This is a genomic window from Sphingopyxis witflariensis, from assembly GCF_002205635.1.
In the GTDB taxonomy this organism is placed as follows: Bacteria; Pseudomonadota; Alphaproteobacteria; order Sphingomonadales; family Sphingomonadaceae; genus Sphingopyxis; species Sphingopyxis witflariensis.
This window is the reverse complement of record NZ_NISJ01000001.1, coordinates 337,407-568,092: the sequence shown is the minus strand read 5'-3', so window position 1 is coordinate 568,092 and position 230,686 is coordinate 337,407. Positions and strand designations below refer to the sequence as shown.

191 protein-coding genes, 1 tRNA gene and 3 pseudogenes (2 of these 195 only partly in view) are annotated in these 230,686 nt (G+C 61.9%); 123 read left to right on the top strand and 72 right to left on the bottom strand.

Annotated elements, in window-relative coordinates; translation table 11 throughout:
* The 5 genes from trpB to purB form a co-directional block, all read right to left on the bottom strand.
* A protein-coding gene (gene trpB, locus CDQ91_RS02675; protein WP_088471129.1) for a tryptophan synthase subunit beta crosses the window boundary here: on the bottom strand, positions 1–853 show its 5' portion. Its footprint begins 359 nt before the window's first position; only the first 853 of its 1,212 coding nucleotides appear in the window; the start codon lies at positions 851–853; the stop codon falls past the left edge of the window.
* A complete protein-coding gene (locus CDQ91_RS02670) occupies positions 850–1,479 on the bottom strand; it encodes a phosphoribosylanthranilate isomerase (protein WP_088471128.1) in 630 nt (209 codons plus the stop codon). Before CDQ91_RS02670 ends, trpB begins: the two co-directional genes overlap by 4 nt.
* Before the next feature lie 131 nt (positions 1,480–1,610).
* Positions 1,611–2,285, bottom strand: a complete 675-nt coding sequence (gene pyrF / locus CDQ91_RS02665) for an orotidine-5'-phosphate decarboxylase (RefSeq protein WP_088471127.1) — start codon at positions 2,283–2,285, stop codon at positions 1,611–1,613.
* Positions 2,282–2,626 carry a lipopolysaccharide assembly protein LapA domain-containing protein gene (locus CDQ91_RS02660; RefSeq protein ID WP_088471126.1) on the bottom strand — a complete coding sequence of 115 codons (345 nt, stop codon included), beginning with the start codon at positions 2,624–2,626 and terminating at the stop codon, positions 2,282–2,284. Before CDQ91_RS02660 ends, pyrF begins: the two co-directional genes overlap by 4 nt.
* 214 nt (positions 2,627–2,840) lie before the next feature.
* Positions 2,841–4,151: an adenylosuccinate lyase gene (gene purB, locus CDQ91_RS02655; RefSeq protein ID WP_088471125.1), complete on the bottom strand. Its 1,311-nt coding sequence runs from the start codon at positions 4,149–4,151 to the stop codon at positions 2,841–2,843.
* A gap of 197 nt (positions 4,152–4,348) precedes the next feature.
* Here purB and CDQ91_RS21525 point away from each other — a divergent pair, with 197 nt between their 5' ends.
* Both CDQ91_RS21525 and CDQ91_RS02645 read left to right on the top strand, forming a co-directional pair.
* Complete coding sequence (locus tag CDQ91_RS21525) at positions 4,349–4,615, top strand: hypothetical protein (protein WP_174688457.1); 267 nt, start codon at positions 4,349–4,351, stop codon at positions 4,613–4,615.
* 1 nt (position 4,616) lies between these two features.
* Positions 4,617–5,054: an EF-hand domain-containing protein gene (locus tag CDQ91_RS02645; protein WP_237245784.1), complete on the top strand. Its 438-nt coding sequence runs from the start codon at positions 4,617–4,619 to the stop codon at positions 5,052–5,054.
* A gap of 196 nt (positions 5,055–5,250) precedes the next feature.
* On the opposite strand, the gene rnk is transcribed toward CDQ91_RS02645, so the two are convergent.
* A complete protein-coding gene (gene rnk, locus CDQ91_RS02640; protein WP_088471124.1) occupies positions 5,251–5,655 on the bottom strand; it encodes a nucleoside diphosphate kinase regulator in 405 nt (134 codons plus the stop codon).
* Between the two features lie 359 nt (positions 5,656–6,014).
* Positions 6,015–6,692, bottom strand: coding sequence for a RadC family protein (radC, locus tag CDQ91_RS02635; RefSeq protein WP_088471123.1), 678 nt, complete (start codon positions 6,690–6,692; stop codon positions 6,015–6,017).
* 203 nt (positions 6,693–6,895) lie between these two features.
* Between radC and CDQ91_RS02630 the strand changes: the two genes are divergently transcribed.
* The 8 genes from CDQ91_RS02630 (at position 6,896) to CDQ91_RS02595 (ending at position 13,480) form a co-directional block, all read left to right on the top strand.
* Positions 6,896–10,063 carry an intermembrane phospholipid transport YdbH family protein gene (locus CDQ91_RS02630; RefSeq protein WP_237245783.1) on the top strand — a complete coding sequence of 1,056 codons (3,168 nt, stop codon included), beginning with the start codon at positions 6,896–6,898 and terminating at the stop codon, positions 10,061–10,063.
* The gene (locus CDQ91_RS02625) at positions 10,060–10,275 is read left to right on the top strand and encodes a YnbE family lipoprotein (protein ID WP_419722534.1); all 216 of its coding nucleotides are present in this window, start codon (positions 10,060–10,062) and stop codon (positions 10,273–10,275) included. Before CDQ91_RS02630 ends, CDQ91_RS02625 begins: the two co-directional genes overlap by 4 nt.
* Positions 10,276–10,292: 17 nt before the next feature.
* Positions 10,293–10,694 (top strand): YdbL family probable chaperone protein, encoded by a 402-nt coding sequence (locus CDQ91_RS02620; RefSeq protein ID WP_088471420.1) that lies wholly within the window; start codon positions 10,293–10,295, stop codon positions 10,692–10,694.
* Positions 10,695–10,916: 222 nt separating this feature from the next.
* Positions 10,917–11,237, top strand: coding sequence for an AtpZ/AtpI family protein (locus CDQ91_RS02615; protein WP_088471122.1), 321 nt, complete (start codon positions 10,917–10,919; stop codon positions 11,235–11,237).
* Between the two features lie 68 nt (positions 11,238–11,305).
* The gene (locus tag CDQ91_RS02610) at positions 11,306–12,091 is read left to right on the top strand and encodes a F0F1 ATP synthase subunit A (protein ID WP_088471121.1); all 786 of its coding nucleotides are present in this window, start codon (positions 11,306–11,308) and stop codon (positions 12,089–12,091) included.
* A 41-nt stretch (positions 12,092–12,132) separates the two neighbouring features.
* Entirely contained in the window at positions 12,133–12,360 is a 228-nt protein-coding gene (locus CDQ91_RS02605) for a F0F1 ATP synthase subunit C (protein ID WP_003044110.1), read from the top strand.
* Positions 12,361–12,444: 84 nt separating this feature from the next.
* On the top strand, positions 12,445–12,945 hold the full coding sequence (locus tag CDQ91_RS02600; RefSeq protein ID WP_088471120.1) for a F0F1 ATP synthase subunit B family protein: 501 nt from the start codon (positions 12,445–12,447) through the stop codon (positions 12,943–12,945).
* Positions 12,938–13,480, top strand: a complete 543-nt coding sequence (locus tag CDQ91_RS02595; protein WP_088471119.1) for a F0F1 ATP synthase subunit B family protein — start codon at positions 12,938–12,940, stop codon at positions 13,478–13,480. Before CDQ91_RS02600 ends, CDQ91_RS02595 begins: the two co-directional genes overlap by 8 nt.
* Positions 13,481–14,285: 805 nt before the next feature.
* On the opposite strand, the pseudogene CDQ91_RS02585 reads toward CDQ91_RS02595, so the two are convergent.
* Both CDQ91_RS02585 and CDQ91_RS02580 read right to left on the bottom strand, forming a co-directional pair.
* Positions 14,286–14,587 (bottom strand): annotated as a pseudogene (locus tag CDQ91_RS02585) (GIY-YIG nuclease family protein).
* A gap of 80 nt (positions 14,588–14,667) precedes the next feature.
* A complete protein-coding gene (locus CDQ91_RS02580) occupies positions 14,668–15,387 on the bottom strand; it encodes an SDR family oxidoreductase (RefSeq protein ID WP_088471117.1) in 720 nt (239 codons plus the stop codon).
* A gap of 72 nt (positions 15,388–15,459) precedes the next feature.
* On the opposite strand from CDQ91_RS02580, the gene uvrC reads away from it, so the two are divergent.
* The 7 genes from uvrC (at position 15,460) to CDQ91_RS02545 (ending at position 22,203) form a co-directional block, all read left to right on the top strand.
* Positions 15,460–17,394 carry an excinuclease ABC subunit UvrC gene (gene uvrC / locus CDQ91_RS02575; protein ID WP_088471116.1) on the top strand — a complete coding sequence of 645 codons (1,935 nt, stop codon included), beginning with the start codon at positions 15,460–15,462 and terminating at the stop codon, positions 17,392–17,394.
* A 161-nt stretch (positions 17,395–17,555) separates the two neighbouring features.
* Positions 17,556–17,948, top strand: coding sequence for a PaaI family thioesterase (locus tag CDQ91_RS02570; protein ID WP_088471115.1), 393 nt, complete (start codon positions 17,556–17,558; stop codon positions 17,946–17,948).
* Positions 17,936–18,673: a DNA repair protein RecO gene (gene recO / locus CDQ91_RS02565; protein ID WP_088471114.1), complete on the top strand. Its 738-nt coding sequence runs from the start codon at positions 17,936–17,938 to the stop codon at positions 18,671–18,673. The genes CDQ91_RS02570 and recO overlap by 13 nt, the downstream gene beginning before the upstream one ends.
* A gap of 48 nt (positions 18,674–18,721) precedes the next feature.
* Complete coding sequence (gene leuB / locus CDQ91_RS02560; protein WP_088471113.1) at positions 18,722–19,780, top strand: 3-isopropylmalate dehydrogenase; 1,059 nt, start codon at positions 18,722–18,724, stop codon at positions 19,778–19,780.
* Between the two features lie 4 nt (positions 19,781–19,784).
* On the top strand, positions 19,785–20,993 hold the full coding sequence (locus CDQ91_RS02555) for a trans-sulfuration enzyme family protein (protein WP_088471112.1): 1,209 nt from the start codon (positions 19,785–19,787) through the stop codon (positions 20,991–20,993).
* Positions 20,994–21,010: 17 nt separating this feature from the next.
* Entirely contained in the window at positions 21,011–21,412 is a 402-nt protein-coding gene (gene apaG / locus CDQ91_RS02550) for a Co2+/Mg2+ efflux protein ApaG (RefSeq protein ID WP_174688465.1), read from the top strand.
* Complete coding sequence (locus CDQ91_RS02545) at positions 21,409–22,203, top strand: LysR family transcriptional regulator (protein ID WP_088471110.1); 795 nt, start codon at positions 21,409–21,411, stop codon at positions 22,201–22,203. The genes apaG and CDQ91_RS02545 overlap by 4 nt, the downstream gene beginning before the upstream one ends.
* 114 nt (positions 22,204–22,317) lie before the next feature.
* Here the strand turns inward: CDQ91_RS02545 and CDQ91_RS02540 are convergent, their stop codons facing one another.
* Both CDQ91_RS02540 and parE read right to left on the bottom strand, forming a co-directional pair.
* Complete coding sequence (locus CDQ91_RS02540) at positions 22,318–23,631, bottom strand: serine hydrolase (RefSeq protein ID WP_088471109.1); 1,314 nt, start codon at positions 23,629–23,631, stop codon at positions 22,318–22,320.
* A gap of 132 nt (positions 23,632–23,763) precedes the next feature.
* Entirely contained in the window at positions 23,764–25,743 is a 1,980-nt protein-coding gene (gene parE, locus CDQ91_RS02535) for a DNA topoisomerase IV subunit B (protein WP_088471419.1), read from the bottom strand.
* A gap of 170 nt (positions 25,744–25,913) precedes the next feature.
* On the opposite strand from parE, the gene CDQ91_RS02530 reads away from it, so the two are divergent.
* Positions 25,914–26,750 carry an outer membrane protein gene (locus CDQ91_RS02530; protein ID WP_088471108.1) on the top strand — a complete coding sequence of 279 codons (837 nt, stop codon included), beginning with the start codon at positions 25,914–25,916 and terminating at the stop codon, positions 26,748–26,750.
* A 73-nt stretch (positions 26,751–26,823) separates the two neighbouring features.
* Here the strand turns inward: CDQ91_RS02530 and CDQ91_RS02525 are convergent, their stop codons facing one another.
* Positions 26,824–27,222: a PaaI family thioesterase gene (locus CDQ91_RS02525; protein ID WP_088471107.1), complete on the bottom strand. Its 399-nt coding sequence runs from the start codon at positions 27,220–27,222 to the stop codon at positions 26,824–26,826.
* Positions 27,219–27,914, bottom strand: coding sequence for a GcrA family cell cycle regulator (locus CDQ91_RS02520; RefSeq protein WP_088471106.1), 696 nt, complete (start codon positions 27,912–27,914; stop codon positions 27,219–27,221). The genes CDQ91_RS02525 and CDQ91_RS02520 overlap by 4 nt, the downstream gene beginning before the upstream one ends.
* 124 nt (positions 27,915–28,038) lie before the next feature.
* On the opposite strand from CDQ91_RS02520, the gene CDQ91_RS02515 reads away from it, so the two are divergent.
* Positions 28,039–28,911, top strand: a complete 873-nt coding sequence (locus tag CDQ91_RS02515) for an ABC transporter permease (RefSeq protein WP_088471105.1) — start codon at positions 28,039–28,041, stop codon at positions 28,909–28,911.
* Between the two features lie 42 nt (positions 28,912–28,953).
* On the opposite strand, the gene hspQ is transcribed toward CDQ91_RS02515, so the two are convergent.
* Positions 28,954–29,343, bottom strand: a complete 390-nt coding sequence (hspQ, locus tag CDQ91_RS02510; protein WP_088471104.1) for a heat shock protein HspQ — start codon at positions 29,341–29,343, stop codon at positions 28,954–28,956.
* Between the two features lie 190 nt (positions 29,344–29,533).
* Here hspQ and CDQ91_RS02505 point away from each other — a divergent pair, with 190 nt between their 5' ends.
* Positions 29,534–30,163: a Yip1 family protein gene (locus CDQ91_RS02505; protein WP_088471103.1), complete on the top strand. Its 630-nt coding sequence runs from the start codon at positions 29,534–29,536 to the stop codon at positions 30,161–30,163.
* Between the two features lie 69 nt (positions 30,164–30,232).
* On the opposite strand, the gene CDQ91_RS02500 is transcribed toward CDQ91_RS02505, so the two are convergent.
* Positions 30,233–30,322 (bottom strand) — tRNA-Ser (locus tag CDQ91_RS02500).
* 91 nt (positions 30,323–30,413) lie between these two features.
* Positions 30,414–33,644, bottom strand: coding sequence for an amidohydrolase family protein (locus CDQ91_RS02495; RefSeq protein WP_088471102.1), 3,231 nt, complete (start codon positions 33,642–33,644; stop codon positions 30,414–30,416).
* A 140-nt stretch (positions 33,645–33,784) separates the two neighbouring features.
* On the opposite strand from CDQ91_RS02495, the gene CDQ91_RS02490 reads away from it, so the two are divergent.
* Both CDQ91_RS02490 and yghU read left to right on the top strand, forming a co-directional pair.
* Positions 33,785–34,963, top strand: a complete 1,179-nt coding sequence (locus tag CDQ91_RS02490) for a CaiB/BaiF CoA transferase family protein (protein ID WP_088471101.1) — start codon at positions 33,785–33,787, stop codon at positions 34,961–34,963.
* 74 nt (positions 34,964–35,037) lie between these two features.
* The gene (gene yghU / locus CDQ91_RS02485; protein ID WP_088471100.1) at positions 35,038–35,913 is read left to right on the top strand and encodes a glutathione-dependent disulfide-bond oxidoreductase; all 876 of its coding nucleotides are present in this window, start codon (positions 35,038–35,040) and stop codon (positions 35,911–35,913) included.
* Between the two features lie 126 nt (positions 35,914–36,039).
* Here yghU and CDQ91_RS02480 read toward each other — a convergent pair whose 3' ends face one another.
* Positions 36,040–37,116: an MBL fold metallo-hydrolase gene (locus CDQ91_RS02480; RefSeq protein ID WP_088471418.1), complete on the bottom strand. Its 1,077-nt coding sequence runs from the start codon at positions 37,114–37,116 to the stop codon at positions 36,040–36,042.
* Positions 37,117–37,287: 171 nt separating this feature from the next.
* Here CDQ91_RS02480 and CDQ91_RS02475 point away from each other — a divergent pair, with 171 nt between their 5' ends.
* Together CDQ91_RS02475 and CDQ91_RS02470 are read left to right on the top strand one after the other, a co-directional pair.
* Positions 37,288–38,481 (top strand): acyl-CoA dehydrogenase family protein, encoded by a 1,194-nt coding sequence (locus CDQ91_RS02475; RefSeq protein WP_088471099.1) that lies wholly within the window; start codon positions 37,288–37,290, stop codon positions 38,479–38,481.
* Between the two features lie 109 nt (positions 38,482–38,590).
* Positions 38,591–39,730: an acyl-CoA dehydrogenase family protein gene (locus CDQ91_RS02470; protein ID WP_088471098.1), complete on the top strand. Its 1,140-nt coding sequence runs from the start codon at positions 38,591–38,593 to the stop codon at positions 39,728–39,730.
* Between the two features lie 44 nt (positions 39,731–39,774).
* On the opposite strand, the gene CDQ91_RS02465 is transcribed toward CDQ91_RS02470, so the two are convergent.
* The 4 genes from CDQ91_RS02465 to CDQ91_RS02450 form a co-directional block, all read right to left on the bottom strand.
* Positions 39,775–42,255: a TonB-dependent receptor gene (locus tag CDQ91_RS02465; protein WP_088471097.1), complete on the bottom strand. Its 2,481-nt coding sequence runs from the start codon at positions 42,253–42,255 to the stop codon at positions 39,775–39,777.
* A gap of 2 nt (positions 42,256–42,257) precedes the next feature.
* A complete protein-coding gene (locus tag CDQ91_RS02460) occupies positions 42,258–43,193 on the bottom strand; it encodes a FecR family protein (protein ID WP_088471096.1) in 936 nt (311 codons plus the stop codon).
* A complete protein-coding gene (locus CDQ91_RS02455) occupies positions 43,186–43,851 on the bottom strand; it encodes an RNA polymerase sigma factor (RefSeq protein WP_336579354.1) in 666 nt (221 codons plus the stop codon). Before CDQ91_RS02455 ends, CDQ91_RS02460 begins: the two co-directional genes overlap by 8 nt.
* An 85-nt stretch (positions 43,852–43,936) precedes the next feature.
* A complete protein-coding gene (locus CDQ91_RS02450) occupies positions 43,937–47,143 on the bottom strand; it encodes an autotransporter outer membrane beta-barrel domain-containing protein (protein ID WP_088471095.1) in 3,207 nt (1,068 codons plus the stop codon).
* A 442-nt stretch (positions 47,144–47,585) separates the two neighbouring features.
* Between CDQ91_RS02450 and CDQ91_RS22000 the strand changes: the two genes are divergently transcribed.
* The 4 genes from CDQ91_RS22000 (at position 47,586) to CDQ91_RS02430 (ending at position 50,767) form a co-directional block, all read left to right on the top strand.
* A complete protein-coding gene (locus CDQ91_RS22000) occupies positions 47,586–47,837 on the top strand; it encodes an SMODS domain-containing nucleotidyltransferase (RefSeq protein ID WP_419722533.1) in 252 nt (83 codons plus the stop codon).
* An 80-nt stretch (positions 47,838–47,917) separates the two neighbouring features.
* Positions 47,918–49,432, top strand: a complete 1,515-nt coding sequence (gene istA / locus CDQ91_RS02440) for an IS21 family transposase (protein ID WP_088471093.1) — start codon at positions 47,918–47,920, stop codon at positions 49,430–49,432.
* On the top strand, positions 49,419–50,147 hold the full coding sequence (istB, locus tag CDQ91_RS02435; protein WP_088471092.1) for an IS21-like element helper ATPase IstB: 729 nt from the start codon (positions 49,419–49,421) through the stop codon (positions 50,145–50,147). Before istA ends, istB begins: the two co-directional genes overlap by 14 nt.
* 119 nt (positions 50,148–50,266) lie before the next feature.
* On the top strand, positions 50,267–50,767 hold the full coding sequence (locus CDQ91_RS02430) for a TonB-dependent receptor (RefSeq protein WP_088471091.1): 501 nt from the start codon (positions 50,267–50,269) through the stop codon (positions 50,765–50,767).
* Positions 50,768–51,539: 772 nt separating this feature from the next.
* On the opposite strand, the gene CDQ91_RS02425 is transcribed toward CDQ91_RS02430, so the two are convergent.
* On the bottom strand, positions 51,540–52,781 hold the full coding sequence (locus CDQ91_RS02425; RefSeq protein ID WP_201791850.1) for a serine hydrolase domain-containing protein: 1,242 nt from the start codon (positions 52,779–52,781) through the stop codon (positions 51,540–51,542).
* Positions 52,782–53,079: 298 nt separating this feature from the next.
* A complete protein-coding gene (locus tag CDQ91_RS02420; RefSeq protein WP_088471090.1) occupies positions 53,080–56,079 on the bottom strand; it encodes a TonB-dependent receptor plug domain-containing protein in 3,000 nt (999 codons plus the stop codon).
* 485 nt (positions 56,080–56,564) lie between these two features.
* On the opposite strand from CDQ91_RS02420, the gene CDQ91_RS02415 reads away from it, so the two are divergent.
* On the top strand, positions 56,565–58,892 hold the full coding sequence (locus CDQ91_RS02415) for a penicillin acylase family protein (RefSeq protein WP_473824963.1): 2,328 nt from the start codon (positions 56,565–56,567) through the stop codon (positions 58,890–58,892).
* Here the strand turns inward: CDQ91_RS02415 and dacB are convergent.
* The 7 genes from dacB to CDQ91_RS02380 form a co-directional block, all read right to left on the bottom strand.
* Positions 58,887–60,374, bottom strand: a complete 1,488-nt coding sequence (dacB, locus tag CDQ91_RS02410) for a D-alanyl-D-alanine carboxypeptidase/D-alanyl-D-alanine endopeptidase (RefSeq protein ID WP_237245781.1) — start codon at positions 60,372–60,374, stop codon at positions 58,887–58,889. The two genes, CDQ91_RS02415 and dacB, sit on opposite strands and share 6 nt — an antisense overlap.
* Positions 60,371–61,399 carry a serine hydrolase domain-containing protein gene (locus tag CDQ91_RS02405; RefSeq protein ID WP_088471089.1) on the bottom strand — a complete coding sequence of 343 codons (1,029 nt, stop codon included), beginning with the start codon at positions 61,397–61,399 and terminating at the stop codon, positions 60,371–60,373. Before CDQ91_RS02405 ends, dacB begins: the two co-directional genes overlap by 4 nt.
* Complete coding sequence (locus tag CDQ91_RS02400; protein ID WP_088471088.1) at positions 61,396–62,898, bottom strand: MFS transporter; 1,503 nt, start codon at positions 62,896–62,898, stop codon at positions 61,396–61,398. Before CDQ91_RS02400 ends, CDQ91_RS02405 begins: the two co-directional genes overlap by 4 nt.
* A complete protein-coding gene (locus tag CDQ91_RS02395) occupies positions 62,895–64,160 on the bottom strand; it encodes a dicarboxylate/amino acid:cation symporter (RefSeq protein ID WP_088471087.1) in 1,266 nt (421 codons plus the stop codon). Before CDQ91_RS02395 ends, CDQ91_RS02400 begins: the two co-directional genes overlap by 4 nt.
* A 22-nt stretch (positions 64,161–64,182) precedes the next feature.
* Positions 64,183–65,175, bottom strand: coding sequence for an N-acetyl-D-Glu racemase DgcA (gene dgcA, locus CDQ91_RS02390; protein WP_088471413.1), 993 nt, complete (start codon positions 65,173–65,175; stop codon positions 64,183–64,185).
* 10 nt (positions 65,176–65,185) lie between these two features.
* Positions 65,186–66,196, bottom strand: coding sequence for an N-acetyltransferase DgcN (gene dgcN, locus CDQ91_RS02385; protein WP_088471086.1), 1,011 nt, complete (start codon positions 66,194–66,196; stop codon positions 65,186–65,188).
* Positions 66,197–66,293: 97 nt separating this feature from the next.
* On the bottom strand, positions 66,294–67,178 hold the full coding sequence (locus tag CDQ91_RS02380; protein WP_088471085.1) for a LysR family transcriptional regulator: 885 nt from the start codon (positions 67,176–67,178) through the stop codon (positions 66,294–66,296).
* A 171-nt stretch (positions 67,179–67,349) separates the two neighbouring features.
* On the opposite strand from CDQ91_RS02380, the gene CDQ91_RS02375 reads away from it, so the two are divergent.
* The gene (locus CDQ91_RS02375) at positions 67,350–68,993 is read left to right on the top strand and encodes an N-acyl-D-amino-acid deacylase family protein (RefSeq protein ID WP_088471084.1); all 1,644 of its coding nucleotides are present in this window, start codon (positions 67,350–67,352) and stop codon (positions 68,991–68,993) included.
* Positions 68,994–69,049: 56 nt separating this feature from the next.
* On the opposite strand, the gene CDQ91_RS02370 is transcribed toward CDQ91_RS02375, so the two are convergent.
* The 3 genes from CDQ91_RS02370 to CDQ91_RS02360 are packed head-to-tail and all read right to left on the bottom strand — an operon-like array spanning position 69,050 to position 72,591.
* Entirely contained in the window at positions 69,050–70,318 is a 1,269-nt protein-coding gene (locus CDQ91_RS02370; protein ID WP_088471083.1) for a dihydrolipoamide acetyltransferase family protein, read from the bottom strand.
* A 1-nt stretch (position 70,319) separates the two neighbouring features.
* A complete protein-coding gene (locus tag CDQ91_RS02365; protein ID WP_088471082.1) occupies positions 70,320–71,327 on the bottom strand; it encodes an alpha-ketoacid dehydrogenase subunit beta in 1,008 nt (335 codons plus the stop codon).
* A gap of 13 nt (positions 71,328–71,340) precedes the next feature.
* Complete coding sequence (locus tag CDQ91_RS02360) at positions 71,341–72,591, bottom strand: thiamine pyrophosphate-dependent enzyme (protein WP_237245780.1); 1,251 nt, start codon at positions 72,589–72,591, stop codon at positions 71,341–71,343.
* 133 nt (positions 72,592–72,724) lie between these two features.
* Here CDQ91_RS02360 and CDQ91_RS02355 point away from each other — a divergent pair, with 133 nt between their 5' ends.
* From CDQ91_RS02355 to CDQ91_RS02290, 14 genes are all read left to right on the top strand, one after another.
* Entirely contained in the window at positions 72,725–73,189 is a 465-nt protein-coding gene (locus tag CDQ91_RS02355; protein ID WP_088471080.1) for an Lrp/AsnC family transcriptional regulator, read from the top strand.
* A gap of 136 nt (positions 73,190–73,325) precedes the next feature.
* A complete protein-coding gene (locus CDQ91_RS02350) occupies positions 73,326–74,027 on the top strand; it encodes a helix-turn-helix domain-containing protein (protein WP_088471079.1) in 702 nt (233 codons plus the stop codon).
* A 348-nt stretch (positions 74,028–74,375) separates the two neighbouring features.
* Complete coding sequence (locus CDQ91_RS02345; RefSeq protein WP_237245779.1) at positions 74,376–76,292, top strand: serine hydrolase domain-containing protein; 1,917 nt, start codon at positions 74,376–74,378, stop codon at positions 76,290–76,292.
* A gap of 182 nt (positions 76,293–76,474) precedes the next feature.
* Positions 76,475–77,521: an N-acetyltransferase DgcN family protein gene (locus CDQ91_RS02340; protein ID WP_237245778.1), complete on the top strand. Its 1,047-nt coding sequence runs from the start codon at positions 76,475–76,477 to the stop codon at positions 77,519–77,521.
* Positions 77,518–78,687 carry a YkvI family membrane protein gene (locus CDQ91_RS02335; RefSeq protein ID WP_237245777.1) on the top strand — a complete coding sequence of 390 codons (1,170 nt, stop codon included), beginning with the start codon at positions 77,518–77,520 and terminating at the stop codon, positions 78,685–78,687. Before CDQ91_RS02340 ends, CDQ91_RS02335 begins: the two co-directional genes overlap by 4 nt.
* Positions 78,684–80,279 (top strand): serine hydrolase, encoded by a 1,596-nt coding sequence (locus CDQ91_RS02330; protein ID WP_088471077.1) that lies wholly within the window; start codon positions 78,684–78,686, stop codon positions 80,277–80,279. The genes CDQ91_RS02335 and CDQ91_RS02330 overlap by 4 nt, the downstream gene beginning before the upstream one ends.
* A complete protein-coding gene (locus CDQ91_RS02325) occupies positions 80,276–81,355 on the top strand; it encodes an alpha/beta hydrolase (RefSeq protein WP_088471076.1) in 1,080 nt (359 codons plus the stop codon). Before CDQ91_RS02330 ends, CDQ91_RS02325 begins: the two co-directional genes overlap by 4 nt.
* A 45-nt stretch (positions 81,356–81,400) precedes the next feature.
* Entirely contained in the window at positions 81,401–83,023 is a 1,623-nt protein-coding gene (locus CDQ91_RS02320) for an N-acyl-D-amino-acid deacylase family protein (RefSeq protein WP_088471075.1), read from the top strand.
* Between the two features lie 23 nt (positions 83,024–83,046).
* Positions 83,047–84,486, top strand: a complete 1,440-nt coding sequence (locus CDQ91_RS02315) for a serine hydrolase domain-containing protein (RefSeq protein ID WP_158213601.1) — start codon at positions 83,047–83,049, stop codon at positions 84,484–84,486.
* A 25-nt stretch (positions 84,487–84,511) separates the two neighbouring features.
* Positions 84,512–85,522, top strand: a complete 1,011-nt coding sequence (locus CDQ91_RS02310; protein ID WP_088471073.1) for a dipeptide epimerase — start codon at positions 84,512–84,514, stop codon at positions 85,520–85,522.
* Positions 85,523–85,550: 28 nt separating this feature from the next.
* Positions 85,551–86,843, top strand: coding sequence for a metal-dependent hydrolase family protein (locus tag CDQ91_RS02305; protein WP_088471410.1), 1,293 nt, complete (start codon positions 85,551–85,553; stop codon positions 86,841–86,843).
* A 162-nt stretch (positions 86,844–87,005) separates the two neighbouring features.
* A complete protein-coding gene (locus CDQ91_RS02300; RefSeq protein WP_088471072.1) occupies positions 87,006–88,970 on the top strand; it encodes a serine hydrolase domain-containing protein in 1,965 nt (654 codons plus the stop codon).
* A complete protein-coding gene (locus tag CDQ91_RS02295; RefSeq protein WP_088471071.1) occupies positions 88,970–89,980 on the top strand; it encodes a dipeptide epimerase in 1,011 nt (336 codons plus the stop codon). Before CDQ91_RS02300 ends, CDQ91_RS02295 begins: the two co-directional genes overlap by 1 nt.
* Positions 89,977–91,263 carry a peptide MFS transporter gene (locus CDQ91_RS02290; RefSeq protein ID WP_088471070.1) on the top strand — a complete coding sequence of 429 codons (1,287 nt, stop codon included), beginning with the start codon at positions 89,977–89,979 and terminating at the stop codon, positions 91,261–91,263. Before CDQ91_RS02295 ends, CDQ91_RS02290 begins: the two co-directional genes overlap by 4 nt.
* Positions 91,264–91,373: 110 nt before the next feature.
* On the opposite strand, the gene CDQ91_RS02285 is transcribed toward CDQ91_RS02290, so the two are convergent.
* From CDQ91_RS02285 to CDQ91_RS20915, 3 genes and pseudogenes are all read right to left on the bottom strand, one after another.
* Positions 91,374–91,649, bottom strand: coding sequence for a hypothetical protein (locus CDQ91_RS02285; protein ID WP_088471069.1), 276 nt, complete (start codon positions 91,647–91,649; stop codon positions 91,374–91,376).
* A gap of 268 nt (positions 91,650–91,917) precedes the next feature.
* Positions 91,918–92,535, bottom strand: coding sequence for a hypothetical protein (locus CDQ91_RS02280; RefSeq protein WP_088471068.1), 618 nt, complete (start codon positions 92,533–92,535; stop codon positions 91,918–91,920).
* 127 nt (positions 92,536–92,662) lie between these two features.
* A pseudogene (locus CDQ91_RS20915) lies at positions 92,663–92,821 on the bottom strand (IS110 family transposase); the annotation flags it as partial.
* A 247-nt stretch (positions 92,822–93,068) separates the two neighbouring features.
* On the opposite strand from CDQ91_RS20915, the gene CDQ91_RS02275 reads away from it, so the two are divergent.
* Positions 93,069–93,599: a hypothetical protein gene (locus CDQ91_RS02275; RefSeq protein WP_088471067.1), complete on the top strand. Its 531-nt coding sequence runs from the start codon at positions 93,069–93,071 to the stop codon at positions 93,597–93,599.
* A gap of 1,354 nt (positions 93,600–94,953) precedes the next feature.
* Here CDQ91_RS02275 and CDQ91_RS02265 read toward each other — a convergent pair.
* From CDQ91_RS02265 to CDQ91_RS02240, 6 genes are all read right to left on the bottom strand, one after another.
* Positions 94,954–95,559 (bottom strand): DUF3800 domain-containing protein, encoded by a 606-nt coding sequence (locus CDQ91_RS02265; RefSeq protein WP_088471409.1) that lies wholly within the window; start codon positions 95,557–95,559, stop codon positions 94,954–94,956.
* A gap of 59 nt (positions 95,560–95,618) precedes the next feature.
* Complete coding sequence (locus CDQ91_RS02260) at positions 95,619–95,969, bottom strand: hypothetical protein (protein WP_088471408.1); 351 nt, start codon at positions 95,967–95,969, stop codon at positions 95,619–95,621.
* Positions 95,970–96,083: 114 nt separating this feature from the next.
* The gene (ftsH, locus tag CDQ91_RS02255) at positions 96,084–98,030 is read right to left on the bottom strand and encodes an ATP-dependent zinc metalloprotease FtsH (RefSeq protein WP_088471065.1); all 1,947 of its coding nucleotides are present in this window, start codon (positions 98,028–98,030) and stop codon (positions 96,084–96,086) included.
* An 82-nt stretch (positions 98,031–98,112) separates the two neighbouring features.
* A complete protein-coding gene (gene tilS / locus CDQ91_RS02250) occupies positions 98,113–99,105 on the bottom strand; it encodes a tRNA lysidine(34) synthetase TilS (RefSeq protein ID WP_237245776.1) in 993 nt (330 codons plus the stop codon).
* Positions 99,071–100,012 carry a tol-pal system YbgF family protein gene (locus tag CDQ91_RS02245; protein WP_088471063.1) on the bottom strand — a complete coding sequence of 314 codons (942 nt, stop codon included), beginning with the start codon at positions 100,010–100,012 and terminating at the stop codon, positions 99,071–99,073. Before CDQ91_RS02245 ends, tilS begins: the two co-directional genes overlap by 35 nt.
* Before the next feature lie 128 nt (positions 100,013–100,140).
* Entirely contained in the window at positions 100,141–100,998 is an 858-nt protein-coding gene (locus CDQ91_RS02240; protein ID WP_088471062.1) for a helix-turn-helix domain-containing protein, read from the bottom strand.
* 518 nt (positions 100,999–101,516) lie between these two features.
* Here CDQ91_RS02240 and CDQ91_RS02235 point away from each other — a divergent pair.
* The 4 genes from CDQ91_RS02235 to CDQ91_RS02225 all read left to right on the top strand — a co-directional run bounded on the left by CDQ91_RS02235 (position 101,517) and on the right by CDQ91_RS02225 (position 105,868).
* Positions 101,517–102,992: an ISL3 family transposase gene (locus tag CDQ91_RS02235; RefSeq protein WP_088471061.1), complete on the top strand. Its 1,476-nt coding sequence runs from the start codon at positions 101,517–101,519 to the stop codon at positions 102,990–102,992.
* A 314-nt stretch (positions 102,993–103,306) separates the two neighbouring features.
* Positions 103,307–103,450: a hypothetical protein gene (locus CDQ91_RS21195; protein WP_158213600.1), complete on the top strand. Its 144-nt coding sequence runs from the start codon at positions 103,307–103,309 to the stop codon at positions 103,448–103,450.
* 55 nt (positions 103,451–103,505) lie between these two features.
* On the top strand, positions 103,506–104,147 hold the full coding sequence (locus tag CDQ91_RS02230) for a lasso peptide biosynthesis B2 protein (RefSeq protein WP_088471060.1): 642 nt from the start codon (positions 103,506–103,508) through the stop codon (positions 104,145–104,147).
* Positions 104,148–104,296: 149 nt separating this feature from the next.
* Positions 104,297–105,868, top strand: coding sequence for an asparagine synthase-related protein (locus CDQ91_RS02225; protein ID WP_088471059.1), 1,572 nt, complete (start codon positions 104,297–104,299; stop codon positions 105,866–105,868).
* Position 105,869: 1 nt separating this feature from the next.
* On the opposite strand, the gene CDQ91_RS02220 is transcribed toward CDQ91_RS02225, so the two are convergent.
* The 8 genes from CDQ91_RS02220 to CDQ91_RS02185 all read right to left on the bottom strand — a co-directional run bounded on the left by CDQ91_RS02220 (position 105,870) and on the right by CDQ91_RS02185 (position 114,777).
* Positions 105,870–108,050 carry a prolyl oligopeptidase family serine peptidase gene (locus tag CDQ91_RS02220; RefSeq protein WP_088471058.1) on the bottom strand — a complete coding sequence of 727 codons (2,181 nt, stop codon included), beginning with the start codon at positions 108,048–108,050 and terminating at the stop codon, positions 105,870–105,872.
* An 11-nt stretch (positions 108,051–108,061) separates the two neighbouring features.
* The gene (locus CDQ91_RS02215) at positions 108,062–110,602 is read right to left on the bottom strand and encodes a TonB-dependent receptor (protein ID WP_088471057.1); all 2,541 of its coding nucleotides are present in this window, start codon (positions 110,600–110,602) and stop codon (positions 108,062–108,064) included.
* 94 nt (positions 110,603–110,696) lie between these two features.
* Positions 110,697–111,713 carry a FecR family protein gene (locus tag CDQ91_RS02210; protein ID WP_088471056.1) on the bottom strand — a complete coding sequence of 339 codons (1,017 nt, stop codon included), beginning with the start codon at positions 111,711–111,713 and terminating at the stop codon, positions 110,697–110,699.
* Complete coding sequence (locus CDQ91_RS02205) at positions 111,706–112,308, bottom strand: RNA polymerase sigma factor (RefSeq protein ID WP_088471055.1); 603 nt, start codon at positions 112,306–112,308, stop codon at positions 111,706–111,708. Before CDQ91_RS02205 ends, CDQ91_RS02210 begins: the two co-directional genes overlap by 8 nt.
* A gap of 331 nt (positions 112,309–112,639) precedes the next feature.
* The gene (locus CDQ91_RS02200) at positions 112,640–113,242 is read right to left on the bottom strand and encodes a GntR family transcriptional regulator (RefSeq protein WP_088471054.1); all 603 of its coding nucleotides are present in this window, start codon (positions 113,240–113,242) and stop codon (positions 112,640–112,642) included.
* Positions 113,243–113,350: 108 nt separating this feature from the next.
* Positions 113,351–113,824, bottom strand: a complete 474-nt coding sequence (locus CDQ91_RS02195) for a hypothetical protein (RefSeq protein ID WP_088471053.1) — start codon at positions 113,822–113,824, stop codon at positions 113,351–113,353.
* A 41-nt stretch (positions 113,825–113,865) separates the two neighbouring features.
* Positions 113,866–114,198: a hypothetical protein gene (locus tag CDQ91_RS02190; protein ID WP_088471052.1), complete on the bottom strand. Its 333-nt coding sequence runs from the start codon at positions 114,196–114,198 to the stop codon at positions 113,866–113,868.
* A gap of 60 nt (positions 114,199–114,258) precedes the next feature.
* A complete protein-coding gene (locus CDQ91_RS02185; RefSeq protein ID WP_088471051.1) occupies positions 114,259–114,777 on the bottom strand; it encodes a helix-turn-helix domain-containing protein in 519 nt (172 codons plus the stop codon).
* A 151-nt stretch (positions 114,778–114,928) separates the two neighbouring features.
* Here CDQ91_RS02185 and CDQ91_RS21930 point away from each other — a divergent pair, with 151 nt between their 5' ends.
* Complete coding sequence (locus CDQ91_RS21930) at positions 114,929–115,357, top strand: transposase (RefSeq protein ID WP_088471050.1); 429 nt, start codon at positions 114,929–114,931, stop codon at positions 115,355–115,357.
* Between the two features lie 172 nt (positions 115,358–115,529).
* On the opposite strand, the gene CDQ91_RS02175 is transcribed toward CDQ91_RS21930, so the two are convergent.
* The 3 genes from CDQ91_RS02175 to CDQ91_RS20900 all read right to left on the bottom strand — a co-directional run bounded on the left by CDQ91_RS02175 (position 115,530) and on the right by CDQ91_RS20900 (position 116,839).
* Positions 115,530–116,096, bottom strand: a complete 567-nt coding sequence (locus CDQ91_RS02175; RefSeq protein WP_088471049.1) for a hypothetical protein — start codon at positions 116,094–116,096, stop codon at positions 115,530–115,532.
* Between the two features lie 81 nt (positions 116,097–116,177).
* A complete protein-coding gene (locus tag CDQ91_RS02170) occupies positions 116,178–116,510 on the bottom strand; it encodes a hypothetical protein (RefSeq protein ID WP_144036665.1) in 333 nt (110 codons plus the stop codon).
* A complete protein-coding gene (locus tag CDQ91_RS20900) occupies positions 116,507–116,839 on the bottom strand; it encodes a hypothetical protein (protein ID WP_144036664.1) in 333 nt (110 codons plus the stop codon). The genes CDQ91_RS02170 and CDQ91_RS20900 overlap by 4 nt, the downstream gene beginning before the upstream one ends.
* A 274-nt stretch (positions 116,840–117,113) precedes the next feature.
* On the opposite strand from CDQ91_RS20900, the pseudogene CDQ91_RS02160 reads away from it, so the two are divergent.
* The 8 genes and pseudogenes from CDQ91_RS02160 to CDQ91_RS02120 form a co-directional block, all read left to right on the top strand.
* Positions 117,114–117,317: pseudogene (locus tag CDQ91_RS02160) on the top strand (IS110 family transposase); the annotation flags it as partial.
* A gap of 422 nt (positions 117,318–117,739) precedes the next feature.
* Positions 117,740–117,988, top strand: a complete 249-nt coding sequence (locus CDQ91_RS02155; RefSeq protein ID WP_158213598.1) for a sigma factor-like helix-turn-helix DNA-binding protein — start codon at positions 117,740–117,742, stop codon at positions 117,986–117,988.
* A 51-nt stretch (positions 117,989–118,039) separates the two neighbouring features.
* Positions 118,040–118,969 (top strand): HEPN domain-containing protein, encoded by a 930-nt coding sequence (locus tag CDQ91_RS02150; protein ID WP_088471407.1) that lies wholly within the window; start codon positions 118,040–118,042, stop codon positions 118,967–118,969.
* A 197-nt stretch (positions 118,970–119,166) separates the two neighbouring features.
* A complete protein-coding gene (locus tag CDQ91_RS02145; RefSeq protein WP_088471044.1) occupies positions 119,167–120,822 on the top strand; it encodes an AMP-binding protein in 1,656 nt (551 codons plus the stop codon).
* A 2,237-nt stretch (positions 120,823–123,059) separates the two neighbouring features.
* Positions 123,060–123,314 carry an acyl carrier protein gene (locus CDQ91_RS02135; protein ID WP_088471042.1) on the top strand — a complete coding sequence of 85 codons (255 nt, stop codon included), beginning with the start codon at positions 123,060–123,062 and terminating at the stop codon, positions 123,312–123,314.
* Complete coding sequence (locus tag CDQ91_RS02130) at positions 123,311–124,987, top strand: carbamoyltransferase family protein (RefSeq protein ID WP_088471041.1); 1,677 nt, start codon at positions 123,311–123,313, stop codon at positions 124,985–124,987. Before CDQ91_RS02135 ends, CDQ91_RS02130 begins: the two co-directional genes overlap by 4 nt.
* A gap of 46 nt (positions 124,988–125,033) precedes the next feature.
* Complete coding sequence (locus tag CDQ91_RS02125) at positions 125,034–126,578, top strand: MBOAT family O-acyltransferase (protein ID WP_088471040.1); 1,545 nt, start codon at positions 125,034–125,036, stop codon at positions 126,576–126,578.
* Complete coding sequence (locus tag CDQ91_RS02120) at positions 126,565–127,584, top strand: hypothetical protein (protein WP_088471039.1); 1,020 nt, start codon at positions 126,565–126,567, stop codon at positions 127,582–127,584. Before CDQ91_RS02125 ends, CDQ91_RS02120 begins: the two co-directional genes overlap by 14 nt.
* Before the next feature lie 152 nt (positions 127,585–127,736).
* On the opposite strand, the gene CDQ91_RS02115 is transcribed toward CDQ91_RS02120, so the two are convergent.
* Positions 127,737–128,908 (bottom strand): IS3 family transposase gene (locus CDQ91_RS02115; RefSeq protein ID WP_088471406.1). Its coding sequence is split into 2 segments (ribosomal slippage): positions 127,737–128,644 and positions 128,644–128,908, totalling 1,173 coding nucleotides; the frame shifts between segments, so codons are not numbered across the junction.
* 523 nt (positions 128,909–129,431) lie between these two features.
* Between CDQ91_RS02115 and CDQ91_RS21995 the strand changes: the two genes are divergently transcribed.
* From CDQ91_RS21995 to CDQ91_RS02090, 5 genes are all read left to right on the top strand, one after another.
* Positions 129,432–129,989, top strand: coding sequence for a transposase family protein (locus CDQ91_RS21995; protein WP_088471038.1), 558 nt, complete (start codon positions 129,432–129,434; stop codon positions 129,987–129,989).
* A 392-nt stretch (positions 129,990–130,381) separates the two neighbouring features.
* Positions 130,382–130,612 (top strand): hypothetical protein, encoded by a 231-nt coding sequence (locus CDQ91_RS20895; RefSeq protein WP_144036663.1) that lies wholly within the window; start codon positions 130,382–130,384, stop codon positions 130,610–130,612.
* Positions 130,606–131,226 carry a hypothetical protein gene (locus tag CDQ91_RS02100; RefSeq protein WP_144036662.1) on the top strand — a complete coding sequence of 207 codons (621 nt, stop codon included), beginning with the start codon at positions 130,606–130,608 and terminating at the stop codon, positions 131,224–131,226. Before CDQ91_RS20895 ends, CDQ91_RS02100 begins: the two co-directional genes overlap by 7 nt.
* A gap of 138 nt (positions 131,227–131,364) precedes the next feature.
* A complete protein-coding gene (locus CDQ91_RS02095; protein WP_088471035.1) occupies positions 131,365–131,832 on the top strand; it encodes a hypothetical protein in 468 nt (155 codons plus the stop codon).
* Complete coding sequence (locus CDQ91_RS02090; protein ID WP_088471034.1) at positions 131,822–132,199, top strand: antitoxin Xre/MbcA/ParS toxin-binding domain-containing protein; 378 nt, start codon at positions 131,822–131,824, stop codon at positions 132,197–132,199. The genes CDQ91_RS02095 and CDQ91_RS02090 overlap by 11 nt, the downstream gene beginning before the upstream one ends.
* A gap of 95 nt (positions 132,200–132,294) precedes the next feature.
* On the opposite strand, the gene hslU is transcribed toward CDQ91_RS02090, so the two are convergent.
* The 4 genes from hslU to wecB all read right to left on the bottom strand — a co-directional run bounded on the left by hslU (position 132,295) and on the right by wecB (position 136,342).
* Complete coding sequence (hslU, locus tag CDQ91_RS02085; protein ID WP_088471033.1) at positions 132,295–133,596, bottom strand: ATP-dependent protease ATPase subunit HslU; 1,302 nt, start codon at positions 133,594–133,596, stop codon at positions 132,295–132,297.
* 4 nt (positions 133,597–133,600) lie between these two features.
* A complete protein-coding gene (gene hslV, locus CDQ91_RS02080; RefSeq protein ID WP_088471032.1) occupies positions 133,601–134,167 on the bottom strand; it encodes an ATP-dependent protease subunit HslV in 567 nt (188 codons plus the stop codon).
* A gap of 58 nt (positions 134,168–134,225) precedes the next feature.
* Entirely contained in the window at positions 134,226–135,020 is a 795-nt protein-coding gene (locus CDQ91_RS02075) for a class I mannose-6-phosphate isomerase (RefSeq protein ID WP_088471031.1), read from the bottom strand.
* Between the two features lie 206 nt (positions 135,021–135,226).
* Positions 135,227–136,342: a non-hydrolyzing UDP-N-acetylglucosamine 2-epimerase gene (wecB, locus tag CDQ91_RS02070; RefSeq protein ID WP_088471405.1), complete on the bottom strand. Its 1,116-nt coding sequence runs from the start codon at positions 136,340–136,342 to the stop codon at positions 135,227–135,229.
* A gap of 99 nt (positions 136,343–136,441) precedes the next feature.
* Between wecB and CDQ91_RS02065 the strand changes: the two genes are divergently transcribed.
* The 26 genes from CDQ91_RS02065 (at position 136,442) to CDQ91_RS01940 (ending at position 167,797) form a co-directional block, all read left to right on the top strand.
* Positions 136,442–137,350, top strand: coding sequence for a metallophosphoesterase family protein (locus CDQ91_RS02065; RefSeq protein WP_336579340.1), 909 nt, complete (start codon positions 136,442–136,444; stop codon positions 137,348–137,350).
* Positions 137,351–137,503: 153 nt separating this feature from the next.
* Positions 137,504–138,985: an O-antigen ligase family protein gene (locus tag CDQ91_RS02060; protein ID WP_158213596.1), complete on the top strand. Its 1,482-nt coding sequence runs from the start codon at positions 137,504–137,506 to the stop codon at positions 138,983–138,985.
* A gap of 51 nt (positions 138,986–139,036) precedes the next feature.
* A complete protein-coding gene (locus tag CDQ91_RS02055) occupies positions 139,037–139,780 on the top strand; it encodes a polysaccharide biosynthesis/export family protein (RefSeq protein WP_144036660.1) in 744 nt (247 codons plus the stop codon).
* An 8-nt stretch (positions 139,781–139,788) separates the two neighbouring features.
* The gene (locus CDQ91_RS02050) at positions 139,789–141,963 is read left to right on the top strand and encodes a GumC family protein (RefSeq protein ID WP_158213595.1); all 2,175 of its coding nucleotides are present in this window, start codon (positions 139,789–139,791) and stop codon (positions 141,961–141,963) included.
* Entirely contained in the window at positions 141,926–143,230 is a 1,305-nt protein-coding gene (locus CDQ91_RS02045; RefSeq protein ID WP_162290830.1) for a hypothetical protein, read from the top strand. Before CDQ91_RS02050 ends, CDQ91_RS02045 begins: the two co-directional genes overlap by 38 nt.
* Before the next feature lie 46 nt (positions 143,231–143,276).
* Complete coding sequence (locus CDQ91_RS02040; RefSeq protein ID WP_088471026.1) at positions 143,277–144,293, top strand: GDP-mannose 4,6-dehydratase; 1,017 nt, start codon at positions 143,277–143,279, stop codon at positions 144,291–144,293.
* Between the two features lie 9 nt (positions 144,294–144,302).
* Positions 144,303–145,574: a UDP-N-acetyl-D-mannosamine dehydrogenase gene (gene wecC / locus CDQ91_RS02035; protein WP_088471025.1), complete on the top strand. Its 1,272-nt coding sequence runs from the start codon at positions 144,303–144,305 to the stop codon at positions 145,572–145,574.
* On the top strand, positions 145,571–146,851 hold the full coding sequence (gene tviB, locus CDQ91_RS02030; RefSeq protein ID WP_272897601.1) for a Vi polysaccharide biosynthesis UDP-N-acetylglucosamine C-6 dehydrogenase TviB: 1,281 nt from the start codon (positions 145,571–145,573) through the stop codon (positions 146,849–146,851). The genes wecC and tviB overlap by 4 nt, the downstream gene beginning before the upstream one ends.
* Before the next feature lie 62 nt (positions 146,852–146,913).
* Positions 146,914–148,854, top strand: a complete 1,941-nt coding sequence (gene asnB / locus CDQ91_RS02025; RefSeq protein WP_088471024.1) for an asparagine synthase (glutamine-hydrolyzing) — start codon at positions 146,914–146,916, stop codon at positions 148,852–148,854.
* Positions 148,855–148,890: 36 nt separating this feature from the next.
* Positions 148,891–149,508, top strand: coding sequence for a CatB-related O-acetyltransferase (locus CDQ91_RS21840; RefSeq protein ID WP_158213594.1), 618 nt, complete (start codon positions 148,891–148,893; stop codon positions 149,506–149,508).
* The gene (locus tag CDQ91_RS02015) at positions 149,499–150,668 is read left to right on the top strand and encodes a glycosyltransferase family 4 protein (RefSeq protein ID WP_088471023.1); all 1,170 of its coding nucleotides are present in this window, start codon (positions 149,499–149,501) and stop codon (positions 150,666–150,668) included. Before CDQ91_RS21840 ends, CDQ91_RS02015 begins: the two co-directional genes overlap by 10 nt.
* Before the next feature lie 148 nt (positions 150,669–150,816).
* Positions 150,817–151,179: a MarR family EPS-associated transcriptional regulator gene (locus tag CDQ91_RS02010; RefSeq protein ID WP_088471022.1), complete on the top strand. Its 363-nt coding sequence runs from the start codon at positions 150,817–150,819 to the stop codon at positions 151,177–151,179.
* 85 nt (positions 151,180–151,264) lie between these two features.
* Positions 151,265–152,140 carry an LbetaH domain-containing protein gene (locus tag CDQ91_RS02005; RefSeq protein ID WP_088471021.1) on the top strand — a complete coding sequence of 292 codons (876 nt, stop codon included), beginning with the start codon at positions 151,265–151,267 and terminating at the stop codon, positions 152,138–152,140.
* Positions 152,141–152,282: 142 nt separating this feature from the next.
* Entirely contained in the window at positions 152,283–153,323 is a 1,041-nt protein-coding gene (locus tag CDQ91_RS02000) for a DegT/DnrJ/EryC1/StrS family aminotransferase (RefSeq protein ID WP_201791849.1), read from the top strand.
* 2 nt (positions 153,324–153,325) lie between these two features.
* Positions 153,326–154,441, top strand: a complete 1,116-nt coding sequence (locus CDQ91_RS01995) for a DegT/DnrJ/EryC1/StrS family aminotransferase (protein WP_088471019.1) — start codon at positions 153,326–153,328, stop codon at positions 154,439–154,441.
* A gap of 110 nt (positions 154,442–154,551) precedes the next feature.
* Positions 154,552–155,565: a polysaccharide biosynthesis protein gene (locus CDQ91_RS01990; RefSeq protein ID WP_088471018.1), complete on the top strand. Its 1,014-nt coding sequence runs from the start codon at positions 154,552–154,554 to the stop codon at positions 155,563–155,565.
* A 29-nt stretch (positions 155,566–155,594) separates the two neighbouring features.
* Positions 155,595–156,743: a glycosyltransferase family 2 protein gene (locus tag CDQ91_RS01985; RefSeq protein ID WP_144036659.1), complete on the top strand. Its 1,149-nt coding sequence runs from the start codon at positions 155,595–155,597 to the stop codon at positions 156,741–156,743.
* A gap of 12 nt (positions 156,744–156,755) precedes the next feature.
* Positions 156,756–157,268 (top strand): acyltransferase, encoded by a 513-nt coding sequence (locus tag CDQ91_RS21835; RefSeq protein ID WP_272897599.1) that lies wholly within the window; start codon positions 156,756–156,758, stop codon positions 157,266–157,268.
* Positions 157,261–158,757 (top strand): lipopolysaccharide biosynthesis protein, encoded by a 1,497-nt coding sequence (locus tag CDQ91_RS01975; protein ID WP_088471016.1) that lies wholly within the window; start codon positions 157,261–157,263, stop codon positions 158,755–158,757. Before CDQ91_RS21835 ends, CDQ91_RS01975 begins: the two co-directional genes overlap by 8 nt.
* Positions 158,758–158,875: 118 nt before the next feature.
* Positions 158,876–160,222, top strand: coding sequence for an O-antigen ligase family protein (locus tag CDQ91_RS01970; protein WP_088471015.1), 1,347 nt, complete (start codon positions 158,876–158,878; stop codon positions 160,220–160,222).
* Positions 160,223–160,226: 4 nt separating this feature from the next.
* Entirely contained in the window at positions 160,227–161,366 is a 1,140-nt protein-coding gene (locus CDQ91_RS01965) for an N-acetyl sugar amidotransferase (protein ID WP_088471014.1), read from the top strand.
* Positions 161,367–161,375: 9 nt separating this feature from the next.
* A complete protein-coding gene (gene hisH, locus CDQ91_RS01960) occupies positions 161,376–161,993 on the top strand; it encodes an imidazole glycerol phosphate synthase subunit HisH (RefSeq protein WP_088471013.1) in 618 nt (205 codons plus the stop codon).
* A complete protein-coding gene (locus tag CDQ91_RS01955; protein WP_088471012.1) occupies positions 161,993–162,733 on the top strand; it encodes an AglZ/HisF2 family acetamidino modification protein in 741 nt (246 codons plus the stop codon). The genes hisH and CDQ91_RS01955 overlap by 1 nt, the downstream gene beginning before the upstream one ends.
* 48 nt (positions 162,734–162,781) lie before the next feature.
* The gene (locus tag CDQ91_RS01950; protein WP_088471011.1) at positions 162,782–164,917 is read left to right on the top strand and encodes a bi-domain-containing oxidoreductase; all 2,136 of its coding nucleotides are present in this window, start codon (positions 162,782–162,784) and stop codon (positions 164,915–164,917) included.
* Positions 164,918–165,122: 205 nt separating this feature from the next.
* Positions 165,123–166,625, top strand: a complete 1,503-nt coding sequence (locus CDQ91_RS01945) for a heparinase II/III family protein (protein ID WP_201791848.1) — start codon at positions 165,123–165,125, stop codon at positions 166,623–166,625.
* A complete protein-coding gene (locus tag CDQ91_RS01940) occupies positions 166,622–167,797 on the top strand; it encodes a glycosyltransferase family 4 protein (RefSeq protein ID WP_088471010.1) in 1,176 nt (391 codons plus the stop codon). The genes CDQ91_RS01945 and CDQ91_RS01940 overlap by 4 nt, the downstream gene beginning before the upstream one ends.
* Positions 167,798–167,811: 14 nt before the next feature.
* Here CDQ91_RS01940 and CDQ91_RS01935 read toward each other — a convergent pair whose 3' ends face one another.
* Together CDQ91_RS01935 and CDQ91_RS01930 are read right to left on the bottom strand one after the other, a co-directional pair.
* Positions 167,812–168,990, bottom strand: a complete 1,179-nt coding sequence (locus CDQ91_RS01935) for a sugar transferase (protein WP_088471009.1) — start codon at positions 168,988–168,990, stop codon at positions 167,812–167,814.
* A 46-nt stretch (positions 168,991–169,036) separates the two neighbouring features.
* A complete protein-coding gene (locus CDQ91_RS01930; RefSeq protein ID WP_088471008.1) occupies positions 169,037–170,986 on the bottom strand; it encodes a polysaccharide biosynthesis protein in 1,950 nt (649 codons plus the stop codon).
* Positions 170,987–171,224: 238 nt separating this feature from the next.
* On the opposite strand from CDQ91_RS01930, the gene CDQ91_RS01925 reads away from it, so the two are divergent.
* Positions 171,225–172,727: a hypothetical protein gene (locus CDQ91_RS01925; protein ID WP_144036658.1), complete on the top strand. Its 1,503-nt coding sequence runs from the start codon at positions 171,225–171,227 to the stop codon at positions 172,725–172,727.
* Here CDQ91_RS01925 and CDQ91_RS01920 read toward each other — a convergent pair.
* A protein-coding gene (locus tag CDQ91_RS01920) for an IS3 family transposase (protein ID WP_088471006.1) occupies positions 172,724–173,895 on the bottom strand; the annotation gives its coding sequence in 2 pieces (ribosomal slippage) (positions 172,724–173,631 and positions 173,631–173,895; 1,173 coding nt in all). The two genes, CDQ91_RS01925 and CDQ91_RS01920, sit on opposite strands and share 4 nt — an antisense overlap.
* Before the next feature lie 606 nt (positions 173,896–174,501).
* Here CDQ91_RS01920 and CDQ91_RS01915 point away from each other — a divergent pair.
* From CDQ91_RS01915 to CDQ91_RS01890, 6 genes are all read left to right on the top strand, one after another.
* Positions 174,502–175,965: a protein adenylyltransferase SelO gene (locus tag CDQ91_RS01915; RefSeq protein WP_088471005.1), complete on the top strand. Its 1,464-nt coding sequence runs from the start codon at positions 174,502–174,504 to the stop codon at positions 175,963–175,965.
* A 116-nt stretch (positions 175,966–176,081) separates the two neighbouring features.
* Positions 176,082–177,251 carry a nucleotide sugar dehydrogenase gene (locus tag CDQ91_RS01910; RefSeq protein WP_088471399.1) on the top strand — a complete coding sequence of 390 codons (1,170 nt, stop codon included), beginning with the start codon at positions 176,082–176,084 and terminating at the stop codon, positions 177,249–177,251.
* A 298-nt stretch (positions 177,252–177,549) separates the two neighbouring features.
* Positions 177,550–179,745 carry an autotransporter assembly complex protein TamA gene (locus CDQ91_RS01905; RefSeq protein WP_419722537.1) on the top strand — a complete coding sequence of 732 codons (2,196 nt, stop codon included), beginning with the start codon at positions 177,550–177,552 and terminating at the stop codon, positions 179,743–179,745.
* Positions 179,745–183,971 carry a translocation/assembly module TamB domain-containing protein gene (locus tag CDQ91_RS01900; protein ID WP_088471003.1) on the top strand — a complete coding sequence of 1,409 codons (4,227 nt, stop codon included), beginning with the start codon at positions 179,745–179,747 and terminating at the stop codon, positions 183,969–183,971. Before CDQ91_RS01905 ends, CDQ91_RS01900 begins: the two co-directional genes overlap by 1 nt.
* The gene (locus CDQ91_RS01895; protein ID WP_088471002.1) at positions 183,971–184,207 is read left to right on the top strand and encodes a hypothetical protein; all 237 of its coding nucleotides are present in this window, start codon (positions 183,971–183,973) and stop codon (positions 184,205–184,207) included. The genes CDQ91_RS01900 and CDQ91_RS01895 overlap by 1 nt, the downstream gene beginning before the upstream one ends.
* 175 nt (positions 184,208–184,382) lie before the next feature.
* Positions 184,383–184,955 (top strand): TMEM165/GDT1 family protein, encoded by a 573-nt coding sequence (locus tag CDQ91_RS01890; RefSeq protein WP_088471398.1) that lies wholly within the window; start codon positions 184,383–184,385, stop codon positions 184,953–184,955.
* Positions 184,956–184,977: 22 nt separating this feature from the next.
* Here CDQ91_RS01890 and galE read toward each other — a convergent pair whose 3' ends face one another.
* Positions 184,978–185,997 (bottom strand): UDP-glucose 4-epimerase GalE, encoded by a 1,020-nt coding sequence (gene galE, locus CDQ91_RS01885; RefSeq protein WP_088471001.1) that lies wholly within the window; start codon positions 185,995–185,997, stop codon positions 184,978–184,980.
* Between the two features lie 132 nt (positions 185,998–186,129).
* Here galE and CDQ91_RS01880 point away from each other — a divergent pair, with 132 nt between their 5' ends.
* Positions 186,130–186,459: an SMR family transporter gene (locus CDQ91_RS01880; protein ID WP_088471000.1), complete on the top strand. Its 330-nt coding sequence runs from the start codon at positions 186,130–186,132 to the stop codon at positions 186,457–186,459.
* Positions 186,460–186,495: 36 nt separating this feature from the next.
* On the opposite strand, the gene CDQ91_RS01875 is transcribed toward CDQ91_RS01880, so the two are convergent.
* The 4 genes from CDQ91_RS01875 to CDQ91_RS01860 form a co-directional block, all read right to left on the bottom strand.
* Entirely contained in the window at positions 186,496–186,702 is a 207-nt protein-coding gene (locus CDQ91_RS01875) for a hypothetical protein (RefSeq protein ID WP_174688454.1), read from the bottom strand.
* 52 nt (positions 186,703–186,754) lie between these two features.
* Complete coding sequence (locus CDQ91_RS01870) at positions 186,755–187,213, bottom strand: MaoC/PaaZ C-terminal domain-containing protein (RefSeq protein WP_088470999.1); 459 nt, start codon at positions 187,211–187,213, stop codon at positions 186,755–186,757.
* Between the two features lie 119 nt (positions 187,214–187,332).
* The gene (locus CDQ91_RS01865; protein WP_088470998.1) at positions 187,333–188,217 is read right to left on the bottom strand and encodes a Rossmann-like and DUF2520 domain-containing protein; all 885 of its coding nucleotides are present in this window, start codon (positions 188,215–188,217) and stop codon (positions 187,333–187,335) included.
* A gap of 105 nt (positions 188,218–188,322) precedes the next feature.
* Positions 188,323–189,000, bottom strand: coding sequence for a TetR/AcrR family transcriptional regulator (locus CDQ91_RS01860; protein ID WP_088470997.1), 678 nt, complete (start codon positions 188,998–189,000; stop codon positions 188,323–188,325).
* A 150-nt stretch (positions 189,001–189,150) separates the two neighbouring features.
* Between CDQ91_RS01860 and CDQ91_RS01855 the strand changes: the two genes are divergently transcribed.
* Genes CDQ91_RS01855 through CDQ91_RS01810 form a run of 11 tightly spaced genes read left to right on the top strand, consistent with a single transcriptional unit; the run spans position 189,151 to position 199,798 of the window.
* On the top strand, positions 189,151–190,317 hold the full coding sequence (locus CDQ91_RS01855) for an amine dehydrogenase large subunit (RefSeq protein WP_164499223.1): 1,167 nt from the start codon (positions 189,151–189,153) through the stop codon (positions 190,315–190,317).
* Positions 190,317–190,829: a MauE/DoxX family redox-associated membrane protein gene (locus tag CDQ91_RS01850; RefSeq protein WP_088470996.1), complete on the top strand. Its 513-nt coding sequence runs from the start codon at positions 190,317–190,319 to the stop codon at positions 190,827–190,829. Before CDQ91_RS01855 ends, CDQ91_RS01850 begins: the two co-directional genes overlap by 1 nt.
* The gene (locus tag CDQ91_RS01845) at positions 190,826–191,416 is read left to right on the top strand and encodes a redoxin family protein (protein ID WP_088470995.1); all 591 of its coding nucleotides are present in this window, start codon (positions 190,826–190,828) and stop codon (positions 191,414–191,416) included. The genes CDQ91_RS01850 and CDQ91_RS01845 overlap by 4 nt, the downstream gene beginning before the upstream one ends.
* Before the next feature lie 30 nt (positions 191,417–191,446).
* Entirely contained in the window at positions 191,447–192,010 is a 564-nt protein-coding gene (locus CDQ91_RS01840; protein WP_088470994.1) for a methylamine dehydrogenase light chain, read from the top strand.
* A complete protein-coding gene (locus CDQ91_RS01835) occupies positions 192,007–192,453 on the top strand; it encodes a c-type cytochrome (protein WP_088470993.1) in 447 nt (148 codons plus the stop codon). Before CDQ91_RS01840 ends, CDQ91_RS01835 begins: the two co-directional genes overlap by 4 nt.
* Complete coding sequence (locus CDQ91_RS01830) at positions 192,450–192,938, top strand: cytochrome C (RefSeq protein WP_088470992.1); 489 nt, start codon at positions 192,450–192,452, stop codon at positions 192,936–192,938. The genes CDQ91_RS01835 and CDQ91_RS01830 overlap by 4 nt, the downstream gene beginning before the upstream one ends.
* Positions 192,935–193,063, top strand: a complete 129-nt coding sequence (locus CDQ91_RS21830; protein ID WP_272897598.1) for a hypothetical protein — start codon at positions 192,935–192,937, stop codon at positions 193,061–193,063. Before CDQ91_RS01830 ends, CDQ91_RS21830 begins: the two co-directional genes overlap by 4 nt.
* Positions 193,060–195,141, top strand: coding sequence for a TonB-dependent receptor (locus tag CDQ91_RS01825; RefSeq protein WP_167836657.1), 2,082 nt, complete (start codon positions 193,060–193,062; stop codon positions 195,139–195,141). Before CDQ91_RS21830 ends, CDQ91_RS01825 begins: the two co-directional genes overlap by 4 nt.
* 12 nt (positions 195,142–195,153) lie before the next feature.
* Positions 195,154–196,563, top strand: a complete 1,410-nt coding sequence (locus CDQ91_RS01820; RefSeq protein WP_088470990.1) for an aldehyde dehydrogenase family protein — start codon at positions 195,154–195,156, stop codon at positions 196,561–196,563.
* On the top strand, positions 196,560–198,152 hold the full coding sequence (locus tag CDQ91_RS01815) for an AMP-binding protein (protein ID WP_088470989.1): 1,593 nt from the start codon (positions 196,560–196,562) through the stop codon (positions 198,150–198,152). Before CDQ91_RS01820 ends, CDQ91_RS01815 begins: the two co-directional genes overlap by 4 nt.
* Complete coding sequence (locus CDQ91_RS01810) at positions 198,149–199,798, top strand: AMP-binding protein (RefSeq protein WP_088470988.1); 1,650 nt, start codon at positions 198,149–198,151, stop codon at positions 199,796–199,798. Before CDQ91_RS01815 ends, CDQ91_RS01810 begins: the two co-directional genes overlap by 4 nt.
* Before the next feature lie 18 nt (positions 199,799–199,816).
* Here CDQ91_RS01810 and CDQ91_RS01805 read toward each other — a convergent pair whose 3' ends face one another.
* The 4 genes from CDQ91_RS01805 to CDQ91_RS01790 form a co-directional block, all read right to left on the bottom strand.
* Positions 199,817–200,743, bottom strand: coding sequence for a LysR family transcriptional regulator (locus CDQ91_RS01805; RefSeq protein WP_088470987.1), 927 nt, complete (start codon positions 200,741–200,743; stop codon positions 199,817–199,819).
* Position 200,744: 1 nt separating this feature from the next.
* Positions 200,745–202,580, bottom strand: coding sequence for a CocE/NonD family hydrolase (locus CDQ91_RS01800; protein WP_088470986.1), 1,836 nt, complete (start codon positions 202,578–202,580; stop codon positions 200,745–200,747).
* A 5-nt stretch (positions 202,581–202,585) separates the two neighbouring features.
* A complete protein-coding gene (locus tag CDQ91_RS01795) occupies positions 202,586–204,124 on the bottom strand; it encodes an AbgT family transporter (RefSeq protein ID WP_088470985.1) in 1,539 nt (512 codons plus the stop codon).
* Positions 204,125–204,201: 77 nt separating this feature from the next.
* A complete protein-coding gene (locus tag CDQ91_RS01790; RefSeq protein ID WP_088470984.1) occupies positions 204,202–207,096 on the bottom strand; it encodes a TonB-dependent receptor in 2,895 nt (964 codons plus the stop codon).
* Between the two features lie 158 nt (positions 207,097–207,254).
* Between CDQ91_RS01790 and CDQ91_RS01785 the strand changes: the two genes are divergently transcribed.
* The 4 genes from CDQ91_RS01785 (at position 207,255) to CDQ91_RS01770 (ending at position 213,226) form a co-directional block, all read left to right on the top strand.
* Positions 207,255–208,409 carry a CapA family protein gene (locus CDQ91_RS01785; RefSeq protein WP_158213592.1) on the top strand — a complete coding sequence of 385 codons (1,155 nt, stop codon included), beginning with the start codon at positions 207,255–207,257 and terminating at the stop codon, positions 208,407–208,409.
* A gap of 392 nt (positions 208,410–208,801) precedes the next feature.
* The gene (locus CDQ91_RS01780) at positions 208,802–211,102 is read left to right on the top strand and encodes a TonB-dependent receptor (protein WP_158213591.1); all 2,301 of its coding nucleotides are present in this window, start codon (positions 208,802–208,804) and stop codon (positions 211,100–211,102) included.
* A 22-nt stretch (positions 211,103–211,124) separates the two neighbouring features.
* Complete coding sequence (locus CDQ91_RS01775) at positions 211,125–211,892, top strand: aspartate dehydrogenase domain-containing protein (protein ID WP_088470981.1); 768 nt, start codon at positions 211,125–211,127, stop codon at positions 211,890–211,892.
* Positions 211,889–213,226, top strand: coding sequence for an MFS transporter (locus CDQ91_RS01770; protein WP_158213590.1), 1,338 nt, complete (start codon positions 211,889–211,891; stop codon positions 213,224–213,226). Before CDQ91_RS01775 ends, CDQ91_RS01770 begins: the two co-directional genes overlap by 4 nt.
* Before the next feature lie 13 nt (positions 213,227–213,239).
* On the opposite strand, the gene CDQ91_RS01765 is transcribed toward CDQ91_RS01770, so the two are convergent.
* The gene (locus CDQ91_RS01765) at positions 213,240–215,015 is read right to left on the bottom strand and encodes an LVIVD repeat-containing protein (RefSeq protein ID WP_088470979.1); all 1,776 of its coding nucleotides are present in this window, start codon (positions 215,013–215,015) and stop codon (positions 213,240–213,242) included.
* 349 nt (positions 215,016–215,364) lie between these two features.
* On the opposite strand from CDQ91_RS01765, the gene CDQ91_RS01760 reads away from it, so the two are divergent.
* The 8 genes from CDQ91_RS01760 (at position 215,365) to CDQ91_RS01725 (ending at position 227,033) form a co-directional block, all read left to right on the top strand.
* Positions 215,365–217,746 carry a TonB-dependent receptor gene (locus CDQ91_RS01760; RefSeq protein WP_088470978.1) on the top strand — a complete coding sequence of 794 codons (2,382 nt, stop codon included), beginning with the start codon at positions 215,365–215,367 and terminating at the stop codon, positions 217,744–217,746.
* A gap of 40 nt (positions 217,747–217,786) precedes the next feature.
* Positions 217,787–219,547, top strand: a complete 1,761-nt coding sequence (locus CDQ91_RS01755) for an LVIVD repeat-containing protein (protein ID WP_088470977.1) — start codon at positions 217,787–217,789, stop codon at positions 219,545–219,547.
* Positions 219,548–219,570: 23 nt separating this feature from the next.
* On the top strand, positions 219,571–220,485 hold the full coding sequence (locus CDQ91_RS01750; RefSeq protein ID WP_088470976.1) for a discoidin/SUN/FTP domain-containing protein: 915 nt from the start codon (positions 219,571–219,573) through the stop codon (positions 220,483–220,485).
* Between the two features lie 13 nt (positions 220,486–220,498).
* Positions 220,499–221,182 carry a fumarylacetoacetate hydrolase family protein gene (locus CDQ91_RS01745; RefSeq protein ID WP_088470975.1) on the top strand — a complete coding sequence of 228 codons (684 nt, stop codon included), beginning with the start codon at positions 220,499–220,501 and terminating at the stop codon, positions 221,180–221,182.
* 113 nt (positions 221,183–221,295) lie between these two features.
* The gene (locus tag CDQ91_RS01740; protein WP_088471395.1) at positions 221,296–222,924 is read left to right on the top strand and encodes a thiamine pyrophosphate-binding protein; all 1,629 of its coding nucleotides are present in this window, start codon (positions 221,296–221,298) and stop codon (positions 222,922–222,924) included.
* Complete coding sequence (locus CDQ91_RS01735; protein ID WP_237245772.1) at positions 222,921–224,363, top strand: aldehyde dehydrogenase family protein; 1,443 nt, start codon at positions 222,921–222,923, stop codon at positions 224,361–224,363. Before CDQ91_RS01740 ends, CDQ91_RS01735 begins: the two co-directional genes overlap by 4 nt.
* Complete coding sequence (kynU, locus tag CDQ91_RS01730) at positions 224,353–225,624, top strand: kynureninase (RefSeq protein WP_088470974.1); 1,272 nt, start codon at positions 224,353–224,355, stop codon at positions 225,622–225,624. The genes CDQ91_RS01735 and kynU overlap by 11 nt, the downstream gene beginning before the upstream one ends.
* A gap of 17 nt (positions 225,625–225,641) precedes the next feature.
* Positions 225,642–227,033, top strand: coding sequence for an amino acid permease (locus tag CDQ91_RS01725; RefSeq protein WP_088470973.1), 1,392 nt, complete (start codon positions 225,642–225,644; stop codon positions 227,031–227,033).
* On the opposite strand, the gene CDQ91_RS01720 is transcribed toward CDQ91_RS01725, so the two are convergent.
* On the bottom strand, positions 226,985–227,977 hold the full coding sequence (locus CDQ91_RS01720; RefSeq protein ID WP_088470972.1) for a LysR family transcriptional regulator: 993 nt from the start codon (positions 227,975–227,977) through the stop codon (positions 226,985–226,987). The two genes, CDQ91_RS01725 and CDQ91_RS01720, sit on opposite strands and share 49 nt — an antisense overlap.
* Before the next feature lie 185 nt (positions 227,978–228,162).
* Between CDQ91_RS01720 and CDQ91_RS01715 the strand changes: the two genes are divergently transcribed.
* The 3 genes from CDQ91_RS01715 to CDQ91_RS01705 form a co-directional block, all read left to right on the top strand.
* Positions 228,163–229,155, top strand: a complete 993-nt coding sequence (locus CDQ91_RS01715; RefSeq protein WP_088470971.1) for an amidohydrolase family protein — start codon at positions 228,163–228,165, stop codon at positions 229,153–229,155.
* A 444-nt stretch (positions 229,156–229,599) separates the two neighbouring features.
* Positions 229,600–230,277, top strand: a complete 678-nt coding sequence (locus CDQ91_RS01710) for a response regulator (protein WP_088470970.1) — start codon at positions 229,600–229,602, stop codon at positions 230,275–230,277.
* A protein-coding gene (locus CDQ91_RS01705; RefSeq protein WP_201791846.1) for a sensor histidine kinase crosses the window boundary here: on the top strand, positions 230,277–230,686 show its beginning. It continues 613 nt past the right edge of the window; 410 of the gene's 1,023 nt are visible here — the first part of the coding sequence; its start codon is at positions 230,277–230,279; its stop codon lies beyond the right edge, outside the window. Before CDQ91_RS01710 ends, CDQ91_RS01705 begins: the two co-directional genes overlap by 1 nt.

Genomic DNA, 230,686 nt, shown 5'->3' with positions numbered 1-230,686 from the left:
GCTTGCCGCCCGCGAGGCTGGCGGCATGTTTGCCCTCAAGGCCTTCGCCCGCGGCTTCGACCCCGACGATCTCGACGCTTTCGTCATCGAGGAAGGGGTGGAAGAGGCCGATCGCGTTCGATCCGCCACCGACGGGGGCGATGAGCATGTCGGGCAGGCGGCCCTCGGCCTCGAGGATCTGTTCGCGCGCTTCGGTGCCGATCACCGACTGGAAGTCGCGGACGAGCTCGGGATAGGGGTGCGGGCCGGCGACGGTGCCGATGATGTAGAAGGTATCGTGGACGTTTGCGACCCAGTGGCGCAGCGCCTCGTTCATCGCGTCCTTGAGCGTCTTGGCGCCCGATTCGACCGCGACGACTTCGGCGCCGAGCAATTTCATGCGGAACACATTGGGTTGCTGCCGCGCGACATCGACTGCGCCCATGAAGATGGTGCAGGGCAGACCGAAGAGCGCGGCGACGGTCGCGGTGGCGACGCCATGCTGACCGGCGCCGGTTTCGGCGATGATCTTTTGCTTGCCCATCCGCTTGGCGAGCAGGATCTGGCCGATGCAATTGTTGATCTTGTGCGCGCCGGTGTGGTTGAGATCCTCGCGCTTCAGATAGATTTTCGCGCCGCCGAGATCCTCGGTCAGCCGCTCGGCGAACCATAGTGGGCTGGGGCGGCCGACATAATGTTTGAGCAGATAGTCGAACTCGGCCTTGAACTCCGGGTCGATCTGCGCCGCGCGATAATGGCGTTCGAGGTCGAGGATCAGCGGCATCAGCGTTTCGGCGACATAGCGCCCGCCGAAGTCACCGAAATGGCCGCGCGCGTCTGGCTGGCTGCGAAGGCTGTTGGGCAAGTCTGTCATAGCCCGGCCGCTTTAAGGAAAGCGGCGATCTTGTCCACATCCTTGACGCCCGGCGCGCTTTCGACGCCCGACGAGACGTCGACCAGCGGCGCGCCGGTTTCGGCGATCGCCTGCGCGACATTGTCGGGGGTGAGGCCGCCGGCGACGCCCCAGTCCATGCTGTGCCGGTGGTTTTTGAGCAGCGACCAGTCGAAGCGGGTGCCGGTGCCGCCGGGCAGCGCCTGTGCGGGCGCGTCGAACAGGATGCGGTCGGCGATACCGCGATATTGTTCGATCCGGTCGAGCGTCCCGGCATCCTTGAGGCCGACAGCTTTCCATATTTCGGCAGGGACGAGGCGCTTGACCGTTGCCAGCCATTCCGGTGTTTCAGTGCCGTGAAACTGGATGATGTCGGGGCGGATCGCCGCGAGCGCGTCGCTCGTTTCCTTTTGCGACGCGTTGACGAGCAGGAGCGCGACCTTGGCGCGTCCGGCGGCGCGCTGACGCAGCGCGGCGGCGGTCTTGAGGTCAACGTGGCGCGGGCTGGGCGCATAATGGACCAGGCCGATGTGTGTCGCACCGAGATCGATAGCGGCATCGATGGTTTCGGGCGTCGACAGCCCGCAGATTTTGACGAATGGGGACATGATCTGAACTCTGGTCCTGTTTCCTGATCCGTTCGCATCGAGCGCAGTCGAGATGCCCATCGCTGGTGCACGCACTCTGGGTGTCTCGACTGCGCTCGACACGAACGGGGGTAGAGATCGCCCTATGGGCGTTAAAGCGTCGCTTCGATGGCGCGCGCAGCCAGATCGGGATCGGGCGACTGGCTGATCGGGCGGCCGACGACGAGGATCGAGGCGCCGTCGCCCATCGCCTGTGCAGGCGTGACGATGCGTTTCTGGTCGCCCGCCTTGCCATCCGCCGGACGCACGCCGGGGACGACGAAAAAGCCGCCCGGCCAGACCTTGCGCGCCGCCTTCACTTCCTGACCCGAGCAGACGATGCCGTCGAGGCCCGACTGGCGGGCGAGGGCTGCGAGGCGCACGACCTGGTCATGCGGGGTTCCGCCGACCCCGATGTCATCGAGATCGGGGGCGTCGAGGCTGGTCAGCACGGTCACCGCGACGACCTTGGTGTTCAGGCCCGCCACCGCCTTTGCCTCTTCCATCATTGCGCGGCCGCCTGCGGCGTGAACGGTGAGGATCGCGGGTTCGAGCGGGCGCAGCGCCTGCACCGCCTTGGCGACGGTGTTCGGAATATCGTGGAGCTTGAGGTCGAGGAAGATCGGCAGGCCGATCTTCGCCATTTCATGGACGCCATGATGGCCGTTGGCGCAGAAAAATTCGAGCCCGAGCTTCAGCCCGCCGACATGGTGCCGCACCTTTTGCGCCAGCGCCAGCGCGCTATCGAGCTGCGGGGTGTCGATGGCGAGATAAAGCGGCGAACTCATGGTGTCTCCAGAGGTAAGGTGGGGCTGTCGTTGGCGGGGGTTGCCGCGGGCGCGGCGATGGGCGGCGCGGGTTCGGCAGCGCGGTTCGCCATGGCGCGAAGGTCGGCGAGCTGGCGCTCGCTGGCGTCGAGGCGGCGTTTCATTGTCCAGCGCGCGGTGCGCAGTGCGATCCACATCGGCACGGCGCCGATCAGGAAGGCGCCGAGGATCAGGACCGGCAATTTGGTGTCGAGCACCTCGCCGGGCCAGATGGTGACGGTGACCGGCAGCCAGTTCGCCATCGCGAAAATAACGAGGATGGCGGTCAGCAAGACCCAGATGATCGTTCGCAGGATTCCCACTTTGGCTTGCTCCCTCAATCGGCCCGGTTCCGCTACCTATGCGACTTTGGCGCGGGTTTCCAGTCCCGCAGCGTTCGATCCTCCCTGTGCCGAAGGCATGGGGAGGTGGCAGCGGCCCCAGCCGCTGACGGAGGAGCTTTGGCGCCGGCCCCTCCACCACTCGCTTTGCGAGCGGTCCCCCTCCCCATCGCTTCGCGACAGGGAGGATTTGGGTTTAGCCGAACACGCGGTCGAAGATCGTGTCGACATGCTTCATATGATAGCCGAGGTCGAACAGGTCGGTGAGCTGTTCAGCCGAGAGTTTGGCGGTCACGTCGGCATCGGCCTTGAGCAGTTCGAGCAGCGAAAGCTGGCCGTCACTGTCCCACACCTTCATCGCGTTGCGCTGAACGAGGACATAGCTTTCCTCGCGGCTCGCGCCCGCTTGCGTCAGCGCGAGGAGAACGCGCTGCGAGTGGACGAGGCCGCCCATGCGGTCGAGATTCTTCTGCATCCGTTCGGGATAGACGAGCAGCTTGTCGATCACGCCGGTGAGGCGGCCGAGCGCGAAGTCGAGGGTGATCGTTGCGTCGGGGCCGATGAAACGTTCGACCGACGAATGGCTGATGTCGCGTTCGTGCCAGAGCGCGACATTTTCGAGCGCCGGGACGACGGCGCTGCGCACCATGCGCGCAAGGCCGGTGAGGTTTTCGGTAAGGATCGGGTTGCGCTTGTGCGGCATCGCCGATGAACCCTTTTGGCCGGGCGAGAAATATTCCTCGGCCTCCAGCACTTCGGTGCGCTGCAAATGGCGGACTTCGGTCGCGAGGCGTTCGATCGAGCCGGCGATGACGCCCAGCGTCGCGAAGAACATCGCGTGGCGGTCGCGCGGGATGACCTGCGTCGAGACAGGCTCGATCGCAAGGCCGAGCTTGGCGGCGACATGCGCTTCGACGCGCGGGTCGATGTTGGCGAAAGTGCCGACGGCGCCCGAGATGGCGCAGGTCGCAATGTCGGCGCGCGCGGCGATGAGCCGCGTCTTGCAGCGTTCGAACTCGGCATAGGCCTGCGCGAGCTTGAGCCCGAAGGTGACGGGTTCGGCGTGGATGCCGTGGCTGCGCCCGATCGTCGGCGTCATTTTATGTTCATAGGCGCGGCGCTTGATCGCTTCGAGGAGCGCGTCGAGGTCGGCGAGCAGGAGGTCGGCGGCCTGCGCGAGTTGTACCGCGAGGCAGGTGTCGAGCACGTCGCTGCTGGTCATACCCTGATGCATGAAGCGCGCTTCTTCGCCGACATTTTCGGCGACCCAGGTCAGGAAGGCGATGACGTCATGCTTGGTGACAGCCTCGATCGCGTCGATCGCGGCGACGTCGATGACGGGGTTGGTGGCCCACCAATCCCACAGCGCCTTTGCGGCGGATTTGGGGACGGTGCCAAGCTCCGCGAGCGCGTCGGTCGCATGCGCCTCGATCTCGAACCAGATACGAAAGCGATTCTCGGCCGACCAGATAGCGGTCATGTCCGGCCGTGCGTAACGCGGAACCATTGATTTTCCTTCCTTTTATGACGTTTTATCGCGGAAACTGCGCGGAACCGCGATGGGCCGCCCCGTAGCAGGGACGGGGCGTTTCTCCAAATCCTGCGACATCGCAACCTTCGTCGGACACCGGTGGTTGCCCCCATGTCCCTTTCGAAAAGGTGGTGGGTCGCAACCAACTCTGCCGCCGCTACAGGAGAAGATGAGTGATTAAACAGATGCTTTTGATCGGCGCGGCCGCCGTGAGTTTCCCGGCATTGGCACAGACGGCGGAACCGACCGGCGATCAGCCGACGACGTCGCAGCCCGCACCGACCGATGCACCCGCGCCTGCACCGGACGGCACCCCCGCACCCACCGACACGCCCCCGGCCGCTGAGCCGGTCCCCCCGACCGCCGAGCCTGCACCGGCCCCCGAACCCGACACGGAATCGGAGCCCGATGCCGAGCCCAAGGCGATGATGCAGGAGTAAGATGATGTTGAAACAGATGCTTTTGATCGGTGCCGCCGCCATGAGCTTTCCGGCTGTGGCTCAAGCGGCGCCTCCCGCCAGCGATCCGACGGCGCCGCCGCCGGCTTCGGAGCCTGCACCGGCCCCTGACGCCTCGACACAGCCCGCGCCCGCATCGGGCCAGCCGGCTCCGTCGGGAACCGCAGCAACGCCTACTCAGGTGGCACAAATCGTCGATCAGGAATTTCCGACCTATGACGCCGATTCAACCGGCGATCTGAATGAGGCGGAATTTGGTGCTTGGATGAAGAAGCTACGCGCGGCCACGGATCCGTCGGTCGATCCCGAATCGGCTGATGTGAAAACGTGGATCGGGCAGGCCTTTGCCGCCGCCGATGGCGACAAGTCCAAGAGCGTCAGCAAGACCGAATTGACCGGCTTCCTGTCGCGCGGCGCCTAAACAACGCCCCTTGTGGGAGGATGCGGCCGTCGGAGTGATCCGGCGGCCGTATTGCTGTGTGCGGTCGATGGATGAGGCATCCTGCTCCCTTTCGCCCTTTCCCGTCTCGGGAATGACGAAAGGAAAGGGCGAAAAATGACGGGAGACAGAAAATATGCGGCGTGCCGACCGAACAGGCCGGGCAATCGCCGCCCGCTCACTTTGGCTGAACGACGGTGACGATCGACAATTTGCGTTCGTGGCCGTCGCGATCGGGCCATAATATGTCCTGCCCCTCGCGCATGCCGATCAATCCGGCACCGATGGGAGTCATGATCGAAATGCGCCCCGCCGAGATATCGGCATCGCCGGGATAAACGAGTGCAACGGTGCGTGAACCGCCATTGGCGTCGTCGACGAAGGCGACGGTCGAACCCATGGTGACGACGTCGGCGGGAATTTTAGCGGCAACATAGATTTTGGCGCGGCCGATTTCCTCGAGCAGCAGGTCGCTGACCTGCGGCGTGCGCTCCTGACGCGCAATGGCCAATTCGGTGAGGGTGTCGGCTTCGGAGTCGATCATATGGATGGGCGGCCGCTTGGCCGCATTACGCTTTGTCATGGATATAGCTTTCCGGGTGGGCGGGCGCACGGATGGGCGGCCCTGCCTGCAAATATATGGAGATTTCGCCCCGGGCTCGGGGCGAGACGCACCGGAACCCGGGGCTAAATGCCCGCGAGAAGTTGACCCGCGTGGAGGTTGATCCGGAAAAGGCTCGGTCGAATCTGCATGGCGCGAAGATGGTGCGTCCGGGGCAGCAAGTCAAACGATGTGACGGTGGGGTGTTGAGATTGCTTGGATATGCATGAGCAACGCCACCCACATCGTCACCCCGGACTTGATGCCGGGCCGGCCTGTCCTGAAGGAAAAAGGCGGGTCCGGGTCAAGCCCGGCATGACGAAGGAGAGGAGATTTACGGCCTAAAGCAGTCCCATCGCGCGAAAGCTTCGGTGATCCGCGCCGCCGATGATGATATGGTCATGCAGCGCAATGCCGAGTTTCGCCGCGGCTTCGGCGATGTCGCGAGTGATGGCGATATCTTGCCGACTGGGTTCGGGGCTACCGCTCGGGTGGTTATGCACCAGGATGATCGCCGACGCGCCGAGTTCGAGCGCGCGTTTGATAACCTCCCTGACATAGATCGCCGACTGGTCGATCGACCCTTCGCTGGCCAGCTCGTCGCGGATCAGCATGTTACGGGCATTGAGATAAAGGACGCGGACACGTTCGACGTCGATCGGTCCCATGTCGGCGCGCAGCCAGTCGAGCAGCGCGTCCCAGCTGGAGAGCAAGGGCTTGTCGCGAAATTCGCCCTTGAGCATCCTGAGGCCTGCGGCCTGGACGATTTTCAGCGCCGCGATCGCGGTTTCGCCCATGCCATCGACGCGGCGCAGCGATTCGGGATCGGCAGCGATCAACTGCGCCAGCGAACCAAATTCACGCAGCAGCGCCTTGGCGAGCGGCTTGGTGTCGCGGCGCGGGATGGCGAGGGCGAGCAGATATTCGACCAGCTCATAATCGGCCAGCCCATCAGCGTCATCGAGCAGACGGGTGCGTAGCCGCGCGCGGTGCCCCTGATGATCCGGTACGTCCCCCATGGAAGGAGGAATAACCGCCTTGTGACCCACACTCAACGGGCATAGGAAAGGATGATGGCAATCCGGAGCAATTTCTTGCAGCGAAACGAGATTTCCTGCGTTGCTGCCCTGAATGCCATGTGGGCCGGAGGACGATATAACTACGCCATGACGTCATCGTCCGTTCCCCTTTTCCCCGGCGCGCAGGCTGTCGCGGCCATCATATGATCGATACGCAAGAAGCGCCGAAGCCCCGGTGGCGACATAGAAGCATCCTGTTCAAGAAGCGCTGGCTGACCGCCGGTGCGGTAGGCGTGCTCGTCGCGGTGGCATGGCTGGCGCGCGAGCCGATCGCCGATAGGTTCATTCGCGATCAGCTTGAGAGCCGCAGCGTTCCTGCGCGCTATACGATCGATGACATTGGTTTTCGCAGCGAACGGCTGTCGAACATTGTCATTGGCGACCCGGCGCACCCCGACCTGACCGCAAAATCGGTGGTCGTCACGCTCGGTTATGGCTGGTCGGGCCCTTATATTTCGGGGATCAAGGCTGAAGGCGTCCGGCTTTATGGCCGTTTCGCCGATGGGCGGCTGTCCTTTGGTTCGCTCGACAAGTTTCGCGACCCGACGAGCAAAGACCCCTTTGCCTTGCCCGACCTTGCCGTGGCGCTGCGAGATGCGCGGGCGCGGGTCGAGACGCCGTGGGGCAATATCGGCGCCGCGCTGAACGGTGGCGGCAATTTACGCACCGACTTTACTGGCAAGCTCGCGCTCGTCGCGCCGCATATCGCCGCGGCGGGTTGCCGCGGGGAGGGTGTCAGCTTTTATGGCACGGTGCTGGTGCGCGACGTGCGGCCGCAGCTGGTCGGGCCGCTGCGCGGGGCGAGCCTAGCCTGCGCCGATGATGATGTCCGCGCGAGCGCGCCGCAGATCGCGCTCGACCTGTCCCTGTCGGAAGACTTGCAAAGCTGGAAGGGAACGGCCGATGCGAGCATTGCGCGGCTGGTCGCCGGGCCGGTGCGGGCCGATCACCTGGGGGTGCTGGCGCGCTTCGACGGGACCGCGGTGCAAACCAGGCTGGCGATCGATGCCGATATGGCGCGGCTGCGCGGCGCCGATTTCGCGGCCGAAACGCTCAGTCTCGACGCCAGGGGCCTTGTCGGCAGCGGCGCCCCGCGGCTTGATGGCCGGATCAGCTTTGCCCGCGCGAGCGGCAGCGATGCTGTTCGGCGCTCGATTGCGGAGGGCGCCCGCGGCCTTGGCGAAACGCCGGTCGGACCGCTGGCTGCAAAGGCCAGTCTTGCGCTCAGCCGGGTATTGGCGGACGCGAGCGGGAGCGCCGAATTCGCGCTGCTCGGCGAAGGGCCGTCGGCGCGGATCGACCTGATCGCGCCGAAACTGACGAGCGCGAGCGGCGCGCATTTCACCGGCAGCGCCGACAGCCGCGTCGGCTATCTTTATGGCGCGGCGCAGCCCGCCGTGCTGGCGTCGGGCCGCTGGAGCTTTGGCGGCGGCGACCTTCCCACCGGCACGATGCGCCTCGACCGGAGTGCCGACGGGTCGGTCACGGGGCTGGCGAGCCTCGAGCCCTATAGTGCCGTGGGTTCGCGCCTGACTTTGGAGCCGGTGCGCTTTTCGGGCGACCGCAACGGCCTTTTGCGCTTTGCAACCTCTGCCGACCTGTCGGGGCCGCTCGCCGGTGGACGCGTCGAGCGGCTGCGTGTGCCGCTGAACGGCTTTCTGGCACCCACGGGCGCGCTGGCGTTGAACGGCGGGTGCAGCCGGGTCGCGGCCGAGCGGGTCGAAGTTGCGGGGTTCCGGCTGGCATCGACCGCGATCGACCTGTGTAGCCGCCCGGGCGCGCCTTTGTTCAGCGCCGGGCCGGGCGGGCTGCGCGGCGATATTCGGATTCCCGGGCTCAAGCTGCGCGGGAATAGCGGGGCTTCACCCTTCGCTTTCGATAGCGGTCCGGCGCAAATCGACCTCGCTGCGATGCGCTGGTCGCTGGCGCGCGCCGACATCCGTCTGGGGGAAGGGGAGAGCGTGACGCGCTTCGCCGCCGACAGGCTGACGGGCCACGGGACGGCGCAAGGGATGGCGGGCGACCTCGTCGGCGCGCGCGGCAAGATTGGCGCGGTACCGCTGAACATGAGCGAGATTGGCGGGCAATGGCGCTGGGCGGGCGGGGCGCTGTCGCTCGATGGCGGGTTGCTGCTGACCGACGCCGCGCCCGACCCGCGCTTCTTCCCGCTGGTCAGCAAGAACGCGCAACTGCGCTTCGCAGACGGGGTGATCGACGCGACCGCGGGATTCAGCGAGCAAAAGACCGGGACCAAGGTCCTCGACACGGTGATCCGTCACCGGCTGGACGATGCAACGGGCTTTGCCGATCTGGCGGTGAGGGAATTGCGCTTTGGCGATGCGTTCCAGCCCGACAAGCTGACCAGCCTGGCGCTCGGTGTCGTCGCCAATGTGCAAGGTGCGGTGGTCGGCGATGGCCGTATCGACTGGACTGCCGACGGGGTTACGAGCCGCGGCACCTTTGCCACCGCCGACACCAGCCTTGCCGCAGCTTTCGGTCCGGTGACCGGGCTGACGACGACGCTGACCTTTGACGATCTGATCAATTTGCGCACCGCGCCGGGGCAGATCGCGCGGATCAAGGAGATTAATCCGGGCATCCCGGTGGTCGACGGAACGATCGAATATCGTCTGCTCGGCGACAATAAGGTCCGGGTCGAGGGGGGCAGCTGGCCCTTTGCGGGCGGCCAGTTGCTGCTTCACCCGGCGACGCTCGATTTTAACGCGACCGAGCCGCGGCGGCTGTCGTTCGACATCGTCGGGGTCGATGCCGCGGTGTTCCTGCAGAGCTTCGGGTTCGAGAATATCAATGCGACGGGCGTATTCGACGGGACGCTGCCGGTCGAGTTCGATGGGCTGGGCGGACGAATCGTCGGTGGGCGAATCGATTCGCGCGGCAGCGGGGGCACGCTCGCCTATGTCGGCGAATTGTCGAACCGCAATCTGGGCGCGATCGCCAATTTTGCCTTTGGTGCGCTGCGGAGCCTGAAATATGATGATTTGTCGATCATCATGAACGGCGACCTCGACGGCGAAATGATCACCGATATCCGCTTTGGCGGCGTGGGGCAGGGCGAGGGCGCGACGCGCAATTTCCTGACCAATCAGGTCGCGAAGCTGCCCTTGGTGTTCAACATCAAGATCACCGCGCCTTTCCGCCAGCTGCTGACGTCGGCAAAGGGATTTTACGACCCGACGATCTTTATCGAACAGAATCTACCGGCCTTGATGCGCGCGCAGGAAGAGGCCGAAGCCGCCAAAAAGGGTGCAGCCGCACCCGTTCAGCCCCCAGAAAGCGAGCCCATGCGATGAAGATGACCAACGAACAGGCAAGGAGGCAGGCCATCGGTGCAAAATGTCTGGCAATCGTGACGGGAGCGGCGGCGCTGGCTGGCTGCGTCCAGATCGAAACGCCCGACAAGCCGATTGAAATCAACCTGAACATCAACATCAAGCAAGAAATCGTGTACAGGCTGGATGGCGATGCCAAGAAGCTGATCGAGCAGAATAGCGAGATATTCTGACAGGGAATGGAATGGATATGCGTTTGAAACATTGGAAACCCACTGGCCTGGCGCTGGCCGCGATTGTCACCACCGCTGCGGTTGCCTTCGCGGTGCCCTCGGCCATGGCGCAGCGCGATCCGGCCTATGCCGCGGCGCGCGCAGACGGGCAGATCGGCGAGCAGCCCGACGGCTATCTGGGCTTCGCAAGCAGCCCGACCCCGGCGATCCGGGCGCTGGTCCAGGATCTGAATATCAAGCGCAAGGCCGCCTATACCGAGCGCGCGCAGGCGACCGGCAGCACGGTCGAGCAATTCGCCTTTACCAGCGGATGCAATCTGATCGCCCAGACCAAGCCGGGCGAAAAATATCAGGCGCCCGACGGCAGCTGGAAGACCCGCGACGGCAGTCCGCCGGTGCGGGATTCGCGCTGCCCGTAAAAACCCAGGTTTCCAAGGGGGGCCTGCGGGCCCTTTCATGCCGCCGCGCCCCTAAACGCGGCGGCATTTTTGCGCGCTGCAGCAAAGACATTGTTGCAGGCATTGACTTAATGGGGCGTCATTCCTAAACGGACCGCGCCTTAGGGGTCTCCCGAGTTTTCGGGCCTTTTTTTGTAGGCAGAATCGAAGGCTTTCGGCTCTGTTTAAGGAGGATGGCAGAAGATGACGGGGAACGGCAGCGATCCGGAACCAACTTCGGAGGATTCGCGCCTGGTCTCGCTCGAAGAGCGATTGGACCGGGCCGAAGCCGCAGAAGCGAAACGGACCGCGGTGAACGCCGGACCGGAATCCGATGCCAATTATCGGCTCGGAAATCGGGTTCTGGCGGAACTGTTGGGCGGTATGATCGGGGGCGGGCTGTTCGGCTGGCTGATCGATCGCATCGTCGGCACGTCGCCCTGGGGTTTGTTGGGGATGTTGTTCCTGGGCATTATCGTTGCCTTTCGGAACATCATCCGCATCTCTTCGACGCCCCGTAAGTAACGGGGACGCAAGTAATTTTTGGACGGGGCGGCCGATAAAGCCGTTCCGCAATGCGCGTGGAGTGAATAGTGGCGGCGGAATCCGGCAAAATCGACCCGATGCACCAGTTCGAGGTGACGCCGCTTGGCGGCGGCTTCAACCTGGGCGGGCACGAAATCCTGTTCACGAACAGTGCGCTGTGGATGGTTGTTGCGGCCATCGCACTTGGCATCTTCATGTGGGGCGGCATGCGCCGTCAGCTCGTTCCGGGTCGCTGGCAGGCCGCGGTCGAAGGCTTCACGGGCTTCATCTCGAGCATGATGATGCAGAATATCGGGACCGAAGGGCGCAAATATACGCCTTATGTCTTCTCGCTGTTCATGTTCATCCTGTTCTGCAACCTGCTCGGCATGTTGCCGCTGGGCGTGCTGGGTCTTCACCCCTTCACCGTCACCAGCCACATCGCGATCACCGGCGTTCTTGCGCTGATCAGCTTCGCGATCGTTCTGGTCGTCGGTTTCTGGCGCCACAAGCTCCACTTCTTCTCGCTCTTCGTACCGCACGGCACGCCGCTGCCGATGATCCCGATCATCGCGCCGATCGAGTTCGTGTCGTTCATGGTTCGCCCGTTCAGCCTCGGCCTGCGTCTTTTCGTCGCGATGACCGCCGGCCACGTTCTGCTGAAAGTGCTCTCGGGCTTCGTGATCAACGGCTTCAACGCCGAGACGCTTTGGCTCGGTTCGATCGTGTCGGTTTTGAGCTTCATCCTGATGATCGGGATCAGCGCGCTTGAGCTGCTGGTCGCCGGCATCCAGGCCTATGTTTTCGCCCTGTTGACCTCGCTGTATATCAACGACGCGGTCAATCTTCACTAAGTTCGTTTTCTTTCAAACGTTTACACCAAGGAGTAGTTACAATGGACGCAGAAGCAGCAAAGCTGATCGGTGCTGGTCTCGCCGCAATCGGTGCCGGCATGGCCGCCATCGGCGTGGGCAATGTTTTCGGTAGCTTCCTCGAAAGCGCATTGCGCAACCCCGCCGCCGCTGACGGCCAGCAGGGTCGCCTGTTCATCGGCTTCGCCGCTGCCGAACTTCTCGGCCTGCTGGCGTTCGTCGTTGCGATGATCCTGCTCTTCGTCGTCTGAATTCAGACGATTTGGGTGGTGCCGGTCCTTTCGGGGACCGGCTTCGCCTTTGCAGGTTTTTCAAGAATTTAGGGTCCGTCTTTCATGCCCCAGATAGCCCAGCTAACCGCTGACAATTGGTATCTTGCCTCGCAGCTCTTCTGGCTGCTGGTCGTCTTCGCCGGGATTTACCTGGTGATCGGCCGCGGCATGCTGCCCAAAATCGAAGCGACGGTGGACGCCCGCGACCGTAAGGTTGCAGACGATCTGGCGGCGGCCAAAGCGGCGCACGCCGCCGCCGATGCCATTGAAGAAAGCTACCGCCAGCAGAGCGACGCAAGCCGCGCCGCTGCGCAGAAAGCGGTCGCCGAAGCCAAGGACAAGGCCGCAAAGGACGCCGAAAAGCGTCTGGCGAAGGTCGACGCCGAACTGTCGGACAAGCTGACTGCGGCCGAAGCCGATGTGGCTTCTGCCCGCAAGTCGGCGATGGCCGAAATCGAATCGGTTGCTGCCGAAGCAGCGGGTGACCTGGTCGCCAAGCTGGCGGGCGTGAAAGTCGGCGCGGCGGATGCCAAGGCGGCGGTAAAGGCGGTGCTCCATGGCTAATTTCGCAATCATCCTCTCGGAAGCAGCGGGCGAAGTCCATGCCGATCCGACCGCATTCGGTATGGACGCAACGGTCTGGGTCTCGATCGCGATGCTCGCTTTCCTCGGCATCCTGGTCTGGAAGGGCGTTCCGAAAATGATCGGCGCCTCGCTCGACAAGAAGATCGCCGAGATTTCGAAGCAGCTGAACGAAGCCGAACAGCTCCGCCTCGACGCCGAATCGCTGAAGGCGGAATATGAGGCGAAGCTCGCCGCTGCCGCCCGCGAAGCCGACGAGATGCGCGCCCGCGCCGAAGCCGAAGCCGAGACGCTGGTCGCCAAGGCCAAGGCCGACGCCACCGCGCTGATCGGACGCCGCAAGCAGATGGCCGAAGACCGCATTGCTGCGGCCGAAGCCACCGCGCTGACCGAAGTGCGCATGGCTACGGCGAAAGCCGCGACCGCTGCTGCCGCTGCGCTGATTGCCGACAAGCATGATGCGTCGTCGGACAAGGCGCTGATCGATCAGGCGATTGCCTCGGTTGCCAAGGGCTAAGGCCTTTCGCGACAGTGCCGGAGTACAGAGCGCCCGCGGATTTCCGCGGGCGTTTTGCTGTGTGGGTGGCGATTGATGTCAGCCATTGAGTCTTCCAAATCCGTTCGCATCGAGGGAAGTCGAGATGCCCGTCGGCACAGAGCATGGGTGAGAGGTGTCTCGACTTTGCTCGACACAAACGGGGAAGAGAGAGAAAGAGTTTGTCGGAAAAGCTGTTCCCCGGCGAAAGCCGGGGCCCAGAGTGTCATAAGGCGATGTTTGCCCTGTAGTTCACTGGGCCCCGGCTTTCGCCGGGGAACAGGAGAGGTGGTTGATCCGGTTGCGGGAGTACAGTTGGATTTGCTATCATCCTTCAAATGAACAGGTTGTTGCTCTTGGCCGCCGCGAGTGGGTTATTGCTCGCCGCCAGCGAGTCCAATCAGGCGGGGGCTCGAGAGGTCATTGCCGGAGGGGCTATCCCACCGGACATCCTTCAGGCCTATGAGGAGGCATCCAAGCGAACAATCTACGTTTGCCCGAGGGACAGTGTCAGGAAGATGGATGAAAAGTTCCTGAAACTGAGGGCAGAAATAAAACGGAGATTTCAGTCGGATTTTGATGGGGCTCAGGACGGCGGAATCTCCCTCCCAACGATCTGCCATTCCCCAAAGTCATATCCCGACTTCTCAGTAAGGGTGAAGAACTATCAACGGGCGGTGCGACATCTCGAAGAAGCTCTTGGAAGCCATTAAGAGGCCTGCTTGCTACCCCGTTGTTCACGCCCATATATCGTCACCCCGGACTTGATCCGGGGTCCCGCTTCTTCTCACGCGAGCAAATCGAACATGTCCTGCCAATCAGGGTTGCCGCGCTCGATCAGGTCGAACTTCCATTGGCGCTGCCAGCGTTTGAGGCGCTTTTAGAAGTCTAGTTGCAGCGGATCATATCCTCGCCACGCTCCGCCCAGACCAGACGGGTTAGTCCGTAGCGCGCGCAGAAGTCGGAGCCGCCGCCTGAGAGGTGTTGATGGATGCGTGCGGCGAGATGGGAAGTCACGCCGACATACATTGTGCCGCGATAGCGATCGGCCATGATGTAGACCCAACCGCCCTGCCGTTCGCGTTCCATTGTTTGAGGATCGGAAAAGCGGGACCCCGGGTCAAGCCCGGGGTGACGAGGGTTGGGGGAGGCTGCTCTGCACCGGTCTCTCAATATTTAATCATGATCCGCCGCGCGAGTGCCGGTGAAATGCTGTGCATCAGTTGCAGCATCTTGGTCTGGCCGACATTGACCTCGGCCTTGCCCGCCTTGATCCCGCGGACGATTTCGGCGGCGCAGTCCGAGGCCGACATCATCTTACCGCCGCGTCCGGCGGTCAGGCTGGTTGCGACGAGTGGGGGTAGCGCCTCCATCACCTTCACGCCGCTGTCCTTGAGCTGATAGCGCAGCGCTTGGGTGAAGCTGCGCAGCCCCGCCTTGGTCGCGCAATAGATCGGGCCGCCGCCGCGCGGGGCGATGGCGAGGCCTGAGGTGACGTTGACGATCGTCGCTTCGGGCTGCGCCATCAGTTGGGGCAGCAGGCGGGTCGCGAGCGCGATCGGGGCATAGAGGTTGGTGTCGATACAGCGCGCCGCGTCGGGCAGGGTGGATGGATCGCCGGGCGCATATTCGCTGCCGACCCCGGCATTGTTGACGAGCAGCGCGAGCGGCTTGCCCACGACGCCGGTCACCACCGCGTCGATTCCCGCTTCCTGCGACAAATCGCCAGCGATGGTGCCGAAGCCGAGCGCGGCCATCGCCCGCAACCGTTCGGCCGAGCGTCCGGTGACGATGACCTCGACGCCGCCCGCCTGTAGCTGCAACGCGATCTCGCGCCCGATCCCGTCGCTGCCGCCGGTGACCAGCGCGAGCTTTCCACGAACATCCATAAGACCCCCTCCCATGTTGTTTTACCTTCGACACTATGGCGACGCGCGGCGGCTTCGCCTACATGCAAAATCATGGCCCGCCCCAATGCTCCCGACCGATTCAATGAGGATAAGGCGACCTATGTCATGCGCGGTGGCGACGGGGAGGGCGACAAGCCCGATCTGGAGCGCGGCGCCGAGGCGATCCGCAGCGTCGTGCGCAAATTGCCCGCGCGTCCGGGGGTTTACCGGATGCTCGATGCGCGCGGGGACGTGCTCTATGTCGGCAAGGCACGGGCGCTCAAAAACCGCGTGACCAACTACACGCAGGTTGCGAAACTGCCGTCGCGACTGCAGCGGATGGTATCGCAGACGCGCGCGATGGAGATCATCACGACGACGAGCGAGGCCGAGGCGCTGTTGCTCGAGGCGCAGCTGATCAAGCGCTATCGTCCGCCGTATAATGTCCTGCTGCGCGACGACAAAAGCTTTCCCTTCATCCTGCTGCGCACCGATCATGATTTCCCGCGGGTGCAAAAGCATCGCGGGGCGCGGCGCGCGAAGGGGCGCTATTATGGGCCGTTTGCGAGCGCGGGGTCGGTGGCGCAGACGCTCAACGCACTGCAGAAGACCTTTTTGCTGCGCAGTTGCACCGACAGCTTCTTTTCGAACCGGTCGCGGCCGTGCCTGCTCTATCAGATAAAGCGGTGCAGCGCGCCATGCGTCGACCGGATTTCGAAGGAAGATTATGCCGGGCTGGTGAGCGACGCGCAGGACTTCCTCGAAGGGCGCTCGACCGCAGTGCAGAAGCGGCTGGGCGATGCGATGACCAGGGCCGCCGAGGCGATGGATTATGAGCAGGCGGCGGTCATCCGCGACCGGCTGAAGTCGCTGACCTTCATCCAGGGCAGCCAGTCGGTGCACGCCGACGGGCTCGGTGATGCCGATGTCTTCGCGCTCGCGGCGAAGGGCGGGCAACTGTGCGTCGCGGGCTTCTTCATCCGCGGCGGGCAGAATTGGGGGCATCGCAGCTTCTTCCCTGTGCATATTTCGGGGGTGCCCGAGGCCGAGGTGATGGCGAGCTTCCTGATGCAATTTTACGAGGGCGTGCCGCCGCCGAAGCTGATCCTCGTCGACCGCGAGCCCGAAGAATGTGCCTTGCTGTCCGAGGCGCTGGGCGCGCTGGCCGAGCGCAAGGTCGAGATCAGCGTGCCGCAGCGCGGGCATCGCCGCCGTCTGCTCGAACAGGCGGTGCGCAATGCCGGTGAGGAGCTCGACCGGCGGCTGGCGGAGAGCAGTTCGCAGGCGAAGCTGGGGCGCGAGTTGGCCGATCTGTTCGACCTCGAGAATCCGCCGCAGCGGATCGAGATATACGACAACAGCCATATCCAGGGCACCAATGCACTGGGCGCGATGGTTGTCGCGGGGCCCGAGGGCTGGATCAAGGGCGCGTATCGCAAATTCAACATCAAGCGCGCCGAGACGATGCCCGGCGACGATTTCGCGATGATGCGCGAGGTGTTCCAGCGCCGCTTTGCGCGCGCGATCGAGGAAGACCCCGAGCGCACCAAGGGCGAGTGGCCGGATCTGGTGCTGATCGACGGCGGCAAGGGACAGGTGTCGGCGGTGTCGGAGGTGTTCGCCGAGCTGGGGATCGACGATCTGCCCTATGTCGGGGTTGCCAAGGGCCCCGACCGCAACGCCGGGCGCGAGACTTTCTATTATCCCGACGGGCGCGAATTCACGCTGCCGCCGAACAATGCGGTGCTGTTCTACATCCAGCGGCTGCGCGACGAGGCGCATCGCTTTGCGATTGGCGCGCATCGTCAGAAGCGGGCGAAGGCGATGGGATCGTCGCCGCTCGACGAGGTTCCGGGGATCGGGCCGGCGCGCAAGAAGGCGCTGCTGATGCATTTCGGCACCGGGCGGGCGGTGCGCAACGCGAGCCTCGAGGATATGCAGAAGGCCCCCGGGGTCAGCGCGGCGGTCGCGCAGGCGGTTTATGATTTTTATCATCCGGAGGGGTAGGGGATCATGCTTAGCCTCTCTCCGTTTGTGCTGAGCTTGTCGAAGCACCGTCCTTCTCTTCGACGTCGCTGAAAGGAAGAACGGCCCCCTTCGGCGAAGCTCAGGACAGGCTTCGACAAGCTCAGGGCGAACGGAAATTTTGTTTCTGGGAAAGGACGAAAATGGATTTCGCAACCATGATGCCGCTGGCGGGGACGTTGGGGGTGACGATTGACGAGGGCAGCAAGGAGCGCGTCGCAGGCCGCATGCCGGTGCGCGCCGATATCTGTACCGCAGGGAATATCGTCCATGGCGGCGCGATCATGGCTTTTGCCGACTGCCTCGGCGCGGTCGGGGCGTTTCTGACCTTGCCCGAGGGGGCGAGCAACACGACGACGATCGAGAGCAAGACCAATTTCCTGGGCGCCGGGCCGGTCGGGTCGGTGCTGATCGGCGAGGCGACCCCGGTGAAGATCGGCAAGCGCGTGTCGGTGTGGCAGACGCGCATCCGTACCGAGGATGGCGCCGAGGTTGCGCTGGTTACGCAGACGCAGCTGGTGCTTTGGCCAGCCTGACCGCCCCCGCCATCGTCTGCGCGGTTCGCATGCACGGTGAGCATGGCGCGATATTGCGCGCGCTGACCGAAGAGGCGGGGCTGGTCGCGGGCTATGTGCGCGGCGGGCGGTCGCGGCGGCTGCGGCCGATTTTGATGGCGGGCAATCTGATCGCGCTCGAACTGCGCGCGCGGACCGAGGAGCAGCTGGCGGGAGCGACCGCCGAATTGTTGACGAGCCGGGCGCCCTTGCTCGCCGAGCCGCTGCCGGCGGCGGCGATCGACTGGGTGACCAGCCTGACCGCAGCGACCCTGCCCGAAAGCCAGCCCTATCCGTCGCTGTTTCGCACGCTGTCGGCGCTGCTCGATGCGATCGAGGCGGCGGCTGCGGCGCGGCAATGGGCGGCGGCACTGGCGCGTTATGAGCTGCTGTTGCTTGCCGAGCTGGGGTTTGGACTCGACCTGGATGAATGTGTCGTCACGGGTGCGCGCGTCGATCTGGGGTTTGTCAGCCCGAAGTCGGGCGGGGCGGTGAGCGTCGGCGCGGCGGTGGGCTATGAGGAGCGGTTGCTGCGGCTGCCGCCCTTCCTGCGCGGGGTCGATGGCGATCCGTCGCTGGGCGATGCACTTGATGGGTTGGCGATTACGGGTCATTTTCTGGACCGCAGCTTGCTCGATGGGCGGGCGCGGGATTTGCTGGCGGTTCGGGCGCGGTTGGTGGATCGGTTGAACAGGGCGGTTGCGTGACTCGCCGCCGCTGCCTAAGCGGCTCGCAAGATATGAAAGGGCGAAGCGTTGAAAATCCTGTTGCTGGCCGGAGACGGCATCGGTCCCGAAATCATGGTCGAGGCCGAGAAGGTGCTGGCGGTGCTCGCGCTGCCCGTGACGCTCGATCGCGCATTGGTCGGCGGGGCCGCCTATGCCGCGACCGGTCATCCGCTGCCCCCCGAAACGCTCGACAAGGCCAAGGCCGCCGATGCGATCCTGTTCGGTGCGGTCGGCGATCCGCGGTTCGACAATGTCGAGCGCCATCTGCGCCCTGAGCAAGCAATTCTGGGGCTGCGCGCCGCGCTCGGGCTGTTCGCCAATCTGCGTCCCGCCAAGATGTTCGCCGGGCTGGAAGACGCCTCGGCACTGCGGCCCGAAGTCGCGTCGGCGATCGACCTGCTGATCGTTCGCGAACTCAATGGCGACGTCTATTTCGGCGAGAAGGGCACGCGCACAACCGCCGATGGTCAGCGCGAAGGCTATGACGTCATGGCCTATAGCGAGAGCGAAGTGCGCCGGATCGCGCATGTCGCCTTCCGCGCGGCGCAGGGGCGCAACAAGCGGCTTTGCTCGGTCGACAAGGCGAATGTGCTCGAAACGTCGCAGCTGTGGCGCGACGTGGTGATCGAGGTTGCGGCCGAATATCCCGATGTGACGCTGACCCATATGTATGTCGACAATGCTGCGATGCAGCTGGTGCGCAATCCGGGACAGTTCGACGTCGTGGTCACCGGAAACCTGTTCGGCGATATCCTGTCCGATCAGGCGTCGATGTGCGTCGGGTCGATCGGCCTGCTCGCGTCGGCCTCGCTGAGCGAAGGCAAGCAGGGTCTGTACGAACCGATCCACGGCAGCGCACCCGATATCGCGGGCAAGGGCGTCGCCAATCCGCTGGCGATGATCCTGTCGCTGGCGATGTTGCTGCGCCATTCGGGCGGCGACGAGGCGAGCGCGGCGCGGATCGAGACGGCGGTCGCCAAGGTGCTGGCCGACGGTTGCCGCGGCGCCGATCTGGGGGGCGATATGGGAACGACAGCATTGGGCGATGCAGTGGTTTCGGCCCTGAACAATCAAACACACGGATAAGACGATGAAAAAGACAACGGGTTTCGATCGCGAAACAACGCGCAAATGGCACCCCGCAACGCAGGCGGTGCGCGGCGGGACGTGGCGCAGCGAGCATGGCGAGACGTCGGAAGCGCTCTTCCTGACCTCCGGCTACACCTATGAAAGTGCCGAGGAAGTCGCGGCGCGTTTTGCCGGCGAAGAAACCGGCATGACCTATTCGCGCCTGCAGAACCCGACCGTCGCGATGCTCGAGGAGCGCATTGCACTGATGGAAGGCGCCGAGGCGTGCCGCACGCAGGCGACGGGCATGGCGGCGATGACGACCGCCTTGCTCTGTCAGCTGTCGGCGGGCGACCATATCGTCGCGGCGAAGGCGGCCTTCGGCTCGTGCCGTTGGCTGGTTGACCACCTCTGCCCGCGTTTCGGGATCGAAACGACGGTCATCGACGGCCGCGACAATGACGCGTGGGAAAAGGCGATCAAGCCCAACACCAAGGTCTTCTTCTTCGAAACCCCCGCCAACCCGACGATGGACATCGTCGACATGAAGCATGTCTGCGGGCTGGCGAAGGCGCATGGCATCACCAGCGTCGTCGACAACGCCTTCGCGACCGCAATGCTTCAGCGGCCGATGGATTTTGGTGCCGACGTCGTGGCCTATTCGGCGACCAAGCTGATGGACGGGCAGGGGCGCGTCCTAGCCGGTGCCGTCTGCGGGACCGAGAAGTTCATCAACGAGGTGCTGTTGCCGTTCCAGCGCAACACCGGGCCGAACCTGTCGCCGTTCAACGCATGGGTGGTGCACAAGGGGCTCGAGACGCTCGACCTGCGCGCGCGGCGTCAGTCGGAAAATGCGCTGGCGGTCGGCAAGGCGATCGAGGGGCGCGTCGCACGGATGCTGCACCCCGGGCTGGCCAGCCACCCGCAACATAATCTGGCGATGAGCCAGATGGAGGCGTGCGGGCCGATCTTTTCCTTCATCCTCGACGGCGGGCGCGAGCAGGCGATGCGCTTTCTCAACGGGCTCGAACTCGTCGATATCAGTAACAATATCGGCGACTCGCGGAGCCTGTGCTGCCACCCGGCATCGACGACCCATTATGGCGTCAGCGCCGAAGCGCGCGCCGACATGGGGGTGGTCGAAGGGATGCTGCGGATCAATATCGGGCTCGAGGATCCACGCGACGTCATCGTCGATCTTGACCAGGCATTGACCAGGGTCGGTCTTTAGGGGATTCAGGTGCGATGATGATCGACTCCTTCTTTCCCTTTGCGGCGACCACGGGGTCGATCACGGTTCGCGTGTCGGTCAGCTATTTGCCCGAACAATCGCATCCAGCGCTCGGGCGCTGGTTCTGGGCCTATCATGTGCGGGTCGAAAATCACGGCGAAGTCGCGGTGCAATTGATCAGCCGCCATTGGCGGATCAGCGACGGGCGCGGACAAATTAGCGAGGTCGAGGGTGAGGGCGTCGTCGGCGAACAGCCGCTGATTGGCCCCGGCGGCGCGTTCGATTATGTATCGGGTTGCCCGCTCCCGACCCCCGAAGGGTCGATGGTCGGCAGCTATGCCATGGAAATGGGTGATGGTTCGGAAATGCTAGTCGCGATCCCGCACTTCCCGCTTATCGCGCCGGCGACCGCGTCGTGAAGCGGACCCATCTGCCGCTCAACGCGCTGCGCGTGTTCGATGCCGCGGCCCGGCACCTGAGCTTCACGCGCGCCGCCGACGAACTGGCGGTGACGCCTGCCGCCGTGGGGCAACAAATACGCGCGCTGGAAGATATGCTGGGCGTCGTGCTGTTCCGCCGCACCCCCAAGGGGCTGGAGCTGACCGGCGAGGCCAATGCCGGGCTCGACGCGCTGCGTCAGGGCTTTTTGCAGTTCGAGGAATCGGTGCGCGCGATGCAGGCGGGGCAATCGTCACAATCGCTGACGATCGCCGCGCCGCGTGACCTGACTGCCAAATGGCTGGCGCCGAAGCTGGCGCGCTATAGCCAGCAGGCGCCCGATGTGCGCTTCACGTTGGTGTCGGCCGATGGCGGGATCGATTTCACCGAAGCCAACCTCGACATTGCGATTTTCTGGTCCGATGGCGCGGGCGAGCATGAGGGCGTGGCGCTGGCCGACGCCTTGATGGTCACCGTTGCGGGACCGGGCGGCGGCAGCGAGACGCGGATCGCCTGGCCGGGGTGCCCGGTCGCCGAGGGCGAACCCGCGCTGCGTCTGGGCGATGCCGGGCTGGCGATCGATGCCGCGGCGAACGGGCTGGGGCAGGCAAATGTTCCGGCGATGCTCGCCGAGGCCGATATTACGGCGGGACGCGTGCGGCAGGTCGGTGACGCGTTTGCGGTGAAACGCGGTTACTGGCTGGTCGCGCCGACGCCGCAGTGGCGGCAGGCGAAGGTCAAGGCGCTGGTTTCTGCGCTGACGGCGGACTGAATCCCGTAATTTTTTCGTGTCATTGCCAGCGTAGCGAAGCAATCTCCGGCGCGCCTCGCGCATGACCGATGACTGGAGATTGCTTCGCTACGCTGGCAATGACGAATTTGGGCGCTATTTCGCGGCGAGCGCGAGCAGGCGGGTTACGCGGCCGATCAGGTCTTCGGTTCCGACATTGGCTTTGGGGTTGTTCCAACTCGCGGTGACGACGAACCATTTGCCGTCGCGTTTGCGCTGACCGAGCAGGCTCATCGACAGCACACCATTTTCTGACCCGCCTTTATAGCCGAGATAGGTCCAATCGGCCGCAGCAGCGGGGCCCACGCCATTGTTGATCGCCATCGCCGCCATCGCGGGTTCGGAGCCGCGCGCCCGCAGGTCGGCCATCGCGCGCGCGATATCGTTCGGGCTGGCAAACCATTCGAGGCTGTCGATGGAGCGCGGGCCGTTGGTGAAGCTGATCCCGTCCACGTTGGATAGAATGAGGCGGTTCCGGTTGGCGTCGATCAACCTGCGCTGCGCGCTATCGTCGCCCGCAACGAAGGCGGCGCGTTCGGCGGTGAAATTATTGCCCTTGAGCGCGAACGCCTCGACCGTCGTGAGCAGCGGGATGTTGCGCGAGGGATCGCTGTGCCCGGCGCGGCGCATCCGCGCCTCGATCGCGTCGCGGCCGAGCAGGTGGATCAGCGTGTCGGTCGCACCATTGTCGCTGACCGAGGTCATCCAGTTGGCGAGGGTTTGCAGCGTGACCGGCGTGTCTTTTGGCCAGTTTCCGGTGGCGGTCGACGAGAAGCTGAGGTGCGAGAGCGGGACGACATCGCTCCAATTGCGCCGCCCTGCCGCGACCTGCGCTGCGAGTTCGTTCAGGACATAGAGTTTGAAGGTCGAACCGACGGCGAATTGCGTATCGGCGTTGGCGGCGGCGAGGCGGCGGATCGTGGTACCGTCGAGTTCGGCGACGAGGAAGCCGGTGCGACCGGGCAGGGCGGCCAGTTCGGCCGCGACTGCGGCGAAGCTGTCGTGGGTCATCGTAAAGCGGGTGAGTTGGAGGCCGATCGCGCGTCCCTCGGCATCGACGTCGAGGGAGAAGGTCGCTACGCCTTTTTCGAAGCGGAGCTGGACGGTGCCCGCGCGGCCGTTGGTCGAGGTGGCGTCATCAACGGCAAGCGGACGGCCATATTGTGCGATCAGGCTGGTTGTTATCGCCTGGAACTGCGCCTCGGGGATCGCCGCCTGGAACGACGGGGCGAAAAAGTCGGCGAAGGCGGTGCGGCCTTCGAAAAGGTCGAGGAGTTCGGCCGCGCGATGGTCGAAGCCGGTGGTCAGGGCCGGCGCGGCAGAGTCTGGCGATTGTGCAAAAACCGATGAGGCAGGAAGAGTCGCGGCAAGCAATAGGCTGCCAAGCAAGGAATGGAGAACCGCCTTCATCGCCCTACATTATCCGTTCACCCTGAGCTTGTCGAAGGGGCGTTCTGTTCTTCTGCGCCGTCGAAGGAAGAATGGTGCTTCGACAAGCTCAGCACAAACGGAGTGGGATGAAAGGGAAGTGTTCTGCCCGCATCAGGCGTCGATCGCGGCCTCGTCGAGCGTCGCGGCATTGGCCTGGATGAACTGGAAACGGTGTTCGGGGTGTTTGCCCATCAGCCGGTCGACCAGATCCTTGACCAGATGCCGTTCCTCATATTCCTGCGGCAGCGTGACGCGCAGCATCGAGCGCGTCGCCGGGTCCATCGTGGTTTCCTTGAGCTGGTTGGGGTTCATCTCGCCCAGCCCCTTGAAGCGGCCGACATCGACCTTTTTGTTCTTGAACTGTTTGGCTTCGATTTCAGCGCGATGCGCGTCGTCGCGGGCATAGGTTGTCACATTGCCCGAGGTCAGTCGATAGAGCGGCGGCTGCGCCAGATAAACATGCCCCTTGCGAACGATATCGGGCATTTCCTGGAAGAAGAAGGTCATGAGGAGCGTCGCGATATGCGCGCCGTCGACGTCGGCGTCGGTCATGATGACAATTTTTTCGTAGCGCAGCCGGTCGGCGTCGCAATCCTTGCGCATCCCGCAGCCCAAAGCGAGCGCGAGGTCGGCGATTTCCTGGTTGGCGCGGATCTTGTCGTTGCTGGCGCTCGCGACGTTCAAAATCTTGCCCCGGATCGGCAGGATCGCCTGCGTCTTGCGGTTGCGCGCTTGCTTCGCGCTGCCGCCGGCGCTGTCGCCTTCAACGATAAACAATTCCGTACCTTCGGGGCCGTCATTGGCGCAGTCTGTGAGCTTGCCGGGGAGGCGCAGCTTGCGGCCGCTGGTCGCAGTCTTGCGCTTGACCTCGCGTTCGGCCTTGCGCTTGAGCCGCTCGTCCATGCGGTCGAGGACGAGGCCGAGCAGCGCGCGGCCGCGGTCCATATTGTCCGAGAGGAAATGGTCGAAATGGTCGCGCACCGCATTTTCGGTGAGGCGCGCGGCCTCGGGGCTCGACAGCCGGTCCTTGGTCTGGCTCTGAAACTGCGGATCGCGGATGAAGACCGACAGCATCATCTCGCCGCCGTTGAACACATCCTCGGGGGTGATCTGCGCGGCCTTTTTCTGGCCGATCAGCTCGCCAAAGCCGCGCAATCCCTTGGTCAGCGCGGCGCGCAGGCCCGCCTCGTGGGTGCCGCCTGCGGGGGTCGGAATGGTGTTGCAATACCAGCTATACGAGCCGTCGGACCAAAGCGGCCAGGCGATCGCCCATTCGGCGCGGCCCTGATCGCCCGGGAAATCCTGACGCCCGACGAAGGGCTCGGCGGTCGCACATTCGCGAGTGCCGATCTGTTCCTTCAGATGGTCGGCGAGGCCGCCGGGGAACTGGAACACCGCCTCGGTCGGGGTGTCGTCGCCGATCAGCTCGGCGGCGCATTTCCAGCGGATTTCGACACCCGCGAACAAATAGGCCTTTGACCGGGCCATGCGATAGAGGCGCTGCGGCTTGAACCGGCCATGGTCACCGAAGATTTCGGGGTCGGGGATGAAGGAGACGCTGGTGCCGCGGCGGTTGGGTGTGGGGCCCAGTTCCTCGAGCCCGCCCTGCGGGGCACCTTGGGAAAAACGCTGGCGATAGAGTAGCTTGTTGCGCGCAACTTCGATCACGGTTTCGATCGACAGCGCGTTGACGACGCTGACGCCGACGCCGTGGAGGCCGCCCGAGGTCGCATAGGCCTTGCCCTCGAACTTGCCGCCCGAGTGGAGCATGGTCATGATCACTTCGAGCGCCGATTTGCCCGGAAATTTGGGATGCGGATCGACCGGCATGCCGCGACCATTATCGATGACGGTCAGGCGATTGCCAACGTCGAGGATGACCTCGATGCGGCTGGCGTGGCCCGCGACGGCTTCGTCCATGCTGTTGTCGATCACCTCGGCGGCGAGGTGGTGTAGCGCGCGTTCGTCGGTGCCGCCAATATACATGCCGGGGCGCCGACGGACCGGTTCCAGCCCTTCGAGCACCTCGATCTGCGAGGCGTTATAGCTTTCGGTGATGGGCGCGTTGCCGTCGAACAAATCGTGACTCATGCACCAGCTATAGGGGGCGGGAAAGGTCGCTGGCAAGCGTGGTTTCAGACTGGATTGCGCGTCTCGAGCCAAGCTCGGTTCATCGCATTTATGCCATAGCGAGGAACTTTGAAATGGCGGGGCGGGTTTCTACGCTGGCTGCAAAGCCCTAAAAAAAGTGGAGAATAAAAATGAAACTCGCCTCTCTCCTTGCCGCTTCGGCGGCAACCATGCTGGCTGCGCCGGCGATGGCCCAAGACGGACATGACCGCTCGCAGGATTTCAACGGACCCTATATCGCAATCGGCGGTGGCGGCACGTTGCAGGGCAGCGACCGCGGCGAAACGCTGATCTTCGATACCAACCGCGACGGCACCTATGGCGACCCGGTCAACACCGCCGGGGGCACCGATGCCTTTGCGCCCGGATTCTGCAACGGCGCCGCGACCAGCACTGCCAATGTCGGATGCCGCAATGACAAGGACGGCCCGGAATATTTCGCACGCGCCGGCTATGACAAGCGGATGGGCAATTTCGTCCTTGGCGCCGTGATCGAAGGCGGACGCAGCGAAGCGCGCGACAGCGTCAGCGGCTTTTCGACCACCCCGGCGAGCTACACGATGAGCCGTGAGGCCGACTGGCAGGCCAGCGCGCGCCTGCGTGCCGGTTACACGCCGGGCGGCGGCGCACTTTTCTATGTCACCGGTGGTCCGGCCTATGCGCGGCTCAACAACAAGTTCACCACGACCAACACCGTGAACAGCTTCACCGACAACGGCAAAACCAACGGCTGGGGCTATGCCGCAGGCGGCGGCGCCGAAATCATGGTGACGCAGAAAGTGTCGATAGGGCTCGAATATCTCTACACCGACGTCAAGGACGATGATTATGTCGTCAATGTCGGCGCCGGAACCGCGAACCCCGCGACCAACCCGTTCCTGCTGAACGGTGGCGGGACAGATATTCAGCGCAGCGGCGCCAATATGCGCACGCACAGCGTGCGCGGGACGATCGGCTTCCGATTCTGAATATCCCGTGAGGGAAAAGGGGAGGCGCCGGACCCGAAAGGTCCGGCGCCTTTTCCTTGTCAGCGGTGCTTGTTCATCGTCCGGGCGGTAGCGCGAAAATCGCGAAATTGCCGTTGGCACTCCCGACCAGTCGGTCGTGCTGAAACAGGCGCGCGTCGATATTGGCGATCCGCTTGCCCTGATGCAGGACGATCGCGTCGCAGGTCAGCAGGCCTTCGCTGACGCCGACATGATAGTTGAACTTGATCTCGAGCGTTGCGCAGACCAGCCCGCTGGCCAGCACACTCATCAGCGCCCCGCCCATCGTGGTATCGGCGAGCGAATAGGCGACGCCGCCATGCGCAACCCCGTTCGGGTTGAAATGGCGCGCTTCCTCAATGTCGATCGCCATGCGGCAACGTCCGTCGCCGCGCTCGATCATTTGAAGACCGAGCGCGCGCGCGAACTCAAAATCCTGCCCGAAGGGCCTCACCGAACGCGCGGGCCACCAAAGGGCGGCGGCGGGGGCGGACGGCGCGTGCCGCGCGGCAGTTGCGCCTGATAGGCGCGGCCGCAATGCTCGACGCAATAAGGGAAGCCGGGGTTCACCGCAACGCCGCAGAAGTGAAAGTCGGGCTCGCCCGGATGCCCCATCGGCCAGCGGCAGATCCGGTCGTTAAGGTCGAGCAGGCTCGTCTTGCTGGCCATTTCCGGGCTTGGCTTCGCGGGCACCATGCGGCGCGGCGGCGCGGGCGGAATCGGCGCCTGCTGATCGCCGGGCCCCTGACGGATGAAACCGCCGGGGCCGATCGAAACGATGCGCGGGGTGTCAGGACGCGGCGGTGCGGCATCGGCAGGTGCCGCGTCGTCCGAAGGCGCATCGGTGGCAGGACGCGGCGCAGGCGCCATCGTCGGCGCGACCGGGCGCGGTGCGACCGAAGCGGCAGCGCGCGGCGCGGGCGGCGGCGAGGCCGGTTTCGGCGTCGCGGGCGCGGCCTTGACCGCAGGCTTTGCTTTTTCGGCCGCCTTGACGGGGGAGGGGCGCGATTTCAACCCGAGGCGATGTGCCTTGCCGATCACCGCGTTGCGGCTCACGCCGCCGAGTTCGTCGGCGATCTGGCTGGCGGTCAGGCCTTTTTCCCACATGGTGCGCAGGCTTTCGATGCGCTCATCGGTCCATGACATGTTCAATTCCTTATCATTTCACGCCGCAGGCGGTCATTATAATCCCCAGGGCGACCCCATTGCGGGTCGGCGCCGTCACTGCCCAGCTTGCGGTAATATCGGGGAGGCGATAGGCGAGAACGCTATGAACGACCAGCCCCAAATTTCGAACCCCGACTCCGGCGATTTCGCCGGGACCCCGCGCTTTGCGGAACCCGGCGTCCCGCATATCCGGACGCTGAACGTGCCGGGCATGCAGGCCCTATATGTCAAGGAGGTACGGCGCTTTTTCAAGGTCCAGCTGCAAACTATCTGGGCTCCCGCCATCACCACCCTCCTGTTCCTCGTCATTTTTACCGTCGCACTGGGCGGAGCAGGGCGCACGGTGATCGGCGTGCCTTTCGCCGATTTCATCGCGCCGGGGCTGATCATGATGGCGATGCTGCAAAATAGTTTCGCCAATTCCAGCTTTTCACTGCTCGTCGGCAAGATCCAGGGGACGATTGTCGACTATCTGATGCCGCCGCTGGCAGTGGGTGAGTTGATGATCGCGCTCGTCGGCGCCGCGATCACGCGCGCGCTTCTGGTTGGTGCGGCGCTGTGGCTTGCGATGCTGCTGTGGCCCGGCGTGCATGTGATGCCCGCGCATCTGTGGGCGATCGCGGTGTTCGGCGTGCTGGGCGCGGCGATGCTGGGCTTTCTGGGCCTGATCACGTCAGTATGGGCCGAGAAATTCGATCATGCCGCGGCGGTGACCAATTTCATTGTCACCCCGCTCGCGCTGCTGTCGGGCACTTTCTATTCGGTCGACCGGCTGGCACCCTGGTTCCAGTCGATCGCGCACGGCAACCCGGTCTATTATGCGATCATGGGTTTTCGTTACGGCTTCATCGGCACGGTCGATTCGACGATCGCCAATCCGGTGGCGACCGCCGCGCTGGCGCTCGTCGCGGTCAATATCGCACTGGGCGTGGTGACCTATCGCCTGCTCGTGTCGGGCTGGAAGCTGAAGGCCTGATCCTTCTTGATCCTCCCTGTCGCACGATGGCGAGGATCAAGCCTAGTGGCGGTGGATGGCGCGGACGCGGTAGCGGCCGTCGCCCAATCCATCGAACATCACCTCGACCTGCGGATGGTCGATCGGCCCGCCGTCGGGATCGACGACCAGATTCTGCTGGCTGACATAAGCGATATAGGATGAATCGTCGTTTTCGGCGAGCAGGTGATAATAGGGCTGTTCCTTCGCCGGACGGATATCCTCCGGGATCGCCTCATACCATTCGTCGCTGTTCGCAAAAACGGGATCGACGTCGAATATGACGCCGCGAAAATCGAACATGCGATGCCGCACGATATCGCCCGGCGCGAAACGTGCGCGCTCGACCAGCGGCGCTGTGACGGCTTTCGGCGGGATCGGGTCCCCAAAATCGGTTGTGGGCTTTGCGTTCATGCGCTCAATTTATGGCTGTTTATATTTGTTTAAAGCCCGTTACACTCGGGCGTCCGGATGACAAGCCGAATCCGGCTGTGATGCAGATTACTGAGCTGTTGGCCGTCTGGGCTAGCCTGCCCTTGCGACCTCCACCCGATCCGGGTCGGGATCGGAACCGTCTTGAATGGCAACAAGGGAAGGGCATCTGATGAACGAAACTCCGTCGAGCAATCCTACTCCACCGGTTACCCCGGCATCCGGCGTTATCGAACGCGCCAAGAACATCCTTCTCAAACCGAAGGAAACATGGGCCGCGATCGATACCGAGCCGGCAACGGTGCAGTCGATCTATGTGCCCTATGTGGTGCTCCTCGCGGCCATTGGCCCGATCGCGCAGCTTATTGGCGGGCAGGTCTTTGGCTATGGCGCCTTCGGCGTGACCTTCCGTCCTTCTTTGGGGTCCGCGCTGACGTCGGCGGTCCTGTCTTATGGCCTGGCGCTGGCGACGATATTCGTCCTCGCGCTGATCATCGACGCGCTCGCGCCGAATTTCGGCGGCCAGAAGAATCAGGTTCAGGCATTGAAGGTTGCGGCTTATTCGGCGACCGCAGGGTGGCTCGCGGGTATTTTCGGGCTGATCCCCTCGCTGGCCATCCTCGGGATATTGGCCGGCCTCTACGGCCTTTATCTTCTCTATCTCGGGCTCCCGATCCTGATGAAGGTGCCGGAAGACAAGGCGGCGGGCTACACGATCGTCGTGGTCATCGCCGCAGTGGTGATTTTCCTGATCATCGGCGTGATCGTCGCCAGTCTGGCGGCACCCTCCGCGTTTATGTGAAGGGGCGGAGCCGTCCCGGAGTGATCCGGGACGGCGTACCGTCTATCCATCGGTCGAAAATGGAAAAACTGGAGGAGAGTGAGGGATTCGAACCCTCGGTACCGTTGCCGGCACTTCGCATTTCGAGTGCGACGCTTTCGACCACTCAGCCAACTCTCCTCGCTGAGGCTGACGCCCCTAGCGGGGGTCTGATGATGATGCAACCCTCTCGTCACAAAATCGCGATCCCCCGCAGAAATAAAGGGAAAGTTCAGGGCTTTTCAGCCTCCCACCAATAGGCGGGACGCTTGCGATTCCCGGTTTCTGCCTCGTTCATCGTCAGCGGATCATAGAGCCGCCCACCCAGCATCACGCGGTGGATCTGCTCGCTATTGCGGATGTTTGCGGTCGGATCGGCGTCGAGAATTAACAGGTCGGCAAGCTTGCCCGTCTCGAGCGAGCCTACGTCCTTCGCATAGCCGAGCGCAGTCGCGGGCATGATCGTCGCGGCGCGCAGCGCGTCGATATTGCTCCAGCCGCCGCGCACGAAGGACCAGATTTCCCAATGCGCGCCGACACCCGCCTGCTGGCCGTGCGCGCCGATCGAGACATTGCGGCCGACGGCAGCGATCTTGCCCGCTTCGCGCGCCGAATCATCGTCGACATAGTCGCCCTCGGGCGCGATCACGCGGCGCTTGTTGTTCGCGGTGAGTTCGGCAGGCGGGATATGGCGGGCGAGGATCGGCTGCTCCCAGACATTGGTGTGGGCGCGCCAAAAGGGGTCCCCTGCGGGGCCGCCATAGGTGACGACGAGGGTCGGGGTGTAATCCACCTTCGTCTGGCCCCAGAGCTGGACCAGATCCTTGTAGAAGATATCGAGCGGGATATTATGCTCGACCGTCGAATTGCCGTCCTGGATCAGCGTGACGTCCTGCGTGAAGAGCGAGCCGCCCTCGGGCACGACAGTCATCCCCTCGGCCTGCGCCGCCTTGACGACCATCTGGCGCTGTTCGCGGCGCGGCTGGTTGTAGTTTTTGACGCTGTGGGCGCCCTGCGCCTTCAAGCGGCGAACATGTGCGAGGGCGTCGTCATAGCCGTTGATTTCGGCATAGACCCCCGCCGCCTTGGCGCCATAGATGATCTCGCCGGTCGAAAAGATGCGCGGCGCGAGGATCAGCCCGGCGCGCTGCATTTCGGACGAGACGAAAATTTCCGACGCGCGCGACGACGGATTGTGGCTGGTCGTCGTTCCCATGGCGAGGTTGACGATTTCGGACCAGTTCTGCTGCGGCACCAGTTCGTCGTCGCCGTGGGGGCCGTGGGCATGAGCGTCGACGAAGCCGGGGATGATCGTCTTGCCGGTCGCGTCGATCGTCACCGTTCCGGCGGGGACGCTGATCGTGCCCGCGGGGCCGATCGCGGCGATGCGGTCGCCCTCGATCAGGATCGCGCCATTGTCGAGGATGCCGCCGTCGGCGCCTGCCATGGTGACGATCTTCGCGCCGGTGATCAGCACCGCGCCCTTATGCTTCGCCGCCGCCTGCGTCATCGACAGCGAGACGCCATCGGTGGGCGGGGTGAATTTGGGCGCCTTGTCATCGGTCGGGGCGGTCGCAAACAGGCTGGCTAGGTCGGCGCTGAACAGGGTCGGGCCGCTACTCCAGTGGAGGCGGTTGCCGCCATTCGACCAGTGAATATAGTCGGCGCCGCTGCCGCTGACGCAGGTGACGGGAAGCGCGCCGCTCTTGGTGCCGAGCGACACATCCTGACCACCGGGCATCAGGGGAGTGACATAGGCGTCGTAATTCTGGCGGAAGGCCAACGTGCGGCCGTCGGGCGAAATTTCATAGTCGCTGACCAGTTCGCCGCCAGCATGGACGCGCTTGTCCTGACCACCCAAATCGGTGCTGACGAGCTGGCTTTTGCCGTCGCCGGCAGTGACCATGAAGATACGGTCGTTCGACGCGCCGAATTGCGGCTTGGCGCCGTCGTCGCTGACACGCTCGGCGGTACCACCGGTTGCGGCGATGCGGTAAATGCCCGGATTTTCGCCCCAGCGTTCGGAGCGCAGGCTACCACCCTTGCGCCGTTCGAAGGCGATCGTCTTGCCGTCGGGCGAGAAGCGCGGTTCGGCATAATGGCCCGGAACCGCCGTGACCTTGCGCGAGGTGCCGCCACCGGCGCCCGCGACGTGAATTTCGCCGAGCCCGGCGTCGGTCCAGCGGATGAACACGACCGAACGCCCGTCGCGCGACCAGCTGGGCCAGAGCTCGAAGGCGTCATCCTTGGTCGATGTCAGACGCCGCGCGGTGCCACCGGTCGCGGGTTTGACCCACAGCTTTCCGAGCGTTTCAAATACGACGCTGCGCCCGTCGGGCGACACTTCGGCCCAGCGCGGCATTTGCGTCGTGAAGCTGTCGGGCGCGACCTCGACCGCGGGGTGGGTCGCGTCGATGATCACACGGTCGTCGTTGATGTTGAACGGGATGACCCGCGCGTCGCCGCCGGTGCCCGCGACGCGGCGGAGCTTGCCGCCGGCCCAGAAGAGGATCGCGCCGCTATCGGGGGTCCACGCCATATTGGGATAGACGCCGGTGACCGCCCAGGTTTCCTGCACATCCTGATCGAGCGCATCATAGACTTTGCGCTCGGCGCCCGAGGCGAGATCCTTGACGTAGAGTTTCGAATGCGCGCCCTCGCGGCGGACGAAGGCGAGGCGCTTGCCGTCGGGTGACGGCGTCGGACGCACCGCGCCGCCCGCGCCTGCGGCGATGGTCGTGACCTTGCCGTCGTTCAGATCATAGCGTTCGATGTGGAACAGGTCGGTGTTGCTGTCCTGCGCATATTCGAAGATCGGACCGGGCGTGACGTTGCGGGTGTAATAGACGCCCTTGCCGTCGGGGGTGACGACGGGCTCGCCGAGTTCCTTCTGGTGCTTCTCGTTCGGTTTCTTGACCAGCGGCACGCCCGCGCCGCCCGAGACATGGTACATCCACACCTCACCGGTGCCGAGCGAGCGCCCGGTGGTGAAATGCTTTTTGGCGACGATGAACTGACCGTCGGGGGCCCAGCTCGGCTGGTTGAGCAGGCGGAAATCCTCCTTGCTCAGTTGGCGCCGGTCGCTGCCGTCGCGGTTCATCAGCCAGATATTGTCGCCGCCGCCTGCGTCGGAAACGAAGGCGATGCGCTTGCCGTCGGGCGAGAAGCGCGGCTGATGTTCAAAGGCGAGCCCCGCGGCGATGCGCGTGGGTGTCCCGCCCTCGATCGGCATGGTGTAGATATCGCCGAGCAGGTCGAAGGCGATTGTCCGCCCGTCGGGGGCAACATCGACATTCATCCAGCTGCCTTCATCGACCGCGATCGGAACCTTGCGCGTCGTCAGGCCGGGGGGAGCGTTGACGTCCCATTTTTCGGGCTTGGTTTCCATCACCGTTGCGGTTTGCGCGAAGGCGGAGGTGGAACAGGCGAGTGCTGTCAGAAGGGCGAGTGCGGAGCGCGTCATGTTATTATCCCCGTTTGAAATATTGCTGTGACCATATGGCGCGCATGCGAACATGCAAGTGACAGGTTTCGACGAAGAACTGGCAGGGTCGACGGGTGGCTGCTAGCCCAAGGGACAAAAGGAACAGGGGAGAGCAAGGCGTGCCGCTGACGGGAATAAGAGTGCTGGATTTCGGCCGCTATATCGCAGGTCCTTATTGCGCCGCGCTGCTCGCCGACTATGGCGCCGACGTTATCCGCATCGAAGCGCCGGGCGGCAATGATGATCGATTTTCGGTCCCGGTGGCGGAAGATGGCTCGGGCGCGATGTTCATGCAGATGAACCGGGCGAAACGCGGCCTGACGCTGAAACCCGGTAGCCCGCAAGGGCGTGAGATCGTCCGCCGGCTGGTCGAAACCGCCGATGTCGTGGTCGCCAACCTGCCGCACGAAGCCATGGTCAAGCTGGGGCTCGACTATGACAGCCTGTCGGCGATCAATCCGCGCATCATCCTGGCAACGGCGTCGGCATTTGGCAGCGAAGGGCCGCTGGCGCAAAATGTCGGCTTCGATGCGGTCGGGCAGGCGATGTCGGGCGCGGTGCATCTGACCGGGACGGCCGACCAGCCGCATCGCGCACAAGTCAATTATGTCGATTTCGGCACCGCGCTGCACAGCGCCTTTGGCGTCATGGTCGCGCTGCGCGAACGCGAGGTGACGGGGAAGGGGCAATGCGTGTCGGGGTCGCTGCTCGGCACCGCGCTGACCATGACCAACGCGCTGACGATCGACCATGCGCTGAACGGCATCGAGCGGCGCCCGATCGGCAATCGCGCCTTCAGTTCGGGGCCAACCGACATTTTTCGCACCCGCGATGGCTGGATCGTCACACAGATCGTCGGCAATGCTATTTTTGCGCGTTGGGCCGAACTGGTCGAGCGTGCCGAACTGGTCGATGATCCGCTTTACGCGAGCGACATTTTGCGCGGCGACAATGGCGCGGAGTTGAGCGCGATCATGCAGCGCTGGTGCATCGAGCGGACGAGCGCCGAGGCGATCGCCGAAATGGGCGCCGCGCGCGTTCCCGCGGCACCGGTATTGCGCGCGGGTGAAGCGCTGGCGCAGCCGCAGGTCGCAGCGATGGGGCTGGTCGAACCGATATCCTATCCCGGCACCCCGGCGGAAATTCCCGTGATCCGCGCGCCGATTCAGCTTTCCGGCAGCGGCAAGGCCGAGCCACAACGCGCGCCGCAACTCGGCGAGCATAGCGACGCGATCCTGTCGGAACTGGGATATGACGCCGAAGCGATTTCGGCTTTGCGGGCGAATAGGATTATTTGAGTCCGCGAGGGTGGACGGCACGGCGATGGCCGGTTAAATACCGGTCAGTATAAAATTCAGCGCAGGAGCTCTCGATGACCGACAACAGCGAATATGTGCCGCCGAAGATCTGGACATGGGACAAGGAAAGCGGCGGACGCTTCGCGAATATCAATCGCCCGATCGCCGGGCCGACGCACGACAAGGAGCTACCGATCGGCAAGCATCCGCTCCAGCTCTATTCGCTCGGCACACCCAATGGGGTGAAGGTGACGGTGATGCTCGAGGAATTGCTCGCGGCGGGACATAGCGGCGCCGAATATGACGCCTGGCTGATCCGCATCAATGAGGGCGATCAGTTTTCGAGCGGCTATGTGGCCGCCAATCCGAACAGCAAGATCCCCGTCCTTGTCGATCGCAGCGGCCCCGAGCCGATCCGGGTGTTTGAATCGGGGGCGATTCTGATCCACCTCGCCGAGAAGTTCGGCGCATTTTTGCCCACCGACGTCGCCAAACGCGCCGAAACGCTGTCATGGCTGATGTGGCAGATGGGCAGCACGCCTTTCCTGGGCGGCGGCTTCGGCCATTTCTATGCCTATGCGCCGACCAAGCAGGAATATCCGATCGATCGTTATGCGATGGAGGTGAAGCGCCAGCTGGACGTACTCGACCGGCGTTTGGCGGAAAGCGAATATATCGCGGGCGCCGATTACACGATCGCCGATATGGCGATCTGGCCCTGGTATGGCGCACTCGCCAAGGGGCTGGTCTATGAGGCGGGCGAGTTTTTGCAGGTGCAGGATTACAAGCATGTCCAGCGCTGGACCGACCAGATTGCGGCGCGACCGGCGGTGAAGCGCGGGCGCATGGTCAATCGCGTAATGGGCGATCCGGCGAGCCAGCTCCATGAACGGCACGATGCGTCCGATTTCGAATTGCGGACGCAGGACAAGCTGGAAGTGGCTGAATAATATGAGCCGTTCGTGCTGAGCCTGTCGAAGCACTGTTCTTCTTCTGCGGCGCGGAAAGAAAGAACAGCTCTTCGACAGGCTCAGGGCAAACGGATGAGGGGGATGCGCATCAATCGCGCGTTTTTTTTAAAACCAGCTGCCGCGTTCGATTTCCTTGCTCCCAGCCGGAAGCGAGAAATATTGCCCGTCCTCGCCGATGATGATCGGGCCGTCGAAGCGCTTCTTCGCGTCACCGAGGAAGGCGGCGTTGAAATAGGATGACGGCAGCGGCGGCACGATATGGCTGAGGACCAGCATCTTGACGCCCGCAGCCTTTGCGCTGGCGGCGGCCTGCGCGGGGCTGGCATGATAGTCGAGAATGTCGTGCATGATTTCGGATGTCTGTTTGCGGCCGGCTTTGGCCAATCCGCGGACGAGTTCATCGACCATTGCCGGTTCCAGCGCCTCATGGACGAGCAGGTCGGCGCCCCTTGCGGCACTTTCGACCGACTTTGACGGCGCGGTATCGCCGCTGAGCACGATGCTGCGTCCCTTATAGTCGAAGCGATAACCGACCGCAGGATGGACCGGGCGATGGTCGACCGGAAAGGCGGTGACCTTCAGCCCGTCGGCTTCATAGATAACGACCGGTCTGTCGGGATCGCCAAACGCCATCGCGGTCGCACCCGCGGCCTCGGGCGGTGTGTTGACGATGCCGTGATGCGCGGTGCGATAGCCGTTGTCGGCGGCGTAAGCGGCGTTGAAGCCTGCAATCACTCCATCGACCCCCGTCGGGCCATAGACGGGAAGGGGGCTTTCATGGTTCGCCCCGGTCCAGCGCAGCAACATCATCGGCCCCATGCCGTCGATATGATCCGAGTGAAAATGGGTGAGGAACAGCGCGCGGATTTGCCCGTTGGGCAGCCCCATCAGCGAAATATTGCGCGCGCTGCCTTCGCCGGCATCGACGACAAACATCGACTTGCCTGCGATCACCACGGTGCAAGGCCCTGCGCGATTGCGGTTGGGCAGGGGCGATCCGGTGCCGCACAGCGCGAGATGGAGTCCGTCGGGCAGGCTAGCGAGCGGATCGCGGGCCAAGTTCCGCTCGACCCCGCGTTCGAACAGCCACGCCCCGATCGGCCTTTGGAACAGGAAGGCCGTTGCCCCCGCTATCCCGAGCAATAACAGTCCCCACAGCGCCGCGCGCTTGCCTTTGGTCATCGTCCATCCCCCCATGGTCTTTCGGTCATCATGGGCCGGGTGGGGGCGCTGGACAAGCCATGTGGTTGCGCGCATTCTGGACGGCAAGGAAAGAGTTGCAGCCCGCAACTTACCGTTTACGTAAAGGTGAGCGCTTATTATAAGGGCGCCATTGCCCAAGGGAGAATCGTCATGGACATGGAGTTCAGCCCCGAAGATCTGGCTTTCCAGCAGGAAGTCCGCCAGTTCATCGCCGAAAATTATCCGCCCGAACTGCGCGAAAGGCAGGACGAGGGCGAAGAAATGTCCAAGGAGGATTTCCTCTCCTGGCATCGCATCCTTCACAAAAAAGGCTGGGTCGCCCCCGCATGGCCCGTCGAATATGGCGGTACCGGCTGGACCCCGACGCAGCGGTTCATCTGGTCCGAGGAAACTGCACGCGCCGACTGCATCCGCTTGATGCCCTTTGGCCTCGCGATGGTCGGCCCGGTGATCTACACCTTCGGCACCCCCGAACAGAAAGCCCATTTCCTGCCGCGCATCCTGTCGGGCGAGGATTGGTGGTGTCAGGGCTATTCGGAACCCGGTTCGGGGTCCGACCTTGCTTCGCTGCGCACCACCGCAGTTCGCGACGGCGACGATTATATCGTCAACGGCCAGAAGACCTGGACGACGCTGGCGCAGCATGCCGACTGGGGCTTCTTCCTCGTCCGCACCGACAAGGATGCCAAGCAGCAGGAAGGCATTTCGTTCCTGCTGATCGACATGAAGTCGCCCGGCATCACCGTGCGCCCGATCATCACGCTGGGCGGCGAGCATGAAGTCAATGAAGTGTGGCTGGAGGACGTCCGCGTTCCGCAGTCGCAGCGCGTTTACGAAGAGAATAAGGGCTGGACCTGCGCCAAGTTCCTGCTCGCGCACGAACGCACCGGCATCGCCGGTGTCGCAGCGTCGAAGCGCGCGATCGAAAAGGTGAAGGACATCGCCCGCACCGAAGTCGACGGCGACAAGCCGCTGCTCGCCAACGCCTTTTTCAAGCGCAAGATCGCCGAGCTGGAAATTGACCTGACCGCGCTGGAATTCACCGAACTGCGCAGCCTTGCCGGTCCGAATGCCAACCGTGGTCCGGGGCCGGAATCGAGCCTGCTCAAGATCAAGGGTTCGGAAATCCAGCAGCGCCTAACCGAATTGGCGCTGGAAGCGGTCGGCCATTATGGCGCGCCTTACTTCCGCGGTTTCGGAGAAGGCGACAATCAGCACCCGATCGGGCCCGATTATGCCCATCGCGCCGCCCCGACCTATTTCAACACGCGCAAGACGACGATCTATGGCGGGTCAAACGAGATTCAGCGCAACATCATCGCGAAGATGGTTTTGGGTCTCTGACCCAGAACCACCCCGGACATGATCCGGGGTCTCGGGCGGCCGTGAGGACCGCGAGCGGAAATGGGCCCCGGCTTACGCTGGGGAACGATGAAGATCAGGAACGAAGATAATGGATTTCACCTACACCGAAACGCAGGACATGATCCGCGATACGCTGTCGCGCTTCCTGGCCGACACTTATGATTTCGAAACGCGGCAGAAGTTTACCGCCAGCGATGCGGGGCGCGACCCCGGCATCTGGCAGGCGCTGGCGCAGGAGCTTGGTATGCTCGGCGCGGCCTTTACCGAGGAACAAGGCGGTCTTGGCGGCGGCGCGCTTGAAAATGCGATCGTGATGGAAGAGTTGGGCAAGGTGCTCGGCATCGAGCCGTACCTTCCGACCGTCGTTATTGGCGGCGGCGCGCTCAAGGCCGTGGGCGGCGCGCAGGCCGACGCGATGATCCCCGAGATCATCGCCGGCAATGCGATCATCGCCTTTGCCTATGCCGAACCGCAGGGCCGCTATGACCTGGCGAACCTGCGCACCACCGCGAAGAAGGATGGCGCTGGCTATGTGCTGAACGGTCACAAGGGTGTGGTTTATGCCGCGCCGTGGGCGACGCACCTGCTCGTCACCGCACGCACCGGCGGCGGCCAGCGCGAGCGCGATGGCGTGTCGCTGTTCCTGATCGACGCCAATTTGCCCGGCGTCGTTCGCCGCGACTATCCGACGGTCGACGGTAGCCGCGCTTCGGAAATCTATTTCGAAAATGTGGCAGTTCCGGGCGACGCGCTGCTCGGCGGCGAAGGCACCGGACTGGCGCTGATCGAGCAGATCGTCGACGAAGCCACCATCGCGACCTGCGCCGAGGCAACCGGCGTGATGCAGAAACTGCATGAAGGCACGCTGGAATATACCCAGCAGCGCAAGCAGTTCGGCGTGCCGATCGCGAAATTCCAGGTACTCCAGCACCGCATGGTCGACATGTTCATGGAGGTCGAACAGGCGCGGTCGATGACGATCATGGGCGTGCTGAAGCTCGGCCTGCCTGCAAACGAACGCATGGCCGCGGTTTCGGCCGCCAAGGCGAAGGTCAGCCGCGGCGCAAACTTCGTCGGCCAGAATGCGGTCCAGACGCATGGCGGCATCGGCATCACGCAGGAATTGGCGATCGGCCATTATTTCAAGCGCGCGACGATGATCGAAGGCCAGTTCGGCAGCCATGATTATCATTTGGAGCGTTACGAGCGGCTGACGCTGGGCGAATGACGCATGATCCTCCCCGTCGCGCCGCGATGGGGAGGATTTAAAGCCTAGTAAGCGACATCGACCGCGATGCGGATCGTGCGCGGGCGCAGCGGCGTCATAAAGCCTTCATTGCCCTCGACGAATGGCGTGCCGAGCGAAAAGCGGTTGCCGCGGGAATCGAAGACATTGGTCAGCGTGAACGACAGGCCGCGGCGCGCATTGCCAACACGCATCGCGAGCCCGGTGTCGATATAGTCGCCCTGGCTTTCGCCCAGCACCGGGCCGATGCCGAGCCGCGACGGCCCGACATAATTGGCCCAGCCGTTCAGGCGCAAATCTTCCTCGCCGACCAGCGTCACATAATTGACCGACCCGCGCACCGCGTGGCTCGCGACATTGGGGATACGGCCAAGGCGGCCGGGTGTGGCCTGCGCGATCAGCGCGATCGCGGGCGCGAGCTTCTCGACCCGGCTATGGTTATAGACCGCGCCAAGTTCAAAGGTCAGCGCGGAGGTTGGCCGTACCGCAACCGCCCCCGATAGACTGGTGATGCGCCCGTCGCCAATGTTGGCGGTCGTCGGGAAACCATTGCCGTCGATAAAGTCGGCCTGGATATCGCGCCAATCGCTGTGCGATATCGACACGCTGGCGTCGAACGGCGTCTCGCCCCTTTGCCCGACGCGAATTCCGCCCTCCCACGTCCGCACCCGATCGTTGCGGAAACGCCGCACGAAATCGCGGTCGATCGCCAGCCCGCCGGGCCGGAAACCTTCCTGATAACGCGCATATAGGCGGACGTTGCGGAACGGCGCCGCAAGCAATGAAAAGGACGGCAAGAGATCGGTTTCGTTGCGATAGGCAGTCGTCGCACGGCCGGCCTCCACGATATCGAACGACACGCCTTCGGCGCTACCACCCAGTCGCGCGCGCGACAGGCGAAGCCCGCCCGATGCAATCAAATTGGGCAGCAGTTCGACCGTCGCTTCGGCATAGCCGGTGAATTCGGTGATCTGGTTGGTGACTCCGGGGAGGGTCGCGCGAAGGCCGCCATAGCCAAATGCACGCTTCTGCTGCGTCCGGTTGTCGACGAAACTCGCGCCGATCACCCAGCCGAGACCGTCGCGGTACGGGCGCGACAGCCGGTTTTCGCTGACGAACATGCGCGTCGCATTATGCTGATCGAGGACGCGGGGCACTTCTGCCATGGGCTGGACGTCGAGCGGCGCGAACAGGCGCGCGACATCGACGGCGCCCGCCGAGCCGATGCTGCCAGGCGGCGGTGGATTGCGCAGGCTGGCGTCGAAGCGTTCGAACAGGCGGTGGGTGATCCAGGCGTTGGATGACTGGAAATGCAGCCCGTCCCAATCCTTCATCAACACCAGCGTGCCCATTCCGTATCGCGCGGTGGCATTTTGCTCGACCATCGAGCGCAGGTTCAGCGGCGGCGCATCCTTGCTGACAAATTGCGCGTCGTCGGCGGTGATCGCCTGATAGACACCGCCCAGATCGACGGTCCAGTCATTGCCCGCGTCGAAGCGGAAGGTGCCGCGACCGCCGCGGACATGAACGCGATTAATGTCATTCTGGCCGCGCAGCGGATTGTCGATATAGCCGCCGTCGGTCAGCATATAGCCGACGAGGCGCAGTGCATGGCCATTGTCGCCGACCGGCAGGTTAGCGATCGTCGCAATGTCCCCGCCGGGATCGCCGTGCTGGGTCAGCGAGATGCCCGCGATCGCCTGAACCGACATCGCGCGCGGATCGGGCGCCTTGGGCGTCACGCGGATGATGCCACCGAGCGACCCCGCGCCATAGAGGGTGCCCTGCGGCCCTTCGAGGATTTCGACATTGTCGACGTCGTAGAGGCGCAGGTCGGGATCAGGCGCATTATAGCTGAGGCGGATGTCGCCCATATATTGGCCGACCGTCGCCTGCGTCGGACCGGTGAAGCTGGAATCGGCGATGCCGCGGATGAACAGCTTGTTGCGCCCCGATCCCAAATGGGTCGAGGAGACGGTGGCAACCCGCGACAGGATCGAATCCATCCCGCGCTCGCCGCCAAACGCCAAATCGCCGCCGTCCAGCATGGAGGCGACGCCCGCGAGGTGCGAGTAGGGAAGGTCGGTCTTGGAAGCGGTGACGATGATCTCGTCCTGCGGCCGGGCGATGGTGTCTCTCGCCGGTTCGCGCGCGCGCGGTTGCGGCGCCGGAGAAGGGGGCGAGGTCGAGCGCCGCGCAATCCGGGGTGGTCGGCGTTCGATCCGCCAGCTTGTCGCGCTTACGCGCACGGCGCGGGCGTCGGATCCTGCGAGCATGCGGCGGATCGCTTCCTCGACGCTCATCCGGCCACGTACCCGCTTGACATGCGCTTCCCACAATTTCGCATCGACGACGCTGATGCTGACCCCGGCCTGGCGGCTGAGGAGGGGCAGGGTGTTCGACAAATTTCCCTTGGGCACGTCGAACGCGCGCTCCTCGGCCGCCGCGGCCTGGACCGGAAGGCTCAGCATCACCGCTGCCACGACCAGGGGAAGGCGGCCGGTCATGCTCAGCGCGTCAGCACCCAGCCATCGCCACGCCGCGCCGCCTTGGTTCCCGACAATGCCGCGAGGTCGGCGACCGTCCGGCCCCGGTCTTCATCGACAATCAACGCGCCACGGAAGGACAGTTGGGCGGCTTCGGGGGCGATCGTCACGCTCATCCCCGCAGTACGTTTCAGATCCTCGGCGACGACAGCAAGCGGAGTGCCGTTGTACACGAGCAACCCGGACCGCCATCCGCCGACGCTCGCAATATCGACCGGCTGGGCAACCGGCGCCTTGGTGTCGCCATCGCGAGCTTCAATTCCCTGACCCGCAACGACGCGGACATTGTCGCGGTCGGGATTGTACAGCACGATGCCTTCGGACACTGCGACCGAGGTCTGGCGGCTGCGGCGAACGACGTTGAAGGCGGTGCCGAGATCGACGATCTTCGCTTCGCCGGCTTCGACGATGAACGGGTCGGTATCGCGGTGGACGACATGGAACATCGCTTCACCCGATTCCAGCCGGGCAAAGCGCGGGCGATCCTTGTCGAGTTCGATCACCGAGGCGCCGTTGATCTGGATCTTCGACCCATCGGCGAGGTTGATCGTGCGATGCTCACCAGCGGCGGTTTCGATCCGCTGCGTGTCGCCGAGCAGCCCCAGATTGGGCAAGACAACCGCGCCGACAAGCGCGGCTGCGATCGCGCCGCCAAACCAGGCCCGGCGCGAAGGGCGGCGGGGCGCGTCGGCGATGATCGTGACAGCGGGCTGCGCCGCCGGAGGCAGGGAATCAAGGTCGCGATCGAGACTGGCGATCCTGTCGTAAGTTTCGGAATGTTCGGGGGTCTCGGCCAACCAGTCGGCAAAGCCATCCCAATCAGCAAAAGCGGGATCGCGCTGGCGGATCAGCCAATCGATCGCATGCGCTTCGGCGGCAGTGCGTGCGTCACTATGCATCGAACTGCCTCCGCACTGCGGCCAGCGCCGCGTAGACCCTGCGCAAATCAGCCTCGACCGTGCTCAGACTGACGCCCATTTCAACTGCAATCTCGCGCTGTGCCAGCCCGTCGACGCGAAAGCGGCGGAAGATGCGGGCGGAGCGGTCGCCGGTCGCCGTGATCGCCTGTTCGACCTGCGCCAGTTGTTCGCGCGATATCAAAAGGGTTTCCACCGATGGTTTCTGTACCGCGGCGGCCTCGCCCCACGCGGCATCGCGCAATTCACGCTGGCGCGCCGAACGATAGCGGTCGAGCATCAGATTATTTGCGGCGCGCATGACATAGGGCAGCGGATCGGCGACCGGACCCGATGCGCGTTCGGTCAGGCGCATCCACAAATCCTGGAACAGATCCTCGGCCGCATCGCCCGCACCGCGCAGCTGCAAAAAGCGCACGATACGGTCGCGGTTGGCGAGCAACACACCTTCAATGCCTTGCGCGGCGTCGGTTCGATCTCTCGCCTCGGTCATCAATCGCTTGCTTTGGAACGCCATGTTTCGCGGATGAACGCCGCCCCGGCGCGCGCCGCACGTCCCCCTGATGCCGCCGTCATATAGCGTCACCACCGCGCCGCGCAACTGCGGTGCATTGGGGGAGAGGGTGGCGAGTGCGATCATCTCAATTTAGTCCATGAAGCCAAGGCAAGGGGGAAGCGAGATAGGAGGGGTGCTTCCCCCTTGCACAGGGCCGGCCGAGGGGGGCTTACAGGCCGACCCGCAGGCTCGCGCGGAAGGCCCAAGCCATATGGCTTTGCTGTTCTTCCGCGGAGATTTCGCCGCCGATCTGGAAGGCGGAGTTTCCGGCAGTGCCACGGAAACGACCGACCCAACCGCTCGTGCGATCATCAGGGGTGAGGGTGAAGGGATCGCCGTTCTTGAACGACGCGGTGGTGGCGCCCAGCATGCCGCTGACAATCTGGCGACGGCCGCCTTCGAGTTCGAAGCGCGTCCAGCCGTCATATTCGTCCGAGCCGCCGAACTCGAGACCGATAGCGACGGTGCCGGACACCGCCAACTCGTCGCTGTCGCGGCCGAGAACGGTCAGGTTCAGCGCGTCATTGCCGCCGGTTTCGGCATAGCCGTCTTCCTTCAGCTTGTAATAATCGACCGCCAGCGTCGGACGGATGGTGAAGCCCGCCGCCTTGGTATCATAAGCGACCGAGCCCGATGCCGAATAAAGCTTGGCATCCCATTTGCCGCGGATCGTTTCCTCGATATCGTCAGCCCCGGCTTCGGCGCTGAAAATGCGCGTTCCCTTGAGGCTGATCGGCGCAGCGGCGGCGCGGGCGCTGGCAATGAGGCCGCCCGAGCGGAGACGCCAGTGAAGTGCGCCTTCCCACTGGTTCGAGCTGACTTCGTTGGCGTTGGCTTTGTTGCCGTCCTTGCCGTTCAGATAGGCAACCGAGCCACCGAAATTACCGACATCGGTTTCAATTTCGGCGCCGAGCGAGATGCCCCAGCCGGTGACGTCATAACCCGCGGTGTCGCCGATGCTCTTCGACGTGCCCCAGATGGCCTGGTTCACCCAATAGCCCCACTTGCCTTCGTCCTGATACGGCGCGCTGGGATCCTGGAGGAAGCGCGACAGGGCGCGCGAGCCCGAGGTGACGGTTTCGAACACGCCGCCTTCATGCTCGGGCAGCATCTGGCCGAGCTGGTTGCGGAACTGGCCGCCATCGACGATGCCCAGGAACACGCCTTCGACCTTTTCATTGGCCGACAAGGCGTCAATCACGGCGTTGAACGCGCCCGCTTCCGAACGGTTGAGGCCGAGTTCGGTCACGCTCTTGCGCGACACGTCGACGATCAGCTGGGTCGCGTTCGAGGTCAGCGTGCCCTTGTAGAGGAAGGGCATCAACGTCGACGAGGCGGTCAGATTGTTCGCGCCGGTCAGCGACCCGGCGGTCATCACGACATGCCGGCCTTCGGCCTCGTCGATGCTGGTCAGCTTGAGCGCGAGTTTGGAGTCGGCACCAAAGCTGGCGTTACCCGTGACCTGCAGCGCGGTTCCCGCGGTACCGCCATCGAGCGTCACGCCGAGCACGCCCTTGTCGGTCACGGCCAGCGACGCGATGGTCGCCGCGCCCGTGACGTCAAAGGTGCCGCCGCTGACCGAAACGGCCAGACCCTGCGAATTGAGCAAGCGGCCCGAAAAGGCCGAGGTGCCCGCGATCGTCAGCTTGTCGGTGCCGCCGCCGAAATCTGCGGTGCCCGTGAACTTCGACGAGCCCGCAAGCGTCATTTCGTCATTGCCGCCACCGAAATTGGCTTTGCCGGCATAGGTCGCGTCGCCCGACAGGGCGAGCTTGTTGTTGCCGGCGCCGAAGAAGCTGTTTCCCTTCACCGAACCGTCGGCGATATCGAAGACATCGTTACCGCCGCCGAAGCGGACGTCGCCGACGATGCTCGGTGCGGTTACGCCCGTTGCGACCACGGTCTGCTTGACCGTCGCACCGCTCGTATTCGCGCTCAGGTCGATCGCGATATTGCGATCGGAAGTGGCGAGCGCGCCGGTGGCGCTGATCGTGCCGCTGTTTTCGACCAGGGCGACCTTGCCCGACAGATCGACGATGCCGCGCGCGGTCCCATTGTCGCCGCCGGTCTTGGCGGCAATTGTGCCGCTGTTGCGGATGAGCGGGACGTTGCCGCCCGCGTCGATCACGACTGCGGTCGCGATGGCGCCCGCAACATTGCCGCCCGTCGTCGCATCGATCCTGCCGGCATTGCGGAGTTCAGGGGTCGTTGCGCCGTTGCCGATGCGGATGCCGGTTGCCGCAGCGTCCTTTGATATCGCGCTGACTGCGCCGCCGATGCCGATGCCGCCCGCGATCGTCACATTGCCGCCGAGGCCACCGATCTGGATCGCATTGGCGTCCTTGCCGGCATAAAGGCCGTTGCCGAGAACCGAACCGTCGATGATCAAACCCAGCCCGGTGCCGGTGCCGGCAACCGCGCCGATGGTGACGTCGCGGCCTGCTGCGCCGATGCGGAGCGCGGGGGCCGAACCGAAGGAACTGACCGCAGCCGAACCTTCCTTGTCGTCGTCGATGCCGTCCTTGTCCTCATCCTTGTCGTCGGGCTTCGTGTCCTTCGGCGGGATGGCGAGGACGATACCGCCCGTGACATCGCCTTCGATCGACAGCGCCGGGCCGCCGATCAACAGATCGTCGGCGTCGAGCTTCGACGCGTCGGCGGGGGGCGTTGCATAGCGATAGCCGGTGGCGGTCAGCTTGCCCTGGACCACCAGCGCGCCGTTGATGTTGCCGGCGAGGCGTGCCGCAACGGCATCCTGCCCGACAGCGGTGATCGTACCGGCAAGGCGGACATTGCCGGTGACGTTTTGCAGACCGACGCCCAGAGCGCGGTCGCCCAACACCGAAATCGTGCCCTCATTGGTGAAGTTCCCGGTCAGCGGGCCGCCGAGGCGGATGCCAGCCGAATCATTGCCCTCGATCGTGATCGTTCCGCTGTTGACGACATTGCCGGTAAAGGCGCCGCCGGTGGCAATGCCGACACGGTTGTTGCCGACGGCATAGGGGCCGTCGAGATCGCCGTCATTGTCGATGTCGGTCGGGGCATAGGGTTCGTCGATGATGATCTTGCCAGTCGCGGCGTTGGTGATCCCGCCGACCGTTCCGGCATTGGCGAAAATGCCGGTCGCGCCGTTGACGTTGCCAATCTCGATCGTGCCTTCGTTCACCACCTTGTGGTTGCTGTCGATCGTGACCGCGGTGCCGCCGCCCGGCTTCACCGATCCTGCCGACGTGATCTTCACATCATCGGGCGCGCCCGCCTTGACCGTCGAGGTACGGACCGGCGTGGTGGTGGCGGTGGTGATCGTCGTTTCAGCGTGGACGGGCAACGAAGCGATGGTGGCGAGGCAGGTGGAGGCCAGCAAAATCTTGCGCATTGATTTCCTCTTGTGATTTCGGTCGGGAGTCCTCCCGGGACAAACACAAGACGGAACCAAGGCCGCCGGGCCTTGAAAATTATTTGCGCGTTCGAGATTGTGGCGGACAGGGTGGTTTTACTAAGTCAAACCCATGTAATTGAAATATAATTTCAAATTACGCCCGCGTAATTTCGGACCCACACGGTTCCACCGCGCATCTGAATTCATGATTCAGTCCGTGCAACTCTTCTGCCATTGTTCGATACCGTTGTCTAACGTTTTCTGTAATACTCCATTATGCGACGGGATGAATAGGATCCATTTCACGGCAGAAGAATTTCAAGTGTGAATAGAGTAAGCGCCGTCAATACGGCGATAACAGTCGCCCTTGGCAGGATCGGCGAAAGGAGACAACGGGGAGCCACTGGAGGGTTGAACAAAACGCGACCACTAACCATCTTTGCACGCATTGACGGCGCTGTGTTTGGGGCATCAACGGGCGCAGCAACGGGAGGCCACTATCAGCAGGGCGGACGATTTCAAGACGCTGTTCTCGAACATTGCGATCGACAACGAGGACACCATCGCATTGCGCTATGGTGAGGTCACGCGGGCCTGCAACCTCCAATTTCGCGATACTGACAGTCGCACGGCAAACAGCCTGCAAGTTGGCTCATACGTGTGGATCGGCGTGCAAAAAGGACCCCGTTAGCGGGGTGATCGGCGTCTAAAAGGGACCCCTCATTTCGATGGTTTAAGCAGCCGGCTGGATTTTCAGGCGGCGAGATCGGGATGTTGGTTTTGGAGACAGTGGTTCGGATCCGGCGCGAGTATGCTGGAGGCAAGGCGATCAAGGCGATCGCGCGGGATTTGCATGTGTCGCGGAAGGTGATCCGCAAGGCGATCCGGGCGCCGGAAGGCGCATTCGACTATCAGCGCAAGGTTCAGCCACTGCCTAGAATCGGGCCGTTCCAGGCTCGGCTCGATACGTTGCTGGAAGAGAACGAGCTGCGCGGCAGGCGCGAGCGGCTGCGGATGACGCGGATCCATGATCTGCTGGTGCGCGAAGGCTTTGAGGGTTCTTACGATGCCGTGCGGCGCTACGCGGCGCGATGGAAGATCGAACGGCGCAAGGATGCCGGCGACGGCGTCACGGCCTTCATCCCGCTAATGTTCAGGCCAGGAGAGGCTTACCAGTTCGACTGGAGCCATGAGGATGTGGAGATCGCCGGGGCGCCGATGCGGGTGAAGGTCGCGCATATGCGTCTGTGCGCGTCACGCGGGGTCTATGTCCGGGCTTATCCTCGCGAGAGCCAGGAGATGCTGTTCGACGCGCATGCGCGTGGTTTTGCCTTCTTCGGCGGGGTGCCAGGGCGCGGCATCTACGATAATATGAAGACGGCGGTGACGAGCGTGTTCACCGGCAAGGAACGGGTCTTCAACCGGCGGTTCCTGATCATGACCGACCATTATATGGTCGAGCCGACCGCCTGCTCGCCTGCGGCGGGATGGGAGAAGGGTCAGGTCGAGAACCAGGTGCAGACGATCCGGGGGCGCTTCTTCCAGCCCCGGTTGCGGTTCGCCAGCCTCGAAGAGCTTAATGGCTGGCTGGAGGCCGAGTGTCGGCGCTGGGCGGAACGTCAGGCCCATCCCGAACAGGGCGAGCTGACCGTGGCGCAGGTGCTGGAGATCGAACGATCGGCACTGCAACCGATGCTGGGGCCGTTCGACGGCTTCAATGAGAGCGAGCATGCCGTGACCGGCACCTGCCTGATCAGCTTTGACCGCAACCGCTACTCGGTCCTCTCGACGGTGGCGCGGCGGACGGTGCAGGTCCGGGCCTATGCCGACCGCATTGTCGTGCGCTGCGGCGAGGAGGTTGTCGCCGAGCACCCTCGCTACTTCGGGCGCAACCGCACGATCTATGACCCCTGGCATTATCTGCCGGTGCTGGCCCGCAAGCCCGGAGCGCTGCGGAACGGCGCGCCCTTCCAGGACTGGGATCTGCCGCCGGCGCTGGCGCGCCTGCGCCGCAAGCTTGGCCATGGCGACGATGCCGACCGCCGGTTCGTCCGTGTGCTGTCGGCCGTGCTGACCGATGGCCTGGAGCCGGTCGAAGCGGCCGTGCGCGAGGCACTGGCGACCGGCACGGCGAGCGATGATCTGATCCTCAACATTCTGGCGCGGCGCCGGGAACCGCCGCGACCGCTCACCATCATCACCTCCGAGGACAGCGCCTTACGCCATCCGCCGATCGCCGACTGCGCCCGTTACGACCAGCTGAGGACCTTCGATGCAGCGGCATGACATGATCGAGGCGATGCGCGGGCTTGGGCTCAAGGGCATGGCGGGCGCGTTCGACGATGCGGTCACCACCGGCCTTCAGCGCCAGCGCACCACGATGGAGATACTGACCGACCTTCTGCGGGCGGAAGCAACACATCGCCATGCCGCTTCGATCCGATACCGGATGGCGGCCGCCCGGCTGCCGGTTGTGAAGGACATCGACGCGTTCCGGTTCGAGGGCACGCCGATCAATGAAGGGCTGGTGCGTTCGCTGCACAGTGGCGCGTTCCTGCCCGCACAGCGCAATATCGTCCTGGTCGGCGGCACGGGCACCGGCAAGACCCACCTGGCCATCGCCATCGCCGCCAATGTCGTTCGCTCGGGTGCGCGAGGCCGCTACTTCAACACCGTCGATCTGGTGACCCGCCTCGAAGAGGAGGCCAGGATCGGCAAGAGCGGCGCTCTCGCCGCCCAGCTATCCCGCCTCGACCTGATCGTGCTCGACGAACTGGGATATCTGCCGTTCGCCCGCTCGGGCGGCCAGTTGCTGTTCCACCTGATCAGCAAGCTCTACGAGCAGACCAGCGTCATCATCACCACCAACCTCGCGTTCGGCGAATGGCCCACCGTGTTCGGCGATCCCAAGATGACCACCGCGCTCCTTGATCGCGTCACCCACCATTGCGACATCGTCGAGACCGGCAATGACAGCTGGCGCTTCAAAAACCGCAGCTGATCGCCCCCGCCGACCTCCGATTAAAAGATGCTTTGCGCTGCGCGCGCCTCCGGTCGGGCTCCGCCCTCCCTACGCCGCGCGCAGCGCAAAGGCGCGTGTCCGATCAACCTTGCGCCATCGTGAAAGGGGGTCCCTTTTGCGCGCCGATAGGGGGTCCCGTTTGCACGCCGATTGACACCTATCTCGATGCCAAGTTCATCGATTTCCCCGGCGCACCCTGTCCTTTCACCAATCCGACCTGCGTGCCTGCGAGCAACAATGCCGCAGGCCAGCCGCTACCGCGTTCGCCCAAATGGAGCGGGACGCTGTTCGCCGATATTGCAGTGCCGATCAGCGGCGCCGTCGACTTCATTGCGAATGGCGGGATGACCTATCGCAGCACCGCCTTCCTCGAGGAAAGCTTCAACCCCGCTGCAGCACAGGACAGCTTCGCCAAGTTCGACCTGCGGCTGGGCGTCCGGGCGTCTAACAAGCGTTGGGAACTGGCGGTCGTCGGCAAGAATCTGACCAACGAGCTGACCGCCGGCCACGCCTTCAACACGCCGCTGGCCGCAGGGGTAATTTCCAAATTCGTACAGCCTCCCCGAACCATCGCAGTGCAGGCGAAGTTTCAGTACTGAAGCCATTTTGGAAGGCGAAAGGCGGCCGCTTGCTGCATTGCGTGATTGGCGCATCTCTATAACCAAGGCGTGCTTCCACCTTTTTGATCCAAAAGTTGCCGGTCTGCACTCGTCGAGAGTTTCAGACGCCGCTAGGCGTCAGAAAGTCGACGATGCCCGAACCGCGAGCTGCATAGACTGAGCTATGGGGAAAGCTGTTTTGCGCGAGGTACGGGGTAGCCAAGATCTGTCCAATAGCAGCCGGACATGAGAGCGGACCGGCTGCTTTTATGTCGCGAGAGCGGACGTCTGAACTGAGACAGGCTGATTTTGGGCGTCTGGCATCTGCTTTTTCGGCAGGGCGAGCGCAAGCGTGTCTGCTTCCGGACGCAGGGCTGCGCCGGGGAGTCGAAAAGATCTGCCTATGGCGGCTGACCTTCAATCAGGAGCGGCGCTCGCTGGACGGCTTTATATCGATGGCTGAGCCAATCCGCGATAGCGGTCGTCTAATCGCCCCACTGTCCAGCTTCACCGAACCATAATTGTTGCCGTAGGCATATCGGCTCCCGATGAATGTCGGGGGACACATAGATCTGCCGAAGGGCATCAAAAATGATCGATATCGCAACTATATGTTTTGCGTGATGAAGCCGTGTCGACAATTGCAGGAAATATTCGCTTTTATCGCCGTGCGCGATATCGAGAGGCAGGCGGGAAGCCGTTGACGATGTCGCGATACTGAACGACGGCTGTGACGACGTCCTCTATGGCCTCGATCCGGCTGCCGCGCTGATCAGATCAGGGACTTCAACCGGTCGATTCCCGTCGCTTCCCGAACGATTCGGGCCGCTAGCGCATTACCGTTCGCGGCATTGGTGAAGACGACGATCGCTCGCCCGCTCTGGGCATCACCGACACCCAGGGTTTTGAAGATCCCGTAATTGCTGCCGCTGTGCTGGTACAGCAGGCCTGCAGAGGATTGTTCGAGTTCCCAACCCAACCCCCGCGAAATGTCGCGCCCGCGTACATCGAGCTGGGGGGTTAGCATCGCCTGCCGGGCCGCGTCGCTAATCTCCCACGCCGCCCGCTTTGGCCGGTCCATCATGAGCAGCATGAACTTCGCATAGTCGGACGCGGTCATCAGGAGCCCTCCCGCCGAATTGACCAGAAGGTCGTGTGTCGATGGCGGCGTCTTTGGATCGGTCTCTTGCATCGCCTTGACAGAATCTTCGTAGGTCCAGGACGCGATCGGCTTGCGCCACCGCGAAGCGACCCGAAGTAGCCGGTCGCCGAGCTCGCGTGTGGGCTGGAGAGGAAGTTTCTGCTCGCCTTCGGGAGGTTCAGAATGGCCGAAGACCACCGACCTTGCGATCTCCTCGTCCCATCCGAAGCTGCTGTGAGACATTCCGGCCGGGTCGAACAGCTTCGCCTGCATCACGCTGCCAAGGCCCATTCCCATGATCTGCTCGATGACCAGCTGCAGCCAGATGAATGCTTCGCCGGAATAGGTGTAGCTCGATCCAGGCGCGCTGCTCGTGACGAGCGGCTCGGAAACCCAGTTAGGGAGGCCGGTCGAATGGCCCAGTACATGCCGGGCCGTGATAAGCTCGAGATTCGGGTCACTACCCAAATTCGCTGGCCGACGATACGCGACCAGTGGCTTGTCGAGGTCGAGGCGCTTCTCGTCGACCAGCCGCATCACGACATAGGCGAATACCGGCTTGGTCATCGACGCGGCTTCGAACAAACTATCCTCTCGCACCGGGTCGCGGGTGAGAATGTTTTTCACGCCGAAGCCCTCGCTCCAGGCGAGCTCCCCGCGGTCCACGACCGCGATGGCGGCGCCGGGTACTCCGGCGATCCGCATGAGGCGCGGAAGGTCCCGAACCAGTTCCTCGGACGGGATCCAGGCGACATTGCCGTCCGGGCATTGGTCCCCCGTACCGGCGCGGGCGGAAGCCGGGCCGCCAGCGATCAGCGCCGCGGATCCGACCAGTAAAGCCCGCCGCCCGAGCATCGTTTTGGAAATGCTCATCTGTGTTAGCCCTTAAACCAGTGCATCAGGAGAGTCGCCCGCTTCGTCTGCCGCTGCGAATCCAAGTTCTGATTTGCGGCCGCTTGAGGATCTCGACGCTCCGTTCCTGCTCATGTTTCACAGCCTGGCGACATCGCAGTTTCCAATTGCCTCCTTTTGGGAGGTCATGTCTGCCGCGAACGCATTCCGTGTAATGCGCCTCCGGGATAGGCGAGCCAAGTGAGGCGTGGCTGATCGTTACGGATGGCGAAGGAGGGCCGTACCGGGCCCTCCTTCCTTTTCCTTCACCCGCCCCGTGTCAGTTCAGCTTGAACCGTACGCCCATGCGGAATGTGCGGCCCAGCAGATCCGAATAGGTGCTTTGCGCGGCCAAGCCGGTTTCGGGCAGTAGCATCGGATGAGCATCGAACAAATTGGTCACATTGAAGAAGAATTCCGCCTCCGAATCGCTTTTGACGCGGACTTTCTGGGTCAGGTTGAGATCGATATAGAACAGTCCCTTGACATGGTTGTCGTCATAGGTCGGGAACTGGCTGGTCGAGGTCGGGCACCCGGTCGTGCATTCGATGGCGTTGGCCAGATACTTGCCTGCGCTTACGCCGCGACCGGTGACGGTGCCCGAGAAAGTCGGGGTCTCGTAATTGACGCTGCCACGGAAGATCCATTTTGGTGTGGCTGACGCCGAAGCGAATATCGCCGCGCCGACGGTGTTGACGGGCACGGTTCCGGCGATACCTGTATCCGAGATATTCTCGATATAGCGCGTCGCATTGCCTCGCAGCGTGATGCTGCTTTCACCGCCGACCGGCATGCGATAGGCCGCGTCGAAATCGATGCCGCGCACCAGCTTGCTGACGTAATTGAAGGGCTCGGTCTTGATCAGCAGATAAGGAACGCGCGGAGGGCCTGGCTGAGCGCGCGTCGGATCTTCAGTGATGTTGTCGCAGAATTCCTGCCGTCCCTCGACGCACCGATTGATCGTTTCCTGTGCGCTGATCGCCTCGATTGCGCCTTTCAGGTCGATGTGGAAATAATCCACCGATGCGGTGAACCCGGGCAGGAAGCTGGGCGTGAAGACGCCGCCGATGTTCCAGGAATCGGCCTTTTCGGGCCGCAGGTCCGGATTGCCAACCGTCTGACCGGAATAAGGAAAATTCTGTGGCTCGGTTGCCGCCAGGGCGGTTGTGAATCGGGGGTTGCGTACCGAATCGCTGTTGGCGGTGCTGCCGTACAACTCGTTCAGATTGGGAGCGCGAATGTCACGCGACCGGGTTACGCGGAACCGGATATCGTCGATCGGTGACCAGGTCGCACCCAGTTTCCAGGTGGTGACATAGCCGGACGTCGAATAGTCGGTCGCGCGGACTGCCCCATTGAACTCGAGCCCGAAGCCCAGCGGCACGACGGTTTCGAGATAAGCCTCCTTCACATTATATTTGCCGCGGAAGGGAAGATAGTTGCCCACCGACCAGCGGTTCGGGGACGTGGCACCGATGATTGGCTGGAACTCGGTCGGTACGCTGCCCCGGATTTTTTCCTCGCGATATTCGGCGCCGATCGCGATGCTGACGTCGCCCGCCCAAGTCGCGAACGGCGTCATCGACAGATTGGCGCCGGTGACGAACTGTTCCATCACCTGCTTGCGATATGGATCGCCGAGTACATAATCGATCGCTTTCGGATCGGCGACGCCGATGCCCAGGCGATTGAGCGGCACGCAGTTCGGATCGTTGTTCGTGGCGTCCGCGTCGACATTGATCAGGCACTGGATCGAGCCGGCCGCATAGCCGCCCGTGTTACCGGCCGGCGCAAATGCGGCATTGGTGGCCTGCGCCATGCGCGCGACGTGCATGATGTTGCGAAGCTGCTCGCGCAGGTCAGACCGGCCATATTGACCAAAGACGTCCCAGCGCGCCGGTTTGCCGAACGCCTCGAACTCACCCTCGGCGCCGATGACGTAACGCTGCACTTCGCGCTTGTTGTTGATCCCGCGGAACGGCAGGTCTGCCGCCGTGGTGGTAATGCTCACGCTGTTTACGCCCGCGAGCCGCGCCGCGCCCAGCGTCTGCAGTGCGAAGGCGTTGCAGGTGATCGGGACCGGAGTGGTCGTACAACCTACCGTGTTGAGTGTGGCCGAGCCCAGGTTGGGGCCGGCGTTGAAGAAGACTTCCTGACGATTATACGAACCCTCCGCGAAGATCTCGACCTCGTCGGAAATTTCGTAGCTCAGGCGGCCATAGGCACCCCAACGATCGTCTTTCGGGCTGAGGCCGATACGGCGACCCGAATCATTCACGCGCCAATCGCCGCCGACCGTGCGCGTCACTGCGGCACTGCCGCCCAGCGCCGGCGAGTTGAAGGAGCCATAGTTGAACGGAATAACCTGACCGTTCTGGCCGAAATAGAGGCCGCGCAGCGCATTCGCGTTGCCGGCCGAACCGGTGATGAAGCCGCCTGGCGCCTGGTTGGTCTGGCCAGCCTGACTGCGGTAGGTGATGAACTGGGGCAGGCCGTTGCCCGCTACATAGGCCGGGTTTGCAAAGGCCAGATAGCCCCGGTGGTTCCACGGCCGATCGTTCGGATCGATTTCGTAAATGCCGTCCTGGTGCGCGATCTCGGCGTTGAAGGTCGCATGGCCGCGGCCGTCGGCGAAGGACATGCCGCCCGTGATGCTGCCCGAATAGTTGAAGCCATCGCCCTTGTCGGTGAGGCCGATGTCGCCCGTGATGCGTAGCCCCTCCATCTTCTTGTTGAGGACGAAGTTGACCACGCCGGTAACGGCGTCCGAGCCATAGGCCGACGACGCGCCGCCGGTGACGACCTCGACGCGATCGACCAGCGCCTGCGGGATCGTGTTGATATCGACCCAGCCAAAGATCGTCGAACCGACCGAACGGCGACCATCGACCAGCACCAGCACGCGGCCTTCGCCCAGGTTGCGCAGGTTGAGCGCATTGATGCCCGCCGAACCGTTGGAGATGTTAAGGCGCGAGTTGCCTGGCTTGGTCGATCCGGCGAGCTGCGGCAGCTGGTTGACGAAGTCGGCGATATTGTTCGACGGCGACGTGTTCTGAATGTCTTTCTGCGTCAGCACGACCAGCGGGGTCGGTGCCTGGAAACCGTCGCGGATGACGCGCGTGCCGGTGACGACGATCTGGTCGGTGGGTGCCGCTTCGGGCGTGGGGGCTACCTCCTGCGCCAGTGCGGGCGCCGCCTGCACCAGAGCCAGTGCGGTCATCGCCGCGCCAATGTGGCTCTTGCGGCCCAGCGGCCCGCGAACTCGTCCAGTATCATGCATGTTAACAGTCCCCTTTTTGCCCAAGGGCTGCCCGCACGCCGCCTGTCGCGTGCCCCGGCTTTGATGAGCCGGGCTGGCTAGCCCCATTTCTGTCCTACCTGGTCGTTCGGCGGTGATTGAGCCCCGCCTTTTTGTGTTTTTTGTTGCTCGTCGTGTCGGTCCAGCCATCGCCACATTTGCGGCGTGTGGACAGCCGGTTCCATGACAGAGAGGTTACAGGGTGGTTGCGGCCGGTCAACAGCTTCGGCGATAACTGGACGATATGGACATATAGCCCGAAGGAATGGGGTCCCACATGACCGGAGGCCGCCGATGCGGATAGCTTGCAGTTATAGGCGGCAACCTGCTTGCTATGGGTTTGTGGGGTCGTCCTGCGATAGGCTGGGCTTTCGTCATCTTTGTTCCTGTTCGGGGAGGCCTTTTTGATCCAGCGCCGCGCGTTTCTCTTGGCTTCGGTTGCGCTCGCCGCGATGCCGGGAAGTCTTTTGGCGAAACCCCGTGGCCACGGGGGCAGCGCCAAGCCGCGCACCGTCCATCTGACCGGCGCGCGTGCGCCCGTCGAGGTGATAGAGGATGAATTGGGCGTGCCGCACGTCCGCGCCGCCTCACTGCACGATGCTTTTTTCGGGCAGGGCTATCTGGTCGCGCGCGATCGGCTGTTTCAGATCGACATGGAACAACGCCGCGACATGGGGCGGATGGCCGAAGCCTTTGGTCCGCGCTTCGTCGCTGCCGACCGCGCGGCGCGGCTTTTCCTCTATCGCGGCGATATCGAGGCCGAGCTGGCGGCGCTGCCCCCCGACGTGCTCGAATGCGCGCAGGGCTATGTCGCCGGGGTGAACGCCCGGATCGACGAACTTGCGGCCGATCCGGCGCAGTTGCCGCTGGAATATGGCCTGTTGGGGATTAGCCCGCTGCGCTGGGACATCCGCAATCTGGTGCGGGGCCGTGGCATCGGCATGGGCGACGCCGACGACGAGGTGCGCCGGGCGCAGCTTCACGCGCGCGGCCTGCTCGATGCCGATCAGTTGATGGCGCCGCTGCGTCCCGCCTGGTCTTTCACCGTGCCCGAGGGGCTCGACACTGCGGCGGTGACCGACGCCGACCTTGGCATATTGGACTCGTCCGCCCGGCCATTGCCTTTTGACTCGATTCAGGAAGCGCAGTTAGATCCCCAACAGCGCTGGACCGATCGCTTCGCGCTGGGCAGCAACGCATGGACGATTGCGCCCTCACGCAGCGCGACGGGGCGGCCGATCCTCGCCAATGATCCGCACCTCGGCATTGGCGGCGCCGGCCCGCGCCATATGGTCCATCTGACCGCGCCGGGGCTCGATGTCATCGGAGCGGGCGCGCCGGGGCTGCCCGGGATCATGCAGGGCCACACCGATCGCTTCGCCTTCGGTCGTACCAATTTTCACATCGATCAGACCGACCTGTTCATCCTGCGCACCAAAAAAGACGATGCCAATCAATATTGGCATAAGGGCAAGTGGAAGGTGTTCGAGACCTTCGAAGATGAGATTGCGGTCAAGGGTGCGCCGCCCGAACGCGTGACGCTGCGCTATGCCGCGGGTCGCCCGATCGTGTCGCAGGATGCCGCGCGCGACCGTGCGGTCGCCTTTGCCACCGTCAGCATGCTCCCCGGCGCCAACCAGCGCTTTGCGATCATCGCAATCAATTTGGCCAAGGACTGGGCCTCGCTGCAACAGGCGTTCAAGCTGCACGTGTCGCCGACCAATCTCCATTATGCCGACATCGACGGCAACACCGGCTGGCAGACGATCGGCTTCACCCCGCGTCGGCCGAAGCATGACGGCCTGTTTCCCGCGCCCGGCGACGGCGATTTCGACTGGACAGGCATTCTGCCGGTTCAGGATATGCCCCACGTCTATAACCCGCGCGAAGGCTGGTTCGCGTCGGCGAACCAGATGAACTTGCCGGCGGGATATCCGTATCACGAGCGGATCATCAGCTTCGGCTGGAGCGACCCCTTCCGCTATGACCGCATCGCCGAGGTGCTGCGCGCCCAGCCGAAGCACCGGATCGAGGATAGCATCGCGCTTCAGCACGACGTCCAGTCGCTTCCCGCAAGGGCGCTGCTCAAGCTGTTGCCCGCTGCGCCCTCGGCCGATGCGGCGCAGGCGACGGCGCTGCTCCGGCGTTGGGATTGCGGTATCGAGGCCGACAGTGCGGCGGCGCTGCTTTATGAAATGGTGATGCCGGCGCTATCATCAGGCTTCTACGAACGGGTCGTGCCGGCGGCGGCGCGTGACCTGATCCCGTCGGTGAACCTATCCGAAATGCTGCGCATCCTCGCGTCGTCCGACAAGCGGCTGGGCGGCGACCCCGCCGCGGCGCGCGATGCGCTGATCGACCGCGCGCTGGCGGCCGGATGGAAAAGGGCGGTCGAGCTGGGCGGAACCGATCCGGCGCGCTGGCAGTGGGGCGACCTGCACCGCGTGACGATCGCGCATCCGCTGTCGTCGATCCCGGCAATCGCGGCGGCCTTTCCCAAAATCGAGGGCGGCCGGTCCGGCGGCGACGGGACGACCCCGATGGCGCGCGGCTTCAACGCCAAACGCGGCTTCAACGTGTCGCATGGCGCGAGCTATTTGTTCGTCGCCGACGTCGGTGCGTGGGATAACAGCCGCTTCCTGCTGCTGCCCGGCCAGTCGGCCGATCCCCGCTCGCCGCGCTATCGCGACTTTTATCCGCTCTGGCTGGCGGGTGCGATGCAGCCGCTCTGGTTCAGCAAGGCCGCGGTCGAGCGGCACGCCGCCGCGCGGCTGATCCTCACGCCAACGCTATAACGCCTCGGCGATGATGACCAACGCACGGTCGACTGCGGCGGTCGCCTGATCGTCGGTGCCGTCGGGCATGTCGTTGGCGAGCACCGAAAAGACGAGCGTCCGTCCGCTGCGGGTGACGAGATAGCCCGACAAGGCGCGCGAGGCGTTGAGCGATCCGGTCTTGGCGAACAGCTTGCCCTCCAGCGAGGTTCCCTTGAAGCGGCGCTGCAACGTCCCGTCGTGTCCGGCGATCGGCAGCGTGTCGCGCCACGCCGCCCCCCATGGTTGACGCGCGATCCAACTCAGCAGCCGGACAGCGGCGCGCGGGGTGATGCGATTATAAGTCGACATGCCCGACCCGTCCGAAAAGCTGTAGCTGGTTTCGGGCAACCCGACCTGCGTCATAACCTGTCGCATCACCGCCTGACCGTCGGCGATCGAGCCGTTACCCGACTGCCGAGCAACGCGCCGCAGCATCAGTTCGGAATGGAGATTCTGGCTCTCCTTGTTGATCCGCACCATATCTTCGGCCAGCGGCGGCACGGGCAGTTCGGCGAGCATCGCCTGTTCGACCTGCGCAATCCCCGGCGGGCTCTTGCGGTCCGCCGCATCATAGGTGGGGGCCAGCGGCTGATGGCGTGCCAGGACATCGCCGTCCACCCGCACCCCGCGCGCGCGCAGCAGGTCGCGAAAGCGCCACGCGGCGTAATGCGCCGGATCGTCGATGCCGAAACGGAGCGTGACCGGCGCGGCCTCTGCGCCGATTGTCCCGGTGAGGCGGAGTGTGCGGCTGCCCGGCGCGCGGACGGCAGCGATCGCCTCGGCCTTGCCCGGCACGGTCGTCACCTGATTATCGATGTCAAAATAGCCGACCGCCACGCTCGCGGCGGCACCGACCACGCCGGGGGCGACCTTTGTCACCATTTCATTGTCGTCCAGCGTCAGCGCCGATGTGCCGGTACCATAGCGCGACTGGATATTGTTCCAACTCATCCCCGGGCTCCAGCGCTCGTTGGGAAACCAGCTATCGTCGCCGGTGACATGGCGAATATGGCGCGTCTTCGCCGCGACCGCATCGGCTAGCGTCTGCAGGCAGGCGACGGCGCAATCGTCGGCGCTCGACAGGCTCGCATCGCCGCGGCCGTGCAGGACGACGTCGAACACGCCGTCGGCGCCCGCTTCAAGCCGTACGCCCGTGCCCTTCGCGGTCCGCTCGAGCAGCGGCAATTGCGCATAGGCGATCGCGGTCGTGAACATCTTGGTGTTCGAGGCGGGGATGAAGCGCTGATCGGGCGCAACCGACACCAAAGTTTCGCCGTCGAGCGTCGCGACCAGCATGCCGTAGCGCGCGCCCTCCGGTCCATTGGCAAGCTGTTGCTCGACCGCCGCCAGAACGGGGCCTGCCCCGGCATCGGGCAAGGGCGTCCGGGCACTGGCAGGGGCGAGCGAAAGGCTCAACGCGAGGGCCAGCGCACAGGCGTGGGTTTTCATCGATGCCGTCATAGTGTCTCCGTGGTGTCCCATGCTTTGATAACCCGTTCGCCCACCGCCGGGCGGAGGGTGGCGATGCCGCTGTCGGCGTGGCGGGTCGGGTGGACCCGGTTGGTTAGGAAGGCCCAGCCGAGACCGCGATCGAAATCGATCCACAGGCCGGTGCCGGTGAAGCCGGTATGCCCGATGGTGTCGGCCGAACAGGCGTCGCCGCCATGCCAACCGGAAAAAGCGCGTTCCCAGCCGCAGGTCCGATGCCGTTCGTGCGCGGTGCGAGCTTCGGCCAGCATCGCGGGCGACAGTATCGATCCGTCCAGCATCGCGCGGGCGAAACCCAATACCCCGTCGATCGTGCCGAAAAGCCCGGCGTGACCCGGCGCACCGCCGAGCGCGAAGGCATTTTCGTCGTGCACCTCGCCCTTCATCACGCGCCCGCGCCAGCTGCAATTTTCGGTCGCGACCGCCGGACCGGGCGGTGGGCCAAAACTCAGTCCGTCGCCCAGCGGCCACGCCGAGAGCGCCGCCCCGGTGATGCGCTCGATTGCGATGCCCAGAAGGATGAAGTTGATGTCCGAATAGACCGGCGGGCCGGGACGCCATTCGCGCTGCAGGACAAAGGCGCGCAGCCGCGCCGGATCGTCGCCATAGGTATAGATGGGCTCGACCGCGGGCAGGAAGGTGCGGTGCATCAAACAGTCGCGGAAGGTCAGCCGGCGCTCGGCGGCGCCCGCGACATCATATTGGCGCAGGTCGGGGATCGCGTCGGTCAGCGGCCGGTCAAGGTCGATCCGCCCCTGTTCGGCGAGCGTCAGGATCATCGTCGTGGTCGCGATTACCTTGCTGAGCGATGCAAGGTCGAACCAGTGATCGCGCGTCAGCGTCTCGCACTCGGGAACGAGCGCGGCCATTCCGGCGAGACGCACCGCGCTCTCGCCGCCGGCATTCACCACTCCCAGCGTCGCGCCCGGAATGCGGCCGCTCCGGGTCGCTTCCAGCGCCGGCGCGAACCCCTGTTCGCAAATCGCCTCGATCGTCATATCGGGGAGCGTCCTTTTACGCGCGCGATCACGGGTAACAGAAAGATTGCCGCAAGACTCAGCGCGCCCGAGAGCAGGAAGAAGCCGTCATAGCCGATCTGCGTTTGCATCGTCCCCGACGCGCCTGCGAGCAGACGCGGGAGCAGGAAAGCAAAGCCCGAGAGGAAGGCATATTGTGCGCCCGGATAGTTGGGGCTCACCAGCATCGAGAGATAGACGACGAACGCCGCACCGGCAAAGCCATTGCCGAACTGGTCGATCGCCACCGATGTGTAGAGGATGAAGGCCGACGGCTCGCTGTGCCACAGCCAGATATAAATCCAGTTGCCCGCTGCCGCGGTCACCGCGCCGATCGCGAGCGTCCAGACGAGCGACAGCCGCGTCGACAGCCAACCGCCCAGCGCGACCCCCGCCATGCTCGCCGACAGCGCGACGACGCCGTCGGCGACGCCGATCTGCTCGAGGCTATAGCCCGCCTCGTTCCACAGCGGATGCGAGAGGGTCAGGGTGAGTACATCGCCCATGCGATAGAGTGAGACAAAGGCCAGCACCGCCAGCACCGCATAGCCATAGCGCCAGAACAGCTCGACATAGGGCGCGGCGAAGGCGGACATCCGCGCTGTTGCGCCAGCGGGCAGGCGGCGGATGCGCGGTAGCGCGATCGCCAGCGCCGCGAAGGGCAGCAGCGCCACTGCCAGAACGACGGGTGTCACATTGGTCTTGGCCGAAAAGCCCGCGCCCTGCACTGCGGACAACAACCCCCAGCCGACCAAGGTGGTGACGAGCGCGACCGCGAGAAGGATGATCAGGCTGGCGAAAATCCCCGCGATCAGCGCACGCGCGCGGCCCTTTGTCTCTTCGCGTTCGGGCCGCATCGCGGCGAGGATAGGGAAGGGGGCAAAGGCCGCGACCGCGATGGCCAGATAGGCCCAGGTCCAGTCGGCCCAGGCCGCGACCAGCACCGCGCCGCTGCCCGCCGCGACCATCGCGCTGCGATAGCCCCACAAATTAGCGGCAACGATCGGCCCTTGTTCGGCCTGCGTCGGCGCCAGTTCGATGCGCCAGCCGTCGGCGGCGACCTCCAGCGTCGTCGTCCAGAAGGCAAGCAGGATCGCGAACAAGGCGGTCAGCGGCAGGCTCTGGTCGCTCGCGGTAAAGGCCATCGCGACCATCGATAGAAAGATGCCGAGCTGCGAGAGCATGATCCATCCGCGCCGCCGGCCCCAGAAGCGCGAGAAACCCGGTACATCATAGCGATCGAGCAGCGGCGCCCACGCGAATTTGAAGGTCGGCAGCAGCGCGATCCACGCGAAGAAGCCGATGATCACAATATCGACGTCATGCCGGGCGAGGCGCAGCGTCAGCACGGCATTAAACATGTAAAAGGGCAGCCCCGCTGAAAAGCCGAGCAGCAGATAGAGACCGAGCAGGCGCCGCGCCGATGAACGGGCCGGAGGTGCCCGTGTGATGGCGTTCGCTTCGATCGCGACTGCGGTCATGCGTTGGCCTTCAGGCCATCCGCTTCTGGTTCGTTTTCCGGCTCGATCGCCTTTTCCCAGCGCGCGACGACGGTCGTGACCGTCAAATTGGCGCTGGCGCTCGCCACGGTGCGGGTCATGTCGAGTAACCGGTCGAAGGGCAGGATGAAGCCGACCACCAATGCTGTCTGCTCGGGGGAAATGCCAACCGACGACAGGACGGCGGCGAGCATGAACAGCGAGGCCGACGGGATCGGCGCGGTCCCGAACGCGGCAAGCGATCCGGTCAGCAGGATGATCGCCAGCATCGACAGGTCGGGATGAATGCCGATCGCCTGAAGCGCGAAGATGCTGAGCAGCCCCACATACATCGCCGTGCCATCCTTGCCGATGCTCGCGCCGATTGGCAGCACGGTTGACGCGACGCCAGGGGCGATGCGCAGATCCTCCAGTGCGATGCGCAGCGCGACGGGCAGGGTGGCGGCCGAGGATGCGGTCGAAAAGGCCACCGCCAGCGCGTCGATGATCGTCCGGTAGAAACGGCGGACCGGCTGCCGCGCGACGAAGGCGATCAGTGGCAGATGGACGAGCAGGATCTGCAGGATCACCCCCGCCGCGACGCCGACCGCCAGCCAGCCGACATGGGTAAAGACGGCGACGCCGTTGTCGGCGACCGCTTTGGCGATCAGCGCCAGCACGCCGAAGGGCGTCATTTCCATGACGATCCGCACCAGATGGAACAGCGCCTGTCCGGCCGATTGCAGCAGCGTTGCCATCGGGCGTCCTTCGTCGCCCGCCAGGATGACGCCGAAACCGAACAGGATGGCAAAGAAGATGATTGCCAGCATGTCGCCGTCGACCAGCGACTGGACGATGTTGACGGGTATGATGCCGACCAGCTGGTCGTGCAGCGACTTGGCCTCACCCAGCGCGTGGGGGACGGCGGTGCCGAGCGCCGCGCCGGTTCCCGGCTCCAGCAACAGGCCGACGCCCATGCCGATCGATACCGCGCAGACGGTGGTGGCTGCGAACAGCCCGACCGTGCGGCCGCCCACCGAGCCCAGCTTGCGCGGGTCGGCGAGGGCGGTAACCCCCGATGCGATGCTGATGAACACGATGGGGACGACCAGCATCCGGATCAGCCGCACGAACAATTCGCCGACAATCGCGATCGACGATGTTGCTGCGGGCCAGGCCAGCCCCAGCAGCACGCCGATCAACATGCCGCCCAGTACTCTCTGCCACAGGGGCACCGCGAACCAGCGGCGAAGGAATCCGGTCATTGCCCCTTATGCTCCGATCGTATCAAGATCCGCCCCAGAAGCCGGACCGTGGCGGCGACAACATGCCGTTCGCCCCGCTGACGCCGCCCTTGCGATCCTTGGCGAGCCAGAGCGGTCCGTCAAGGTCGGTAAAGCTGCTATCGACGGCAAGCGCCCACGCCGGCGCGATCGACAGCGACGAACAGATCATACATCCCGTCATGACATCCAGCCCGCGCTGCCGCGCCGCGCGTGCGAGGTCGAGCGCTGCGGTCAGTCCGCCCGCCTTGTCGAGCTTGATATTCACCACCCGATAGCCGTCGGGCAGGGCGTCGAGGTCCGCTGCGACATGGATCGATTCGTCTGCCGCGACCGGGATGGCGGACCGGAAACCGGCGAGGTCGCCGTCGGCATCGGCCGGCAGCGGCTGTTCGAGCAGGTCGACGCGCAAATCGATCATCAGGCCTTGCAGGTCGCGCACTTCGTCGATCGTCCAGCTTTCATTGGGATCGACGATCATCCGCGGAGCAGGCGCTGCGGCGCGAACGGCGCGGAGGAGCGTGGCGGGATCGCCTCGGTCAACCTTGACCTTCAGCAGCGGCACGTCGGCGAGCATCGCGGCGGCGCGCGCCATGCGTTCGGGGGTGTCGAGGCTGATCGTCATCGCGGTCGCGATCGGGCGGAGCGGTTGCTCCAGATCGAGCGCCGCCGCGATGTCGCTGCCCGCCAGCCGCAGTTCCAGATCCCACAGCGCGCAATCGATCGCGTTGCGCGCGGCGCCCGCGGGCATCATCCGGAGCAGCTCCTGCCGCCCCAGCCCCTGTTCGATCGCGCCGCGCACCGCCTCGATTGCCCTGATTGTGCTTTCGACGCTCTCTCCATAGCGGGGATAGGGCACACATTCGCCGCGCCCGGTGACGCCTTCCCAGGTGATGGCGACGGTCACGACTTCGGCAGCGGTCTTGACCCCGCGCGCGATGCGAAAAGGGGCGTGCAGAGGAAATGTCTCGCCGGCGACGGTCAGGGTGCGGTGCATCATCAGCGGGTCAGGCCGGTTCGTCGTGCAATAACTGGTCGACTATCGCCTCCACCCCAAAGCGATATGGATCGCTGGTCGGCAGGCCCAGCGCGGCTTCAGTCTTGGCGCACAGCGCGATCGCCTCGTCCTCGGGCATGGCCGAGGTGTTGAGGGCGATTCCTACCACCCGCACGTCGGCATTGGTCAGCCGCGCGGCGCGCAGATTGGCTTCCAGGCATTCGGCGAGGTCGGGCAGCGCATAATGCGGCAGGCCGCGCATGTGCGGGCGCACAGGGTCGTGGCACAGGACGAGCGCATCGGGCTGCGCGCCGTGGAGCAGGCCCATCGAGACCCCGGCAAAGGAGGGGTGATAGAGCGAGCCTTGACCTTCGATCAGGTCCCAGCCGCCATCGGTACGCGCGGGCGAAATCTGTTCGATTGCGCCCGAGATGAAATCGGCGACCACGGCGTCGAGCGGAACGCCGTCGCCCGCGACCAATATGCCCGTCTGCCCAGTCGCGCGGAAATCGGCCGCCACGCCGCGCTTTTCGAGCGCGCTGGCGAGGCACAGCGTCGTATACATCTTGCCGACCGAACAGTCGGTGCCGACGGTTAGCAGCCGCTTGCCCGCGCGCCGCTTGCCATTGCCGACGGGAATGTCGGGCCGCGGATCGCGCACATCGTGCAGCGCGCGGCCGAGGCGTGCTGCGGCTTCGGTAAGGCGGGGCACGGCGTTCAGCCGCTGGTGCAGGCCCGATGCGATATCGAGCCCCGCTTCCATCGCGGCCAGCGCATCGACGATCAAATCTTCGCCCAGCTTTCCGCCCGCATTGGCGATGCCCAGCACCAGCGTTCGCGCGCCAGCCGCGCGCGCTGCGGCGAAATCCATGCGGGGGAGGCCCAGAGTCAGCCCGCAATCATCGTGGCGATATTCGCCGACAGAGATGTCGGGCCGGAACACGGCAAGCCCGCGCGAGGTCTTGATGTCGGCGGCGTCGTTGCTGTGGCCGAGATAGAGAAGATAGGGCGTTTCGATCATGGATCAGGGAAACCTGCGTGATGGTGAGAAGCGGCAACTCTATCCCTACCCTTGGCGCCGCCCCAATATCTAGCGCCACATCGCCTATAGCCTGATGCTATAGCCCCTCGATCACCGTCGAGAGCATGGTGAGGAAATCCGACGCCGTTCGCGATGGCGGCCGATTTTGCAGATAGACTGCATTGATGTCGAAGGTGATCGCGGGCTGCAACGGCCGACTAGCGAGGCCTGGGGGCAATGCGGCGTGGGCCGTGAAATTATCGACGATCGCCATGCCGACCCCGGCGCCAACCAGCGCGGCCGCCACATAATAGGTCCGCGCCGACACCACCTCGTCGAGAACGACCTCGAGGCGATTGAGTTCGCTCGACAGCATTCGCCCGATCGGGCCGCCCTGGATCGGGCTGATGAACTTGTGCCCGCACAGCTCGTCAAGGCGCAACCGCGGCGGTGCGGCGGGCATATCCTCTTCGCGATAGATGACCACCAACTCGCCTTCTCCGATCACCTGATGCGCGACCGGGGCCGATAGTGGTACCTCGAAGCTGATCGCGATGTCGGTTTCGCGTTCATAGAGTTTGCGCACCATTTCATCATGATGCAGCGTCTGGAGATCGAACATGATGTCCTCATGCCCTTCGAGAAACCGGGCCACCGCCTCGGGAATCGCACCCAAACCCAGCGAGGGAAGCGCCGAAATGCGTAACAGCCCGCCGCGCCCATGACGCATATTCTGACAAGCCTGCCTCAGCGATCGCACCCGGTCCTGAATGTCGGATACCTCGGCGAACAAAGTATGCGCGTCCTGCGTCGGAATCAGCCGCCCTTTCGACCGTTCGAACAAGGGCAGGCCAATCGAGCGTTCGGCATGGCGCAACACCTTGGTTACCGAGGGCTGCGACACGTTGAGCGACCGCGCCGCGGCGCTGACCGTACCGTGCAGGAACACCGCGTGGAATATCTCGATCTGGCGCAGGTTCATCTCTTGGGCCCCAAAGCTGCGATCATCGGGCGTTCGGTCCACCCTCTTTTTGGCTGAAATTTATGTCGATTTTGACCTATATGCCATTGGGTTATAGGTGGTGCAACAACGCTCTCTGGACGCAGAGCGCGCATTGGGGACATCCTCGTCGCATCATTCTCCGGAAGGATCATGCCGTTGCTGCCTGCCTCGCTTTCCCTTCATCGGACGATCGCTTCGCTTACCACCGTCGCTGCGCTGCTCTGTGTAGCGGCGGCGCGGGCGGACGAGCCGGTCGATATCCTCATCCGCGGCGGGATGATCTATGACGGCGGCACGGGCGAAGCTTTCGTCGGCGATGTCGCGATCCGCGGCGACCGGATCGTCTATGTGGGACGCCCCGGTCATTATTCGGCAGGCCGGGTCATCGACGCAAAGGGCATGATCGTCGCGCCCGGCTTCATCGATCCGCACACCCACGCCGACAGCTTCATCCGCTCGCCCGACAAAGCGGTGCGCGTCAACGCGGCCTGGCTCAATCAAGGTGTGACCACCGTGATGATCGGCGTGGATGGTTCGGGCACACCTGACGTGGCGGAGGATGCGGGCAAGCTGGCGGCGTCGGGCATCGGCACCAATATCGTGTCGTTCGTGGGTTTCGGTCCCGTCCGCCAGCGGGTGCTCGGCCACGATGCTCGCGCGCCGAATGCGGCGGAGCTTGGCCAGATGAAAGCGCTGGTGGCCCAAGGTATGTGCGAGGGCGCCGTGGGTTTTTCCGCCGGACTTTTCTATCCACCACAAAGCTTTGCTAAGACCGATGAAGTCATCGCCGTAGCGCGGGAGGCGGCGATCCGCGGTGGCCTTTACGACACGCATCAGCGCGATGAATCAAGCTATAGCATCGGCCTGATTGGATCGGTGAAGGAGGCCATCGACATCGGCCGGCAGGCTGGAATACCGGTCCATTTCGCCCATCTGAAAGCGCTGGGCGTCGATGTCCATGGACAGGCCAGCGCCGTAATCGCCGTGATCGACGCGGCGCGCAAGGCGGGCGTGGATGTGACCGCCGATCAATATCCCTGGCTTGCGTCCGGGTCGAATCTCGACGCCTCGCTGCTGCCGCGTTGGTCGGTCGATGGCGGTAGCGCGGCGTTGCTGAAGCGGCTCGACGATCCTGCTGGGCTGGCGCGGATTCGTGGCGAAATGCAGGAAAATCTTCGTCGACGTGGTGACGCTGGGGCACTGTTGCTGATCGCCGAGGGTTTTCCATGGACCGGGAAAACGCTGGAGCAAGTGGCAACGGAGTGGAAAATGGATTCGCGCGACGCGGCGCTTCGCATCATCCGCCAGAGTGTCGAGGCGAAGGATCGGGGAGAGAGGGGCGGGGGCGCCGCCATCGCCTCCTTCAACATGAAGCAGGCGGATGTCGATCTGCTGATGCAGCAGTCGTGGATGGTGACATCGTCCGACGGGTCGGACGGCCACCCCCGCATGTTCGCAACCTTTCCCGAAAAATATGTCCGCTATGTTCGCGACCGGAAAATCATCAGTCTGCCGACCTTCATCCGCCAGTCTACAGGGCTGACCGCGGATATCTACAAGCTCGATCGGCGCGGCTATCTTCGTCAGGGCTATTTCGCCGACGTGGTCGTTATCGATCCTGCCCAATATGCACCGCGCGCCGACTATGTGCGCCCGCGCGAACTGAGCGTCGGTGTACGCAAGCTGTTCGTTAACGGTCAACTGGCGGTCGATGACAGTCGAACGACCGGCGTAGCAGCGGGTCAGGCGTTGCTGCGGCCTCCCCCGACCGGCTGCTCCCAAGGGCATGGCTGAAGGAAGCGAATTCGACGCCTCATTTTGAGGAGTCCTCGCCGCCCGGGGGATTTTTATCAATCCGCAAATAGCAGAACCGGCGTTTCGACGAGCTTCTTGAGCGCCTGGACATAGCTTGCGGCATCCCATCCATCGACGACGCGGTGGTCGCAGCTGATCGACAGGTTCATCAACTTGGCGCGCCGGATTTCGTCGCCGTCGAACACCGGGCGTTCGACGATCTTGTTCGGACCGATGATCGCCACTTCAGGACGATTGATCACCGGCGTTGTCGCAATCCCGCCGAGCGGGCCGAGCGAGGTGATCGTCAGTGTCGAACCCGACAGCTCATCGACCTTCGCCTTGCCGGTGCGCGCGGCTTCGGCAAGACGCGTGATCTCGCTGGCCAACTGCCACACATTCTTGTCCTGCGCGTCGCGGATCACCGGGACCATCAGCCCTGCATCGGTCTGCGTCGCCATACCAAGATGCACCGCGCCGTAACGGGTCACGATGCCCGCCTCATCATCATAGCGCGCGTTGATCATCGGAAATTGCGGAATGGTGCGGCAGATCGCGACGATCAGGAAGGGCAGCATCGTCAGTTTCGGGCGGCCGCCGCGATTGGCGTTGAGGTCAGCGCGCATCTCTTCAAGCGCGGTGACATCCATTTCGTCCACATAGGTGAAGTGCGGAATCGCACGCTTCGACGCCGCCATATTCTCGGCGATCTTGCGGCGCATGCCGATGACCTTGATCGGCTCGTCGGCGCGCGCGCGCGATGCTCCCGGCGCATGATAGCCTTGCCCGCCGCTGTAGCGCAGGAAGGCGTCGAGGTCGGCATGGCGGATGCGGTCACCCTCAGCGTGGACCTGGCCAAGGTCGACACCCAGATCCCTGGCGCGCGCGCGAACCGCGGGCGATGCGAGGACGGGCTTGCCAAGATCGACCGGTGCGGAAACAGAGGCCGGCGCCGGGGGAGAGATCGGCGCCGGCTTGGGCGCCGGTGCAGCAAGTTGCACAGGCGCCATAACTTCAACGACAGGGATTTCCGCGACCTTGGCGGACGGCACCTCGACCGGCACCTCCTCAACCGCATCGTCGCTGTCGGTCTCGATCACCGCGAGGGTCGAGCCGATCGGGATCAGATCACCGACCTCGCCCGCGAGCTCAACGACGATCCCTGATACCGGCGATTCCATTTCAACCGTCGCCTTGTCTGTCATCATATCGGCGAGTTGCGCGTCTTCCTCGACGCGCTCGCCGATCTTGACGTGCCAGGCGACGATTTCGGCCTCGGCGATGCCTTCGCCAATGTCGGGAAGACGGAATGAATAGCGGGCCATGTCAGGCTTCCCCAGTGACGCGCCGCAGCGCCTTGATGAGCCGCGCGGGCCCCGGAAAATAATCCCATTCGAACGCATGCGGATAGGGGGTATCCCAGCCGCAAACGCGCTCGACCGGAGCTTCGAGATGATAGAAGCAGCGTTCCTGCACCAGCGCCGACAATTCGCCGCCAAAGCCGCCGAAGCGCGAGGCTTCGTGCAAAATAACGCAGCGCCCCGTCTTTTGCACGGAGGCGACGATCGCGTCGATGTCGAGGGGGACGATCGAGCGCAGGTCGATCAGTTCAGCATCGATGCCGCATTCCTCGATCGCCGACAGTGCGACATGGACCATCGTGCCATAGGCGAGCACGGTCGCCGCCTCGCCCTCGCGCACCGTCGCTGCCTTGCCGAGCGGGATCCGATACAGCCCCTCGGGCACTTCGGCGGCGGGATGTCCGTGCCAGCCCGGTACCTGCTGGTCGGGGCGTCCGTCGAACGGGCCGTTATAAAGCCGTTTGGGCTCGAGGAAAATCACCGGATCATCATCCTCGATCGCCGCGATCAGCAATCCCTTGGCGTCATAGGGCGTTGACGGGATCACTGTCTTGAGCCCGGTTATATGCGCGAAAATTGCCTCGGGCGACTGGCTGTGCGTCTGGCCACCGAAGATGCCGCCGCCATAGGGCGAACGCACCGTAATCGGGGCTGTAAATTCCCCAGACGAACGATAGCGCAGCCGTGCGGCTTCCGACACGAGCTGGTCGTATGCGGGTAGGATATAGTCTGCGAACTGGATTTCGGGGACCGGGCGCAGGCCATAGGCGCCCATGCCAATCGCGGTCGCAATGATACCGCTTTCGGCGATCGGTGCATCGAAACAGCGCTGAAGGCCGAAGCGCTCCTGCAATCCGGCGGTGACGCGGAACACGCCGCCGAAATAGCCGACATCCTCGCCGAAAATGAGGACGTCGGCGTCGTCAGCGAGCTTGTCGGCCAGTGCCGAATTAAGCGCCTGGATCATCGTCATGGATGGCATGGTATTAAAGTCCCAGCTCTGTTCGTTGTTCGTCGATGCGCCAGTCGGCGTCCTTGAAGACACATTCGAACATTTCGCCGACCGGCGGCTTGGACGCGCCCAATGTGCCGACGGCTTCGGCCGCCTTGACCGCAGCCTTCACCTCATCGTCGAGCTGTTTTGTCAGCGCTGCATGCCGTTCTTCGTCCCACACTCCGATCGCGATGAGATGGGCTTTGAGCCGGTCGACCGGGTCGCCGAGTGGCCAGTGATCGGCCTCGTCCTTCGGGCGATATTGGGTGGGGTCGTCGCTCGTCGAATGGCCTGCGACGCGATAGGTCACGAATTCGATGAGGGTCGAGCCGAGGTTCGCGCGCGCGCGTTCGGCCGCCCATTGCGTTGCCGCCCAGACCGCGAGGAAATCATTGCCATCGACTCGGAGCCCCGGGATGCCATAGGCGAGCGCCTTGGCGGCAAAGGTTGCTGTTTCGGCGCCCGCGATGCCGGTGAAGCTGGAGATCGCCCACTGGTTGTTTGTCACACACAGGATGACCGGCGCACGATAGACCGCGGCGAAGGTCAGTGCCTCGTGGAAATCGCCTTCGGCGGTTGTGCCGTCGCCGACCATGCCGAGCGCGATCCCCTCGTCGCCGCGATAGGCCGACGCCATCGCCCAGCCGACGGCATGACCAAAGCGACTGCCAAGATTGCCCGACAGCGAATAGAAACCATAGTCGCGCGCCGAATAGAGGATCGGTAGCTGGCGCCCGGCGAGCGGGTCGGCGGCGTTGGAGAAAATCTGGTTCACCAGCGCGTCGAGCGGATAGTCACGCGCCATCAGCCAGCCGAGCATGCGATAGGTCGGGAAGCACATATCGTTGCGGCCGAGAGCCATACTCTGTGCGACCGCGATCGCCTCTTCGCCGGTACATTTCATGTAGAAGCTGGTTTTGCCCTGCCGGTGTGCGCGAAACAGCCGGTCGTCAAAAATACGTGTGCGCAGCATCGCCGCGAGGCCCGCTATCAGTTGCTCGGCATCAAGCCCGGGTGCCCACGGCCCCACGGCATGGCCATCGTCGTCCAGCACTCGGATCAGCGTATAGGGCAGGTGCCGGACATCGGCCTCGACGGTGTCGATATCGGGACGCGCAACCGCGCCCGCTTCGGCTAAAGCGAGATTGCCAAAATGCGCCGCCTCACCCGGACGAGCGACCGGCTCAGGAATATGCAGGCGAAGCGGCAGCCGGTTCGGCCGAAGGACAGGAGCGTTTGACACAGCGTATTTGTACCGCGAACGCATTGAAATGGGATTGCGTTGTTTGCTCGGAATCGTCGATTTATGGTAATCTGATTGCGTGGAATGCAATTTTATTGCAATGCAATTCCAACTTAACGATCAAGGTGAGCGAATGGATTTCAAGATTGATGCATTCGACCGAAAGATCCTGCGCTGCCTGCAGGATGAGCCGCAGCTGTCGATGGTCGAGGTCGCCGAGCGCGTCGGCCTGTCGCATACGCCGTGCTGGCGCCGGGTGCGCCGTATGGAAGAAGCGGGCCTGATTCTCGGCCGTTCATTCATGCTCGACGCGGTGGGGCTCGGCTATCCGGTGAATGTCTTTGCCCAGATCAAGATCCGCAATCATGAAGAGCCGGTGCTCGAGGCCTTTGAAGCGGCGGTGCGTGGCCATGCTGAAATCGTCGAATGCTTCTCGATGAGTGGTGAGAGTGATTATGTGTTGCGCGTGCTGGCGCGCAGCATCGAGGATTATGAACAATTTCTGCGCAAGACGCTTTTGCATCTGCCCGGCGTCGGCGCGATCAACTCGAGTTTTGCGCTGAAGCCGGTCAAAGTCACCACCGCCATTCCTGTTTGAATCAGGCTCTGTGTCGCGCCCAGGCGATCGAGAAAGTGGACTTTATTCATCCAGCGCGTAATTTTCTTTTTCAAAAGCTGCGATTTTGCAAGCTGTCGCGCTTGATAGATAGGATAGATGAGCAAATATGTGCTAAATGGGAAAGAGGATTGAAAGGACACCGATGCCATCTACCAGTCACCTAAGCTCACCCGGTCGCGATCGACGGCCCGCCGTCGACGGAAATCCGGGAATTTTTCTGAGAGAGCTTCGGAACGAGAAGGGGTGGACGCTCGCCGAAGTTAGCGAGCGTACGCGGATTCCCGTTTCAACCTTGTCAAAGATTGAAACTGGCAAAATGTCCCTCAGCTATGAGAAGCTGCTGCGGCTCAGTCAGGGGCTCGACATCGATATCACGCAGTTGTTTTCGGCCGCCACATCTCAACCCGTCGCCACACATGCCGCGACGGGGCGGCGCAGCATCACCCCCCTCGGTGAAGGGCCTTCGATCGAAACCGCAACCTATAACTACACCTATCCTTCGGCCGACCTCCTTAACAAGCTTCTGAACCCCATGATTATCGAGGTAAAGGTGCGTTCGATTGAGGATTTCGGCGACCTGATGCGCCATTCGGGCGAAGAATATGTGATCGTTCTTGAGGGGGAGTGCGAGTTTCACAGCGATATTTACGCACCGTCGCGTCTCAAAACGGGCGATTCGGTCTATTTCGATGCTTCGATGGGGCATGGCTATGTTGCGGTCGGCGAGAGGCCATGCCGCATATTGTCCGTTTGTTCCGCGACCGACGCCGACCTGAAGTCGGCTCTCCATCCCGTCGATGGTGGGCAGCGCGCCTAGCACTGCGCGCGAAATATTCTGTACTGTGATCGCTGCGGGGGCGGCTGTCAGGCTCGCGAAGCCGTGCTTTGCTGCAGGGGTGCTCGCCCAGCCTGTCGTTTTCTGAAAAATGCATCGCGTTGTGGGGTGGTTCTCGCGCGCATCTGCCGGATCGACTGGATCGCAGTCGCCGTTGACAAATTTCAGCACAGCCTGTCTATATCAGAAATTGAAAATATTTCAGAATGAGAAATTTCTGCATGTGCGGTCGCGACTGACGGCTAAATCAGGAGGGAGAGGGTTATGCGGTTCCTAAAGTCATGCGGGTTGCTGGCCGCGGTGATGCTTTTCGGGGCTGTGGCGCCGCCGATGACCGAATCTGCGGCGCGTCCGCCCGCCGCTGCACCTTCGGTAGAACCGCGCGACATGCGCGTATCGCCTTCCGCTCCCGCGATGGTCAAAAGCGACGTCGACGCCTGGCTCGACGGCTATATGCCCTATGCCCTCAAACGCGGCGATGCTGCGGGCGCGGTCGTAGTCGTTGTTAAGGACGGAGCGGTGCTGACGCAGCGGGGGTTCGGCTATGCCGATGTCGCGGCGCGGCGGCCGGTGGATCCCGAGATGACGCTTTTTCGCCAGGCATCGGTTTCAAAGCTCTTCACTTGGACCGCAGTGATGCAGATGGTTGAACAGGGCAAGGTTGATCTCGATCGCGACGTAAACGCTTATCTTGATTTCAAAATTCCCGCATATGACGGCCGACCCATCACAATGCGCAATCTGATGACGCATACCGGGGGCTTCGATGAGGTGCAGCGGGCGCTCAATAGCTATGATCCCAATGGCGCGCCGCCGCTGGGCGACATGCTGAAACGCTCATTGCCGAAACGCATTTATGCACCGGGATCGACCCCAGCCTATTCCAACTATGGTACGGCGCTGGCTGCCTATGTCGTCGAGCGCGTGTCGGGCGTGCCGTTCGACACTTACGCCGAACAGCGCATCTTCGCGTCCGCCGGTATGGCGCGGTCGAGCTTTCGCCAGCCGCTCCCTGCGTCGCTGCGGCCGTTGATGGCCAGCGGATATAAGTTGGGATCGGGCAAGCCGGGTCGGTTTGAGATAAGTAACCTCGCTCCCGCGGGCGGCTTGACGACGTCGGGCGCCGACATGGGGCGCTTCATGCTGGCGCATCTGAACAATGGCGGCGCGTTGCTGAAGCCAGCGACCGCAGCGCAGATGCACGGCACCATATCGAGGGCGATTCCGGCGCTGAACGGCATGGCGCTGGGTTTCTACGAGCAGAATATCAATGGCCGCAAAGCCATTTCGCACGCCGGGGACAGCATTAACTTCCATAGCCAGCTCTGGCTTTTCCCCGAAGAAAAGGTCGGCATTTACATGTCGATGAACGCCGGGGGCACACAAAATGTGTCGGGCCCGATCCGCAGCTATTTGTTCGAAGCCTTTGCCGATCGCTATTTCCCGTTCGCGCAGCGCGACGGCCGGGTCGACGCCGCCACCGCGCGCGAGCATGCGCGGATGATGGTTGGCACCTATAACAAGACCCGCCGGATCGAAACGAGCTTCCTGAAGGCAATGGAGCTTTCCGGACAGGTCAAGGTCACGCTCGACCGCGATGGACGGATTCAATTCAGCGCGTCGTCGGGCATGGGTGGCCAGGCCCGCAAATGGGTCGAGATTGAGCCCTTTGTCTGGCGCGACGAGGGTAGCAAGGCGCGCCTCGCTGCCAAGGTCGAAAATGGCCGCGTCACCCGGATCGGCCTCGATTCCTCGTCGCCCTTCATGCTGTTCGAGCCGGTGCCATGGTATCTTTCTAGCGCCTGGCTCACGCCTGCCTTTTTGTTCAGTCTTGGCGTGCTGTTGCTCACCGCGATTGCATGGCCGGTCTCGGCATGGGCTCGGCGCCACTATGGCGTCAAGGCGACGCTCCCTCCCGCGGCGGTGAAAAGCTATCGCGTGACTCGTGGCCTGGCAGGACTCGCTGTCGCTGTGATGGCCGGATGGTTCCTGTTCGCCTCTGCGCTCTTGTCGGATTTCTCGTCGATGAGCGGTGAACTCGACTGGGCGCTGATCATGCTTTTGATCGCCACGCCGATTGTGTTCATGGGGCTGCTGGCCAGCGCCGCGTGGAATGTCTGGCACGTCTGGACGGGCAAGCGGGGCCGGTTCGCGAAATCCTGGAGCGTCGTGCTGCTGTTCTGTGCGGTTGTGCTTCTGTGGGTCGCCTTGGGTTTTCACCTGATCGCCTTTGACACCCACTTCTGATCCAGGGCCGGGCGCGCCGCATGCGCGCTCGGACGGTCCCATTGGATAAAGAATTTTTCAAATTTTCTTGATATTATCAAATTTTGAAAATAGACTTGAAACAGGACAACAGCGAAGAGGGGCGTGGGATCGTTGCCGCAGCGGCATTGCACCTAGGCCTCCTTCCGATTTTGGTGAGAGCCGTGAACATTCAAACATCCCTCGACACTGCCGCCGGTGCCCTGAGCCTGCCTCAGCCCTATTTGCTGTTTCTTGGCGATACGACCGAGAGCGGTTTTGCGAAAACGGCTTATGGGCTGCGCGATTGGGCTCCCGAAAAGTGCGTCGGCGAATACGCGCTGCCCGCCGCGAAGGTCAGCACCGGACTGAAGGTGCTGACGCCCGCCGAAGCAGCCGCAAAGGGCGCGCGTTCACTGTTGATCGGGGTCGCCAACAGCGGCGGCATTATTCCGGCAAGCTGGATCCCCGCGCTGGCTGAAGCGCTGGAGGCGGGGCTGGATATCGTCAGCGGTATGCACGTCCGTTTGTCCGATGTCCCCGGCCTTGCGGAATTGGCGGAACGGCTCGGGCGGCAGTTGATTGACGTACGCGATCCGCCGCGTAACCTGTTGATCGGCAATGGGCGTAAGCGTTCGGGCAAGCGGTTGCTGACCGTTGGAACCGATTGCGCACTGGGCAAGAAATATACCGCGCTCGCCATTTCGCGTGCCTTCGCCGACCGCGGGGTCGATGTCGATTTTCGTGCAAGTGGCCAGACCGGGATCATGATCGCCGGCGGTGGCATTCCGATGGACGCGGTGATCTCCGATTTTGAAGCGGGTGCGGCCGAGATGCTCAGTCCCGACGCCGATCCGGCGCATTGGGATATTGTCGAGGGGCAGGGGTCGCTGTTGCATCCCGCCTATGCCGCTGTGTCGCTTGGCCTGCTGCACGGCAGCCAGCCCGACGTGATCGTCGTCTGTCATCAGCCGGGCCGCGAGCAGATGCTGGGAACCCCTGGCTATGCGGTGCCGAGCATCGAGGAGGCGATCGACCTCAACCTGCGCCTCGGCGCGCGGACCAATGCAGCGATCCGTTGTGGCGGTGTCTCGTTCAACACCTCGCATCTCGGCGAGGAGGAAGCGATCGCGCTGATGGCGAGCGAAAGCGAGAGGCTGGGATTGCCGGTCGCTGACCCTATCCGCGGCGGTGAGGCTTTCGCCCGCTTGGTGGATAACTGCCTCGCATGAGCGGAATGGCCGCCCCGGCAGCGACAGCTGGATCCTCCTGGTTCCAGCGGTTCCTGCTGCCGGGTTTCGCCTTCAAGGCCGTTGTGATCGGTGGTGGCTATGCCACCGGACGCGAGCTTGCGGAATTTTTCCTGCCAAGCGGGCCGTGGGGCGGATTGGCGGCGATGCTGCTCGCGATGCTGCTGTGGAGCGTCATCTGCGCGGCGACCTTCGCCTTTGCGCGTGCAGTGGGGGCGTTCGATTATCGCAGCTTCTTCGAGAAATTATTGGGCCGCGGCTGGATCCTGTTCGAGATCGCCTATGTCCTGTTCGTCACGCTCATCCTTGCGGTGTTCGGCGCTGCCGCGGGCGAGATTGGCAGCGCGGTCTTTGGCCTGCCGTCGATCGCCGGAACCATCAGCCTCGCCGCGCTGATCGCACTATTCGCGACCTTCGGCAACAGCTCGGTCGAGGGCTTGTTCAAATATGTCTCCTTCCTGCTTTACGGCGTTTATGCGCTGTTCATGGTCTTGGCGCTGAGCAGCTTTGGCGACCTGATCGTAGCGCGCTTTGCCATCCCGACGCCGACCGACGGCTGGGCGCTGGGTGGCCTGACCTATGCCAGCTACAATGTTGTCGGCGCGGTGGTGATCCTGCCCGTCGTCCGCCACATGACCAGCCAGCGCGACGCGATCGTCTCGGGCCTGATCGCAGGCCCGCTCGCGATGGTGCCCGCAGTGCTGTTCTTCATCGCGATGATCGCCTTTTATCCCGGTATCATCAACGAGACGCTTCCGTCGGACTTCATGCTCCAAAAGCTGGAACTGCCGATCTTCCACCTGCTGTTCCAACTGATGATTTTTGCCGCGCTGCTCGAAAGCGGGGCGGGGTCGGTGCACGCAATCAACGAGCGTATTGATGCGGCGCTCAAGGCGCGGCGCGGGCAATCGCTGAGCAACCGGGCGCGCGGCGCGATCGCCGGCGCGCTATTGATCGGGTGCATGTTCATCGCCGACCGCTTCGGCCTCGTCGCGCTGATTGCCAGCGGATATCGCGCGCTCGCTTATATCTTCCTCGCGACCTATGTCGTGCCGCTGCTGACGCTCGGGCTCTACCGCCTGATCCGCAGCCATTTCGCCCACAAGAAACAGGCGCTTCAAAGCGCTGCTCAGGGAAACCCGTCATGATATTTTCCGTCAACCGCCGGCGCTTGGCCTGCCTGCTAGCCGCCGCAGCGCTCGCCCCAGGCCTCGCCTCCGCGACGCCGCCCGAAGGCATCGAAGCGCGGATCGAAGCGATCCGCACCGCAGCGGGCGTCCCCGGTATGTCGGTCGCGATCGTCGAGCAGGGCAAGGTCACGCTCGCCGAGGGGTTCGGCACGCGCAAGCTGGGCAGCAACGAAAAGGTCGACGCCGACACGATCTTCCCGACCGGATCGAGCGGCAAGGCGGTCACCTCAGCCGCGCTCGCGGTACTGGTCGATCAGGGCAAGATAAAATGGGACGACAAGGTGATCGATCACCTGCCGGGCTTTCAGATGTACGACCCGTGGGTGACGCGCGAAATGACGATTCGCGATTTGCTCGTCCATCGCAGCGGCCTCGGGCTGGGGGCGGGCGATCTGCTGTTCGTGCCGCGCACCAATCTTAGCCGCAGCGAGAGCGTTAAGCGCCTGCGCCATATCAAGCCCGCGACCAGCTTCCGCAGCGGCTATGCCTACGACAATGTGCTCTACATGGTCGCAGGCGAGTTGATCGAGGCGGTTTCCGGCCAGACATGGGAAGCCTTTACCCGCGAGCATATCATCAAGGCTGCCGGGATGCAGGAATCGACCAGCGACAGCGTGGAGCGCTTTGCTACCGCCAACCGGGCCTTTCCGCATGCGCGGATGAACGGCGGGCTGCGCGGCGCGGGCGATCAGGAACAGCTCGACGAACATGACGAGCTCGGCCGCAACGCCGCCCCCGCCGGAGGCATGGCGATGAGCGCGAGCGACCTTGCGCGTTGGCTGCAAATCCAGCTCGCGCAGGGCAAGCTGCCCGAGGGCGAAGGCCGGCTGTTCAGCGAAGCGGCGTCGCGTGAAATGTGGACACCGTCGGTGCTCATGCCGATCGCTCCGGTTCCCGAAGCGTTCCAGGCGACGCAGCCGAACTTCGACACTTATGCGCTCGGCTGGATGGTGCGCGACTATCAGGGGGTCAAGCTTGTGACCCACCGCGGCGCGGTGTTCGGATTTTTGACGATGGTCATGCTGATCCCCGAAAAACAGGTCGGATTTTCGATCACGATCAACTCGGAAGACGGCGAGGTCATCCACGGTCTCACCTATGAATTGCTCGATCATTATCTGGGCCGGCCCAAAGCGGGCTGGCCGGAAAAGTGGTCGGCGCGGGTCAAGGATCGGGTTGCTGAAGCGCAGCAAGCGCTGAAAGCGGTTCAGGCGAAGCCCGCGAAGACAGGTCCCTCGCTTCCGCGTGTGCGCTATGCCGGCAACTATAACGACCCCTGGTACGGCAATATCGTGGTGCGCGAGGACAAGGGGCGGTTGACGATCGATTTCCAGTCGACCCCGCGGATGCGCGGGACGCTGGAGCATTGGCAATATGACAGCTTCATCACGCGGTTCGAGGATAAGTCGATCGAGCCAGCCTATGTGACCTTCGGCCTCGACGCCGACGGCAAGGTCGAGCGGGTGACGATGAAGCCCGTCTCGCCGATCGCCGATTTTAGTTACGATTATCAAGATCTTCTGTTCACTCCGGCGAAGGACGCGAAATGACGAAGCTGACAGGTTGGCGGCGCGCCCGACGCTGGATCAAGCGCATCCTGCTGGGACTTCTCGCCCTGCTGATCCTCGTGCTCGTGGTGGGCATGATTTATGAAGCGCTGGGACGCCGAAATGCCCAGGCGAATTATCCACCGCGCGGGCAGATGGTCGATGTCGGCGGGCGCAAGATGCACATTGATTGCCGGGGTACCGGTTCGCCGACGGTGATTCTGGAATCTGGACTGGGCACCGGTGGAACGACCGACTGGACGCTGGTTCATGACGAGATTGCGGGCTTCACCCGTACCTGCGCCTATGACCGCGCGGGGATTATGTGGAGCGACCCCAAGGATACGCCTCAGCGCGCCTCGGCGGTGGCCGACGATCTTCATGCGTTGTTGAAGGGCGCGGGGATCAACGATCGGCTGATACTCGTCGGCCATTCGATTGGCGGCCCCTACACCCGCACTTATGTAGGCAAATATGGCGATCAGGTCGCCGGGCTGGTGATGGTCGATCCGTCGCACCCCGATCAGGTCGCGCGGCTCGGCAAAGTGGCAGGGATTGATGTCCATCCGAAGCGGGCGTCGACCATCATGTATGCGGCAACGGCGCTGTCGTGGACGGGCCTCACCCGCTTTATGTTCTCGCGCGGTGACAAGCCGAAGCTTCGGACCGCAGCCGAGACCAAAAGGCTCGGTGACGCGCTGGCGATATCGGCCGCCTATAGCAGCACATCGGTGACGGGTTCGCGTTCCGAACTCACAGGCTTCGATGACACGATGGCCGATGCGCGCGCGGTTCACAGCTTTGGCAACCGCCCGGTGATCGTGTTGACCGCGATGGCGCCGATCAAGCCCGAGCAACTCAAAGCAATGGGCCTGACGGTGGAAGATGGCGCGCGCTTCAAGCAGGAATGGAAGCAACTCCATACCGAGCAGGCCGCATTTTCGACCCGCGGGCGTCAGCAGACCGTGCCCGACGCCACCCATTATATCCAGGTCGATCGGCCTGAGGTGGTGATCGCCGCGGTGCGCGATGTCGTCGATACGGTGCGCGCTGACGCTCAGGCCGCCGCCAAGAAATAGCAGGAAATTTGGCGGTCCCCCGGCCGCCCACAGGGAGATGATAATATGAAGCACAAGATTCTCTTCGGCGCCTTGTCGATGCTGCTCGTCGCCAATGCCCCGGCGCCCGAATATGACATCGTCATTCGCGGTGGCCGCGTCCTCGACGGCGCGGGCAATCCGTGGGTCCGCGCCGATGTCGCAGTCAAGGACGGCAAAGTCGTTCGCATCGGACAAATCCCCGGGCACGGGACGAAGGAAATCGACGCCAAGGGCCGCTATGTGTCGCCGGGTTTCATCGACATGATGGATCAGTCCGGCCGCGTCCTGCTCAAGAGCGGCGCAGCCGAGAATAAGCTGCGAATGGGAGTGACGACCGTCATTGCTGGCGAAGGCGGGCCTCCGGCGGCGGCAGCCGAGATTCCGGCCTACTTCCAGACGCTGGAAAAGCAGGGCATTTCGGTCAATTATGGCACCTACTATTCCTCGACGCAGGCGCGGATGAAGGTGATGGGCGACGGCGCCGGATCTCCGACCCCGGCGCAGCTCGAGGAAATGGGGCGCGAGGTCAAGATCGCGATGGAGAATGGTGCGTTCGGCATTTCCAGCGCGCTCATTTACGCCCCGAGTAGCTTCCAGAAGACCTCCGACCTCGTCTCACTGGCCAAAGTCGCGGCGCAGTGTGACGGCTTTTACGCGACGCATATGCGTGACGAGAGCGAAGGGCTGGTCCAGGCGATCGAGGAAGCGATCGAGATCGGCGAAAAGGGCGGCGTGAAGGTCGAGATTTTTCACCTGAAGGCGGCCTTTGCCCCCGGCTGGGGCAAGCTGATGCCGCAGGCGGTGGCGACGATCAACGCGGCCCGCGCGCGCGGCGTCGATGTCGCGGCGGACCTTTATCCCTATACCGCCGGCGGAACCGGGCTCGAAATCATCGCGCCGAGCTGGGTGTGGGCCGACGGCCTGCAGAAAGGCATCGAGCGGCTGCGCGATCCCAAGGTGCGTGAGCGGATGAAGAAGGAAGTCGCCGCGGGATCGATGCCCGGCTGGTCGAACCTTGTTCATGCCTCGGGCGGCTTTGCCAATGTGCGGCTCGCCAATGGTTTCAGCAAGAAATATGAGCGCTTCCACGGCAAGAGCCTCGCGGAAATCGGCGCTACGCTGAACATCGACCCGGCGGATGCCGCGTGGGATATTGCGCTCGAAGGCCTGCCCAACCGTTCGGTCGCGCTCTATTTCATGATGAGCGAACAGGACATCGAAACCGCGCTGAAGCAGCCATGGGTCAGCATCGGCAGCGATGCCGCGGCGTCGGTCAATCTGGGAGAGGTCGACGCGCTCGGCCTGCCGCACCCGCGCGCTTATGGTACCTTTCCGCGCATCATCGCCGAATATGTGAAGCGCCGTCCGGTGCTGTCGCTGGAAGATGCCGTCCGTAAGATGACCGGTTGGCCGGCACAGCGCATGGGGCTCACCGATCGCGGGCTGATCCGCGACGGGATGCGCGCCGATATCGTGATCTTCGATCTCGACAAGCTCGACGACGGCGCGACATGGGAGAAGCCCACCGCGCTGCCGACCGGCATCGACACGGTGATCGTCAACGGCGTCGTGACGCTCGATGGCGGCAAGCATACCGGGGCCCGGGCGGGCGCCGTGCTGCGCCACGCATGTCGCGCCCAAAGCTGATCGACCATCAAAGGCGGTTCCCCATGATCCGGTATATTTCCAACATGAGCCTTGCCGGGCTCGCGCTTTCGGCGTCGATCCCGGCGCTCGCCGCCGCGCCGCCAATCGCAACGCCCTTTGATTTGGGTACGGCGGTTTCGGCGCAGGTCGCCTGCGCGAGCATCTTCGTCGCGGGGCGTGCTGAGGCCGATGTGCTGCGCGACGATGTTCAGGGGTTTGCGCCCTTCACGAAAACTATCGTTCTGGCGGTCGACCGTAATGCGCGCACCGTCACTGCATCGATGCCGGGCGCCGCGACGCGCACCGCGCTGTATCGTCCGGTTGTGGGTTGCACATTGCTGACCGGCGATGTGTCGACCGCCGTGCTCGATACGCAGGCGGCGCGGCTCAAGCCGACGCGGGGAAATGCCGCGAAGCCGTGGCCGATGGGCGATGCTCCGGTGCGGAGGCTTCAGGTGGCGGCGGAAGCGAAGCTCGACCGGGCCGCGCTCGACAAGGCGGTGAACGCGACCTTCGACGAACAGAATAAGGGCGGCTATCCTGACACGCGGGCGATCGTGGTGGTGCAGGGCGGGGCGATTGTCGCCGAACGCTATGCGCCGGGGTTCGACCGGAACACCGAATTGCTCGGCTGGTCGGCGAGCAAGAGCATCATGGGAACGCTGGTCGGCTTGCTTGTCGACGACGGCGTGCTTAAGCTCGACGATCCGGCTCCGGTTCCCGAGTGGCAGGGCGCGGGCGATCCGCGCGGAAAGATCACGCTGCGGCAGTTGCTGACGATGACGAGCGGGCTTAGCTTCAGCGAAAGCTATGTGCCCGGCAATGACTCGATCAAGATGCTGTTCGAGGCGGGCGACATGGGTGCTCTCGCGGCGGCGCAGCCGCTGAAGCATGAGCCCGGCACAAGCTGGAGCTATTCGTCGGGCACGACCAATATATTGTCGCGGATCGTGTTTCAGGCGACCGGCGGGACGCTGGAGGGTATGACGCGCTTTGCGCAGAAGCGGTTGTTCGAGCCTACCGGTATGACCAGTGCCTTGATCGAACCCGACGAAGCGGGTGTGCAGGTCGGCAGTTCCTATGCCTATGCTACCGCGCGCGACTGGGCGCGTTATGGGCTGCTCCATCTCAACAAGGGCAGGGCCGGGGGCAAGCAATTGCTTTCCAAAGAATGGCTCGATTTCGCCGTGACGCCGACCCCGGCCGCCCCGCAGCCCTTCTATGGCGCGCAACTCTGGCTGAACGTCGCCGAAGCTGACGGCGAGCATAGGAAGCTCTTTCCGGACGTGCCTGCCGATGCCGTGATGGCGCGGGGACATAGTTTCCAGATTGTCGCGACCATCCCGTCGCAGGATGCGGTGATCGTCCGTCTCGGCTGGACGCCCGAGGGGCAGAAATTCGACTGGAATAAATATGTAGGACAGATCGCGGCGGCGCTGGCGCCGGCCGTACCTGCACCCTGAAGTGACCGATGAAGGACAGATTTTGATGACCTCGCATTCCCCCCTTTCGCTCGACCTTGCGGTCGAATCCTTCCCGTTCGCCAAGCCTTTTCGCATTTCGGGGCATGTTTTCACCGATGCAGCGCTCGTCGTCGTCACCTTGTCCGACGGTGAACATATCGGGCGCGGCGAAGCGTCGGGGGTTTATTATCTGAACGACGATGTCGCGACGATGTCGGCGGGGATCGAAAGCGTCCGCGATGCGGTCAGCGCCGGGATCACGCGGGCGGAATTGCAGAGCCTGCTGCCCGCCAATGGCGCGCGCAATGCGATCGACGCGGCCTTGTGGGAACTCGAGGCACGGCGCAGTGGCGTTCCGGTCTGGGAACTCGCGGGGCTTCCCGAACCTCGTCCGCTGCTGACGACATTCACCCTGGGCGCCGACGATCCCGATGTGATGGCACAAGGGGCGCTGGACTACGCGCAGGCACGCGCGCTCAAGCTGAAGCTTACCGGCGATCTTGAGGTAGATATTGCGCGTGTGCAGGCAGTACGCGCGGCGCGGCCTGAATGCTGGATGGGGGTCGACGCCAATCAGGGTTTTGAAATCGGTGACCTCGACCGGCTGGTCGCCGCGCTCGTCGCGGCCGATGTAAAGCTGCTAGAACAGCCGTTGGCGCGCGGGCGCGAGGCCGACCTCACCGGTTATCAATGCCCGATCCCGATCGCTGCCGATGAAAGCGTGCTGACGCTCGCCGACGTCGACGGGCTCGTCGGCCGCTTCGATGTCGTGAATATCAAGCTCGACAAGTGCGGCGGGCTGACCGAAGGTTTGGCGATGGCGCGGCGCGCGCGCGAACTCGGGCTTGGCGTGATGGTCGGCAATATGGTGAGCACCAGCCTTGCGATGGCGCCGGCGTTCATCCTGGGCCAGCTTTGCGATATCGTCGATCTCGACGGGCCGATCTTCTTGGCTGCTGATCGCGAACCGTCCATTGAATATACCGATGGCAACGCATGGTGCGGAGAAGCGATCTGGGGCCGCGCAGGCGCTTGATCGCCACGACGCGATGGGGGTGGATGATATGAAGAAGTTGATGTTCGGCGCTGTCGCGCTTGCCGCTTTCGTTCAGCCGCTCGCGGCGCAGGAAGCGGCCTCAACCACCACCTATATCCACGCCGGACGCCTGTTGGCCGATCCGGCGAGCGGTCGCGTCGAAACGAACAAAACGATTGTCGTCGAGGCGGGGAAGATCGCCGCAATTCGTGACGGCTTCGTTGGCGATGGCAAGATTGTCGACCTTCGCGACCAGTTTGTGATGCCGGGCTTCATCGACAGCCATGTCCATCTGACTTTCGAATCCAGTCCGACGAGCCGCCTCGACGCCGTAACTAAATCGACGGTCGATCAGGCGTTCGACGGGGTTGTCTTTGCCGGGCGAACGGTTCGTGCGGGGTTCACCACTGTAGTGGACTTGGGATCCGATCCGCAAGCGATCAACGCGCTGCGGGACGCCACCGCAACGGGCAAGGTCGTCGGGCCGCGGATTATCGCCGCCGGGGGCGTCGCGGCGCATGGCGGGCACGGCGATATCCACGGCTATCGACAGGAAATCCTCGACCTGTTCCGCGCGCCGACGCTCTGCTCGGGCGCCGATGATTGCGCGCGCGCGGTCCGGCTCGCGGTGCAGCAGGGCGCCGACGTCATCAAGACGGCCTCAACTGGCGGCGTGATGTCGAACACCGCGGCGGGGCTGGGCCAACAAATGACCGACGCCGAACTGGTCTCGATCGTCGATACCGCGCACCGGCTCGGCCGCAAGGTGGCGGCGCATGCGCATGGGACAGATGGGGTCAATGCCGCGCTGCGCGCTGGCGTCGATTCGGTTGAGCATGGCACTTATCTCGACGAGGAATCGATCCGGCTGTTCAAGGCGAAGGGAAGCTATCTGGTTCCCACGTTGCTCGCGGGTGATACCGTCGCGCGCCAAGCCGAAACCGCCGATTGGATGCCGGCCCCGGTTCGCGCGAAGGCGCGGACGGTCGGTCCGCTGATGATCGACGCGACCCGCCGCGCTCACCGTGCGGGGGTGCGTATCGCGTTCGGCACCGATTCTGCGGTGTCGGTACATGGCGAAAATGCGCGCGAATTTGCGCTGATGGTGAAGGCGGGGCTCACTCCGCTCGATGCAATTCGTGCGGCGACCGTCTGGGGCGCCGCCCACACCGGCCTCGAAAAGGAAGTTGGTACGCTTTCTGCTGGCAAGACGGCCGACATCGTTGCGGTGAAGGGCGATCCGCTGACGGATGTGAGCGTGCTCGAAGCCATGGGCTTCGTCATGGCGCGCGGCGTCGTGGTACGGGCGAACGCCGACTGAGGCGTCGCGAGCGACGGGACGTCGCTGGCGAGCACCTCCCTTTAAAGCACATTGACAATTTTCAATTTCGGCCATTATGTTTCATATTTGAAAATATGCTGAAATGCGATGTGGCGCGCTGAACTGGCGGACAGCCATAGCTGTGAAAATAGGGGAATTGGGATGCGAAAGTTCAAGCTGTTCGCGCTGTTGCCGTTGGCCTTGGTGGTCGGGACTGCGGCGTCGAAACCTGCGACTCCGCCTGTGCCCGTCGCGGCGCCGAGCGCGCCGTCCGTTGCACCTTCGGTTTTTCCGGCCCCGGCTACCCTGACGAAGCAAGACGTCGATACATGGCTTGATGGCATGATGCCCTTCGCGCTGCGGAGAGGTGATCTCGCCGGTGCCGTGATTGTCGTCGTCAAGGACGGGCAGGTGCTGACGCAGCGCGGCTTTGGCTATGCCGATGCGGCGAAGCGCACGCCGGTCGATCCCGCCCGTACGCTCTTCCGCCCCGGATCGGTGTCGAAGCTCTTCACCTGGACCGCGGTGATGCAGCAGGTCGAGGCCGGGAAGATAGACCTCGACGCCGACGTCAATACCTACCTCGATTTCAAGATCCCGCTGAAAGACGGTAAGCCTGCCACGATGCGCCAGCTGATGACGCATACGGCGGGGTTTGAAGAACATGGCAAGCTGACCATGTTCGACAATCCGAAATTCCAGATTCCACTGGGAGATCTGGTGAAGAGTGGCATTCCCAGCCGCATTTATGCTGCGGGCTCGACGCCGTCATATTCGAATTATGGCACCGCGCTGGCGGGTTATATCGTCGAGCGCGTATCGAAGATGTCGTTCGACGATTATGTCGAGCAGCGGATTTTCCAGCCGATCGGCATGGCGCAATCGACCTTCCGCCAGCCGCTTCCCAAGGCTTTCGCGCCGTGGATGGCGACCGGATATCGCCAGCTTTCGACCGGGCCGTACAAGTTTGAAATCGTCGGCCCGTCGCCGGCGGGCGGCCTGTCCTCGACCGGCGCCGATATAGGAAAGTTCATGATCGCGCACCTGGGTCAGGGTGCTGGCCTGATGAAGCCCGAAACTGCGCGGATGATGCACGACACGCCGCTGACCATCCTGCCGCCGCTCAACCGGATGGAGCTGGGTTTCTTTGAAACCAACATCAACGGTCGTCAGGTGATCGGGCATCTGGGCGACACCCAGGCATTCCACAGCGCGCTCCATCTGTTCATGAAAGAAAATGTCGGCATCTACATGTCGTTCAACGCGACAGGTGAGCAGGGCTCGGTCGGGCCGGTACGCCGCGTATTGTTTGAAGATTTCGCCGATCGCTATTTTCCCGGCAATGAAATGCCGGGCACCCGCGTCGATGCGAAGACGTCGGCCGAGCATGCGAAAATGCTTGTCGGCAACTGGCTCAACAGCCGCCGTGCAGAGACGAATTTCTATGCGCTCGCGTCGCTGCTCAGCCAGGTGAAGATCAGCGTCAATGCCAAGGGTGAACTGATCGTTCCGGCCGGACGCGACCTGAGCGGAAAACCCGCCATGTGGGTCGAGACTTCGCCCTTCGAGTGGCACAATGCCAATGGCCATGGGCGGCTTGCCGCGAAAGTCGTCGATGGCAAGGTCGTGCGCTGGAGCATCGACGGTATTTCGCCTTTCATGGTGTTCGACCGTGCGCCGGCGTCCAAGTCGTCGGCGTGGATCATGCCCGCGCTTTATGTCGGCCTTGGCGTCCTTCTGATTACCTTGCTTCAGTGGCCGGTGTCGGCTCTGATCCGCCGCCACTACAAGACGCCGCTCACGCTTTCGCGCCGTTCGCTTCGCGTTTATCGCGGCGTCCGCGTCGCTGGCGGACTGGTGGTTGCGCTGGTCGCCGCGTGGGCGATCAGCCTGTCGACGCTGAAGGCGCTGCCTTCCTATGATCCGTGGCTTTGGTTCCTCCAGATCGCCGGATTGATCATATTGGTCGGCGGCGTCGTGCTGGCTGCGCTCAACCTTCGGAACGTGCGTCAGGAGAAGCGCGGCTGGTTCCGCACGCTTTGGGCGACGCTCATCCTGCTCGCGATCCTGCTGACCCTCTATGTCGCATGGACCTTTGGCCTTATCGCAATGACGGTGAATTATTGATGTCACGTTTGAAACTGGGCGTCTCGGTCGAGACGCTCCGCCTTGCCGCACCCTTCCGCATTTCGGGCCATGTCTTTGATGGGCGCGATGCGGTCATCGTCACCCTCGACGATGGCACACACATCGGGCGGGGCGAGGCGACCGGCGTCTATTATATCGGCGATGATCTCGCCCATATGCTCGCGGCGCTGGATGGAGCCCGCGACGCAATCGAGGCCGGTCTTGCGCGCGCCGAGCTACGATCGATCCTGCCCGCGGGCGGGGCGCGCAATGCCGTCGATGCGGCGCTGTGGGAGCTGGAATCGAAACAGTCGGGCAAGCCGGTCTGGGCGCTCGCGGGGCTCGACGCGCCGCGGCCGCTGCGGACCACCTTCACGGTGGGGGCGGGCGAGCCTGCGAAGATGGCCGACGAAGCCACGGCCTATCGTCAGGCGCAGTCGATCAAGATCAAGCTTACCGGCGATCTCGACCTCGATGTCGCGCGAGTGAAGGCGATCCGTGCTGCGCGGCCCGATGTGTGGCTGGGCGTCGATGCCAATCAGGGCTTTGCGATCGGCGATCTCGACGGGCTCGTCGCGGCGATGGTTGCAGCGAATGTCTCGCTGATCGAACAGCCGCTGGCGCGCGGGTGTGAGGCCGATCTCGATGGCTATGATGCACCTATCCCGCTGGCCGCCGACGAAAGCGCGCTGACGCTGGACGATGTCGCGGGACTGAACGGGCGCTTCGACGTCTTCAACATCAAGCTCGACAAATGCGGCGGGCTGACCGAGGCGCTGATGATCGCCACCGCGTCGCGCGACGCCGGGCTGGACGTGATGGTCGGCTGCATGGTGTGCAGCAGCCTTGGCGCAGCGCCGGGCTTTGTCGTCGGCCAGCTTTGCGATCTTGTCGACCTCGACGGACCGACCTTCCTGAAACAGGACCGGACGCCGGGTGTCCTATATCGCGACGGCACAATCTGGTGCGATGAAGCGGTCTGGGGTGCGCGGGCGGTTGTCGCCGCATGACTAGCCAAGCGAGCGATCCCACCTGGTTTGGTCAGCCGCGCGGGCTGACCGTGCTGTTCCTGACCAATATGTGGGAGCAGTTCTCCTACTATGGGATGCGCGCGCTGCTGGTCTATTATATGACCAAAGAGCTGCTGATGACGCAGGGTCACAGCAGCTTTGTCTATGGCGCCTATACTGCCTGCGCCTATTTTACCCCGATCGTCGGCGGCGTGATCGCCGACCGCCTGCTCGGAAAGCGGCGCGCGGTCGTACTCGGCGCGACGATCATGGCGATCGGCCATTTCATGATGGCGTTCGAACCGCTCTTCTATTTCGCGCTCGCGACGATCGCGCTTGGCAACGGGCTTTTCCTCCCCAGCCTGCCCAGCCAGATCAACGACCTGTACAAGGCGGGCGATCCGCGGCGCGGATGGGCGTATAATGTCTATTATGTCGGCATCAACATCGGCGGTTTCCTCGCACCGCTGATCTGCGGCACCTTGGGCGAGCTTTACGGTTGGCACTATGGCTTTGGCGCTGCCGGGATCGGCATGTTCGCCGGATTGATCATCTATCTTTGGGGGCAGCGATACCTGCCGCCCGAACCGCCGCGCGTGCCGACCGCCGACATGCCGCCGATGCGCTGGGCCGATCATAAGGGCACTTTCATGGTGCTGCTCGCGGTCGCGCTGTCGGTCACCGTGTTCCGCGGCGCTTATGAGCAGGTCGGCAATACGGTTGCACTGTGGGCCGATACCGGGCTCGATCGCGGGCTGGGCGGTTTCACCATCCCGATGACCTGGTTCCAGTCGCTCAACCCGCTGCTCGTCATGTTGATGACGCCGCCGCTGCTCGCCTATTGGCACCGCCGCGCCGATGCGGGGAAAGACACGTCGCCAGCGCGCCGCATGGCGCTGGGCGCCGTCGTCGTCGCCTGCGCCTATATGCTGCTCGCCGCGGTCGAATGGGGCAGCGGCGACGCGAAGGCGCCGTGGCTGTGGTTCGCGATGTTCTTCGCCATCTTCACCTTTGGCGAACTGCTGGTTCTGCCGACGGGGCTGGGGCTGTTTGCCCGGCTCGCGCCGCCGCGGCTCGGCGCGACGACGGTTGCGGCCTGGTATCTGGCGATCTTTACCGGCAGCCTGTCGGCGGGACTTGTCGGGATGCTGTGGAGCTACGTCGATCATGCCTCCTTCTTTGCGATGCTCGGTTTGATTGCGCTGGCCGCTGCCTTGCTGCTGCGCTCGCTCGACGGCGCGGTGCGACGCGTCGATCCGACATGGGGCGCCAAGGGCGACTGACTGTGGCGTTGCGGCCCAGCGCTGCCGCGCTGGATTTTTGTTGCGCTGGGTTCCCGCTTTTGCGGTGATGACAAGGTTGGGGAACGATTCTCCCTGTGCGGGAGGATTGATCAGCGAATGGCGGTATTGCGGGGTTTTAATGCGGGTTCCGCCGCCGTGTCATTCGCCGTGACCGGCAGGCCGAAAAACGCGTGGCGTGCGGCTTCGCCCGCTTTGCGCAACTGGGCGGCGGCGCATGTGGCCTCCCACGCGGCTTCTTCGTCAGCATTGAAGGTGCGTTCATAATCGGGGTCGCGAAATTCGCCTTCCTCGATGCCGAGAAAACCCTCTGGCGGCAGGAAGTTGGTGCGCCATTCGTCGCTTTCGTCGTCGCGCCACATCGTCATCGCGGCGGCCTCTTCCTCGGGGGTCGGCGCTGCTTCATCCCCACACTCCTTCTCCTCTCAAAGAATGAAGTGTTGCGGCCACCCGTTGAACCCACCTCCAATTGCAGTCAGACCGCTTTTGGACGTCGAGGCCTAAATAGGGGACGTCCGACCTGCCCACCCCGCCGAGAGCGGGGCGACGTTCGGGCCCAGAAAGCAAACGATAGCTTCAGGGTGTTGGAGTTGGTGGCCCGTTGTAGCCGTCAGCCGCTGCAGGCGGACCGATGGATCAATCCGACAATTCTGAGGAAGCGATATTCTGGCCTGCGGCTCTTTGCTCCGATTGCGGCAACAGGGCTATCAGCGCTTCCCTTTCAGGGCGCCAAGCGAAACGCAGCGGCTCCATAATATAGGCCGTCACGGATGTTTCCGCCGGAATGCTCGCGCTGGTGCCGTGGATCAGAAATCCGCCAAGCGCCGAAACAAAGAGCATCGTCCCGACCGACAAGGCAGTCTGGCTTTTGCCTTCATCATAGGCGGTGCCGCTCAGCCGAACGGGACCATCGGGCATTTCGACGCTGACCAACCGGACTTCAAGCTTGCCCTTCTTGCCCACATGGCCGTTCCGCTGCGCCCGCGACACTTCTCCAATAACCAAGGTGCCGACTGGGACCACGACGGTGCCACGAAAACTCACGTCTTCTACAACCTTCAGGTGCACGCGGTCGCCGGGCTTGCTGACTTTCGTCGAAAGCGTCGTCGTCGTTTGCAACTTCAGCGGCGTCCCGATGGGAAGGTAATAGCGCTTCGTCAGCGCAAATGGCGGGCCATTGGCTGTCGATACCGGATAGACTGTTTGAGCGTGCGCGCTCCCGGCTGCCAGTAGCGCCATCGCGCTGCAGATCACTGCCCAACTTTTCATAACCTACCCCCCGCGTCGAGTCGCTTCAAAGGAAATAGGCTGTGAGGGTTAAGAAAGAGCGATCAGTAATCGATCGATGTTTTCTATATCGATATTTGCTATGCAGTCATTCCTCGATGCTCACCAGACACCGCGGCAGCTTCACGAAAAACTTCAGCATCCGCCCTTGCGTCAGCCGCTGGCGAAGAACCACGGCTCCCGACGCATCAACACCGTGCACCTGGAACACGCTCTTCGCGAGGTCCAAACCAATCGTCGTAACTGTCCCCATCGTGCCTCTCCTTCCGACTCATCCGCAGACCATTCTGCGGAAAGGGTGGAGAGCCGTCCACGTCATCAATTGCGGGCGTATGCTCAGTGGTACATGTTATTATTGACCGACATGCGAGAAGCTCCAATGGGTAGTTTAATTCGGAAACTCGGTACTAGGCAGTTTTGGAGGTCGGTCGCGCAAAGCCTCTTTCTGGTGCCGATCTCGACTGGTGGCCAGACGAGGAGTGGCCGGATTATGAGCGGTTATGAAGCGGAAAATATTGGCGCTGGGGGCGGCAATAGGCATTTTGATGGGCAGTGGCGCCCATGCCCAATTGGTGAAGAGCACGATCGTGTCTAGCAACGGCGTCACGGTCACAAAATACTCTGATGATTTTGCCCGGAGTTACGAATATTCCACACCGCGGGTGAGAACGGTGAGTGCGAAAGGCGCGATTGTCAGTGCGGGCGTCGCCAAAATTTGGGGCGGGGATGAAATCGGCCCAACCAATGTGCGGGGATTTTTGATCTATCGGGGCGACTGGAGGCACTTTGACCGCGCAGTGTTTCGGGGCGGTGGCGCGGTGAACTTCACCAACACAGACAAAGATGTTGGGTCTTGCCGCGGGGGGTGCTTGCTGAACGAATCCTTCACGATCTCGCTATCGCCCGCCGAAATAGCGGCTCACGCGGAGGACGGAAAGCTGCCGATCCAGATTAGCTCCCAATCAGGAGACACGGCGCTTCTAGAGATTCTTGTCGCTGATTTTGAAGCGATCAACGAAATAGCGAAATAGCGAAATAGCGAAATAGCCCTAGCTCTACCTCTCTTGTGACACGGACTCGTGGCCGGATGAGATTTGGGAAGAGTGACCAGGTCATGTTGCGCAGAATTGGATCGAACAATAATTATTTCTAAATTCTAAATTCACTGCATTAATTCTGCAATTTCGAATCCCGAAAATTACAATTATTCTGCTTATCATGCGCGGATTCTTGAATTTCCGTTATGAAAAAACTTGCTAAAAGGGATGACGAAATAGTTTTTATTTCTCGCAAAGAGTCATACTATCCCCCCGAGGCCGGGCGTTGGGCGTCTTTCTTTTTGGGAGTGCCTTAACGGGTAGGCCCTTTGCTCTCGATCCCCCACTTGCCCCGCCCTCACCCGGTGGGGCTTTTTGTACGCATTGCACTTCTCACCCCCTGCCGCTCGCTTCTGTCTTACCGAAACGACGAGATGCACCGATAAGAGATATGACCATGAGATCACTCTTCACCGCGCTGGCACTCCTTGCGCTAGCTCCCGCAGCCATGCCTCTATGCGGCACAGCGGCAGCTCAGTCCTGCTGCAAGGTCTGCAAGGCCGGGAAGGCTTGCGGGGACACATGCATTGCTCGCGAGAAGAAATGCTCGGCTGGACCGGGATGCGCTTGTGATGGATAGTGCGGGCGATTGAAGGCATCGGGGGATGCTAGAAGGAGGGGGCATGAAGCGAGCAGCGCTATTGATGATGGGGGCACTGTCCCCCTCGCAAGCCAGCGGCCAAACTGCTGCCGCACATAAGCTGGTAATTTTTCGAAGCGGCGGCGGGATCGCGGTCACGGACTATCCCAGCCTGAGAAACCGCGCGACTGGCCTTGGTTGCCTTGATTGAGCGCGAGAATGCCTCAAGAGGGCCCACGAAGCTTCCGGGCGGCGGGGTAATCGTTCCGAACCGCCTTGGCGCCGAAGCTTACTGCATACCTGGCTAAGCCCTGTCTCTCTCTCTTTCTTGTGACCGGGGGCGAATGACTGGAAACGACCGTACTGTTGAAAAGTCGGCCCCTGTAATTTTCTGTCGGTGCGATGAAGCTTTGGGTCAAATTTGTCGGCAACTATGAACCGATTCTGCTCGGAAGCGTCTGATTACGCACCTTTGTTTCAAGCCGTTTCCGAAGGCCGACTTTTTCAACAACATCCGCCAAAAGCCGCCCTTCACTATATAGTCGCTCCGGACCTGATCCGGGGTCCCGCTTGAAACCAGGCGCCTGTCGGTGCCTCGAAAAGCGGGATCCCGGGTCGACCCCGGGATGACGAAAGTGGAGGTCAGCTCCCTCCACCCCATTTCGGACATCCTCGCATCGTCATCCCGGAGGGTGATCCGCCACCGCTTCAACCAACCTTCGCCAGCTCTGCGATGCGGATCGCCCTGGACGCCAGCATCGGGTCGATGATCCGCTGGATGCGGTGCGCGCGCGGCGATTTGACTGTGATGTTGAACAGGCTGTTCGCGATCACATCGGCGATCTGAACGCCGTCGCTGCGGCGGCTGTCGGCGAGCGAGGCGTGGCCCCATTGGCCGAGGCCGGCCTGTATCTCCGCGCGCACTTGCGACAGGATTTTCGCGTCATAGCGGCCGTCGTCGATCACGACATCGGTGCATACACCGCCCGTCTCGGGCAGCCAGCGTCCGACCGCGAGGTTGAGCAGTGCGGCATAGAGCGCGAGATCGCTGGGCAGGGTGCCGCCGGGTTTATGCGCGAGCCTGTCGCGATCGGCGACCGCAACCCAGGCGCGGCCGCCCGCGCGGTCGAACAGCTCGAGCAGATAAGCGCGCTCGACGATGCTGATCCGGCTGCCCTTTAGCTCGCCGCGGAGGCCGGTGACGTCGCGGAAGCGTTCGTGGATCGCAGCCGCCGACTGCGGGGTGAGCATCACCGCCGAAAAGGTCATCGCGCCCGCGTTAAGTCCGCCCGATTCATCGCAATAAATTGTCATGTCGCGAGGTTGCTCCTTGTCCGCCGATCCTGTCTCGATCGGCAGTCGTTCTTGGCGCATCAGGCAGGGCAGGGGTAGCGTTTCTTCATCAAGCCATCGAATGCGACATAGACCGACACCGCCTTGCGGGTTGGGGCCGGATAGCTGCGCAGATGCGCGAGCCATTGGTCGGGGGTCAGCGATCCCGTTTCCGGGGGGCAACTTGTCGTCCTGAGGCCCGCGCGGCGCTGGGCATCGATCCGCGCCTTGTAACGCTTGCCCGCGGCGACGACTTCATTTTTGAGGCGGATGCCTTCGGGGGTTGCGATAGCGAGCGGGCCCAGTCGGCTGACCGAATCGGCGCGGAGCAGGAAGGCGGCGACGCTCATGTCGCCGGGGGCCATGCCGCACAGCATGGCGCCTGCCATCATGGCGGGCAGGGCGCGTTTCCCGATCGAGCCAAAACGAAGGGCGCTTGTTGGACAAGCGCCCTTCGACGGGTTCGGGCTTATCGTGATGGTCGCTTCCATCCTTGCAAGAACAGACTATGCGCCCTGCGGATTGGCGTCGCCGAACGGGCGCGGCTTCTTGCGCTTGATCTGCGGCAGCGACCCGGCGTGGCCGTGAACCGGCGTACCGCGCTTGTCGGCATCATCCTCGCGGCCGATGTCTTCGCCCTTGATCGCGCGCTTCGATTCCTCACCCGACAGCGTCTCATATTCGAGCAGGGCGCCGGCGAGCAGGTGGAGCTCGTCGAGGTGATCGGTCAGCACCTTGCGCGCAACATTCTCGCCCTCTTCGACGAGGCGGCGGACTTCGGCGTCGATCAGACGCGCGGTGTCTTCCGACATATTCTGCGCGCGTGACACGCTATGGCCGAGGAACACCTCGTCCTGATTGTCGCGATAGCGCAGCCAGCCGAGCTTTTCGGACATGCCATATTCCATGACCATCGAGCGTGCCATGTCGGTTGCCTGCTGAATGTCATTCGACGCGCCGGTGTTGAGCTCGTCGTTACCGTAGATCAGCTGTTCGGCGATGCGGCCGCCGAAGCAGAGCGCGAGGCGCGCCTTCATCTGCTTCATATTGGTCGAATATCGGTCGCGTTCGGGCAGGTTCCACGTCACGCCCAGCGCGCGGCCGCGCGGGATGATCGTAACCTTGTGGAGCGGATCGCAGCCGTCGACGTGCAGCGAGACGAGCGCGTGGCCAGCCTCGTGATAGGCGGTCGATTTCTTCTCGTCCTCGGTCATCACCATCGAACGCCGCTCGGCGCCCATCATGACCTTGTCCTTGGCTTCTTCGAACTCGTCGTTGGCGATCAGGCGCTTGCCCTTGCGTGCGGCGAGCAGTGCCGCTTCGTTGCAAAGATTGGCCAGATCGGCGCCCGAGAAGCCGGGGGTGCCGCGTGCGACTCGGCGGAGGTCAACGTCGGGAGCCAGCGGCTTTTTGCGCGTATGGACCTCGAGGATCTTCTGGCGGCCCTCGATATCGGGGCGCGGCACGACGACCTGACGGTCGAAGCGGCCCGGACGCAGAAGCGCGGGATCGAGTACGTCGGGGCGGTTGGTCGCAGCGACGATGATGATGCCTTCGTTCGCCTCGAAGCCGTCCATTTCGACGAGCAACTGGTTCAGCGTCTGCTCGCGCTCGTCATTGCCATTGCCGAGCCCGGCGCCGCGATGGCGGCCAACCGCGTCGATTTCGTCGATGAAGACGATGCAGGGCGCGTTGCGCTTGGCCTGTTCGAACATGTCGCGGACGCGGCTGGCACCGACGCCGACGAACATTTCGACGAAGTCCGAACCCGAAATGGTGAAGAAGGGAACGCCAGCCTCACCCGCGATCGCGCGGGCGAGCAAGGTCTTGCCGGTACCGGGCGAGCCGACGAGCAGCGCCCCCTTCGGAATCTGGCCGCCGAGCCGCGAGAATTTGGTGGGGTCGCGAAGGAATTCGACGATTTCTTCCAGCTCTTCGCGGGCTTCGTCGATGCCGGCGACATCGTCAAAGGTCACCTTGCCCTGCTTTTCGGTCAGCATTTTCGCACGCGACTTGCCGAAGCCCATCGCGCCCGAGCCATTGTTTTTCTGCACCTGGCGGAAAACGAAGAAGGCGATGCCGAGGATCAGTAGGAAGGGCAGAATCTGGATGAGCATATACATCCAGACGTTGCCGGTTTCGGTCGGCTTGCCGTCATATCTGACATTATTGTCGTTGAGCATCTTGAGCAGTTCGGGATCGCGCACGACGTTGGCGGTGAAAGGGCTGCCGTTCGACAGCGTGCCCGTCACCCGGTCGTCGGACAGAACGACGTCCTTGACGGCGCCTTCTTCGACCTTTTGCCGGAACTCGGAATAGGCAAGGGCACTCCCCGCTGGCTGTGCTGTGCCGCCGAACATCGAGGCGACGAGGAGCATGGCAAGCAAGATGCCACTCCAGATCATCACGCTCTTCATCCAGGGGTTGCCCTGCGGTTCCTTGTCGTCCTGCATGCGGAATCTTTCCAAAATGTCGCGTCTGTCGCGACCCTACCCACATAAGATAGGATAATCCGGTTAAATGACAATGAGCCAATCAGGCCTTTGTGCGGGCTTTCCTGCGCGGGGCGAGCGAAATGCGCCAAATCGTGCCCTGAAGGCCGCGCACCGCATCGATCAGCAGGGATCCGACCATCGCGCGACGTCCAGCGTGCATTGCGGAGATCACCCCGTCGAGCGAAGCGCCGCGCAGCGCCAGGTGCGGCGCATTGGCGCGGAGCCGCTGGGTGACAATGCGGCGGAAAATTTCGGGTGGATAGCCGTCGTCGCGGATGACCGCGATGTCGGACGCGTCGGGCCAGGAGGCGATCAGGCGTTCGACCGCCCAGTCGATTGCGTCGTCGGCCTCGCCCAGCCACCGCGCCGACCGCGTTGCTGCCTCGGGATCGATCACATTTTGCGATTGCAGTGCATGGCGCAGCCGCGCGCGGTCGAAGCGGTTGTCGCTGTTCGACGGATCGTCGACGAAGGGCAGGTCGTTTTCGAGCGCCAGCGCGACGAGGCTGTTGCGCCGCCAGTTGAGGAGAGGCCGGAGGAGGGTGCCATTGCGCGCGCGGATTGCGGCGAGGCCGCTGACCCCGCTGCTGCGGTTGAGGCGCATTACGATCGTCTCGAGCTGGTCGTCGGCGTGATGCGCGGTGACGATATGGTCGAGCGCGTTCGCATCGCGCCATTGATCGAGCAGGCGATAGCGTTCGGTGCGCGCCGCCGCCTGCAATGATCCCTTGATCGGTTCGGCGGGGCGCAAGGTTGAATGCGGGATATGCTCTCGGGCGCAAAAGCCCGCGACCATTCGCGCCTCTTCGTCCGAACCCTGACGCAGGCCATGATCGACCGTCGCCGCCCAGACTTGTCCGGGCAGCACCGACGCCATCAGCCAGAGCAGCGCCATGCTGTCGGGGCCGCCCGAAACGGCAACACCATAATGCAGTCGGTGCCAGTCGCGGCCGACCAGCGCCAGCAGATCGCCGGCGAGCCGATCGGCGGCGTCGCCGTCAGCAGCCAGCTTTTGTTTTGGCGGCAGCCGCATCGTCCCGGACATCCTTCGGGGCCTTGGCCCCATAGACTTCGTCGAGTTCGCGAAACGCCTTGCAGGCGTCGGCCTTGCGGCCGAGCTTGTCGAGCGCGACGCCCATATACATCAGGCTGTGCGGCGCGCGCGCGCCGCTGGGCCGATCCTTGTAATTATTGTAAAAGGCGACCGCGGCGAGGCTGGGTTTGCCTTCGTCGAGATAGGCCCGGCCAAGCAGATTCTGGGCGAAGCTCGCCCGGCTGTCCTTGGGCCATTTGGTCACGACCTGTTTGAGCTGGGTCTGCGCCTCGGGATAGAGCTTGGCCTCCCACAGGCGATAGCCGTAATTATAGGCGTCCTCGACCTCATTGCCGGTCGCAGGCACTTCGACTTTCTTGACCAGCGCCAGTCGCGCGGCATCGGGTGTCGATGCTGCGGCCGGTTTGGTCGGGGGCTTCTTTGCTGGCACGGCGGCGACGACCGTGGTTGCGGCGGGCGGCTTGACCGTCGGGGTCAGGCTAGCGGGAGTTTCGACAGCGGCCGCAGCCGCGGGATCGGCGAAGCGCTTGTCCATTTCGGTCTTATAGGCAGTGAACTGCTTTTCCAGTTCGCGCAGCCGGAAGGCATTTTGTTCGGTTTGGCCGGTCAGCGCCTGCAACTGGGATTCGAGTGCGTCGACGCGTGCGGTCAGTTCGATCACCGGTGTGTTGCTGCGGACGCCGCTGCTCGGTGCGCTCTCGGGCGCGATCTCGCCTTCGAAAAAGGTCGGGGCGCCGCCGGGAAACACCGAACGCTGGACCGCGCGCATTTCCTTTTCCAGCCGCTCGACCCTTTTGTCGATTCCGGCCTGCTGGGCCTGCGCGGTGGGCGCTGCCGACAGCGCGATCGTCGCGGCGCCCAGGAACATGATGTCACGCGTCTTCATTGGTCGATCGGTCCCCACAATTAACTATTCACTTCTGCACCCATAACGCCGCAACCGGCGGCTGCGCAAACCCAATTCGGCGCGCTTCCACTCCGGTCCGCCCAAATGACGGCCATTTGGGCTTGGGATCAGCGTTTCGGGAGCGGTGCCGCCGCCGGGGTCGAGCCGGGGGCGCCATTGCCCTCGGCCCGTGCAACCAGATCGGCGGGCTTCAGCGATACGCCCTTGACCAGCGTGTCGGCGGGACCGACCGCGCCGATATCGCGGCCGCCGACGGTGACCTTCAACGCCTGCGGTATGCTCGTGCGCAGTGTGAACTGTTCGATATAGGCGGGCGGAACCTCATAGGTTTCGCCGGCATCGAGCGTGCGCCAGTTTTCGGTCTTGCCGGTCGCGTCGTCGAAACCAATCCAGACTTCCGAAATGCCGGTCAGGACGACGGGGGCATTCGCAGCAATCGCGGCTTGCCCCGTGGCGGTTCCGGCCTTGGTGGCGGGGGCGGTAGCCGATGGCGCTTCTGACGCATCGGCATCGCGATTCTGTGCCGCAATCAGCGCCTCGTCGGGTTCTACCGACAGGAAGCGCCACACGCCATAGGCCGACACCAGGATCAGCGCGACGACGACCAGCGTCCAGGTCAGCCGGGCGGTCGGCAGGCGCGCCGGATCGGTCGGCTCATAGGCCTCGTACAGCGGACGCGCGCCATATTGATCCTCTTCGAGTTCGCGGCGAATCTCCGTGCCAATCTCGGCTTCGGGCAGATCGACGGCGCGGGCATAGGCACGCGCGAAACCCGTGACATAGGTCCGCCCGGGAAGCTCCGAAAATTCCGATTTTTCAATGGCCAGGAGGTGGCGCTGGGTGATCCGCGTGCGCGTTGCGATGTCAGCGAGCGACAGCCCCGCTGCCTCGCGCGCCAAGCGCAGCCGATCGCCGGTGCGCGTGATCGCCAGTTCGCCTTGGGGGGCGCCCTCTTCTTCTGCCATTACTGTCTCCGTGCCGGTCGGTTGCAACCCATGTCGACCGTGTCGCACCGTTCATCGCACTGACGGCGCGGCAAAGTCAAATGAAGTTCGGCGAAACGAACGGCTGGAAAGAGGCGGTTTCAGGGTTGATGGAAAATGCCGGATCGTCGGCTCGCCCGTGTGAAGAACTATCGGAACAGGCAACAATTCTGTTGAGGCGCTTACGTGGAGTGGAAATCGCAGATTGTTGTAATGGCACCTGGGCGCTTTGGGGTAGCGTGAGCCTCACTACATTCGCTGAGATGTGGCGCCGGGGGAAGCGAACGGATTGCTGATGGTGGCGCCCGGCTATGACAAACATGTTCCGCAAGCTGGCGCGCCAACTATGTTTTGAAGCCAAAGTTGGTGCGAGTGTTGCGAGCCCGATAACACCTCGCGAGAAGTAGCCGGTCGTAAAACAGGCGCTGCGGCAGATGTAACCAATTTGGTATCAATTATGGAGGCGAGATACAGTTCTTGTTAAGTAATTTCATCACATTATGTCGATCATGACAAATGCTCTTCTCTTGCCCAACTGGATTGTCACCGACGCCCTTATAGACGATGACGGTGTATATCAAATTGCCGCCTCTCCAAAGCATCCGCCCGTTTATTGTAGCAAATGCGACCGTCAAAGTGAGCTTTCGCCAATTGGGACAAAACCGCTAAAGTGCGTGGACGCGCCGGTCCATGGTCGGCAAACGTTCGTCACGATTACGCTGACCCGCTATCAATGCGGAACGTGCCGGGGCACATTTTGGGAGTCTGTCGGCGACTTCCATCCCAAGCGACGCATGGCGCATCGATGCGTAAGATACATCCAAAATAAATCGTTACTCATACCCAATACCCACGTTGCCGAAGAGGTTGGCGTGGACGAAAGTACCGTGCGCCGTATTTCCAATGAGCATGCTGATGCTTTGAATGCGCAACATAGGCGGGAGCTTCGGGCGCCTCGCTTGATGGGCATGGACGAAACCACGTTGGCTGGCTCCATGCGGGCGGTCTTCGTCAACCTCGAAGACGGTTGGCCGTTCGAATTGTTGGCCAACCATAAGAGCGCAACTATTGAAAACTTCCTTCTGAACCTACCAGGGTATAAGGATGTTGAGGTCGTCACAATGGATCTATTCGGCCCTTATCGGCAGATCGTAGAGGCCGTGATGCCGCAGGCCGCGATCGTTGCCGACAAATGGCACGTCACAAAGATGGCAAACGAGGCCATGACCCAGGCCCGGCTAAAATGCCAAAAAACGCTACAGGAAAACGAGAGGCTGGAGCTCGTGAGATGTCGCGGGTTATTCCAAGTGCGACACAAGAAGCTGTCTGCTGCGCAACAACTGAGCCTTGATGGCTGGCTGAGAAATTATGATGGTTTGCGGGAGCCGTACTGGATCAAAGAGGCATTCTTTAGCGTCTGGGATCATGCCAGCCGCGAGAGCGCAAGGGTGGCGCTCCATAATTGGCGCGCGTCGATCCCGGACGATCTGGAGGAACTGTTCAAGAAGGCTATAAACGCTAGCGTCGAATGGGAAAATGAAATCTTGAATTTCTTCAGTTATAACCGTCTTACGAACGCAGTGGTTGAAAGGCGGAACAAGGATTTCAAAGCAATCCAACGCCAGGGAAGCAACAACGATTTCGAAACAATCAGAAACCGCGCTCTATTCGGGAAGCCTGCGGGGCGGAAGAAGGCGGAATATCTCGCCAAGCTTAAGGCGTGGCGAGAAACCAACCCTACCTGCGTCACCTGTAGCCAGCCCTTCGATGAGGCCGCCGAGGAATCCGTCAAGAAGGCTGCAAGTCATCCGTTGACTCCGCGGTCATTTACCATCGGATATAAGGAATGCCACGCTTGCCTTCAGGCAGAGGAGGACTGGTGGAAATTTGGCTGGAAGGCCAATGCCGAAGAAATGAATATTCGATATCAGGCGATGCAGGCCGCCAAGGAAGCCGCGGAGTCAGAGGGGTCGTAATCGGTCATCTATAGCGGTGCCGTAAACGATTTTACCAGTATGGGAGGCTGTCCGTGGGTCCAGTCTGGAAGGCGTGATTCGACGCTTCCGAGCCTCAATATCCGCGGCATAGATTTGGCATAGGTGCTGATAGCACGGGGTCATGTGTATTCCACTATTCTCATGCTGCGCATTCAATTATATGGATTCTTTTATTGTTTTCCGCACGTACCGAACTGATTATAATCGGATTATAAAATAGTAATATCCGTAGTCGGGGCATAGCCTTTCTCAGCGACTCGATTTTGGTCGCAGCGTTAGGAAGGAAGAGTGCGATGAAAAATCTGCAGAGCAATGATGAACTGATCGAGCTCGGCGCGATTAGCGTCGAAACGCGCGGCATCAAGCCACTCGGCGAGCCTGACTTCCAAGACGGCGATCACTGGGGACTCAGTGGCGCCATAAGCGACGACGACTGACAGCGACCGGCGTGCCGTCCTATGGCGGCACGCCGACCGTTGCGAGTTTTCGCTCATGTTCATCCCGCTACGTCCTGGTCTTTATCACCGGCAACTCGGTGCCGACCATATTTTCTTTGACCTGCCGGCTGATCGCTATTTTCTGTTGCCTCCCAAATATGTTCGGACCTGGGAGCGCTATCTGACGGACAAGGCAAGCCATTCCGACCTCTCGCGGCTGCGAGATTGGAATCTGATCGCGCGCGGCAATGTTGAAGGCCGATCGACCGATCTCCCTCCTAGGACGCCCACATCCAGCCTTTTTGATACTTCCTTCGCCGGCGTATCCTTCGCTTCGGCAGCATGGACAATATGGGTTCAGCGCCGCGCGCGCGGCGATCTTCGACGGCGCGGAATTTACCGTATCGTGCAACAACTGGAAAGAGATGGGCTGGCCAGCCTCTCGTGCGACGATGGGGTTGCGAGCGATGTCACGGTCGCATTTCGTGCCGGTCGGCGCTATGTCTCCGCTGCGGACCAGTGCCTCGTGCGGGGCATTGCAATGAAGCGCATGCTTGCGCGCCGAGGCTGCAGCGCACTCCTTGTATTCGGCGTGACTATGCCTTTTTCAGCACATTGCTGGGTACAGGCGGGCGAGAGCGTCCTCACCGATCCGCTCGACGTAATATGCCGCTATCAACCAATATTTTCCGTCTGATGGCCGGGGGCTAATTAATCGAAATAGGCGCGCATGCCGGGAAACGGCCCGAGGGAAGCCGAATATATGGTCGACCTCCTGATTTCGCGGCGGGGGACGTTGCGCTCTGGTCGGACGAGCCGACGATCCTGATCGATGCGCAGACGATCGTGATCGGTCATCTGTTCAAGAAAGGGCGGCCCAGTGTGCGGGTACGAAAATGGACAGGAACGCGGGGGAGCGCGCTCGCGGCCAATAACGGACAATCACTGCTCGGCGATTATTGGGGCGGTTATGTCTTCGTCCACGTCGACGATGGCCGCACCGCTCATGTTTTACGTGATCCGTCGGGTCTGCTGCCTTGCTATGTCCGGCGAGGTCGTGACCGAGTGGTTCTTGCGGGCGACATTACGGATCTAGCTTCGCCCGGCCCGCGCCAAGTCAATTTCCATGAGATCGCGCGCATCCTCGCGTCGGGCGATGCGCGGGGCCGCATAACCTGCATCGTTGATGTCGAGGAACTGATCGCGGGAGAGTGCCTGACGGTCGAGAAGGAGGAGTTGCGTGTCGAGCAATGGTGGACACCTTGGGATCATGTTGCGCCCCGTCACCTCGATATCGAAGAGGCGGCAGCGCAACTTCGCGAGACGATCGCCGATTGCGTCGGCGCATGGGCGAGCTGCTTTTCCTCAATCCTGCTTGGATTGTCGGGTGGCCTTGATTCCTCAATCGTTGCAGCTGCTGCGACACCGCGGGCAGGGCGGCTGACCGCGCTGACGTTGGTTAGCCCCGGCTTCACGGGCGACGAGCGGCCGTATGCACGGGCTGCCGCAAATTCGCTCGGTATCAATCTGCGCGATGCCGGATTCGACCTTGCGGACATTGATGTTGGGCGAGCTGTCACGCCGCAGCATCCCTGGCCGATCTCACCGATTTTTAAGCAGGCCGTCGCAGCAATTCATCGTACGATGGAATTGGAATTGGCAGTCGATGCTCATTTTTCCGGCAATGGCGGCGACGGGATATTCTGCAGCATCCGTAGCGTTGTTCCGCTTCTCGACCGCTTCCTATCAGAAGGCCCACGTCTGCCCCTTGCAGCGACGATTCGCGACATGACAACATTGACCGGTGCGGACGTGCTGACCGTGCTCCGGCGCTCGTGGGCGCGTTACAGGCGCAGTGGCGGTTTGCACGAGCCGCGATTCAATGGATACGGGCTCGCTGTGGACCTGCTCCCAAAGATCTCAGCGCGCGGTTTTACCCATCCTTGGCTTGCTGCGCCCGTCGATGCCCTTCCCGGGAAGAGCGTTCACGTTGCTTTTCTCATGCGGGCGCAGAAAAGCATCGAGCTCTATCCGCGCCGCCGTGCGCCGCCGCACATCGCCCCATTGCAGTCGCAGCCGATCATCGAACTCTGTCTTTCGATTCCGACCTGGAATTGGATCGCAGACGGGAGCGACCGCGCCGTCGCGCGCAAAGCGTTCAGGGATCTGCTCCCTAAGCCAATCATCGATCGGACGCAGAAGGGTGGGCCAGGAGAATTCCATCTTTCAATTTACAGGTTGCAGCGAGAACACCTTCACGCGCTGTTGCGCGAAGGTGTTCTCGCTGCCAGCGGGATTATCGATACGAGCATTCTCGATGAACCAGAAGATCCGTCCTGGCGGGGCAATGCGCGCGAGCAGCGCATCCTTGCGCTTGCCGCTGCCGAGAGTTGGGCGCGCCGGTGGAGCTTCGCGTGAATTAGGGCGGCGGTTTTGCAGTGTCGCAGCGAGGCCTTCCTTCCTTCGCCATTCGGTCCCATGCGGCGATCCGCTCAGGGAAGGGGGCATCGGCGTCGCGCTTTCCGAGCAACCAATAGTCAAACCATGCGATATTCTCGCGCATCGCAAGGAGTCGGTTCGACGGAATGTGGAAGATATGTGTCTCGTCCGATGCCGGGCTTGCCCCAGGGTAGTATGTGAGCTGGGTCGGTACGTTGGCGGCACGCAGTGCTTCGAATAGCTCGGCTTGCATCGAGGCCGCAGCCGCGACCTGCTGTAAGACAGGCGCGCAGATTTTCTCAGCATTGAGCGATGGCGCGAAACGGAGATATTGTTCGAAATGCTCGCCGAACGGCGGACCTCCATAGACGGGATTATAGCCTGCCGGCCATCCGGCGTATCCAGAAGGTTCGAGAAATCCACCGTCGCCGCTCGATGCGGCGTGAAACGCCCGCGAATGGGTAATCGCAACATTGACCACCTGCGCGCCGCGGCTGTAACCGGCGATGCCGACACGCTGGGGATCGATTAGACCTTCAGCTGCAAGTTCATTGACGGCATCCTCCAAGGCATGGACGCTTTCGAGCCAGATCAGGCGCTGCATCGTCTTGGGATCGGGTGGGCCGCTCCCGCGCGACCAAGCGTTGTAGGCCGCGCGTAGGTCCGCCGATTGGCTAGGCGACGGGTCGTTGATCAGCATCACGACATAGCCACGCTCGGCAAACAGCTGCGCCGGATAATTCCACTGGTTTTCGGGGTCGGCAAAACGCTCGTCGGCGTCGAAGCCATGGGTGATGACGATCGCCGGATAGCGTGAACCCGGCCTATATCCTCGCGGATACATCACATAGCCCGAAACCTTGTAGCCGTCGCGATTGGTCCAACGGCGTGGCCGCGTGTCGAGAGGTGCAATTTCGTCATACCTCGCCGATACTGGCAACAGCGGGTCAATCTTGCCAGAGGCGAGATCAATGTGCACTAGCTTGGGCGGCGTCGCCATACCCTCCTCGACGCAGACAGCTTGCGTGATCCGGTCATCGAAGTCGCATTTAGTCAGACTTGCGGCGCCTGTGATTTCGCGAACCCCGCTTCGTTCGACGAGCAGGAGACCGTAGCGCGGATTCTCGATGCTTCGTGTTCCGACGACAGCGCGGTGACCATCGTTGCTCAATGCATAATTTGAATCGCTAATAGTGAACCCGAAGCGACCGTAGATGTGGCGCTGTCCATCGGGACGCATCTCTGCGAGTTCGAGCATGGTGCCGGTCCCACCCGTTGTCAGAATGCCGTTCCGCGGACCCCTGAGCATTGTCAGGGTCCGCGCGTTGCGCTCGTTTGACAGTGTGCGCATGGTTTGACGCTTGCGGTTCCATGCACGCGTCTCGAAAACACTTCCAAGAGTCCCATCGGGAGATTCGATTCGAAACAGGATCTCGTCGCCCTGCCAGATTACACGACCGCCTGCGTACATTGCCATGCGATCGCGCGTCGGACGAGTGATGACCTTCGCGACCGTGCCATCGGGGGCGCGTAGGAAAACCTCGATCTCGGCTTCGATCGACGACCGCTTGCGGTTAGCCAGCGTGCTGACCTCTTCGTCGAAGCGAATGTGCGGTGGACCGGCCTTTGCCTTGAGCCGCGAATACCACAGCCATTTTCCGTCGGGCGACCAGTCGTAGCCTAGGATGCCGACGCTGTGGGGCATGGCCCCGCCGCCCATAGACACGGAAAGATCGGCCTTGCCGACCGCGACCGGTTCCGGATTTGCGACCAACGGCTGGATGCCGCCATTCGCTCCTATCCGGTATAGTTGCTGCCCTTCACCAATGTCGAGGAGTGCGCTCCAGTCCTCGGTTCCCGGTATGCGCTTGAACGATTTTGCGATGCTCGCACTCGACAGATCATGTTGTGTGCCCGCACCGATGTCGACGATCCGGATTTGCGTACGTGTCCGTTTTGCCTCGCTGTCCGCGATCTCTGCTGCGTAGAGCGCGAAGCGCCCGTTCGCTGAGAGGGTAAGCTCGCTTACTTCGGGGGCGTGGAGGATATCGTCGAGCGTCCAGCTGCGCCCTTCGCTCTCCCCTGCCGTTGCGACAGGGGAGAGGGCCGCGGCGGCAAGGAACGCGGCGGCGGAGAGGCCGATTATAGTATGTTGTGTCATGGTCGGCGCCCTCACCAGTCACGGCTGATTGTGAGGGCTAGAAAGCGTCCGACCGCCGAATAATTGGTGGAATCGAAAGGCGTATCATCCGGTGCCGCTACGAGAATCTGATCGGGCTTAGAATTGAAGATATTGAGTGCGCTGATCGTCACGTCGGCGAGGCCGCGGAGCTTGATGCGACCCGTGAGGTCGAAGGTTGCGACCGGCGAAATCTCGATCGGCACCGGACGGCGCCGATCGGTTACTCCGCCGGTGAAGCTCGTAAAGGCGGCGAGCGTGAAATTTGCGCTATCGAGGGTCGCGCCACCGCGGGCGCGAAAATGCGGCGACCTGAAGATATTGCCCGCAAGGTTCGTTGTTGGAAGGCCGGGTAATAGACGCTGTTGGCTGTCGAGCCAAGTCGCGCCCGCGCTGAAGGAGAGCGTTCGGCCTTCGGTCAACGGCACGCGGTAGCGGATCGCGAGGTCGGCGCCTTGATAGCGCTGCTCGGCGATGTTGCGGTCGCGGCCGTCCAGTAAGGCGATAACATTCGACGGATCATAGGGGCCAGTCGTGCCGTTCCCGAGCGGTCCAGCGGCGCCGGCGATCGCAGCATTGAGTTGGGCGACCGTGGGATTGAAGGTCACGAGGCTTGCATATAGTGGATTCGTCAACGCCCCGAGCACCGAAGAGAGCGGCGGGGCGACGCGGTCGCGATAATCGATGTTGAAGAAACTGGTCACGATTTGGAGCCGCGGAGACGGCCGGAAGTTTGCGCTCAACGTCAAATTCTCTGCGCGCTCGGGGCCTACCTCCGGATTGGGGCCGCCGATGTAGAGAAAATTCGATCCAGCCCGGAACCGGTTGCCATAGCCAGTGACGGGATAGAGCACTGCCGCATATCCAGTATATTGCTGGATAAGCGTCGGCATTTTGAACGATCGGCCCCACGAGACGCCGAGGCTGAGTTCGGCGGCGGGCGCAAATACGAGACCGAGCTTGGGTGTGACAATGCTTCCCGAGTCGGAATAATCTTCCCAGCGCAATGCAGCGGTGAGCGAGGCGCGGTGAACGAAACCGAGGTTTTGCGCGGGACTCGCGAGCGGAACGAATAACTCGCCATAAGCGAACTTATTTTCGCGGGTGGGCGTGATGTTGCGGCCCGAGAATTCGGCATGGATACGGTTATGTCGCCAGCCGCCGCCAGCCGCCAGCCGGACCTCACCGGCGGGAAGCGCGAGCAGCGGACCCTCAACGCCCGCCTCGACCGCGATATTGCGATTGTCGAAAATCCGGATGAGTTTCCTCGTAGAGCCATTTGTGAAAATATCGGTGGTCCCCAACGTTTCGTCGGTGCCGTAGAAACCCGTGACCCGCGCGTTCCAGCGGGCGCCGAGTTCGACCTCAACCATCGGCGCGATGCCGAAGGTTTCGAATTTGTTGATAACGCGGGTCCCACTCGTCTCGATCGGTCGATCGGCGAGGAGGCCGCGCACCGAGGTCATGTCGCCGCGCTTGTAGATGAGGTCGGCTTTGATACCGATGCCGACCCCGAGTTGCTGGTGACCGCTCAATAGAACGCTGTGACGCTGGAGATCGGGATAAAAGGTAGAGGCCGGATTGCTGCTCGACGAATAGGTCCGATCGCCTGCACGTATCGCGCTGTTGTCGAAACGATCATATACGGCGATCAAGCCGCCCGTTGACCAGTTGGTGCCGGCGAGAAGCGTATATTGCTGCTGGAAATTACCGCCATCAGTCGAGCCGCCGAGGCGTGCGCTCGTCGTGATGCCGCGATAATCCTTGCGGAGAAGAATGTTCACCACGCCTGCGACCGCGTCGGCGCCGTAGATCGCCGATGCGCCATCGGCGACGATTTCGACGCGCTCAACTGCTGCAACCGGGATTGCGCTCACATCGATCACGCTATTGTTGCCGCTGTAAGCGAAGCGGTTGCCGTTGAGCAAAGTCAACGTCGCGTTGGGTCCGATGCCGCGAAGGTTGAAGGTCGAGGCCCCATTGACGTTTACATTCTCGTTCTGTGTCCCCTGTGCTGACCCAACACCGGGATTCTGCCCGCCCCCGAAATTCTGCGGAAGGCTGCGTGCTAGATCGCCAAGATCGGCAAAGCCGGCGTTCTTGATGTCATTGCTCGTCACGACAATGACTGGGGCAGCTGAGGGAGCACCTTCGATCCGAGTTCCCGTCACGACAATGGCTTCTTCTGGCACCTGGGCCAAAGTCGCATGGGCTTCGGATCGCCCCCGGATAATCACCGACTGGTTATCGAAGCGGGCCACGAGCCTCGTCCCTCGCAGCAGGTTTTCGATTGCCTCCCGCGCCGTGAATGAGCCGCGCAGCTGGGGCGCCGAAACCCCGTTTACGTCGTCCGCCGTTGCATAAAGCTGCCAGTTGGCAGTCGCTGCCACCGTTCGCAAAGTATCGCCGAGATCTTGCGCTGGAATATCGAAAGCATAGCGCTGGGTGTCCTGAGCGGCTGCCTCGACAGGCATGACCATGATGGTCGTGCTGGCCAAAAGCCCCAGGATCGTGTGCCTGTTTTGAATTGTCATAAAGCCTCCCCGAATTGCCTGCGCCGCGCGCAGTGCTTTCGGAAATGCTTCGGCAATTTTTTGGAGGGCGACCTTAGGCGGCCCGAGAAATATTTTATTGGCTGCGGAGGTGAATGCCGTCTGCACGCCGATCAACCGTGAGGCCAAACAGTTCAACGATGCGGCTTACGAACATTTCGGTGTCGCTGATCTTGAAACGCCCAGACACCGTTCTGCTTGCAATGGTCGGATCGTCCACCGTGATCGGCATTTCAGAATAGCGACTGGCTTCCGAAAGGAGACTGTCCAAACGGATCGAGCCATGTTCCGCCCAGCCTGACGGCCATTCGCGTGACGAATTCGATCGGTCCCTCGCGCTTGAACGTATCTGTTTATCGTCGGCCCCATATTCGAGCGCCGCGCTTCTTCGCAGTGGGATAGGCCGCGTAGCGGGCGGCACGCGTGGTGAAGCCGAAGCTAGTTCGGCATTTCCGTTGATCAATTCTACAACGACCCTGCGGTCGTCGCGTAGGCTGATATCGACGACCGCTTCCTTCGTCGTCACAACACCTTCGCCCGCCGCTATTCGGAATTGGCGCGGATCTTTGATGACCTTTAACCGAGCTCGACCTTGCACCAATCGCAGATATCGCCCTTCAGAGAACATCGAGACTTCCACTTTGGTGTCGGTGTCCAGCGTCGCCGTCGATCCGTCATCAAGCACGAAACTGCGAATTTCGCCGCGTCCCGTTACAAGTGGTTCGGCGGCTCGGGCGGAGAGAACAGCGCCCGACCCGGGGAAGGGGCCGTCACTGGCGCTGATTGCGATGGCGAATACGATTACAGCCGCGGCTGCGGCACCAGCCATCAGCCAGCGCCTAGGCTGCCGTTCGACGGGTTTCTCGGCGGCCGAAGGAATGAGTTGTTTCGAACTCTTCAGGATTTCCGACCTGTCGATCACTCGCGAATAGCGGTCATAGGCTCGCTGATGATCGGGCGAGGCCGTCCGCCATTGGTCGAATTCCTCCTGAAGTGTTCTCGTTACCTCGCCGCGCATCCTGATGCTCCATGAAAGGGCGGCATCCTTCAGCAGAAGGTTGGTGCTTGGCTTCGCGCCATCATTCTCATTCATCGGTTGGGTCCACCACTTGTGCAATATGAGCCAGCGCTTTCATCATGTGATATTCCACGGTCGCGATACTGATTCCCAAGCGTTGATGAATCTCGCGATAGCTGAGTTCTTCGACACGGTGCATCAGAAAAACTCGCCGTGTCTTTTCACTTAGATCTGTAACGGCTCTCTCATATAGCCGGAGGAGATCAGCAGCTTCCATCTCGAGTTCCTGCTCCGGCGGGCTTGCGGCGTCATGTTCCTCCTGAAGCGGCAGCAGAATGACCTTGTTGCGCTTGCGGCTGATTGCGCGATTTATGAGCAAGTTTCGTGCGATGCGCTGGAGGAACGCCGCGGGATTGGCGAGACGATGGCGTTGCTCGCTTCCAGCAGCACGTAGGAAGACTTCCTGCATCAAATCGGGTGCTGCCTCTTGGCCAGCATGACGTCCAAGGTAGCGTAGCAAGACAGCGCCGTTGTTGCGGAAGGCGCTATCCAGGGCGGCATACCCGGCGTCCGCGGCACGCGGGCCGGTTGAAGTGGGAATGGGAGAATCCTGCCCGTCGACGTGGTCTGATGTTGAGGGCAGGGAGGAGCCCTTGGAACGGGCGCGCATGTATGGAGAAAAAGGCACAAGGATCGATCTGAAACAGCAATGCGAACAGGCCGGCCATCACCAGCCTGCATGTCGCTCATCGCTTCGCCGCCGTTCAATTGCTCGCGGCAATCTGGTCCGGGTTCGGCTGCCAGTCCTTTAGGGGACGAGCATTCATAATGCGTGATGGAACGTCCACGCAGTCGCCGCCATTTGCACACCGCGCATAGCAATCATGCCAATGGCTGTGACGTTTGACAAGCGAAACAACTCGCCAGAATGTACATTGGGATATAGTTTGGTCGATCAGACGATGAAGACATCGGTAATTTCACCAAATTTAGCTCCCGCATCATGAAGCCATGCCTGACGTCATCAGCCGAATAAACCCTGCCGCCTCGTCGCGGCGCCGATTATGATATCGCAAGATAAGACGTCGTAATATCAGACTCGACCCGACATTGGCGGCGGAGGCCATGAGATGCGCCAACTCCAAATCGAGATCTTGAAATAATAAAGGATCGCAACGACGGAATTGATGCAGACGGTCGTTAAGCGCCGAGATACTCGCGACGAGCGCGCCATTTTCCGATCTGCTCGCCAATTTCAGAAACAATTTGGGAACCTGATCTGGACAGGCATTGTCTGTCGACCCCACTGGTGAGCCTTGTGATGAAGAAGCGGTGGCGGCGAGAAGAAGGATGAGATTGAGCTCGAAGAGTTCGCGCAGTTCGGTTTCATTCATGCGCGGAACGTGAAACCCTTGCCCAGGTGCGAAAGAAACCATTCGTTCGCCGACCAGCCGATGAAGACTATCCCGGACCGGCGTGATGCTGGTCGACAGCATATCGGCAATTTTACTGGCCTCGAGACGAAAGCCCCACGGCCACGCGCCATCCATAAGGCGCTGCTTGATCGCATGATAGCTAGGCTCGAGAACGCGCGCGGAACACATCGGTTCGGCCGGGCATGATATCGACAAAATCGGCTAGCATCGCAAGGCTTTCCTGCGTTTGTGACCAAACTCGCTTCAGGCCGTAAAATTCTGCCGGGAGCGTGTCTGTCAAATATTTGCGTCGGACGAGGGCAATCGCGGCGATGCGTTTCGCCAGGATGGATCGTTGCCGTTCTGTCGCAATCGCCGTTGATGTCGCCAGGTTGCGAGGATCAGTACGGGCGGGACCAACCACGACCAGGCGACCTGCATGATCATATAGGCGGCCGGATGCATCAATAGATCGGAAGCGCGACTGGCGTGTGCCATCATCGGCAAAATATGAAGGGCGGCGGCGATCATCGGCCAAAAACGGTATGCGACCAATGCTAGGGTCAGTGTCGAGACGGCGCCGAACCCATCGATAACAAGATGACCAAAGTCGATCGAAGCGTAGCCAGGTGGAACGAAACGGTGGAGGATGGGATCGGATATAACCATCACGGTTGCGATTCCCGCCATCGCTCGCTCGGGTCCACCGCCACGCCAGGCGGCATAACCGAGGGCCACTGACAGAAACAGGAAGAATCCCGCGACGCGCATTCTTATCTTTTTTCATAGCTGTAGCTCCCGGTCAAATCAGATCAGGCTGCGGCGTGAAGAGGAAGAACCGCCGATTTTCGTTGCGGGCAATCTTCGTGGAGATCGTAACCTGCGGTTTCCCGGCCGATTGTGACCAATTCGCCATGAACGCGCAGCACATCGCCGCTAATATCGACGAGCGACATCTGCGCCTTGGTGAGGCGCTGGATCATCGCATGGCCTTTCGCCGCCGGCACACCCGCAGTATCGCGGCGGGCCGTTACGACGCTGGTAGTCAGCGATAAGAGGGCAATCATCGCGTCGTCGATGAGGGCTTCAGCGACAGGCACGTCCCGTTGCAAACGGGCTACGATGGGAGCGACTTCGATATGCATGGCTTCTCCTTTGTCGGAAGCGGCGTTCGCTCCGATCCTTTGGTTTCGACGAGGTTCGAATCAGCCGGAGATCAGCTGCGTAAGCGCTTGTGCAATTCCGAGCGCTGTGAGCGCGAAAATGGCCAAAGCAACAGCTACGATCGCAGTAATTATTATCACGTTCGAGGAACGGTGATCGTGCCTCCATAGATCCTTGAACGGCGAGTGTTTCCTTGATGTCTCACCCATTGTGGCCATTCGATTGCTTGGTGTACTGGCCGCGGGTTTGCTCCCGTTCGTATCGATGCTTGGCACCGTGGTCAGTGTTGGGGGAAGGTCTACCGGATCATATATCATCCGGTCATATATTGGCTTCAGCCGGGCATAGATTATCGCCGCTTCGTCCCGGTTTGGTGCTCCGAGAATATCGCGGGCAGCCCTGATGCGCTGATCGACCGTCACCTTTGCAATGTTGAGTGCACGGGCGATCTGCTTCGATGTCTTACGCTCGACGAGCAGATCGAGGCATGCACGCTGCTTGTCGGTCAACCGAGCCCAGCGTTTGGCATCTTCCAATGTTCGCAATCCCAAATCGTCCATAGCTCCGCCGCCGCCAGGATCCTTTATGACCAGATTTTCATTAGTAATTAGAAGTATTTCACGCCGGGGGACATGAGGTCGAGTCAATATTGCGGATTTGTTGCAGATGCGGCCAGAATGGTAGTTTTAGGTGGCGTGGGCAAATTGGTTGATGTTGCGCTGGCCGGTTGATTTAAGGCTGCCTTCTGGCGGCGGCTTCGAGCCGGGCAATAGAATGGCTATCCGCGCCGCCCTTGCCAGCCGAAACATAAGGCCCGTCATCCCCGATCGCGCCAAGCGCCGCGTGAAGATCGACCACGACCGCGAACTCTACAGGAAGCGCAACCAAATCGAGCGGTTCTTCGGTCGCCTGAAAATCAATCGGGCCGTCGCCGCACGTTACGACCAACTCGCCGAAGCTTCCTATCCATGGTCGACATCGCCGCCGGCAGATGCTTGCTCTAATTTGTCCATGCCGCCAAGTTCACACCAGAAAGGCTCCAACAATCGGAACCTTTCCGACCTTCTGTGTGCACCGGAGCCTCCCACCCCGCCGATCTTTGGATCGCAGAGGCCGGCTGACATAGGCAAGCAATATTAAATGATTTGCGGGGGCGTTGGGGGATGAAAGCGCAACTGAATAGGCGGCGGGTTTCGGCACGCCGCCCTTATTTAGCCCAGAAATTGGAACCGCGCTCCATATTAGTCCCATACATGTGTACCAGATCCTCAAATTCGAAGGCAGTCTGAACCGTCGTCAATGTCGAAGTGGGCTACCCTTCTCGCTTGTTCCGCTGCACCATGTACGCAATGACATGGCCGCCGATATGCACGCGCTTGTCGGCAGGCAATTTGTCCTGCTCGATCCGCTGGTGGCGACACGTTTCGACGAAATCGTCTGGGAAGCCGATAATTGGAAACTGCCCCGCAAGAGGCGGCTTGGTGTAGATGTTGTGCGCTAGGGGTTCGCTTTTGAAGCCGTTCGATGAACGATAGGCAAAGCCCACGAACCGATCCCAATCCCGGTCATAGCCGAACTGGTAGATAGTGCCGGTGCCGCTGCCGCGCTCATCATCCGACATGCCAGCCCAAATCGACTTAAGATCCTCCGGTGTATCAACATCGAGAAAACAAATACTGCCTGACGACGCTTCACGAAGAACGGTGAGCGCCCAGCGGTGGAAAAGAACTATTGAACCCGTCCAGCAGATTAGCCCATCCAAATGCGGGAGCGTCAGGACCTTCGAGGTAAACATCAACGCCTGATCTTCGTGGGTGACGAGTGAATCGGTCGCGAGGAAAATGCCGTCGTCGGTGATCGCAAAATTCAAAGCTGTCATTGGGGCTCCATTCTTCCTCGCGTCTGAACGCCGGAGGTAAATTTCGATTTCTCAGCAGTGGTTAGGGTGTGCCGCGACAGATCACGCGCGGGGCATTGGCTCGTCATCCGATGGAAGGTGTGACGCCAGCGGGACCCATGTTGCCCGCCACGCCTTGAAGGCGGATTCGTCGGCCGGCACATGTCCAGCATCTCGCAACTCGACGCCGCGGGCGTGAATGCGATCCTGTAGCGCGTTCTGCAATTCCTGCTCTTCGGTCATCCGTTGGAAAGTCTCGGAGGTGATGTTCGCCGGATCGGCGGCGATGAACTGCATCAGTTGCCCGTGTGCCCAGGCACGGTCGCGAAACTCGTCAAGCAGAGCTTTGTCCGCGGGGTCATCACTCGTGATTAGGTAGTCGATCCAACCCGTCATCCGACGAGCATAGTCCAGAATCCACCGCAACGCGACGACAGATACAACCATATCTGGATCAATTTCTTGCGCTCGCTACAGGCTTTATTAAGAGATTCCATAAAGATACTTACCATATGGCGATTGCTCTCTTTCTCCCCGACTGGATTGTTGCCGACGTCCACATTGACGACGATGGCGCCTGCCAGATTGCCGCCCATCCAGACGCGCCGTCGGTTTATTGCGACAAATGCGATCGCCGGAGCGAGCTTTCGCCTGTCGATCAGAAGGCGATCAGATGCGTCGATGCGCCGGTGCATGAAGAAGCCGCCGCGAAAGCAGAAAGGCATCCCTTTCGCCCGCGCTCCCTCACGATCGGTTAAAAGGAATGCCACGTGTGCGTGAAGGCAGAGGATGATTGGTACTCTGGCTGGAAGGATGATCCGCCGGAATGGATTGACCACTATAATGCGGTAATGCGTGCTCAGGAGGCTGCAAAGGCGGCGACCCTGGCGCCCGGCTAGACCACATGTTCGCCTGAGACTGGGCACGCCCGTCTCGTAATATGCAGAGGCGAGGTCGTACCGGGCTGGTCTGGCGCGATCTTCTGCATGGAGGCGAATGATGAGCCAGTGGGTGAAATATGTGGGCCTCGACGTCCACAAAGACACGATAGCTGTTGCGGTGGCGGAGGACGGCAAGCGCGCGGAGGTCCGCGAGCATGGCGAGATCGTCAATACCCCGGCAGCGCTGGCGAAGCTGCTTGGCAGACTTGGCGGGCCAGGCGCCGATCTGCACATTCGCTACGAAGCGGGCCCCTGCGGATACGATTGATCCGCGCCCGCCAAAAAATGCTTCTGCGGAGAGTTCGGGCGGCGACGACATCTGCAAGCCGAACCCAGTCCGAACATGTGACGGAAATGCTGATACCATCGCGCATCCCGCCTCAGAAGCGCACGTCAGCAAGCCGTTGGGTGTCCCCAAACGGTCTCTTTTGGCCGGTTAATCCGCTAATTTCCTGGACCATCGCACGATATTGTCCTGGCCAGCGCGAGCGCACGGTTCTGCCGAAGTGGAAGGAAGGGGAGTGTGTCGATTGCAGTTTTGCTAGTGTGAAAGAGGGACGAAATCAGCGGCTTGATCGTCCGCCCGTGATTTCGTCAATGTCGCGCCCGGTCGTGATCAAACGGCACCGGTAGCGGTCATTAACCCATAGTGGGTCCTCGCGCGCAACTGCTGGAATGCGCAATATGACTAAATTGACTATCAAGGAACGCCGCCTGCTTCGCAAGGCGGAGCAAGCGGTTCGGCTCATGGCGCCGCTTGATCGCGAAATATTCATCGGGTACCGCGTCGATGACGCCAGCTATAATGAACTCGCGCGTCGGCATGCCATCAGCGTTGAGGACGTTGAGGCGGCTCTTTGTCGGGGACTTGCAATTCTGGCCGATGTCATGGAGCCCGATCCGCCGCCATGGTGGCGGTTCTGGCGCCGCTGACGGCCTTCCCACTTGCCAAGTAGGAGCTGGCCATACAAGGTGGGCACGATCATGCGTACGGATCTCGATCATCTTCCCGCGAACAAGCAGCGCGAGTTGGAGCGTGTCGTCCAGATTATTTTCGAGGAATTCGAGGATGCGCTGGCGCTTGCCCAACAGCAGTGGAAGAAGAAAGGGCGCATTGAGAAGATCATTCTCTATGGCAGCTATGCGCGGGGCGGCTGGGTCGACGAGCCGCATACCGCAAAGGGGTATCTTTCCGACTTCGACTTGCTGATCATCGTCAACGACAAGCGCCTCACCGAGAAGGTCGATTATTGGCTCAAGCTCGATGACCGGCTGATCCGTGAGCTTGCCATAGACAAGACCTTGCATACGCCGGTGAACTTCATCGTCCACACGCTGCAGGAGGTGAACGACGGGCTCGCGCACGGACGCTATTTCTTCATGGACGTCGCCAAGGACGGTATCGCACTGCACCAGTTCGACGACAAGGAATTGCATACTCCGAAGCCGAAGACGCCGGAACAGGCGCTGGCTATGGCGAAGGAGTATTTCGCGGAATGGATGCCGAGCGCGGAGTATGCGCGAACCCTTGCAGGCTACAGCCTGAATGACGGCCAAAAAAACTATGCCGCCTTCAACTTACATCAGGCAACCGAACGGCTGTATCACTGCGTTCTTCTGGTCTGCACCTTTTACACGCCACACGTTCACAACCTTGGGTTCCTTCGTACCCAGGCTGAGCGCATCGATATGCGGCTGGTCGATGCCTGGCCGCGCGAGGCGCGGGTGGATCGCGCCCGCTTCGAAAAGCTCAAGGAAGCCTATGTGAAGGCACGCTATTCGAAACATTACCGCATCACCGAAGAAGAACTTCTGTGGCTCGGCGGCTGCGTCGAGGAACTCGGACGCGCGGTTCACGCCATTTGCTCGGAGCGCATCGCGGTGCTCGATGTGGAGGTCAGTCGCTCGTCATGATGTGACGACGATCAGCAGTCCTCGTGTTGCTTTTCCAACGCACCGCCAACCAATAATAGCCAGAAGCGAGCATTGTCAGCAGGGCTGCTGCTTTTTTTTTGCATACGCGCACCGGCGGGCTTGCTAGCCAACCGCACCTGTGTAAGGGCAACTGACATATCCGCACTTCAGCGTTGATTTGAAAGAGAAAAGAAAAAATGGCTACGGTGCTGGCGGAGGCAATCTTCGGCCATCTCGCGCGGCGTTCGGACGACGCCATCGTCACGATTTGCGCGGCCCGCGAAGGACAGGTCGATCAGGCATTGAGCGGAGCGTGGCTGCGCGAAGCGGCCTATGCGCGAGCCGCAGCGCTTGTCGCGTCTTTCGATCCCGCAGAGGGCCCGTTGGCATTGGCGATGCCATGCGGAGCAGATTTCGTGGTCACGCTGTTCGGGGCGCTGCATGCGGGCTTTACCGTGGTGCCGGTCGCGCTGCCGAGGCCCGGTGCGCAGACCGGCCGGTTCAACGGCATCATCGAAAGCTGCAAGCCGGTAGCGATCCTGTGCACGAGCGGCCTGACGGCGCGGTTGCAAGCTGCACGTCAGGGAGCCGAGAGCGAAGCGGCAATACCGGTGCTCGACCTGACGCAGCTGAAATCCGGCCGGGCCACCAGCCGCTTTCCTATTGCCTCGGCTCGCCCGGTCGTTCTGCAATATACTTCGGGATCGACACGCGCCCCGCGCGGCGTCGTGCTGCATGCCGAGAACATCCTAGATAACGCGGCGCTTGTCAGTGCGACCTGGGGCCAGGATTCGCGTTCGGTCGTGCTCAACTGGGCGCCGCATTTCCACGATATGGGTCTGATGGGGATCCTCTACCCGATCCTGTTCGGCGGCGTCACGCATCTGCTCGATCCGTTCCACATGGTCCAGCGCCCGCATCGTTGGCTCAGCCTGATCTCCGAAAAGAAAGCGACTATTAGCGGCGGGCCTGCCTTCGCCTTCGCGCATTGCCTTCAGAATGTGCGGGAAGAGCAGTGCGAAGGGCTCGATCTCTCAAGCTGGCAAACTGCATATTGCGGGGCTGAACCAGTGCCGACCGAGCTGCTGGAAGCGTTTCGCGAGCGCTTCGTTCCCTACGGCTTCAATCCTCGGGCGCTCTTCGCCACTTACGGCCTCGCGGAATTCACGCTGATGGCAGCGGGTACCAACACCGTTTCCGCCGATAAGGCCGTCAATGTTGTTCCCGATGGATGCGAGGGGGTCGAGCCTTGCACAATCTCCGAAGACGTTCGGGCTGACCTTCGCATCGTCGATCCGGATGCGCGCTGTCAGGTCGCCGACGGCACGGCAGGCGAAATCTGGATGCGCGGCCCCTCCGTGGCGCATGGCTATTTCAACGACGAGGCGGAAACCGAAGCAACCTTTGCGGCCGTCCTGCCCGATGAAGAGGGCAACTGGCTTCGCACCGGCGATATCGCGGTGCGCGAGAACGACAGACTGTACGTAATCGGTCGGCTCAAGGATCTGCTGCTCGCCAATGGCCGCAAGATTTCCGCGCCCGAGGTGGAATGGCTGGCGGCCGAGCAACAGCCCGAACTCAATGCCATGGCGGCGGCGGCGGTGATGCTCGACGGCATGACGACCGGAAAGGCGGCGCTGTTTATCGAGCTGCGGCGACGCGGCTCGAAGATCGAGGCTGACGAGGCCCGCAAGCGAATACGCCAGGCGGTGATGGGCGCATGGTCGATCGATCTCGTCGATATCCGCTTTTTCCGAACGGGCTCATTGCCTCGTACGTCGAGCGGCAAGATTCAGCGCAGGCTGGTGGCGAATGCAATCCGAAACGGCGAGATCGGCGGGGAATTGGTGTGAAGCCATTATCGGCGCCCGCTGCGCCCGAGAGGACCCTGGGCGCCCGCCCGAGCCGTGCGCGATTTGCTGTGGAGGATGCTGCCGACGCAGCGAAAGTCTTCCGCGACCGTGTTTGGGGCGTGTCGGATGTCCGCCCTTATCTCGAGAATCTGCAACGTCAGGGCAAGCTGGACTTCTCGTTTCTCATCGAGGCTGCGGGCAGTTCGCTGATCTATCAGTCCGGTCGCGAGCATCTCGCTACCCGCCGGGCGCTCGCGGGCCTGCTGAGCCCGGACGCGATCGCAAAGTGGCAACCCGTCATCGACGCCAACATCGAACGGTGTCTTGCCGAACTATCGACAAAAGATGGGCCCGATCTGGTCCGCGATTTCGCCGATCCCCTCTATGTCGGCTGCATACGCGACGTCTTTGGACTGTCGATTCCCGACGAGGCGGCGTTCTTGCGCCACATGTCTTCTGCACGCACCTTTACCGAGCCGCTTCTGCGTCTGCGCGAGATGATTGCCGTGCAGGAAGGCTATCGGTTCCTCGTTGACGCGGTGCCGGTTTCGGAAGGCGTTACGGACCCGGCGGACAATGACCCGTTGACCTTCGCAAGCGCGATCGCGAGGGCAAATTTGCCCGATGGCGTTGACGCGCGGATCCTGGTCGCGTCGCTGACCGTCGCCGCGCACACCGCCGCGCAATCGCTTTCCTTTGCTTTGTGGGGCCTGCTGCACAAAGACGCGACGGAGTGGCGGCAGGTGTCAGCCCCCGATTGGGCGGACCGGCGGCTCGAGGAAATTATCCGCGACTTCCCCTCGACCTTGCGTCTGTACCGCGTGGCGCAAGGAGAGACCGAGCTGGGCGGCGATGCGGTCGCCCCCGGCGATCTGGCGGTTCTCGACATACCGGCGATCAACCGCTCGCTGTGTCCGCACGCCGGAGCGGCGGCCGGCAAGCAATCGATGTCGTTCGGCGAGGGAACGCATAAATGCCCGGGCGCGGCGCTCGCACGATTGCTGCTGCGCCGGGCGATGCCGATGCTGGCGGAACGTTTCCCCGATCTGCGTCTGATCGAAGATTCGGTCCGGATCGAACGCACGCATATGATTCAGACGCCGGTTGCGCTCCCGTGCCGGCTTGCACCCGCCAGGCGGCGTTCCGCCCGACAGTGGGAAATCAGCGATCCGGTCGTGGCGCGCGCCATCGCGACCGACGATGTGCAATTCAGCCCGCCGGGGATGGAGGCGCATCTCGTCGCGCTCCAGAAGGGCAGTGGCCACGATCTGTCGACGGCGATACGGATTGCGCGCAACGCGCCATTCTTCCTTTCGGGCGAGCGCCACCGGCGCATCCGATTGCTGGCGTTCGAGGTGCTTGGCACGAACCGGCTGGCTCGCTGGGAGCCATGGATACAAGCGGCAGTGGAGCGGTGCCTTGATCGCCTCGCCGACGCGCCCGCCCCGGACCTTGTGCGCGATTTCTGCGAGCCGCTGTTCCGCGAAGTCTGTCAGCCTATATTGGGGATATATCCCCGCGATCCGGAAATGTTCGATCGCCTGGCGCCGTTGCTTCAGGAAGTGCTGGCGCCGCTCCGTTCGATGCGCGCGATCCTGAGAGTGCAGGGTTTCTTCGATGCGCTGCTCGCGCAATTCGACGAAGGAGCACTGGATGCGTTTTCCGGGCGTCCACCTTCTCTGCTCTCGCACCTCGCCGCGTACGGCGGGGACGATTTCGACGCGCTCGATCGCAAGGCGACGGCGCTGGTATTCTATGGCGCGAGCTTCAACAGTTCGCACACGCTGGCCAATGCGATCTTCTCACTGTCCGCAGCGCCGCCCGGCGCGCGCGCGCATCTGTGCGATCCCGCATGGATGGCCGCGCATCTGGATCGTGACATCGTGCCGGGAGCAGCCTCACCGCGTTTCATTTATCGTCTGGCCCGTTCGACGGGAGAGGTTGGCGGCTGCCCCTACGCGGCGGGCGACACGATGCAGCTTCAATTGGATGCGATTAACGAGAGCCTGGGCGCCGGCCATCTGGCGTTCGGCCACGGGCTGCATCGCTGCCCCGGAGCGACGCTTTCCCGCATATTGTTGCGGCGGGCGATCCCGGCGCTATTCAAGTGCTTTCCTGCGCTGACGTTGTCTCCGGGCGAACCTTCCTATGCGGAAAATTCGCAAACCATCATCCTGTCTGCAATGGCCTGTCGCCTGCGCTGATCTCCTGTCCTTTTAACAAATCGAGGCGAATATATGAGTGACCGTACGGCCGCTGGCGTAACCGAATTTCTGTGCCACCGCGTGAGTGAGCGCACCAAGGTGCCGGCCGAGCAGATCAATGATTCCACCAATCTCGTCGATATCGGCCTTGAATCGGTCGATGCGGTCCTGATCTGCGGCGAGATTGAGGATACCTATCAGATCGAGGTGGAGCCCTCGCTGATGTTCGAATTCCAGACGCTGGGCGAAGTGGCGACCGCGGTGATGGCGTCGCTCGAAGCACAATGACGACCTATTATCTCGGATTGTCGACTTCCGGGCACGATCCGGCTCTTGCACTGGTCGATGAGACGGGCACCATTCTGTTTGCGGAAGCCACCGAGCGATACTTGCAGGACAAGCGCGCCTGGGGCGCTGCGCCCGACCATGTCGGTCATCTCGAGCATGCGCTTGCGGCGATCGGTTTCGAGCCGTCCCGGGACAGGCTCATCCTCGCCTCGAGCTGGTCGCGGGTCAAGGCCGACCTTCCGGTCTCGGTGTCCAATGCGCTGCTTCCCGGCAGCGACGGATTGTGGCTGAGCGGCCTGCAGGCGCAGGCGCAAAGAGATGCGGGCGCATCGTTGCTGCGTCTTGGTCTTGCGTCCGAAATGCCGGAAGTGCGGCGCTTCGATCATCATTTGTGCCATGCGACCGCGGCCTGCCACAGCGCGCCGTTCGCCGATGGACTCTGCCTGATCATCGATGGCGAGGGTGAGGTGGGCGCTGCCAGCCTTTTCCGGCTGAGCGAAGGCCGGCTCAAACGGGTATGGCGTTCATGGGGCCCCGGCAGCCTGGGCACATTCTATGCCTGGCTGACTGGCGTCTGCGGCTTCGACTGGCGCGCTGGCGAAGAGTGGAAGGTGATGGGGCTTGCCGCCTTCGGCACGCCCGACCCGGCGCTTGTCGATGCGATCGAGACGATGGTGACCATCGTCGATGGCCGGCCCCAATTGCCGTCGCAGGATATCATCGACGCGGCGGTTGCCCGCGCCGCTCCGCACGGTCGCGGCCCCGCTGATCCTATCGAGCGCGCCGCCAATCTGGCCGCAAGCGGGCAGGCCGCGTTCGCGCGTCTCGCCGACCGGATCATAAAGGCGTGCTTGCCGCTGGGCGCGCAGAGTTTCGTGCTGAGCGGAGGGTGCGCGCTCAATTCCTCCTATAACGGCACCGTTCGCGAGCGCTTTTCGTTCGCCAACGTCCATGTTCCGAGTGCTCCGGCCGACGATGGGAACGCGATCGGCGCCGCCTTGCTCGCCTGGATGCAGGATCATCCTGACCGGCCTGTCCCGGTCGGCCGGATTTCGCCTTTTCTCGGGACGAAGGTCGATCGGCGCGTGGCAGCACGGGCGGCCGGAAATTGCGGATATGCGTCGGTCCGCGAGGACATCGGTCCAGACCTGCTCGCGCAGCGTCTGGCCGCGGGCAAGATCATCGGCGTGATGCGCGGGGCGGCTGAATTTGGGCCTCGCTCGCTCGGCAACCGTTCGATTCTGGCGGATCCCCGCTCGCCCGAGATGAAAGATCGGCTGAACCAGCGCGTGAAGGGCCGCGAACCGTACCGCCCCTTCGCCCCGATCGTACCGATGGATCGCGTGGGCGAGTGGTTCGACCGGGCACAGCCCGCGCCCTATATGTCGTTCACCTTGCCGTGGAAGGCGGCGCAGCAGTCACGCGTTCCGGCGGTCGTCCATGCCGATGGCACCGGAAGGCTGCAGACCGTCGATCCGCAGGCGGATCCGTGGATGAGCGAACTGCTCGGCGCGTTCGAGCGGGAGACCGGCGTGCCGATCATCCTCAACACCAGCTTCAACGTCATGGGCAAGCCGATCGTGCACAGCGTGCAGGATGCGATGGCCGTGCTGGCGACGACCGGCCTCGACGGCGTGCTCCTTGAAGACGTGCTCATTGAGAAAACGGCCTGACCCCAGGCATGGATAGTGGAGCGCGCCGATTAGTTTTGTGAATCCTATGTTCGTGCTCGCATGGCTCCCGCTCGTCGTGGGCGCGTTTCTGCTTGCCTGCCGCTATCGCCCCGGTGCGGCTCCGATCGTATTGGTGGCGGCGTCATTGCTATTCTGTGCGGGCAATGATCCGGTCGCACTGGCTTTCCTGATCTGCTCGATCCTCGGCAATTTCGCTTTGCATCTTGTTGTTCGCCGGACGGCTCCCGGATCCACCGCCAGAGCGATGCTCATCGGCGGCGGGATCGTTGCCAATCTTGCGCCGCTCGTGATGCTCAAGCTATCCCAAAACGGTCTTTCGGCCTTTGCCGCATTGCCGGATAGTGGCGGGATGCGATCCGCCATCCCGCTGGGGCTGGCCTTTTACACGCTACAGCAAATCACGTTTCTGGTCGATGCGTCGCGGCATGGTGCGGAGAGGCTCGGGCTGATCCGCTATGCATCCTGGATATCCTTCTTCGGGCAATTGCCCGCGGGTCCGATCGCCCCATACGCCCGGATGGCCCCGCAATTCGCCCAGCTGGGGGCCGCGCCTCCTGCATCAGACACCATCGCAAAGGGCGTCACCCTGATCCTGGCCGGTATCGTGAAGAAAATATGGCTGGCCGATCCGCTCGCCAGCATGGTCGATGCCCTATTCGCCGGCGCGGCCGCCGGGAGCGTGACCCCGTTGGAGGCCTGGGCCGCCGCCTGGGGATTCATGCTTCAGCTCTATTTCGATTTCTCCGCTTATTCGGACATCGCGATTGGGGTTGCCCTGTGCTTCGGCATCCTTCTGCCGATCAATTTCAATTCCCCACTCAAGGCCTCGACGCCGGGCCAATATGTGATGCGGTGGCACATCAGCCTTATGATGTTTGTTCGAGACTATGTTTTTCAGCCGATATTTCAGGTGGCGCGGAAGCTGCCGATAAGCCCGACCAGCCGACGCTACGGTATTGCCTGGGCGCTCGCCACCCTGTCTGCGTTTCTAGCCGTCAGCGCGTGGCATACGCTCGCCCTGCTGCCCTTCCTGCAAGCTTTTGGCCTGGCGCTTGTCATCATAGCGCTTCAGTTTCTAAGGTTACGTCGGCGAAGCGCATCGCGGCAGCTCTCGCGCTTTGAAGCGCGCGCGCGGGCGCTCGCGGGACACCTGTTGCTGCTCATGGCCGTATCGGCGGTCGCGCTGCTGTTGCGCGCGGATACGCACGAACAGCTTGTACGCATGCTTCCTGCACTCGTTGATTTCCGCGCGGCGGCGGCAATCGGCTCCGATCTGATTGCCTATCTGAACGCGTCTGGTCATTCCGTATCCCGCCCGCGATTGCTACCGCATGCCGACATTTCGTCAGTGAAAAGCCTGTTGTGGCTCGGTATGGCAACGGTCGTCACCTTCGCCTGCCCCAACACGATGCAGATATTCGGTATCGCCGGAGCCTCGCGCGAGCCAAAATGGATCCGCTGGCGCGCCACGGCATTTTGGGGCTGGATCGCCGGCGTCCTGCTCTTCATTGGCCTGCTTGGTATGACGCAGCCGTCGCAGGTGCAGGGGTTCATCTATGCCCGCTTCTGACGCGCTACCCTTCGGGGGTGCCAAACTTTTCTGGCGCGCACTGCTGGCCTGCGGGGCGCTGATATTGGCCATGTGCCTACTCAACGCGTCGATCGATCCCACCGGTCAGATCGGCCTGGCGAAAACGCATGCGCTCAATCGCACGATGACTCCGTCCGCCGTCTCTTTCATACGAAACAGCGGCAGTGTTACCGCCTATGGACGCGCGATCGCGACAACATCCGCCGACACATTCCTGATCGGCAGCTCCCGCGAAGCGCTTGGCTTCGATCTGTGCGACCGGCCGAACATGCTTGGCATTGCCGGGACCGGCTGGGGGATTCGGGAGTTTTCCCAAGTTCACACGAGAATCCTCGAGACGCGCACGACGCCAACCACGCTGCTAATTGAGCTTGGCGCTGTCAGCGATCGCGGAGGCGCAGGCGAGAGCCCCAATCTCTCTGCGGCTTACGCCGCACTGTCGCCGCGGACGACATGGTTGTCATTCCAGACCATGGCCGCCAATATTCGCAGAAGCGATGATACTGCCGTTCGCGAGGCGGAGTGCCGGCCACTTCCATCGGACTCTGTGGACTGGCCAGCCGCTGCCGGACGATTCGAATTGGGGTGGCGCATGTTTGACGCCAGTATGGCGTCCCGCCAACGTGGCCGCGCGATTTTGGAGCAGATGGTCGCCAGCGCCAATCGCATTTGCGCGAAAACCGGAATCAGACATACGATTGTCTATTTCTCTCTGCCGGGCACGCCAAACGTACCTCTGACGCAGCAGTTTGACGCCTCGCAGAGGGACGCTCAGCGGGATTCGGCGAAGATGTTTCAGCAACTATCCGGGCATGGAGCCTGCCGCTTTCGCTATTTTGATTTGCTAACGACGCCACCGGGATCGAGCGCCGAGCAGCAGCTTTGGCGCGATCGCGATCAATGGAGTGATTTCACGCACTTCTCGCCACAGTTGGGGGACCTTGCGTTAAAGGCAATCCTCCGGCCCACCCAAAACGAGAGATAGTGCGTTCTCCGTTTGCCGTAGGCCTCCATAACGCCGAGCGGCAGCTATTCCCATGGCGGCTATCATAGGCATCGGCTTGCAGTATCCCTGATAATCGCGAGGTGGCGGTAATGTGAAGTGACCGGCCCCCACCGAGTGGTCCGCGTGGATTGTTAGTGCATTGACGCCTCCATCGCCAGTGTCGGCCGTAGGTGGAGCGAAGCGGAACCGGAGGGCGACACTGGCGATGGAACGGCCTCCGGCGCCGGTGGTCGATATCCCAGCGAGCTGTGCGGCCGGACAGTGTTGTAATGCCGCCGCCAGGCCTCGATCAGGATCCGCGCCTCGGCGAGCGAGTAGAAGATCTCGCCGTTGAGCAGTTCATCGCGCAGCGACCCGTTGAAGCTTTCGCAATAGCCATTCTCCCACGGGCTGCCCGGTGTGATGTAGAGCGTCTTCACGCCGACCTTCGCCAGCCATTCTTGCACGGCGGTCGCGATAAACTCCGGGCCATTGTCCGACCGGATATGCGCCGGCGGCCCGCGCGTGACGAACAGCTCGGCCAAGGCCGCCAGCACATCGTCGCTCTTCAGCTTACGCGCCACCGGCAACGCCATGCACTCCCGGCTCGCCTCGTCGATGATCGACAGGATGCGGTATTTGCGGCCATCATGGGTGCGGCCCTCGACGAAGTCGTAGGACCAGACGTGCCCGGGATATTCGGGCCGCAGCCGGATGCACGATCCGTCGTTCAGCCAGAGCCGCCCGCGCTTCGGTTGCCTCTGCGGCACCTTCAGCCCCTCGCGGCGCCAGATGCGCTCGACCCGCTTGCGGTTCACATGCCACCCCGCATCGCGCAGCAACGCCGTCACCCGGCGATAGCCATAGCGACCATATTGCCGCGCCAGCGCAATGATGTCCTCGGTCAGAGCTGCTTCGTCGTCGGCCCCGCGTGGCACCTTGCGCTGTGTCGACCGATGCTGCCCGAGCACGCGGCACAGCCGCCGCTCGGACACCGGCATCATCGTTCTGATGTGATCGATACAGCGCCTTCGGCGCGTGGGGCTCAGAAGTTTCCCCGGGCGGCCTCCTGCAAGATCAGCTTGTCCAGCGTCAGGTCCGATATCGCACGACGAAGCCGCTGGTTCTCCTTCTCCAGGTCCTTCATCCGACGTGCCTGATCGGTCTTCAGGCCGCCATATTCCTTGCGCCACCGATAATAGGTCTGCTCGCTGACCGCGATCCGGCGACACGCTTCAGCCGTCGTGGCGCCCTGCGACAGCACAACCTCCGCTTCACGCAGCTTGCCGATAATCTCTTCCGGGCGATGCTTCTTGCTCGGCATTTCCATGTCTCCTTCGTCGTCCAAAATATCATCAATTTTGGACCACTCAGAAGGGGGCAGATCAGAAGTAACGCAGATTTAGCGCGTGAATCTCGTACAATTCCGCCAGTGGAAGGCGAGCCTTGCTCAGCATTATTTTGAGACGAACCTCTGCGGTCGTTTGACCAGCAGGGGACCATCAATGCCGAATACCGATTGCGAACCGATCGCCGCACTCAAAGTCGTAATGATCGGCCAACGATACAGCCTGGTGGTGGCCGGGAACTACTGTGTGTTGATTGCCGCTGAGAAGTGACCCGGGAAGGGCATAAATTTCCACTGAGAAGTGACCCATGTTGAACTCACCCCTGGCTGTCAATCGGCCCTTTAATCGCGGGTGTTTGTCAACCTCCAGCATGCGGAACCGTCAGGGTCATGGTCCTCTTCGAGGTCGGAGTGTGGATCGGCGTGCAAAAAGGGCTCTGACTCACTTTTGGTGCAAGTGCGTTGATAGTGGCGAGTTTCCCCGAAGGAGGGTATCGCCATGCATGGGAGAGGTTTTCGCGAAGCCATTGCGCCAACAGGATTGGTGATCGACACGGTCGAGTATGCCGCCGATCAGATACTGATCACTGGGCGATCCCGATTTCGAGTTTCGATCTGCCCGAACTGCTGCCGGCCATCTGCGCGTGTCCACAGTCGATATCACCGTACACTCGCCGATCTACCATCTCATGGCCGGCCGGTTCGGATTACTCTTGTCGCCCGGCGTTTTCGTTGCGCCACATCCCGCTGCACCACGCGTATCTTCGTTGAACGCTTTCCTCCGGATGTGACTGCAACATTTGCCCGGCGTACGACCCGCTTGGATTCTATCTTACATCACCTTGGGCTGGCGCTGGGTGGGCGTCCGGCTGCCAGCTTGGCGGCGCCGCCTGCTGATGCCGGTGAACTGATGGGGTGGAAGGGAAATGGAAGGCGCAGGTGGCCCTGTTGGAAGAATGAAAGACTTCTGAAGGAGGGCTGCCGCCCTGAGCTCGATGTTCGCGCTCCCAGCTATGAGAAGTTCAAATGCAATTTACGACAATTCCTGACCCGCTAAACCCGACCCATAGTCCGAATGACTTGCCCTACGACTGTCTGACCCCCGCCGATACCGATCGGCCGCAAGGGATGCTCCGCACCACAACGCTTCACGCTGTCTTGAAGGGCAGTACTCCGCTTCCAGCGGCCACGCGGGCAGACACCAAGGTCATGCACCATCTCGCAACGCTCATGCATAGTTCAAGCAGCCGTGGTCAGGGAATATCGGCCACTCTACTGCCCGGCTGTCTGTTTCTCAAAACGCCGGGCCTCATTGTCCATGCGACTGCAAGTCGGCCGCCGCTGTATCTTGCTGAGATGGAGGTCGTTGCTATCGCTACCGGGCATCCTGTTGTGCTCCTGCGGCGATCATTTGACGAAGCATCACCAGATTTAACGGTGGACGTAGCCTTGCCTAGCCCCGCCGACCTTATCTGGCTTCTCGATTACCGCCTGTTCCGCGGCTTGGCGGGCGACAGTTGGCTGGTGGCTCCAGGTGCTGGACCGTCGATCCGGTTGATGCGCCACGGGCTGTTTCTGTCGGATCAGGCGCCTTACGTCGACCACTGGGATTGCGATGCCGGACTCGACCGAGCGAGCGTGCATCTGGCTTCGCACCGTATCGGAGGCTGGTCATGGTGATGAAGAAGCTCCCAGCCCCCGGCGATCTAGATTTCGTACCGATCCCCGGAGGAGCCGATCCAAATCTCGTGTTCGGTGTCGTGCGCCGGCAGATCAAGGGTGGCCCGATCCAGACTGTCCCGGGCTCAGTGCTCAGGCGTCTTTGTCCAGGACGGAAGGTCGACGTCGCCGCGCCATGGGTGCCCAGCTGCTATCGCTGGGACGTGTTGTTGCCGTCGTTCGCGAACGACGAATTCCTCGATCCCAAGCGGCTCTCCGAAAAATATGAGGAGCAAGCGTGCAACAATCTCAAGGATCTGCTTGTGATGATCACGCTTCGCTTCCCCAATCCCGATCGGCTGCATCTTGCTTGGGAGGACGCCCGCGAGTTCGCTCTTGAACGATTGTGCCGCGAGCGCAACGTCGCCGTGATTGCGGCGATGCATCTGCCGGTCGAGGTAGGCTCGACCAATCCCCCGCATATTCATCTGATGTCACCGGCTCGCGAGCTTCAATGCTTCGGCTTTGGTCCCTTCGTGCGCCCTTTTTCGGCTGATGCGGGCAAGGCGATGATCGCGGCTGAATGGGCTGATTGGCAGAGGCGGCGTCGCAACAGCGACCCAGCCGATGGATAAATGAATTCGGCCCGGCAGGTTCTGCGGACGATAGGCCTGAGCGAACCCCCTCAAGGAAGAAGACTCAGCTTTTGGCTGGAACGAAGAGATGAAAGCAGCGGCTGCCCAGCCGGAGCCGCTGCGAAAATTGGATCGACGATGAAAAAATATATGAATGACAATGACCGGGCGCTGGAAGCTCAGACCTTGAGCTTAGCGCGTATGGTCGCTCACCTTGCGGATCTAGAGCTTTATACCACGCTCCCGATTCTTCCGCAGGAGTTTGCGCAATATCTGATCGCGCCTGAATCGCATATTATGATTGTGCCCGCGACCTTGGCCAATGGAAACGATCGCCGGAAGATCGAAAACGCGATGCGCATCACCCGTTGCGATGCGATCGTGGTCCGGATCCTTCCGCAGGCCGGCGGGGCGAGGAAAATCCTTTTCGAAATAGGGCGCGATGGCCTCGTCCCCGTTTGGTTCCCCGAATATACGTCTCGCGGTGTGGAAGGTGATCTCTTTTTCCAGCCTGCCATCGATCCGAACGGGCCGTTGTTCAAGCTCACCAAGAAAGGCCTGATGTCATCGAACGACTTTGCAGGAATTCGCTGGGATGGCTGGTGACCCCACCAGTTCCGCACTACTAAGTGCTGGCCTACGTGCCTTTTTTCTATTGGCTGAGGAATGGCAACTGAGTGAAGCCGAGCAGGCAATCCTGCTCGGTTCGCCAACCATCCCCGAACTGGAACGATGGCGGTGTGGCGAGACATTATCTGCCAGTGGCGAAACGTTGGAACGGATTTCGTATCTGCTCGGAATCTACAAAGCGATCCACACGCTGCTACCAGTTCCCGTGCGGGCGAACGAGTGGCTGCGGGCGGCCAATTCTGCTCCAGAGCTTGGCGGGCATAGTGCACTCGATTGGCTGCTCGGTGGCAACATTGCCGACCTCCGCAGCATACGCGCCTATCTTGATGCTCAGCTTCGATAAATTCTGAACCGGCAGTAAACGCGTGTTTCGAGAACTCGTTCGTCTCGTGAAGCACGAGGTCACTTGGCCAATATTGGCTGAGTGACCACCCAACCTCAAAGTACGTATTTGCTGAGGTCTGTATCGCCCACGACATCGGCGAGCTGCCGATCGACATAAGCGGCGTCGATTTCGAGGGTTGTCCCGCCCATATCCTCCGCGCCGAAGCTGATTTCTTCGACCAGCCGTTCCATCATCGTCTGCAATCGGCGCGCACCGATATTCTCGACCTTCTCATTCACCTCTGCGGCGAGCTTCGCGACGCGCGCGATGGCGTCGTCGGTGAAGGAGATGGTAACGCCTTCGGTCTGGATCAGCGCGACATATTGTTCGGGCAGGCCCGCCTTGGTCTCGCTGAGGATACGTACGAAATCGGCCTCGGTGAGTGCATTCAGCTCGACGCGGATTGGCAGGCGGCCCTGCAATTCGGGGAGCAGGTCGCTGGGCTTGGCAACATGGAAGGCGCCCGAGGCGATGAACAGGATATGGTCGGTTTTCATCGGACCATATTTGGTCGCGACCGTCGTGCCTTCGATCAGCGGCAAGAGGTCGCGCTGAACGCCCTCGCGGCTCACCGATCCGCCGCGCACATCGCTGACCGCGATCTTATCGATTTCATCGAGGAAGACGATGCCATTGGCCTCGGCATCGGCGAGCGCAACGCGCGCAACATCATCCTGGTCGAGGCGCTTGTCCTGCTCTTCCTCGATCAAGCGCGTCGCGGCTTCGATGACCTTCAGTTTGCGGCGCTTTTTGGGGGCGCCGCCCATCGCCTTGCCGAGCATGTCAGACAGGTTGATCATACCCATCTGCCCCGGCTGACCGGGTAGCTCGAATGGCATGCTGGGGGCGTCGGAAACTTCGATCTCGATTTCGCTGTCGTCGAGATGCCCATCGCGTATCCGCTGGCGAAAACTCTGGCGGGTTGCCTCGCTGGCGCCCTTGCCGGTGAGGGCATCGAGCAACCGTTCCATCGCGGCGTCTTCTGCGGCGGCACGCACCGCCTCGCGGCGGCGGTCCTTCTCCAGCCGCACGGCTTCCTCGACCAGATCGCGGGCGATTTGTTCGACGTCGCGGCCGACATAGCCGACCTCGGTGAACTTGGTCGCCTCGACCTTGATGAAGGGGGCGTTGGCGAGCTTGGCCAGACGTCGCGAAATCTCGGTCTTGCCGCAGCCCGTGGGGCCGATCATCAGGATATTCTTCGGCGTCACTTCGTCGCGCAGATCGGTCGACAGCTGCTGGCGGCGCCAACGGTTGCGCAGCGCGACGGCGACCGCGCGCTTGGCAGCGTCCTGGCCGATGATATGCGTGTCCAATGCGGCGACGATCGCCTTCGGGGTCAGATCTTTGTTCATGGAATTATGCCTGAATTTCGATGGTTTCTTGGGTGAACTGGTCGTTGGTGTAGACGCAGATGCGCGCGGCGACCTGCATCGCCTTTTTCACCAAGGCCTCGGCATCTTTTTCATAATCGACGAGCGCAGTCGCGGCGGAGAGCGCGAAATTGCCGCCCGAGCCGATCGCAGCGATCCCGCCCTCGGGTTCGAGCACATCGCCATTGCCGGTGATCACCAGCGTCACGTCCTTATCGGCGACGATCATCATCGCTTCGAGGTTGCGCAGATATTTGTCGGTGCGCCAATCCTTGGCGAGTTCGACCGCGGCGCGCAGTAACTGGCCATTGTGGCGTTCCAGCTTGGCCTCAAGCCGTTCGAACAGGGTGAAGGCGTCGGCGGTCGCGCCGGCGAAGCCGCCGATGACGCTGCCGTCGTGCAGGCGGCGGACCTTGCGAGCGTTGGGTTTCATCACCGTCTGGCCCATCGACACCTGACCGTCGCCGATGATGACGACCTTTTCAGGGGTGCGGGCGGAAAGGATGGTGGTTCCGTGCCAAGGCGCGGCACGTTGCGTGGATGTTTCGCTCATGAACGGCGATATGGGAGATCGTTCGGCGGCCCGCAAGGGCAGGGCGTTGTCGTTTCGATCAGGGTGCCCAGCAGAGCAGCGCGCGACCGCCCGGGGCGATGTCGATCAATGCGGGATCGACCAGCAGCACGGCTTCGCCAAAGCGGAGCCTTTCGCCCGCGACGCTGCAATCGGCTGACAGCGGAAGGAGGGTCAATTCGCCGTCGATGCCGGTCAAAATTTCCGGGTCGACAGGGCTGGTCAGGTGCAGGACGTGAAAATAGGGACCGCTCACAAGCTTGCGGTCGCGGGCGGGGTCTATGTGGCAATCGCGCGGATCGGCAACGGGTTCAGTCGATGCGACCTGCAGCCCCTCTTCGAGGTGCAGTTCGCGCGGCCGGCCATAGTCGTAGAGGCGGTAGGTGCGGTCGACATTCTGCTGGACTTCGACGATCGTCAGGCCGCCGCCGATCGCGTGGATGGTGCCGGCGGGATTATAGACGAAATCATTCGCGGCGGCGGGACGCCAGTCGACCATGTCGATGATCGATCCATCCAGCGCGGCACTGTGCACGGCTTCGCGCGTTGCTTTCTCGGTCAGGCCGACGCCCAATATGGCCCCCGGATCTGCCGCCATGACCAGCCAGCATTCGTCCTTGCCGCGCGCCAATCCGGCCGCGCGCGCGTCGTCGTCGTCGGGGTGGACCTGAATCGACAGCCGTTCGGAGGTGAAGAGAAATTTGATCATGAACGGTGCTGCATTGCCATCGGGATGCGTGAACCAGATTTCGCCGATCCGCTGGCCCGCAAAATCGCCGAATTCGTGCAGGATGTCTGTGCGGCCCCACGGTTTTTCAATGACAATCGTTTCCAAGCGTTGAAATGTCGCCGCGCTTTTCCGGAGGATTTGACGCGGTGGTACGCGCATTGCCAAATCAAGCCGCGCGATTGATGTGGCCGCGCCCGGCGGCGCTCGGCTGGCCGAGGCACAGCCTGCGGGTACCATAGACCATCTTGTCACCACGCTCTAGGAGCGCGGCGATATATCCACGCCCGAGAACGGTGGTTCTTTGTCCCATATCAATGGGCACGCGCGATAATCTCAGCTATCTGCCTGGCTGCTGTGCCGTCACCAAAGGGGTTATGGGCGCGGGCCATGGCAGTATAGGCATCCTCGTCATCCAAAAGGCTGAAAACTTCAGAAACAATACGCTGCTTATCGGTTCCAACAAGCCGCGCCGTGCCAGCTTTGATGCCTTCTGGCCGCTCGGTCGTCTCACGCATCACTAGGACCGGCTTGCCTAGTGCGGGTGCCTCTTCTTGGACGCCGCCGCTGTCGGTCAGGACAAGTGCGGACATAGTGAGCAAGCGGACGAAGTGCGGATAATCGAGTGGGTCGATCAGCGCAACATTGTCGAGGCTCTGCAGGATCGGTTCCATAATACAGCGCACTTGCGGATTGGGATGAACCGGGAAGACTACCGCGACATCGTCGCGAGATGCGATGGCGGCGACGGCTTCGGCTATCGCGGTCATCCCGTCGCCGAAATTCTCGCGCCGGTGCGATGTGACGGCAATGATGCGTTTTGCGGCAAAGCGTGCCGCAAGCTGATCTAGTCCGGCAGCAAGGGCGGGTTCGTCATCGATTCGTGCCTTGGTCGCCAACAGCGCATCGATCACCGTGTTGCCGGTGACGTGGATGCGATCGGCCGGTACATTTTCTGCGCGCAGCGCCGCTGCGGCGGTTTCGGTCGGCGCGAAATGTAGGTCGGCGACAGCGCCGGCGATCTTGCGGTTAACTTCTTCGGGCCAGGGGTGATAAATATTGCCGCTCCGTAGTCCCGCTTCGACATGACCGACCGGGATTTTCCGGAAATAGGCGGACAATGTTGCCGCCATCGTGGTCAGTGTGTCGCCATGGACCAGAACTCGATCGGGCTTTTCGGCGTCGAAGGTTTCGCCGAGGCCTGTCACCAGACGCGCGAGAAGCCCATCAAGTGACTGATTTTTTTGCATAACGTTGAGGTCCACATCGGGTGTGATTCGCGCAATATGGAGCACTTGGTCCAGTATCTCACGGTGCTGGGCGGTCACGCATACACGGACGTGGATGTTTTCTTGGTTTCTCAGCGCGTGGATTACGGGGAACATCTTAATCGCCTCAGGCCGCGTCCCGAAAACCGCCATCACTTTCATCGCAAACATCTCCATGTAACGGGCGCGCCCCGCTTGCGGACGCTCGATAACAAGCCGTTGCGGAACTGCCACTTAAATAAGTTGCGTCTGTGATAAAGCGTGGTGAAGGAACGTCGAGGCCGGACACGCGTTGTTGTCGATCCCGTGCCGCGCTGGTACCGGTCGCCAAAGGACAGCGGATTCGCGCTTTATGTCTCCATATACCTGCATTGCCGAAGGTTTTTCGACACCATGTTCTGGAAGTTTAGAAGCCAGTCCAAAGAACGCAAAATTCCCGTTGCTCATGCCATTCCGGTCGGGCGTAGAGTCTATGCGATCGGCGACATTCATGGCCGCGACGATCTGTTCTCGCAGATAATCGACATGATACGCACCGACAATTTATCTCGGTCGCAGGCGGAAACGACTCTAATCCTTCTGGGCGACCTCGTCGATCGCGGGCCTGCTTCGGCCGAGGTCGTCGAGCGCGCGCGTCTCCTGAAAAACGAATTCCCTGACACTCGACTGCTCATTGGAAATCATGAGGAGTGCTTTCTCGCCGCGCTGACGGGCAGTGTCCGTCGACTGCGCTATTTCATGCGTATTGGTGGCGACGCGACAGTGGAGAGCTATTGGAAGGATAGTGGCTGTCTGGCCAATGCCAGCTTCGAAGACGTCGCGGCGCGCCTGCCTACCCTGGTGCCGCAGTCCCACATCGACTTCCTCAACAGCGGCGAAGATTATATAGAGATTGGCGACTACGCCTTTGTCCACGCCGGCATCCGCCCTGGCGTGCCGTTTGAGCGGCAATCGCTAACCGATTTGCGTTGGATTCGAGACGAGTTTCTCGATGAAACGAGCGATCATGGCAAGATCATCGTTCATGGGCATAGCATCACAGCAGAGCCCGATGAGCAAGCTAATCGGATTGGAATCGATCTTGGTGCGTTTCAGAGTGGATGTCTTGCTGCGTTGGCGCTCGAAAATGACCAGCGCTGGTATTTGTTTGCGCGCGAAGCGCGATCATGAGAGGGCGCCTGTGCCAAGGGCCGGAACGTGTCAAGCGCCCGGCTCAGCTTTCCTTGTCATATTGCTTGTCACTGATGGTGCAAGCGTTTAAGCGCCGGCCAGCATGATTTCGGGCGGCTTGATCTGCCCTTGGCTTTTTGATCTAAGAGTTTGATGAGTAAAACATCTCAGTCGGTTGTCGCTTTTAGGTCGCAAGCCAGGTTTGCGGTTCGTGATCGTATGCCCGTCCTTTTTGTTGCATTCGTCGTTTTGCTCGGGGGTTCGTCTCGCAGCGATGTCGCGTCGCTTCCATTGTTGCGGGGCGGGGCGGTTCTGTTCGCTTGCTGGGCATTGGCCGGGATGTCTCGTGACGACTGGAAGTGTATTCGAACGCCGCTCGTTCTGTTGCTTCTCCTTGCAATCTGGACTGCTGTTCAACTCATCCCGCTGCCGCCTGGCACCTGGCAAGCTCTGCCGGGGCGCGGCACGGTTTTCGCGATCGATCAATTGTTGGGGCAGCCCGATGTGTGGCGCCCGATTTCCTTTGCTCCGTCAAAAACCTGGAACAGTCTCCTTGCGTTGACTGTTCCAATCGCGGCGCTGCTTGTAGCTGCGAGGATGAGCAGCGAAAGCCAGCGCGAGATGATGTTCGCTATCGTCGGCATCTCGACGTTCAGCGCCTTGCTCGGTCTGATCCAGATTCTGTCGGGTGTTGGAAGTGCGGCGTATTTTTATCGCATAACCGATCCCATTTCGATGGTCGGTTTGTTCGCAAACCGCAATCATCATGCCATCTTCCTCGCTATCGCTGTGCTCGTTGCCGCAACGCTGCTGCGCGACGAATTGATGCGCAAGCGGCAGCGCAAAATGGTGCAGGTGGGGCTAATCTTTTCAGCACTTTTTCTGACCGCTCTGACCGCGCTGATCGGTTCGCGCGCGGGATTCGCAGCTGGGGTCGCTGCATTTTGCCTTGGCTATGCGGTCGTGGGCTTGGCCTGGCGGGCCGGCCAAAGTGAGTTGCCAGCAAGCAAGCGGGGGCTCTCGGCGCCTCAAGCGTTCGCGACGCGTTGGGAAAATGCTATTCTCTTTGCTCCCCCGGTTCTGCTTGCGCTTGCTCTGGGCGCTACCCTCTGGCTTGGAAGCCGTGCGAGCGCCGTCGCGCGCTTCATGGGCGAGGGTGTTGCAGACGACCTGCGTGTTCGTGCCTGGCCAACCGTGCAATCGATGATTGACCTATATTGGCTGACGGGTAGCGGGTTCGGCTCTTTCGCTGAAATCTATAAGGTATATGAACCAGACCACTTGCTGCAGCCCAGCTATTTCAATCATGCGCATAATGACTGGACAGAGGCGGTGCTTACGGGCGGTTTGCCTTTTGTGCTGATCCTCTTTGGTGCATTCGTCTGGTTGGGTCGTGCCATCTTAGCAAGGGGACTTCGGAACCCGATCAAGGGGCATCGCGGTGACATGCGCCTGATGGTCATTGCGGTGACGATGCTGCTGGCGGCAGCGAGCGCGACGGACTATCCGCTGCGCGTGCCGTCGATGCAGGTGGTTGCGATCATGTTGCTGATGACAATTATTCCTGCTTCGCCCGTAAATAGGATCGGCCGGAAAACGAGCCGACGCAGCGATGATAGCGGCTTGCGAGCATAGTTGCAGCCTCTATAGCCGTCTCCATCTTCGGAACTCTGGATCAATCAAACCATGAAGCACTTTCGTCTAGCGCTCGCATTCAATGTTGTCTTGCTCGCTGGTTGCGCGAGTTCGCCGCCGCCGGTGGCCAGTGCGGTGGGCACGCCCATCACGTCGCTGACTGAGCTGCCACTCCCCGGTGCGGACGATGGAGTACGTGCAAGCCGTGTGGCATATATTGGCCCTTTCACCGAACTGCGCGTCGAGGTCTTCGGTGTTCCGGAAATGCAGCGCGATGTCATGACAGACGGGCAGGGCGGGTTTACCTTTCCGTTGGTCGGTGCACTCGATGCGGGCGGCAAGACCACCAACATGGTTTCAGAAGAAATTCGGAGTAGATTGGCTGGTCGCTATGTCCGTGATCCGCAGGTCACGGTGAACTTCAAATCGCCGACCAGTGCATATTCGATTCAATCGATGACCGTGGCGGTAGATGGGGAAGTGAAAAAGGCCGGTGCATATCCGGTCGTGGGTCGCGTCACCCTGATGCGTGCTGTTGCCCTTGCTGGTGGCACGAACGAATTTGCGAAGCTCGAAGACGTTGTTATCTTCCGTACCGTTGGCGGCAAGGAATATGTCGGCCTCTATAATCTGGAGGCGATCCGACGGGGCAATTATCCCGATCCTGAAGTTTTCCCGAACGATATTGTGATTGTTGGCGATTCCCCACAGCGGCGTCGATTCAACCAGCTGCTGCAGTCGGTTCCGGCGTTGCTGTCACCGATTATCCTCCTTGCGAGCGAGATGAGAAAATGAGTCCCATTGTGAACGGACGCGAAGCGATGTCCAGTAAGGATATGATCGCTCTGGAGAATGAGGAGGCTCGCTACGATTCCTCTCGGTTCGGACTTTCGATCCTCGAACAGATAATGTCGGTGATTCTTAATCATCGCTATTTGGCGCTGAGCATAATTGCGGGTTCGCTGGTTCTCGGCCTACTCTTGACCTTTATTGCCACACCGCAATACACTTCGACGGCACGTATCGAAATCTTGCCCGACGCTCCGGTTTCCACGTCGGTTGCAGGGGAGCGCGAACGAAGCCTGATCAACGAGGTGGCTTTCTATAACACGCAATATTCCCTGCTCGAATCCCGCTCGCTTGCCGAACGCGTCGTCCGCGCGGGCAATCTGACGGCGAATGAAGAATTTCTACGTCTGTTCAAGTTGGAGAATCCGGAAGGGGCATTGTCGAGCGCGCAACGAGAGAGCTTGACAACCAATGCTGCGATGGTTCTGCTCGATCGATTGACTGTGTCGCCGATGCGGGCGTCGAGCCTCATCGACGTTAGCTTTTCGACGCCATCGCCGGCGCTTTCGGCGAAACTCACCGACCTGTGGGTGACTCAGTTCGTTCAATCGAACATAGATCGCCGCTTCGCGGCGACGTCTGATGCGCGCAAATATCTTGAGGCGCGCCTTGATACGCTGCGACAGAATCTGGAAACATCCGAGCGCGGACTTATCAACTATGCGACGAGCCGAGGGATTGTCACCATTTCCTCGAAGGCCGATGCCAATGGGAATACACAATCGGAAACGCTGGTCGGAACCGACATCACGGAAATCAGTCGCGCATTGGGGCGCGCGCGTGAGCAACGTATCGCCACCGAAGCCGAATTGTCGAACACGCTGACGGGGGCCGGACAGGCGAACGCACAGACGATTGTCGGTTTGCGCCAGCGTCGCGCCGATCTTGAAGCCGAACTTGCTCGCCAGCGTGTTACTTTCGGGGATGATTATCCGACAGTGGTTTCGCTTCGTGCGCAGGTGGCCAATCTGGACCGCAGTCTATCGGCGGAAACCGGGCGCTCGAAGCAGGGCAACCAAGAGGCCTATAACGCCGCACTCAAGCGCGAGCGACAGTTGCAGACGGAGCTCGACCAGCTGACGGACAAATATAATGTTCAACAGCGCGATTCGATTCAGATGGCGATCCTTCAGCGTGAAGTGGATTCTAACCGGCAGCTTTATGATGGCTTGCTCCAGCGCTATAAAGAAATCGGTGCTGCGGGCGTTGGAACGAACAATATTTCAATCGTCGACAGGGCGAAGGTGGCGGGCTCGCCGTCGAGCCCCAATCTTCAGCTGAACCTTGTCTTGGCACTATTGCCCGGTCTAATTCTTGCGGTCGGTCTTGCGTTCTTCCTCGAACGGATGGACAGCTCTGTTCGCGATCCGCAGGAAGTGGGCGCGCGCTTCGGCTTGCCCCTGCTGGGTGCGATTCCGGAAAGCGTCGACAAGGATGTGGCCGACGCGATCGTCGACAAGAAATCGCCGATTTACGAAGCCTATTTCTCGGTCATGACTAACCTGACGTTCCTGACAGAACATGGAGCGCCACGGTCGATCATGTTGACGTCTTCCCGTCCAAAGGAAGGGAAGAGCAACTCATCGCTCAGCGTTGCCACAGTTTTGGCCGCGACCGGAAAATCGGTGGTCCTCGTCGATTCCGACATCCGAAACCCGTCCTTGAATCGCTATTTGGATATCCCGATGCAGCGCGGTTTGAGCCATTATCTGGCTGGTGACGACCACGTTGATGAAATGATCATGCCGCTAAAGAAATTCGGCTTCTCGATCATCACGGCCGGGAAGAAGCCGCCGAATCCTGCCGAACTTCTTGGCAACGACCGCCTCGCGCAGCTCATTGAAATCTTGCTGCGTCGTTACGATCATGTGCTGATCGACGCGCCACCTCTGCTTGGTCTCGCGGACGCTCCGCTCATTGCTCAACGTGTCGAAGGCGTGTTGTTCGTGATCGAAGCGAATGTGACGAAGGGGCGTGCTGTCTCTACGGCACTGACACGTTTGCGAATGTCGGGTGCTCGTCTGTTCGGTGCTATCGTGACCAAGGTTGGCGCCAAGAATCAAGTTTACGGCTACGGCTATGGCTATGGCTATGGCTATGGCAACGAAGCGACGAAGGACGGCAATTGAGCTCCTTAGCGTCAATCGCATATTTGGAAAAACCGTGAAAATCTACAACATAGCGCTATGGATAGTCGCAGTTATTCTGGCGATCGGCGTTGCCTTGTCCAGCTATGTTGTGGCGTATGAGGTTCGATCGCCGGAAAGGGCCTGCGCGATCCAGGTCCCTCCTTCCAGTGGAGCTTGCGCCAATCTTGCAGCCGCAACCTATGCCGCGCGCCGCCAGAAAAATGCCAAAGCGTTTGTTCTGAAGCTTGAGCGCGCGATGGCGCTGCAGGGCTATCGGGCGGAGCCGCTCTCGGCGAACGCGCTATCGACCCTGATTGCACCATTTCGAGAAAAGATGAGCGGTAAGGACCGGCAAGCCCTGCTCGAGCTTGCCGGCAAGGTGACGCGCCGCAATTCCCTTATCAATGCCGAATTGATCGAGTCGGCTGGCTACCGGGATGATAAGCAGGCGTTCTTCCAATGGCTGTCGCGGTCGATGCTTACTAACAATGAAGCCCGAAAATCCTATGTCGGGGTCATTGCTCAGGCGACGTCGATGCCCGGCGCGGTCGAGGCATTGACGCCGGTGATCGGCGCAGCCCCCAAATGGGCACCCGACTATTGGCGTGCTGTGGTCCTGCATCCTCAGAGCCTTGGAAATGCCGCAAAATTGCGCCTGGCTTTGGTTAAGCGACCCTGGCGCCAGACGACGATCGACGCGATGGATGAACGGCTTGTCCTCGGCCTCGTCCAATATGGGCAACTCGACGAAGCGTTCGCTCTGGCTGACAGCCTAGCGCCACTGACCTGGCGCGCTCGGGGGCAGACGAACCGGCTGATCAATGGGCGTTTCGCGGACCAGCCTCACTTTCCGCCGCTCGATTGGGAATTGGCCGCGATGGGCAACCTTGGCGCCACGATTGAGCCAGCAAGGAAGCGCCTCTTGATCTCTGCGATCGGTGGAGCGCAAGGCATGGCCGCCAGGCAGTTGGTCCGGCTTTCGCCGGGTGACTATACGCTGAACTGGGTTCTATCCAGTAATGCCGACAATTCATTGCGTTTCAGGATATTTTGTGCCGAGGCCGACGGGGCATCGTTACCCCCGGTGATCGTGCCGGCCGCAGCAGGGAAAAAGCAGGCGCCTGTGCGGATAGCGGGAGACGGGTGCAATTGGCGCTGGGTCTCGCTTGATATTTTTCTCCCTGATGACGCGGCGGGTATCGATGTCTATCTGAGTGACCTTTCTCTGGCGCCGACGGGATCTGCGACGGCGCAAGCTACGCGCTAATTCTGATCCGCATCAGCGGCCGAATGTAACACGGACGGAGGTGGGCATGCCGCAAAAGATTTTCATTACTGGGACTGCCGGTTTTATCGGCTTTCACCTCGCTCGTCTGCTGATCACGGAGGGGTATTCGGTTCACGGCTTCGACGGCATGACCGATTATTATGACGTCCGCCTGAAGCAGCGGCGGCATCAGACGTTGCTCGAGAACGCGTCCTTTGGCGCTACTGAGGGGATGCTCGAGGATCATGCACTTCTGGACAGGACGGTCGATTCCTTCGAGCCCGATGTCATCGTCCACCTCGCTGCACAGGCCGGCGTGCGTTACAGTATCGAAAATCCTCGCGCCTACATCGACAGTAATGTCGTCGGTACTTTTAATGTCATGGAGGCTGCACGGCGACTGGAGGTTCAGCACCTGCTGATGGCGTCGACCTCCTCCGTCTATGGCGCGAATGAGGAAATGCCGTTCACAGAAACCGAAAAGGCCGACACCCCGCTGACCATCTACGCCGCGACGAAGAAGGCGAATGAGGCGATGGCGCATTCCTATGCGCATCTTTGGAATCTGCCGACGACAATGTTCCGCTTTTTTACGGTTTATGGGCCGTGGGGGCGTCCCGACCTAGCGCTGTATAAATTCGTCGACGCCATTTTGGATAGGCGGCCGATCGACATCTATAACCATGGCGACATGTACCGCGACTTTACCTACGTGGGCGATTTGGTGCGCGGGATTCGATTGCTGATCGAGGCCGTGCCGCAGCGTCCGGCATCACCCGCTGATGTTGCCGATGGGGATTCGCTGAGTCCCGTCGCGCCGTTTCGTATCGTGAACATCGGCAACAACGATAAGGTCCGACTGCTCGACTTCATTGAGGCGATCGAAGCCGAGCTCGGGATGAAGGCGCAGCGCAATTATATGGACATGCAGCCCGGCGATGTCCCTGCGACGTGGGCGGATGCATCGCTTCTCGAACAGTTGACGGGCTACCGCCCCCAGACGAATTATCGTGACGGGATTCGCGATTTCGTCAGTTGGTATCGCGATTATGCAGGCAAGTGATGGAAAAATATGAATTGGCAGTTTAATAGAATTTCAGTGGTGGGGCTGGGCTATATTGGCCTGCCTACTGCGGCGATGTTCGCGTCACGGAAAATTCATGTGGTTGGAATCGACGTCAGCGAGCACGCTGTCGAAACGATCAACCAAGGCAAGGTTCATATTGTCGAGCCAGATCTTGATATCGCTGTCCATTCGGCAGTTAGCCAGGGCTATTTGCGGGCGACTACGACGCCGGAACCGGCGGACGCTTTCCTGATTGCGGTGCCGACACCATTCAAGGGCGATGATCACGACCCCGACCTATCCTATATCGAGGCCGCATGCCGGTCTATTGCGCCGGTTCTGGCGCCGGGCAATCTGGTGGTGTTGGAATCGACCTCGCCGGTCGGCACCACCGAAAAAATGTCGGCCTGGTTGGCCGAAGCGCGGCCTGACCTCAGTTTTCCGCACCGGTCCGGCGAGGCGTCGGACGTTCGCGTCGCGCATTGTCCTGAGCGGGTGCTGCCGGGCAAAGTGATGCAGGAACTCATTCAAAATGATCGCGTCATCGGTGGCATCACGCCAGCCTGTTCGGACGCGGCGCTGTCGCTTTACAGCTTGTTTGTGAAGGGCGAATGCGTTGTCACCGATGCGCGGACCGCTGAAATGGCCAAGCTCACGGAGAATGCTTTTCGCGATGTGAACATCGCATTCGCGAATGAATTGTCGCTGATCTGCGATCGACTGGATATCAACGTGTGGGAGTTGATCGCGCTGGCCAATCGCCATCCGCGCGTAAATATCCTGCAGCCGGGGCCTGGGGTTGGTGGTCACTGCATTGCTGTCGATCCCTGGTTCATCGTGTCGAGCGCGCCCGATGTGTCCCGCCTTATCCGTGCGACGCGTGAGGTGAACGACGGAAAACCGGACTGGGTGCTAGAGAAAGTCGACGCTGCCGTTGCACAGTGGAGCATGCGCAGCGGTGGTAGCGCGGGTGAAGTGACCGTCGCTTGCTACGGCCTCGCGTTCAAGCCTGATATCGATGATCTGCGCGAAAGCCCCGCCCTGTATATCGCCGAGCAGCTTCAAGAGCGGTTCGGCGAACGGCTTGTGGTGATCGAACCGAATATCGATGGCCTGCCGGTCAGCCTCGACCGTTGCCATTTCGGTTCGGCCGCCGACATCGCGGCCGACATCCATGTGTTGTTGGTCGATCATCGCGAATTTAAGGCGATGGCGGTGCCGAAGGGGCTGATCGTCGATACGCGCGGGGTCTGGACCGGCGTGAGGGGGGCAGCGTGATCAATACTGCAGAACAGGCCCGTATCGGAATCGTCGGGCTCGGCTATGTCGGCCTGCCGCTTGCTGTGGAGTTTGCAAAAGTCGGGCGGGTTGTCGGATTCGACATCAACAGCCAACGCATCGCTTCGCTGAGAGGTGGCTTTGATGAGACATTGGAAGTCGACGAGGCCGAACTGGCAGCCGCGACTAATCTCTATTTCACGACCGAGGCGACAGAGCTTGCCGACTGCAACTTTTATATCGTCACTGTTCCGACCCCGGTGGATTTGCAGAAACGACCCGACCTTACACCGCTTTTGAAGGCATCGGAGACGGTCGGCAAGCTGCTGAAGCGCGGCGATATCGTGGTCTATGAATCGACCGTTTATCCGGGTGCCACCGAAGAGGATTGCGTACCCATATTGGAGGCGCAGTCGAACCTCGTGTTCAATCGCGATTTCTTCGCGGGCTATAGCCCCGAACGGATCAATCCCGGCGACAAGACGCGCCGGCTGCCCGATATTCGCAAGATCACGTCGGGCTCGACGCCTGAGGTCGCCGAACTCGTCGATGCCGTCTATCGCCGCGTCATTACGGCGGGAACGCATTGTGCTGCATCGATCCGGGTGGCCGAAGCGGCAAAAGTTATCGAGAACACGCAGCGCGATCTGAATATCGCGCTGATCAATGAACTCGCGATGATTTTCAACCGTATGGGCATTGATACCCAGGCGGTGCTCGATGCCGCAGGCACGAAATGGAATTTTTTGCCGTTCCGACCCGGTCTGGTCGGTGGGCACTGCATCGGCGTTGATCCTTATTATCTGACGTACAAGGCGCAGGCGATCGGTTATCATCCCCAGATCATTCTGGCAGGACGCCGGCTGAACGACGGAATGGGCGCTTACGTCGTTGGACAAATGGTAAAGGCGATGATTGGTCGGTCGATCCAGGTTCGCGGTGCGCGCGTACTTGTGATGGGGCTCTCTTTCAAAGAAAATTGCCCCGACCTGCGCAATACGCGCGTCATTGACGTCGTGCGCGAACTCGAAGGTTATGGCATTGAGGCTGATGTCCACGATCCCTGGGTCGATGCTGGGGAAGCTGCGGCCGAATATGGCCTGATGCTCGTCCACGATCCGGCGAAAGGCACTTATGACGGTATCATCCTTGCGGTAGCGCACGAAGAATTTCGAGCTTTAGGTGGCGAGGCGTTGCGCGCGTTCGGCAAGCGCGATCACATTCTTTACGATCTCAAATATTTGCTTCCAGCGGAAGCAAGCGATCTGAGGCTGTGATCGACTGGGGTCCATGACTCGGGCCATTCAATCGGTAAAAAGCGACAGAGAGGGTATGGGTTTTGTGCGGCATTTTCGGCATCGTTGACCTGGGTGGCGGGCGCCCGATCGATGAGGGTCGATTCCGCGAAGGGCTGGAAAAACTTGCTCATCGTGGACCCGACGGGCGGCGGTCGCAGCGGGTCGTAGATGGGGTGATGTTCGGTCATGCCCGGCTGTCGATCATCGACCTGTCCGATGAAAGCAACCAGCCGTTCCAGATTTCCGACCGTTATTGGCTGACCTATAATGGCGAGATCTTCAATTATCTCGAACTCCGAGCCGAACTGGAGGCGCTCGGTGTCGCTTTTCAGACGAGCGGTGATACCGAGGTCCTGCTCCGGGCCTATATACAGTGGGGCGATGACTGTGTCAGTCGTTTCAACGGCATGTGGGCTTTTGCCATTTATGACTGCGTCGAGCGGACGATTTTCGCCTCGCGAGATCGGTTTGGTATCAAGCCGTTCAACTATGCCGTGCATGACGGTCAATTGCTGTTTGCGTCCGAAATCAAATCATTGCTCCACTATGCGCCGGCGTTGGCCGAGCCCGACTACGGCGTGATCGCCAATTATTGCCGCACATCGGTAGGTGCTCAGCACGAACAGAGCTGGTTCCGCGACGTCCGTCGGCTGCAACCGGGCCATAATCTGACGATCGACGCCAACGGCGCGCTGCGAATGTGGCGATATTGGGATTATCCGATCGGGCGGTGCAACCTCGGCTTCGACGAAGCCCGGCGTCAATATGGCGAATTATTCGAAGACGCGGTTCGTCTGCGGATGCGGAGCGATGTTCCGCTCGGCATTACCTTGTCGTCGGGGGTCGATTCCAATTCGATCGCGTCGGTCATGCAGGTCATCGACCCAGCACCGCACCACAGCTTTACCGCGCGGTTCGATGACGAGGAAGGGCTGGTTCAGGACGGCACTATCTATCAGGATAGCACGAGGAGGATAGATGAATCGATCGTTGCGTGCGAGACCGCCGAAAGGCTTGGTCTCGATGCCCATATAATAGACACTAATTATTCCGATTTCATCGGACGGCTTGGCCAGATCGTTTATCATCTCGAAAGCGGCAACAGCTCGCCCGCGGTGATCCCGCTGATGCAGCTGCTCCAGGAAGCACGCAAACGCTTGACCGTGGTGTTGGACGGGCAGGGAGCCGACGAACTACTAGCCGGCTATATCTCGGCGGTGGTGTGGCCCGCTGAACGCGACCTGATTGCATCGGGACGGCTGGGGAAGGCGTGGCGCGGCCTGCGGCAATATCTAAAAACCTATACGCTCCGCTCATTGATTTTTCTGGTCGCGAGGCAGGCAAGCAACGATCTGCCGTGGATTTTGCGCTTGCAACAGCGGCTACAGGGGTTCGACGTCATCTATGGGCCTCGATTACGCGAACATGCGCCTATGGCCGATTTCCCGACTTTGGAACCTGTCGCGGGAGAAGGAGCTCTCGCGCGGCGGCTGCGTGAACAGCATAGTGGCGGGCTCGTCAACTTGCTGCACTATGGCGACGCCATTTCGATGGCGAATAGCCTTGAGGCGCGCATGCCCTTCCTCGATCACCGGCTGGTGGAATTTGTCTGGCCTCTTCCCGGCGACTTCAAAGTCGAACTGGGCGTAGGCAAATATATTCATCGCCAGGCCATGCGTGGGCTGGTCGATGATGCGATCCTTGATGAAACGACCAAATATGGTTTTACCACCCCGATCGGACGACAGTTCCAAAAACCCTACACGCCCGGAACGGGTCCGCTGGACATCCTGCTCGGCGACCGGTGCCTTGCGCGGGGGCTGTTCGATGACGAAGGGCTGAAGGGGATGATCGAGGATCATCGGTCGGGCCGCAAGAATCATGGCACCTTATTATTCCGCCTGTTGAGCGTTGAGCTATGGTTCCGCATTTTCATCGATGGCGACATGAGTGTTGATCAACCGGTCGAGGTCGCAGCATGAACCCGCTGCTGCTAAGACCCTGACGGAGAAAACGCCATGCCGTCTCCCGTTTACCTGTGGTCGAAACTGTTCCGCAAGATCCGCGGTGCGGCCATTCGCGGTAGCGAAGTCCATACGACGTCAAAGGTCGAGCCGGGCTCTTCTTTCGTCGATAGCACAATGGGGCGTCACAGCTTTTGTGGCTATGATTGCGAAATCACGACGACCGACATCGGCCATTTTTGCTCGATCGCGAATTACGTCGTTATTGGCGGAGGTCGGCACCCGATCGAATGGGTCGGCACCTCGCCGGTTTTTTATGAGGGGCGCGACAGCGTCGTGAAGAAGCTCTCGATCTTCCCGCGTCCCGATCCGCAGCGCACAATGGTGGGTAGCGACGTCTGGATCGGCTACCGCGCGATCCTCATGCAGGGCATCACCATCGGCCATGGTGCGGTGATCGGCGCTGGTGCTGTGGTGACGCGGGATGTTCCGCCCTACGCGATCGTTGCGGGCTCCCCCGCACGTTTCATCCGCTACCGTTTCGATGAACCAGTCCGCGAGGCTCTACTTGCGAGCCGGTGGTGGGATCGGCCGGATGCGGTTCTGGAGCAATGTGCGGAGGACATCCGCGATCCCCAAAAATTCTTAGAGCGGCTTGAACAATGCGCATAGCTCATGTCTGCCTCGCGGCATTCTATATCGATGGCTTCGGTTACCAGGAAAATATCCTTCCGCGCATTCACCGAAAGATGGGGCACGATGTGATGATCGTCGCCTCGACCGAAACATATCTTGATCGGACGCAGCTAGGATACGTCGAACCGTCGAGTTACATCAACGAGGATGGCGTGCCTGTACATCGCTTGCCTTATGCTTCGTGGGTACCGAAGCTCCTTCAGGCCAAGGTTCGCGCCTATGAGGGCGTTGAAAAACTGCTTGAAGAGTTCAAGCCTGATCTCATCTTCGTCCATGACGTCCAGTTCTGGGATTTCCTGACCATCCGGAGCTATGTGCTTCGACGCCCGACGCCGGTCTATGCGGACTGCCATACCGACTATGTCAATAGCGCACGCGGCTTCGTCTCGCGCCACTTGCTACACGGGCTGTTTTATCGCGCCATCCTAAGGCGCGTATCGCCGATCGTGCAGCGTTTCCTGCCGACTCTGCCGGTTCGCGGAGATTTTCTGCACGAGGTTTACGGGGTCGACCGCGCGAAGATGGAATTGCTTCCGTTCGGGGCGGACGACACGCAGACCGAAGGGCTCGACCGTAGTCAGGTTCGACGCGAAGCGCGAGCCGGATGGGGAATTCCCGACGACGCACTGCTGTTCGTGACTGGCGGGAAGCTCGATCTTCGCAAGAATATCCATACGCTGATCGACCGCTTTTCGCGCGCCAAGCAGAGAGGAGAGATTGGTAACGCCCATCTTCTCGTTTTTGGTCAGGCGACACCTGAAGTCCAGGTCGAGCTCGACGGCATCGATATCCATGACGATGTGCATATGCTGGGCTGGACGCCGGCGAACGAAATCTATCGCATCTTCTGGGCGGGTGACCTCGCCCTGTTTCCGGGTACCCATTCGGTATTGTGGGAAGAGGCCATCGGGCATGGGCTCGGTACCATTTTCCATCATTGGCGGGGGATGGACCATCTGGATATCGGTGGAAATACACGGATCATCGACGATGCCAGCCCCGAGACGCTGGACCGGCTGCTGAGCGAATTGACAGCCGACGATGGAGCCGAGGTCAAGCGTCTGAGCGCTGTGGCTGCCCAAAAGGGTCCGCGCGTTTTCGCGTTCAGCGCCATCGCGTCCAAGGCTATTGAATAGGCATAGCTGACGCGCCTCCCGTCCAAAATGGCATCGTGGGCTTTACGAGCACGCCGTGCTGGAGTATGCGTTCAAATATGAACAAGGTCCATCTTCACGTCTCCATTTGCGTGGTTGAAGGGTTTCGGCGCGATAGCGAGGCGGCGGCATGACCAATCGCAGAAAAAACAGTCGTGACGAAGACGTCAACTTCCGTGCATTGCGAATCCTCGAATCCAATCCACAGATCAGTCAGCGGGAACTGGCAAAGGCGTTGGGCATCAGCTTGGGCGGGATCAACTATTGCCTAAATGCGCTCGTCGAAAAGGGGCATGTGAAGATAGCGAACTTTCGGTCTTCGCAGAACAAAATTGGCTATATTTATGAGTTGACGCCCGAGGGCATAGCGCATCGGGCCATACTCGCGTCGCGCTTCATAAAGCGGAAGATGGCTGAGTATGACGCATTGAAAGCCGAAATTGAAAGCCTCCAGGCAGACATGCACGCGAACGTGCCCGTTGAGGACGGTTGAGGCAGGTCAGATTTGTGCGGGATAGCGGCCATGCGAAGGGCGTCACCCAAAGAGAATAGCAAGATGGAAACGAGAGGATAGAAGAGTGGTGCACAGCAATATCGAGATCATTGGCGATGGCGAGGTCGTAATCGGTAAGGGCACGTCGATCGCTGCGGGCGTCAAGATCGTTTTTCATAAGCCGGCGCGCGTAGAGATCGGCGATTATTGCTCCATCGGGCCGGGTGTCAAGTTCATCGTGAGCGGTGGTGCGGTTAGCATCGGGGATTGGACGTCGCTGCACGATAATTGCCTCATCCTTTCGACTCAGGGCGTTACGATCGGCCAGCACGGCTGGTTCGGCCAAAACACCGTATTAGATGGTAGTGGGGGGCTGACGATCGGCAACGGCGTTCGCGTTGGCATGTATTCGCAAATCTGGTCGCACGTCGCGGCAGGCGAACGGATCGAGGGTTGCACCCTTTATGGCGAACGGCCCGTCGTGATCGAAGATGATGTCTGGTTGGTCGGTTCGTGCATTTGTGCTTCTGGCGTAACGATCGGTCGTCGCACCGTCGCGCTGATCGGATCGAACATCACCAGGTCCTGGCCCGCCGAAGTCGTGCTGGCCGGTTCGCCGGCCATGCAGAAGGAGGCATTGTCCTTCTACAAAACGGTTTCGGCCGAGGAGAAGTGGGAGATGCTGACCGGGTGGATGAGCGACCTCGAAGTCGAGCTGGGCATCGAGCAGTTGGATGGGGCAGCAGACGGAATTCTCGCTTATCGCTGGAAGGCGGCCGGGAAAGACGAGGCTATAGTCTTCGTCAGCGATAGCGCGCGCCAGCAGGCGGCTGCGGATCGCTTTGGCGACGCGACTATTTGCAACATCGACACGAAAAAATATCAGAAAATGTTCACTCCGATCGAGCAACGGGTTCTGAAGGCCTTGTCTAACAACAAGGTTCGTTTCCTTTCGGAATGACTCGTCTATCGCGACGCATCGTAGCGGCCCGGGCCATCGCATCCGGGCCGTGCGGAAGTTGGAAAGCTGATTCACTATGACCAGTTCGGTCTCGTCGCCTTTGCCCCTCGTCAAAGTCGCCATGCCGCCGCGGGAACGGCTTATGCCGGCTCTGGAAGAGGTGCTGTACAGCGGCATGATCGGGGAGGGTGAAGCCGTTTATGAATTCGAGCGCCGCTTTGGCGAACAATTCGGATTGCCGCGGGCACTTGCGACAAGCAGCGGGACCGGTGCGCTGCATGTGGCGCTGTTGCTCTCGGGCGCGGGGCCGGGGCGTGAGGTCATCACGACGTCGATGACCGCGGAGCCGACGAACACGGTCATCATGCAAACCGGGGCAACGCCCGTATTTGCCGACGTCGACCCCGATACGGGCAATCTATCACCGGCCGCCGTTCAGGCTGCGGTGACGGAGCGAACGGCTGCGATCTGCGTGGTGCACTATGCCGGCTACCCGGCGGATCTGGCTGCGCTGCGTGCGATCGCGGATCGGCATGAGATCGGCCTGATTGAGGATTGTGCGCATGCGCTCGGTGCGCGCTACGCCGGAAAGCCGATCGGGACCATCGGTGATTCCGCCATTTTTTCGCTTCAGGCGATCAAGCATATGACCACGGTCGATGGCGGTATTTTGGGTCTGCGCGACCCCGCGCAGACCTTGCTTGCGAAGCAGTTGCGCTGGTTCGGCCTGACAAAAGGAGTCCCCCGCACGGAGGTCGACATAAAGCGTCCGGGCTTCAAATATAATATGAGCAATGTCACGGCAACGATTGGCCTGCAACAACTGGATCATATCGACGGCCTGATCGCGCGCCACTGCAACAACGGCCGCTTTTTCGATCGCGAGCTTGCCGCAATCGCGGGCATTAAGCCGGCCGTTGTCCTAGCCGAAGCCAACCCGAGCTACTGGATATACACGTTGCTAGCCGATAATTCGGATGAGGTGGAGCAGTGCCTTGCGGCGATCGGTGTCAGCGCGTCAAAGCTGCATCGGCCGAACCATTTTCATTCTGCATTTGCGCCTTTTGCCGGACCGATGCCGGGGCTCGACAGCTTTTACCAGCGGCTGGTTCATATACCGTCTGGCTGGTGGGTCGGCGATGAAGATCGGCAACGGATCATCGATGCGCTGGCGAAGGGCTAGAGATGGCGATTCCCCTGTTCGATTGTCGCGTTGATGGAGCTGCGATTGCGGCAATGGCACCGGCGCTGGTATCCGGCCAGCTGGCGGCGGGGTCGCACGTGGGTGCGTTGGAAAGCGAGATGTCGGCCCGGCACGGAGGGGCGCCCGTCGTCGCGGTGAGCGATATGACGCAGGCGATCGAATTGGCGTTACGTCTGTCGGGTGTCGGCCCGGGTGACGAGGTGTTGACGCTGTCGTACAATTGTCTCTCATCGAACAGTGCGATCCGCCACATCGGTGCCACCGCCGTTTGGGTCGATATCGATACCGCGACGGCGACGATGGATGTCGATGACGCGAGGTCGAAGGTCACTGCAGCAACGCGTGCCCTCATTGTATATCATGTGGCAGGCTACCCCGCCGATACTGCGGCGCTGCGGAGGCTTTGCGATGAAGCAGGTCTGACCCTGATCGAAGATGCCAATAATGCATTGGGCGCGCGCTTGCCCGGTGGAGCGGGCGCAGGATCGATCGGCGATTTTGCGATCTTTTCCTTCTATGCCAACCGTCAAGTCAATGCGATCGAAGGGGCGGCGTTGTTGTGCCGCGACAAAGACGCCGCCGCAGCCGCGCGAAAGTTGCGGCGTTTCGGGATCGATCAGGGGCGTTTCCGTGATCCGCTAGGTGAAATCGATCCGCAGGCCGACATTTCAGAAATAGGCTTCGCGGCGACGCTGCCGAATGTCAACGCGGCATTGGCGCGGCACAATCTGGCGCAGCTGGACACGCGGCAGCGGGCCATTCGCGCGAATGTGGAAGCGATCACGCTTGCGCTCGCCGGGGTGCCGGGCGTCGCTGCTGTCCAACCGTTGAGCGGTGCCACTCCGGCCTTTTGGGCGATGTTGCTGCTTTGCGAAGCACGCGACGATATGCTCAAGGCTTTGAAAGAGCAGGGGGTCGGCTGTTCCAAGCTACATCAGCCCAATCATGTTTATTCCGGTTTCGCGAGCCGGGCTGGGGCGTTACCCGGTACCGAATGGTTTATGGACCGTGTTTTAGCGGTGCCTGTCGGCTGGTGGGTGGGGTCGGCAGAACGGCGGCGAATCGTTGACACAATATCTGGCGCGCGGCGGGCATGATTGCGCTAGGGGGCCAGCTTTGAAAAGCATCCCGTCGGGGCGCCCGATGATTGATTAATCGGTACGACGCTTCTGTGTAAACCAGCTTGATCTACGACTACGGAGTTTTCATGTTCAAAGATAAGACGTTGATGATTACCGGCGGAACGGGATCGTTCGGTAAGACGGTATTGGGCCGATTCCTCGCAACCGACGTCGCCCGGATCGTGATATTCAGCCGTGATGAAAAAAAGCAGGAAGATCTTCGAATCAAACTGCGCAGTAACAAAGTATCCTTTGTTCTGGGGGACGTGCGTGATTTCGATTCGATCGACAACGCGATGCAGGGCGTCGATTATGTGTTTCACGCGGCGGCGTTGAAGCAGGTTCCGTCCTGCGAATTCTACCCGATGGAGGCCGTCCGCACGAATATCGTCGGAACCGAAAATGTCGCGCGTGCAGCTATTAAGAATGGCGTTGAGCGCTTGGTTCTGCTCAGCACCGACAAGGCGGTTTATCCGATCAACGCCATGGGTATTTCCAAGGCGATGGCGGAAAAAATCTTGATCGCCCGCGCGCTTGCAACGCCCCCCGGAGGCCCGGTGATGTGCGCGACTCGCTATGGCAATGTCATGGCGTCGCGCGGATCGGTGATCCCGCTGTTTATCGAGAAAATTAAGGCCGGTAGGCCGCTGCGCGTGACGGACACGCGCATGACGCGCTTCATGATGTCGCTAGATGAATCGGTGGATCTTGTTCTCCACGCTTTCGCCAACGGCAATCAGGGCGATATCTTTGTCCAGAAAGCGCCGGCGTGCAGTCTCGAAAATCTGAGCGCCGCGTTGAAGACGTTGTTCCGGTCGGATGCGCCGATCGAGATCATGGGCACGCGTCACGGTGAGAAGCTATATGAAACGCTCGTATCGCGCGAGGAAATGGCAAAATCCGAGGACCTTGGCCGCTATTACCGGATTCCTGCCGATAATCGCGATCTCAACTACGAACTGTTCATCAGCGAAGGGAATGTCGAGGCCAATGTGGTCGATGACTATACATCACACAACACGCAGCAATTGTCAGTGGAGGAGACGATGGAACTGATGCGGTCGCTGTCCTATGTGCGCCAGGAGCTTGGTGAAGAGTGATTTTGAGCCGCACCGTGAAGGATTTTTCTATGGCGTCGCAGAATAGCGACATCCTGTTGTCCATCGCCATTCCGACGAAAAACCGTCAGCCCTATCTGATCAACCTGGTCGATGAACTGTTGCGGTCGGACCGGCGGGATTTTGAAATCATCCTGCAGGATAATTCCGATGACGATCAACTGGCTGCTTATGTTGCCGAGCTGAACGATACGCGCGTCCATTACGCCTATACCAACGGATGGATTTCGGTGGTCGACAATTGCGACGCGGCGGTTCGAGCCTGTTCAGGCGACTATGTGTGCATGCTTGGCGACGATGACGGAATTATGCTGGATGAGGCGCTGGACGAAATGGCGGCCGCTAAGAGAGAAGGGGCCGATGCTGTGATGGGCGCGGTTCTTCTTTATACATGGCCTGACATCACCCATCGCAGCATTAGTGGGCTCGGTGGAAAACTCTATCGGCGACGGATACTCACCGGTCGCGGCCGTGCCGATATCCTCGCCGACGCGCGCCGCGTCGTTGCTCGGAGCGGGGCGCTGGGACTCGAGGGATTGCCCTGTGTTTATCAGGGTTTTGTCAGTCGCGCAGTGCTCGCCGCCGTCGAAAATCGAACCGGAAGCTACTTTCCAGGCGCCAGCCCCGATATGGCGAATGCTATCGGGATCGCGGCTTTTGTTAAGCGGTGCCGTCATGTCGAACGCCCCTTGATCATTGCCGGCCACAGCCGAAGCAGCGGGGCGGGGCGAGGAACGATGCGCGAGCACCGCGGTTCGATTGCCGAGCAAAAGCATCTCCCTGCCGATACGGCGCAGACATGGTATTCGCAAATCCCCTTTTTCTGGTCGGGGCCTACTATCTACGCGCAGTCGCTGCGCAGCGCGATCAATCGGACGGGGGCGACAGCGCTCGGCGTGCCTGGCGATGCGTGTCTTTATAGCGCTTGTTTCATCTTCGAACGGTCTTACGCAAAGGATATTCGGGATGCGATGCGTCATACGCACGAGCGACCGGTGACGCTCGTTCCGCAGATGATCTATTATGCACTGGTCATCACCGCGAAACGCGCGGTGCAATTTCGGAACAATCTGCTGGTGCGCTTCTTCCCCGAGAGTGCTGCGATCGAAGCTGCATCCATTGCGGATGCGATCGGTGCGGTTCGCGCCAGATTGAATTGAGAGGGAAGCGTGATGGGAAAAATCCTGCTGGCCCTGCAATCACTGTTCCGCGAATTTATCATCGGATTGCCCGACGAATTCAGCAAGTTCCGTGTCAACTACTATAACCGTCACGGTTGCCGGATCGCCAAGAGGGCTTCTTTGTCGCCGAACATTAGAGTGCGTGGGTTGCTGGAGATGGGCGCGGGCAGCTCGATTGCTCAGAATGGCTCCATCGGCGGTTGGGACGCAGGGGTTTTCATCGGGCGGGACGTCATGATCGCGCCCAATGTGGTGATTGTCGCATTCGATCATGGCATTGCCAGTCTAGATATCCCGATGGTGCAACAGGCCAATGTCGAGGCGGCGGTCCATATTGAAGACGACGTCTGGATTGGTGCCAATGTCACCATCGGCAAGGGTGTCCGGGTCGGAAAAGGGTCTATCATCGGCGCGAACAGTTATGTGAATCGTGACATCCCTCCCTATTCTATTGTGGGAGGGGTTCCGGCTAAAGTTATCAAGAGCCGGATAGGAGATGAATAGAAATGTAATTGCAAATATTTTTGGTCGATTTTGGTCAGCTATTTCCAATTTTATATTTATACCACTCTATATATCCATCCTTGGAATTGACAATTATGGTGTGATTTCCTTCGCACTGATTGTTTCGGGGATGCTTATGGTTCTCGACCTAGGCCTCTCGGTGTCAATCATGCGCGAAATAGCGCGCAGGGATTTGTCAGCGCAGGAAAAGTTCCGCAGCTTTCGTGCGTTCGAAAAAATCTATGTTCTCGTGCTTTTTGTCTGCGGAGCCGCAGGGTTGCTGTTCGCGCGCCCCATCGCGGTGAGTTTTATCAATGAAACACCCATCGACCGTGAGTTGATCGCATTGTGCCTGAAAATCGTCGCCTGCGAAGCGGGGCTGCAGCTGCTTTTCCGCTATTACGTCAGCGCGATGATGGGGCTCGAGCGGCAAGTGGAAGCCAATATTTTCAATATTGCCTGGGGAGCGGCGCGTAACGGACTGGTTCTGCTTCCTCTGATGTTATGGCCGACACTTTCTGTTTTCTTTTTCTGTCAGTTGGTCGCCACCTTGCTGCTTCTGCTTGTCGCGCAATGGCGACTGAACCGCGTATTGGCGCCATGGCGACCGGCTCAGGTTCCGTTCGTCGATTGGGATACGCTGGCGCGAATACGCGGATTTGCGGCTGGCATCTTCCTTATCGCAATCGTCGCTTTGGTAAACACGCAGCTCGATCGTATAGTGCTTAGCCGCCTGCTCGATCTGGAATATCTTGGCTATTATAATATCGCTATCGCGTTGGGCACAGGTATGATCGCCATTGCCTCGCCATTTCAGGCCGCCATTCAGCCGCGCCTGACGGCGTGGTTTTCGGAAGGCAATGGCGACGGTGCGCGCGATCTCTATTTACGGACTGCAATGTTGGTCGCGGTGCTAGTTTTTCCTGTGATGGCAACGATCGCGGTTAATGCGGAAATGGTCGTGATGGGATGGACTGGAAATTCCAATGTGGCGAAAAATGCGGCCCCGTTTGTGCCGTGGGTAATCGCATCTTATTCGTTCCTGGCGATGTCTTCGCTAACGTACAGTGTGGCTCTAGCCAACGGCTATACGCGCTTTAACAACGTTCTCGGTCTCGCGTCTTTGTGTGTTTCAATACCTGGTTATTGGCTGGTCGTCGGTCACTTCGGAGCGGTGGGCGCTGCTGCGCTATTTTTCGCTATCCAGTTTTCGGTTTCGATGGCGTTCCACGCGCTCGTCGATCGCCGGTTTCTCAATTTTGGTATCGTGCGGACATATCTTCAATTGCTCTTGGTGCCGGCGGTCGCCGCCATTGCGATCGCCTTGGCATTTGAACGTTTCGCCGCTCCGTTGAGCTCGACCCGGTTAGGGATGTTTCTATTTCTTGGCTGTGCCTTGGCTCTCGCTCTTGCGGGTACGGGGCTTGTCGCAGTTGCGGCGTTCCGGATGCGGTGGCCATTCGGGGATTTGGAGGCCAATCACGGATGAGGCCGCGGAGACAATGGACTTGCGCGGACGCTGGCGGGCGGGTAGCGGCCGTGGGAGTGCAGGGCAGCGGCTTGCCATGTTGATGAGGCAATCGAAGCGCTGAAGAGTATGTCAAGCGATGCGTAAATTTTATATCCCCTCTATGGCTGTTTTGGCTTTTAGCTATCCGTTCACTACGGTGCTGCTGCTGGTGATTGGGGTGCCCGTCGAGGGGCTCGGCCTGTTCAACTACGCAATCAAGGGCCTGATTACTGCGGTTTTCGGCGTGGCGCTCCTTGCTGCCGCCTCCCAGAGGCGGTCCATCACGTCGACCGTGCTTCCACTGTTTTTGCTGTTTGGTCTGTTCGGGATCCGGCTGCTTTATGACGTGGTTGGGCTTGGTATCGTCCCTCCGCTAGCCAGCCCCAGTTATATTCTTCTCTATTTCTTCGGGCTAACAGTGCTTCCAGTGCTTTCGATCGCGATTGCGTTCGATGCGGACGACATGGAGGTCCTGCACAAATGGCTTTTTGGGATGCTTGTCCTCACAAATCTGGCGCTGTTCTATTACGTTGCTATCCAGGCGCAGGATCTGGCAACCGAAAATGCGCTTGCATATCGCTTTCAAGTAACCGGTCAGGATGATGCGACCTCGGTACTCAATCCTATTACGATCAGCCTGATGGGGGCCGTGCTCTTGCTTTTCGTTATTGGCCGTTTCGCAGTATTTTTCAGGATGACGCTGTTTTCTCAGGCGGTTCACCTCGGTATTTTCGCCGTAGGCCTCGCGAATATGCTGCTTGGTGGGTCGCGGGGCCCGGTCGTTGCGTTCGTTTTCGGACTGATGTTCGTCGCTGCGTCGGCTTTGAAAGTGAACTCCCGTGCGATCGGACAATTCAAAATCCGGCCACGCGTTTGGGTCTATCTCGGTCTAATGATTGTCGGCGGTGTCGCCTTTGCACTTTTTAGTGATTTGACGATTGCATCCTTCGACCGTTTCAGGACGATGTTCGACGGCAGCGGTTCGCGTATTATCGAAGAGCGCGACTATATCGCGGCGGCTGCGTGGGGTGACTTCAAGAAATCACCGATCATCGGGTACAGCTATATCACTATGAACGGCACGGCTTTAGCGCATAACGTGTTTCTGGAATCGTTCATGGCGCTTGGAGTCGTGGGTGGATCGGTTTATCTTTTCTGCCTTCTGATCATGCTGCGCGGCATATGGCACGGGGTCACGGGGCGGTTCGGACCGTATGGCTATTCGGTTGCTCTTGCCGGGGCGGCATTGATCGCACTTTCGATGACATCGGGGTCGATCGGACAATCACCAGAGATTTGGGTCATGGTGGCGTTAATCATGAGCATGGCGCAAACCCGTGCCATACCGCTCCGCACCGTCCATCATCGTGGCGGAAGTTTCCCGCTGCGTTCTCGGCCGGCCGTGCCGCATCCTGCCGCGATTTCTGCATCGCTTCTAAGGTAATACCATGAATCATCGCTCCTACCAAGTTTGCACGCGTTGCGTGATGGACACCAGCGATAGCCAAATCCGGTTCGACGAAGCTGGCGTGTGCGATCATTGCCATGCCTTCGACGATGATGTCGTACCGCATTGGCATCCCGATGAACGCGGTCGCGCCGAAGTGGAAAAGGTCGTGGCGACGATCAAGGAGGGCGGCAAGGGCAAGCAGTTCGATTCCATCCTCGGCATGTCGGGCGGGCTCGACAGCTCATATATGCTGCATTTGATGGTTACGGAATTCGGCTTGCGTCCGCTGGTCTTTCACGTCGACGGCGGGTGGAACAGTGACATCGCGGTCAGCAATATCCAGAACCTGGTCGGCGGGCTGGGGCTCGACCTCTACACCGAAGTGATCAACTGGGAAGAGATGCGCGATTTCCAGTTGGCGTTTTTCAAATCGGGTGTGTCGCACCTCGACATTCCGCAAGACCATGCTTTCATCGCCACGCTGTATCATTTCGCGAACAAGCATGGCGTTAAATGGATTCTCAACGGCGGGAATATCTCGACCGAATGTGTGCGCAATCCCAAAGATTGGCTCTATTATGGCACGGACATGCCGCAACTGCGCGATATTCATCGGCAGTTCGGAACCCGGCCGCTAAAGACCTATCCGACGAGCTCGATCCTTTTTCACAAATTCTATCTGCGCTACGCGCGCGGGGTGAGGGTGTTCAAGCCGCTCGATCTTCTGCCTTATACGAAGAAACTGGCGATCGAGACGTTGAGCCGCGAATATGGTTGGAAGGCCTATCCGCAGAAGCATTTCGAAAGCCGCTTCACCAAGTTTTTCGAAGCTTATTGGCTGCCGACGCGCTTTGGGTATGATACGCGGCGCATCCAGTTTTCTTCACTAATCCTCACCGGACAGATGGCGCGTGGGGAAGCGTTGGAGAAGCTGATCTCGCCTGCATATGACCCCGCTACGATCGACGATGATTTCGAATATATCGCGAGCAAATTGCGCATCGGCGTCGAAGAACTGCGGCGCTATCATGAGATGCCGAAAAAAAGCTATCGTGACTATAAGAACCAGGAATGGATGTTCGATCTGGGCGCTAAGGTGCTGAAAGCAATTGGTGCGGAAAAGGCGACAAAACGCTAGAAGGCGAGCATGATTGCGATTATCGACTATGGCTCGGGCAACGTCGGGGCCATCATGAACATTTTGCGTCAGCGCAAGATTCCGCATGTGCTGACGAGCGATCCGGCGACACTCGCAGACGCCGATCGCTTCATCCTGCCGGGCGTTGGCGCGTTCGACCCGACCATGGACATTTTGCAGCGTTCGGGCATCGTCGATGCGCTGGGCGAGGAAGTGCTGGGCAAAGGCAAGAAGGTCCTCGGCATATGCGTCGGCATGCATCTTCTCGCCGACGGCAGCGACGAAGGCAGCTTGCCCGGCTTAGGCTGGATTCCGGGTCGTGTTCGCAAGATCGACACGGGTCGAATCAACGCGAAGCCCAAATTGCCCCATATGGGCTGGAACAATGTTGCGATCGCGCCCGGCGCGAAGCTGTTCGATGGTGTCGATGAGGAGCTCGGCTTTTACTTTCTTCACAGCTATTATTTTGACGCCGCCGATCCCGCGCATATCCGGGCGCATGTTTCCTACGGCGCCGATCTTCCATGCGCGGTTGAACGCGACAATGTTTTTGGAATGCAGTTTCACCCGGAAAAAAGCCATTCGAACGGGGCGCGGGTTTTCGTAAATTTTGCGGACGCCGCATAATGTTGCGCTCGCGGATCATTCCCTGCCTGCTGATGCAGGACAGCGGCCTCGTGAAGACACGGCAGTTTGCTGATCCCAAATATGTAGGCGACCCAATAAATGCGGTCAAAATCTACAATGAAAAAGAGGTCGACGAACTGTCTATCTACGACATTGACGCGACCGTTCAGGGGCGTGGGCCCGATTTTGATCATCTGCGGAGCATCGCCGTCGAGAGCCGGATGCCACTTTGTTATGGCGGCGGTGTTCGTAGCGCTGCCGATGCCGTCCAATTGATCAAATTGGGGTTTGAAAAGGTCTCGATCAGTGCCGCTGCGCTGGAACGCCCCGCGCTGATCCGCGAACTCGCCGACGCGGTCGGGCGGCAAAGTGTGGTGGTGACACTCGATGTAAAAAAAACCGGCCTTCTGGGCCGACCTGGTATCTTCACGCATAATGGCAAGCGAGCTGCGAAGATGAAGCTCGCAGACTTCCTGCCGCTCGTTGAGGATCGGGGAGCGGGCGAAGTCGTCGTTAATCATATCGATCGCGATGGGATGATGCAGGGCTATGATCTTGACCTCGCACGGTCCGTCCGCGCTGCCGTCGACCTCCCTGCGACGATGCTTGGCGGCGCAGGAAACGTCGAGCATTTGCGCGAGCTTATCGACGCGATCGGGACATGCGGCGCGGCGGCTGGCAGTATGTTCGTCTTCAACGGCGTGTACCGCGCCGTCCTGATTTCCTATGCGCGCCCCTGATCTAAGGCGAAGTGCGTAATTCATCCCAATTCAAGGCAGACTATTGAAATGCAGCAAATCCTTCAGGATCTCGGTGGCGGCGAAACCATCCTCGTTACGGCCCCGGTACCGCAAGTCCGGCCAGGCCAGCTTCTGATCGATACGACAAAGACGCTGATCTCGACCGGAACCGAACGCATGCTTGTCGATTTCGGCAAGGCCGGAATGATTGCGAAGGCGCGCGCGCAGCCTGAAAAAGTGGCGCAGGTCCTGTCCAAGGTGAAAACCGACGGTCTTCTGACGACGATCGACGCCGTTCGCTCAAAATTGGGGCAGCCGATTCCGCTCGGGTACAGCAATGTCGGGGTCGTGCGTGCGGTGGGCGCCGGGGTCGATGGCTTTACAGTTGGCGACCGGGTCGTATCGAACGGACAGCACGCGGATGTAGTCAGTGTACCGCAAAACCTGTGCGCCAAAGTGCCCGACGGCGTCAGCGACGAGGCGGCCTGCTTCACCGTCGTTGCGAGCATCGGCCTGCAGGGTATCCGCCTCGCGCAACCGACGCTTGGCGAAGCCGTCGTCGTTACAGGTGTCGGGTTGATCGGCCTGCTGACGGTACAATTACTTCGCGCGCATGGCTGTCGCGTGCTGGCGATCGATTTCGATGCAGAGAAGCTGGCGCTTGCTCGCCGCTTCGGCGCTGAAACCTGTAATCCAGGCGCGGGTGAAGACCCGGTGGCGGCCGGCATGGCCTTCAGCAGCGGACAAGGTGTCGATGCCGTCATTATCACCGCATCGACCAAATCCAACGCCCCGGTAACACAGGCCGCGCAAATGAGCAGGAAGCGCGGCCGCATCATCCTGATCGGCGTGACAGGGCTGGAGCTCAACCGAGCCGATTTCTACGAGAAAGAACTGACCTTCCAGGTCAGCTGCTCCTATGGCCCCGGACGCTATGATCTTGCCTATGAGGAGCGCGGGCAGGACTATCCGTTGGGATACGTCCGCTGGACTGAACAGCGGAACTTCGTGGCCATCCTCGACATGATGGCATTGGGCCGTCTGACGATCGAAGGGCTGGTGTCGCACCGCGTTGCTTTCACCGAAGCCCCTGAGGCCTACAAGCTTCTGACGAGCGACAAGGGCGCGCTGGGCATCGTGCTCGACTATTCGCACGACGTCGAGTCGCGGCACCGGACGAGGGTCGACCTTGTGTCGGCTATCGACGCGCGCGTGCCGGACGCCGCGACACCCATTGTGGGTTTCATCGGCGCAGGCAACTATGCCTCGCGCGTTTTGATTCCGGCGTTTCGTAAGGCCGGTGCGACACTTCATACGATTGCGTCCGCGGGCGGGACGAGCGGTGTTCTTCATGGCAAGAGCGCGGGCTTCCGCCACGCATCGTCCAACAACGACGAACTACTCGCCGATCCGGCGATCAACACTGTCGTGATCGCCACGCGCCACGACAGCCACGCGCGTTTAACCATTGCCGCCCTGAATGCCGGAAAGCATGTTTTCGTCGAAAAGCCGTTGTGTCTGACGCGCGATGAACTAGCCGAGATCAAGGCGGCACATGCGACATCGGGCGCTAAGCTGATGGTGGGTTTCAACCGCCGTTTCTCGCCGCTGGTATCGAAAATGAAGACGCTCTTGGATCGCGTGGCCGAGCCCAAGGCTTTTGTCATGGTCATGAACGCAGGTTTCATTCCTGCTAGTCATTGGACGCAGGATCCCGCTCTGGGTGGGGGGCGCATTATCGGAGAGGCGTGCCATCACATCGACCTGATGCGATTCCTTGCCGGTTCGCCGATCGTCTCGATCGAGGCGCGGAGCATGGGAAGAAATACGTCCCAGCCGCTGACTGAGGACAAGGCCGTGATAACTATCAGTTTTGCCGACGGTTCCTTCGGCACGGTTCATTATCTTGCGAATGGCGGCAGTAGTTTTCCCAAAGAACGTATTGAGGTGTTTGCAGGAGGCCGGACGCTTCAGCTCGACAATTTCGTTGCGTTGCGCGGCTTTAGTTGGCCAGGTTTCCGAAAGGAAAAGCTATGGCGCCAGGACAAGGGGCAGGTCGATTGCGCGAGCGCTTTCCTTGCGGCGATATCCGAGGGGCGTGAAAGTCCGATCCCGAACGACCAGCTATTCGAGGTGGTCGAAGCGTCGATTGAGGCCGTCGAAAAGATTCGGTTGCAACCATAGAACATGGATCACCATCGGCGGATGGTAGCGTGATTCAGGGGATTTTTCAGTGAATATTGGTCGGCTGTTCCGAACCGTCCGGCATCTGCGCGCAACCCAAATCTGGCATCGGCTGCTTCAACGATTGCCGCGGAAAGGGTTGCGGATTGGGGCCCTTTCGCGGCCTGGCACGCCGATTTCGACGTTTGCGGTGCCCGCAACGCGCATGTCGTCGCTGATTGCACCCGGCCGCGCATGTTTCCTGAACCGCGAAGGGCCGATTGGCGATGATTGGGATCCTTCCGATTTCAGCAAATTATGGCGATACAATCTCCATTATTTCGATGATTTGAACGCGGTTGGAGCTAGCGATCGGGTTAAGTGGCATTCCGCCCTCATCGACCGGTGGATTGCATCCAATCCACCGACGGCCGGAACTGGGTGGGAACCTTATCCTACATCGCTTCGGATTGTGAACTGGATCAAGTGGCAATTGCGTGAAAATGCGTTGGACAAAGCTGCATTGGATAGCCTCGCATTGCAGACGCGCTGGCTGGCGAGCCGGATAGAATGGCATATCCTAGGCAATCATTTGTTCGCCAACGCCAAAGCACTGCTTTTCGCTGGGCTGATATTCAGCGGCGAGGAAGCCGCTGCGTGGCGGAAAATGGCGTGCTCGATTTTGTTGCGCGAATTGCGCGAACAATGTCTGACCGATGGGGCGCATTTCGAACTCAGTCCGATGTACCATCTTCTCTTTCTGGAGGACGTGCTGGACATCATGAACATTGTTGAAGCCGCTGCGCGGGCGGACCGAGGCAGCGATGTTGGTGCGATTGTCGATGCGATCGACGAACGGTTACCGGCTATGTTCTCGTGGGCGCGTACGATGGTCCATCCTGATGGCGAGATTTCCTTTTTCAACGATGCGGCGTTCGACATTGCGTCAACACTTGCCGGCCTGGTCGATTACGCCCTCCGATTGGGCCGTCCGGCGCCCGAAGAGCCTCCTTCTTCTCGTTTGCTGGCATCTTCGGGCTATGCGCGACTGGAACGCCATGACGCCGTGGTGATCGCCGACGTCGGCTGCGTCGGGCCGGATTACCTGCCTGGACATGCCCATGCCGATACGTTGAGCTTTGAAATGTCGCTTGCGGGACGGCGTCTTGTCGTAAACGGCGGGACATCGCTATACGAGTCTGGGGCGGAACGACTTCGCCAACGGGGGACGATTGCGCATTCGACGCTTGTTCTCGACGGCGAGAACTCTTCTGAGGTCTGGTCGAGCTTTCGCGTCGGACGCCGCGCCTATCCGCAGAATGTCGCGCTGGATATCGGTGACGTTGTGCATCTGCAGGCACAACATGACGGTTACCGCCATCTTCCGGGAGGCCCTATACATCAACGCACATGGTCGCTCGGGGCGTTATATCTCGACATCGCGGATCGCATTTCCGGGCAAGGATCCCATCAGGCGGAGCTTCATTTCCACCTTGGTGTCGGATTGCGCGCGCGCGCCAAGGATGCCTCGTGTGTGGAAATTCACTGCAGTGCAAGCGGAGTTTTTTTCGCTGAAATGAGCAGCCTGTCGGGTCTTGTACTTCGCGTTGAGGCGGACACGCACCACCCTCGCTTTGGCGCTTCGGAGCCGACGCAGGTGATCGTGATCGACTTTGACAGTGGAGATGTTGATGAACATCGGTTGCGCATAAGCTGGATTGGCGCGTGAACATTACCTTTCTGACATTTTACTATCCGCCTGACTTGAGCGCCGGCTCTTTCCGTGCGGCGGCGCTGGTTGAGGCGTTGTCCGGGCAATTGCGCGCGGAAGATCGGATCACGGTCATCACAACCAGCCCGAACCGGTATAAACAGGCATCTGTCGAAGCGCCCGATACCGAAATATACGGACCGGTGACCATCAAGCGGGTTCAACTTCCCCGGCATGACAGCGGGATGGTTGATCAGGCGAAGGCGTTCGCCCATTTTTCCTTACATGCGTTGAGGTTAGTCCGCGCCAACCGCCCAGATCTGGTTATCGGCACCTCATCGCGGCTGTTCACTGCGTCGCTCGCCGCAGCCGTCGCGACCCGCTATCGGGCGAAGTTGTATCTCGATATCCGGGATATATTTTCCGACACAATCGGTGACATATTTGGTGTCGGGGTCGGGCGTCTTGCTATGCCGCTGATTTCCGCGCTTGAAAGAGCCACCATTCGCCGCGCGGACGCGGTCAATCTTGTGTCACCGGGCTTTCTGGGTGTCTTTGAGGAGATGGCGCCGGGCAAGCTATTCCGGACGTTCACCAACGGCATCGACCCCGAATGGCTCAAACCTCTATCGGTTTCCGCAACGTCGTTCAGTCGGCCTGTAAATATCATCTTTGCGGGGAATATTGGGGAAGGGCAGGGACTGCACAAAATTCTTCCTATAGTAGCTAAGAAACTCGAGGCCGAGGCGCGCTTCACTATCGTTGGCGCAGGCGGGCGTCGGCGACAGCTGGAAATGGCCTTGCACGATGCCGGGGTGGTGAATGTCGAGCTGGTCGATCCGGTGCCGAGGTCCCGGTTGGCCGACTATTATATCGCGGCTGACCTACTGTTTCTCCACCTCAATGATTACCCTGCTTTCGAAAAGGTCATCCCGTCGAAGGTGTTCGAATATGCCGCGACGGGCAAACCGATTCTGGCCGGCATCGCCGGCTATGGCGCGCAATTTATTTCCGGCAATATCGTTGGGGCGGCGGTATTTCGCCCCTGTGACGCCAAGGCGATGGTCGATTGCATACGCCGGAGCATGAATGCGCCGGCAAGTTATGATCGCCGGACCTTCGTTCAGCGATTTAGCCGGAGTACGATCATGAAAGAAATGGCGGCGGACGTCCTGTCGCTTCGAGGCTGAATATCTGCCGCGAGTCAGGCGCGAACCTTGTCACCGCTGCCGCCGCCGACGAGCGTGCGAAGCAACAGCTTGATATCGCCGATCAGCGATTGGGTGTTGAGGTAGATTGCGTCTTGCTGTGCCAACCTAACCGGATTTGACATATCGATCCCGTTCACCTGAGCAAAACCACTAATTCCTGGCGTTATCGCATAGACGCCTCGATCCGATCGTTCGTGGATCAGCTCTTCCTGCTGAGGCAGGCAGGGGCGTGGGCCGATCAATGTCATTTCGTCCCGCAGGAGATTGACGATCTGGGGTAGCTCATCGAATTTGGAGGCTCGCAGGAATTTTCCGAGCGGAGTAACGCTCGCTGCAGTGACTTCATGCGTGGCGACCGATTTGGTATCCGCGCTCATCGTACGAAATTTGTAACAAGTGAAGTGGGCGCCGTCCTTGCCGACCCGCGTTTGAGCGAAGATGCCCGGACCTGCCGACGTGAGTTTTACTGCAAGCCAAACCAACGCGAGTAGCCACCAGAATAGCAACGTCACCGACAGGGCAAAAGCAATGTCTATCGCGCGCTTGGCCCATCGATAGAGGATGTGGGTTCTGGCAGGATGCGATGAAATCCTATCGGCGGCCGCGTTACTTTCAATTTCTGCAACGAGGTCGCCGGCAAGCTGGTCGAAGCTGACGCAAGGTTGCAGCGCCGGTGCGACATGCCAGAAAAGGGCCGCGATACCCGAGGGTACACCGTTAAGCGCAAAAACGCGTGAGGCGTAAATGTTGGAAACGCATAAGCCGTCAACTTGCCTCAGGACAGCGACTGCCTCGCGCTTGCTGACGCTATATGGATCTGTCTTCTCTGGGGCCAGCGTGTGGATGGTCGAAAGGTTGACAAATTTTCGGACACCGGACCTAGCGGCCGTCGATGCCAGATTGCTTGCGAATGTCACGTTGGCTGCCCTGAATGCCGCGATATCCTTCTTCCCGGCGTCATTGTTGAGTGTGGCAAGATGAATAACAACGTCGCATCGAGCGAGCTTTGTATCGAGACTGCTGTAATCCAGCTCATCATCACCCGCACCCTCGGTGTCGCCGGTTCTCGAAAAGGCCAGCGTCTTGTATCCCAATTGACGCAGCCGGGGAACGAGAGCTCTGCCGATTTTCCCGTTTGCACCAGTGACGCCCACGATAGTTGTTCTGATCATCTGGCGCCTATAGCTTTCGATCGGCCACGGTCAACGACGGACCCGTTCAAGCGCCAGCTTTGTCGCCTGCAATTTGCCGTGTCCATGTCAAATCCCGAGTATATTCCGGAACGAGACGGCACAATATCTCGATCACGATTTGAGTGTCCCCGTTATGAAGCGCAATATCCAGCGCCACCATTTCGCGTTCGAGCATGTCGCTAGGCCAGCAGCCCTCGCGGGCTCGCAGGATGCGAGGGTGGTTGGTCGACTCCGGGTTGTCGCCGATTAACAACTCCTCATAAAGCTTCTCGCCCGGGCGCAATCCGGTCTCGATGATCTCGATATCGCCATCTGGATGATCCGCGTCGCGGACACTCAGGCCCGACAGGCGGACCATGCTGCGCGCGAGGTCGATAATTTTAACCGGTTGACCCATGTCGAGTACGAATACTTCGCCCCCGCGCGCCATCGCCGTCGCCTGAATGACTAGTTGTGAGGCCTCTGGGATTGTCATGAAATAACGGGTGATGTCCTGGTGGGTGACGGTGACGGGGCCGCCGGAAGCAATCTGGGCCTTGAAGCGCGGGACGACCGAGCCACTTGATCCCAATACATTGCCAAAGCGCACCATGCTGAAAATCGTCGATGTCTTTGTCTGCTGCGCGCGCGCCTGCAGAATCAGTTCGCATACGCGTTTCGACGCGCCCATGACGTTGGTCGGGCGCACCGCCTTGTCAGTGCTTATCAGGGTAAAGTTGGCGACACCATTAGCCTCCGCAGCCTCGGCGCTGTAAAGAGTGCCCATGACATTGTTTCGCATACCGACGACTGGGTTGCTTTCGACCAGCGGGACATGTTTGTAAGCGGCGGCGTGAAACACGGTGTCCGGCTGATGGCGACCGTAGACGCGCATCATCGTCGCGCGATCCGAAACGTTGCAGAGCTCGAGGATCAGCGGCGTATTCGTTCCGAGTTCTAGGGCGATAGCTGACAGTTCCTGATCGATCGCATAAAGCGCAAATTCCGATTGATCGAGCAAGACAAGCCGTGCCGGGCGGCATTGAAGTATCTGCCGGCACAGTTCGCCTCCGATGGATCCACCCGCACCCGAAACCAGTACGGTCTTGCCAATGATCGTTTTGGACAGCAGCACCTCGTTCGGCACGACGGCTTCGCGTCCGAGCAGCTCTTCGATCTGGATTTCCCGAAGATCGTTTACGGTAATCGACCCCTCGATGATGTGGGTCAGGCTGGGCAGCGATCGCACGTAAACATTGGTTTCCTGAAGTGTTTCGATGATTTCGCGGCGGCGCATGCGCGATGCGCTTGGAAGGGCAAGCAGCACCTCGTCGACGTCGGTGGTTTCGAGCAGTTGGTGCAGTTTGTTCGAACCGAAGACAGGAATGCCATCGAGCCGTTGACCATCGAGGCGGATGTCATCGTCGATGAAGCCGACGAGATAGACCTGCCTCTCATGACGAAGCGATAGCGCCAGCTGCTGGCCCGCTCGGCCCGCGCCATAAACGAGTACTCGCCGGGCATCAGTCGAGATGAGATTGAGCAAGTCGAGAAGGGCAAAGCGGATGATGATGCGGCTCGAGGCGAGGAGCATCAGGAAAATGATCGGGTGAAGAATGGTCAACGTACGCGGAACCGCCGGAATGCGGTAAAAAACAAACGCGATTATGAGTGGTACCATCAGGGCTGCGCAGGCGGCGCCAAGTCCCGCAATCGTGCGTGCGCCAGAAAAACGGATCAATGACCGATAGACGCCCATCGACCAGGCGATAGGGTACCAGAAAATAAGCGCGACGGCGGCGAAGCTGATCACTGGGCGTGAAAAAAGATCCCATGTTCCCAGTCGCAGAGAATAGGCGATCCAAACCGCGAGGACGCAAAGCACGCCATCCATGGCAGCGGCCAAGAGCCGCCGCTCGTCGCGTGCACGCTGCACCAGGAAGCGCAGGATCTGATTCGGAAAACTGCGCCAGTTCCCATAGTCTTCGAATGCCATGTACTGCCTGTCGTTTCTCACGGCCCCGTCACATCGTCGAAGGCATGGAATGAAATGCGCCAACACGAATCGGGTTGCTCCAAAATCACTAATTAGACCAAACCGTCCATCTTGCCGTCTGTTGGGTGCATGGCAGAAACGACAGGAAATTCAACCAATCCGACGAGTTTCGTTTAGCGCAGACTGTTCGGTATGTGTTAGATTCGATGGTCCTATTCGCACAAATATGAGGTAAAAATTGAACGATAAGGAAAAATGGATCTGGAGTCGGCGTGCAGTTGTTGCCGGAATAGGGCTCGCAAGTATTCCGGTTGCAGCACGCGGTCAGGCCGCGTGCGGCGGCCCTGCTCCGGTCAGGGCCTCGGAATTTCCCGATCTGTCGGCGGCCGTGGCGCGGTGGGAAGTGGCGGGCGGAACGCTCCTGCTTGATCGTGATTTCGACATTTCCTCGCCGATCACGATCATCGCGCGGCGCGGTTTGCGCTACCATCTGATCACAGATGGGCCGCGGCTGTTGCGGTATGTGGGGCCGCGCCATCATTGGGCGCTTTGCATCTACTCGGAAGGCGAAACTCCATTCCGTATCGAGGGCAACTTGACGATCGACGGCACAAACCGCGTCGCGATGCCCTTTTTCGCTAGATTTGAGAATGTGTCGGGCGAACTGCGTCGTGATTTTCTGGTCAGGGGGCTGGCATGTCGGAACGCGAAAATTGTCAATGGCACTAGCGGTGTGGATGGAACTCCGGCCAATTCCTATGGCGCCTCCGGTATGCTGTTTTCGGGTGGGTTTGACCGACTTAGTTTGAGCAATGTTTCGGTGAAGGATGTGACGCGGGCGGCGGGTTCCGGCATTTCGGGGTCGAAGGGTTCGCTGGGCATTGGCGTAACGGGCAACCTTCAATCCACGAGTAGTGCACGTCATGTGACTATAGAGGATTTCGAGGTGTGCCGTATCGATAGTGAGGACAGTCCCTTGTCGCCCGAGCGCGTCGACATGGACGGAGTGCTCGTTTTCCAGACCGCAGAAGAGGGCGGGACACGGCCCATCATTCAGCGCGGAACAATCCGTGAAGCGGCTGGGCGATCCGTAAAAGTATTTGCACCTGGTGGTGGAGGGGTTACGCGGGAACTGAAAATCTTCCGATCGGTCTCTTCGCGCTATTACGGCTCGGTTGATATCAATCATCAGCATGGTGACGGCCTGATTACCGATATCGAGATAAGCTACGCCGGACGCGCACATGATTTGCCGACGACTTCTATTTCCATGAGTAGTGGTACCGGTCGCGCAAAGGGTTTCCCCTTTGGCGTGGGCGAGGTCCGCAACATTCGAATTCACGACTCAACCGGCCACCCTAAAGGGGCGCTGGTCGGTTTACAGTATAATGTCGTCGGCGATACCAGTCCCCGACGATATCTATTTTCACACATAGTGGACGATGGCGTCTCGCGGTCATTCTTCCTGCCGGGCGCATTGGGCACGCACGGACCTGCAACGATAATTATCGAAGATGTCGATGTAGGTTTGAGTGAATCGTTGTTCGCGTCGGAAGACCCGACGCAATTCTTGCGGATTCAAGCCCGGCGCTCACATCTCAGTCGCGGGCGCGAACTGCCCGTCAAGGTAAGCTATAGTGGGGGACCCGTTCCGCGAAATCTTGATGTTCGTGTCGATGCCGATGCGAGCGTTTCGGGGCTGATGACCGGCCCCCACCGAGTGGTCCGCGGGGATTGTTAGTGCATTGACGTCTCCATCGCCAGTGTTGGCCGTAGGTGGAGCGAAGCGGAACCGGAGGGCGACACTGGCGATGGAACGGCCTCTGGAGCCGGTGGTCGATATCCCAGGGAGCTGTGCGGCCGGACGGTGTTGTAATGTCGCCGCCACGCCTCGATCAGAATGCGGGCCTCGGCGAGCGAGTAGAAGATCTCGCCGTTGAGCAGTTCATCGCGCAGCGACCCGTTGAACGATTCACAATAACCATTCTCCCATGGCGATCCGGGGGCGATGTAGAGCGTCTTCACGCCGACCTTCGCCAGCCATTCTTGCACGGCGGTCGCGATAAACTCCGGCCCATTGTCAGACCTGATGTGCGCTGGCCGCCCGCGCGTAACGAACAGCTCGGCCAGGGCCGCAAGCACGTCGTCGCTCTTGAGCTTGCGCGCGACCGGCAACGCCATGCACTCCCGGCTCGCCTCGTCGATGATCGACAGGATCCGGTATTTGCGGCCATCGTGGGTGCGACCTTCGACGAAGTCGTAGGACCAGACATGCCCAGGATACTCGGGCCGAAGCCGGATGCATGATCCGTCGTTCAGCCAGAGCCGACCGCGCTTCGGCTGCCTTTGCGGCACCCTCAGCCCCTCGCGTCGCCAGATGCGCTCGACCCGCTTGCGGTTCACATGCCACCCCGCGTCGCGCAGCAACGCAGTCACCCGGCGATAGCCATAACGACCATATTGCCGCGCCAGCGCTATGATATCCTCGGTGAGAGCCGCTTCGTCATCTGCCCCGCGAGGCGCCTTGCGCTGTGTCGATCGGTATTGCCCGAGCACGCGGCAGAGCCGTCGCTCGGACACCGGCATCATCATTCTGATGTGGTCGATACAGCGCCTTCGGCGCGCGGGGCTCAGAAGTTTCCCCGAGCAGCTTCCTGCAGGATCAGCTTGTCCAGCGTCAGGTCAGAGATCGCACGACGAAGCCGCGCATTCTCCTTCTCCAGATCTTTCATCCGACGCGCCTGATCGGTCTTCAGGCCGCCATATTCCTTGCGCCACCGATAATAGGTCTGCTCGCTGACCGCGATCCGCCGACACGCCTCTGCGGTCGTCGCACCCTGCGCCAGAACAACCTCCGCTTCACGCAGCTTGCCGATAATCTCTTCCGGGCGATGCTTCTTGCTCGGCATTCATAATCTCCTTCGTAATCCAAAATATCATCAATTTTGGACCACTCAGAAGGGGGCAGATCATTGAGCGGGGCTTCCCCGCCTGGCGAAATTGCGTGCTGCACGTGCTGCAGTAGCCGTCATCGCGTGACGGAACTTCAAATGGCGGGCGGCCTGCTTTGATTGTCGGCCGCAATTAGGAGGCATAGGCGCGGGGAGTTCTGGACGGTGGGTTATTTCTCTGATTCCGTGTGGTTGGTTGTCATGCAAGCGTGAGAGACGGTGTGACAGGCGATTGGTCAGGAGCGTTTTGGATTTGCCGGGCGCGAGCGCATGGCTTGGTCGCTCGATAGGCTTGTGTCGCTTATCGATTGGAGTGCGATCGCGGTGCTTCTTGATCCGCTCTATCCGGCTGCCAAGTGCGAGCCTGCCTAGCCATCGCCGGCGATGTTCAAAGCACTGCTGTTGAGTACGACCTGTCGGATGTGAAGCTGGTGGAGGGCTAAGCGATCAGGCTTCTTTCTGCCGCATCTGCAGGTTTTTTGCGAACGAAGCGACGCCGAAGCGGACAGGCTTTTTGTGATTGTGTGCTTGTATTTATAGCGTCAACGCTCGACATAGCGCCTTATGGATTTCGCTTTCGATAACAGCTTCCTTTATGGTATGGAGGGCTTCTACGCCCCGGCCGAGGCGGTGAAGCCCTCAGCGCCTAAACTGCTGATCTTTAACCAAGCGCTTGCCGAACAGCTGGGCGTCGATACCTTGGGTGCGAGCGATGCACAGCTAGCGGCTCTCTTTTCGGGTAAGGAATTGCCGGACGGCGCCGCCCCGCTCGCCTGTGCCTATGCCGGACATCAGTTCGGCCATTTCTCACCGCAGCTTGGCGATGGCCGCGCGCTGCTACTAGGCGAAATTGTGGCGCCCGATGGTGCGCGGTTCGACCTGCAACTCAAGGGTTCGGGGCCGACACCGTTTTCGCGCAATGGTGATGGCAAAGCCGCGATCGGCCCGGTGCTGCGCGAATTTCTCGTGTCGGAAGCGATGGCGGCGATGGGCGTGCCGACCACGCGGGCGCTTGCTGCCGTCGCAACAGGCGACCGGGTGCAGCGCGCGCGCGCGCACCCCGGCGCGGTGCTGACTCGCGTCGCGAGCAGCCATATTCGGGTCGGGACATTCCAGTTTTTTGCCGCGCATTTTGGCGCGGATCATATCGTTCGGCTTTCGGACTACAGTATCAACCGCCATTTCCCGGACCTCGCCGACGCGCCGAACCGGCATCTCTCGCTGCTCGACCGCGTCATCGGCCTGCAGTGCGAGCTGATCGCACATTGGCTGGGCGTCGGCTTCATCCATGGCGTGATGAACACGGACAATGTCGCGATCAGCGGCGAGACGATCGATTATGGTCCCTGCGCCTTCATGGATCGCTTCGCCGTCGACACGGTGTTCAGTTCGATCGACGCCAATGGCCGCTATGCCTATGGCCGCCAGCCGCAGATATTGCACTGGAATATGGCGCGTTTTGCCGAGGCGCTGCTGCCGGCGATCCATGCGGTTGATCCGGCCGGGGTCGAGGAAGCGAAGGCGGTGGTCGAGGCAATTCCCGATCGGTTCCGCACGATCTGGCTTGACCGGATGCGCGCGAAACTGGGATTGGGCGCAGCAGGTGATCATGACGCTGACCTGATCGACAATCTGTTTGCTGAGCTTGAGCAGCATCGCGTCGATTTCACCTCCTTCTTTCGCGCGCTGGCGATGCTGTTGCGCGGCGATGGCGCCATGCTCCAAGGGCTGCTGCCGGAACCCGACGCGATGGCGCCGTGGATCGCCGATTGGTGGGCGCAACTGGAGCGCGAGGATATTCATCCGCGCGAGCGCGCCGATGCCATGGATGCCGTCAATCCACTCTATATCCCGCGCAACCACCAGGTCGAAGCGGCGCTGGCGACGGCGGAGGCGGGCGATCTTGCTGCGTGGACCACGCTGCTGGAAGTCGTCAGAAACCCGTTTGTCGAGCGCCCGGAGTGGGCCGAATATGCGCAGCCGGCGCCCGCAGAAGCCGCGCCCTACGCTACTTTTTGCGGAACCTGAGGTCCGCGATGCTCTCTTGGCCGTTGCTTCGCGCGGTTGGAGTTGAGCGATCGCGGCGGGGCTGTTAGGGAGCGCGCTTGCATGACAGAGGAAGATATCTAGTGCCGAACGCCGCGGTGAAAATTGCAATTGTCGGTACCGGCTATGTCGGTATTTCCAACGCCGTCCTGCTTGCGCAGCATAATCGCGTCGTCGCGCTGGACATCGACCATCGCAAGGTGGACCAGATTAACGCGCGCATTTCGCCGATCGCCGATCCCGAAATTGAGGAATATCTGGCGAACCACGAACTCGATCTCGTCGCGACGACGGACAATCAGACTGCCTATGATGGCGCCGATTTCGTGGTCGTGGCTACGCCGACCGATTATGATCCCGATACCAATTATTTCAACACCGGCTCGGTGGAATCGGTCATTGCCGATGCGCTGAAACTGGCGCCCGATGCGCTGATCATCGTTAAATCGACGGTTCCGGTGGGCTTCACCGAACGGATGCGCGCCGCGCATGGCACCGATGCGATCGTCTTTTCTCCCGAATTCCTGCGCGAGGGGCGTGCGCTATACGATAATTTGCACCCGTCGCGGATCATCATCGGCAACAGCCATCCGCGCGCCGGGGAATTTGCGCAGTTGCTGCTCGGCGCATCGCTGAAGCCCGAAACAACGGTCTTGCAGACGGGCAATACCGAGGCCGAGGCGATCAAGCTGTTCGCCAACACCTATCTTGCGATGCGCGTCGCCTTCTTCAACGAACTCGACACCTATGCCGCGATGCATGGCGCGGATTCGCGGCAAATCATCGAGGGCGTCAGTCTCGATCCGCGGATCGGGCAATTCTACAACAATCCGTCCTTCGGCTATGGCGGCTATTGCCTGCCCAAGGACACGAAGCAGATGTTGGCCAATTACAAGGATGTGCCGCAGAACCTGATCCAGGCAATCGTGTCGTCGAACACGACCCGCAAGGATTTCGTGGCATCGGAAGTCCTGAAGCGCGGCCCGCGCGTGGTGGGCATCCACCGTCTGGCCATGAAGGCCGGATCGGACAATTTTCGCGCGAGCAGCATTTTGGGGGTGATGAAGCGCATCAAGGCCAAGGGCGTCGAGGTCATCGTTTATGAACCGCTGATCGATGAGGATATGCTGTTCAATTCGCGCGTCGTTCGCGACCTTGCCGCTTTCAAAGCCGAGGCCGATGTGATCATCGCAAACCGGGTGACCGGGGAACTGGCCGATGTGGCGGACAAGGTATACAGCCGGGACCTGTTCGGCGTCGATTACTGAATCTGGGAACTTGACCGGGACCGACTCGTTCTTGAGAGTAAGCCACGGACCGGGCAGGGGATATTCGACGACATGAGGGTGTATCGGGATTTCATTGCCATCAGAACCGGATACGTCGCTATGGACAGGACACACCGCAATCGTCGGCGACAATTTCATGCATCGGCCTGAGTTTCTTCCAATATTAATGCGCTGCCGCGCTGTCAGGGGGCGTAGGCTCCTGACCGTGTCGGGTTCGCTGCTGTGCATCGGCTGGGCCGGCGCCGCCCTTGGCCAGGATGTTCAGCCGCCGAAGGTCGTGCCGACGCTGGAGCAGCCGGTACCGGACGATATTGCCGCACCAACCCCGCCGCCGCCCGAGGTGCAGCTTCCCGAGGTCGCGCCGATCATCGAGGACGAGGAGTTTCGCAAGGCGATCCCGCCGATCAGCGCCGAAGATGACGCCGAACTCGACCGTCCGCTCGAATCGATCGCCGACTTTGAAAAGCGTCAGGCGGCGGAAGCCATCAAGACGGACGGAACGACCGCTACCAACGCGACGGAAGCCGTTGTGGAAACCGGGCCGCCGTTGATCGACGGCGTACCGATCCCGGCGCTTGCCGATGGCGATGCGGTCGAAGCAATCGGTGACGCGCCGATTACCGACAGTGAACTCGCCGCGCCGCTGCCTCCGCTCGACAGCTTTGACGTCGAGCCGGTGCAATTCGCCGAGGCAGAGGATGATGAAGCGAACCGCAGCATTGCCTATCTGGTCAAGGTCAATGGGCTCGCGACGGCCGATGACAGCACCGACGCCAATCTAGCCAACCTGTTCGGCGAATTGTCGGCGCTCTATGACGGTGATGGCAAGGCCGACAACGCGGCGATGGTCCGTGCCCGGCTGGCAGCCGACGGCGATTTGATGCAGCGCATCCTGGCGTCGGAGGGCTATTATGACGCGCAGGTCGCGACGCGTGTCGATCGCGAGGCGCGCGCGGGCGGCGAACGCGGGCAGTCGCTCACCGCGGTCATCGATGTCACGCCGGGCGTGCGCTACACATTTTCCGACATCATTATCGACGCCAAGCCGACGGTTCCGCCGGCGCTGATCGCGGACAATTTCCCGCTGAGCATCGGCGAGCCGATCGTCGCCGAGCGCGTTCAGGGCGCCGAAGCTGCGATTGCGTTGAAGCTGCCCGAGGAGGGCTATCCCTTTGCCAAGGTCGGACAGCGTGACATCTTGCTCGACGGCGCGACGGGCGACGGCGTCTATACGCTGCCCGTCGATATCGGGACGCGTGCGCGCTTCGGCAGTATCGAGACAACGGGAAAGCTCGCCTTTGATGCCGAACATGTCGGCGTACTCGCGCGTTTCAAGCGCGGCGATCTATACGATAGCCGCAAGGTCGACGATCTGCGCCAGGCACTGGTCGCCACCGGCCTGTTCGCGACGGTTTCGGCCGAAGCGCAGCCCACGGGGGAAAGCGCCGGGGATGATACCCAATATGTGAATATGCTGGTCACTCAGCAAGCCGGGCCGCCGCGCACGATCGCCGCGAGCGCGGGCTATGGGACTGGCGAGGGGATTCGGCTCGAGGGCAGCTGGACCCGCCGCAATTTCCTGCCGCCCGAAGGCGCGCTGATCGGGCGCGGGCTGATCGGGACGAAGGAGCAGGGGCTGAGTGCGACCTTGCGCCGTTCTAATGCCGGGCGTCGCGACCGGACGCTCGAGTTGATCACAGACATTACGCGCAGCAATTATGACGCGTTCGAGGCGATCACAGGCCGCGTCGCGGCACGGGTCAGCTATGATTCGACGCCGATCTGGCAGAAAAAGCTGACCTATTCCTATGGCGTCGAACTGCTTGCGACCCGCGAAGATGATTATGATTTCAACCTCGGCGCGCGCAGCCGCGATTTCTATACGATATTGGGCGTGTCCGGGCAGGTCGGGATCGATCGCACCGACAGCCTGCTCGACCCGACCAAGGGGTTTCGTGTAACTGCGCTGGTTCAGCCCGAAGGGTCGCTGGCGGGAAGTTTCTCTCCCTATGCGCGCGGGCGGCTCGACGTCAGCGGCTATTATCCGGTGACCGACAGCATCGTGCTTGCCGGACGCGTTCGCGTGGGATCTATCTTTGGCGCGGCGCGCGAGCGGCTGGCGCCGTCGCGGCGCTTCTATGCCGGCGGCGGCGGATCGGTGCGCGGCTTTGGCTATCAGCAGCTTGGCCCCAAGGACCCCAATCTCGACCCGATCGGTGGGCGCAGCGTCAATGAGGCCGCTGTCGAGGCGCGCTATCGCTTCGGCAATTTCGGTGTTGTCGGCTTCGTCGATGCGGGGCAGGTTTATCGCGGTTCGACCCCCAATTTCTCTAACATGCGTTATGGGGCGGGGATCGGCGGGCGTTTCTATACCAATTTCGGTCCGATGCGGCTCGACCTTGCGACCCCAATCAACCGCCAGCCGGGTGAATCGCGGATCAGCGTCTATGTCTCGATCGGCCAGGCCTTCTGATGGCCGAGGACGCGCCTTTGGTCGCCGAGGAAGCGAAAGCGCCAGGGCGTTCGTGGCCATGGCGAATTCTGCGCGGGATCGGCATTGCGCTGCTCGGCCTCGTCCTGCTTGTCGCGCTGTTCCTCGTCGGGTTGAACAGCGACGCGGGGCGCCGGTTCGTCGTTACCCAGATCGAAAAATATGAATTCGAAAACGGGATGAAGATCGGCATCGGCCGGCTCGACGGGTCGCTTTTCGGGGCAATGGTCGTCCGAAATCTGACCCTCTCCGATACCAAGGGTGTGTTCGTCGCCTCGCCCGAGGTTCGCGTCGACTGGCGTCCCTTCGCCTATTTGTCGAACCATATCGATGTTCGCTCGGCGACCGCGCAGACGGTGACTATGCAGCGGATACCCGAATTCAAAGTGGTGCCCGACAACGGTGAGCCGCTGCTGCCAGATATCGACATCGACGTTCGCATGGTGCGCGTTGATCGCCTGATTTTCGAACCCGCTGTCGCCGGCGAACGCCAGGAAGCGCGCCTCAATGGCAAGATCGCGATCGCCGACCGCCGCGCGCAGGTGACCGCCAACGCTGAAACCATCGGCGCGAAAGCAAAGGGCGACAAGCTCGCCTTGTTGCTCGATGCGGTACCCGAAGCCAATCGCTTCAACGTGACGCTTGACCTTAATGCGCCGCAGGGCGGGGTACTCGCCGCGATGGGCGGGTTCAAGGAACCGCTGGTGGCCAAGCTTGAGGGGCGCGGCGACTGGAAGGTCTGGAACGGCAATCTGGTCGCCGATCTGGGCGCGGGCCCGCTGGCGCGTCTCGCACTGACCGGCCGCGACGGGACTTTCGCGGCCAAGGGGACGACGCAGGTTTCGCGCTTCTTCACCGGCCCGACTGCTGGACTGCTTGGCCCGCAGACCGATGTCGATCTCACTGCGAAGCTTGATGAGCGCAAAGCCGCCCTCGACGGACGGGTTTCGTCCGATGCGTTTCAGCTCGGGATCAGCGGCGGGGTCGATCTGGGCGCCAGCCGTTACGAGGACCTCCGGCTCGCCTTCAATCTGCTCCGCCCGTCGGCCGTCGCACCGGCAGTCCGCGCCAACGGCGTGCGCGCGACCGCGCGGCTCGATGGCGCTTTCGCACTCCCGACGGTTCAATATACCGCCGATGCCAATATGCTCGCGGTCAACGATATTGTCGTCGAGGCGATCAGCCTCGCGGGCAACGCGCGCGTCGATCCCGACAAGATCCTCATTCCGGTCGCAGGCCGCGTGGCGCGGATTCGCGGGCTCGATACGGTCGCGGGCGGGACGTTGACCGCGGTGCGGCTCGACGGTGAACTTGCCTATGCAAATGGCCGCATCCTCAGCGACAATATGCGGCTGCGCTCGCCGCGCATCGATGCCAAGGCCATATTGATCGCCGACATGAATCGCGGCTTCTATACCGGCGCGATCGACGGGCGGATCAACGATTATCGCATCGAAAGCGTGGGCATTTTCGACATCAACACCGATGTGAAGCTGGAAACGGCGCCGCGCGGCGGCTTTGCGATCGCGGGCAGGGTGCGCGCGCGTTCGACCAAATTGTTCAATTCGGGCGTGCGCGATTTTCTGGGCGGCAATGCTGTGGCGTCGAGCGATGTGCGATATGGCACCGACGGCATCATTCGCTTTAGCAATCTTCGGATGACGGCACCTTTGCTGCGCGTTACCAGCGGGCAGGGCAGCTATAACCCCGATGGTCGGGTGCAACTGAGCGCGCGCGCCAACTCGACCGAATATGGCCCGGTGGGTGTCGAGCTTGCGGGCACGATCACCGATCCGCGCGCGACGGTGACCGCGGCGCGTCCGGGGCTGGGCATCGGGCTCGCCAATCTGGTCGCACGGATCACTGGCGCGAAGAATGGCTATCGTCTCGCCGCGACCGGCGAGACCGACTATGGCCCGCTGTCGGCCGATGTCGTGCTACTCATGGCCTCCGGCCCTATGACGATCGATATCGAACGCGGCGACCTGTCGGGGATCGGTTTCAACGGACGGCTTGTGCGCAGCGACGCAGGGCCGTTCGTCGGCCAACTCAATGCATCGGGACAGGGGCTGGGCGGCCTCGTGCGGTTGAGCGCCGCAGGTCAATATCAGGCGGCGGCGATCAATATCCGCGCCAATAATGTCGTGCTGCCCGGCGCCGCACAGCTCGCACTGGGCGCGGCGGTCGTCGACGCCGATGTCACGCTTTACGATACGCCGCATGTGGTCGCCGACATCCAGATTGCCGACACCCGTATCCGCAACTTCGACATTGCGGTCGGACGGGTCAAGATCGACTATCGCGATGGCAGCGGCAAAGCGCAGGCGCTGGTCGAAGGAACGAGCGGCGTCCCCTTCCGCGTCGCGTTGAACGCCGATCTCAAGCCCGAATTGTGGCGCGCTTCGGTGCAGGGGCGCGCGACCGGGATCAATTTCCGCACAACCTCGCCGGCACGGATCATTCCCGGCAAGGACGGCTATGAGCTTTTGCCGACTGCGGTCAATCTGGGGCGCGGCAGCAATGCGCGGATCGCAGGGCGGTATGGCGATGGCGGGGTCATGCTGCAGAGTCGGCTCGAGCGCGTCAACATGGCAATCCTCAACGCGATATATCCCGACATGGGACTGGGCGGGCGCGCGACGGGCAGCCTCGATTTCGAACAGACGAGCAGCGAGGCCTTTCCGCGCGCCGATGCGCGGCTGACCGTCACCGATTTTACACGCACCACCGCGGCATCGGTGAGCCAGCCGGTCGACGTCAATTTCGTCGGCAAGCTGCTGAGCGACGGCGGTGAGGCGCGCGCAGTGATGCGGCGGCGCGGCACCGTGATCGGCCGGATGCAGGCGTCGCTGCGCCCGCTCGACGCCGGCGCCGGGGACTGGACGACGCGGCTTCAGGCGGCGCCGCTCGGTGGCGGTATTCGTTATAATGGCCCTGCCGACACGCTCTATTCCTTCTTTGGTCCCGCAGGTCAGCATGTGGCGGGGCCGATTGCCGTTGCCGCCGATTTCAGCTGCCGCCTGTCCAACCCGTGCCTGCAAGGGGTCGTGCGCGGCAAGGACATGACCTATGACAATCAGGCCTATGGCACGCGGCTGACCAAGATGGCGATCAACGGCCGCTTCGATGGTAGCCGGCTCGAGATTGACGAGTTGACCGCGACCGCGGGCGAGGGAAGCGTCAAGGCGAAGGGCTATATCAGCCTTGCGGCCGATCAGGGCTATCCGATGAACATCGCTGCGACCCTCGACAATGCCCGGCTGGCGCGCAGCGAGAATATCGCGGCGCGCGCGACGGGCAATCTGACACTGGAAAAGGTCGCGGGACAGGCGGCGCTATTGTCCGGTGACCTCCAGCTTCCCGAAACGCGCTATCGCATCGTACGCGCAACTGCCGCGACGGTGCCCGCGCTGACCGGAATCCGGCGCAAGGCGGCCACAGGCCGGACGCGTGTCAGCGGCGACGGCCTTGCTGCGGTCGGCGGCAGTCTGTTCGACCTCATCCGGCTCGATATTCGCCTGCGCGCCAAGGATGAAATCTATGTCTCGGGCATGGGTCTGGAATCCGAATGGCAGGCTGATATTAATCTACAGGGCACGACCGAGGCGCCGCGCGTCACCGGCGACATCGAACTGGTGCGCGGGACGCTGGGCTTTGCCGGCCGGTCGTTCAATCTGGAGGAAGGGCGGATCAACTTCCCGACCGGCGATGCCTATGATCCGGCGATCCGGCTGCTTGCGTCGGACACGATCGAGACTGTGACGGTGAACGTCAATGTCTCTGGCCGCGCGCAGAACCCGCAGATTACCTTCTCGAGCGTTCCGGGGCTACCGCAGGACGAGATCGTCTCGCGCATCCTGTTCGGCGATTCGATCACTGAGCTGTCGCCGATCCAGGCGGTGCAGCTCGCCGCGTCTCTCAACGCGCTGCGCGGAAGCGGCGGGTTGAGCCCGCTTGGCGCGCTGCAATCGGCGGCGGGGATCGATCGCCTGCGCATACTAGGCGCCGACGACACCGAGGGGCGCGGCACGGCGATCGCGGCGGGGCAGTATATCTCCAAGGATATTTATCTGGAGATCATCACCGACGGGAAGGGCTATACCGCGACGCAGCTGGAAATCAGCCTGACGCGCGCGCTGTCGATACTCAGCCAGGCGGGCGGATCGGGGCAGACGAACGTCAGCGTCCGCTATCGCAAGGATTATTGATGCGCCGCTTGGGTCTGCTGCTCGTTCCGCTTTTGCTCCTCTCCGCGTGCGAGAAAGAACCCGATTTCGACGAACGATACGACAAGACTGCAAAAGAGATTGAGGCGCGGGCGAAGGCGATGGACACCGATATCGCCAAATCCGAGGTTGGCGAGGTGAACGGGGCTGCCGCGGCACCGGAAGACTTGCCACCGCCAGCCAAGCCGTCTAACGCCGCCCCGTCATCTGGGGAGTAGCCAGCCGTCGTTCGCGACGGGCCATCGTGTCAACATACTCGGTCGAGAGGCCGTGGTGCGGTGGAAGCGGGAAACCGCTTGGGCGAGACCAATGGCATCGCACCTTTCGTCCAGGCCGGGCGGCGGGTAGCGATGACCGTTGGAATTCGCCGCCGCCCGGCCCCGGAGTATGTTCATGGAAGCCATTTTCACCTCGACCGCGGTCGTCGCCCTCGCCGAAATCGGCGACAAGACGCAATTGCTCGCGATTCTGCTCGCGACGCGGTTCAACCGGCCGGTGCCGATCATATTGGGCATATTGTTCGCGACGCTTGCCAACCATGCGCTAGCGGCGCTGCTCGGCGCGCAGGCTGCGGCTTTCCTCGACAGCCCGATCTTTCGCTATGCGATTGGCGCCTCGTTCATCGCGATGGCGGCGTGGACGCTTGTCCCCGACAAATTCGACGATGATGATGCGCCCAAGCCGCGGTTCGGCGCCTTTCTGACGACGCTAGTTGCCTTCTTCCTCGTCGAAATGGGCGACAAGACGCAGATCGCGACGATCGCGCTCGGCGCCCAATATCACAACGTCATTGCGGTCACGACGGGGACGACGCTGGGCATGATGATCGCCAATGTTCCGGCTATCTTCCTGGGTCATGAACTGCTGAAGCGCGTTGATCTCGCCAAGGTTCGCATGGTCGCGGCGACGCTGTTCCTGGTGATTGGCCTGTGGGTGTTGGCGCAGACCGCCGGCTGGTTCGGCTAAGCTCCTTCGAGCGGGCGCGGGGCTATGCCTTGGTGTTGCGCATGGCGCGCGCCCGTTCGAAGGTCCAGCTGGAGGCGCACATGGCGTCGAGCCCGCGGCTCGCCTCCCACGCCAGCTCGGCCTTGGCCTTGTCGGGACTGGCAAAGCAGCTTGCGACGTCCCCGGCGCGGCGGGGGGAAAGCCGATAGGGGACTTTGACCGCGTTCACCCGCTCGAAGGCGGCAACCATGTCGAGCACTGAATAGCCTTGCCCGGTTCCCAGGTTCCAGATCGACAGCGGCCGATCGAGTTTCGCAAGGGCACCCAGCGCGGCGGCATGGCCTGCCGCGAGATCGAGGATGTGGACATAGTCGCGAACCCCGGTGCCGTCGGGCGTGTCATAATCGGCGCCGAACACCGACAGTTCGGGCAGGCGCCCACCTGCGACGCGGCTGATATAAGGCATCAGGTTATTGGGAATGCCGTTTGGATCCTCGCCAATCATCCCGCTGTCATGCGCACCGACGGGGTTGAAATAGCGCAGGATGCCGATGCGCCATGCCGGGTCGGCGGCGGCGATGTCGGCGAGCATCTCTTCGATCATCAGCTTCGTCCGGCCGTAGGGATTGGTCGCCGAGGTCGGATGGTTTTCGTCGAGCGGCAGATATTGCGGCTGCCCATAGACAGTCGCGCTTGACGAGAAGACCAGTGTCTTGACCGCACAGTCGGCCATCGCCCCGACCAGCGCCAGCGTCCCGACGACATTATTGTCATAATAGCGGACCGGATCGGCGACCGATTCACCGACCGCCTTCAGCCCGGCGAAATGGACGACCGCTTCGACGCCATGATCGGTCATGGCCTGTCGAAGCCCGTCACCGTCGCGGATGTCGCCGACGACCAGCGGGAAAGACGCGCCGCTGATGCTTTCCACCCGTTCGATCACATCGGCCGAGCTGTTCGACAGATTGTCGAAGCAGACGAGCTCGTGGCCCAGTGCGGCCAGCGCCACGGCCGTGTGGCTGCCGATATATCCAGCGCCGCCTGTCAGTAGGATTTTCATCTTTTCCGCCCGTTTGAGGTGTATCGGTGCGGCTATACCACCCAGCGCGCGGGCAACGCAAAAATCTTGTAAAATCAGGCAGCCGGACCGGCGGATGTTGCGGCATGGTCCAACCGGTGGCAGGCTCCGTGGATGAACTATGCCTATCTCGCGCTGGCGATCCTCGCCGAGGTTGTTGCGACCTCGTGTCTCAAATGGTCCGAAGGTTTCACGAAGCTGTGGCCGTCGGTCGTGACCGTCGCCGGCTATGGTATCGCCTTTTATTTCCTGTCGCTGACGCTTCGGACCATCCCGACCGGGATCGCCTATGCGATCTGGTCGGGGGTCGGGGTCGTGTTGATCGTTGCGGTCGCCTGGCTGTTCCAAGGCCAGAAGCTCGACGCGCCGGCGATCGCGGGCATTGGGCTCATCGTTGCCGGTGTTGCGGTAATGAACCTGTTTTCAAAGGCTATGGTGCATTGATCGCTGCGGTCTCGTTCAAGAAGCCGCAGCCCGCCATCAGCCGTTCGACTTAGGCGTCACCCAGATATAGACCGGCGTAGCAAACTTGCCCGGTGCGGGTTTGCCGATGTCGATGCGCTCGGCGGAAACTTGTTCGCCGCTCTCGAGATGGAAGGTCACCCAGGGCTTCGGCATGCGCTCGAAGCTCAATTTCTGGATGGGCTGACCGGTGGTCGTGTTCATGATCGTGGCAGTGATACTCATCGCGCGTCGGTAGCGATGGAGGCGCTGATTCGTCCACCCCGAAGACGACAGTTTATGCTGGCGCGGCGGCCGGCATCTGGATCAGGTTGAGGAAGCTCATCGCGACTTCGCCGCGCTGGTTGGTGACGGTCATCTTCATTTCGATCGTCCCGCGATCGGGCTTTGATCGCGACCGGGTCACCGCGATGATTTCGCGGTGGATGCTCAGCGTGTCGCCGGGGCGCACGGCGGTCAGCCATTGCAGCGCATCGACCCGCAGCCCGAGCAACGGGGTCGCACCGAACGGCTGCTTTTCGACGAAATCGCGCATCACGAGCGAGGCGACATGCCAACCGCTCGCGATGATCCCGCCAAAGCGCCCTTCAGCGGAGGAGATGGGATCGAGATGCATGGGCTGCGGGTCAAATTCCGCCGCGAATTTGATGATCGCATCTTCGCTCACGAAAATCGGGCCACCGGTCCAGACGTCGCCGACGTGGAGATCCTCCAGATAGAGCGAGCGATTTTGCATATTGAGTTCCTGTCATTTGGTTTTGGACCGGCCCTTTTGTCGTGAGCGGCCGCGTGATCGCGCCGATCTAGGGACGCATTGCAGCGCAGGCAATCCGGCAGGGCGCGTTTCGGGGAGGCTCAGTCCTTCGACGACAACGCGGTCCGAAGTGACGATGACGGGGCAGGGGCGCCGCTGCGCTCGAGTTGGTCGAGCGTCGCGCGCGCCATAGCGCGATAGGCGGGCAAGAGTTCGGGACAATCGCGCTTGAGTGCGTCCAGATGGTTGCCGATGGTTTCGCCGTCGCCGCGCAGCAACGGGCCGGATAGCGCACCAAAGCCATGCTCCAGGCTGTTCTCGAGCGCCGCGCGGACCAGCGGAGCGACAAGCGCATGAGGATCGTCGACGCCCGCGCGCGTGAGAGCGTGCGCAGCCCCGCTGATCAGCGTGACGAGATGGTTCGCGGCGTGGCACAGCGCGGCATGATAGAGCGGACGGTGTTCCTCGCGGATTTCGACCGCGACGCCGCCCAGCAGGCGCACGACCTGCCTGGCCTGCGCGGTCGCATCCGCACTCGACCCGGTGATAGCAAAGCGCGCGCCAATCATGCGCGCGACTTCATTTTGCGGGTCGCCGGTAAAGGTCATGACGGGATGGATTGCCGCCGTCGCGGCGCCGGCTGCGTGCAGCGGATCGAGGATTTCTGCGCCGCTCCGGCCGCTGACATGAAAGATGAACGGGGCGGAGCCGGTCGGCGCAAATGCGGCGATTTCGGCAACGACAGGGGCGATCGCGTCATCGGATACGGCGATGGCGATAAGGTCGCTGGCCCGGACCAGCGCCTCGATCCGATCCGAGGCGACGGCGCTGCCGATTTGATCGACCGCAGTGCGCGCGCTGCCCGCGGACCGCGCCCAGAGCAGCGGCGACGCCGCCGAATGGGGCGCAAGCGCGAGAGCAAGGGCGCGGGCGACCCGGCCGGCGCCGATGACGCCGATCTGGCGATAGGTCGGGCTATCCGTCATGCTGCGCCTCTAGCGCGATCGGTGCTGTCCTGCCAGCGGCGACCGGTTCATCCGTCGCGGCGGTACACATAGCCAAGGCCGCGTTAAAGCGAAACGCGCCTGAATTCAGGATCCGCCGATCGAGAGGTCGCCTTTGATCTCGCCGGGGCGCAACGTGCTCACCAACTGGATGAAGCTGCGCCGCGCGATGATTTCCAGCATCGGCATTTGCGCGCGCCACGGCTTTTCATAGCCGGCGAACATCGTCATCCCTTCCATCGAGGCCGAAATGAACAGCGCCAATATCTTGCGCTCATCTTCGGGAAGCGCCGGGTTGATCTCGCCGATCAGTTCATTGAGCGACACGCGTGCGCGGTCGTAAAGTTCGTTCATCCGGTCGTATACAAAGGGGTCGTGGTTCGCCATCGCCCATAGCTCGGGGAAGAAGCGCGTCGTCTTTTTCGTCGTGATGTCCTCGAGGATCAGCATCACCAGATTTTCGAGTCGTGCCTCGGCGGTCGCACCGGCCTCATGGACGATCTCGTCGAATGATTCCTCATAGCTGCTGATCACTGCGTTGAGCAGTTCGCGGATCAGCTCTTCCTTCGACCGGAAATAATAGTTCAGGTTGCCGACGTTCATCCCCGACTCGGTGGCGATGCGGCGCAGCGTCAGCGCGGCCGATCCATGGTTCACCAACAGCGCCAGTGCCGAGCGCAAAATATGCTCAAAGCCGTCCTGGCCGCGGGCATAGCCCCCGGTGCGCGGGGTGATTTTCAAATCGGGAACAATGAAATTCGTCAAGTTTCTGTGGCCTTTCGGGGGCCTAGTTAACCGTCTCTCGCTCCTTGGACAAGTGACCTAATTTTTACGATTGACTAAATTTGGACAAGTGAACAATATTATCCCGAATCGGCCATCAGAGCCATCAACACCAGATCAGGGAGAGTGAGGATGCAGTGCATCGCACGTGGGGCGGCCTTTGCCCTTTTGATGGCATCGGCCAGCGTGTCAGCAGCAGCGGACTACCCGCAGCCGCTGGCCGAAGAGCCGGTGCCGTCAGTCGCCGAACTGCCTGCCGATTATCCCGACAGCTGGGTTTTGGTGCATGACCTGCATTTCAACAGCCTGCCCGACGGGCGCGCGGCGGTCGTCGACGTCGCTGCCGAAAACCATCATGTGCGCGGGCAGATACCGGTCGCGCAGTTCGGCAATATCCTGCCATCGACGACGCGCGGCGAAATCTATGTCGGCGAGACTTTCCTGTCGCGGCTGACCCGCGGCGAGCGCACCGACGTCATCACCATCTGGGATACGAAGACGCTGGCGCCGAAGGGGGAGATCATTCTTCCCGGCGCCAAACGCGGCCTTTTCGTCACTCTGCGCAACAGCCTGCAACTGACGAATGATGAAAAATGGGCGCTGGTGTTCAACTTCACCCCCGGATCGTCGGTGACGGTGGTTGATCTCGACGGGCGCAAAATCCTGTCCGACATCGAACTGCCGGGCTGTTCGCTGGTCTATCCGACCGGACCGCGGGGTTTCACGTCGCTCTGCGCTGACGGGACGATGACCAGCATCACTCTCGACGCAGCGGGCAAGGCGGGCGAAACCGTCACGAGCTCGGCGTTCAACAATATCGACGACGACCCGCTGTTCATGACCCCCGCGATGGTCGGGAAGACCGCCTGGTTCGCCAGTTTCAAGGGCGGTATTCGCGGGATCGATTTCTCAGGAACCGCTGCGCGCGATCTGGGCGCTTTTCAGATCCCCACCCAGCCCGGCGGCGAACCCGAATCGCGGCCGGGCGGGTGGCAGGTCATCTCCTCCGACCGTGCCGGACGGCTGTATGTGCTGATGAACCCCAAAGGCGGCGAAGGGTCGCACAAGGATGGCGGCACCGAGGCGTGGGTGATCGACCCGGCGACCCGGACCGTCGTCCGCCGCATTGCGCTCAAAAACCACAGCGTGTCGATCGAGGCGACCCAGCAGGCCGCGCCGCTGCTCGTCGCCTCGCGCCCCGACGGATCGCTCGACGTCTATGATGCGGCGAGCGGCGCTTTCGTTCGCACGATCGTCGACGTCGCGCATGACCCGATGACGATGACGGCGTCGCGCTGATGGCGATCATCACCTCCGCCCTGACCCTTTTCCTCGCCGCCGTGCTGGGCGTTGCGGCGGCGCACAAGCTCGCCGAGCGCGGCCGGTTGGCGCAGGCCACCGCCGGCCTGTTGCGGATCGATGCCGCAATCGCGATGCCGCTGACGATGGCCGCCGCGACGATCGAGGCGGCCGCCGCGCTCGCGCTGCTCTTTCCGGCGTCGCGTCCCGCCGGGGCCCTGCTCGCGGCGCTACTGTGGGCCGGATATGGCGCAGCGCTGTTCGCCGCTCGTCGCCGCGGCGATACCGCCATGGACTGCGGCTGCGACTTTGGCGCGCGGCCCAATGGCATCGGGCGCTTCGTCGTCGGACGTGCCTTCGCTTTGTCCGCCGCCGCGCTCGCGCTTCTTCTCTCTCCCGCCGGGGGCGGTGCAATCGACAGTCAGTCGATCTTCGCCGCCCTCGCTTTTCTCGCGCTGCTCTTTGCGGCGGGCGAGATTGCCCATCTTCCCATCAGGAGTGCCGCACGATGACCGGCTTTGTTTTCGCTTCGCAAATTTTGCTGTGGATCGCGGTTGCGGTGCTCGCCGTCCTCGTCGCGGCGCTCGCCCGGCAGGTCGGGGTGCTCCACGAACGTAGCGCCCCGGCGGGCGCCCTGACGCTGCACCAAAAGGTCAATGTCGGCGACACCGCGCCCGAAATGACGCTCGAAACGCTCGACGGGACGCAGGTCGTCATCGGCGGCAAGCGCCATCGGCGCGGGCAGCTGATCTTCTTCCTCTCGCCCGACTGCCCGGTCTGCAAGACCCTTCTGCCGGTGGTCCGCTCGGCACGCGGGGCGGAGCGCGGCTGGCTCGACGTGGTGTTGGCCAGCGACGGCGATGCCGCCGCGCATCGCCGGCTGGTGATGGCCGAGGGGCTGGCGGGTTTCGATTATGTCCTGTCCGAAGATCTGGGCCGCAAGCTGGGCGTGTCGAAGCTGCCCTATGCGGTGCTGATCGACGAAGAGGGGCGCATCGCCTCGCTCGGCCTCGTCAACAATCGCGAGCATCTGGAAAGCCTGTTCGAGGCCAAGGAACGCCGCGTCGCCTCCATTCAGGAATATCTCGCACGCGGCTGAGCCGCGCGGCCCGACAAGAAGGGGACATATATGTCGCGTCTGGACAAATTTTCCGAAACCGTCACGCGCCAGGTGGCACGCGCCACATCGCGGCGCAGCCTGCTGACGCTGATCGGCGGGGCGATCACCGGGGCGGCGACGCTTCCCGTGCTGCCGGTCGCCCGCGCCCAGACCCATGGGGGAGGGCATGGCGGCGGGAGCGGCGATCATATCGCGCCGCAAACCACCGGCAATCCGCAGGATCCGGGCGACCAGACCCAGTGCGATTATTGGCGTTATTGCGCGATCGACGGCTTTTTGTGCAGCTGCTGCGGCGGCACCGCGAGCACATGCCCGCCGGGGACCGAAATGTCGCCGATTACCTGGATCGGCACCTGTCAGAACCCCGCCGACAACCGGGCCTATATCATCAGTTACAATGACTGCTGCGGCAAATCCTCGTGCGGGCGCTGCCTGTGCAACCGCAATGAGCGCGACCGGCCGATGGTGCGTCCGCAGGCCAACAACGACATCAACTGGTGCCTCGGAACGTCGAGCGCGATCTATAATTGCTCGACCGCGGTGATCCTCGGTGTCGCGCTGGAGCAGAAATGATGCGGCGCGCCGCTACATTGTTGGCGCTGGCCGGGTTGGTTGCGGGCGCGCAGGTCGCGCGCGCCGATGACGGGGCCACGATCTACAAACGCTGCGCTGCCTGTCATCTCGCCGATGGCGCGGGTGTGCCGGGTGCCTTTCCGTCGTTGAAGGTCGATACCAAGGCGCTCGCCGCAACCCCCGCGGGACGCCGCTATCTGGCGCTCGCGGTGATCCGCGGGGTGTCGGGGCCGCTGACCGTCGGAGGAAAGGCCTATCGCGGAACCATGCCCGCGCAGGCGGGGCTCAATGATGCGCAGGTCGCGGCGGTGCTCAACCATGTGGTGAAAGGCTCGTCGGCGCGAGCGTTCACGCCGCGCGAAGTCGCGGGATACCGCGCCGGCGGATCGGCGCTCAACGGCGCGGCGGTCGCCCGCCTGCGGCCGGGCAGCGCCGCGAAATGAAGTGGCTGGCCGTCTCGGCGCTGATCGTGGCGACCGGAGCGGCGGTGACGGCGCCGGCCTTCGGCGGGGTGGAGGCGATGCCGGGCGTCGCCGATCCGCTGCGCGCACGGCAGAACTGGATATTGCAATGCCAGGGCTGTCACCGCGCCGATGCGACGGGAACGCCGCAGACGACGCCGACGATGGCGGGGGTAGTGGCGCAATTTCTGCACGTCCCCGGTGGGCGCGAATATCTGGGGGAGGTGCCGGGTGTCGCCACGGCCGCGTTGTCCGATGCCGCGCTGGCTGAGGTGCTGAACTGGTCGCTGATCCGCTTTGATCCGGGGCATGTGCCCGCTGACTTCACGCCCTACACGCCCGCCGAAATCGGACGTTTGCGAAAAAAACCTTTGCGGACCGAAGCGGCGACGGTGCGGGCGGATCTGCTCGCGCGCTTCGGCGCCACCAACGAAACAACCAAAAAAACAGGGGAGGATATCCAATGACCAAGATGACAGAGCGCCGTGCGGCGCGCTCCATGGCACTGCTGCTACTCGCCGGGGCGTCGGTTCCGGCGCTGGCGCAAGAAACGCCCCTCCCGCGATTGCGGATGGCACCGACATTGTCGTGACCGCGCAGAAACGAGCCGAACGCTTGCAGGACGTGCCGATCGCGGTCAGCGCGCTCGGCGGCGATGCGCTTGAACGCCAGCGGGTGACGCAGGCCGATGAGCTGGCGGGCAAGATCGTCAATCTGCAGCTCACCTCGACCGTCGGCGATAACACCCCGATTTTCGCCCTGCGGGGTGTGTCGATGTCCGACTATAGCCTCAATCAGGCGAGCCCGGTCGCAACCTATTATGACGAAGTTTACAAGGGTAACTTCGCCTTCCTCGGCGTCGCCATGTACGACCTCGAGCGCGTCGAGGTGCTGCGCGGACCGCAGGGAACGCTCTATGGCAAGAACACCACCGGCGGCGCGGTCAACCTGATCAGCCGGACGCCGGTGCTCGGCGACACCGAAGGCTATCTGAACCTCGGTTATGGCAACTATGGCCGGTACGAAGCCAATGGCGCGGTCAGCGTGCCCTTGGGCGAGACGCTCGCCGCGCGCGTCGCCTTTACCTTCGCGCGCGCTGACGGCTGGTTCAAGAACCAGCTGCCAGGCGAGCCCGATCTGGCCGGGGTGCGCGAATATGGAATTCGCGGGTCGCTGTTGTTCGAACCGTCGGACAGCGCGCGCTTTGTCCTGCGCGCCTCGACCAGTTACCAGAACCCGCGCAATTATGGCATTTACGCCCAGCCCGAGGCGATCAATCGTCCGGGGCTCGGTCGCCGCGAGATTGAGGCGAATGTCACCGAACGCCGCCGCGCGCGCACCTGGTCGGTGGCGCTGACCGGCACCGTCGATATCAGCGACAGCCTTGCGATCACCAGTGTTACCTCGTGGGACAAGGGGCGGCTGAGCTTTTACGAGGACACCGACGGCACCGCGAGCGAAACGCTTGAAATTCCTTACCTCGACCGTGCATCGCAATTTGCGCAGGATCTGCGCCTGACCAGCGATTTCGGCGGGCCGTTCAACTTCATCCTCGGCGCCTATTTCAACCGCGAGAAAGTCTATAACGAGACGACGTTTGAAATCGCCAAGGACGTCGATTCCGACGGACTGCCGGGCGTCACCGATGCCGATTGCGCAATCGGCTTTCCCCTGGGTTGCCTGTTCCGCAACAGCTTCGATCAGGTCAAGAAAAGCTATGCCGTCTATACCGACATGAGCTTTGAGTTGACCGATGCGCTGACGCTGCGCGGCGGTCTGCGCTACACGCGCGACAAGGGCACGCAGAGCGATTTCGAGGCCAATGCCTTTGGTCCGAACGAGGTGCTGGTGATGAACCTGATCCCGCTCTCGTCGCTCCATTACACCACCGAAAATCTGTCGGGGAAAATTGGCGCCGATTACAAGATCAACTCCGATGTGATGGTCTATGGCAATTACAGCCGCGGCTATCGCGCGCCGAGCTTCAACGCGCAGGCCTTTTTCGACCCGTCCGAACTGTCGGTGGCCAAGGCCGAAAAAATCGACGCCTTCGAACTCGGCGTGAAGAGCCAGTTCGCCGATCGGCGCATCACGCTGAACATGGCGGCGTTCCATTACAGCTATGCCAACCAGCAGTTCATCAACGTCGATCCCGCGACTGCGGCGCAAACATTGCTCAACATTCCGCGCTCGCGGATATTGGGCGGCGAGGCCGAGCTGACTGCGCGCGCCACCGACATGCTGACGCTGCGCGCCGGGGTCGGCATCCTCGACACGAAGATCAAGCGCGGCATGGTCAGCGGCGTTGATGTCAGCGGCAACCGCTTGTCGAACGCGCCCAAGCTCACCTTCACCGGTGGCTTCGATGCGACGGTGATGGACAATGATAGCGGCGAGATCAGCCTGCACGGCGACATTAATTATTCGTCGAACCAATATTTCGAAGTGCTCAACATCCCCCGGCTGCGGCAGAATAAATATGTCCTTCTGTCGGGGCATATCGACTGGGAATCGGGCGACGGGCGCTGGACGGCGTCGGTGTGGGGTAAGAACCTCACCAACAAATTCTACTTCACTTCACGCGTCGACCTGCTCGCCGGTTTCGGCTTCGACTATAATCATGTCGGAACGCCTCGGACGTACGGCGTGACCGTCGGCGTGAAATTCTGATCGGAGAGCGAAATGCCTGACTATAAAATGCTGATCGGCGGCAAGCTCGTCGATGGCGACAGCCAAATGGACGTCATCAACCCCGCGACCGAAGAGGTTTTCGCTACCGTCGCCCGCGCTTCCGAACGACAGGCCGACGAAGCGATTGCCGCTGCTGCCGCCGCCTTTTCATCATGGGCAGCAACCCCGATGGCCGAGCGGCGGACGAAGATCAGCGCGCTTGCCGACGCCATCGTCGCCAACAGCGATGCGCTCGCCCGCGCGCTGACGCAGGAACAGGGGAAGCCGCTCGCCGAGGCGCAGGGTGAAATCGCGTGGGCCGAGGGGTATTTGCGCCATTATGCGACGCTGGAGATCGCCGAGCGGACGATCCAGGATGATGAAAACGGGCTGATCCAGATCCGCCGCAAGCCGTTGGGCGTCGTCGCGGGGATCATCGCGTGGAATTTTCCGCTGCTCGTCGCCTGCTGGAAGATCGGGCCCGCAGTGCTTGCGGGCAACACGATCGTGCTGAAGCCCGCGCCGACAACTCCCGTCACCGCGCTGATGCTGGGCGAACTGTGCCAGACGATTTTCCCGGCGGGCGTGGTCAATATCATCGTCGATGCCAATGATCTGGGCGGCTACCTGACCGCCGATCCGCGCATCGCCAAAATCGGCTTCACCGGATCGACCGCGACGGGCAAAAAGATCATGGCGAGCGCCGCCGACGGACTGAAGCGGCTGACGCTGGAGCTGGGCGGAAACGACCCGGGGATTGTGCTCGACGACGTCGATGTCCGCGTTGCCGCGCAGGGTATTTTCAACGCGGCTTTCCTGAACTGCGGGCAGGTGTGCCTCGCGATCAAGCGCGCCTATGTTCACGACAGCATTTATGACGCGATGTGCGACGAACTCGCGCGATTGGCCGAGGCAGCGGTTGTCGACGACGGGCTGGCGCAGGGCGCGCAGATCGGGCCGATCCAGAACCGGGCGCAATATGAAAAGCTGCAGGGCTTCCTCGAACGCGCGCGTACCGACGGGACGATTATCGCGGGCGGCGAGCTGATCGATCGCGCGGGCTATTTCATGCGCCCGACGATTGTGCGCGACGTCACCGACGGCGACCAGATTGTCGACGAGGAACAGTTCGGCCCGATCCTGCCGGTGATCCGCTATTCGGACATTGACGATGTCGTCGCGCGCGCCAATGCTTCGCCTTACGGGCTGGGGGCATCGGTCTGGTCGAGCGATACCAACCGGGCGCTGGCGGTTGCAGAGCGGATTGAAAGCGGTTCGGTCTGGGTCAACCAGCATGTCGCGATCGGCCCGCATATTCCGATGGCCGGGGTCAAATCCTCCGGCCTCGGCGTTGAACAGGCGGAGGAAGGCTTGGCGGAATATACGCAATTGTCGGTGATCAATATGGCGCGTGGCGGATGAGCGAGACGTTCGTCTGGGATCCGCCGGCCCATTATAATTTCGCACGCGACACGATCGGGCGGCTCGCAGCCGAACGGCCGAATGCGCGCGCGATGCTGTGGACCGATGGATCGGGCGCGGTGATCGATCGCAGCTTTGCCGAACTGGCGGAACATTCGGCGCGCGCCGCCGCGGTACTCCGCGCGGCGGGGGTCGGGCGCGGCGATACGGTGCTGATCCTGCTGTCGCGCGAAATCGAATGGTGGGAATTGATGCTCGCCTGCCTGCGGCTCGGCGCGATCGCGTCGCCGGGGACGGTGCAGCTGACGCCAAAAGATATCGCCTATCGCCGGGCAGCGGCCGAGGCGCGCTGCATCGTCGCGGGCGCCGATGTCGCGCCGCGCGCCGATGAGGCGCTGGGCGATGCTGCGGTCACGCGCATCTATATCGGCGGTGCGCGCGCGGGTTGGACCGATTATTCGGCGGCGAAGGCCGACGCCGCTCCGCTCGACGAGATCGCCGACACCGCCTTCGACGATCCGGCGCTTTGCTATTTCACCAGCGGCACCACCGGCCAGCCCAAGATGACGATCCACGGCGCGGGCTATCCGCTGGCGCATGAGATTACGGGGCATTTCTGGCTCGACCTCGGCCCCGGCGACCTCCACTGGAATATGTCGGACACCGGCTGGGCGAAGGCGGCATGGAGCAGCCTGTTCGCGCCGTGGCTGATGGGCGCGGCGATTTTCGTCAACCATGCGCCGGGTTTCGATCCGGTTGCCGCGATGGACCTGCTCGAAGCCTATCCAGTGACAACCCTGTGCGCGCCGCCGACCGCCTATCGCATGTTCGTGCGGGCCGATCTGGAAGGCCGCACATTTCCGCATCTGCGCCACTGTGTCAGTGCGGGCGAGCCGCTGAACCCCGAGGTGATCGACCTGTGGAAGCGCGCGACCCGGCTCGATATCCACGATGGCTATGGTCAGACCGAAACCGTGCTGCTCTGCTGCAACCGTGCGGGGGCCGCGCGGCAGGGTGCGATGGGCCGTCCGGCGCCGGGCATCGATCTTGCGGTAATCGGCGATGCGGGCGAAATCCTGCCGCCCGACGAGGAAGGCGACATTGCGCTTCGCGTCGGCGAAGGGCTGCCGCCCGGCCTGTTTCTTGGCTATCGCGGCGACCCCGACCGCACCGCAAGCGTATACCGCGATGGCTGGTATCTGACCGGCGACCGCGCCACCGTCGATGCCGAGGGCTTTTTCTGGTTTGTCGGCCGCGCCGACGATGTCATCCTCTCATCGGGCTATCGCATCGGGCCGTTCGAGGTCGAAAGCGTGCTTTTCGAGCATGAAGCGGTTGCCGAAAGCGCGGTCGTTGCCAGCCCAGATCCGACCCGCGGCGAAGTGGTGAAGGCGTTCATCGTTTTGGCTGCCGGGCACAGCCCCTCCGACGAGCTGGCGAAGGCGCTTCAGGATCATGTGAAGGCCACCACCGCGCCGTATAAATATCCACGCCGCATCGAATTTGTCGACAGCCTGCCCAAGACGGTCAGCGGCAAGATAAGGCGCAAGGAATTGCGCGACGATGAGTTTAGGAAAGCCGACGCATGACCGACAGCTATGTTCGCGGCGACGATACGGCGCCGCTGATCGAGATGACGATCGGCGACCGCTTCGATCAGACGGTCGCGCGCTATCCCGATGGCGATGCACTGATCGTCCGCCATCAGAATATCCGGTGGAGCTGGAGTGATCTGCGCGTGCGCGTCGATGCTGTTGCGGCGGGACTGTTGCAGCGCGGGCTGAAACCTGGTGACCGCGTCGGCATCTGGGCGCCTAATTGCGCCGAATGGGTGATCGTCCAGTTCGCAACCGCGAAGGCGGGGCTGATCCTCGTCAACATCAACCCTGCCTATCGTGTCGCCGAACTCGACTATGCGCTGAACAAGGTCGGCTGCGCGGCGCTGATCCTCGCGCCCGCGCACAAAAGCAGCGATTATGTCGCGATGCTGGGCGAGATTGCGCCCGAGTTGAAGACTGCGACGCCGGGCGCGTTACAGGCAGCGCGACTGCCCGATCTGCGGCTCGTCGTCGTGCTGGGTGACGATGCTCATGCCGGCTGTCTGCCCTTCGCTGCACTGGCGAGCGACGATGTAGGTGTGCTCGCCGATATCGCGATCGAGCCTGGAATGCCGGTCAATATCCAGTTCACCAGCGGCACCACCGGCTTTCCCAAGGGGGCAACGCTGTCGCATCGCAACATATTGAACAACGGTGCCTTTGTCGGCGCGCGGATCGGGCTGAGCGCCGCCGACCGGCTGTGCATTCCGGTGCCGCTCTACCATTGTTTCGGGATGGTGATGGGCAACCTCGCCTGCGCCGTTCATGGCGCGACGATGGTCTATCCGTCCGAAGCCTTTGACCCGGGCGCGGTACTGGAGGCGGTCGAGGCCGAGCGCTGCACCGCGCTCTATGGCGTCCCGACGATGTTCATCGCTGCGCTGGGCCATCCCGATTTTGCGCGTTTCGACCTGTCGTCGTTGCGCACCGGGATCATGGCGGGGTCGCCGTGCCCGATGGCGGTTATGCGCGAAGTGATCGACCGCATGCATATGGATCAGGTCACGATCGCCTATGGCATGACCGAAACCAGCCCGGTGAGTTTCCAGAGCGCCACCGACGATCCGCTTGCCTTGCGCGTGTCGACCGTCGGGCGCGTCCAGCCGCACCTCGAGGTCAAACTGATCGATCTGGCGGGCGATGTCGTGGCGCGCGGCGAGACGGGCGAGCTGTGCACGCGCGGCTATTCGGTGATGCTCGGATACTGGGACGATGCCGAACGCACGGCGGATGCGATCGACGCCGACGGCTGGATGCACACCGGCGACCTCGCGGTCATCGACGAGGCGGGATATGGCCAGATCGTCGGGCGGATCAAGGATCTGGTGATCCGCGGCGGCGAGAATATCTATCCGCGCGAGGTCGAGGAGTTTCTGCTTACCCATCCGGGCATCGCCGACGTGCAGGGGGTCGGTATTCCCGACGAGAGATATGGCGAGGAATTGTGCGTCTGGATCATAGTTCGTCCCGGGGCGGCGCTCACCGAAACCGATGTGCGTGCGCATTGTCAGGGCCGCATCGCCCATTATAAAATCCCTCGCCACATCCGCTTCGTTGAGGAATTTCCGATGACCGTGACCGGCAAGGTCCAGAAATTCGCGATGCGTGAGCAGATGGTGAAGGAACTGGCCAGCTAGCGAAGTCGCGCGCGGGCTTTATCCGGCGAAATAGCGGAGCACTTCGGCCTTGAATTCCAGCGTCAGGCGTGAGGGCCGCGACACATTCGACACGGCGAACGCATATTGGTGCAGGATCGGTGGGGCGAAGGGGCGGGCGACGAGCGGTTTGTGGAGATAGGGTTTTACGAGCAGCGCGTTCAAAATCGCCATCCCATTGCCCCGTGCCGCGAGCGCGCAGGCCGAACCATGGGTGTGGGTTTCGATCGCGACGCTGGGCCGCAGGCCAAAGGAGGCGAAGGCGGCATCGACCTGCGTGCGCCAGTGGCGTCCGGCGCCCAGCAGGATCAGCGCGTGGTCGCCGATGTCGGCGGGCGTGATCGTCTCGAGCGCCGCGAGCGGATGGTCTTCGTGGAGCACGCACACCGATCCGCTCGACACCACCTGTTCGACTGCAAGATCGCTTTCGTCGGCGGGGAGCTTGACGAAGCCGCAATCGACATAACGCATCGCGATCATCGAGCGCGCGGTTTCGACGCTGCGCGAGTCAATACTGAACTCGACGCCGGGAAAGCGTTCGCGAAACTGGGAGACGATGTCGGGCAGGACGCCTTCGGCAAAGCTTGGAGGCGCGACGACGCGCACCGTTCCTGCCGAATAGCCGGCGATGTCGCGGACCATGCTGTTGAACCGGTCGAGGCTCGCGAGCGTCAGTTCGACCTCTTGAAGCAGCTTGATGCCGTCGGCGGTCGGCACGAGCTTGCCGCGGTCGCGGTAGAAGAGGTCGAAGCCGACATTGGCCTCCAGCTGCGCGATCAGCCGGCTGACTGCGGGCTGCGACAGCGACAATTGCTTTCCGGCGGCGGTCGCCGACCCGGTTCGCATGATTTCGGAAAAGACGCGCAGGGCGCGAAAGCTGACCTCCTTGTCGGCGATGGCGCCAACAGGGGCCAGCGGCTTGTGCATCTCAGACCGTCTCCGCCATAGCGATGATGGGCAGGAGGAGGCGCGAGCTTTGGCCCGGCCCGAAATGGACCCGATTTTCGGCGCGCTGTGGCGTTGCATCGGGCAAGCGCCAGTCGCTGTTGGGATTAATGTCGAAATGCGGGAAGTTGCTGCCGGCGATTTCGACCCGAATCCGATGCCCCGTTGCGAAGCGGTTGCTCATCGGGAAGGACGCGATTTGCACCTGATAGACCTTTCCGGCTTCCATCGCCTCGGGGGTCTCGAACGAATTTCGGAACCGCATCCGCAAAATGCCGTGCGCGATGTTGAGCGCATAGCCATCGGGATAATCCGCGCTTGGCGGATAAACATCAACGACTTTGATCGTGAAATCGGTATCGATCGCGCTGGAGCTGACGAAGAGGTCGGCGAGGACTTGTCCGGTTAGCTCGATAGTGTCCACCAGCGGTGCGGTTTCGAAGACCAGCACGTCGGGGCGATCAGCGAGCGCGCGAAAGGGCGGCTTCGAGCCGAAGAAATCGGGGCCCTCGCGCTGGTCGAACCCGCCGGCATCCATCACCGGAGCGCCCGATGCGATCGGGCCGCCGATCGTCGGGACGGGATTGTACGGATCGTGGATGAAGCTGCGGTGCCCCGCTGTCGCCGGCGCGCTGTCGGTCAGTCCGCCGTCGGCGTCCAGATAGAAGGGAGTTTCCTGCGTTTCGGGAAGCGGCCAGGCGGTCGCCGTGCGCCAGCGCCCGCCATGATCGAGGCGGCCGCTTGGCAGCTTTCGGCCCGAGCCGCCGCCCATGGTGAAGATATAGACGGGTTCGGGCAGCGGGTCGGGGGTGGCGTCGCGCTTCAAATGATGGTCGAACCAGCGGCGGCGCAGCCCGATATAGTCGCCAAACAGATGATCGAGTGTCGCGGCCGCGCCGAAATCGGCGTCGCCTGAGAAGGTCAGCGAGCGCTTGCCATGTGTCCAAGGGCCCATGATCAGCTTGACCGGGCCGCGTTTGCGCGCCGCGAGGCCGGTGAAATTCTCGATAGCGGTCAGCGCATAGGGGTCGTACCAGCTCGACATATGGACCATCGGCACGTCGGCGAATTCGTCGTACCAGCCGCGCGCATAGAGGCCGCGCTGCTTCCAGAAATCGGAGAAATTCTCCTCATTCCATTGTTCTAGGACGAAGCTTTCATATTCGGGAGCGGCGGCGACCGGCGAATGGCCGGGTGTCCACCGCTCGACGCCGATCCAGTCGCGGATATCAACCGCCGCGAGGGCTTCGCGTCGCGCCGGATCTTCCATCGTTGCGCGCGCGAGCCGGGCATGTTTCAGCGCCCAGGTCAGCTGTTTCAGCTCATAGGCGCCGCCCTGCCGGATGCCGCTATGATAGGCGCTGGAAAAGCCGCCGGAATCGAGGAACATTGCGGCGAGCCCCGGCGGGGCGAGGCTGGCGAGCGCCGCCTGAACATGCGCGCCATAGGACAGGCCCAGCGTCCCGATCCGGCCGTTGCACCAGTCTTGCGCGCGGATCCACGCGAGTGTGTCGGCGCCATCCTCGGCCTCCGACATATATTTGCGGAAAACGCCTTCCGATCCATAGCGGCCGCGGCAATCCTGCAGGACGAAGGCATAGCCGTCGGCAGCAAAGATGCGTGCGATCTCGGGCTTTGACAGCGGCTTGTCGTTCGCGATCGAAAAATCGGCGTGGTTGGTGCCCTGCTTGTCATAGGGGGTGCGCTCGAGCAGCACGGGCAGGGTGGCCGCGCCTTCGGGAAGATAGATATCGGTGGCGAGATGCACGCCGTCGCGCATCGGAACCATGACATTGGCGAGCAGCCGGATCGGCATCATCTGTGTCACCGCGTCGTCACGGCATAGGTCGCGGGCGCGCCCGGTCCGACAGGAATGTCGAAGCTGGTCCACAGGCCGATGAGGCAAAGCCCGGTCAGTCCGATCGCGATCGAGAAGGGCAGCATCATCGCGATCAGTGATCCGACCCCGAAATCCTGACGCCAGCGCTGGGCGAGCACGAGGACGAGGACGAAGTTCGATGCGACGGGGGTTACGATGTTGAAGATGGAATCCCCCATGCGATAGGCGGCGGTCGTCATTTCGGGCGACACGCCGAGCAGCATCAGCATCGGCACGACGATGGGCGCCATCGCGCTCCATTTCGCCGACGCCGACCCGATGACAAGATCGAAGACCGAGGACATCATCAGCAGCAGGATCAGCATCACCGGGGTCGCGAGCTGCTGCGCGCGGAGCCAGTCGGCGCCGTTGATCGCCATCACCGGGCCGAGGTTCGACCAGGCGAACATCGCGATGAAATGCGCGGCGAAAAAGGAAATGACGAGGAAAGGCGTCATCGTCGCCAGCCCCTCGGTCATCATCTTGACGACGTCGCGGTGCGAGCGGACCGAACCGACTGCGGCGCCATAGGCCCAGCTGCAGACGAGGAAGAGCAACATGAAGCCCGCGACGAGCGAGGCGTAAAAGGGTTCGAGCCGCGCGGGCCCCGCGGCATCCGAGTTGATGAGCGGCGTATAGCCGGGCCACAAAGTGAGGGCGGCGAAGAGCAGGACGATCACGAGCGCCGCAACGCCCGCGCGCCGCAAGCCCTTGGCTTCTCCATGCGCGTCGGTTGTTTCGGTGCGATCGGCATCGAACTGCGGGCTGGTCCACGCGCCGAGGCGCGGTTCGACGATGCGGTCGTTCACATACCAGGTGATGGGGATCAGCAGGATGCCCAGCGTCGCGGTGAACCACCAGTTGCCGAGCGGGTTGAGCATATGGTCGGGGACGAGCAGCTGGGTCGCCGATTTGGTGATACCCAGCATCAGCACGTCGAACTGGCCGGGAAGGAGATTGGCGGCAAAGGCGCCCGAAATCCCGGCATAGGCGATGGCGATGCCGGCGAGCGGATGGCGCCCGGCGGCGGCAAAGACGATCGCCGCAAGCGGAATCAGCACGACATAGGCGGCGTCGGCGGCCTGATGCGACAGGAGGCCGATCAGGAAGATTGCGGGGCTGAGCAGGCGGTTCGGCACATTGCGCATCGCGCGCGTCATCAGCGCCGAAAACAGCCCGGAGCGTTCGGCAACCGCCGCGCCCAGCATGACCACAAGGATCAGCCCGAGCGGCGGGAAATGCGCCATGGTGTCGGGCATGGCGGTCAGCAGCTTGCCGACATTATCCTCAGACAGCAGGCTTTTGGCGACCAGCGTCTCGCCCGTCATCGGATTGACGGCGCTCCATCCGAAAAGCGCGGCGGCAACCGACACCGCGACGAGCAGCGCGATCAGGCCGAGGAAAATGAAAACCGGGTCGGGAAGGGCATTGCCCAAGCGCTCCACCCGGTCGAGCCATTTACGTGTTTTGCTGTCCGCTGGCATCGTCGAGCCGCCCCGCTATCCTGATCCAGAGAGGATGCCGTGCCGGTCGCCCGTGGGCAACCGGCACGGCGATCCGGTTACATCTTCACCGAGAAGCTGGCGTAGAGGAAGCGGCCACGCGCATCATAGGTGTAGATGTCATAGTTGATCGGCGCGTTGGCGTAGGAAGCTGGCGGCGCCTTGTCGAACAGGTTGTTGACGCCGATGCTGAAGCGCGCCGCGCCATCGTTGATGTTGAAGCCGATTTCGACGTCGGTGTAGATGATGGAATCGGTCCGGGCGTCCTTGACCGCATTCACGGCATCGGTCGTCGGGCCGATATAGCGGCCGCGTAGCGTCGCGTCGGCCGTCTCGCCGGTCCAGCGCAGCGATGCCTGGCCCTTCCAGCGCGGATAAGTGGCGCGCGGGGTGTCACCGCGTCCCGCCCGTTCGTCGACGATCGGGTCGCCGCCGGCGGGGTTCGGCGCTGTCGTCTTGAACGAATTCAGATAGGACGCATCGACGACCGCTGCGAAGCGACCGATGCCGGTGCCAAATTCATAGCGCAGCGTCGCATCGACGCCGTCAGTCTCGATCGAGTTCAAATTCTGCGCGCCCTGTAGCAGTTCGAGGATCTCGCCGGTCCCGCTGTCGCGGCTGACGAGGTCGCAGAAGATGCCGCCGCGGACCGCGCAAAGCTGCATGATCTGGGTCGGGGTCTGCGATGCGATCGCGTCCTTGATCTTGATCTTGTAATAATCGACCGTCAGCGACAGGCCGCGCACCGCGCTGGGGGTGATTGAGACACCGGCGCTGAACGTGTCGGCGGTTTCGGGCTTCAGATTATTGTTGCCGCTGATGACGCCGGGGATCAGGCCGTTGAGGTTGTAATTGGCCTGATTATAACCGGTCGGAACGCCCGCGCAGCCGGGCAGGTTCGGGTTTGCCGAAGCGCCGCCGTTGCACGGATCATTGCCCTGGAAGCTCGTCTGGCGCGCGCCCTGATACAGCTCGAGGATCGACGGAGCGCGGAAACCCTGCGAATAGGTACCGCGGATCAGGATGTCGTTGATCGGGCGGTAGCCGAGGCCAGCCTTCAGCGTCGCCTTGTTACCGACGGTCGAATAGTCCGAATAACGGCCGGCGAGGCTGAGTTCGAGGCTTTCAGCGAAGGGCTGGTCGCGAAGAAGCGGAACGTTGAGTTCGGCATAGGCTTCGTGAAGGTCATAGCTGCCGACCGTTGCAGTGCGCGTCTGCGACGTGGTCGTCGTATATTGCGCGGCCAGGAACTGCGATGCCGAATTCACGAAGGCATCGGGGGCATCGAAGCCGCGGTTCTGGCGATATTCGTAACCGACCGCGAGTGCGACCGGCCCGGCGGGCAGCTCGAACAAATTGCCCGTCACGTTGAACGCGGCATTGTAGAGTTCGGTGCGGTTATATTCGCGCGTCGTATAGCGGATATAGGCCGCCTGCTGTTCGGTCATCGGGCCAAACAGGTTGATCGGCACGCAGCCTGCGGTAGCGGCGCAGATCGCCGGAGATCCCAAGCCGAGGAACAGATTGTCATAGTTGATGCCGTTTTCGGCCATGGTGTGGATGCTGTTCTTCGAATAGGATCCAAAGACATCCCAGCGCCATTCGCCGCCGCCGATCTGGAAGGTGCCATCGACGCCGACCGAGAAGCGGATCGTTTCGACATCCTGCGAATTGTTGCGGTTGCCGACGTCGCCCATCACCTTGCGGATGCGCCAGGCGCTGTTCGCGCCAAAGCCGAGGGCGTTGGCCCCGGGCACGCCATTGGCGGTGCCGAACGGGTTGAAGGCATGACTGTTTGGAATGGAGAAGCCGCGCACCGTGCCGGCGGTGCCGCCGATGTCGAGCAGGACGGGCGAGAAGAGCTGGCTCGACTTGCGGCGGTTGTACACGCCTTCGAGCTTGATCGTGACGTCGTCAGTCAGTTCATAGTCGAAACGGCCATAGAAGCCGTAGCGTTCCGACGGACCTGCCGAGTAAATGCCCTGCGCCTGCGTGTTGTAGAAATCGCCCGGCAGGGCGCCGACATGGAAGGCGTTGTCGGCCAGATTGCCTGCGCCAATGCTGGCCCCATTGTTGAGGATGATCGGATTGGACGAATTGCCAAAGCCGGCGGCGGTGCCGAAATAGCCGTTGCCGGCGAGGCCGGGCAGAATGAACAGGCCGTTGGGATTGGTGCCCACACTCGTTTGCGGTACCAGCGTCAGCCGCGTCAGATCGCGCGCGTCGGTGCGGATCGCGTTGGATTTGGCGTAGCTCGCCGACAGGATGAGCGACGCGCGGTCCCAAGTCTTGCCGCCGGTCAGCATCGCCGACGTTTCGGCGCCGTCGCCATAGCTGGTGATGCCGGCGCGGACCGAACCGCGCAGGCCATCGAACGGCTGCACCGTCTTGATGTTGACCACGCCCGCGATCGCATCGGCGCCATAAATGGCCGACGCGCCGTCCTTCAGCACTTCGATGCCGTCGATCATGCCCTGGGGCATGGTGTTCAGGTCGACAAAATCGCGGAAGCCGCGCTGGCCGACGCCGTCGACCCAGCGATGTCCGTCGACCAGCACAAGGACGCGGTTACCGCTGCCCTCGGCGCCGCCGAGATAGCGCAGGTTGATCGAACTGGCGCCATAGGAGGTGCCCTGCGTGCCGTTCGAGTTGAGGCTGACGCCCGCCGACGGCAGTTTCTGGAGCAGGTCGCCGATGGACGAGGAGCCCGACCGGCTGATGTCTTCGGAGGTCAGCGTCAGGATGGGGCCAACCGAGTCCGCATCCTTACGGCCGATGCGCGAACCGGTGACGATGATGTCGCCGCCGGTGTCGGCATCCGAAGCGGTCTCTTCTTCGGCGACCTGTGCATGGGCGAGAGCAGGCCAGGCGAGGGCGCTCAGGCTGATCCCGGCCGCAGCGGCCAGTCGGGCGAGATGGCACTGCCGTGCGAAGCGAGCGGATACAGCGGTCATATTTTCTTCCCCATTTACGATTCGGCTTTTGACCTAGTGCGAAGGCGAGGACAGGAAAATATTATGACGGCTGCATATGGGCCCATAACAAATTCGCATAAGCTTGCCGTGTTGAAAGCAGTCTGAGTATGGGATGGTTCAGAAAAAGGGGGAGAAGCATGGTTTATCCGCTCGCGCCGACGCGCCGACATCTGCTTGCCGCCGGGATCTCGATCGCCTTTCTGCCGGTTCCGGTGATGGCGCGAGGCCGCCCGCTCCGCATCAGTCTTTTGGGGCAGTCGCTGATCAAGAAAGATCTGCGGACGATCGGCTGGCGAGAATTGGACGCGTTCCGCAGCCTGCTCAAATCTAGCGACGTTATTTTTACCGACCTCGAAACGGTTATCGCGGGGCCGCTGGCCGGGCAGTCGACGCGCCCGGCGGACAGCGAAGTGCTCCATGTCGGCGACCCCGCCGTGATCGACTGTCTGCAGGCGATCGGCGTCAATATCGTCGCAACCTCGAACAATCATGCCTGGGATCTCGATAGCGGCGGAATCCTGTCGACCATCGATGCGCTCGATCAGCGCAAGCTTGCCTTTGCGGGCACCGGGCGCGATCTTGCCGGGGCGAGTGCGCCCGGATTCCTGAAGGGGAGGGCAAGCGTCGCACTGGTCGCTGCCGCCGCGGGCGCGATCCGCGAGGGAGCTGCCGCGACCGACAGTCGGGCCGGCGTCAACGAACTAAGGCGCGGGGCTGATGGTGCGTTGCAGCCGGCCGATGTCGAACGCTATCTCGCCGCGATCTGGCTGGCAGCGAAGAGCGGCGCGACTGTCATTGCCTATCTGCACAATCATTATTGGGAGCCGCGCAAGTCGGACACCCCCGCCTGGCAACGCGAGCTTGCCCGGCGCGCGGTCGATGCGGGGGCCGTTGCCTTTGCGGCGCATGGCGTCCCCGAAATGCAAGGCGTCGAATATTACCGCGGCTTTCCGCTTTTCCACGGGCTGGGATCTTTCGTCTTCCAGTCGGAAAAGGCGCCCGGCGCTTATGGTCCCGAGGCCTGGCAGTCGATCATCGCCGAACTGGAAGTCGGCAAGGGCAAGGTCGAGCGCGCGCGGATCATTCCCGTGCAACTCGATGCACGCGGCGTCGTGCATGACGGATCGCTGGTCAGGGGTAGTCCCAGCCTAGCGACCGGCGCCGGAGCACAACTGATCCTCGATCGCGTCGCGGTCCTGAGCGCCGCTTTGGGCGATGGCATCGCTTTTGGGAAGGCAACCGTATCGGGCCGCGATACCGGTCCTGTTTCGGCGATGATATCGGCGGACTAGATTTTGCGGCGTTCGATCGCGAAGACGGCAAGCGGCTTCATCAGCCTCTGCGGTGGTACGGACCCTTCTGCCGTGGCGATGCGGGCATCGATCCGGCTTTACAGGATGCGATCAGGTCAGGCCGGGCCTGAAGAGGATCGTCTGTGCCTCCGCCAATAATTGGGGATGCGACATGATTTGGTGTCGATGCCCGGTAAAGTCCAAGCCGCCCAAAGGCTTGGCCGTCAGTCGGATTCCCTTGAGAATCCGATATGCTGAATTGCTATAGAAAGCCGCAGCAATATTATTTTTCACATAGGCTTCGACCCCTCATTTTCAGTCTGGATCAGGTTGCGACCGCGCATGCGAGCCAGGTAGCGACCCGATATTTCATTCGCGAAGGGGGCGACGAGATGAGAAAAATTTGTGGCGGGAATCGGACGTTGCTGTTGCTGGGGGCGATGTCGGCGCTGACGGTGCCGGAACTGGCGCTGGCGCAGCAGGGGGCGGCTGCGACGGGCGGGCTCGAAGAAATTGTCGTGACGGCGCGCAAGCGCTCGGAGAATCTGCAAGCGGCGCCGCTGTCCGTAGCTGCGCTGAGCGGCGACACGCTGGAAAAGGCAGGGATCGACGAGTTTTCCGAGATCGCGGGCCGGATTCCCGGCTTCACGCTCAATCCCGACAATGTCTCCGAGCCCAATATCTTCCTGCGCGGCATCGGAACCGATATCGAAAGCGCCGCATCGAACGCGGCAATCGGTTTCTTCCTGAACGACGTCTATCTGCCGCGTGCGCAGGGCACTGCGATCGAATTATTCGATCTCGAGCGCGTGGAAATCGTCCGCGGGCCGCAGGGCACGCTCTATGGCAAGAATGTCGTCGGCGGTGCGATCAACTTCATCACGCGCAAACCGACCGACGAATTTCGTGCGGGCGTCGAGGCGGGGATCGGCAATTACGGCAGCTTCGATATCAAGGCCAATGTCGCTGGCGGCATCGGCGAAGGACTGTCGGGGAGCATCGCAGCGACCGCGCGCCGCCACGACGGCTATGCCTTCAACAGCTTTACCGGCAATGACGTCGAGGATCTGACCGCCTTTGGCATACTCGCGCAGCTGCGCTATCAGCCGAATGACAAGCTCGACATCTTGCTGACCGGCGATCTGACGCGCCGCCGCGCGCGCGGCAAATGGGTCGATATCCAGATTCCGTCGGATCATAATATCCCGTTCGTGAACCCCGATCGCCGCCGCGGCCCGAACAATATCGACGGCAAGCAGGACGCCGATCTGGGCGGCGTCCACCTGACCGCCAATCTGGATGTCGGCGTCGGCACGATCACTTCGATCACCGCCTATCGCGAAGGCAGTTTCAAGGCGGTCAACAACGATGCGGGCAGCTTCATCGACTTCACCCAGATGATCTATGGTCCCGGCGGCCGGATCGATTTCGGCGCGATCGATCGCGACGCGTTCAACGATGACTATTATGTCAACGACAAGGATGAGACGTCGAACAGCTTTTCGCAGGAGCTGCGTTTCCGTTCGGATTTTTCCGGCCCATTCAACCTGCTCGCGGGCCTCTATTACCAGCATGAGAAGGTCGAGCGCAGTGAGATCGCCGACTATATTTTTGTCGACTTCTTCGCGCAGGGCAAGGAAATCGCCGAGACGAAGCTGAAGAGCGACACTTGGGCGGCGTTCGTTGAGGGCAGTTTCGACATCACCGATACGCTGGGCGTCACCGCAGGCATCCGCTATACCAAGGACCGCAAGCGCTTCTCGGTCTATCGCGAGACGATTGGCGACTTCCTCGGTGCCGAATTCGAGGATGAGGACGGCAATTTTACCCGCGCTTTCTCTGCGACCAGCAAGAAGAGCTGGGATGCCTGGACGCCGAGCATCAACCTGCATTGGCAGCCGGCGAAGGACGTCTATCTCTACGCGCTCGTCTCCAAGGGCTATAAGTCGGGCGGCTGGAACGGCGAGAATGCGACCAATCCGGGCGAGGCGCGCGTCGCTTATGACCCCGAATTTGCGCTGAATTATGAGGTCGGGGCCAAGACGACCTGGCTCGACAACCGGCTGCGCTTCAACATCACCGGTTTCTGGACCGAATATAAGGATCTCCAGACCCAGCAATTCGTGATCTTCGACCCCAATCTGCCCGCCGACAATGTCATCTCCAACGCCGGGAAGGCGCGGGTCAAGGGCATTGAGATCGAGAGCATGGTCGTGCCCTTTGACGGGCTGACCCTGTTCGCCAACTACACCTATATGGATGCGAAGATCACCGGCGACCTGATCAGCACTGAGCTGCAATATGATCCCGACTGCTTCTGCTCGGTACCGGTGCCGACCAATCTCAAGGGCAATGTCCTGCGCCGTTCGCCCGAAAATTCGTTCAGTATCGGCGGTGACCTGACCGTGCCGCTCAGCAGCCGCTTCAACGGTTTCGTGCGCGCCGACTATAATTGGACCGACGATTTCTTCTTCGACAATGAAAACAGCCTGCGCACCGCGCAGGAGTCGGTGGGGGTTCTCAACGGTTCGATCGGTATCGCGACCGACGACGACAAATGGGAGTTCCGGGTCTGGGCCAAGAACCTGACCAACGAGCTTTATGAATCGGGCAAGTCCGATGTGATTGGTTCGGTCCTCGTCTCCTACAACCCGCCGCGTACTTACGGGGCGACGATCCGGTGGAAATATTGATCGGATAGTTGGGGGCGCGGCGATGCGTATCGGGTTGATCGGCTTCGGCTTCATCGGGGCCGAACTGTACCGGCGCTTCGCCGCGGATTCGGCGTCGGCGGAGGTCGTTTTCGTCCACAATCGGACCCCCGACCGGCTCGCCGCGATCCCGCCCGATATGGTTCTGGACGATCTGGCCGATGCGGCGCGCTGCGCCCCGGAACTGATCGTCGAAGCGGCGGCCCCCGATGTGACGCGCCGCCATGGCGAGGCGTTCCTCGCCTTTGCCGACTATATGCCACTGTCGCTCACCGCGCTGGCCGATGATGTGCTGCGCGACCGGTTGGAAGGCGCCGCGGCGCGGTCGGAGCGGTCGCTGCTGATCGCGCATGGCGCGCTCGTCGGCATGGATAGCCTGATCGAATGGCAGGGCATGTGGGACGAAGTGACAATCACCTTCCGCAAGCCGCCCGCGAGCCTTGGTCTCGGTGCAGGGCAGGGCGTGGGGGAGGAACTGTTGTTCGACGGCAGCGTCCGCGATGCGGCGCGGCGCTACCCCCACAATGTTAACGCGATGGTCGCCTGTGCGCTCGCGACGACCGGGCTCGATCGCTGCCGCGCGCGGCTGATCGCCGACCCGGCGATCGATCATCTCGAACTCGCCGTCGAGGCGAGCGGGCGCGACGGCTCGCGGCTTTCGATACGCCGCTGCCAGCCCGCGATGGGCGTGTCGGGCAGCGAAATGGCGGCCGCCGCCTATCGATCGGTGATGCGCGCCGGCGGCATATCCGAACCGATGGCCTTCGTGTGACGAGCGACCCCGGCACCGCACCAGCGGCGGCAACCCCCATACAGCAGACTGTCGACGGGCTGGCGTTCGGGAGGTTTCACGCGCGCGTGCTGGCACTCGTCGCAGCGGTCATTCTGCTCGACGGTTTCGACATCCAGCTGGCTGCCTTCGCCGCCCCCGCGATCCTCGCCGACTGGGGCATCGGTTCTGCGGCGCTGGCGCCGGTGATGGCGGCGTCGCTTGTCGGCATGGCGTTCGGGACCAGCATCGGCGGGCGGATCGGCGACCGTTTCGGGCGTCGGCCTGCGCTTATCGGCGCGGTGCTGTGGTTCGGCGCTGCGGCGATCCTCACCGCGCTCTGCACCGATGTGACGAGCTTTTCGATCCTGCGCTTTGTCACGGGGCTGGGGCTGGGCGCAGCGGTGCCCAATGCGACCGCGCTGATCGCCGAATGGATGCCGGTCCGGGCGCGCAACTATGCCGTCACCGTCATCTCGGTCGGCGTGCCGTGCGGCGGGATAATCGGCGCCGCGATCGCGTCGTGGCTGATCCCGGCCTATGGCTGGCCCGCGGCGTTCCTGCTCGGCGGCGCGCTCCCGCTGCTGCTGAGCATCGTGATGCTGTGGGGCTTGCCTGAATCGCCGATCCTGCTGGCGCGGCGCGGCGGCAGCGACGACCGGATCGCGGCGATGATCGCCGACGCCGGTGGATCGGCTCCGGGGCCGTTCGCCCCACCGCCTTCCATTGCGGATGGCGAGCATGTGTTCGGCCCGGCCTTGCGGCGGTCGACGATCGGAATGGGTATCGCCTTTTTCGCGGCCTTGATGGGGGTCTATGCACTGTTGAGCTGGGTGCCCGTTTTGCTCTCGGGCGCCGGCTTTCCGATGGACCGCGCGATCCGCGGCGCGATGATCCTCAATCTTTCCGGCGTCACCGCCTCGTTCGCGCTGACCTGGCTGATGCTGCGCATCGGTTCGCGGAAGACGCTCATCGGCACCGTCTGTGCCGGGGCCGCCGCGCTCGCGCTGTGGGCGACGCTTTTGCACATGCCCGGGGCCTCACCCGCCGTCATCCTGCTGGGCCTGGCATTGACCGGCGCGACGATCCTGTCGTTGCAGGTGTTGCTGCTCACCCTCTCGGCGCATGTCTTTCCGGTCGAATGTCGCGCTGCCGGGATCGGCTATTCGATCACCTTCGGCCGGTTGGGCGCGATATTGAGCGCGTTCGGCGCGGGGGTGTTGCTGGCGCAGCCGCACGGCAGGCTGCTATTCTTCGCGATGGTGGCGGCCGCGCTGGTCATATTGGCGATGGGGGCTATGCTGATCGACCGGCATCTGCCCGCGCGGCCGCGCTAGACCGAAGCCGCGCTCATCGCGGCGGCCACGGCTTTTCGGGCGCCTTGAACGACGGCCTGCCGAGCAGCGGCGAGGTCAGCGCATAGAAGCCGTGGTTGGTGAACGCCCACAGGATGTTCCGGTCATATTCGGCAAAGACGCCATAGGTCAGATTGCCCTGCGATTCCCCGCCGGTTTCGGCATCGGTCGGAAAGCGCGGGATGAAATAGCCGGAAATCTCGGGCTTGGTCGGATCCTTTACGTCGAAAATCTGCACCCCGGCATTGTAGAAAGCATAGGAGACGATGCCGTTGCGGAAGTGCCCCGGCTGCGTGAGATAGCCCGATCGCTTGGGCCCGAAGCTGCCGCGGCGCTGGCAGAAATCGGTGAAGGCGGCATCGGCAGGCGGCGTCGGCCGCGGGAACTTTGCCGCGATCGCCAGCTTGGCGGGATCGCGCGCGTCGATGACGAGAATATCCTTATAGGGTTCATAGCATTCGTCATTCATCGGATAGCCGTTGCTGAAGATATAGCCGGTTCGCTCATATTGGCTGAGGTCGACATTATCGAACTCGGTCCCGGCAAATTTGGGCACCTGGTTCACATGGCCGACGATTTTGATGTCGGCGGGGTTGCTGACATCGAGCGAATAGAGCCCGAGCCCGGCCATCGCGCCGAAGGCGATTTTGCCGCCTTCATCGGGGGCTTTGGTCATGAATGGCGGCATGCGCGATCCGAACCATGAGGTGCGATTGCCTGCGCGCGGATTCTGCAGATAGGCCGCGTCATGATCGGGGTCGCCGAGGATCTGGCCGGGGGCCGCGAACTGGCTGACAAAGGCGGGGTTGGCGGGATCGCTCATGTCCCACACCTGATATCCCGGCGTGTAGATATAATCTTCGAACTCGGTCAGCATGAAACGGTCGTCGGGCGCGGTCGACAGGAACATATATTTCCCGCCGCTCCACGCCGGAATGTCGAGCGCCCCCGATCCCTGCTGCTGACCATAGGGCGCATCGGGATGGCGATAATCGGTGGTCCGTTCGGCGATCAATTTCCACTGGTCGGGGGTCGGGCCGTCCATCGCATAGACGCGAAACCCCTTGAGCCCGTTCCACTTCTTGAGCGTCTTTACCCCGTCGGGCTCGCGATATTTTGCGTCCATCACGCCGTAGCGCGGCACCTCGAACGCCTGCACCATCACATATTTGCCGAGACCCTTGTGCCACTGGATATTGGCGGCGCCAAAACCGTCGCCCTTGGGATAGGGATTGACGGTGTCGCGCTTGCCATGCGCGACGACGCGGTGCCCGCGGCGATAGACGAGCCTTGCCTTTCGCGGGTCGGTGATATCGAAAATACCCAGACCCGACCGGTAGTAGACATACATATAGCGCTTGTTGCCGAAGTCAGCGATCGACTGCCATGTGTGTCCGGTCGACGGGATGAAGTCGTAAAAGGCCAGCACATCGACATTCTTCTTATAGCTTTTCTGGTCCCAATAGCTGAGTTGCCCAGGGAAGCCGGGCGCCTTTCGGACCAGCGGGGTGGATTTGGGGTGAACGAACTTCCCGCTTGCCGGGTCCATGCCATAATCCTTGCCCGGAACGGGGGCAGGGGGCTTGCGATCGTAAGTGAGGTTCCACCAGGCGCGGATGTCCGGGTCGGGAATCTCCTGTTCGGATGCGGTCAGCGAAGGTTGGGGGAGTGTGTTGCCCTCGGGTGGATCGCTGGCGAAGACGGGTGAGGCCGCCATGACGAGGGCAAGGACGCAGCCAAGACCTGAATATTTACGCTCGATATGCCGCATGCCAGCCTCCCCGAATTACAATCTTGGCAAGGCTTGTCGGCGGTGATGAGCGATTGATCCAATAGCGGATGACCGGGCCGTTATAATGGGTTGGAAATATCGTCGGTGATGGAATGGCTCATAAATGCGCATCGCGCGCGCGACGTGGGCTTCCTATTCGAATAGGGGCCTCACTCTTAACGGGGATGCTCGCGATGTCAGATATAACCAAATATGAATATCTGATAATCCAGAATCTATTATATCGATATATAAACGCCGGTAATGTCCAGACGGCAAATCAATCAGGCCGGCGCGACCGTTTTCCCTTACGAGGATAAGGCCCGCCTGGCCGCTGGGGAGTGGGACAATGGGATCAAGCAGGAATTTTCGCCGGGCGCTACTGGCAACCGTGGCGCTCTATGCCATGCCGGGGGCGGCATTGGCGCAATCGGCACCGGCCGATGCTGCCGGAGCCTCGTCGAGCGACGAGATTGTGGTGACCGCGCGCAAGCGCGAAGAAAGCCTGCAGGACGTGCCGATTTCGGTTCAGGCCTTCAGTAGCGCCGCTCTCGAACAGGCGGGAATCAAGGATTTTTCGGAAATCGCCTATCGCGTTCCGGGTCTCAAGCTGAGCGCCGAGCGTGCGGTCGATACCGAGCTTTTCATTCGCGGCATCGGATCGGACATTCAGGGCGCGGGCGCCGACGGCGCGGTCGGCATTTTCGTCGACGGCGCCTATATGTCGCGCGGAACCGGGTCGCTGCTCGATCTTTATGATCTCGAGCGCGTCGAGGTACTCAAGGGGCCACAGGCGCTGCGCTTTGGGAAAAGCGTTGTTGGCGGCCTCATCAACTATGTGACCAAAAAGCCGGGCGATGAATTTGAAGGGCGTTTCGAGGCAACCTATGGCAATTATGACAAGCTCGACGTCGCCGCTTCGGTTCGCGGGCCGGTGTCGGACACGCTGGGTCTCGGCCTGATCGTCAGCTCGCGGATGCACGACGGCTATGCGAAAAACACCCGTGGCGGCGATGAAGAGGATCAGAATACGCAATCGGTTCGCGGGCAGCTTCGCTGGCAGCCGAGCGCGACGCTCGATATCAACCTGTCGGCTGATTATACGCGGCATCGCGACGGTGCGCGCTGGGTCGACGTCATCGTGCCCGGTGACAGCCATGAAGTGACGTACAACAGCTTTTTCGCACCGCCGATCGCGAGCCTGCCAGGTTTTGTCCTGCCGAACCGCAACGCGCCGTTCCAAAGCGCGAAGCGCCGCGAGGGCGCGCATAATTTCACCGGCTATCAGAATTCGGACATGTATGGCGTCACCGGTTCGGTCGATTGGGAGGTGAGCGACAGTTTCAGCGTCGCGCTGCAGACCGCCTGGCGCGATTCCTCGCTGGCGGCGCGCGAGGATGGCGGGGGAATGTTCTTCGATTTCGCGATCGATCCGGCAACCAATGCGCCCGATATCACCCCGGCGATGCTCGCGGGGCTGGGTACCTATCTCGCCACCGTTCCCGACAGCTATTTCGACAGCGGCAAGGCGGAGGATGTGAAGCAATTTTCGCAGGAATTGCGCCTGCGCTGGGACAATGGCGGCGCGCTCCGGCTCGAAGGCGGCGTCTATTATCTGCGCGAGAAAATCCGCCGCGCCGAGGATGTGAACTTCCTGTTCGCCGATTTCCAGGCGATCACCGAATTCGCATTTGCCATGGAATATGGCGGGACGCCCGCGTCGCCTTTCCCGGGTTCCAACCATACGGTCACCACGTCGAACAACGACAATATCGGCATCTTTGGCGAGGTCAGCTATGACCTGTCCGATCAACTCACCTTCGATGCGGGGCTGCGCTATGCCTATGACCGCAAAAATTACTCGAACAACCGCTCGGGCGAATCTTTCGAAGGCGCGCCGGTCAACTTCACCGTGTCGGACAAGCGGAGCTGGGATGCCTGGCTGCCCAGCGCGACGCTGCGGTTCGAACCCAATGACGATGTGACGCTCTATGCGCGCTACGCAAAAGGCTACAAGCCCGGCGGGTGGACCGGCGAAGATGCGAACACCCCCGCAGAGGCGCTGGTGTCGTTCGAGCCCGAGACCGCCGACAGTTTCGAACTGGGTGCCAAGGTGGCGCTCGCCAACCGGCGCATCTTCATCAACGCGGCGGGCTATTACACGCTTTACGACAATCTCCAGACCAACCAGTTCCTGTCGCCCGGACCGGGGATGCCGCCCGACAATTTCGTGTTCAATGCCGAAAATGGCACCCGCGCCTACGGCCTCGAGCTCGATATCCAGGCGCGCATCACCGACACGTTCAGCGTTTCGGGCAACTATGCCTATTCGCGCTGCAACTTCACGGGCGAACTGATCATCGATGATGACGGGACCGACCTCGACGGCAACACCTGCCGCCGGACCCCCAAGCATGCGTTCGGGGTTTCCGCCAATCTCGACCAGCCGATCAGCGACAGCATCGTCCTGACGGCCGGCAGCGATTTCCAGTACACCGGCGCCAATTTCTACGACAATCCGAACACGCCGATCCTGAAATTCGATTCCGAGATTTTGCTCAATGCGCGGATTGGCGTGCGCGATACCGACAGCAAATGGGAACTGACGGCCTGGGCGAAAAACCTGACCAACGAGCTGAACTACACCAGCAAGCTCGACCTGTTCGGGACCATTTATGGCACATATATTCCGCCGCGAACCTATGGCGTGACGGCGCGGTTTCGCTTTTAAGGGCCGCGGCCTGCTGTGATCGAGAATAAGGGGATCGCCAATGAAACGCAGCTTCAGGTTCATGGCAGGCGGGGGCATTATTGCCGCCGCCCTGCTCCATGCGACGGCGCCGACCGCCGCGAGCAGCGGGGAGGGCGGGCATGATGCCGCGCCGATCAACGTCGTCGATCCATGGCTTAAGGCGTGGCAGGATTTAACCCCCGAAAACCCGCCAGCGCCGCCGGTGCCGGGGGTTGATTATGGCATCGACCCGGCAACCGGGGCTTTCCGACATCCCGTCGCGACGCCGCTGACCACGAGCGCGCCGTCCTTTCCGGGGCAGCTCGATCATTGGGACCAGAATAGCTACGCGAAGAATGTCGATGTCGTCGCTTTCTATCCCGCGGTCACCTCACCCTGGCACGCATGGGCCAGTGTCGTCGACTTTGACGGCAGGCGTTATCTTTATACCCACGACCGCGATTATCTGCGGATCATGGACGTCACCGATCCGCGCAAGGCGAAGATCGTCTGGTCGCAGGGCGGTGTGTGGAATGCCAAGGGCTCGAGCGAAGATTGGGACGCCTCGGAGGTCACCGACTATTTCGGCGGGGTCACCATCGCGTGGAACAAGAAGCTTCAGCGGAACGTCCTCATCGCTTCCTACGAGATCGGCCGCTTCGGGCTGATGGACGACAAAAGGCGCCAGCCCGACAAGGTCGAAGCGCAGCGGCACTATAATTCGCTCAAGGGCTTCAAGGTCTTCGTGATGAACGGCCCGACCCCCGACAAGTGGGATTTGATCGCGACGCGCACGACCGATATCCAGCATCCCGACGCGCCGATCGGACAGCAACAGGGCTCGGGCGCGCTCGACGGCGCGACCTGGTGGGGTGGCAAATATATGCTGCTGTCCGCCGCACCCGATGACAGCTACGGGCTGACCGAATATCCCGATTATCTCTATTCGCCCGGCTATCAGGTCTGGGACATGGAAGACCCCGCGAACCCGAAATTCGTCTCGCAGATCAGCGTGCCGGGGCAGCAGCTCGGCGACAAGGCCAGCGAGGCCACCTATCTCGCCAATCCGCGCGCGGGCAACCGGACGAGCTGGATGGGATCGCGCACCCCGATCGTGCTGACCAAGCCGGTCGAGGAGGGCGGAAAAATTGGTTTCGGCGGTATGGGCGGCCTTGGCTTCTATAGCTTCGACCTCAGCGATCCGGCCCAGCCGCGCACCCTGGGCCATCTCAGCGTCCCGCCAAGCTATGCCGGGACCGAGTTCGACAATATCGACGTCAGCCAATATGATCGCACCGGCTTCGTCTTCTCGAACGGCTATCCGATGAACGAGAATTGTTACGAGCCGTTCAAGGATATTTATTCGATCGACGTGCGCGATCCGGCCAATCCGCGGGTCGCGGCGAAATTCCCGCGCCCGACCCCGCCGCCCGGCGCGTCCTTCACCGATTTTTGCCAGCGTCGCGGCAGCTTCGGGCCGAAACGGTCGGGCGGGCTGGGGCAGCCCGAAGGCGGCCGACAGGGCCTTGCTGTCTATGCCTTCTACAATGCCGGCATCCAGATTTTCGACGTGAAAGATCCGGCGAAGCCGACGATCGCGGGCTATTTCGTCCCGCGCTTTCCGACCAAGGACGAACTGCCCGAATATACGTTCGGCAATTCGACCTTCGCGGTTTTCACTGAATATGACCGCAACATCATCTGGGCCTTTTCGGTCAACGGCGTCTACGCGCTGTCGTCCCCCTTGCTTGGTAAACCGCGCCTCACCGCGCCCACGAAGGTCTGGCCCGAGCGGCGCTAGGCCCATCCTGAAGGACTGAACATATGCACGAATGGAAGTTTGCGTTGGCGGGAGCGTTGCTCCTCGCCGGTTGCTCGGGCGCGCCCGCGAAAAAGGCGGCGGAAAAAGCGGCTGAACCTGCCGGGGCCAATATCCTTCATATCAGCTGGGGCGGGATCGCCGAAGCTGATCGCGATGAAGCGAAGCGGCATTGGTCGACCTGGGCGATTAATCTTGTCGACGGAGGTCCGGCCTATGGCTGGCTGTCGCCGAAGGACATCGCCTTTCCCCACACACTGAACTTTGAACTCGCGGGCAATGGCAAGGTGCGCGCGGTCGCGATCGATAGCCGGTTCGAGCCGGTGGTGCGCGAGGACGGGTCGATGTCGCAGACCGCCGAAGGGTCGCCGGTCCGGCGCTTCGCGCTGCTGGGATCGACCACCGGGCCCGAGGGGCCGTTCGAAACATTGGTGGAAGGCGAGGCAAAGGCCGACGCGCAGACGGTCGTGAATCTGCCCAAGGAAACCACCGCGCGCTGGCTACGGCTGCGCGTCGACAGCAATTGGGCGGGCAGCGGCGCAACCCGCCTGTCGGACCTTGCGGTTATCGGTGAACTCGAACAGCGCGGCGCGGCGGGTGTCGCCGAAGTCAGCGGCGTCTATGCCCATGAATATGGTCCGATCGCGTTGCGGCAAAAGGGCCAGGATGTCTGGGGCTGCTACAACAATGGCCTCGGCACGCTGCGTGGTACGATCTTTGGCCGGATCATGCGGCTCGCCTGGTTCTCGAAGGAAGAGGGCAGCATCGGTTCGGCGACGCTGGTCGCCGCGAACGGCAAGCTCTATGGTTTCTGGTATCAGCCGGAAGACAAAATGGGCAGCCCGTGGAACGCTACCCGCGAAAAGGGGCTAGAAGGCGCTGATGGCAAATGCCAGGCCGCTCTTTATCCGCCTGCCTGATCGAGAGGAAGTTATGATCGACCTTTTTTCCGTCGCCGCACCGACTGCTGAAATCGCCGGAAGCGCCCAGCGTTTTCCTATTCGGCGTATATTCTGCGTCGGCAAGAATTACGCCGATCATGCGCGCGAAATGGGCGGCGACCCCGAACGTGAGCCGCCCTTCTTTTTCTCGAAGCCTGCCGATGCGGTGGTTCCGGGAACGGCGGAAATTGTCATGCCGCCGCGCACCGCCAACCTGCATCACGAGATTGAGCTGGTCGTCGCGATCGGCAAGGGCGGCGCGAACATCGCCCTCGATGACGCGCAGGCAGCGGTGTTTGGTTATGCGGTAGGCAACGACCTGACCCGCCGTGACCTGCAGGCCGATGCCAAGGCGACCGCCCGTCCGTGGGACATGGCGAAGGGCTTCGATCGCAGCGCCATATTGTCGCCGATCCGGCCCGCAGCCGAAATCGGTCATCCGTCGGCCGCGCGCATCTGGCTGTCGATCAATGGCGCGATCCGTCAGGACGGTGACATCACCGACATGATCTGGCCGGTCGCCGATATCATCGCCGAATTGTCGACCTACGTCGAATTGCAGCCCGGCGACCTGATCTACACCGGCACCCCGGCGGGCGTCGGGCGCATTGTCGCGGGCGATCTCGTCGAGGGCGGTATCGAAGGGATCGGGGCGATCGCCAACCGTTTCGCCTGACGGTGTTCGATATAACTTCATAGCCATATCAAGTCGGACATTTGGTATTATTTGTTTATGACTGGCCGGCTTAGGCCAGTCGCGGCTGATGGCCTTTGATGAAGGATTCCTGGATGAAATCGACCAATGTTGCCCGCAATGTGATCGGGGCGCTTCGCGACATGGGGGTGCGCCATGTCTTCGGCGTGCCGAGCGGCGGCTGGGTCGATTATATGGAAGCGATCCGCACCACCGACGGCATCGACTTCGTGCTGGCGAGCCATGAAGGCGGTGCCGGGTTTATGGCCGATATTTGCGGGCGGCTGACCGGCGTGCCGGGCGTTTGTTTTGGCACATTTGGACCGGGTGCGACCAACCTCGCCACCGGGGTCGGCGGTGCGACGCTCGATCGCTCGCCGATGATCGCGCTGACCGACGAAATGCCCGCCGCCCTGCGCGGCCGGACGGTGCAGATGGGGATCGACCATCAGGCCTTGTTCGCGCCGCTGACCAAGGCGACGATGCGGATCGAGCCCGATACCGCCGTCGATACGCTGGCCGAAGCTGCGCGGATTGCGCTGTCTGGCCGCCCGGGCGCGGTGCATGTCGGCCTGCCGCAGGGGATGAGCGGTGTCGCGGTCGATGCCGTGCATATTGCGCCGGTCGCCGCCGATCCGATTCCGGCGCCTGCCGCCGCCGATCTCGACGCACTGGTTGCCGCCTTTGCCGCCGCCGAAAAGCCGGTCCTCGCGATCGGCCTGGGTGCCGTTCATGCGGGCGTACAAAATGAGATTCTGGCGCTTGCGGAGCGTTTCGGCCTGCCGGTGCTGTTGACCCCGATGGCGAAGGGCATGGTCGCGGAGATACACCCCAATTATGCGGGCGTGCTGTTCCATGCGCTTTCCGACCTCGTCGGACTGACCCATGCCGAAGCCGATCTGGTCGTCGCGGTCGGCTATGATCCGATCGAGTTCAACTTTGAGGGCTGGATGCGTGATGGCCTTGCGCTCGCTAACATTGATATCGTCGCCGCGGACATCGATCGCACTGTGCATCCGGTAGCGGCCGAGACCGTCGGCGCCATCGCTCCCGCCCTCGATGCGTTGCTCGCACTTCCCGCAGCGGCCAAGGGCTGGGATCTTGCGGCGCTGGCGGCGCGCAAGGCCGACATGTTCGCGCGGCTGGCCGGCAGCAACGGTCCCTTTGGCCCGCGCGCCGCGCTCGACGTACTGCGCGATGTGCTGCCGGACGACGGCATCATGACCTGCGACGTCGGCGCGCATACGCATCTGATCGGCCAGCATTGGCGCACCCCGGCACCGGGAACGCAGATCATGACCAACGGCTGGTCGGCGATGGGCTTTGGCCTTCCCGCCGCGATCGCCGCAAAGCTGTGTCGCCCTGACACGCCGGTCTGCTGCGTCCTCGGTGATGGCGGCTTTCTGATGACCGCAGGCGAACTGGCGACCGCGGTGCGCGAGAAGCTGCGCATGGTGATCGTCATCTTCACCGACAATGATCTCGCGCTGATCCGTATCAAGCAGGAAAAGAAATCGAACCCGATCTATGGCACGCCCGTGCGCGCCGAGGGGACGATCGGCGGGCCGTCGATCTTCGGCGTTCCGGTGACGGTCGCGCGCGACCCCGCCGAGTTCCGAGCCGCGTTGGAGGCGGGTTTTGCCGCCGACGGGCCGGTGATCGTGGAAGCGCTGCTCGACAGCCGCGAATATGACACGCTCGTGCTGCGCAAGGACAAGCCGTGATCCATGTCCCGTTCGACGCCGGCCGGTCGCTGTTGATCGGCGGGCGCTGGGAGGGCGCGGCCGCGACGATGGCGGTGACCAATCCCTTCTCGGGCGAAGCGCTGGGTGAGGTGGCGTGCGCCGATGCGTCCCATGTCGAACGCGCGGTTGCGAGTGGGCTGACAGGCGCCGCCGCGATGGCTGACCTGTCGACCGGGGAGCGTGCGCGTATCCTGCGTTGTGCCGCATCGGCGCTCGAAAGCGAGGCGGGCCGCTTCTCCGCCGCGATCACCGCGGAAACCGGTAAGCCGATCCGTTCCGCAACGCGTGAGGTCGCGCGCGCGGTGAACACGCTGCGGCTGTCGGCTGAAGAAGCCACGCGGCTGGCGGGCGAGACGATTGCTTTCGACAGCTTCCCGGGCGGCGAGGCGCGATCGGGCCATTATTTGCACGAACCGCTGGGGGTAATCGCGGCGATCACCCCGTTCAACGATCCGCTGAACCTGATCTGTCACAAGATCGGTCCCGCCTTTGCGGCGGGAAATGCCGTGGTGCTCAAGCCCGCCGAACAGGCGCCGCTCGTTGCGATCATGCTCGCGCGGCTGATGCTCGCGGCAGGGCTGCCCGATGGCGCGCTTAATCTTTTGACCGGGCACGGGCGCGATTTCGGCGATGCGCTCACCAGCCATCGCGACGTGGCGATGGTCAGCTTTACCGGCGGTGCGAATGTGGGGCAGGCGATTTGTCGCTCGGCGGGGATCAAGCGCGTCGCGATGGAATTGGGCGGCAATGGCCCGGTGATCGTGATGGACGATGCCGACATCGACAAGGCGGCAAAAGCTTGCGCGGCGGGTGCCTTCGGGGCGGCGGGACAGAATTGCATCGGGGTCCAGCGCATTTACGTCCATGACACCGTTCATGACGCTTTCCGCGATGCGATCGTCGCGGCGACCAATGCCTTGCGCGTTGGCGATCCGATGGACCCCGCGACTGATATCGGCCCGATGATCTGTCCGCAGCAGGCCGAGCGCATTGTCCACTGGACAGAGGAGGCGGTTGCACAGGGCGCGACGCTGCTGGCCGGCGGCGAACGCGCCGGCACACTGGTCCGGCCGACCTTGCTCGCCGATGTTCCCGAAGATGCGCGAGTCGCCTGTCATGAAGCCTTTGGCCCGGTGGTCAGCCTGTTTCGTTTCACCGATCTAGACGAAGCCATCGGCGCCGCCAATCGCGCCGACTACGCCATCCACGCCGCGATCTTCACCGAATCGCTCCGCCATGCACGACACGCCGCGCGGCGGCTGCGCGTTGCCGGGGTGATGATCAATGATTCGACCGATTACCGCCTCGACGCCATGCCTTTTGGCGGCGCCGGGCGGGGCAATATGGGGCGCGAGGGCGTGCGTTTTGCGATGCGCGAAATGTCCCAGACGAAGGTAGTATGTTTCCATGACGCGTGACGTGATCCGAATAGAGCTTCCCGAAACCCCCGACCGCGCCTGGTGCGAGGCGATGGACCGCGCCGACACGCTGGCCAGCCTGCGTGACCAGTTCGTACTGCCCGAAGGGATGATCTATCTCGACGGCAATTCGCTCGGCGCAATGCCCAAGGCAGCGAGCGCCCGCGCGCATGATGTGGTGACGCGCGAATGGGGCACCGACCTCATCAAGAGCTGGAACAGCGCCGGCTGGTTCGATCTGCCTGTGCGGCTCGGCGACAAGCTAGCGCCCCTCATCGGCGCCGGGGGGGGTGAGGTCATCGTCTGCGATTCGACCAGCCAGAATCTGTTCAAGGTCCTGTCGGCGGCGGTCGCGATGCGCCCCGATCGCAGCGTGCTGATCCTCGAAGGCAGCAATTTCCCGACCAACAATTATATCGCCGAAGGCGTCGCCGCGGCGACCGGTGGGCGCGTCACGGTGCGCTTGTGCGAAAAGGAAGAGATCGCCGACGCGATCGACGAAGACACGATCGCGGTCGCGATCACCCATGTCCATTACAAGAGCGGGCATGTCCACGACATGGCGGCGATCACCGAGCGCGCGCAGGCCGCGGGGGCGCTCGCGATCTGGGATCTGTGCCACAGCGCGGGCGCGATGCCGGTCGACCTGGGTGGCTGCAATGCCGATTTCGCGGTCGGTTGCACCTATAAATATCTGAACGGCGGTCCCGGCTCGCCCGCTTTCCTGTTTGCGGCGAAACGGCATCAGGGTGCGGCGCATCAGCCGGTGACCGGCTGGTGGGGGCATGCCGCGCCCTTCGCCTTCGAACCCGGCTATCGCCCGCAAGCGGGACTGCGCCAGTTCCTGATCGGCACCCAGCCCATTCTGTCGATGACGCTCGCCGAAATCGGACTCGATATTCACCTGTCGGCCGACATGACGGCTATCCGCGCCAAGTCGATGGCGCTGACCGATCTTTTCATCCACCTCGTCGAACAGCGCTGCGCCGGTCACGGTTTCACGCTGGCATCGCCGCGCGATGCCGCGGCGCGCGGCAGCCAGGTTTCCTTTGCGCACGCCGACGGCTATCCGATCATGCGCGCGCTGATTGCTGCCGGCGTGATCGGTGATTTTCGCGCGCCCGACACGGTTCGTTTCGGCTTCACCCCGCTCTATGTCGGCTATGCCGACGTCTGGGATGCGGTCGAACGGTTGGTGGCGATCATGGACGGCGAAATCTGGAAGCAACCCGAGCATCAGGCGCGCGAAGCGGTCACTTGAGCGAAGGGCGAGGGGGAATGGCGATGGACGAACAAGCCTATCTGGACCGCGAGGCGGGCCTCGAACGCGGGCTGACCAAGGCGCAGATCACGATGATTGGCCTCGGCGGCGCGATCGGCACCGGCCTGTTCATGGGGTCAGGAATCGCGATCGGCTATGCGGGGCCTGCCGTCCTCATCAGCTTTGGGATCGCGGCACTGATCGCGGTGATCATGGTGTTCAGCCTGTCCGAAATGGCGGTCGTCCACCCGACCGCCGGATCATTCGGCACCTATGCCGAAATCTATCTCGGTCCGATGATGGGTTTTATCGTCCGCTATACCTACTGGATCCAGCAGGTGTTGCTGATCGGCAGCGAGGCGGTCGCGGTCGGCATTTATATGAGCTGGTGGTATCCCGATACGCCGGTGTGGATGTGGGCTATCGGCAGCGCCGCGGTCGTCGTCTGGGTGAACACGCGCGCGGTGCATAATTTTGGGTCGGTCGAATATTGGCTGACCGTGATCAAGGTGTCGGCGATCATCGGCTTTATCATTGTTGGCCTCAGCCGGATTTTCGGCGTCGTTGGCGACCCGATTGGCCTTCACAATGTCACCGGTCTGGCCGGCGGCTTCCTGCCCAACGGCTTTTCGGGGGTCTGGATGGCGGTGTTGATGGCGCTATTCTCCTTCATGGGGCTGGAGTTCGTGGTCGGCACCGCGAGCGAGGCGAAGGATCCGAAGACCGCGATCCCCGCGGCGCTGCGCACGATGGCCGCGCGCCTCTTCATTTTCTACATCCTCGCGCTGTTCATCATCATTGCCTTCATGCCGTGGACCGAGACCGGGGCGAAGGTCGTCACCGAAAGCCCGTTCGTGAAAATGTTCGCAAGTGCTGGGATTCCCTATGCGGCGGGGATCATGAATTTCGTCGTCGCCACGGCGGCGCTGTCAGCGATGAACACCAGCATCTACCTCGGCTCGCGCATGCTCTTCTCGCTCGCGCGCGGTGGCTATGCGCCCCGGGCCCTTGGCGAACTTAATGCGCAAAAGGTGCCGATGCGGGCGACGATCGTTACCGGCGTCGGAATCCTTGCTGCTGCCTCGGTGTCGATCCTGACCCCGCTCGCCTATAATTATCTGTTCGGGATCGTGCTTTTTGGCGGGCTTTTGGTGTGGAGCACCATCCTTGTCAGCCACCTTCGCTTCCGCCGCCATCATCATGGCGCGGACCTGCCGGTGCGGATGCCCTTTTTCCCCTATGCCCAGATATTGGGGCTGGTGCTGCTCGCCGCGATCACGGTGACGATGGCGCTCGATACCGACTTTTGGCAGACGGCGGTGATCGCCGGGGTGCCGTGGCTGGTCGTTATCTCGATCGCCTATCTGGTCTGGCGCCGCGTTTCGCGCGGATCGACCGCCGCTTCCTGATCCTGCTCCATTTCAGCGCGGATCTCGGCCGCTATTTCATGGATCACCCCCATGAAATAGCGGACCGCCGCTGACATCTCGACATTCGCGTGGGTCGTTGCGCCGATGCGCGAGTTCGCGCCCTCCAGCGTGACCGGTAGCGCGACCAGTCCCGCCTGACCGATCCCCACCTGATGCGGCATCGCGGCGAGCATGTCGGTGCTCCGTAGCAGCGCATGGTTGGTCAGGATCGACACCGATTCGATGACGTCGCGCGGCGGCTCGAGTTCCTCGTGGCGAAACGCATGGTCGATCTGGCGGCGCAGCGACGTCTGGGTGGGGGGCATGATCCATGCCTGATCGACCAGATCGGCGAGCGTCAACTCCGCGCGCTGGGCCAGCGGATGATCTTCGCGCACCATGATCGACACGGTATCGAGATACAGCACTTCCTGCGCCAGGCCTTCGCGCTCGCGATATTCGGGCAGGCGCCCCAGCACGACATCGATATCGCCGGTACGGAGGGCAGGCATCAGGCGGTCGATCGTGCCTTCGGCCACCGTCACCGCGATCCCGGGGCGCTGTTCGCGCAGGCGTGCAAGCGCGCGCGGAAGCAGCGACGTCGATGCGGCGAGCAATGTCCCGACATGGACGCGGCCCGACAGTCCCTCTTCGAGCGACTGGAGCTCCTCGCCCGCATGACGCAGCTGGGTCAGGATCAGCTTGGCATGTTTGATCATCACCTTGCCGAAATCGGTCGGAGTCACCCCGCGCGACGACCGGTCGAACAGCTGGACGCCCAGCGCGTCTTCGAGTTCCTTGATGCTCTTGGTCGCGGCGGGCTGTGCGATGTTCAGCGCCTGCGATCCCTTCAGCACCGTGCCCTCGTCGGCGATCGCGGTGAGCAGGCGCAACTGGCGCAGCTTCAACCGGCCTAGCAGGAAGTTGTCGTGAAATTTTGGCATGATGCTCCCCCGTCCGCGTTGGGAGGGCTATAACCTTTTTATAATAGCGAGGGCAAGTCTCGGGATTATTGTTGATAGCTGACCCCGGTTACTCAACCTCATGGCCCACACGCCAAAAGCGGCTGTGGGCATGATGATTGAACAGGGGTGCGGCGAAAGTCATGACAATAGAGGCTTCACAGCAAATGGCTGTCATCGACATGCACAGCCATTTTTTCCCCGCGATGGACGCTGCGTATCGCGCACGGGCAGAGGCCGAAGGCCTGCCGTGGCTTCGCGAAGCGGGGGGCGGCAAGGGCTTCATCATGCAGGGGGCGAAGGAGTTTCGCCCCGTCGAGGATATCCTCTGGGATCCGGCGCGGCGTGTCGAGGCGCTCGATGAGCAGGGCATTGACCTGCAAATACTCTGCGCGACCCCGATCATGTTCGGTTACAACCGCCCGCCGGCGGACGCGCTCGACAGCGCCCAGCGTTTCAATGACGAAGCGCTCGCCTTTTGCGGATATGCCCCGCACCGGATGAAGGCGCTGGCGCAGGTGCCGTTGCAGGACATCGACATGTCGTGCGCCGAGGTCAGTCGTGCGATGGCGACCGGCCATCTGGGCGTCCAGATTGGCAATCATATGGGGCTGCGCAACCTCGACGACGAAGGCATTTTGACCTTCCTCACCCATTGCGCCGACGTTGGCGCCGCAGTGCTGATCCACCCCTGGGATATGATGGCGCGCGAGCGCATGCCCAAATATATGCTGCCTTGGCTGGTCGCGATGCCCGCGGAAACCCAGTTGTCGATCCTGTCGCTGATCCTGTCGGGAGCGTTCGAGCGCCTGCCGAAAAACCTGCGCATCTGCTTCGGTCATGGCGGCGGCAGCTTTGCCTTCTTGCTCGGTCGCGTTGAGAACGCCTGGAAGCATCGTGACATTGTGCGCGTCGATTGCCCGCATCCGCCTTCGACCTATGTCGATCGTTTCTTTGTCGATTCAGCGGTGTTCGATCCGCGCGCGCTCAGCCTGCTGATCGACGTGATGGGCGAGGATCGTGTCCTGCTCGGCTCCGACCATCCTTTCCCGCTGGGCGAGCAGGATATCGGCTCGCTCGTGCGTGGGCACGACGGCCTGTCGGGCGCGCAGAAGGCGAAAATCCTCAGCGGCAATGCGAAGGCGTTTCTGAACCTTTAGCCCAAGCCAACCACCGATCCTGAATCGTCATCCCGGCCTTCGCGAGGACACCGAAGTTATAACTCGCTGAAGGTAGCTGTTTGAACCTTCATGTTGACTGAAGAATTGCTAGTTTTTCGCCCCTTGTCGGACGTGGGGCCATGCTCAAAGAGCGTCCAAAAGCGGCTTCGGATTTTTCAGGGAGGTGCGCGTTTTAGAGGATGTTGAAAGCGTGGAGCACGAGCCAAAGCAGCGACAGCAAGGCGAGAGCACCCAGAAACCAGGCGTCTTTGCGCATCATTCCCCCATTTCCGACCCCATTGCGACAATTGCCGCTCTTGCTGCGACAATTCAAGCGTGATCGGGCCGGTTCGTCCACTGGCCTATGGGATTAAGCCATAAGGATTAGGTCGGCGCGCTTGACCGAAGCGAGGAGGGGTGCTGCTATCCCGGCAGGGGGACGCGGTGCGCATACTCATCGTCGAGGACAATGCCAGGATCGGCGCTTTGACCGCCGAAGGGCTTGGCGTGATGGGTTTCTGCTCTGACGTGGCGCCGACGCTGCTGGAAGCGGGAGAGCTGCTTTCCGCGACGAGTTATGACATTGTGGTGCTCGACCTTGGCATGCCTGACGGTGACGGGCGCGCGTGGCTGGTGGCCGCGCGGGCGCACGGGCTCGTCACTCCGGTGATCATGCTGACCGCGCGTTCGGCCCTCGGGGATCGTGTGGACGGTCTCGATGCGGGCGCCGATGATTATCTGATCAAGCCCTTCGCGATCGAAGAACTCGCGGCGCGGGTACGCGCGCTGCTTCGTCGGCCGGGGGCGCATTTGAGCGCGGTTCTGTCCATCGGGCAGATTGTTTTTGACACGATTGCGCGCGCCGGCACCTGCCGCGGCCAGCCGCTGCATCTCAGCCAGCGCGAAGCGGCGCTGTTGGAACTGATGATGATCCGGGCGGGGAGTGTGGTGAGCCGCGACCAGATCGAGGCGTCGCTCTATTCCTTTGACGACCCTGTGACCCCCAATGCGATCGAGGTGCTGGTCTCGCGGGTCAGGAAAAAGCTCGCGAACCTGGGCGTGCATGATCAGCTGGTGACGCTGCGCGGGGTCGGCTATCTGATGATTGAGCCCCGAGACTGATGGCGCGCGAACGGTCGATCATCGACGAACTGCGAACAGGCTTTGCCTGGATGGCCGTCGCGGGGAGTATCATACTCGCCGTCTTTCTTGTGGTCGATTTCGAACTGCTGCGGACCGATATCCGCGAAACTTACGGCCATATCGGAATCGCGCATGAGGTGATCGATCACGTCATTTTCCCGATCATCGTCTTGCTGGTTCCGCTGGCGGTGGCGACGCGGTGGCTGATCGGCCGGGCGCTTGAGCCACTGCATGAGGCGGCCGAGCGCATCCATCAGGCAACGGGCCGCGAACGTGGTTTCCGCGTGACGCTTGCGGACTTTCCGACCGAGGCTCTTTCTTTTGCGGACGCCGTCAATGCGCTGCTGTCGCGGCTCGATGATGCGGCGCGGCGTCAGGAAGGCTTCGC

What these genes read in the sequence shown, in the direction of transcription:
- CDQ91_RS02670 (WP_088471128.1), bottom strand. Translation starts at nt 1,479, where the DNA reads ATGTCCCCATTCGTCAAAATCTGCGGGCTGTCGACGCCCGAAACCATC.
- pyrF (WP_088471127.1), bottom strand. Translation starts at nt 2,285, where the DNA reads ATGAGTTCGCCGCTTTATCTCGCCATCGACACCCCGCAGCTCGATAGC.
- purB (WP_088471125.1), bottom strand. Translation starts at nt 4,151, where the DNA reads ATGGTTCCGCGTTACGCACGGCCGGACATGACCGCTATCTGGTCGGCC.
- CDQ91_RS02645 (WP_237245784.1), top strand. Translation starts at nt 4,617, where the DNA reads ATGATGTTGAAACAGATGCTTTTGATCGGTGCCGCCGCCATGAGCTTT.
- rnk (WP_088471124.1), bottom strand. Translation starts at nt 5,655, where the DNA reads ATGACAAAGCGTAATGCGGCCAAGCGGCCGCCCATCCATATGATCGAC.
- radC (WP_088471123.1), bottom strand. Translation starts at nt 6,692, where the DNA reads ATGGGGGACGTACCGGATCATCAGGGGCACCGCGCGCGGCTACGCACC.
- CDQ91_RS02630 (WP_237245783.1), top strand. Translation starts at nt 6,896, where the DNA reads ATGATCGATACGCAAGAAGCGCCGAAGCCCCGGTGGCGACATAGAAGC.
- CDQ91_RS02625 (WP_419722534.1), top strand. Translation starts at nt 10,060, where the DNA reads ATGAAGATGACCAACGAACAGGCAAGGAGGCAGGCCATCGGTGCAAAA.
- CDQ91_RS02620 (WP_088471420.1), top strand. Translation starts at nt 10,293, where the DNA reads ATGCGTTTGAAACATTGGAAACCCACTGGCCTGGCGCTGGCCGCGATT.
- CDQ91_RS02615 (WP_088471122.1), top strand. Translation starts at nt 10,917, where the DNA reads ATGACGGGGAACGGCAGCGATCCGGAACCAACTTCGGAGGATTCGCGC.
- CDQ91_RS02605 (WP_003044110.1), top strand. Translation starts at nt 12,133, where the DNA reads ATGGACGCAGAAGCAGCAAAGCTGATCGGTGCTGGTCTCGCCGCAATC.
- CDQ91_RS02600 (WP_088471120.1), top strand. Translation starts at nt 12,445, where the DNA reads ATGCCCCAGATAGCCCAGCTAACCGCTGACAATTGGTATCTTGCCTCG.
- CDQ91_RS02595 (WP_088471119.1), top strand. Translation starts at nt 12,938, where the DNA reads ATGGCTAATTTCGCAATCATCCTCTCGGAAGCAGCGGGCGAAGTCCAT.
- CDQ91_RS02580 (WP_088471117.1), bottom strand. Translation starts at nt 15,387, where the DNA reads ATGGATGTTCGTGGAAAGCTCGCGCTGGTCACCGGCGGCAGCGACGGG.
- uvrC (WP_088471116.1), top strand. Translation starts at nt 15,460, where the DNA reads ATGGCCCGCCCCAATGCTCCCGACCGATTCAATGAGGATAAGGCGACC.
- CDQ91_RS02570 (WP_088471115.1), top strand. Translation starts at nt 17,556, where the DNA reads ATGGATTTCGCAACCATGATGCCGCTGGCGGGGACGTTGGGGGTGACG.
- CDQ91_RS02555 (WP_088471112.1), top strand. Translation starts at nt 19,785, where the DNA reads ATGAAAAAGACAACGGGTTTCGATCGCGAAACAACGCGCAAATGGCAC.
- apaG (WP_174688465.1), top strand. Translation starts at nt 21,011, where the DNA reads ATGATCGACTCCTTCTTTCCCTTTGCGGCGACCACGGGGTCGATCACG.
- CDQ91_RS02540 (WP_088471109.1), bottom strand. Translation starts at nt 23,631, where the DNA reads ATGAAGGCGGTTCTCCATTCCTTGCTTGGCAGCCTATTGCTTGCCGCG.
- parE (WP_088471419.1), bottom strand. Translation starts at nt 25,743, where the DNA reads ATGAGTCACGATTTGTTCGACGGCAACGCGCCCATCACCGAAAGCTAT.
- CDQ91_RS02530 (WP_088471108.1), top strand. Translation starts at nt 25,914, where the DNA reads ATGAAACTCGCCTCTCTCCTTGCCGCTTCGGCGGCAACCATGCTGGCT.
- CDQ91_RS02520 (WP_088471106.1), bottom strand. Translation starts at nt 27,914, where the DNA reads ATGTCATGGACCGATGAGCGCATCGAAAGCCTGCGCACCATGTGGGAA.
- CDQ91_RS02515 (WP_088471105.1), top strand. Translation starts at nt 28,039, where the DNA reads ATGAACGACCAGCCCCAAATTTCGAACCCCGACTCCGGCGATTTCGCC.
- hspQ (WP_088471104.1), bottom strand. Translation starts at nt 29,343, where the DNA reads ATGAACGCAAAGCCCACAACCGATTTTGGGGACCCGATCCCGCCGAAA.
- CDQ91_RS02505 (WP_088471103.1), top strand. Translation starts at nt 29,534, where the DNA reads ATGAACGAAACTCCGTCGAGCAATCCTACTCCACCGGTTACCCCGGCA.
- CDQ91_RS02495 (WP_088471102.1), bottom strand. Translation starts at nt 33,644, where the DNA reads ATGACGCGCTCCGCACTCGCCCTTCTGACAGCACTCGCCTGTTCCACC.
- yghU (WP_088471100.1), top strand. Translation starts at nt 35,038, where the DNA reads ATGACCGACAACAGCGAATATGTGCCGCCGAAGATCTGGACATGGGAC.
- CDQ91_RS02480 (WP_088471418.1), bottom strand. Translation starts at nt 37,116, where the DNA reads ATGACCAAAGGCAAGCGCGCGGCGCTGTGGGGACTGTTATTGCTCGGG.
- CDQ91_RS02475 (WP_088471099.1), top strand. Translation starts at nt 37,288, where the DNA reads ATGGACATGGAGTTCAGCCCCGAAGATCTGGCTTTCCAGCAGGAAGTC.
- CDQ91_RS02470 (WP_088471098.1), top strand. Translation starts at nt 38,591, where the DNA reads ATGGATTTCACCTACACCGAAACGCAGGACATGATCCGCGATACGCTG.
- CDQ91_RS02465 (WP_088471097.1), bottom strand. Translation starts at nt 42,255, where the DNA reads ATGACCGGCCGCCTTCCCCTGGTCGTGGCAGCGGTGATGCTGAGCCTT.
- CDQ91_RS02460 (WP_088471096.1), bottom strand. Translation starts at nt 43,193, where the DNA reads ATGCATAGTGACGCACGCACTGCCGCCGAAGCGCATGCGATCGATTGG.
- CDQ91_RS02455 (WP_336579354.1), bottom strand. Translation starts at nt 43,851, where the DNA reads ATGATCGCACTCGCCACCCTCTCCCCCAATGCACCGCAGTTGCGCGGC.
- CDQ91_RS02450 (WP_088471095.1), bottom strand. Translation starts at nt 47,143, where the DNA reads ATGCGCAAGATTTTGCTGGCCTCCACCTGCCTCGCCACCATCGCTTCG.
- istA (WP_088471093.1), top strand. Translation starts at nt 47,918, where the DNA reads ATGTTGGTTTTGGAGACAGTGGTTCGGATCCGGCGCGAGTATGCTGGA.
- istB (WP_088471092.1), top strand. Translation starts at nt 49,419, where the DNA reads ATGCAGCGGCATGACATGATCGAGGCGATGCGCGGGCTTGGGCTCAAG.
- CDQ91_RS02425 (WP_201791850.1), bottom strand. Translation starts at nt 52,781, where the DNA reads ATGAGCATTTCCAAAACGATGCTCGGGCGGCGGGCTTTACTGGTCGGA.
- CDQ91_RS02420 (WP_088471090.1), bottom strand. Translation starts at nt 56,079, where the DNA reads ATGCATGATACTGGACGAGTTCGCGGGCCGCTGGGCCGCAAGAGCCAC.
- dacB (WP_237245781.1), bottom strand. Translation starts at nt 60,374, where the DNA reads ATGACGGCATCGATGAAAACCCACGCCTGTGCGCTGGCCCTCGCGTTG.
- CDQ91_RS02405 (WP_088471089.1), bottom strand. Translation starts at nt 61,399, where the DNA reads ATGACGATCGAGGCGATTTGCGAACAGGGGTTCGCGCCGGCGCTGGAA.
- CDQ91_RS02400 (WP_088471088.1), bottom strand. Translation starts at nt 62,898, where the DNA reads ATGACCGCAGTCGCGATCGAAGCGAACGCCATCACACGGGCACCTCCG.
- CDQ91_RS02395 (WP_088471087.1), bottom strand. Translation starts at nt 64,160, where the DNA reads ATGACCGGATTCCTTCGCCGCTGGTTCGCGGTGCCCCTGTGGCAGAGA.
- dgcA (WP_088471413.1), bottom strand. Translation starts at nt 65,175, where the DNA reads ATGCACCGCACCCTGACCGTCGCCGGCGAGACATTTCCTCTGCACGCC.
- dgcN (WP_088471086.1), bottom strand. Translation starts at nt 66,196, where the DNA reads ATGATCGAAACGCCCTATCTTCTCTATCTCGGCCACAGCAACGACGCC.
- CDQ91_RS02380 (WP_088471085.1), bottom strand. Translation starts at nt 67,178, where the DNA reads ATGAACCTGCGCCAGATCGAGATATTCCACGCGGTGTTCCTGCACGGT.
- CDQ91_RS02375 (WP_088471084.1), top strand. Translation starts at nt 67,350, where the DNA reads ATGCCGTTGCTGCCTGCCTCGCTTTCCCTTCATCGGACGATCGCTTCG.
- CDQ91_RS02370 (WP_088471083.1), bottom strand. Translation starts at nt 70,318, where the DNA reads ATGGCCCGCTATTCATTCCGTCTTCCCGACATTGGCGAAGGCATCGCC.
- CDQ91_RS02365 (WP_088471082.1), bottom strand. Translation starts at nt 71,327, where the DNA reads ATGACGATGATCCAGGCGCTTAATTCGGCACTGGCCGACAAGCTCGCT.
- CDQ91_RS02355 (WP_088471080.1), top strand. Translation starts at nt 72,725, where the DNA reads ATGGATTTCAAGATTGATGCATTCGACCGAAAGATCCTGCGCTGCCTG.
- CDQ91_RS02350 (WP_088471079.1), top strand. Translation starts at nt 73,326, where the DNA reads ATGGGAAAGAGGATTGAAAGGACACCGATGCCATCTACCAGTCACCTA.
- CDQ91_RS02345 (WP_237245779.1), top strand. Translation starts at nt 74,376, where the DNA reads ATGACCGAATCTGCGGCGCGTCCGCCCGCCGCTGCACCTTCGGTAGAA.
- CDQ91_RS02335 (WP_237245777.1), top strand. Translation starts at nt 77,518, where the DNA reads ATGAGCGGAATGGCCGCCCCGGCAGCGACAGCTGGATCCTCCTGGTTC.
- CDQ91_RS02330 (WP_088471077.1), top strand. Translation starts at nt 78,684, where the DNA reads ATGATATTTTCCGTCAACCGCCGGCGCTTGGCCTGCCTGCTAGCCGCC.
- CDQ91_RS02325 (WP_088471076.1), top strand. Translation starts at nt 80,276, where the DNA reads ATGACGAAGCTGACAGGTTGGCGGCGCGCCCGACGCTGGATCAAGCGC.
- CDQ91_RS02320 (WP_088471075.1), top strand. Translation starts at nt 81,401, where the DNA reads ATGAAGCACAAGATTCTCTTCGGCGCCTTGTCGATGCTGCTCGTCGCC.
- CDQ91_RS02315 (WP_158213601.1), top strand. Translation starts at nt 83,047, where the DNA reads ATGATCCGGTATATTTCCAACATGAGCCTTGCCGGGCTCGCGCTTTCG.
- CDQ91_RS02310 (WP_088471073.1), top strand. Translation starts at nt 84,512, where the DNA reads ATGACCTCGCATTCCCCCCTTTCGCTCGACCTTGCGGTCGAATCCTTC.
- CDQ91_RS02305 (WP_088471410.1), top strand. Translation starts at nt 85,551, where the DNA reads ATGAAGAAGTTGATGTTCGGCGCTGTCGCGCTTGCCGCTTTCGTTCAG.
- CDQ91_RS02300 (WP_088471072.1), top strand. Translation starts at nt 87,006, where the DNA reads ATGCGAAAGTTCAAGCTGTTCGCGCTGTTGCCGTTGGCCTTGGTGGTC.
- CDQ91_RS02295 (WP_088471071.1), top strand. Translation starts at nt 88,970, where the DNA reads ATGTCACGTTTGAAACTGGGCGTCTCGGTCGAGACGCTCCGCCTTGCC.
- CDQ91_RS02290 (WP_088471070.1), top strand. Translation starts at nt 89,977, where the DNA reads ATGACTAGCCAAGCGAGCGATCCCACCTGGTTTGGTCAGCCGCGCGGG.
- CDQ91_RS02285 (WP_088471069.1), bottom strand. Translation starts at nt 91,649, where the DNA reads ATGACGATGTGGCGCGACGACGAAAGCGACGAATGGCGCACCAACTTC.
- CDQ91_RS02275 (WP_088471067.1), top strand. Translation starts at nt 93,069, where the DNA reads ATGAAGCGGAAAATATTGGCGCTGGGGGCGGCAATAGGCATTTTGATG.
- CDQ91_RS02265 (WP_088471409.1), bottom strand. Translation starts at nt 95,559, where the DNA reads ATGACAATTTATTGCGATGAATCGGGCGGACTTAACGCGGGCGCGATG.
- CDQ91_RS02260 (WP_088471408.1), bottom strand. Translation starts at nt 95,969, where the DNA reads ATGATGGCAGGCGCCATGCTGTGCGGCATGGCCCCCGGCGACATGAGC.
- ftsH (WP_088471065.1), bottom strand. Translation starts at nt 98,030, where the DNA reads ATGCAGGACGACAAGGAACCGCAGGGCAACCCCTGGATGAAGAGCGTG.
- tilS (WP_237245776.1), bottom strand. Translation starts at nt 99,105, where the DNA reads ATGCGGCTGCCGCCAAAACAAAAGCTGGCTGCTGACGGCGACGCCGCC.
- CDQ91_RS02245 (WP_088471063.1), bottom strand. Translation starts at nt 100,012, where the DNA reads ATGAAGACGCGTGACATCATGTTCCTGGGCGCCGCGACGATCGCGCTG.
- CDQ91_RS02240 (WP_088471062.1), bottom strand. Translation starts at nt 100,998, where the DNA reads ATGGCAGAAGAAGAGGGCGCCCCCCAAGGCGAACTGGCGATCACGCGC.
- CDQ91_RS02235 (WP_088471061.1), top strand. Translation starts at nt 101,517, where the DNA reads ATGTCGATCATGACAAATGCTCTTCTCTTGCCCAACTGGATTGTCACC.
- CDQ91_RS21195 (WP_158213600.1), top strand. Translation starts at nt 103,307, where the DNA reads ATGAAAAATCTGCAGAGCAATGATGAACTGATCGAGCTCGGCGCGATT.
- CDQ91_RS02230 (WP_088471060.1), top strand. Translation starts at nt 103,506, where the DNA reads ATGTTCATCCCGCTACGTCCTGGTCTTTATCACCGGCAACTCGGTGCC.
- CDQ91_RS02220 (WP_088471058.1), bottom strand. Translation starts at nt 108,050, where the DNA reads ATGACACAACATACTATAATCGGCCTCTCCGCCGCCGCGTTCCTTGCC.
- CDQ91_RS02215 (WP_088471057.1), bottom strand. Translation starts at nt 110,602, where the DNA reads ATGACAATTCAAAACAGGCACACGATCCTGGGGCTTTTGGCCAGCACG.
- CDQ91_RS02210 (WP_088471056.1), bottom strand. Translation starts at nt 111,713, where the DNA reads ATGAATGAGAATGATGGCGCGAAGCCAAGCACCAACCTTCTGCTGAAG.
- CDQ91_RS02205 (WP_088471055.1), bottom strand. Translation starts at nt 112,308, where the DNA reads ATGCGCGCCCGTTCCAAGGGCTCCTCCCTGCCCTCAACATCAGACCAC.
- CDQ91_RS02200 (WP_088471054.1), bottom strand. Translation starts at nt 113,242, where the DNA reads ATGTGTTCCGCGCGCGTTCTCGAGCCTAGCTATCATGCGATCAAGCAG.
- CDQ91_RS02195 (WP_088471053.1), bottom strand. Translation starts at nt 113,824, where the DNA reads ATGCGCGTCGCGGGATTCTTCCTGTTTCTGTCAGTGGCCCTCGGTTAT.
- CDQ91_RS02190 (WP_088471052.1), bottom strand. Translation starts at nt 114,198, where the DNA reads ATGCATATCGAAGTCGCTCCCATCGTAGCCCGTTTGCAACGGGACGTG.
- CDQ91_RS02185 (WP_088471051.1), bottom strand. Translation starts at nt 114,777, where the DNA reads ATGGACGATTTGGGATTGCGAACATTGGAAGATGCCAAACGCTGGGCT.
- CDQ91_RS21930 (WP_088471050.1), top strand. Translation starts at nt 114,929, where the DNA reads ATGTTGCGCTGGCCGGTTGATTTAAGGCTGCCTTCTGGCGGCGGCTTC.
- CDQ91_RS02175 (WP_088471049.1), bottom strand. Translation starts at nt 116,096, where the DNA reads ATGACAGCTTTGAATTTTGCGATCACCGACGACGGCATTTTCCTCGCG.
- CDQ91_RS02170 (WP_144036665.1), bottom strand. Translation starts at nt 116,510, where the DNA reads ATGACGGGTTGGATCGACTACCTAATCACGAGTGATGACCCCGCGGAC.
- CDQ91_RS20900 (WP_144036664.1), bottom strand. Translation starts at nt 116,839, where the DNA reads ATGCCTTTCTGCTTTCGCGGCGGCTTCTTCATGCACCGGCGCATCGAC.
- CDQ91_RS02155 (WP_158213598.1), top strand. Translation starts at nt 117,740, where the DNA reads ATGACTAAATTGACTATCAAGGAACGCCGCCTGCTTCGCAAGGCGGAG.
- CDQ91_RS02150 (WP_088471407.1), top strand. Translation starts at nt 118,040, where the DNA reads ATGCGTACGGATCTCGATCATCTTCCCGCGAACAAGCAGCGCGAGTTG.
- CDQ91_RS02145 (WP_088471044.1), top strand. Translation starts at nt 119,167, where the DNA reads ATGGCTACGGTGCTGGCGGAGGCAATCTTCGGCCATCTCGCGCGGCGT.
- CDQ91_RS02135 (WP_088471042.1), top strand. Translation starts at nt 123,060, where the DNA reads ATGAGTGACCGTACGGCCGCTGGCGTAACCGAATTTCTGTGCCACCGC.
- CDQ91_RS02130 (WP_088471041.1), top strand. Translation starts at nt 123,311, where the DNA reads ATGACGACCTATTATCTCGGATTGTCGACTTCCGGGCACGATCCGGCT.
- CDQ91_RS02125 (WP_088471040.1), top strand. Translation starts at nt 125,034, where the DNA reads ATGTTCGTGCTCGCATGGCTCCCGCTCGTCGTGGGCGCGTTTCTGCTT.
- CDQ91_RS02120 (WP_088471039.1), top strand. Translation starts at nt 126,565, where the DNA reads ATGCCCGCTTCTGACGCGCTACCCTTCGGGGGTGCCAAACTTTTCTGG.
- CDQ91_RS21995 (WP_088471038.1), top strand. Translation starts at nt 129,432, where the DNA reads ATGCATGGGAGAGGTTTTCGCGAAGCCATTGCGCCAACAGGATTGGTG.
- CDQ91_RS02100 (WP_144036662.1), top strand. Translation starts at nt 130,606, where the DNA reads ATGGTGATGAAGAAGCTCCCAGCCCCCGGCGATCTAGATTTCGTACCG.
- CDQ91_RS02095 (WP_088471035.1), top strand. Translation starts at nt 131,365, where the DNA reads ATGAAAAAATATATGAATGACAATGACCGGGCGCTGGAAGCTCAGACC.
- CDQ91_RS02090 (WP_088471034.1), top strand. Translation starts at nt 131,822, where the DNA reads ATGGCTGGTGACCCCACCAGTTCCGCACTACTAAGTGCTGGCCTACGT.
- hslU (WP_088471033.1), bottom strand. Translation starts at nt 133,596, where the DNA reads ATGAACAAAGATCTGACCCCGAAGGCGATCGTCGCCGCATTGGACACG.
- hslV (WP_088471032.1), bottom strand. Translation starts at nt 134,167, where the DNA reads ATGAGCGAAACATCCACGCAACGTGCCGCGCCTTGGCACGGAACCACC.
- wecB (WP_088471405.1), bottom strand. Translation starts at nt 136,342, where the DNA reads ATGAAAGTGATGGCGGTTTTCGGGACGCGGCCTGAGGCGATTAAGATG.
- CDQ91_RS02060 (WP_158213596.1), top strand. Translation starts at nt 137,504, where the DNA reads ATGAGTAAAACATCTCAGTCGGTTGTCGCTTTTAGGTCGCAAGCCAGG.
- CDQ91_RS02055 (WP_144036660.1), top strand. Translation starts at nt 139,037, where the DNA reads ATGAAGCACTTTCGTCTAGCGCTCGCATTCAATGTTGTCTTGCTCGCT.
- CDQ91_RS02045 (WP_162290830.1), top strand. Translation starts at nt 141,926, where the DNA reads ATGGCTATGGCAACGAAGCGACGAAGGACGGCAATTGAGCTCCTTAGC.
- CDQ91_RS02040 (WP_088471026.1), top strand. Translation starts at nt 143,277, where the DNA reads ATGCCGCAAAAGATTTTCATTACTGGGACTGCCGGTTTTATCGGCTTT.
- wecC (WP_088471025.1), top strand. Translation starts at nt 144,303, where the DNA reads ATGAATTGGCAGTTTAATAGAATTTCAGTGGTGGGGCTGGGCTATATT.
- CDQ91_RS21840 (WP_158213594.1), top strand. Translation starts at nt 148,891, where the DNA reads ATGCCGTCTCCCGTTTACCTGTGGTCGAAACTGTTCCGCAAGATCCGC.
- CDQ91_RS02015 (WP_088471023.1), top strand. Translation starts at nt 149,499, where the DNA reads ATGCGCATAGCTCATGTCTGCCTCGCGGCATTCTATATCGATGGCTTC.
- CDQ91_RS02010 (WP_088471022.1), top strand. Translation starts at nt 150,817, where the DNA reads ATGACCAATCGCAGAAAAAACAGTCGTGACGAAGACGTCAACTTCCGT.
- CDQ91_RS02000 (WP_201791849.1), top strand. Translation starts at nt 152,283, where the DNA reads ATGCCGGCTCTGGAAGAGGTGCTGTACAGCGGCATGATCGGGGAGGGT.
- CDQ91_RS01995 (WP_088471019.1), top strand. Translation starts at nt 153,326, where the DNA reads ATGGCGATTCCCCTGTTCGATTGTCGCGTTGATGGAGCTGCGATTGCG.
- CDQ91_RS01990 (WP_088471018.1), top strand. Translation starts at nt 154,552, where the DNA reads ATGTTCAAAGATAAGACGTTGATGATTACCGGCGGAACGGGATCGTTC.
- CDQ91_RS01985 (WP_144036659.1), top strand. Translation starts at nt 155,595, where the DNA reads ATGGCGTCGCAGAATAGCGACATCCTGTTGTCCATCGCCATTCCGACG.
- CDQ91_RS21835 (WP_272897599.1), top strand. Translation starts at nt 156,756, where the DNA reads ATGGGAAAAATCCTGCTGGCCCTGCAATCACTGTTCCGCGAATTTATC.
- CDQ91_RS01975 (WP_088471016.1), top strand. Translation starts at nt 157,261, where the DNA reads ATGAATAGAAATGTAATTGCAAATATTTTTGGTCGATTTTGGTCAGCT.
- CDQ91_RS01970 (WP_088471015.1), top strand. Translation starts at nt 158,876, where the DNA reads ATGCGTAAATTTTATATCCCCTCTATGGCTGTTTTGGCTTTTAGCTAT.
- CDQ91_RS01965 (WP_088471014.1), top strand. Translation starts at nt 160,227, where the DNA reads ATGAATCATCGCTCCTACCAAGTTTGCACGCGTTGCGTGATGGACACC.
- hisH (WP_088471013.1), top strand. Translation starts at nt 161,376, where the DNA reads ATGATTGCGATTATCGACTATGGCTCGGGCAACGTCGGGGCCATCATG.
- CDQ91_RS01955 (WP_088471012.1), top strand. Translation starts at nt 161,993, where the DNA reads ATGTTGCGCTCGCGGATCATTCCCTGCCTGCTGATGCAGGACAGCGGC.
- CDQ91_RS01950 (WP_088471011.1), top strand. Translation starts at nt 162,782, where the DNA reads ATGCAGCAAATCCTTCAGGATCTCGGTGGCGGCGAAACCATCCTCGTT.
- CDQ91_RS01945 (WP_201791848.1), top strand. Translation starts at nt 165,123, where the DNA reads ATGTCGTCGCTGATTGCACCCGGCCGCGCATGTTTCCTGAACCGCGAA.
- CDQ91_RS01935 (WP_088471009.1), bottom strand. Translation starts at nt 168,990, where the DNA reads ATGATCAGAACAACTATCGTGGGCGTCACTGGTGCAAACGGGAAAATC.
- CDQ91_RS01930 (WP_088471008.1), bottom strand. Translation starts at nt 170,986, where the DNA reads ATGGCATTCGAAGACTATGGGAACTGGCGCAGTTTTCCGAATCAGATC.
- CDQ91_RS01915 (WP_088471005.1), top strand. Translation starts at nt 174,502, where the DNA reads ATGGATTTCGCTTTCGATAACAGCTTCCTTTATGGTATGGAGGGCTTC.
- CDQ91_RS01900 (WP_088471003.1), top strand. Translation starts at nt 179,745, where the DNA reads ATGGCCGAGGACGCGCCTTTGGTCGCCGAGGAAGCGAAAGCGCCAGGG.
- CDQ91_RS01895 (WP_088471002.1), top strand. Translation starts at nt 183,971, where the DNA reads ATGCGCCGCTTGGGTCTGCTGCTCGTTCCGCTTTTGCTCCTCTCCGCG.
- CDQ91_RS01890 (WP_088471398.1), top strand. Translation starts at nt 184,383, where the DNA reads ATGGAAGCCATTTTCACCTCGACCGCGGTCGTCGCCCTCGCCGAAATC.
- galE (WP_088471001.1), bottom strand. Translation starts at nt 185,997, where the DNA reads ATGAAAATCCTACTGACAGGCGGCGCTGGATATATCGGCAGCCACACG.
- CDQ91_RS01880 (WP_088471000.1), top strand. Translation starts at nt 186,130, where the DNA reads ATGAACTATGCCTATCTCGCGCTGGCGATCCTCGCCGAGGTTGTTGCG.
- CDQ91_RS01875 (WP_174688454.1), bottom strand. Translation starts at nt 186,702, where the DNA reads ATGAGTATCACTGCCACGATCATGAACACGACCACCGGTCAGCCCATC.
- CDQ91_RS01870 (WP_088470999.1), bottom strand. Translation starts at nt 187,213, where the DNA reads ATGCAAAATCGCTCGCTCTATCTGGAGGATCTCCACGTCGGCGACGTC.
- CDQ91_RS01865 (WP_088470998.1), bottom strand. Translation starts at nt 188,217, where the DNA reads ATGACGGATAGCCCGACCTATCGCCAGATCGGCGTCATCGGCGCCGGC.
- CDQ91_RS01855 (WP_164499223.1), top strand. Translation starts at nt 189,151, where the DNA reads ATGCAGTGCATCGCACGTGGGGCGGCCTTTGCCCTTTTGATGGCATCG.
- CDQ91_RS01850 (WP_088470996.1), top strand. Translation starts at nt 190,317, where the DNA reads ATGGCGATCATCACCTCCGCCCTGACCCTTTTCCTCGCCGCCGTGCTG.
- CDQ91_RS01845 (WP_088470995.1), top strand. Translation starts at nt 190,826, where the DNA reads ATGACCGGCTTTGTTTTCGCTTCGCAAATTTTGCTGTGGATCGCGGTT.
- CDQ91_RS01840 (WP_088470994.1), top strand. Translation starts at nt 191,447, where the DNA reads ATGTCGCGTCTGGACAAATTTTCCGAAACCGTCACGCGCCAGGTGGCA.
- CDQ91_RS01835 (WP_088470993.1), top strand. Translation starts at nt 192,007, where the DNA reads ATGATGCGGCGCGCCGCTACATTGTTGGCGCTGGCCGGGTTGGTTGCG.
- CDQ91_RS01830 (WP_088470992.1), top strand. Translation starts at nt 192,450, where the DNA reads ATGAAGTGGCTGGCCGTCTCGGCGCTGATCGTGGCGACCGGAGCGGCG.
- CDQ91_RS21830 (WP_272897598.1), top strand. Translation starts at nt 192,935, where the DNA reads ATGACCAAGATGACAGAGCGCCGTGCGGCGCGCTCCATGGCACTGCTG.
- CDQ91_RS01820 (WP_088470990.1), top strand. Translation starts at nt 195,154, where the DNA reads ATGCCTGACTATAAAATGCTGATCGGCGGCAAGCTCGTCGATGGCGAC.
- CDQ91_RS01815 (WP_088470989.1), top strand. Translation starts at nt 196,560, where the DNA reads ATGAGCGAGACGTTCGTCTGGGATCCGCCGGCCCATTATAATTTCGCA.
- CDQ91_RS01810 (WP_088470988.1), top strand. Translation starts at nt 198,149, where the DNA reads ATGACCGACAGCTATGTTCGCGGCGACGATACGGCGCCGCTGATCGAG.
- CDQ91_RS01805 (WP_088470987.1), bottom strand. Translation starts at nt 200,743, where the DNA reads ATGCACAAGCCGCTGGCCCCTGTTGGCGCCATCGCCGACAAGGAGGTC.
- CDQ91_RS01800 (WP_088470986.1), bottom strand. Translation starts at nt 202,580, where the DNA reads ATGATGCCGATCCGGCTGCTCGCCAATGTCATGGTTCCGATGCGCGAC.
- CDQ91_RS01795 (WP_088470985.1), bottom strand. Translation starts at nt 204,124, where the DNA reads ATGCCAGCGGACAGCAAAACACGTAAATGGCTCGACCGGGTGGAGCGC.
- CDQ91_RS01790 (WP_088470984.1), bottom strand. Translation starts at nt 207,096, where the DNA reads ATGACCGCTGTATCCGCTCGCTTCGCACGGCAGTGCCATCTCGCCCGA.
- CDQ91_RS01785 (WP_158213592.1), top strand. Translation starts at nt 207,255, where the DNA reads ATGGTTTATCCGCTCGCGCCGACGCGCCGACATCTGCTTGCCGCCGGG.
- CDQ91_RS01780 (WP_158213591.1), top strand. Translation starts at nt 208,802, where the DNA reads ATGAGAAAAATTTGTGGCGGGAATCGGACGTTGCTGTTGCTGGGGGCG.
- CDQ91_RS01775 (WP_088470981.1), top strand. Translation starts at nt 211,125, where the DNA reads ATGCGTATCGGGTTGATCGGCTTCGGCTTCATCGGGGCCGAACTGTAC.
- CDQ91_RS01765 (WP_088470979.1), bottom strand. Translation starts at nt 215,015, where the DNA reads ATGCGGCATATCGAGCGTAAATATTCAGGTCTTGGCTGCGTCCTTGCC.
- CDQ91_RS01760 (WP_088470978.1), top strand. Translation starts at nt 215,365, where the DNA reads ATGGGATCAAGCAGGAATTTTCGCCGGGCGCTACTGGCAACCGTGGCG.
- CDQ91_RS01755 (WP_088470977.1), top strand. Translation starts at nt 217,787, where the DNA reads ATGAAACGCAGCTTCAGGTTCATGGCAGGCGGGGGCATTATTGCCGCC.
- CDQ91_RS01750 (WP_088470976.1), top strand. Translation starts at nt 219,571, where the DNA reads ATGCACGAATGGAAGTTTGCGTTGGCGGGAGCGTTGCTCCTCGCCGGT.
- CDQ91_RS01745 (WP_088470975.1), top strand. Translation starts at nt 220,499, where the DNA reads ATGATCGACCTTTTTTCCGTCGCCGCACCGACTGCTGAAATCGCCGGA.
- CDQ91_RS01740 (WP_088471395.1), top strand. Translation starts at nt 221,296, where the DNA reads ATGAAATCGACCAATGTTGCCCGCAATGTGATCGGGGCGCTTCGCGAC.
- kynU (WP_088470974.1), top strand. Translation starts at nt 224,353, where the DNA reads ATGACGCGTGACGTGATCCGAATAGAGCTTCCCGAAACCCCCGACCGC.
- CDQ91_RS01725 (WP_088470973.1), top strand. Translation starts at nt 225,642, where the DNA reads ATGGCGATGGACGAACAAGCCTATCTGGACCGCGAGGCGGGCCTCGAA.
- CDQ91_RS01720 (WP_088470972.1), bottom strand. Translation starts at nt 227,977, where the DNA reads ATGCCAAAATTTCACGACAACTTCCTGCTAGGCCGGTTGAAGCTGCGC.
- CDQ91_RS01715 (WP_088470971.1), top strand. Translation starts at nt 228,163, where the DNA reads ATGGCTGTCATCGACATGCACAGCCATTTTTTCCCCGCGATGGACGCT.